This is a genomic window from Curtobacterium salicis, from assembly GCF_011759505.1.
Classification (GTDB): domain Bacteria; phylum Actinomycetota; class Actinomycetes; order Actinomycetales; family Microbacteriaceae; genus Curtobacterium; species Curtobacterium salicis.
In genome coordinates this window covers 684986-913904 of record NZ_JAAOYO010000001.1, presented here as the reverse complement: position 1 = coordinate 913904, position 228919 = coordinate 684986, and the positions used below count along the sequence as shown (strand labels likewise).

The 228919-nt window shown below is 71.2% G+C and carries 203 protein-coding genes, 3 tRNA genes, 3 pseudogenes and 1 riboswitch (2 of these 210 cut by a window edge); of the genes and pseudogenes, 139 read left to right on the top strand and 70 right to left on the bottom strand.

Annotated elements, in window-relative coordinates:
- The 4 genes from E9228_RS04305 to E9228_RS04290 all read right to left on the bottom strand — a co-directional run.
- Positions 1–448: the 5' portion of a response regulator gene (locus E9228_RS04305; RefSeq protein WP_166779303.1), read on the bottom strand. 179 nt of this gene lie to the left of the window's left edge; only the first 448 of its 627 coding nucleotides appear in the window; it begins with the start codon at positions 446–448; its stop codon lies off the left edge, out of view.
- Positions 445–1695 (bottom strand): histidine kinase, encoded by a 1251-nt coding sequence (locus E9228_RS16930; RefSeq protein ID WP_166779302.1) that lies wholly within the window; start codon positions 1693–1695, stop codon positions 445–447. The genes E9228_RS04305 and E9228_RS16930 overlap by 4 nt, the downstream gene beginning before the upstream one ends.
- Before the next feature lie 74 nt (positions 1696–1769).
- Entirely contained in the window at positions 1770–2609 is an 840-nt protein-coding gene (locus E9228_RS04295) for an ABC transporter permease (protein WP_166779301.1), read from the bottom strand.
- Positions 2606–3448 carry an ABC transporter ATP-binding protein gene (locus E9228_RS04290; RefSeq protein ID WP_166779300.1) on the bottom strand — a complete coding sequence of 281 codons (843 nt, stop codon included), beginning with the start codon at positions 3446–3448 and terminating at the stop codon, positions 2606–2608. The genes E9228_RS04295 and E9228_RS04290 overlap by 4 nt, the downstream gene beginning before the upstream one ends.
- Positions 3449–3626: 178 nt before the next feature.
- On the opposite strand from E9228_RS04290, the gene E9228_RS04285 reads away from it, so the two are divergent.
- The 4 genes from E9228_RS04285 to E9228_RS04270 are packed head-to-tail and all read left to right on the top strand — an operon-like array spanning position 3627 to position 7921.
- Entirely contained in the window at positions 3627–3995 is a 369-nt protein-coding gene (locus E9228_RS04285; protein ID WP_166779299.1) for a lactococcin 972 family bacteriocin, read from the top strand.
- Entirely contained in the window at positions 3992–5911 is a 1920-nt protein-coding gene (locus E9228_RS04280; protein ID WP_166779298.1) for a hypothetical protein, read from the top strand. Before E9228_RS04285 ends, E9228_RS04280 begins: the two co-directional genes overlap by 4 nt.
- Positions 5908–6579 (top strand): ABC transporter ATP-binding protein, encoded by a 672-nt coding sequence (locus E9228_RS04275; RefSeq protein WP_166779297.1) that lies wholly within the window; start codon positions 5908–5910, stop codon positions 6577–6579. The genes E9228_RS04280 and E9228_RS04275 overlap by 4 nt, the downstream gene beginning before the upstream one ends.
- Before the next feature lie 52 nt (positions 6580–6631).
- Complete coding sequence (locus E9228_RS04270; RefSeq protein WP_166779296.1) at positions 6632–7921, top strand: exonuclease domain-containing protein; 1290 nt, start codon at positions 6632–6634, stop codon at positions 7919–7921.
- A gap of 11 nt (positions 7922–7932) precedes the next feature.
- Here the strand turns inward: E9228_RS04270 and E9228_RS16925 are convergent, their stop codons facing one another.
- Together E9228_RS16925 and E9228_RS04260 are read right to left on the bottom strand one after the other, a co-directional pair.
- The gene (locus E9228_RS16925) at positions 7933–10557 is read right to left on the bottom strand and encodes an SNF2-related protein (protein ID WP_166779295.1); all 2625 of its coding nucleotides are present in this window, start codon (positions 10555–10557) and stop codon (positions 7933–7935) included.
- Between the two features lie 116 nt (positions 10558–10673).
- Positions 10674–12818, bottom strand: a complete 2145-nt coding sequence (locus E9228_RS04260) for a nuclease-related domain-containing DEAD/DEAH box helicase (protein WP_166779294.1) — start codon at positions 12816–12818, stop codon at positions 10674–10676.
- Between the two features lie 310 nt (positions 12819–13128).
- On the opposite strand from E9228_RS04260, the gene E9228_RS04255 reads away from it, so the two are divergent.
- The 3 genes and pseudogenes from E9228_RS04255 to E9228_RS04245 all read left to right on the top strand — a co-directional run bounded on the left by E9228_RS04255 (position 13129) and on the right by E9228_RS04245 (position 16097).
- Complete coding sequence (locus tag E9228_RS04255; RefSeq protein ID WP_166779293.1) at positions 13129–13947, top strand: hypothetical protein; 819 nt, start codon at positions 13129–13131, stop codon at positions 13945–13947.
- Positions 13948–14068: 121 nt separating this feature from the next.
- Positions 14069–14386, top strand: a pseudogene (locus tag E9228_RS04250) (nucleotide pyrophosphohydrolase); the annotation flags it as partial.
- Positions 14376–16097: a DUF2075 domain-containing protein gene (locus E9228_RS04245; RefSeq protein ID WP_166779291.1), complete on the top strand. Its 1722-nt coding sequence runs from the start codon at positions 14376–14378 to the stop codon at positions 16095–16097. The pseudogene E9228_RS04250 and the gene E9228_RS04245, both read left to right, overlap by 11 nt.
- A 170-nt stretch (positions 16098–16267) precedes the next feature.
- Here the strand turns inward: E9228_RS04245 and E9228_RS04240 are convergent, their stop codons facing one another.
- Positions 16268–16828 (bottom strand): NUDIX hydrolase, encoded by a 561-nt coding sequence (locus E9228_RS04240; protein ID WP_252727546.1) that lies wholly within the window; start codon positions 16826–16828, stop codon positions 16268–16270.
- Positions 16829–17005: 177 nt separating this feature from the next.
- Here E9228_RS04240 and E9228_RS04235 point away from each other — a divergent pair, with 177 nt between their 5' ends.
- Entirely contained in the window at positions 17006–17953 is a 948-nt protein-coding gene (locus E9228_RS04235) for an ADP-ribosylglycohydrolase family protein (RefSeq protein ID WP_166779289.1), read from the top strand.
- 64 nt (positions 17954–18017) lie between these two features.
- Here the strand turns inward: E9228_RS04235 and E9228_RS04230 are convergent, their stop codons facing one another.
- Both E9228_RS04230 and E9228_RS04225 read right to left on the bottom strand, forming a co-directional pair.
- On the bottom strand, positions 18018–18497 hold the full coding sequence (locus tag E9228_RS04230; protein WP_166779288.1) for a DUF4395 domain-containing protein: 480 nt from the start codon (positions 18495–18497) through the stop codon (positions 18018–18020).
- Positions 18494–18958: a thioredoxin family protein gene (locus tag E9228_RS04225; protein WP_166779287.1), complete on the bottom strand. Its 465-nt coding sequence runs from the start codon at positions 18956–18958 to the stop codon at positions 18494–18496. The genes E9228_RS04230 and E9228_RS04225 overlap by 4 nt, the downstream gene beginning before the upstream one ends.
- A gap of 504 nt (positions 18959–19462) precedes the next feature.
- Here E9228_RS04225 and E9228_RS04220 point away from each other — a divergent pair.
- The 3 genes from E9228_RS04220 to E9228_RS04210 all read left to right on the top strand — a co-directional run bounded on the left by E9228_RS04220 (position 19463) and on the right by E9228_RS04210 (position 21638).
- Positions 19463–19942: a hypothetical protein gene (locus tag E9228_RS04220; RefSeq protein ID WP_166779286.1), complete on the top strand. Its 480-nt coding sequence runs from the start codon at positions 19463–19465 to the stop codon at positions 19940–19942.
- A 322-nt stretch (positions 19943–20264) separates the two neighbouring features.
- The gene (locus tag E9228_RS04215; RefSeq protein WP_166779285.1) at positions 20265–21326 is read left to right on the top strand and encodes a hypothetical protein; all 1062 of its coding nucleotides are present in this window, start codon (positions 20265–20267) and stop codon (positions 21324–21326) included.
- A gap of 93 nt (positions 21327–21419) precedes the next feature.
- On the top strand, positions 21420–21638 hold the full coding sequence (locus E9228_RS04210) for a DUF1653 domain-containing protein (RefSeq protein ID WP_166779284.1): 219 nt from the start codon (positions 21420–21422) through the stop codon (positions 21636–21638).
- A gap of 20 nt (positions 21639–21658) precedes the next feature.
- Here E9228_RS04210 and E9228_RS04205 read toward each other — a convergent pair whose 3' ends face one another.
- The 4 genes from E9228_RS04205 to E9228_RS04190 are packed head-to-tail and all read right to left on the bottom strand — an operon-like array spanning position 21659 to position 24682.
- Positions 21659–22027 carry a hypothetical protein gene (locus tag E9228_RS04205; RefSeq protein ID WP_166779283.1) on the bottom strand — a complete coding sequence of 123 codons (369 nt, stop codon included), beginning with the start codon at positions 22025–22027 and terminating at the stop codon, positions 21659–21661.
- A gap of 38 nt (positions 22028–22065) precedes the next feature.
- Positions 22066–22623, bottom strand: coding sequence for a hypothetical protein (locus E9228_RS04200; protein ID WP_166779282.1), 558 nt, complete (start codon positions 22621–22623; stop codon positions 22066–22068).
- A gap of 23 nt (positions 22624–22646) precedes the next feature.
- Positions 22647–23939, bottom strand: coding sequence for a DUF7224 domain-containing protein (locus tag E9228_RS04195; RefSeq protein WP_166779281.1), 1293 nt, complete (start codon positions 23937–23939; stop codon positions 22647–22649).
- On the bottom strand, positions 23939–24682 hold the full coding sequence (locus tag E9228_RS04190) for an ATP-binding cassette domain-containing protein (RefSeq protein ID WP_166779280.1): 744 nt from the start codon (positions 24680–24682) through the stop codon (positions 23939–23941). The genes E9228_RS04195 and E9228_RS04190 overlap by 1 nt, the downstream gene beginning before the upstream one ends.
- Before the next feature lie 163 nt (positions 24683–24845).
- Here E9228_RS04190 and E9228_RS04185 point away from each other — a divergent pair, with 163 nt between their 5' ends.
- Positions 24846–28325, top strand: coding sequence for a TM0106 family RecB-like putative nuclease (locus tag E9228_RS04185; protein ID WP_341849762.1), 3480 nt, complete (start codon positions 24846–24848; stop codon positions 28323–28325).
- Between the two features lie 13 nt (positions 28326–28338).
- Here the strand turns inward: E9228_RS04185 and E9228_RS04180 are convergent, their stop codons facing one another.
- From E9228_RS04180 to E9228_RS04160, 5 genes are all read right to left on the bottom strand, one after another.
- Entirely contained in the window at positions 28339–28992 is a 654-nt protein-coding gene (locus E9228_RS04180) for a GPP34 family phosphoprotein (protein ID WP_166779279.1), read from the bottom strand.
- A 2-nt stretch (positions 28993–28994) separates the two neighbouring features.
- On the bottom strand, positions 28995–29423 hold the full coding sequence (locus tag E9228_RS04175) for an SseB family protein (RefSeq protein ID WP_166779278.1): 429 nt from the start codon (positions 29421–29423) through the stop codon (positions 28995–28997).
- Between the two features lie 87 nt (positions 29424–29510).
- Positions 29511–30293, bottom strand: coding sequence for a GOLPH3/VPS74 family protein (locus E9228_RS04170; protein ID WP_166779277.1), 783 nt, complete (start codon positions 30291–30293; stop codon positions 29511–29513).
- Positions 30294–30411: 118 nt separating this feature from the next.
- A complete protein-coding gene (locus tag E9228_RS04165; RefSeq protein WP_166779276.1) occupies positions 30412–31227 on the bottom strand; it encodes an SDR family oxidoreductase in 816 nt (271 codons plus the stop codon).
- A 162-nt stretch (positions 31228–31389) separates the two neighbouring features.
- Complete coding sequence (locus E9228_RS04160) at positions 31390–32151, bottom strand: HNH endonuclease family protein (RefSeq protein ID WP_166779275.1); 762 nt, start codon at positions 32149–32151, stop codon at positions 31390–31392.
- A gap of 102 nt (positions 32152–32253) precedes the next feature.
- On the opposite strand from E9228_RS04160, the gene E9228_RS04155 reads away from it, so the two are divergent.
- On the top strand, positions 32254–33033 hold the full coding sequence (locus tag E9228_RS04155) for an aldo/keto reductase (protein ID WP_208385463.1): 780 nt from the start codon (positions 32254–32256) through the stop codon (positions 33031–33033).
- Positions 33034–33059: 26 nt separating this feature from the next.
- Here the strand turns inward: E9228_RS04155 and E9228_RS04150 are convergent, their stop codons facing one another.
- Positions 33060–36368: an SNF2-related protein gene (locus E9228_RS04150; RefSeq protein WP_166779274.1), complete on the bottom strand. Its 3309-nt coding sequence runs from the start codon at positions 36366–36368 to the stop codon at positions 33060–33062.
- 161 nt (positions 36369–36529) lie between these two features.
- Here E9228_RS04150 and E9228_RS04145 point away from each other — a divergent pair, with 161 nt between their 5' ends.
- On the top strand, positions 36530–36973 hold the full coding sequence (locus tag E9228_RS04145) for a BLUF domain-containing protein (RefSeq protein ID WP_252727544.1): 444 nt from the start codon (positions 36530–36532) through the stop codon (positions 36971–36973).
- Positions 36974–37112: 139 nt separating this feature from the next.
- On the opposite strand, the gene E9228_RS04140 is transcribed toward E9228_RS04145, so the two are convergent.
- The 3 genes from E9228_RS04140 to E9228_RS04130 all read right to left on the bottom strand — a co-directional run bounded on the left by E9228_RS04140 (position 37113) and on the right by E9228_RS04130 (position 39764).
- Positions 37113–37766: a hypothetical protein gene (locus E9228_RS04140; protein ID WP_166779273.1), complete on the bottom strand. Its 654-nt coding sequence runs from the start codon at positions 37764–37766 to the stop codon at positions 37113–37115.
- 146 nt (positions 37767–37912) lie between these two features.
- Entirely contained in the window at positions 37913–39319 is a 1407-nt protein-coding gene (locus E9228_RS04135; protein ID WP_166779272.1) for an amino acid permease, read from the bottom strand.
- A gap of 109 nt (positions 39320–39428) precedes the next feature.
- Positions 39429–39764 (bottom strand): hypothetical protein, encoded by a 336-nt coding sequence (locus tag E9228_RS04130; RefSeq protein ID WP_166779271.1) that lies wholly within the window; start codon positions 39762–39764, stop codon positions 39429–39431.
- A 98-nt stretch (positions 39765–39862) separates the two neighbouring features.
- Here E9228_RS04130 and E9228_RS04125 point away from each other — a divergent pair, with 98 nt between their 5' ends.
- Together E9228_RS04125 and E9228_RS04120 are read left to right on the top strand one after the other, a co-directional pair.
- Positions 39863–40279: a DUF6264 family protein gene (locus tag E9228_RS04125; RefSeq protein ID WP_166779270.1), complete on the top strand. Its 417-nt coding sequence runs from the start codon at positions 39863–39865 to the stop codon at positions 40277–40279.
- A 92-nt stretch (positions 40280–40371) separates the two neighbouring features.
- Positions 40372–40812: a hypothetical protein gene (locus E9228_RS04120; RefSeq protein WP_166779269.1), complete on the top strand. Its 441-nt coding sequence runs from the start codon at positions 40372–40374 to the stop codon at positions 40810–40812.
- Between the two features lie 48 nt (positions 40813–40860).
- Here the strand turns inward: E9228_RS04120 and E9228_RS04115 are convergent, their stop codons facing one another.
- The gene (locus E9228_RS04115; RefSeq protein WP_166779268.1) at positions 40861–41481 is read right to left on the bottom strand and encodes a hypothetical protein; all 621 of its coding nucleotides are present in this window, start codon (positions 41479–41481) and stop codon (positions 40861–40863) included.
- A gap of 159 nt (positions 41482–41640) precedes the next feature.
- Here E9228_RS04115 and E9228_RS04110 point away from each other — a divergent pair, with 159 nt between their 5' ends.
- A complete protein-coding gene (locus E9228_RS04110; RefSeq protein WP_166779267.1) occupies positions 41641–42609 on the top strand; it encodes an ADP-ribosylglycohydrolase family protein in 969 nt (322 codons plus the stop codon).
- Between the two features lie 49 nt (positions 42610–42658).
- Here E9228_RS04110 and E9228_RS04105 read toward each other — a convergent pair whose 3' ends face one another.
- Entirely contained in the window at positions 42659–44113 is a 1455-nt protein-coding gene (locus E9228_RS04105) for an APC family permease (protein WP_166779266.1), read from the bottom strand.
- Positions 44114–44209: 96 nt separating this feature from the next.
- On the opposite strand from E9228_RS04105, the gene E9228_RS04100 reads away from it, so the two are divergent.
- Entirely contained in the window at positions 44210–44644 is a 435-nt protein-coding gene (locus E9228_RS04100) for a DUF6892 domain-containing protein (protein ID WP_166779265.1), read from the top strand.
- A gap of 75 nt (positions 44645–44719) precedes the next feature.
- On the opposite strand, the gene E9228_RS04095 is transcribed toward E9228_RS04100, so the two are convergent.
- From E9228_RS04095 to E9228_RS04085, 3 genes are read right to left on the bottom strand one after another with little or no spacing between them, the layout of a single operon-like run.
- A complete protein-coding gene (locus tag E9228_RS04095; RefSeq protein WP_166779264.1) occupies positions 44720–45343 on the bottom strand; it encodes a uracil-DNA glycosylase family protein in 624 nt (207 codons plus the stop codon).
- An 11-nt stretch (positions 45344–45354) separates the two neighbouring features.
- On the bottom strand, positions 45355–46554 hold the full coding sequence (locus E9228_RS04090) for a glycosyltransferase (protein ID WP_166779263.1): 1200 nt from the start codon (positions 46552–46554) through the stop codon (positions 45355–45357).
- Positions 46555–46563: 9 nt separating this feature from the next.
- Positions 46564–47397 (bottom strand): DUF429 domain-containing protein, encoded by an 834-nt coding sequence (locus E9228_RS04085; protein ID WP_166779262.1) that lies wholly within the window; start codon positions 47395–47397, stop codon positions 46564–46566.
- Between the two features lie 77 nt (positions 47398–47474).
- On the opposite strand from E9228_RS04085, the gene ligD reads away from it, so the two are divergent.
- Positions 47475–48494 (top strand): non-homologous end-joining DNA ligase, encoded by a 1020-nt coding sequence (ligD, locus tag E9228_RS04080; RefSeq protein ID WP_208385462.1) that lies wholly within the window; start codon positions 47475–47477, stop codon positions 48492–48494.
- Between the two features lie 5 nt (positions 48495–48499).
- On the opposite strand, the gene E9228_RS04075 is transcribed toward ligD, so the two are convergent.
- From E9228_RS04075 to E9228_RS04065, 3 genes are all read right to left on the bottom strand, one after another.
- A complete protein-coding gene (locus E9228_RS04075) occupies positions 48500–48649 on the bottom strand; it encodes a hypothetical protein (RefSeq protein ID WP_166779261.1) in 150 nt (49 codons plus the stop codon).
- Positions 48646–48807, bottom strand: coding sequence for a hypothetical protein (locus E9228_RS04070; protein ID WP_166779260.1), 162 nt, complete (start codon positions 48805–48807; stop codon positions 48646–48648). Before E9228_RS04070 ends, E9228_RS04075 begins: the two co-directional genes overlap by 4 nt.
- Positions 48808–48949: 142 nt before the next feature.
- Positions 48950–49996 carry an ATP-dependent DNA ligase gene (locus E9228_RS04065; protein WP_166779259.1) on the bottom strand — a complete coding sequence of 349 codons (1047 nt, stop codon included), beginning with the start codon at positions 49994–49996 and terminating at the stop codon, positions 48950–48952.
- An 84-nt stretch (positions 49997–50080) separates the two neighbouring features.
- Between E9228_RS04065 and E9228_RS04060 the strand changes: the two genes are divergently transcribed.
- A complete protein-coding gene (locus E9228_RS04060) occupies positions 50081–51100 on the top strand; it encodes an MBL fold metallo-hydrolase (protein ID WP_166779258.1) in 1020 nt (339 codons plus the stop codon).
- A 92-nt stretch (positions 51101–51192) separates the two neighbouring features.
- Here E9228_RS04060 and E9228_RS04055 read toward each other — a convergent pair whose 3' ends face one another.
- From E9228_RS04055 to E9228_RS04045, 3 genes are all read right to left on the bottom strand, one after another.
- Positions 51193–51837, bottom strand: a complete 645-nt coding sequence (locus tag E9228_RS04055) for an FMN-dependent NADH-azoreductase (RefSeq protein ID WP_166779257.1) — start codon at positions 51835–51837, stop codon at positions 51193–51195.
- A 123-nt stretch (positions 51838–51960) separates the two neighbouring features.
- A complete protein-coding gene (locus E9228_RS04050; RefSeq protein WP_166779256.1) occupies positions 51961–53763 on the bottom strand; it encodes a putative Ig domain-containing protein in 1803 nt (600 codons plus the stop codon).
- Positions 53764–53938: 175 nt separating this feature from the next.
- Entirely contained in the window at positions 53939–54838 is a 900-nt protein-coding gene (locus E9228_RS04045) for a LysR family transcriptional regulator (protein ID WP_166779255.1), read from the bottom strand.
- Positions 54839–54920: 82 nt separating this feature from the next.
- Between E9228_RS04045 and E9228_RS04040 the strand changes: the two genes are divergently transcribed.
- Positions 54921–58430: a proline dehydrogenase family protein gene (locus E9228_RS04040; RefSeq protein WP_166779254.1), complete on the top strand. Its 3510-nt coding sequence runs from the start codon at positions 54921–54923 to the stop codon at positions 58428–58430.
- A gap of 108 nt (positions 58431–58538) precedes the next feature.
- A complete protein-coding gene (locus E9228_RS04035) occupies positions 58539–58979 on the top strand; it encodes a VOC family protein (RefSeq protein WP_166779253.1) in 441 nt (146 codons plus the stop codon).
- A 9-nt stretch (positions 58980–58988) separates the two neighbouring features.
- On the opposite strand, the gene E9228_RS04030 is transcribed toward E9228_RS04035, so the two are convergent.
- Entirely contained in the window at positions 58989–59615 is a 627-nt protein-coding gene (locus tag E9228_RS04030) for a QsdR family transcriptional regulator (protein WP_166779252.1), read from the bottom strand.
- 63 nt (positions 59616–59678) lie between these two features.
- Between E9228_RS04030 and E9228_RS04025 the strand changes: the two genes are divergently transcribed.
- Positions 59679–60872, top strand: a complete 1194-nt coding sequence (locus E9228_RS04025; RefSeq protein ID WP_208385460.1) for an acyl-CoA dehydrogenase family protein — start codon at positions 59679–59681, stop codon at positions 60870–60872.
- 76 nt (positions 60873–60948) lie between these two features.
- Here E9228_RS04025 and E9228_RS04020 read toward each other — a convergent pair whose 3' ends face one another.
- Positions 60949–61827, bottom strand: coding sequence for a patatin-like phospholipase family protein (locus E9228_RS04020; protein ID WP_166779251.1), 879 nt, complete (start codon positions 61825–61827; stop codon positions 60949–60951).
- 137 nt (positions 61828–61964) lie between these two features.
- Between E9228_RS04020 and E9228_RS04015 the strand changes: the two genes are divergently transcribed.
- Positions 61965–62897: a GAF domain-containing protein gene (locus tag E9228_RS04015; RefSeq protein WP_166779250.1), complete on the top strand. Its 933-nt coding sequence runs from the start codon at positions 61965–61967 to the stop codon at positions 62895–62897.
- Positions 62894–63079 (top strand): hypothetical protein, encoded by a 186-nt coding sequence (locus E9228_RS04010; RefSeq protein WP_166779249.1) that lies wholly within the window; start codon positions 62894–62896, stop codon positions 63077–63079. The genes E9228_RS04015 and E9228_RS04010 overlap by 4 nt, the downstream gene beginning before the upstream one ends.
- Positions 63080–63183: 104 nt before the next feature.
- On the opposite strand, the gene E9228_RS04005 is transcribed toward E9228_RS04010, so the two are convergent.
- Both E9228_RS04005 and E9228_RS04000 read right to left on the bottom strand, forming a co-directional pair.
- Positions 63184–64212, bottom strand: a complete 1029-nt coding sequence (locus E9228_RS04005; RefSeq protein WP_166779248.1) for an NADPH:quinone reductase — start codon at positions 64210–64212, stop codon at positions 63184–63186.
- Between the two features lie 49 nt (positions 64213–64261).
- A complete protein-coding gene (locus E9228_RS04000) occupies positions 64262–64627 on the bottom strand; it encodes a winged helix-turn-helix transcriptional regulator (RefSeq protein WP_166779247.1) in 366 nt (121 codons plus the stop codon).
- Positions 64628–64772: 145 nt separating this feature from the next.
- Between E9228_RS04000 and E9228_RS03995 the strand changes: the two genes are divergently transcribed.
- On the top strand, positions 64773–65420 hold the full coding sequence (locus E9228_RS03995) for an NAD(P)-dependent oxidoreductase (RefSeq protein WP_166779246.1): 648 nt from the start codon (positions 64773–64775) through the stop codon (positions 65418–65420).
- 324 nt (positions 65421–65744) lie between these two features.
- Here the strand turns inward: E9228_RS03995 and E9228_RS03990 are convergent, their stop codons facing one another.
- On the bottom strand, positions 65745–67070 hold the full coding sequence (locus E9228_RS03990) for an MFS transporter (protein ID WP_341849761.1): 1326 nt from the start codon (positions 67068–67070) through the stop codon (positions 65745–65747).
- A gap of 123 nt (positions 67071–67193) precedes the next feature.
- Between E9228_RS03990 and E9228_RS03985 the strand changes: the two genes are divergently transcribed.
- Entirely contained in the window at positions 67194–68051 is an 858-nt protein-coding gene (locus E9228_RS03985; protein ID WP_166779245.1) for a LysR substrate-binding domain-containing protein, read from the top strand.
- 13 nt (positions 68052–68064) lie between these two features.
- On the opposite strand, the gene E9228_RS03980 is transcribed toward E9228_RS03985, so the two are convergent.
- The gene (locus E9228_RS03980) at positions 68065–69648 is read right to left on the bottom strand and encodes a hypothetical protein (protein ID WP_166779244.1); all 1584 of its coding nucleotides are present in this window, start codon (positions 69646–69648) and stop codon (positions 68065–68067) included.
- Between the two features lie 281 nt (positions 69649–69929).
- On the bottom strand, positions 69930–70700 hold the full coding sequence (locus E9228_RS03975) for an NADPH-dependent F420 reductase (protein WP_341849759.1): 771 nt from the start codon (positions 70698–70700) through the stop codon (positions 69930–69932).
- Here E9228_RS03975 and E9228_RS03970 point away from each other — a divergent pair.
- From E9228_RS03970 to E9228_RS03955, 4 genes are all read left to right on the top strand, one after another.
- Complete coding sequence (locus tag E9228_RS03970; protein WP_110903063.1) at positions 70694–70990, top strand: GNAT family N-acetyltransferase; 297 nt, start codon at positions 70694–70696, stop codon at positions 70988–70990. The genes E9228_RS03975 and E9228_RS03970 overlap by 7 nt on opposite strands.
- A 19-nt stretch (positions 70991–71009) precedes the next feature.
- Entirely contained in the window at positions 71010–71471 is a 462-nt protein-coding gene (locus E9228_RS03965) for a VOC family protein (protein WP_166779242.1), read from the top strand.
- Positions 71472–71714: 243 nt separating this feature from the next.
- A complete protein-coding gene (locus E9228_RS03960) occupies positions 71715–72191 on the top strand; it encodes a MarR family winged helix-turn-helix transcriptional regulator (protein ID WP_166779241.1) in 477 nt (158 codons plus the stop codon).
- A 10-nt stretch (positions 72192–72201) separates the two neighbouring features.
- Positions 72202–72741, top strand: a complete 540-nt coding sequence (locus E9228_RS03955; protein ID WP_166779240.1) for a YfcE family phosphodiesterase — start codon at positions 72202–72204, stop codon at positions 72739–72741.
- Positions 72742–72802: 61 nt separating this feature from the next.
- On the opposite strand, the gene E9228_RS03950 is transcribed toward E9228_RS03955, so the two are convergent.
- The 3 genes from E9228_RS03950 to thiM all read right to left on the bottom strand — a co-directional run bounded on the left by E9228_RS03950 (position 72803) and on the right by thiM (position 75860).
- The gene (locus E9228_RS03950) at positions 72803–74341 is read right to left on the bottom strand and encodes a bifunctional hydroxymethylpyrimidine kinase/phosphomethylpyrimidine kinase (RefSeq protein WP_341849758.1); all 1539 of its coding nucleotides are present in this window, start codon (positions 74339–74341) and stop codon (positions 72803–72805) included.
- The gene (thiE, locus tag E9228_RS03945; RefSeq protein ID WP_166779239.1) at positions 74338–75003 is read right to left on the bottom strand and encodes a thiamine phosphate synthase; all 666 of its coding nucleotides are present in this window, start codon (positions 75001–75003) and stop codon (positions 74338–74340) included. The genes E9228_RS03950 and thiE overlap by 4 nt, the downstream gene beginning before the upstream one ends.
- Positions 75003–75860: a hydroxyethylthiazole kinase gene (gene thiM, locus E9228_RS03940; protein WP_166779238.1), complete on the bottom strand. Its 858-nt coding sequence runs from the start codon at positions 75858–75860 to the stop codon at positions 75003–75005. The genes thiE and thiM overlap by 1 nt, the downstream gene beginning before the upstream one ends.
- A riboswitch (TPP riboswitch) is annotated at positions 75849–75945 on the bottom strand. It overlaps the preceding gene by 12 nt.
- 67 nt (positions 75946–76012) lie before the next feature.
- Here thiM and E9228_RS03935 point away from each other — a divergent pair.
- From E9228_RS03935 to E9228_RS03925, 3 genes are all read left to right on the top strand, one after another.
- Entirely contained in the window at positions 76013–76960 is a 948-nt protein-coding gene (locus E9228_RS03935; protein WP_341849757.1) for an NUDIX domain-containing protein, read from the top strand.
- Between the two features lie 137 nt (positions 76961–77097).
- The gene (locus tag E9228_RS03930; RefSeq protein WP_166779237.1) at positions 77098–77844 is read left to right on the top strand and encodes a phosphotransferase enzyme family protein; all 747 of its coding nucleotides are present in this window, start codon (positions 77098–77100) and stop codon (positions 77842–77844) included.
- A 104-nt stretch (positions 77845–77948) separates the two neighbouring features.
- Positions 77949–78896 carry a DnaJ domain-containing protein gene (locus E9228_RS03925; RefSeq protein WP_166779236.1) on the top strand — a complete coding sequence of 316 codons (948 nt, stop codon included), beginning with the start codon at positions 77949–77951 and terminating at the stop codon, positions 78894–78896.
- A gap of 27 nt (positions 78897–78923) precedes the next feature.
- Here the strand turns inward: E9228_RS03925 and E9228_RS03920 are convergent, their stop codons facing one another.
- Positions 78924–79286, bottom strand: coding sequence for an RNA-binding S4 domain-containing protein (locus E9228_RS03920; protein ID WP_166779235.1), 363 nt, complete (start codon positions 79284–79286; stop codon positions 78924–78926).
- Positions 79287–79339: 53 nt separating this feature from the next.
- Between E9228_RS03920 and E9228_RS16920 the strand changes: the two genes are divergently transcribed.
- The gene (locus E9228_RS16920) at positions 79340–79639 is read left to right on the top strand and encodes a 2-hydroxymuconic semialdehyde dehydrogenase (RefSeq protein ID WP_252727542.1); all 300 of its coding nucleotides are present in this window, start codon (positions 79340–79342) and stop codon (positions 79637–79639) included.
- A gap of 60 nt (positions 79640–79699) precedes the next feature.
- Positions 79700–80869 (top strand): hypothetical protein, encoded by a 1170-nt coding sequence (locus tag E9228_RS03910; RefSeq protein ID WP_166779234.1) that lies wholly within the window; start codon positions 79700–79702, stop codon positions 80867–80869.
- A gap of 122 nt (positions 80870–80991) precedes the next feature.
- Here the strand turns inward: E9228_RS03910 and E9228_RS03905 are convergent, their stop codons facing one another.
- Positions 80992–82497 (bottom strand): S1C family serine protease, encoded by a 1506-nt coding sequence (locus E9228_RS03905; protein ID WP_166779233.1) that lies wholly within the window; start codon positions 82495–82497, stop codon positions 80992–80994.
- 187 nt (positions 82498–82684) lie between these two features.
- On the opposite strand from E9228_RS03905, the gene E9228_RS03900 reads away from it, so the two are divergent.
- The 7 genes from E9228_RS03900 (at position 82685) to E9228_RS03870 (ending at position 91114) form a co-directional block, all read left to right on the top strand.
- Positions 82685–83719 (top strand): FecCD family ABC transporter permease, encoded by a 1035-nt coding sequence (locus tag E9228_RS03900; protein WP_166779232.1) that lies wholly within the window; start codon positions 82685–82687, stop codon positions 83717–83719.
- The gene (locus tag E9228_RS03895; RefSeq protein WP_166779231.1) at positions 83716–84741 is read left to right on the top strand and encodes an iron chelate uptake ABC transporter family permease subunit; all 1026 of its coding nucleotides are present in this window, start codon (positions 83716–83718) and stop codon (positions 84739–84741) included. Before E9228_RS03900 ends, E9228_RS03895 begins: the two co-directional genes overlap by 4 nt.
- A 274-nt stretch (positions 84742–85015) precedes the next feature.
- A complete protein-coding gene (locus E9228_RS03890; protein ID WP_166779230.1) occupies positions 85016–87436 on the top strand; it encodes a glycosyltransferase family 2 protein in 2421 nt (806 codons plus the stop codon).
- A 2-nt stretch (positions 87437–87438) separates the two neighbouring features.
- Positions 87439–89022, top strand: coding sequence for a chitinase (locus E9228_RS03885; protein ID WP_208385458.1), 1584 nt, complete (start codon positions 87439–87441; stop codon positions 89020–89022).
- 172 nt (positions 89023–89194) lie between these two features.
- Entirely contained in the window at positions 89195–89665 is a 471-nt protein-coding gene (locus E9228_RS03880) for an FHA domain-containing protein (RefSeq protein ID WP_166779229.1), read from the top strand.
- Entirely contained in the window at positions 89665–90369 is a 705-nt protein-coding gene (ftsR, locus tag E9228_RS03875) for a transcriptional regulator FtsR (protein ID WP_341849756.1), read from the top strand. Before E9228_RS03880 ends, ftsR begins: the two co-directional genes overlap by 1 nt.
- Before the next feature lie 184 nt (positions 90370–90553).
- Positions 90554–91114, top strand: coding sequence for a MerR family transcriptional regulator (locus E9228_RS03870; RefSeq protein WP_110825505.1), 561 nt, complete (start codon positions 90554–90556; stop codon positions 91112–91114).
- A 299-nt stretch (positions 91115–91413) separates the two neighbouring features.
- Here the strand turns inward: E9228_RS03870 and E9228_RS03865 are convergent, their stop codons facing one another.
- Complete coding sequence (locus E9228_RS03865) at positions 91414–92232, bottom strand: ParA family protein (RefSeq protein WP_111080436.1); 819 nt, start codon at positions 92230–92232, stop codon at positions 91414–91416.
- Positions 92233–92292: 60 nt separating this feature from the next.
- Here E9228_RS03865 and E9228_RS03860 point away from each other — a divergent pair, with 60 nt between their 5' ends.
- From E9228_RS03860 to E9228_RS17290, 4 genes are all read left to right on the top strand, one after another.
- Entirely contained in the window at positions 92293–95703 is a 3411-nt protein-coding gene (locus E9228_RS03860) for a pyruvate carboxylase (RefSeq protein WP_166779228.1), read from the top strand.
- 1 nt (position 95704) lies between these two features.
- Complete coding sequence (gene def, locus E9228_RS03855; protein ID WP_166779227.1) at positions 95705–96199, top strand: peptide deformylase; 495 nt, start codon at positions 95705–95707, stop codon at positions 96197–96199.
- A gap of 172 nt (positions 96200–96371) precedes the next feature.
- Positions 96372–97865: a hypothetical protein gene (locus tag E9228_RS03850; RefSeq protein WP_166779226.1), complete on the top strand. Its 1494-nt coding sequence runs from the start codon at positions 96372–96374 to the stop codon at positions 97863–97865.
- Between the two features lie 133 nt (positions 97866–97998).
- Positions 97999–98130: a hypothetical protein gene (locus E9228_RS17290; protein ID WP_289845914.1), complete on the top strand. Its 132-nt coding sequence runs from the start codon at positions 97999–98001 to the stop codon at positions 98128–98130.
- 126 nt (positions 98131–98256) lie between these two features.
- On the opposite strand, the gene E9228_RS03845 is transcribed toward E9228_RS17290, so the two are convergent.
- Positions 98257–100038 (bottom strand): AMP-dependent synthetase/ligase, encoded by a 1782-nt coding sequence (locus tag E9228_RS03845; protein ID WP_166779400.1) that lies wholly within the window; start codon positions 100036–100038, stop codon positions 98257–98259.
- Positions 100039–100370: 332 nt separating this feature from the next.
- Between E9228_RS03845 and E9228_RS03840 the strand changes: the two genes are divergently transcribed.
- The 3 genes from E9228_RS03840 (at position 100371) to E9228_RS03830 (ending at position 103576) form a co-directional block, all read left to right on the top strand.
- Positions 100371–101324 (top strand): ROK family glucokinase, encoded by a 954-nt coding sequence (locus tag E9228_RS03840; RefSeq protein WP_111075108.1) that lies wholly within the window; start codon positions 100371–100373, stop codon positions 101322–101324.
- 58 nt (positions 101325–101382) lie between these two features.
- Entirely contained in the window at positions 101383–102108 is a 726-nt protein-coding gene (locus E9228_RS03835) for a lysophospholipid acyltransferase family protein (RefSeq protein WP_166779225.1), read from the top strand.
- Between the two features lie 121 nt (positions 102109–102229).
- A complete protein-coding gene (locus tag E9228_RS03830) occupies positions 102230–103576 on the top strand; it encodes a class II 3-deoxy-7-phosphoheptulonate synthase (RefSeq protein WP_166779399.1) in 1347 nt (448 codons plus the stop codon).
- A gap of 78 nt (positions 103577–103654) precedes the next feature.
- On the opposite strand, the gene pknB is transcribed toward E9228_RS03830, so the two are convergent.
- On the bottom strand, positions 103655–105697 hold the full coding sequence (gene pknB, locus E9228_RS03825; RefSeq protein ID WP_208385456.1) for a Stk1 family PASTA domain-containing Ser/Thr kinase: 2043 nt from the start codon (positions 105695–105697) through the stop codon (positions 103655–103657).
- A gap of 122 nt (positions 105698–105819) precedes the next feature.
- A complete protein-coding gene (locus tag E9228_RS03820) occupies positions 105820–107085 on the bottom strand; it encodes a LysM peptidoglycan-binding domain-containing protein (RefSeq protein ID WP_482156222.1) in 1266 nt (421 codons plus the stop codon).
- A gap of 228 nt (positions 107086–107313) precedes the next feature.
- Between E9228_RS03820 and E9228_RS03815 the strand changes: the two genes are divergently transcribed.
- The gene (locus E9228_RS03815; RefSeq protein WP_425248364.1) at positions 107314–107670 is read left to right on the top strand and encodes an Rv2175c family DNA-binding protein; all 357 of its coding nucleotides are present in this window, start codon (positions 107314–107316) and stop codon (positions 107668–107670) included.
- A 130-nt stretch (positions 107671–107800) separates the two neighbouring features.
- On the opposite strand, the gene E9228_RS03810 is transcribed toward E9228_RS03815, so the two are convergent.
- Entirely contained in the window at positions 107801–108919 is a 1119-nt protein-coding gene (locus E9228_RS03810) for a polyprenyl synthetase family protein (RefSeq protein ID WP_166779223.1), read from the bottom strand.
- An 85-nt stretch (positions 108920–109004) separates the two neighbouring features.
- Between E9228_RS03810 and E9228_RS03805 the strand changes: the two genes are divergently transcribed.
- The 24 genes from E9228_RS03805 to E9228_RS03690 all read left to right on the top strand — a co-directional run bounded on the left by E9228_RS03805 (position 109005) and on the right by E9228_RS03690 (position 136805).
- Positions 109005–109403 carry a DUF3040 domain-containing protein gene (locus tag E9228_RS03805; RefSeq protein WP_166779222.1) on the top strand — a complete coding sequence of 133 codons (399 nt, stop codon included), beginning with the start codon at positions 109005–109007 and terminating at the stop codon, positions 109401–109403.
- Between the two features lie 344 nt (positions 109404–109747).
- A complete protein-coding gene (gene mraZ / locus E9228_RS03800; RefSeq protein WP_111075069.1) occupies positions 109748–110179 on the top strand; it encodes a division/cell wall cluster transcriptional repressor MraZ in 432 nt (143 codons plus the stop codon).
- Positions 110180–110283: 104 nt separating this feature from the next.
- Positions 110284–111237, top strand: coding sequence for a 16S rRNA (cytosine(1402)-N(4))-methyltransferase RsmH (rsmH, locus tag E9228_RS03795; RefSeq protein WP_166779221.1), 954 nt, complete (start codon positions 110284–110286; stop codon positions 111235–111237).
- Position 111238: 1 nt separating this feature from the next.
- Positions 111239–111964, top strand: coding sequence for a cell division protein FtsL (gene ftsL / locus E9228_RS03790; protein WP_166779220.1), 726 nt, complete (start codon positions 111239–111241; stop codon positions 111962–111964).
- A 34-nt stretch (positions 111965–111998) separates the two neighbouring features.
- Positions 111999–113768 carry a penicillin-binding transpeptidase domain-containing protein gene (locus tag E9228_RS03785; protein WP_166779219.1) on the top strand — a complete coding sequence of 590 codons (1770 nt, stop codon included), beginning with the start codon at positions 111999–112001 and terminating at the stop codon, positions 113766–113768.
- Between the two features lie 35 nt (positions 113769–113803).
- Entirely contained in the window at positions 113804–115426 is a 1623-nt protein-coding gene (locus E9228_RS03780; RefSeq protein WP_166779218.1) for a Mur ligase family protein, read from the top strand.
- Positions 115423–116889: a UDP-N-acetylmuramoyl-tripeptide--D-alanyl-D-alanine ligase gene (locus E9228_RS03775; RefSeq protein ID WP_166779217.1), complete on the top strand. Its 1467-nt coding sequence runs from the start codon at positions 115423–115425 to the stop codon at positions 116887–116889. Before E9228_RS03780 ends, E9228_RS03775 begins: the two co-directional genes overlap by 4 nt.
- The gene (gene mraY / locus E9228_RS03770; protein ID WP_166779216.1) at positions 116886–117989 is read left to right on the top strand and encodes a phospho-N-acetylmuramoyl-pentapeptide-transferase; all 1104 of its coding nucleotides are present in this window, start codon (positions 116886–116888) and stop codon (positions 117987–117989) included. The genes E9228_RS03775 and mraY overlap by 4 nt, the downstream gene beginning before the upstream one ends.
- Positions 117986–119515 (top strand): UDP-N-acetylmuramoyl-L-alanine--D-glutamate ligase, encoded by a 1530-nt coding sequence (gene murD, locus E9228_RS03765; protein WP_166779215.1) that lies wholly within the window; start codon positions 117986–117988, stop codon positions 119513–119515. The genes mraY and murD overlap by 4 nt, the downstream gene beginning before the upstream one ends.
- Positions 119478–120803: a putative lipid II flippase FtsW gene (ftsW, locus tag E9228_RS03760; RefSeq protein ID WP_166779214.1), complete on the top strand. Its 1326-nt coding sequence runs from the start codon at positions 119478–119480 to the stop codon at positions 120801–120803. The genes murD and ftsW overlap by 38 nt, the downstream gene beginning before the upstream one ends.
- Entirely contained in the window at positions 120800–121951 is a 1152-nt protein-coding gene (gene murG / locus E9228_RS03755) for an undecaprenyldiphospho-muramoylpentapeptide beta-N-acetylglucosaminyltransferase (RefSeq protein WP_166779213.1), read from the top strand. Before ftsW ends, murG begins: the two co-directional genes overlap by 4 nt.
- Positions 121948–123402: a UDP-N-acetylmuramate--L-alanine ligase gene (gene murC / locus E9228_RS03750; protein WP_166779212.1), complete on the top strand. Its 1455-nt coding sequence runs from the start codon at positions 121948–121950 to the stop codon at positions 123400–123402. The genes murG and murC overlap by 4 nt, the downstream gene beginning before the upstream one ends.
- Positions 123399–124661: a cell division protein FtsQ/DivIB gene (locus tag E9228_RS17495; protein ID WP_166779211.1), complete on the top strand. Its 1263-nt coding sequence runs from the start codon at positions 123399–123401 to the stop codon at positions 124659–124661. Before murC ends, E9228_RS17495 begins: the two co-directional genes overlap by 4 nt.
- Positions 124662–124817: 156 nt before the next feature.
- Positions 124818–125984 carry a cell division protein FtsZ gene (ftsZ, locus tag E9228_RS03740; RefSeq protein WP_111053061.1) on the top strand — a complete coding sequence of 389 codons (1167 nt, stop codon included), beginning with the start codon at positions 124818–124820 and terminating at the stop codon, positions 125982–125984.
- Between the two features lie 6 nt (positions 125985–125990).
- Entirely contained in the window at positions 125991–126689 is a 699-nt protein-coding gene (locus E9228_RS03735) for a YggS family pyridoxal phosphate-dependent enzyme (RefSeq protein ID WP_166779210.1), read from the top strand.
- Between the two features lie 42 nt (positions 126690–126731).
- Positions 126732–127310 carry a cell division protein SepF gene (locus E9228_RS03730; RefSeq protein WP_166779209.1) on the top strand — a complete coding sequence of 193 codons (579 nt, stop codon included), beginning with the start codon at positions 126732–126734 and terminating at the stop codon, positions 127308–127310.
- 118 nt (positions 127311–127428) lie between these two features.
- Positions 127429–127725, top strand: coding sequence for a YggT family protein (locus E9228_RS03725; RefSeq protein ID WP_341849753.1), 297 nt, complete (start codon positions 127429–127431; stop codon positions 127723–127725).
- A 216-nt stretch (positions 127726–127941) separates the two neighbouring features.
- Entirely contained in the window at positions 127942–128622 is a 681-nt protein-coding gene (locus E9228_RS03720; RefSeq protein WP_166779208.1) for a DivIVA domain-containing protein, read from the top strand.
- A 2-nt stretch (positions 128623–128624) separates the two neighbouring features.
- Positions 128625–129329 carry a signal peptidase II gene (lspA, locus tag E9228_RS03715; RefSeq protein WP_252727539.1) on the top strand — a complete coding sequence of 235 codons (705 nt, stop codon included), beginning with the start codon at positions 128625–128627 and terminating at the stop codon, positions 129327–129329.
- On the top strand, positions 129326–130249 hold the full coding sequence (locus tag E9228_RS03710) for an RluA family pseudouridine synthase (RefSeq protein WP_166779207.1): 924 nt from the start codon (positions 129326–129328) through the stop codon (positions 130247–130249). The genes lspA and E9228_RS03710 overlap by 4 nt, the downstream gene beginning before the upstream one ends.
- A 153-nt stretch (positions 130250–130402) precedes the next feature.
- Complete coding sequence (dnaE, locus tag E9228_RS03705; RefSeq protein ID WP_208385579.1) at positions 130403–133885, top strand: DNA polymerase III subunit alpha; 3483 nt, start codon at positions 130403–130405, stop codon at positions 133883–133885.
- Between the two features lie 44 nt (positions 133886–133929).
- On the top strand, positions 133930–135237 hold the full coding sequence (hisD, locus tag E9228_RS03700; RefSeq protein WP_166779205.1) for a histidinol dehydrogenase: 1308 nt from the start codon (positions 133930–133932) through the stop codon (positions 135235–135237).
- 12 nt (positions 135238–135249) lie between these two features.
- Positions 135250–135741, top strand: a complete 492-nt coding sequence (gene nrdR / locus E9228_RS03695) for a transcriptional regulator NrdR (protein ID WP_166779204.1) — start codon at positions 135250–135252, stop codon at positions 135739–135741.
- Positions 135738–136805 (top strand): quinone-dependent dihydroorotate dehydrogenase, encoded by a 1068-nt coding sequence (locus E9228_RS03690; RefSeq protein WP_166779203.1) that lies wholly within the window; start codon positions 135738–135740, stop codon positions 136803–136805. Before nrdR ends, E9228_RS03690 begins: the two co-directional genes overlap by 4 nt.
- Positions 136806–136914: 109 nt before the next feature.
- Here the strand turns inward: E9228_RS03690 and E9228_RS03685 are convergent, their stop codons facing one another.
- Positions 136915–137490, bottom strand: coding sequence for a DUF3043 domain-containing protein (locus E9228_RS03685; RefSeq protein WP_341849752.1), 576 nt, complete (start codon positions 137488–137490; stop codon positions 136915–136917).
- Between the two features lie 51 nt (positions 137491–137541).
- Between E9228_RS03685 and E9228_RS03680 the strand changes: the two genes are divergently transcribed.
- From E9228_RS03680 to E9228_RS03655, 6 genes are all read left to right on the top strand, one after another.
- Positions 137542–139140 carry a dipeptidase gene (locus tag E9228_RS03680; RefSeq protein WP_166779202.1) on the top strand — a complete coding sequence of 533 codons (1599 nt, stop codon included), beginning with the start codon at positions 137542–137544 and terminating at the stop codon, positions 139138–139140.
- Positions 139137–139505: a HesB/IscA family protein gene (locus tag E9228_RS03675; protein WP_166779201.1), complete on the top strand. Its 369-nt coding sequence runs from the start codon at positions 139137–139139 to the stop codon at positions 139503–139505. Before E9228_RS03680 ends, E9228_RS03675 begins: the two co-directional genes overlap by 4 nt.
- 358 nt (positions 139506–139863) lie before the next feature.
- Complete coding sequence (gene ctaC / locus E9228_RS03670; protein ID WP_166779200.1) at positions 139864–140766, top strand: aa3-type cytochrome oxidase subunit II; 903 nt, start codon at positions 139864–139866, stop codon at positions 140764–140766.
- A 12-nt stretch (positions 140767–140778) separates the two neighbouring features.
- Positions 140779–142518, top strand: a complete 1740-nt coding sequence (ctaD, locus tag E9228_RS03665) for an aa3-type cytochrome oxidase subunit I (protein ID WP_181432887.1) — start codon at positions 140779–140781, stop codon at positions 142516–142518.
- Positions 142519–142523: 5 nt separating this feature from the next.
- Entirely contained in the window at positions 142524–142940 is a 417-nt protein-coding gene (locus E9228_RS03660) for a cytochrome c oxidase subunit 4 (RefSeq protein ID WP_166779199.1), read from the top strand.
- A 210-nt stretch (positions 142941–143150) separates the two neighbouring features.
- Entirely contained in the window at positions 143151–144524 is a 1374-nt protein-coding gene (locus E9228_RS03655; protein ID WP_166779198.1) for a glucose-6-phosphate dehydrogenase, read from the top strand.
- 94 nt (positions 144525–144618) lie between these two features.
- On the opposite strand, the gene E9228_RS03650 is transcribed toward E9228_RS03655, so the two are convergent.
- A complete protein-coding gene (locus E9228_RS03650) occupies positions 144619–146544 on the bottom strand; it encodes a glycoside hydrolase family 15 protein (RefSeq protein ID WP_289845939.1) in 1926 nt (641 codons plus the stop codon).
- A 35-nt stretch (positions 146545–146579) separates the two neighbouring features.
- Positions 146580–147620, bottom strand: a complete 1041-nt coding sequence (locus E9228_RS03645) for an App1 family protein (RefSeq protein WP_341849768.1) — start codon at positions 147618–147620, stop codon at positions 146580–146582.
- Positions 147621–147897: 277 nt separating this feature from the next.
- Between E9228_RS03645 and E9228_RS17285 the strand changes: the two genes are divergently transcribed.
- From E9228_RS17285 to holA, 13 genes and pseudogenes are all read left to right on the top strand, one after another.
- Positions 147898–148545 carry a TetR family transcriptional regulator gene (locus E9228_RS17285; protein ID WP_166779195.1) on the top strand — a complete coding sequence of 216 codons (648 nt, stop codon included), beginning with the start codon at positions 147898–147900 and terminating at the stop codon, positions 148543–148545.
- A gap of 203 nt (positions 148546–148748) precedes the next feature.
- Complete coding sequence (locus tag E9228_RS03635; RefSeq protein ID WP_166779194.1) at positions 148749–149654, top strand: ABC transporter ATP-binding protein; 906 nt, start codon at positions 148749–148751, stop codon at positions 149652–149654.
- Entirely contained in the window at positions 149651–150367 is a 717-nt protein-coding gene (locus E9228_RS03630; RefSeq protein WP_166779193.1) for an ABC transporter permease subunit, read from the top strand. The genes E9228_RS03635 and E9228_RS03630 overlap by 4 nt, the downstream gene beginning before the upstream one ends.
- The gene (locus tag E9228_RS03625) at positions 150364–151092 is read left to right on the top strand and encodes an ABC transporter permease (protein ID WP_166779192.1); all 729 of its coding nucleotides are present in this window, start codon (positions 150364–150366) and stop codon (positions 151090–151092) included. The genes E9228_RS03630 and E9228_RS03625 overlap by 4 nt, the downstream gene beginning before the upstream one ends.
- Positions 151089–152012, top strand: coding sequence for a glycine betaine ABC transporter substrate-binding protein (locus E9228_RS03620; protein ID WP_166779191.1), 924 nt, complete (start codon positions 151089–151091; stop codon positions 152010–152012). Before E9228_RS03625 ends, E9228_RS03620 begins: the two co-directional genes overlap by 4 nt.
- 208 nt (positions 152013–152220) lie before the next feature.
- Positions 152221–153633 carry a cytochrome ubiquinol oxidase subunit I gene (locus tag E9228_RS03615; protein WP_166779190.1) on the top strand — a complete coding sequence of 471 codons (1413 nt, stop codon included), beginning with the start codon at positions 152221–152223 and terminating at the stop codon, positions 153631–153633.
- An 18-nt stretch (positions 153634–153651) separates the two neighbouring features.
- Complete coding sequence (gene cydB, locus E9228_RS03610; RefSeq protein WP_166779189.1) at positions 153652–154656, top strand: cytochrome d ubiquinol oxidase subunit II; 1005 nt, start codon at positions 153652–153654, stop codon at positions 154654–154656.
- 13 nt (positions 154657–154669) lie between these two features.
- Complete coding sequence (cydD, locus tag E9228_RS03605) at positions 154670–156370, top strand: thiol reductant ABC exporter subunit CydD (RefSeq protein ID WP_166779188.1); 1701 nt, start codon at positions 154670–154672, stop codon at positions 156368–156370.
- Positions 156367–158067: a thiol reductant ABC exporter subunit CydC gene (gene cydC, locus E9228_RS03600; protein WP_166779187.1), complete on the top strand. Its 1701-nt coding sequence runs from the start codon at positions 156367–156369 to the stop codon at positions 158065–158067. The genes cydD and cydC overlap by 4 nt, the downstream gene beginning before the upstream one ends.
- A 50-nt stretch (positions 158068–158117) precedes the next feature.
- Positions 158118–160679 (top strand): leucine--tRNA ligase, encoded by a 2562-nt coding sequence (leuS, locus tag E9228_RS03595; protein ID WP_166779186.1) that lies wholly within the window; start codon positions 158118–158120, stop codon positions 160677–160679.
- 175 nt (positions 160680–160854) lie between these two features.
- Positions 160855–161568: a ComEA family DNA-binding protein gene (locus E9228_RS03590; protein ID WP_166779185.1), complete on the top strand. Its 714-nt coding sequence runs from the start codon at positions 160855–160857 to the stop codon at positions 161566–161568.
- A 317-nt stretch (positions 161569–161885) separates the two neighbouring features.
- Positions 161886–163364 (top strand): annotated as a pseudogene (locus E9228_RS17685) (ComEC/Rec2 family competence protein); the annotation flags it as partial.
- Between the two features lie 794 nt (positions 163365–164158).
- A complete protein-coding gene (gene holA, locus E9228_RS03575; protein WP_166779184.1) occupies positions 164159–165178 on the top strand; it encodes a DNA polymerase III subunit delta in 1020 nt (339 codons plus the stop codon).
- Between the two features lie 170 nt (positions 165179–165348).
- On the opposite strand, the gene rpsT is transcribed toward holA, so the two are convergent.
- Entirely contained in the window at positions 165349–165609 is a 261-nt protein-coding gene (rpsT, locus tag E9228_RS03570; protein ID WP_110903137.1) for a 30S ribosomal protein S20, read from the bottom strand.
- A 203-nt stretch (positions 165610–165812) separates the two neighbouring features.
- On the opposite strand from rpsT, the gene E9228_RS03565 reads away from it, so the two are divergent.
- From E9228_RS03565 to E9228_RS03555, 3 genes are all read left to right on the top strand, one after another.
- Complete coding sequence (locus E9228_RS03565; protein ID WP_166779183.1) at positions 165813–166979, top strand: pyridoxal phosphate-dependent aminotransferase; 1167 nt, start codon at positions 165813–165815, stop codon at positions 166977–166979.
- A 123-nt stretch (positions 166980–167102) separates the two neighbouring features.
- A complete protein-coding gene (gene lepA / locus E9228_RS03560) occupies positions 167103–168950 on the top strand; it encodes a translation elongation factor 4 (RefSeq protein ID WP_166779182.1) in 1848 nt (615 codons plus the stop codon).
- The gene (locus tag E9228_RS03555; protein ID WP_341849751.1) at positions 168947–169594 is read left to right on the top strand and encodes a DUF1990 family protein; all 648 of its coding nucleotides are present in this window, start codon (positions 168947–168949) and stop codon (positions 169592–169594) included. The genes lepA and E9228_RS03555 overlap by 4 nt, the downstream gene beginning before the upstream one ends.
- 136 nt (positions 169595–169730) lie before the next feature.
- Here the strand turns inward: E9228_RS03555 and E9228_RS03550 are convergent, their stop codons facing one another.
- On the bottom strand, positions 169731–170423 hold the full coding sequence (locus E9228_RS03550; RefSeq protein WP_166779181.1) for an HAD family hydrolase: 693 nt from the start codon (positions 170421–170423) through the stop codon (positions 169731–169733).
- 29 nt (positions 170424–170452) lie between these two features.
- Between E9228_RS03550 and hemW the strand changes: the two genes are divergently transcribed.
- Positions 170453–171670 carry a radical SAM family heme chaperone HemW gene (gene hemW / locus E9228_RS03545; RefSeq protein WP_166779180.1) on the top strand — a complete coding sequence of 406 codons (1218 nt, stop codon included), beginning with the start codon at positions 170453–170455 and terminating at the stop codon, positions 171668–171670.
- Positions 171671–171679: 9 nt separating this feature from the next.
- Here hemW and E9228_RS16905 read toward each other — a convergent pair whose 3' ends face one another.
- Complete coding sequence (locus E9228_RS16905) at positions 171680–172195, bottom strand: DUF4870 domain-containing protein (RefSeq protein ID WP_252727528.1); 516 nt, start codon at positions 172193–172195, stop codon at positions 171680–171682.
- 119 nt (positions 172196–172314) lie between these two features.
- Here E9228_RS16905 and hrcA point away from each other — a divergent pair, with 119 nt between their 5' ends.
- From hrcA to E9228_RS03465, 15 genes and pseudogenes are all read left to right on the top strand, one after another.
- On the top strand, positions 172315–173337 hold the full coding sequence (gene hrcA, locus E9228_RS03535) for a heat-inducible transcriptional repressor HrcA (protein ID WP_166779179.1): 1023 nt from the start codon (positions 172315–172317) through the stop codon (positions 173335–173337).
- 51 nt (positions 173338–173388) lie between these two features.
- Positions 173389–174501, top strand: coding sequence for a molecular chaperone DnaJ (gene dnaJ, locus E9228_RS03530; protein WP_111077593.1), 1113 nt, complete (start codon positions 173389–173391; stop codon positions 174499–174501).
- Positions 174501–175265 (top strand): 16S rRNA (uracil(1498)-N(3))-methyltransferase, encoded by a 765-nt coding sequence (locus E9228_RS03525; RefSeq protein WP_166779178.1) that lies wholly within the window; start codon positions 174501–174503, stop codon positions 175263–175265. Before dnaJ ends, E9228_RS03525 begins: the two co-directional genes overlap by 1 nt.
- A gap of 77 nt (positions 175266–175342) precedes the next feature.
- The gene (locus E9228_RS03520) at positions 175343–175696 is read left to right on the top strand and encodes a histidine triad nucleotide-binding protein (RefSeq protein ID WP_166779177.1); all 354 of its coding nucleotides are present in this window, start codon (positions 175343–175345) and stop codon (positions 175694–175696) included.
- Positions 175697–175772: 76 nt separating this feature from the next.
- Positions 175773–176741, top strand: coding sequence for a PhoH family protein (locus E9228_RS03515; protein WP_252727747.1), 969 nt, complete (start codon positions 175773–175775; stop codon positions 176739–176741).
- The gene (gene ybeY / locus E9228_RS03510) at positions 176738–177199 is read left to right on the top strand and encodes an rRNA maturation RNase YbeY (RefSeq protein WP_166779175.1); all 462 of its coding nucleotides are present in this window, start codon (positions 176738–176740) and stop codon (positions 177197–177199) included. Before E9228_RS03515 ends, ybeY begins: the two co-directional genes overlap by 4 nt.
- Before the next feature lie 5 nt (positions 177200–177204).
- Positions 177205–178527, top strand: coding sequence for a hemolysin family protein (locus E9228_RS03505; RefSeq protein ID WP_166779391.1), 1323 nt, complete (start codon positions 177205–177207; stop codon positions 178525–178527).
- The gene (gene era, locus E9228_RS03500; RefSeq protein ID WP_111076096.1) at positions 178524–179462 is read left to right on the top strand and encodes a GTPase Era; all 939 of its coding nucleotides are present in this window, start codon (positions 178524–178526) and stop codon (positions 179460–179462) included. Before E9228_RS03505 ends, era begins: the two co-directional genes overlap by 4 nt.
- A 55-nt stretch (positions 179463–179517) precedes the next feature.
- Positions 179518–180732: a histidine kinase gene (locus tag E9228_RS03495; protein WP_166779174.1), complete on the top strand. Its 1215-nt coding sequence runs from the start codon at positions 179518–179520 to the stop codon at positions 180730–180732.
- Positions 180733–180742: 10 nt separating this feature from the next.
- A complete protein-coding gene (locus E9228_RS03490) occupies positions 180743–181441 on the top strand; it encodes a response regulator (protein WP_166779173.1) in 699 nt (232 codons plus the stop codon).
- Between the two features lie 107 nt (positions 181442–181548).
- Positions 181549–182298, top strand: coding sequence for an ABC transporter ATP-binding protein (locus tag E9228_RS03485; RefSeq protein WP_166779172.1), 750 nt, complete (start codon positions 181549–181551; stop codon positions 182296–182298).
- On the top strand, positions 182295–183701 hold the full coding sequence (locus E9228_RS17490) for an FtsX-like permease family protein (RefSeq protein ID WP_166779171.1): 1407 nt from the start codon (positions 182295–182297) through the stop codon (positions 183699–183701). Before E9228_RS03485 ends, E9228_RS17490 begins: the two co-directional genes overlap by 4 nt.
- Before the next feature lie 228 nt (positions 183702–183929).
- Positions 183930–185699, top strand: a complete 1770-nt coding sequence (leuA, locus tag E9228_RS03475; protein WP_166779170.1) for a 2-isopropylmalate synthase — start codon at positions 183930–183932, stop codon at positions 185697–185699.
- 216 nt (positions 185700–185915) lie between these two features.
- A pseudogene (gene recO / locus E9228_RS03470) lies at positions 185916–186638 on the top strand (DNA repair protein RecO); the annotation flags it as partial.
- Positions 186639–186787: 149 nt separating this feature from the next.
- Positions 186788–187588: an isoprenyl transferase gene (locus tag E9228_RS03465; protein WP_166779169.1), complete on the top strand. Its 801-nt coding sequence runs from the start codon at positions 186788–186790 to the stop codon at positions 187586–187588.
- 161 nt (positions 187589–187749) lie between these two features.
- Here E9228_RS03465 and E9228_RS03460 read toward each other — a convergent pair whose 3' ends face one another.
- A complete protein-coding gene (locus tag E9228_RS03460; protein WP_166779168.1) occupies positions 187750–188682 on the bottom strand; it encodes a LysR family transcriptional regulator in 933 nt (310 codons plus the stop codon).
- 71 nt (positions 188683–188753) lie between these two features.
- On the opposite strand from E9228_RS03460, the gene E9228_RS03455 reads away from it, so the two are divergent.
- The 4 genes from E9228_RS03455 (at position 188754) to E9228_RS03440 (ending at position 192353) form a co-directional block, all read left to right on the top strand.
- Positions 188754–189833 (top strand): aminotransferase class V-fold PLP-dependent enzyme, encoded by a 1080-nt coding sequence (locus tag E9228_RS03455; RefSeq protein WP_166779167.1) that lies wholly within the window; start codon positions 188754–188756, stop codon positions 189831–189833.
- A 98-nt stretch (positions 189834–189931) separates the two neighbouring features.
- Positions 189932–191317 carry a glycine--tRNA ligase gene (locus E9228_RS03450; RefSeq protein WP_166779166.1) on the top strand — a complete coding sequence of 462 codons (1386 nt, stop codon included), beginning with the start codon at positions 189932–189934 and terminating at the stop codon, positions 191315–191317.
- Positions 191318–191469: 152 nt separating this feature from the next.
- Positions 191470–192189: a DsbA family oxidoreductase gene (locus E9228_RS03445; RefSeq protein ID WP_166779165.1), complete on the top strand. Its 720-nt coding sequence runs from the start codon at positions 191470–191472 to the stop codon at positions 192187–192189.
- Positions 192186–192353, top strand: a complete 168-nt coding sequence (locus E9228_RS03440; protein ID WP_166779164.1) for a hypothetical protein — start codon at positions 192186–192188, stop codon at positions 192351–192353. Before E9228_RS03445 ends, E9228_RS03440 begins: the two co-directional genes overlap by 4 nt.
- Before the next feature lie 6 nt (positions 192354–192359).
- Here the strand turns inward: E9228_RS03440 and E9228_RS03435 are convergent, their stop codons facing one another.
- Positions 192360–192848, bottom strand: coding sequence for an aminoacyl-tRNA deacylase (locus E9228_RS03435; protein WP_166779163.1), 489 nt, complete (start codon positions 192846–192848; stop codon positions 192360–192362).
- Positions 192849–192895: 47 nt separating this feature from the next.
- Between E9228_RS03435 and dusB the strand changes: the two genes are divergently transcribed.
- The 11 genes from dusB (at position 192896) to E9228_RS03380 (ending at position 206117) form a co-directional block, all read left to right on the top strand.
- Positions 192896–194050, top strand: coding sequence for a tRNA dihydrouridine synthase DusB (dusB, locus tag E9228_RS03430; RefSeq protein WP_166779162.1), 1155 nt, complete (start codon positions 192896–192898; stop codon positions 194048–194050).
- The gene (locus tag E9228_RS03425) at positions 194047–195327 is read left to right on the top strand and encodes a deoxyguanosinetriphosphate triphosphohydrolase (protein ID WP_166779161.1); all 1281 of its coding nucleotides are present in this window, start codon (positions 194047–194049) and stop codon (positions 195325–195327) included. Before dusB ends, E9228_RS03425 begins: the two co-directional genes overlap by 4 nt.
- 67 nt (positions 195328–195394) lie before the next feature.
- Entirely contained in the window at positions 195395–197389 is a 1995-nt protein-coding gene (gene dnaG, locus E9228_RS03420) for a DNA primase (protein WP_166779160.1), read from the top strand.
- Positions 197390–197703: 314 nt separating this feature from the next.
- Positions 197704–199323, top strand: coding sequence for an ABC transporter substrate-binding protein (locus E9228_RS03415; RefSeq protein WP_166779159.1), 1620 nt, complete (start codon positions 197704–197706; stop codon positions 199321–199323).
- A 71-nt stretch (positions 199324–199394) separates the two neighbouring features.
- A complete protein-coding gene (locus tag E9228_RS03410; protein ID WP_341849749.1) occupies positions 199395–200492 on the top strand; it encodes an ABC transporter permease in 1098 nt (365 codons plus the stop codon).
- Between the two features lie 2 nt (positions 200493–200494).
- Entirely contained in the window at positions 200495–201493 is a 999-nt protein-coding gene (locus E9228_RS03405; protein ID WP_166779158.1) for an ABC transporter permease, read from the top strand.
- Positions 201490–203196, top strand: coding sequence for an ABC transporter ATP-binding protein (locus E9228_RS03400; RefSeq protein WP_166779157.1), 1707 nt, complete (start codon positions 201490–201492; stop codon positions 203194–203196). Before E9228_RS03405 ends, E9228_RS03400 begins: the two co-directional genes overlap by 4 nt.
- 145 nt (positions 203197–203341) lie before the next feature.
- The gene (locus E9228_RS03395) at positions 203342–204217 is read left to right on the top strand and encodes an ATP-binding cassette domain-containing protein (protein WP_166779156.1); all 876 of its coding nucleotides are present in this window, start codon (positions 203342–203344) and stop codon (positions 204215–204217) included.
- Positions 204214–205239: a D-isomer specific 2-hydroxyacid dehydrogenase family protein gene (locus E9228_RS03390; RefSeq protein ID WP_252727524.1), complete on the top strand. Its 1026-nt coding sequence runs from the start codon at positions 204214–204216 to the stop codon at positions 205237–205239. The genes E9228_RS03395 and E9228_RS03390 overlap by 4 nt, the downstream gene beginning before the upstream one ends.
- A gap of 138 nt (positions 205240–205377) precedes the next feature.
- Positions 205378–205450 (top strand) — tRNA-Asn (locus tag E9228_RS03385).
- Positions 205451–205586: 136 nt separating this feature from the next.
- Complete coding sequence (locus E9228_RS03380; RefSeq protein ID WP_166779155.1) at positions 205587–206117, top strand: hypothetical protein; 531 nt, start codon at positions 205587–205589, stop codon at positions 206115–206117.
- A 30-nt stretch (positions 206118–206147) separates the two neighbouring features.
- On the opposite strand, the gene def (E9228_RS03375) is transcribed toward E9228_RS03380, so the two are convergent.
- Entirely contained in the window at positions 206148–206723 is a 576-nt protein-coding gene (gene def, locus E9228_RS03375; protein WP_166779154.1) for a peptide deformylase, read from the bottom strand.
- A 39-nt stretch (positions 206724–206762) separates the two neighbouring features.
- Between def (E9228_RS03375) and E9228_RS03370 the strand changes: the two genes are divergently transcribed.
- The 5 genes from E9228_RS03370 to E9228_RS03350 all read left to right on the top strand — a co-directional run bounded on the left by E9228_RS03370 (position 206763) and on the right by E9228_RS03350 (position 211002).
- Positions 206763–207677 carry a DMT family transporter gene (locus E9228_RS03370; protein ID WP_341849748.1) on the top strand — a complete coding sequence of 305 codons (915 nt, stop codon included), beginning with the start codon at positions 206763–206765 and terminating at the stop codon, positions 207675–207677.
- A 194-nt stretch (positions 207678–207871) separates the two neighbouring features.
- Positions 207872–209104 (top strand): glycosyltransferase, encoded by a 1233-nt coding sequence (locus E9228_RS03365; RefSeq protein WP_166779153.1) that lies wholly within the window; start codon positions 207872–207874, stop codon positions 209102–209104.
- Positions 209095–209169, top strand: a tRNA-Ile gene (locus E9228_RS03360). Before E9228_RS03365 ends, E9228_RS03360 begins: the two co-directional genes overlap by 10 nt.
- A 1-nt stretch (position 209170) precedes the next feature.
- The gene (locus E9228_RS03355) at positions 209171–210304 is read left to right on the top strand and encodes an AI-2E family transporter (RefSeq protein WP_341849747.1); all 1134 of its coding nucleotides are present in this window, start codon (positions 209171–209173) and stop codon (positions 210302–210304) included.
- Positions 210305–210468: 164 nt separating this feature from the next.
- On the top strand, positions 210469–211002 hold the full coding sequence (locus tag E9228_RS03350; protein ID WP_166779152.1) for a DUF3145 domain-containing protein: 534 nt from the start codon (positions 210469–210471) through the stop codon (positions 211000–211002).
- A 171-nt stretch (positions 211003–211173) separates the two neighbouring features.
- Here the strand turns inward: E9228_RS03350 and E9228_RS03345 are convergent, their stop codons facing one another.
- From E9228_RS03345 to aceE, 6 genes are all read right to left on the bottom strand, one after another.
- Positions 211174–212418, bottom strand: a complete 1245-nt coding sequence (locus E9228_RS03345; RefSeq protein WP_166779151.1) for a beta-ketoacyl-[acyl-carrier-protein] synthase family protein — start codon at positions 212416–212418, stop codon at positions 211174–211176.
- 88 nt (positions 212419–212506) lie between these two features.
- Positions 212507–212755: an acyl carrier protein gene (locus E9228_RS03340; protein ID WP_058741348.1), complete on the bottom strand. Its 249-nt coding sequence runs from the start codon at positions 212753–212755 to the stop codon at positions 212507–212509.
- 83 nt (positions 212756–212838) lie between these two features.
- Positions 212839–213903 carry a beta-ketoacyl-ACP synthase III gene (locus E9228_RS03335; protein ID WP_166779150.1) on the bottom strand — a complete coding sequence of 355 codons (1065 nt, stop codon included), beginning with the start codon at positions 213901–213903 and terminating at the stop codon, positions 212839–212841.
- Complete coding sequence (locus tag E9228_RS03330; protein WP_166779149.1) at positions 213900–214844, bottom strand: acyltransferase domain-containing protein; 945 nt, start codon at positions 214842–214844, stop codon at positions 213900–213902. Before E9228_RS03330 ends, E9228_RS03335 begins: the two co-directional genes overlap by 4 nt.
- Positions 214845–215066: 222 nt before the next feature.
- On the bottom strand, positions 215067–216290 hold the full coding sequence (locus E9228_RS03325) for a PucR family transcriptional regulator (RefSeq protein ID WP_166779148.1): 1224 nt from the start codon (positions 216288–216290) through the stop codon (positions 215067–215069).
- A 10-nt stretch (positions 216291–216300) separates the two neighbouring features.
- Positions 216301–219045: a pyruvate dehydrogenase (acetyl-transferring), homodimeric type gene (aceE, locus tag E9228_RS03320; RefSeq protein ID WP_166779147.1), complete on the bottom strand. Its 2745-nt coding sequence runs from the start codon at positions 219043–219045 to the stop codon at positions 216301–216303.
- Between the two features lie 243 nt (positions 219046–219288).
- On the opposite strand from aceE, the gene E9228_RS03315 reads away from it, so the two are divergent.
- Both E9228_RS03315 and E9228_RS03310 read left to right on the top strand, forming a co-directional pair.
- Entirely contained in the window at positions 219289–219777 is a 489-nt protein-coding gene (locus E9228_RS03315) for a peroxiredoxin (protein WP_166779146.1), read from the top strand.
- Positions 219778–219850: 73 nt separating this feature from the next.
- A complete protein-coding gene (locus E9228_RS03310; protein ID WP_166779145.1) occupies positions 219851–220780 on the top strand; it encodes an alpha/beta fold hydrolase in 930 nt (309 codons plus the stop codon).
- Here the strand turns inward: E9228_RS03310 and E9228_RS03305 are convergent.
- Positions 220773–221720, bottom strand: a complete 948-nt coding sequence (locus E9228_RS03305; RefSeq protein WP_166779144.1) for a L,D-transpeptidase — start codon at positions 221718–221720, stop codon at positions 220773–220775. The two genes, E9228_RS03310 and E9228_RS03305, sit on opposite strands and share 8 nt — an antisense overlap.
- Before the next feature lie 161 nt (positions 221721–221881).
- Here E9228_RS03305 and E9228_RS03300 point away from each other — a divergent pair, with 161 nt between their 5' ends.
- Both E9228_RS03300 and E9228_RS03295 read left to right on the top strand, forming a co-directional pair.
- On the top strand, positions 221882–222934 hold the full coding sequence (locus tag E9228_RS03300) for a nitroreductase family protein (RefSeq protein ID WP_166779143.1): 1053 nt from the start codon (positions 221882–221884) through the stop codon (positions 222932–222934).
- Between the two features lie 11 nt (positions 222935–222945).
- Positions 222946–224505, top strand: coding sequence for a phenylacetate--CoA ligase family protein (locus tag E9228_RS03295; protein WP_341849746.1), 1560 nt, complete (start codon positions 222946–222948; stop codon positions 224503–224505).
- 45 nt (positions 224506–224550) lie between these two features.
- Here the strand turns inward: E9228_RS03295 and E9228_RS03290 are convergent, their stop codons facing one another.
- Positions 224551–225105 carry a hypothetical protein gene (locus E9228_RS03290; protein ID WP_166779142.1) on the bottom strand — a complete coding sequence of 185 codons (555 nt, stop codon included), beginning with the start codon at positions 225103–225105 and terminating at the stop codon, positions 224551–224553.
- A gap of 78 nt (positions 225106–225183) precedes the next feature.
- Between E9228_RS03290 and E9228_RS03285 the strand changes: the two genes are divergently transcribed.
- A tRNA-Val gene (locus E9228_RS03285) sits at positions 225184–225259 on the top strand.
- Positions 225260–225343: 84 nt separating this feature from the next.
- Here the strand turns inward: E9228_RS03285 and E9228_RS03280 are convergent.
- Genes E9228_RS03280 through E9228_RS03270 form a run of 3 tightly spaced genes read right to left on the bottom strand, consistent with a single transcriptional unit; the run spans position 225344 to position 228131 of the window.
- A complete protein-coding gene (locus E9228_RS03280; protein WP_341849745.1) occupies positions 225344–226474 on the bottom strand; it encodes a zinc-dependent alcohol dehydrogenase in 1131 nt (376 codons plus the stop codon).
- Between the two features lie 35 nt (positions 226475–226509).
- Positions 226510–226977, bottom strand: a complete 468-nt coding sequence (locus E9228_RS03275; RefSeq protein ID WP_166779140.1) for a hypothetical protein — start codon at positions 226975–226977, stop codon at positions 226510–226512.
- Between the two features lie 2 nt (positions 226978–226979).
- The gene (locus E9228_RS03270) at positions 226980–228131 is read right to left on the bottom strand and encodes a glutathione-independent formaldehyde dehydrogenase (protein ID WP_166779139.1); all 1152 of its coding nucleotides are present in this window, start codon (positions 228129–228131) and stop codon (positions 226980–226982) included.
- Positions 228132–228360: 229 nt separating this feature from the next.
- Between E9228_RS03270 and E9228_RS03265 the strand changes: the two genes are divergently transcribed.
- Positions 228361–228919 carry the 5' portion of a LuxR C-terminal-related transcriptional regulator gene (locus tag E9228_RS03265; protein ID WP_166779138.1) on the top strand. Its footprint extends 452 nt past the window's final position, so only the first 559 of its 1011 coding nucleotides appear in the window; it begins with the start codon at positions 228361–228363; its stop codon lies beyond the right edge, outside the window.

The following is a 228919-nucleotide window of genomic DNA, read 5'->3' as shown; positions in this document are numbered from 1 at the left end:
GCGGGGTCAGGGACGGCCCGGTCGGTGTCGTCCCCACCGCTCGTCGGACCAGCGCCGCAGCCGCTGAGGGAGCCAAGGCCGTCTCACCCCGAGCGGTCGCCCGGACCCCGGCGAGGATCTCGGACTCCGGCGCCGCCTTGAGCAGGTAGCCGGTGGCGCCGGCCTCGATGGCGGCGAGGATCTGGTCGTCGGACTCGTACGTCGTGAGGATCAGTACCCGGATCTCGGGCGCATCCTCGAGGATCTGAGCGGTCGCCGCGTCACCGTCGAGCACCGGCATCCGCAGGTCCATCAGCACGACGTCGGGCCGCTCCGCGAGCACGATCGACACCGCTGCGGCGCCGTCGGCGGCCTGCCCGATGACCTGGATGTCGTCCGCCGCCTGGAGCAGGGCGACGATGCCAGAGCGGACGATCGGGTGGTCGTCGGCGACCACGACGCGGATCACCGGGACACCACCGGGGCGGTTGCGGTTGCGGCTGCCTGCGGTCGGGCCGGGAGGCTCGGTGCGGCTCCGGCAGGCATCGGTGCGGCGGTCGGCAGGGTCGCCGTCACGGTCGTCCCGCTGCCGGGCGTGCTGGCGATGACGCAGGTCCCACCCGCGAGGGCGAGCCGCTCACGGAGTCCGCGCAGCCCGTGGCCGGCGGTCGGCACCGCCGGGTCGAAGCCGACACCGTCGTCGGTGAGCTGCAGCACCGCCTGGTCCGGCTCGTGCAGCAGCGTGATCGTCACCCCCGTCGAGTCGGCGTGCGCGCGGACGTTCGACAGTGCCTCTTGTGCGACCCGGAGCAGGACCACCTGCGCATCGCGGTCGAGGACCCCGTCGGCAGCGGTGACCGTCACCGGGGTCCCGGTCTCGCGGGTGTGGCGCTCGCCGAGACGGTGGAGTGCCCCGGCCAGGCTGTCGCGCGTGGTGCCGGCCGACCCCGCGGCGACGAGCACGCGGGACTCCTCGAGTGCGGCGCGGGCGGACTCCTCGAGCACGGTCAACCGCTCGTCGAGGGCATCGGGACGATCGTCGGCCAGGTCGTTGCGCGCACGTTCGGTGAGCATCACGATGCCGGCGAGGTTCTGCGCCACGGTGTCGTGGATCTCACGCGCCAGGCGCTCCCGTTCGCTGGCGATGCCCGCGGCACGGTTCGCGTCAGCGAGGGACTGCTGTGCGGCACGGAGGTCCTGCACCAGTTGCCGTCGTTCTTCCGACAGCGCGGCGACGCTCGAGATCCAACCGCCCAAGGCGCAGGACCCGATGATGCTGGTGCCCTCGACCAGGATCGTCGACACCAGGGCGTCCGGGCCACCCGACACCATCAGACCCACCGCGGAGAGCACGCCGACAGCGACCGTCAGCAGGACAGCCGACCGGGTGCGTTCGGTCTGGCACCACACCAGCGGGAACAGGATGCACTGCACGATCGCGGTGCTCGGGGCGACCGACGGCAGGACGACCGCGGCGACGAGCACGAGCGGCAGGAACCACGCCGCGGCCCGCGGGTCGTCGTACCCACGACGTCCGTACGCCACGTACGCGACGACCAGGACCGCGATCGTGACGTACGCCAGCCATCGGCTCGACCACGGCGACCACCCCAATGCAGCGATCGCGAGTGTCAGCGCCATCGTGGCAGCGAAGAACACGTGCAACCACCGGTTGCGCACCCACGTGGGTGTGGTCGTGACGTCTGCTCCTGGCATACCGACAGCCTCCCACCTCATCCCGTCGATCCGGGAGTTCTCCACAGGCCGTACCCCACGAGGCGACATCGGCGTCAGCCGTCCTCGCGGTTCCAGCGGAACGTGAGGCGGCAGGCCACCAGACCGAGGACCAGCCACCCTGCCAGGACGAGCGCTCCGAGACCGAGGTGCCACGAGCCTCCCGGCTCGCCCGCCTCGAACGCACCGGGCAGGAAGACGGAGCGCATGCCGGACGCCATCCACCGCAGCGGGAAGACGGACGCGACGTCCTGCAACCACGTCGGCAGCTGCATGAAGGGCAGGTAGACGCCGGAGATGAACTGCAGGACCAGCACGATCGGGACGATCGTCGCGGTGGCACGGCGCCCCTCGCGGGGCAGGGCCGAGATCGCGATGCCGAGCACGCTGCTCGTCGCGATGCCCAGGAGGAACACGCCGGTGAACGTGCCCCAGCGGCTCGGGTCCGTCGGGAGTGTCACCCCGAACAGGAGGCTCGCCACCGCCAGCAGGATCGCCGTCTGCACCAGCGTGGTCACCAGGACCATGCCGATCTTGCCGACGAAGTACGACATCACGGGGAGCGGCGTGCCGCCGAGACGCTTCAGCGTGCCGTCGCTGCGCTCACCGGCGATGTCGACGCCGAGCGCCTGCGTGCCGGAGAGCAGGATGCCCGTCGCGACGAGCCCGGGCAGGTAGTAGGTGGCGTAGTCGACGCTCGCCGGGCCCGCCTGGATGGCGTCGGCGCTCGCGAAGGCCACCGAGAACAGCGCCAGCATGACGACGGGGAACAGGAACGTGAAGAAGACGGCGTCGGGGGCGCGGAAGTACGAACGGACCTCGTACCGGATGCGGGCAGTGGCGATGCGGGCCGTGCCGATGGATGCAGTGCTCGTGCGTGCGGTGCTGGTGCTCATGCGTCGGCCCCCACCATCTCGAGGTAGACGTCCTCGAGGGACGGGCGGATGACCTCCAGGTCGTGCATCGGCGTGGCCGTGCTCCGGACCAGGCCGTGCGGGTCGGTCGTGCGTTCCTCGTGCCGGAGCCCGTCGTCGTCCCGCCACCGGACCCGGGGTGTCCGGGCCTCCCTGCCGCCGAGCTCGTCGATCGGGGCGAGCGCGCGGAGCTCACCGTTCGCGATCACCGCCGCCCGGTCGGCCAGGTGCGCCGCCTCGTCCAGGTAGTGGGTCGTCAGCAGGATCGTCGTGCCCTCGCGCTTGATGCCGTTGACCAGGTCCCAGAACTGGCGTCGGGCCTCCGGGTCGAAGCCCGTCGTCGGCTCGTCGAGGAACAGCACCTCTGGGTACCCGATCACACCGAGGGCCACGTCGACGCGACGCCGCTGCCCACCGGACAGACGGCTGATGCGGGTGTTGCGCTGCGCCTCCAGGCCGGTGGCGGCGAGGAGCTCCTCGGTGCCGCGGGAGCGGGGGTAGAAGGTGCCGAAGTGGTTGAGCTGCTCGGCGACCGTGACGTTCGGCGCCTCGGCGCTGGTCTGCAGGACGATGCCGACCCGGGCCTTGTGCGCCCGGGGGGCGCGTGCCGGGTCGGTTCCGAGGACGCGGACGTCGCCGGAGGTGCGGGAGCGGAAGCCCTCGAGGACCTCCACCGTCGTCGACTTGCCGGCGCCGTTCGGCCCGAGCAGGGCGACCGTCTCGCCGCGGGCGATGGTGAGGGAGAGGTCGGACACAGCGGTGTGGCCGCTGGCGTAGCGCTTGGTGAGGTGCTGGACCTCGATGGCGGGGGTGTCGGGCATGCCTCCAGCCTGACGGGCGGTCGACGCCAGGGGATCGGGGGAGCGGGTGGAGACGGGGTCCTCCGATCGGAGGATGTGGTTGTTGGATCCGGAATATGCAGAACTTCCGATACTGCGTTCCGGTCGGTACCGTTCCCGCGTGGCCGGGGGCCGGTCACGGACAGAGAGGGACACCACCATGCAGAGGAACGTCATCGCCACCATCGCCGCAGCTGCGCTGCTCACCGTCGGGTGGAGCGCCAGCTCAGCGGCGGCATCCGAACCGAGCGACGCGGTCGGAGTGGTGCGCGAGGGTGGGGCGTCAGCGGACCGGAGCCCCGCGACGCGGAACGGCTCGGCTGTGGTCGGCGGTGGGTCGTGGTCGTACGGCGTCTGGAGCGGCGAAGTGCACTCCGTGTACGTGCACGATCGGTCGACGCATCGTGCGTCGGTGCGGTCGTCCGGCATCACGACCCGCTCCGACTGGGTGCCGCCGACGAAGGTCGCCTACGCGCACCGGAAGAAGGCGGTGTCGGGGAACCAGTCCTTCTGGGCCACACGCGGATGAGGAACTTCGCGGCCGCCACCGTGCTCGCGGTGGCGGCCGCGGTCCTCGCCGCCGGGATGTTCGTGGTCGGTGTGGTCGGCGACGTCGAAGCGCTCGGACTCCTCAGCGCAGGGACCACCATCGAGCTCACCGACATGCCGGCCACGCGAACGGGCGCGACGCAGACAGCGACGCTTCGGCGCTTGGCCCAGGAGCGTGGAGTGGCGCTGGCAGTGCTCGTTCCGGATCGCGGAGGACGCGCTGACACCTGGAACGCCTACACCTTCACCGGGACGCCGACTACTCCGGTGTTCCGCGGGAGCATGTCCACCGCACCGATCGGTGACGGCGGCGAACTCCGTCTGATCGCGATGTACTCGGTCGGCGGTCCTGCGCCTGCCGTCACGGACTTCCTCGATGGGCTCGATCGAGCCGGGTACCGGTACGAGGACGTGACGCCCCACGCCCTCGAGGCGCTCGCCGCGTCGCTCGAGCAACCGGAGTGGTCCGCCGCGATGCTCGCTGTCGCACTCGGGGTCCTCGTCGCGCTCGTCGCGGAGTCTCGCCGCCGTGCGGCGCGGCAGCGGTTGCGAGTGACCTCGGGATGGTCGCGCCGAGCCGTGGCAGCACGGGAGGCCCAGGAGGTCGCGGGGCTCGTCGGCGTGTTCGCGGCCCTCGTCGTCGGATGCATCTTCGCGGTCCTGGCCGGACACGGTGCGACCTGGCCGCTCCTGCGGTTCACGACGGTCGAGGTCATCGCCGTGGTGGCTCCCACATGCGTCTTGCTCGTGGGGGTCCACGCCACACTCGCGTTCCTGACGTGTCGAAAGCTCCGCTCCGGCAGCGTCGTCCGATGGCCGATGGTCCTTGTGGCAGCAGCCGGCATCGCCCTGGTCGTCCTCGGCACGGTCGATCTGGACAGGGCCTCACAGCGGCGGACGATGTCCGAGTCGCTGGAACGAACGCTCGTCCGGGAGGCAGCACACGGCGACGACGTCGTCCTCGGGACGAGCTCCACCGAGTACGACCAGGACGTCGCGTTCGGCCGGATCGCGCTCGGCCCGCTGCTGGACGGAACGGCGAGCATGGCGCGAGTGTCGTTCGTCGACCACTTCACCCTGGCCGGTGATGCGGCGTCCGCGCTCGATCGGTACACGGACCAGATCGCCGAAGGGCACGGCGCATCGGTGCTGCTCGTCCCGAGCGCACTCGGCACGAGTCGGGACGCGCTCCGGGCAGCAACCGAAGCAGACCTCGCGGAGAGCTGGAACGTGCAGGGCGCGGAACCTCCGCGTGAACCGAGCATCCGCGCGGTCGTGGTGCCGTCGACTGCGTCGATCGCCCGCTCCGTCCTCGACTGGACGTCCGCGGTGGAGCCCGACCTGCCGACGTGGCCCGAAGTACCGGTGCTGGTGGTTCCCGATCCGACGGACATCGCGACGAACCGTCTCGGAACAGCGGTCGCGAACGGCGAAGTCCGCTTCAGCGACCGGGCAGCGCTCGAACGTGCCGTGCACCGCGCCGGCCTCGACGACGTCGTCCTGCAGTACCGACGCGTGGGAGCGACGGTGGAAGGCCGACTCGCAGCCCTCCGGGGCGAGCGAGTGATCGCGGAGGCCGCGTTGATGCTCACCGGGATCGCCGTCGTCTTCGCGGGACTCACGCTCACCGCCGATCACCGTGTCCGGACGCGACGAGCGGCCAGGTTGCGATTCCTGACCGGCCGACATTGGTTCGTGCACCATTGGCGGTTCGTCGTCGCCGCTGCCGTGAGCGCCGGCGGCGCCACAGCGGCGACGCAGGTGCTGCTCCACCCCAGGGACGGGCACGTGCTCTCGGGCGCCACCGTCACGCCGATCGCGGTGGCGCTGGCCACCGCGGCGTTGCTCACGGTGTTGCTCGCCGTCACTGCACACCGAGGAGAGGACCAGCGATGAAGGAAGAAGCCGTGCTCCTTGCTGACGGGCTCGGGCACGACATCAGCTCGCGGACGTTGTGGAACGAACTCACCATCACTGCCGAACCCTCCGCCGCGATCGCCGTTCGCGGCGTCTCCGGGCAGGGCAAGACGACCCTGCTGCGGTGCCTCGGTGGGCTGGAACGCCCGACCCGGGGGAGTGTGCACGTCCTCGGGACCGACGTCCATGCAACCGGAAAGCATCATCAGCGCCGTCTGCGCCGTGACGTCATCGGGTTCGTCACGCAGGACCACGCGGTGGTTCCCGAATGGTCGGTCCAGCAGAACCTCCGTGTCGTCCACCCTCGCGGGATCACCCGCCAGGAACTCGATCTGCGGATCGCTGCTGCGCTCGAGGTCATCGGGCTCGGCGGCCAGCAACGGACGCGCGCGGGACTGCTCAGCGGCGGCGAGCAGCAACGCGTCGCGGTCGCCCGGGTCCTGGTCCAACAGCCGCGGGTGGTGCTGGCAGACGAGCCGACAGCGTCGCTCGACGAGGTCAGCGCCGACCGGGTGCGAGACGGTCTGGATCTCATCCGGCACTGCGGTGGCGCGGTCGTCGTGGCGACGCACGATCCGGAACTGCTCGCCTGGTGCGAGACGGAGGTCGACCTGTCGGGCACGCGCCCCTCGAACAGGTGCTCGTAGCCTGACCCGATCACGATGAGGATGGTGGAGCGCCGGCGCAGAGTCCGTCGGGGTGCGGAGGGAACTCGGGATGCACAACGGGTACGCGGTGATCGACCTCGAGACGACGGGCCTCGCCCCCTCGTACGGACACCGGATCATCGAGATCGGCATCGTCCACGTCACGCCCGACGGCGACGTCGAGCGGACCTTCGAGACCGTCGTCAACCCCCAGCGCGACCTGGGCCCCGTCCACATCCACCGCCTGCGCGGCGCCGACATGACCGGCGCCCCGACCTTCGCGGACATCGCCGGCGACCTGGTCGACAAGCTGCGCGGCCGGGTCGTCGTCGCCCACAACGCCTCGTTCGAAGCACGGTTCCTGCACGCCGAGTTCGAGCGCCTGGGGCACCGGTCGCCGTTCAAGCAGGCGAGCACCGCACTCTGCACGATGCGGCTGGCGCAGGAGTTCCTGCCCGGTTCCGGTCGGAAGCTCGCCGACTGCTGCAGCGCGTACGACATCGAACTCGTCGACGCGCACGAGGCCCTCGCGGACGCCCGAGCCACCGCGAGCCTGCTCGGCGCGTACATCGGGTCCTCCCGGCAGGATCCCCGCTGGACCACCTGGGGGACGCGAGCCACGGAATTGCGGTGGCCGGGCCTCCCGTCCGGAACCGCCCCGTGGACCGCACGCCGCCGCTCGGCCGGCACCGTGGACCGCACCCGCGTGGACGTCGCGACGGACCGTCTGCCCGCCGTCGACGGCGGTGCCGAGGCGACGCTCTACGCGGCCGTCCTCGACCGCGCACTGTCGGACGACCTGCTCACCGCGAGCGACGCCGACCAGCTCGCGTCGTTCGGGCGCGAGTTCGGACTGCGCGAGCCGGTGCGGGCCGACCTGCACCGGCGCTACTTCGCCGACCTGGTCGAAGCCGTCTGGGCCGGCGGCGTCCTCACGATCCAGGACCACATCCAGCTCGAACGCGTCGCACGGCTGCTCGGCGTCACGGACGACGAGCTAGAACACGCGGTCCACAGCCGCCAGCCCGCGCGGATGGGCGCGCGGTCGTTCTCCGCAGCGACGCAGGCTGCGCCTGCACCCGTCGCGGAGGAGCCCGCGATCGACCTGGGCGAGGGCAGCATCGTCACGCTGACCGGGGAGATGCGACGGAGCCGGACCGAGATCGAGGCGGAACTGGCCCGGCTCGGCATCCGGTCCGCGCCGAATGTCACGAAGAAGACGGCCGTCCTCATCGCGGCCGACGTCGACAGCCTGTCCGGCAAGGCGCGGAAGGCCCGTCAGTACGGCATCCCGATCATCGAGGAGGACGTCCTGGAGGCAGCGCTCGCCGCAGCCAGGTAGGGCTCAGCCCGTCAGACGGCCGGTTCCGGCGTCACGGCTCCGGCGGCTCGCTCGTCCGCCAGCCGCGCTCGCTCGTCGGCGAGCACCTGCGCGATGAGCTGCGACTCGGAGATGTCGACCGCCTGCACCGATGCCTTCGCCGTGTCGCTGACGGCCGCGAAGTCCGCGAACAAGCGGGTCTTCCGCGCGAGCATCCGGACGAGGGCTGCGTCCACGCCGTCTTCGGACAACAGCCGGTGTACCTGCACGACGTCGAGCTGCCCCATCCGTCGGGCGCGAGCGATCGCCTGCCACTCCGTCGTCGGCTTGAGCTGCGGCTCGCAGATCACCACGACCGACGCGGCCTGGATGTTCAGGCCGACGCCCCCGGCGATGATCTGCGCGACCAACACCGCTCCCGGGGCCGCGGCGGAGAACTCGTCGATCATGTCCTGCCGCCCGGAGGGCGACGTGGAACCGCTCAACGGACCGAAGACGGTGCCGTCGACGGAGGCGAGCACCGCCTCCAGGACGGCGCGGTAGTGGGAGAAGACGATGGTCTTGCGGCCGGTGGAGCGTGCCTCGGCGATGACGTCGCGGAGCGCGGCGATCTTGCTCGAGGCGGGGCCGTCGAGCATCGCGAGCTGCCGCATCGTGTGGAAGCTCTCGGTGTCGACCGCGGTGGCGTAGCGCTCCGCCTCGGCGGGGGTGAGGTCGGTCCACTCCTCGACCTCCACGAGTTCGGGGAGCTCGGTGAGGACGTCCTCCTGGCTGCGGCGGAGGTACACCGGTGCGATCTGCTTACGGAACGCCAGCGGGTCGTCGTCCTGGTCGACCATCAGGTCCGGGCGGATGTGGTCGATGAGGACCCGGAACTCCTCGACCTTGTTCTCGAGCGGGGTGCCGGACATGAGCAGGGCCCGGTCCGAGCGTTCCAGGATCGCGCGGGTGTGCTTCGTACGCTTCGCGTCGGGGTTCTTGACGTAGTGCGCCTCGTCGACGATGACCGCGGCGAACCGCTGCTCCTCGGGCACGTGCGCACGGAACCACTCGAGCGTATCGAACGTCGTCACGGCGACCCCGCCGTCACGCAGCCAGCCGCTGATCCCACGTAGCCGCTCGGTGCCGTGGATGCGGAACGCCGGCACCGACGTGTGCTTCTCGGCCTCGCGCAGCCAGTTCGCCACCACCGCGGCCGGGCACACGACCACGAAGCGGGGCATCCCCTCGGTCGCGGTGGCGGCCACGTGCGCGATCGCCGCGAGTGCCTCCACCGTCTTGCCGAGACCCATCTCGTCGCCGATCACGACCCGCTCCTGCACGAGCGCGAACGCCGCACCGAAGCGCTGGTACCCGCGGAGCGACGCGGACAGGAGGGACGTGTCCAGGTGGAACTGCTCGATCTGCTCGATCAGGCCCTCGGGCAGCGACCCGCGGCCGGCCGTCGTCGAGTCGGTGAGCCCGACCTCGTCGAGGAGGGCGAAGTAGCTGGCCGGACGGTCGAGGAAGTCGCTCCAGTCGTCCGTCGTCGCGATCCGGTCGCGGTCGCCCGCTGCGCGGACCGCACGCTGGCGGGCGTCGTCGACGTCCGCCTCGATCCGCTCGACCGCACCCTCGGCCGGGTTGAACGACCCGGAGGCGCGCGCGCCTGGCTGGTGCACGATGCCCAGGATCGCCCGCTGCGCGACCGCGTCCGCCAGGGGAGCGAGTTCGTCGACGAGGACGGCGGCACGGGGGCCGCCGCCGTTCTTCGCGGCCTCCCACTGTCGGAGCGCTGACACCAGCGCCACGCTCGCGGTGTCCTGCCGGCGAGCGTCGATCTGGATGGCGGCGTCCTCGCGGGCAGCGTCCTGCATCGACCGGGCAGCGGCGTTGATGCGCGCAGCCGTCGTCTCGCCGATGCCGGGCAGGTGACCGGCGACGATCGGAGCCCGCAGGAGCTCGCCGACGGTCTGGATGCCGGCGTCCCGGACCGCGCCGAGGCGGAGCTGGTCGCGGGTGACCTCGCGGAGCCGGTCGATGTCCATCGTGTTCAACTCGCGCCGGGCCGCGACGTCCCGAACACGGTGGCCGACGTCGAGGACGCGCGCACGGGCCTCCTGTTCGGTCTCGACCACCGAACGGAGCGTGGCGATCGTCGTCGGGAGGTGCGCCATCGGGGCGAGGTCGATCAGTGCGACCGGGCCGAGGTGTGCGGTCGCGGTGAGGAGCGGGCCCTCGGTGTCGAGGAGTGCGTCGAGCGTGGCGTCGGGGCGGGGGAAGTGGCGGGTGTCGATCGCCTTCAGCGCGGTGAGGGCGCCGTTGTCGAGCCACGCGAGGGTGTTCGTCAGGTACTGCTCGGCGCGGGCTGCTGCCTCGCGACGCTCGCGGCCGGCGAAGATGCCGGCGATGCCTGACGCGGAGTCCTCGTCGGCGAGGGCTGCGGGGACGTCCTTCGTCAGGACGGTGAGGACGTCCTCGGCGGCGCGGTCTGCGTGGGGGAGTGCGGCGGCGTGCTGCATCGCGGCCGCGAGGGTCGTGTCGGTGGGGCGAAGAGGGAGGACGGAGCAGGAGAGAGCCGGGCCGGTGATGGTCAGGCGGCGGGTGAGGAGGTCGTCCTTCGCTGATGCGGCTGCGTCCTGGATGGAGGCGCGGTGATGGCGGACCTCGGTGGCCACGTCCGACAGTGTCTGTAGGCGGTCACGGAGTGCTCGGTCGACCATTGGTGCCCCTTTGGGTCGTTGATTCATCGTGGCATGGCGGAGATCTGCGTCAGACGTTCACGACACGACATTCAGCCGGCGGCGGAGCCGACCTTGCCCAGAGCGCCCACCCACAGCCCGTCGCGCGCCCGGGTCATGCCGACGTAGAGCTCGCGCCGGTCGAGCTCCCGACGCTCACGATCGGCGACGGACTCGGTCTGCGGAGCGTCGGCGAGGAGCTTCGCCGGCACGTGCGGCAGGAGCACCTGCTTGAACTCGAGGCCCTTCGCCCGCTTGATGGTGCCGACACGGATCTGGTCGGAGCTCTTGCCCGCATAGTTCTTGAGCGACACCGACGCCACACCGGCGGTGTCGAGGAGCGCCCGGACCTTGTCCGCCTGCGGGTTCGTCGCGGTGAGGATCCCGACATCGCCGCGACCGGTCCCCACGAGTCGGAGGACCTGTTCGACGCGTGCGAGCAGCGCCGCGTCGTGATCATCTCGATTCGTGAAGTGGTGCAGGTCGGGTTCCTCGCCCGATCGGGTGATGTCGGAGACCGCGTCACCGACGCCATCGACGCCCTCGATGTCGACGAACTGGTCGTCGGCCACCATCTGCTTGGCGAAGTCGAGGATCTCGGCGGTGTTCCGGTGGTTGACATCGAGCACGACGCCGCGCCCGGCGAGGCTGATGCCGACCTCGCCAAGGGTGTAGCCGCCGGGGTAGATCGTCTGCTGGCCGTCGCCGATCAGGGTGAGCCCGTCGGGCCGATCGCCGACGAGCGCATGCAGCAGCGACACCATGGCGCAGGACAGGTCCTGGGCCTCGTCGACGATCACCGCGTCGTAACGGTCGAGTGGGATCTCGCGCACGGCATCGCGAGCGAGCAGCACCGTGTCCTCGAAGTCGCACACGCCACGTTGCCGCAGGTTGGCCGTGTATCCCTCGTAGAGGTCCCAGACCGCGTGGCGCACGTCGACGGGCAGCGCGTGCTTCCGGCCGACGCGAGCCAGGTCGGCGTACTCGTCGAAGTGCGTCAGTCCCCGGCCCTTGACCACGTACGCGATCTCGTCTTCCCAGTAGCGGCGCGTGAAGCGCGGCGCCTTCAGCGGACTGGAGGCGCTGATCACGTTCCACGCGTCGGAGAAGGCGCGCTGTGCTTCTAGGGTGTCGACGCGGAAGGTGACTCCGCGTTCCTTGAGGAGGCGGCTCGCGAAGGCGTGGACGTTGACGAAGTCGACGCGGCCGACCATGTCGGGCGCGAGCCGCTCGAGCAGTGACTTGAGCACCGCGGGGAGGGTTCGGATGTAGGTGGTGAACAGGACGCGGCCGCCGGTGGCGCGCGCGAGGTAAACGGCGCGGTGCAGGCCGACCACGGTCTTGCCGGTACCAGCGGCGCCGCGGATGCGAGCTGGTCCGTTGAAGTTGCGCCGGACGAGCCTCGCCTGAGCGGGGTCGAGGAAGGCCATCCAGTCCTCAATCGGCGCTTCGAGGACGCCGTCGAGGAGGTGGTCGACGATCTCGTCGTCGAGAGTGTCGACGTGCAGGTCAGGATCCGGGTGCATCTCGGGGTGATCGGAGAGCCCCAGTCCCGTCGATCTCGGGAGCACTGTTTGGGAGACCACGATCTGCGGAGGTCGGAGCGTGTCACTCGTGATCACCGGGAAGTGCTCGAGGACTGAACGAAGTACTGCGTCGACACTGGTGGCGGAGAGCCGAGCCTTGGGCCTGGTGATGTGAGCGATCAGGTCCCGGGTTCCGACGATGTCGACCGATGCGACGTTGGCCTGCACGTACCGCTGACCCGCGAGGGCAACGACTGCGTGGACCTCGCCAGGAGCGAGCCCGATTTCAGCGAGTGCCTTCTCCGTGTTCCAGGCCAAATCGGCGAGGTTGGCGACGCCGTCGGTCACGTCCTCCTGCCCGCGTGTGATCCGACCGTCGTGCACGGCGACCTCCCGCCAGGCCTTCGTGTCGACGATGAAGACGCCGCTCGGACCGACGACGACCATGTCGACCTGCGCCGTCGGGCTGCCCGGCCACCGACGATCGGCGATGAGGTGGTAGCCGATGGCCGCGAGCGGGGCCAGTAGAGCCGCCGTCTCGCTCTCGGTGCGGTGGGCTACCTCGAATCTGCCGGCTCGGGCCTCCGCTTCGTCGGCCTGGCGCCGGAGCTCGCGCGCGTGCCCGCGCTGGCGCTGTGCCTCAACTGCTGCTGAGTCGCCGGCGATCGTCATCGTGTTGCCCCCTGGGTGACGGTTCGCGTGCCGGTCCCGAGACACGCGTGTTGAACCATCCTCGGGGTTCCGGGAACAGCTTTCGATCACCCGTTGTGGGGGTCGTGCTGCAGCGGGTGCCCACGCGGTCAGCAGCTAGCATCTCGATCGTTTGGCTAACAGGTGTGAGGGGAATGTCGTGCGAGTCTTCTGGGTGAACCAAGGGCAGACGTTCGATCAGGAACGCCGAGCACGCGTTCTGTGGGCTCCGAAACGCTCCCGGCCGAGCGAAGACGGACGGCCCGGACGTCCCCAGTCGCACTGGGAACGAATGCTCGAAGCACAGCCAGGCGATATCGTCCTGCACTACTCCGGGGGCGAGGTCCGCGCGTGGAGCAGCGTGCTCGAATCTGCCTATGACGGCGCCCCGTCGTTCGAGGATCCAACGACGCGGTGGTCCTCTGACGGTCGGGTTCTGCGCGTCGACATCGAGGTTCTCGATGTTCCGATCGCCCGCGACGAGATCCCGTTCGACCTCCGCGTGTCCGAGGACTCGACACGATGGCCGTTCCGGACGGACGGTGCGCTGAAACAGTCCTACCTGCACGAAGTAGACGGCGCACTCGCGGAATGGCTTCTCGACCGGACGGGTCTCAGCAACGACGTAGCGCAGAACCGCTCCTGGCCACGTGACCGCGACACCCGACCTGAGCTGCCCTACTCGGGTGACCGCCCGGTGGTGTCGTACCAACGCGGCGAACAGTCGAGTTTGCGTCGGGCGCTGTTCGGCCACCGCCTCGTCGACGTTTGCGCGTTGTGCGGCCGGGAGCTCCCCGTCGCGATGCTGATCGCCGCGCACATCAAGCGCCGGGCGGACACCTCGAACGCCGAGCGACGTCGGACCGACAACGTGATGCCGGCATGCGTGCTGGGCTGTGACGACCTGTTCGAACTCGGGTACGTGACCGTCTCGAAGACCGGCATCATCGAAGCCGGCCCCCGCCGACATCCGATGACGTCTGCGCTGGAGCGTGTGGTCGACGGGCTACTCGGCAGGACCTGCTCCTTTTGGGACGAGTCGCGGGAACGGTACTTCGCTCATCACCGTAGGTTCCAACGCGGAGAGGTCGATCGGTACGAGCTGTCCTGACCCGGGGTCACGAGTCGGACCGGCGACACATCGGTAACGACCGAGGGCGAGCGTGACTGCCAGGTAGGTCGACAGCGGACGGAGAGTCGGACCGCGAACGTCGCAGTGCTAGCGTTCCGACATGGGGTTCGAGGAACTGCAGGACGAGCTTCGGGCTTACGTCGCCGAACGCGAATGGGCCCAATTCCATACGAGGGAGAACCTCGCGAAGAGCATCTCGATCGAAGCTGCGGAACTCCTCGAGTGCTTCCAGTGGCGGGCCGACGGAGATGATGCACGAGTCCGCGGTGAGCTGGCGGACGTGCTGACGTACTGCTTCCTCTTGGCCGACCGGATCGGCTCGTCACCAATAGAGCTCATCCGGGAAAAGCTGACCGTGACGAAGGACAAGTATCCGATCGAGCGAGCGCGTGGCCGGAGCACGAAGTATGACCAGCTTTTACATCGAGAAGCTCCCATTCACTTCGCAGCACCTGCGAAATTGGCGCGAGGACGATCGGCGCTTCATCAACTGGCCGGTCGTCTACGTCCTCGATGACGGCAGGCGTGTCTACGTCGGCGAGACGCTGAACATTGCCGCGCGGATGCGGCAGCACCTCGAGTCGCCGGAACGCCGCACGCTCAAGGTGGTTCGACTCGTCCTCGACGACACCTTCAACAAATCGGTGTGCCTGGATCTCGAATCGAAGCTAATCGCACTGCTGGCCGCCGACGGCAAGTACACGGTACTGAACAGCAACAAGGGCATAGTCGACGCTGACTACTACGACCGGCCGAGGTACCGCGAGAACTTCAAGGAGATCTTCGACGCCCTCCGCGAGCAACAGGTCTTCACCCGCAGCCTGCCCGAGATCGAGAATCGCGAGCTCTTCAAGCTGTCCCCGTTCAAGGCTCTGAACCGCGACCAGGCGATCGCGATGGAGGACATCCTCGAAGGCCTGTTCGACGACTGGGAAGACGAGGCCGCGGCCCCGATCGTCGTCCAAGGAGATCCCGGAACGGGCAAGACCATCGTGGCGGTCTACTTGCTCAAGATGCTCCGGGATATCGCCGAGGGCAACGGGCTCGACGACCCGGAGGGCGATGCGCTCTTCTCAGACTTCTTCACTGAGGACAACCACCGCCGGCTGCGTGCCGCGCGAGTCGGTCTCGTTGTCCCGCAGCAAGCGTTACGGGCGTCGCTCAAGCGCGTGTTCGCCAAGACGCCCGGGCTCGATCGGACGATGGTGCTCACGCCGTTCGAGGTCGGGAAGAGCAACGAGCCGTGGGATCTGCTCGTCATCGATGAATCGCACCGTCTCAACCATCGAGCCAACCAGGCCTCCGGCATGCAGAACAAGAGCTTCGGCGAGATCAATGAGAAGTTGTTCGGCGCTGACGCGGACCACCTCACGCAGGCCGATTGGATTCGGAAGCAGAGCCGGCACCAGATATTCTTGATCGACTCGGACCAGAGTGTGCGTCCGGCTGATTTGCCCCAGCAGACACAGGGGGAGCTCATCGCCGAGGCCGGTCGCTCGCACCGCCACTACCGTCTCTTCACGCAGATGCGGGTGCAGGGGGGAAAGGATTACGTGGCCTTCGTCCGAGCGCTTGTGGGCGGGGTGTTTCGCGAGCGTGAGAACTTCGGTGACTACGATCTCAGACTTTTCGACGACCTCGGCGAGATGCACGAAGCGATTCGGGCGAAGGACGCAGAAGTCGGACTCTCCCGTCTGGTGGCGGGGTACGCATGGAAGTGGAAGAGCAAGGACGACCCGGAGACGCACGACATCGAGATTGACGGGCAGCGCTTGCAGTGGAACCGGACGCAGACCGACTGGATCACCTCGACGGGAGCTCTCGAGCAAGTCGGGTCCATACACACTGTGCAGGGGTATGACCTCAACTTCGCAGGGGTGATCATCGGGCCCGACCTGCGGTTTGACGAAGCGACGCAGCGGATCGTCTTCGACCGCTCGAACTACTTCGACAAGAAGGGCATGGAGAACAATCCTCGGCTCGGGATCGCGTACTCCGATGACGACGTCCTCCGGTTCGTCACGAACGTGTACTCGGTGCTGCTCACGCGAGGCGTACTCGGAACATATGTGTACGTGGTCGACCGAGCACTGCGAGAGCGCTTGCGAAGGGCGATTCACCCACGCTGACCTCGCCTGCAGGAACGGGGCGGGACGAAGTCGGTGCAGCCGCTTCCTCGGGCCCGAACCACTCGCCATCATTCGGCTATCAGCACCCGGGCATGCACGTCTACCGCTACGCGGGACGTCACGAACGCAAAGGCAGGGGCGCGACGACGAGCGCCGCGTCACTGCCGCACTCAACCCCGCCGATACAACCCCGCCGGCTTCCCCGGCCCCTCCGCTCGCTTCCCCTCGGCTACGACGAGTCGCCCCACCATCGCCCTCCGGAACGTGTCCGGCTGCAACTCCACACCGAGCACCACTTCGTGCAACCGCCGCAGCTCCGTCATCGTGAACGGCTCCGCGAGCAGCCCGTGCGGGTCCGGCCGCTCCCGATGGTCTTCCCGCAACTGTGCCACCGCGTACTCGAGGATGTCGTCGTGCGCGTGCACCATCGCCCCCGCTGCCGCGACGGGCGCCAGGTGCGCCCGCCCGGAGTCGATCGACAGGGAGGCCGCGGGCACGACGTCGAGGTGCGCCACCGACAGCACCCAACCCCGCGAGTCCCGCGCCGGATCATCGAAGACGTGCAGCTGCCGCGGCGCGAGCCCCTCGACGCCGGCCTTCTCGCGCAGGGACCGCAGAACCGAGTCTGCGAGGCGTTCCCCCTCGTGCACGAACGTCCCTGGCAGTCGCCAGTCACCATCGACGGCATCGCGGACCTGCAGCACCGAAAGCTCGCCGTCGACGACGGTCATGACCGCGGTGTCGACCGCCACGGAGGGGTGCGGGTAATCCGCCAGGCGCTTGCCGCTCGGGTCGCGGTACTCGGTGTCAGCCACGAGCAGGAGTTTACGCGCACTTGCGTTAATCACCTGGCCGGTGCAAGATCGGGTTAGCGCGGAACTGCGCTAACTCGATCCGGAGGTCTCGCCATGACCGAGCACACCTCGATCCTCGACCGCGCCGTCGGCGCCGTCGTCGGCTCCGCTGCCGGCGACGCCCTCGGCGCCGGCTACGAGTTCGGCCCGCCCGTCCCGGAACCGACGCCGATCCTGATGCAGGGTGGCGGCTCGTTCGGGTGGCGACCAGGGGAGTGGACGGACGACACGAGCATGGCCGTGCCGATCCTCCAGGCCGTCGCTCGAGGTGGCGACCCGGCTGCGGAAGCCACCCTCGACGGCTTGGTCGCCGCCTGGGCGAAGTGGGCGCTGGACGCACCCGACGTCGGCATCCAGACCCGACGCGTCCTGTCCGGACTGGAGGCGCGGACCGCCGCCGCCAGCCGGCTCGCTGCCCGGCGGGTGCACGAGTCGACCGGCCGGTCGGCCGGCAACGGGTCGCTGATGCGGACGGTGCCGTTGGTCCTCGCGTACCTGCGTGGGGACGACGGTGAGGAGGAGCGGCTCGCCTCGGCGGCCCGCGCCGTCAGCGACCTGACCCACCACGAAGCGGACGCGGGGGACGCGTGCGTGCTGTGGTGCGTCGCGATCCGGCACGCGGTGCTGCACGGCGAACTCGACGTCCTGCGGGGGCTGGACTTGCTCGCACCGGCGGCTCGACGGACGTGGACGGAGCGACTCGTCGCAGCGGAACACGCGGAACCGGTGGCCTTCACCGCGACGAACGGGTGGGTCGTGTCGGCGCTGCAGGCGGCCTACGCGGCGGTGCGCTCGTCGACCTCGCTCGAGGACGCCCTCGTCCGCGCGGTCCGGTCGGGCAACGACACCGACACGGTCGCGGCGATCGCTGGCGGCCTCGCCGGAGCGCTGTACGGGGCGGCGGCGCTGCCGGAGGAATGGCGAGCCGTGCTGCATGGGTGGCCGGAGCTGCGAGCGGACGACCTCGTGGCGATGTCGGAGCAGGCGGTCGGCGGGCGCTGACCTGTGGCACCGGGGTCGGCGTCGGAAGCTGCCGTGGGGGGAGTTTCCGACGCCGGACCCGGTGCTACGCGACGCTGCTGCGACCGCGGAAGACGCCGACGCGCACGAGCCAGACGTACATCAGGCACCCGATGCAGACGTCGAACGCCGCGTTGAGGAACGCGGCGACCAGGGCGACGGCGGCGCCGACCGGGGCGGCGTAGGGGACGCCGATCAGCGCCAGGACGAGTGCGACACCGGTCACGACGAGACCGACGCGCTGGGCGAAGGTCGGGGGTTCGGGCGCCTCCAGTTCGGCGGGCGGGCCGATCCGGGGGCGCACCAGGCGGCGGAACACGGCGCCGTACGGGTGGCGGGCGATGCCGGCCAGGCCGCCCCAGGCGAAGAGCGCGGCGATGACGGCGAGCAGGACGATGCCGATCGTCCGCGTGCCGTCGTTCAAAGTGAGAACGATGTCGAGCGCGAGCAGGACCGTCGTGATCGCGGCGCCGAAGCGGGGCGAACGCGGGTCGAGACCTCGGGAGGGCGCGGGGCTGGTGGTCATGGGTGCTCCTCAGTGAGGACGGCGTCGAGCGCGGCGATGAGTTCGGGCTGGCGGGGCGGTCCACCGAAGCGGGCACGGACGGTCTGCGCTCCGTCCACGAGGAGCACGGTCGGGGTCTGCATCACGTCGAAGCGACGGGCGAGCTCCGGGCGTTCGGCGAGGTCGATCTCGAGCCGGCGGACACGGACCGGACCTTCGGCCGTCGTCGACTTCGACGCGGCGACCGCGTCGAGTTGCCGCGCCGTGGCGGGGCAGCGTGCGCACGTGGGCGTCGAGAACTGGAGGAGCGTGGCGGCGGTGCCGAACGCCTCCCGGTCGGCGAGGTCGCCAACTGTCGTCGCACCGCTGACGCCGGAGGCGACCACTCGTGCTCGGCCGGTGCGGCTGCGGAGCAGCAGGCCGAGGACCGTCGCGACGGCGAGGACGCCGACGACGATCGCGAGTGAGAGGGCGACGGTCATGGTCTGGACACTACGTCGCCCGGCCCGCCGAACCCAAGGGTGTTGAGTCCCGTGACGAAGGCAGTGTCGACAGACGCGGTAGCCCTCGAAGGTGTCATGAACTGTTCGAAATCACCTCGTAACGTGATGTTGATACATCAAATGGTAGGTGCGGCCAGGTTGGAGGCATGAACAACAACGCGATGAAGCACAGTCTCCGGTTCCGACTCGCCCTGACCCTCGCCGTTGGGTTGGTGGCTGCCGGAGTCCCATGGGTCGAGCCGGCAGGTCAGGCTCAAGCGACTCCGGCGCCGGTCCATCCAGCGGCAAGCGACCAGATCACGATCGACCGGTGGTCCTACGTCTGGCAACGCTGGGACGGGACCAACTACTCATCGCAAGCCACGTGCCTCGCCCGCGGACGTACCGTCATGAAGCACTACCGTGACGTCAAGGCGATCTCCTGCCGGAAGCCTTGCGGACGTTGGTGGCTCTACACGTACCGAGAGCAGTGGGTGTGATGACGTGGCGCTGATGCGTGCGGACGTGTTCCTCGTGCGCCGAGCCGGCATCGTCGTGGCTGAGCCCACGGGTGGGGCCGACCGATACCTCCTGTCTCCGGATCCGCAGCGTTGGTGGGCTGACGTCGATCCTCAAGTGACCGCTGTGGCTGCAGACGATCGCCATACGGTCGAGGTCGAGGTGGTCGAGGCGTTCCCAGAACACGGGAGGATCGGGCGAGTCGTCCGGAGCCTCGGCCGAGCAGCGCCTCCTGCCGCCTCCGAACGCATCCGTTCGTTCGACATCGACGAGGTGTTCGACTGCCTCGATCGAGTCCCGGACGCCTGGCTGCCCTACGAAGTACGCGTCGCTGAAGTGCCGGGGGCAGGGCTGGATGCCTTCGTGGGCACGCTGCTCCCGGTATCGACGCACGAGATCCGCGAGGTGCTGGGGACGAGGTGGCGTGACGTGGTCCGGGTGGAGCCGTGGCTCATGCCGAGCTGAGCAGCAGGAGCAGGTGCAGGCCGCGCTCCCTGCGGCTCCGCACTCCGCCGACTGCTCGGAGTGGTTCAGATCACGGCGACGCTGGTGACGCAGGCTGGGTCGGACGTCTGTAGCTCACCGACGACAGTGGTGCGGCTCCTTGGCGGATCAAGCAGGCAAGGCGACGATGCCGACGCCGAGGAGCAACGCGGACACTGTGCACCCAGATCGGCGACGTGCTGGACGACAGGATCGCGGCGAAGAAGCCGACCTCAAGGGATCCGACTACGACGCACAGGATCAGGGTCGAGATGGACCATGACCGGCTCAGTACCAGCTGCGGGTGTCGGTGGCCATCACGACGATCGTTCCCATGTCTCCTTCGGCGCTGAGTCCGGCTGTTGCATTCTTCGATAGCCCCTCCAACGCGGTCAACATCTTGATGGTCCCGCTTTCGCTGTGGGCGCTGACCATCTACTTCGTGGTCATGCTCACATTCGCCGGATCGTCTGGTCGCGCACTCGGCTGGCTTGAACGTCGTTACCTTGCGGAGACACCTCCATCCGCTGCAGTGAGCTCAAGACCTTGGCCGAGATTTGTTGTGCGCAACCTGGCTCTCGCCCGAGCAAGTGCCTCACTCCAACGACGACTTCTCACAGCGGTCTGGTCCTCCGCGGTGCTCGCGACCCTTGGCGACCTCTACTTCACCGGGTACCTGTTCTCGATCCTGCGGGATGTCGACGCCGTGCCGTTCGCGGCGGTCTCACTTCTCCTCGTGTCGTGCTCACCTCTGCTCGCCACGTTGCGATTCTCTCGGTGGATATGGCGAAGCCGGGCGAGCACTGAGTGGCAGGTTGCGCTGGCCGGGTCCCGGTTGGAGCGAGACGTTCAGCGCTCCAACAATCAGGACATCGCAGCGCGACGGAGTGCAGCGGTCGAGGCGGTGCTGGTCGCGCGATTCCGTGCCGATAGATTCTCTCGTCGGCCGGTAGCAGAGCAGCAGCTCTGGCTCTCCCGCCTGCAACCTGCCGTTCGTGACCGCGCTGCGATGGCGACTCAGGACCACGGAGCCGACAGCGACTGGCGAGCCTGGTCGACGCGTTGGCTTGACCTGGTGGCCGTGGCGTTCAACCCGACGACGGTAAGTCGTCCGGTACCTGAGTTGCAGGCGATGGTGATTCCGGACCACCGGACGACTGAGCAAATCGCTCTTCGGGTCGCCCACTGGTCGACACTTGCTCTGGGTGCCCTCGGAATCGTGCTCCTCCTTTTGGCGGATCACCCAGTCGACCTCGATGGTCTCTGGTCGAGTTGGGACACTGCGACAGGCAGAGTTTCCGCTCTCATCACTCTTCTCGGTGGCGCGGTGACCCTCATCAGCGTTGGTCGGTCGGGTTCACGCTGACGCCGCCAGGTTGTCGGCCACCGCTACCCGCTCTCATCTGCGAGGTGAGGAGCTGCGTGACGCCGGGGCCTCCGCGTCAATAGCATCGGGAGGATGAGCGACGACGTGACCCCAGGGCGGTACCGGCACTTCAAGGGCGGTGAGTACCAGGTGGTGCTCATGGCGAAGGACGTCGAGACCGAGGAGCCGGTTGTCGTCTACCAAGCGCTGTACGGCGAACACGGGCACTGGGTGCGAACGCTCGCGGACTTCACCGCGCACGTCTCGCGTGACGGGTACGACGGATCGAGGTTCGTCCGCCTGGAGTCGTGAGGCGGCGCGGCAGACTCAGCTCAGAGCGCGGTGCGAGCTTCTTCGATCGCCGCGATGAGCCCCGGGACGCCCCACACCGCGAAGCGCCCGTACACACCGCTCCGCAGTTCGACCCGGAGCTGGCGTGACAGCCCCCGTGAGACATCACTGAGCGAAGTGATCTCGCCGAGGGGGAAGCCGAACTGCGGGCGGACGCGGTTCACCGCGTGCGCCTCGAAGAAGAGCGCGGTCGGGGTGAGGACGAGCTTGCCGCCGATGCCCTCTGTGCCCTTCCGCCCCGGCACGAGCAGGCCCAGCTCGGCGGCCACGGACTGGTCCTTCGCGCCGTGGTCGACGAGCAGGTTCGCGTTCTTCCGCAGCAGTTCCGTGTCGGTGCCCCCGGGTCCCATGCGGCCACGGTACGGCAAGGGAGGGATCGTGCACGTCGTCACCGGTCGCCGAGGAGCCGACGCCCGGTGAGGACCGCAGCTGCGGTGACCGCGACCAGTGTCGGCAGCCAGTACGCAGGGTCGGTGTCCGTGGTGACGACACCGGCCCAGAGCGCCGGGTGCCCCGGTGTTCCTCGACCGAACAACGCTGCGACGAACAGGTAGACGACGCCCGGCACTGCCTGGTGTCGCTCGCCCGAGCACGCTCGCGCGAGGAGTGTCAGGCCGACGAACAGGCCGGTGTTCCTGACCGTCGCCAAGGCGACGGAAGGGTCGGCGCCGGCCACGATCAGGATCATCGAGACCACTCCGACCAGCAGGACGACGAGGGCGATGCAGCCGACCTGCAGGAGGTCGGTACGACGGACCGCGGCGGGCGAGGGGGCCCGTTCGAGACAGGTGCTCGTCACGATCGTGAGCAGCAGGGGCAGGACCGCGGCAACGGGGATCGAGGCGAATGGTGTGGTGCCCCCGAACGACGGGAACAGCAGGGAGAACGATCCCGAGGCGGTCGACAGGAGCGTGAGCACGATCGCCGACGTCAGGACGAACGGCACTCGGTGGACCCGGATCCACCACCTCATGCGGACGGCACCGCGACCCGGGAAGCGGCACAGTCCGGCAGCCGGTCGAGGGTCGCGGTGACCCATCGCAGCTGTGCCGAGTCCGTCGCGCTCCGGAGCCGACGAATCGCACCCGGCGTCGTGAGCTCCACCGCCGGGTCCACGTCCCGCGCCTCGACGATCCCCGAGGATGCGACACCGATCAGCCACGCATCCACGAGCGCGGCGTCTTCGAGTCGCTCGTCGTAGTCCTGCTCCGACCCGCAGTAGGGCGCGATGTCCCCGGGGAGCAGAGCCGTCGTCAGGCTGTGGACGATGTCGGCGTTCGACATCTCGACCTGGATGACGACGTGCAACGTCGAGCGCGTGGACGGTGCGTTGCTCGTCCGGATCGTCGCGGGGAGCCCGATCCCGGCAGCCTCGAGGTTGTCCACCGCCCGGCGGAGGACGGGTTCCGGGTCAGAGCGCTGGATCTGTTCCGGGAACAAGCAGATCGTCGGGCGGCTACCGGAACACGACGCCTGAGAGGCAGGGCGCTCGAGGACCGGACTCGCACCGAGGCCTGATCCCGCCAGAAGGGACACGGTCGTCGTGACGGCGAGGAGCGTGACCCCGGACGCGACCCCGTGCCGCCTCAGCCGCGAACCGGCGGCGCGATCGGCCACCGCCACCAGGAGCAGTGCCGCCCCGCCGACCGCACTGAAGCCGAGGGCGATGGCCGGAGCGCGGTCGTCCAGCACGGTCTCGACCGAGCAGCAGTCGGAGATCGTCAACCCGGCGAGGTAGCGGAGTGGGAAGTAGTCCACTGCCCACGTGAAGCCCAGCCACGAGTACGAGACGAGCAGCGCGACCGGCAGTCCGGCGACCGGCGGCAGCCAGCGGCCGGAGACGAAGCCGACGGCTGCGTGGAAGAAGACGATCGCGACGTACGCCGAGAGCACGAAGGGGGCCGGGCCTCCCGGCGAGCCCCACGACCGCGCGCCGGAGATCGCGACCCCGACGAGTTGCAGGACGACACCAGCCGCGAGCGGGGGCCAGAGGAGCTGCACGAGGACCTCGGTTGCCGGTCGGCCGCTGGTCCGCACCGCCAGGTGGAGGGCGCGGTGTCGCCTGCCCTCCCATGCTCCGGCCACCGCGGCGGCGGCGCAGGAGAAGATGAGGAAGATCGCTGCGGCCGCGCCCGCGGCGGGCCAGTACCCGACGACCGTCGTCTCGGATCCGAACTGCACGCTGTACCCGACGATCCCTGCCAGCCCGGGCAGGAGCGACCAGATCGCTGCGCGGCTCCGCCAGGGGATGAGCGGGCGCATCAGTCGTCCTCGCCGACGAGGTGCGTGTACGCGGCGGCGACGGCGGAAGCCGGTCCGAGGTCGTCGAAGGGGCGGGTGAAGTCGCCGACCGTGCCTGCGAACGGCACGCGGCCGTCGACCAGGACCGTCACATGGTCGACGGTGGTGGCCACGTCCTCGGTCTGGTGCGTCGAGACGAGGACGGAGACGTCGTCCGGGAGGCTCTGGAGCAGTTGGGTGAACCGGTTGCGTTGCGCGGGATCCAGCCCGGCAGTCGGCTCGTCGAGCAGGATCCAGGACGCTCCGGAGACCAGCGCGCTGGCGACGCCGAGGCGTCGCATCTGCCCACCCGAGAGCGTCGAGGCTCGCTGATCGGCTCGTGTCAGCAAGTCGACGGAGGTGAGGGCTCCGACTGCTCGGGACCAGGCGTCGGAGCGGTTGAGTCCCTTGAGCCAGCCGAAGTAGGCGACGTGCTCGCGCACCGTGAGACCCGGTACGGCGACGCTCTGCTGGGGGAGCCAACTGACGGCTTGGCGGTAGCGGCGGCGATTGCCCCGTGCGGTGGGCGAGCCGACCGGATCGACGCTGATCCGCCCGCTCGAGGGACGCAGCGCATCGGCGACGAGCGCCAGGAGTGTGGACTTCCCGGCGCCGTTCGGCCCGAGGAGGACTGACCTGCCCGGAGGGATCTCGAGTGCGAGCCCGGTGAAGAGCGGTGGTCTCCGCGGATGGGCGAAGCAGAGGTCGCGCACGGTGATGGTCATGATCCCCCGATCTGTTGCATTGAAATGTCAGCGAACACTAGCATCGCCGAACCGGCTCGCTACGGGGCCCGGGTCCATCGGGGCGCGGCGACCGGGCTGTGGCGGCGTCGGCGGCCGGCCCTAGAGTTCGGGGGCACCAACGACACCGACAGCAGGGAGCGCAGTGCAGATCACCGAGGACGGCCGAGCCCTGCTCAGCCCGAGCGACCTCACCACGTGGGCGACCTGCGAGTGGGCGTTCCTCCGCCGCCTCGACGCCAAGCTCGGCCGCGGCGAACCCCTGCCCGACGAGCACGACGACATGCTCGATCGGACGGCCCGCCTGGGGGACCAGCACGAGCTGGACTACCTCGAGATCCTCAAGCAGTCCCACGACGTGGTGGAGTTCGACCGTCCGGCCCCTCCGCAGTACCGGGAAGCCGCAGCGGCAGCGCTCCAGGCCATGCGCGACGGCGCCGACGTCCTGTACCAACCGACGTTCCACAGCGACGACTTCATCGGCTTCGCGGACTTCATCATCCGCAACGACCGCGGCGAGTACGAGGTCTACGACACCAAGCTCGCTCGGCACGCCAAGATCAGCGCCCTGCTGCAGCTCGCCGCCTACGCCGAGCAGATGCGCGCGCACGGCATCCCGACCGGGCAGCAGGTGCACCTGGTCCTCGGCGACCGCACCACGACCACGCACGACCTGGCCGACATCGTGCCGGTGTACCGCACGCAGCGGGCCGAGCTGATCCGGGTGATCGCCGAGCGCATGGCCGCGGACGAGCCGATGCAGTGGGGCGACCCCCGGTACTCCAGCTGCGGCCGGTGCGCCGCTTGCCAGCAGGAGGTGCAGCGACACCGCGACCTGGTCCTCGTCGCCGGCATGCGCCTGGACCAGCTGACGAAGCTGATCCGGCAGGGAGTGCGCTCGATCGACGACCTGGCGGTCAGGACCGCACCGGTGGCAACCATGTCGAAGACGACGCTGGACCGTCTGGTGCGGCAGGCGAGCCTCCAGATCGAGACGGAGCGCGCAGCCAACCGCAGCGACGTTGCCAGCCCGAACCGCGGGCCGGCCTTCGATGTCCTGGACGCACGGGCCCTCGACGCCATCCCCGCAGCCGATCCCGGCGACGTCTTCTTCGACTTCGAGGGCGACCCCCTGCACACTGAGGACGGCGTGCACTGGGGCCTCGACTACCTGTTCGGCCTCGTCGACGACCAGGCCGACTTCCGGGCGTTCTGGGCACACACGATCCGCGACGAGCGACAGGCGCTGTTGGACTTCCTCGCGTTCATCGCAGACCGCCGTCAGCAGTACCCGGACTTGCACATCTACCACTACGCCGCGTACGAGCGGACGCACCTGCTGTCCCTCGCGGCCCGGCACGGGGTGGGGGAGGACGCGGTCGACGACCTGCTGCGCGCCGGCGTCCTCGTCGACCTGTACCCGATCGTGCGGAAGGCCCTGGTCGTCGGCAGCCGCAGCTACTCGATCAAGAAGCTCGAGCCGCTGTACATGGGCGACGACCTGCGCCTGAGCGACGTGACGAACGCCGCCGACAGCATCACCGCCTACGTCGACGCCATCACCGAACTCCGCACCGGCGACGCCGTCGCGGGGCAGCGGCAGCTCGACCAGGTCGCCGACTACAACGCCTACGACTGCCGGTCGACGCTGCGCCTGCGGGATTGGTTGCTGGGCCTCCGCGCCGAGCACGCGCCCGACGCGACGACGACGGTCGAGCTGGAGGGTCTGCCGCCCCTCCCGGTCGAGCGTGAGCCGAACCCGGTGTACGTCGCGCTCGCCGCCGAGACGGCGGACGTTGACGCCCTCGACCGCACACCCGACCAGACCGCGCTGGCGCTCGCCGCAGCCGCCATCGACTACCACCGCCGCGAGGCGAAGACCTTCTGGCAGGACCACTTCGACCGGCTCCGCAATCCCGTCGACGAGTGGGCCGACACCCGGGACGTCCTGGTCGTGGAGCGCGCGTCCGTTGAGCGTGACTGGGCGACGCTGCCGCGCGCCCGCGCGCTGTCCCGGGAGATCCGGATGTCGGGGACGCTCGCGCCCGGCTCGCGGCTCCGGCCAGGAGGCTCGCCCCACCTCGTCTACGACGACCCACTCCCGGCGTCGATCACCGCCCCCGGACCCGGCTCGAAGGGCGCCACCGACCGCGCCACGATCCTGGAGGTGTGGGACAACGGCGACGCCACCGAGGTACTCCTCCTCGAACGCATGCCGGTCGGCGGGGGAGAGCCCCACGCGGACTTCCCGGTCGCGCTCGCGCCCTCGTCGCCGCCCAGGGCGAAGCCGCAGCCCGAGGCGATCGCGGAGTGGGGCGCCGAGGTGCTCGACGCCCTGCCCGAGATGCTGCCCGACCCGGCACTCGACCTCCTCCGACGGGTGCCGCCGCGCGGGACCCTCGCGCCGGTCGTGGGGGACGACACGGTGGGCGCGGTGGTGGCGACCCTGCTGGGGCTGGACCGGTCGTACCTGGCGATCCAAGGGCCTCCCGGCACCGGCAAGACGTACGTCGGGTCGAACGTCGTCGCGAAGCTCGTGCGTGAGCACGGGTGGCGGGTCGGCGTCGTCGGGCAGTCGCACGCGACGAGCGAGAACTTCCTCGACGCGGTCATCGCCGCCGGCGTGCCGGCCGACCGGGTGGTGAAGCAGCCGAAGAGCGGCGCCGACCCCGAGGATGTCGAGGCCGCCGAGTGGACGCCCGTGAAGAACGGTGCGGCGATCGCGGCGTTCCTGCAGTCCTGGTCGGACAGCGGCACCGGGGGAGTCGTCGGCGGGACGGCGTGGACCTTCGCGAACGAGTCGACCATTGGCCGGCACTCCCTGGACCTGCTCGTCGTCGACGAGGCGGGCCAGTTCTCCCTCGCGCCGACGATCGCCTCCGCCATCGCCGCCACACGCCTGCTGCTCCTCGGCGACCCGCAGCAGCTGCCGCAGGTGTCGCAGGGCTCGCACCCGGAGCCGGTCGACGAGTCCGCGCTCGGCTGGCTGGCGGACGGGGAGCACATGCTGCCGCCGGAGTTCGGCTACTTCCTCGCCCGGACCCGGCGGATGGAGCCGGCCCTGACCGCGGCGGTGTCGGGGTTGTCCTACGACGGGCAGCTCGCGTCGATGGTGTCCGGGCGGCACCTCGACGGGATCGAGCCCGGCGTCCACCCGGTGCCGGTCGTGCACGCGGGGAACACGACCTCGTCGCCGGAGGAAGCGGCGCAGGTCGTCGCCCTCGTCGCCGACGTCGTCGGCCGCACCTGGACCGACGATCGCGGCACGCGTCAGTTGACCGACGAGGACGTCATCGTCGTCGCGCCCTACAACGCGCAGGGTGCGGTCATCCGGGATGCTCTCGACCGAGCGGGGTTCCGCGGGACGCAGGTCGGGACCGTGGACCTGTTCCAGGGCCGGGAGGCGGTGGTCTCGATCACCTCGCTGGCCGCGTCCTCCGCGGCGGACATCCCACGCGGACTCGACTTCCTGCTCATGCCGAACCGGCTGAACGTGGCGCTGTCGCGGGCGAAGTGGGCTGCGTACCTCGTGCACTCGCCGGCGTTGACCACCGCGCTGCCACCGTCGATCCCGGGGCTGGCGTTGTTGTCGCGGTTCATCGAGCTGGTCGCGCCGCGGGGCTGACGCGTTCGCGGCCTCAGCTCGAGCTGGCCGCCGCCCCCGCGGCACCGGCGGCAGCCGTCGCTGCAGCCTGCCGGCTCTGCACGACCGTCTTGACCGCGCCGGCCACCCAGTCGCCGTCGGTCAGTGCCTTGACGCGCTGCCGGTCGACCTTGCCGAACTGCGCACGCAGCGTGTTCGTGGCGTTGAGCAGCCCGACGAGTGCCACCGCGAACGGCGAGGGCGCGACGCCGAAGTGCAGGACGTCGCCGATCTCGCCACGCAGGAGCTTCGCGTGCCCGCCGTCCCGCTCGGGCCAGCGTGTGGACGGGAAGATCCCGAGGACCCGGTGCTCCTGCCGGGTGACGAGCCCGCTGTCGACGAGCCCGGCGAGCACGGCCTCCCGCAGCGCACCGTTCGCGTTCCGGGACACCCAGGACGACGGCCGTCGGGGCGAGGGCGCGAGGTCGATCTGTTCCTTCATCCCGTCGATCACCGGCTCGCCGACGGGGGCGGACTTCGCCGCGATCACCTTGCGGCCGTCGAACTGCAGCAGCCCGCGGAGGGCCAGGTCGCCGAGGACGGCGCCGGCAGCACCGGGGTCGAAGGTCTGCGTCGAGGTGGCGAGCTTGCCGTCCGGACGCAGGAGCAGCAGCGCGTACGCCTGCGGCAGGGTGAGGTCGCCGGACACGGTCAGTCCTCGTCAGCCTCGGGCGGCACGCCGCCGATGCCGGCACGCAGTCCGGCGACGACGTCGGCCTGCAGGAAGTTCGCCGCTTCGGCGCTGGTCGGGTCGACGACGATCCCGAAGTCCTCGGGCAGTGCGGTGACGAGTTCGGCCATCGGCATGGCGCGTGCCTCCAACCCCGGGAGGCTCGTCGCCAGTTCGGCAGGATCGGTGAAGACCGGCACGAACTGACGGTCGCGGATGACGACGTGGGCGACGCTGCCGTCCTCGGGCTCACCGCTCGTACCGGCGGCCTTCCACGGCACCCAGGCAGCGCTGCCGAGGAAGCCCTCCGCCGATTCGCCCATCCGTCGGCGGAGCGCACCGGCGTTGTCGGGTCCGGTGTTCTCGGCTCCGGGACCGAAGCCGGACCCTGTCGTTCCGTTGGCGCTCATCGCGTTCCCCTCCACGGTCGTGTCACCGGCCATGCTGCCACGCAACCGGATCCGCACGGGCGGGGCGCGCCTCCCGTTCGGAAGCGGTCAGTCCCCACCGCCACCACCGCCGTCGCCCCCGCCGTCGCCACCGCTGTCCCCGCCGCCACCGTCGCCGCCGTGGTGACCGCCGCCGTCGGAACCGCCGAACGACGAGTCTCCGCCGTCGGAGCCGCTGGCGATGAACCCACCGCCGGCGAACCCGTCGCCCCTCGACTGCGTCTGCTTGACGACGATCCGCACTGCTGCTGCGACCCAGTCGTCGCCGGTGATCGAGCGCACTCGCGCCCGGTCGTGCGTCCCGAACTGCCGACGGAGGGTACGGGTGGACCGGAGCAGTCCGATCAGCGCGGTGGTGAACGGTGTCGGGGGAGCCTGTCCTCGGAGGACGGCATCGACCTCGGCACGCAGCGCCCGTGTGGGTCGGGGGTCGCGCTCGGGCCACAGGACCGAGGGGAAGAACGCGAGCGCTCGGCCCGGCTCGCGCCCGAGGACGCCTCGGGTGACGAGGCCGCCGAGCACGGAGTCCCGGAGTGCCCGGTCGGCCAGCCGCGAGACCCACGTGGCGGGCTGTCGCGGCGAGGGCGCTGCCTCGAGGAACGTCGTGAACCCGTCGAGCGTCGGTTCGCCGATCGGCGGGGCCTTCGCGACGGCGACACGGCCATGATCGAGGGTGACGTGCCCTCGGAGGGCCAGGTCGCCGAGTGCGGCTCCGGCCAGGCCGAGGTCGAACACCGTGCCGGTGGTCGTGATCCGACCCTCGGGCGAGATGAGGAGGAGCGCCAGCGCCTCCGGCAACGTGAGCTGGCCGACCTCTGTTCCACGGTCCATCTGCATCGCGTTCCCCCCACGCTCGTGACAGCGGCCATGCTGCCACGGAGGCGGGGCGGAACGGGCGGGGCGCGCCTCCCGTCAGGAAGGCGCGCCCCGGGGGCACGGACCGCGAGGGTCAGTACTTGGCGGACTGCCCGCCGTCGATCGGGACGACCGCTGCGTTGATGTAGGACGCGTCGTCGGACAGCAGGAAGGCGACGACCGCGGCGATCTCGGGTGCCTCGCCGTAGCGCTTGGTCGGGTTGATCTGGATGAACTCCTCGGCGGCCTTCCGCGGGTTCACCGGGTCGATCTGCTTCATCGAGTTCTCGACCATCGGCGTCCAGATGGCGCCCGGTGCGATCGCGTTGATGCGGATGCCGAACTCGCCGTACTCGACGGCGGAGTTGCGGGTCAGGCCGACGACGCCGTGCTTGGCGGCCGCGTAGCCGGACTGGTTGCCGACGCCACGGATGCCGCCGACGCTCGCGGTGTTGACGACCATGCCGGAGCCCTGCTCGCGCATCACGGCGAGGACCTTCTCGAGGCCCAGGAACACGCCGCGGAGGTTGATCGAGACGACCTTGTCGAACTCGGCGGCGGTGAACGACTCGGTGAGGTTCTGCTTGCCCTCGATGCCGGCGTTGTTGAAGAAGCCGTCGATGCGGCCGAAGCGCTCGACCGTGGCGGCGACGTACTCCTCGACCTGGGCCTCGTCGGACACGTCGGCGATCGTGGTGAGGACCTCGGCGGTGGGCGCGACCTCGAGGACGGCGGCCTTCGTCGCGTCGAGGCCCTGCTCGGAGACGTCGACGAGGGCGAGCTTCGCGCCCTCGGTGGCCAGGCGGACGGCGGTCGCGCGGCCGAGGCCGGAGCCGCCGCCGGTGATGAGGACGACGCGGTCGGCGAAGCGGGTGCTGGTGCTGGTGCTGGTGGAGCTGGTGTCGGTCATGTGGTGGAGGCCTCCTGCGGTCTTCGACGATGAAGGGCTCGGGGTCCGGGGAGCGTGCGTGTCACGGCGCGGCGCTGAGCGGCGAGTCCGGTCCGACGGGCGTCCGCCGGACAGGACTTACGCTACAGGTGTTGCCTGACTGTGAGCGGTGCGCTCGGCTCGTCAGCAGGCGCTCAGGACCCGCACCATCGCGTCCCGCTCGGCCGGCACGACGCACAGCCGGTACTTCGCCTTCACCGTGACCTGGTGTTCGACGTACTCGCATCGGAAGCCCTTGGCGGCGGGCAGCCAGGTCGCGGCGTCGCCCGAGCGCTTCTGGGAGTTCGAGTGTCCGTCGACCGCGAACAGGTTCTCCGGGTCGTTCGCGAGTGCCTGACGCTCGGCCTGGGTGAGTTGCTGCGCTCCGGTGCGCCACGCGTTCTCGAGGGCGACGACGTGGTCGATCTGTACGAGGGTGGACGTCGTGTTCCCACGGACGAACGCGATCGCTCCGCCGGTGTACGGCGAGACGAGGTCGCCGGAAACCACCTTGCACGGGCCCTGCCGGACGATGTCGGTCAGGTCGCGGGCCAGGACGTCGTTGCGGGTGTCGCAGCCGTTGTGGTCGACGTCGAGCCAGGCGGTGCCGAAGTCTGCCTCTCGGTCGTACCCGGTCGCGGGTGCCTTGCCCTTCACCGGCAGGGCGGCGAGCGTCGCGCGGGCAGCGGCGGCCGCCCGACTGGAGGCACGGGTCGGCCCCGGCGTGGCGGTCGACGTGGTCGCGCTGGTGCTGGTGCTGGTGGCGCTGGTGCTGCTGCTGGCGCTCGCGTCCGCTCCGGAGGAGAGCGCGCCGGACGAGTACAGCGCCCACACCCCCACCGCGATGACGAGCGTGACGATCGAGGACTGGACGGTGGCGCGGGTACGGCGTCGGCGGTGCGTCATGTTCGGTGGTGCTCCTGGTGGTGCTCGGTGGGACCCGTCGATCCTGCCGGAGGCCGCCGACACCCTGGGACGCACGCGCCGCGGTCCGCGTAGGCAGGAGCGATGACCGACTACGCACAACCGTCCGTGCCCGTCACCGGAGGCTCGATGCCGCTCCTCGGCTTCGGCACCTGGCAGATCGAGGAGCCCGACGCTCCCGCCGCGGTCGCCGCCGCCCTCGAGGCCGGCTACCGCCACATCGACACCGCGACCGGCTACCGCAACCAGCGCGGTGTCGGCAAGGCCATCGCCGACTCCGGCCTGGCACGCGAGGACCTCTTCATCACGACGAAGCTGCCGCCGGACAACGCCGACCGCGTCCGCGAGACGATCGAGGAGAGCCTCGACCAGCTGGGTATCGACCACCTGGACCTGTGGCTCATCCACTGGCCGCCGAGTGGTGGGGCCAGCCCGGACGTGTGGCAGCAGCTCGTCGAGGCGCAGCAGGCCGGCCTGACGAGGGCGATCGGGGTCAGCAACTACTCGCTCGACCAGATCGACGAGCTCATCCAGGCGACGGGTGCGACCCCGGCCGTGAACCAGATCCGCTGGAGCCCCGTCGAGTTCGACCGCACGGTGGCCGACGGACTGCGCGACCGTGGTGTGGTCCTCGAGGGCTACAGCCCGTTCAAGGCGAGCAACCTGCAGGACCCGACGCTCGTGGAGATCGCCGAGGCTCACGAAGCAGATGCCGCGCAGGTCATCGTCGCCTGGCACGTCGCTCACCAGTTCGTCGTCATCCCGAAGTCGTCGAACCCGGACCGCATCCGGTCGAACGCTGCCGGCGCCACCCTCGAGCTGAGCGCCGACGAGATCGCCCGGATCGACGGCCTGGCTGCCTGACCCGCCCAGCGCGGCTCGCCACAGGGTCAGGCCAGCAGCGACCGGATGTCCTCGGCGCTCAACCCCTCGGCGAACAGCGCGTCGTCGTCGATCATCGTGGCGAACAGCTGGGCCTTCCGCTGCGCCAGCGCGAGCACCTTCTCCTCGATGGTGTCCTCGGCGATGAGCCGCTCGACCGTGACGGACCGGGTCTGCCCGATGCGGTGCGTCCGGTCGACGGCCTGGTTCTCGGCGGCGGGGTTCCACCACGGGTCGAGGACGAACACCGTGTCCGCCTCGGTCAGGGTGAGCCCGAACCCACCGGCCTTCAGCGAGATGAGGAACGCCGGCGCAGTGCCGTTCCGGAAGCGGTCGATGACGACTCCGCGTCGCCGGGTGGAGCCGTCGAGGTACTCGTAGGCGACACCGCGATCATCGAGCGCGGTGGAGACCATCTTGAGGAACGAGGTGAACTGGCTGAACACCAGCGCCCGTCGTCCCTCGGCCGCCAGGGTCTCGAGTTCGTCGAGGAGCAGGTCGAGCTTGGCGCTGGGGACGTCCCCGTGGTCGTCGGACACGAGCGCGGGGGAGAGCGCGAGCATCCGGAGCAGGGTCAGCGAGCGGAAGACGATCATCCGGTTGCGGTCCAGGTCGTCGACGAGGTCCAGGACCTTCAGCCGCTCCCGGTTCAGGGTCTTCTCGTACAGGTCGCGGTGCGCCGGGTCGAGCGTGACCCGGACGACCTGTTCGACCTTCTCGGGCAGGTCAGCGGCGACGCTCTCCTTCGTCCGTCGGAGCATGAGCGGCCGGATGCGTCGCCGGAGTCGGTCCGTTAGTTCCTTGCGTGCGGCTCCGCGGAGCTCGGGAGAGGCCAGCGGCTTGACGTAGTCGTCACCGAACCGTGTCCACGACGACAGCAGCCCGGGGGCGACGACCGCGAACAGCGCCCAGAGGTCGGCGAGCCCGTTCTCGAGCGGTGTCCCGGTGATGGCGATCTTGACGGGGGCACGGAGTTCGGCGGCGACGCGGTGGGTCTGCGACCGCGGGTTCTTGACGAATTGCGCCTCGTCGAGCAGCAGTGCCGACCAGCTCAGGTCGAGGTACGCGGGCGCATCGAGCCGGAGCAGGGCGTACGAGGTGACGACGACGTCCGAGGCGGCTGCGGTCCGCGCGACCCGCGCCGGGTCCTTCAGCGAGGTGCCGGCGATCGTGGTGACCCGCAGCGTCGGCACGAACTTCGCCGCCTCGTCCGCCCAGTTGCCGACGACTGAGGTCGGTGCGACGACGAGGAAGGGTGGCGCCTCCGGATCGGCGGCCCGTCGGTCGGCGATCATCGCGAGTGCCTGCAGGGTCTTGCCGAGCCCCATGTCGTCGGCCAGCACTCCGCCGACGCCGTGCTCGACCAGGAACGTCAGCCACGCGTAGCCGTCGCGCTGGTACGGGCGGAGGTCGGCGTGCACGGTCTCGGGCACGACGGCGTCGGCTGGTGCGGTGGCGTCGAGCAGACGGGAGGCGATCTCCTTCCACCGCTCGTCGTGCTCGGTCTCGTCGGCGAGCTGGTCGAACTCCGACCAGAGCGCGGCGCGGTACGGCGTCACGGTGAGCGGCTGCTCGGGCTCCCACTCGTCGAGTTCACGGGCTTCCTCGATGACCTCTTTCAAGCGGTCGAACGCGGGGTCGGCGAGCGACAGGTAGGAGTTGTCGACGAGCTTCATCCGTCGGTCGCGCTTGGCGAGGGCCCGGAGCAGCGGCGTGAACGGGACCTCCTTGCCGTTCACGCTGACGAAGATCCCGAGGTCGAACCAGTCGTGCTTGTCCGACGGCATCGTCGTGACACGGATGTGCGGCCGTCCGGTCAGGCGCTCGTAGTCGACCCGCTCGCCCTGCACGACCACGCGGACACCGAGTGCAGGGAGTGCCGGCAGCAACTCGTTCGCCAGTACGGCGACGTCGGCTCCGTCGATGGTCCCGTCCTGGAACCACTCGAGTCCGCCACCCGGGCCGGGAGGCTCGGACGCCTCCGTCTCGTCGTCCGCCGCGAGCACGCTGCCGAGCTCCGGCAGCGGGCCGTGCAGCGAGACGGGGTCCTTCCGCCCGTCGACGCTCCAGCGCCACTGCAGGTGCGCCCGGTCGTCGGTCCGCGGCGCGCGTGCCGGTTCGAACGTGACGGTGAGCACGAGTTCCGGGGGTGTGCGTTCCGGCAGCTCGAGCGAGCCGTCGGAACTGACGAGCCCGAGTGAACCCCGGAGCTTCGGGGACCAGTCGGCCAGGAACTCGTCGACCTCGTCCGCGGGGACCGTGATCCGCGCGGCCTCGACGAGCATCCGCCGCTGGTCCTCGGGCACGGGTGCGGGCGTCGGGGCGAGCGTGACGTCGAATTCCGGCGACTCGCGGAACGCGTACACGCCGTGGTCCCCGACGACCCGTGCGGTGCCCTCGGCGAGCGGTCGCCCGTCGATCACCGCGCTCGCGCCGATCAGCAGCCCGTCGGCGGTCCGGACCGCGTCGAGCAGGACCCGTGCATCGACGCCGAGGTCGACCCCGCCCTCCCGTTTGCCCGTGACGAACGCGATGCCGAGCGGCTCCGCCTGTCGCAGCAGCGGCCAGAGCAGCGGGCTGCGGAAGTCGTCGAGGTGGATCCAGTCGCTCTCGCCGGGCAACCCCGCGAGCACACCGGCGCGGTGCAGCGCCGCGAACTGCATGAACCACGCGTGCTGGTCCGGCTCGAGTCCGAGCCGGTTCATGGAGTAGGGGAGGGCACCCCAGGTCAACTGCCCGCGGACCCAGTTGCCGGCCGCGCTGCGACTGACCGGGCGGACCCCGAGCCGAACGGCCCGGCTGGCGACCGGCATGGTCCGTCCCGCGGCACGGGCACGCCCGGCGAGTCGGGCCGGAACCGCATCGCGGAGTTCGAACTGGAGGCCCATCCCACCGGTCGCGGGCGCGGTACCGGAGCGGGTGGTCTCGTCGTCGTCACCGGCGAGACGGGCGAGGTCGCGCCTCCAGTCCGGGGTCGGCGGGGTCGGTTCCTGGGTGCGGGGGCCAGCCTGCGCGGCGAGGGCACGCGCGTTGATGGTGAGGAGCGCTGCGGCGACGTGCTTGCACTCGCCGCCGAGCGGACAGGTGCAGCGGCTGCGGACCGGGCGCACGAACTCGCCACGGGCGATGGTCGTCTCGACCTGGACGTCGTACGGGTCGTCGGCGCTGCCGCTGACCGTCGCGGCGATCGTGCCGTCCTCGTGCCAGGTGGCGTTCTCGACCAGGCCGGCGCGGACGACGTCACGGGCGCGCCCGAAGGTCTGCGGCCCGACGAAGCGGATGACGTCGACGGCGTCGATCATCGGGGCTGCTGGCACAGGGCCATGGTGCCAGTCCCCGCCGACGCTTGCCGTCCGGACCCGTCGTGCACGCCGGCTAGCAGTTCGCCGATGACCTGTCCGGCGCTTCGTCCGGATCGGGTCAGGCCCGTTCGGGGGCTGGCCGGAAGGCGCGTTGGTGAGACATCATCGTCACCATCATGCTGCAGTCACTCGTCTACATGAGCTCGGCGACCCAGCCGTTCGACGACGCCGCCCTCGATGAGGTCCTCGCCTACTCGCGCGAGCGGAACACCGCCGACGGCCTCACCGGGATGCTCGTGCACCGCTCCGGTCGGTTCATGCAACTCCTGGAGGGTCCGCACGACGCTGTCATCAGCACCTACGGCCGGATCGTGGCAGACCCGCGGCACGACGAGGTCCGACTGCTGGTCGAGGAGTCGATCCACACGCGGCGGTTCCCGGAGTGGACGATGGCGTTCGACCGCGACGAGCAGGTCGAGCCGCCCGAGGGGTTCAACGAGTTCCTGACCTCCGGCGACGTCAGCGCCGACGCGAGCCGTGCGCGCGAACTGCTGCGCTGGTTCCGCAACCACCCGATGGCGGCCCCGACGGCGTCGCTCGGCAAGCACCGGCGCGACTGAGACCAGGGCCTTCCGTGGCCCCGCACGACGAAGCCCGCCGGACCTGGTCCGGCGGGCTTCGTCGTCGTCGCTGTGGATCCGGCGACCCGGTGGCGCGACTCGCTCCTGGTCCGGCGGCTGCGCCGGACCAGGACGGACGTCACTTGATGGACCAGGCTCCGTCGGCGTCGACCTCGATCACCGACGGCCCGCGCAGGAACGCCGCCGTGCCGGAGAACGGCCCGAACTCGTTGATGATGCCCTCGGGGTAGCGGTAGTCCTGGTCCAACTGCGTCTGGTCGATGGCGAAGTAGTCGTCCGATCGGGTCGTGACCCGCAGGGTCTTGGCCTTCCCGCCGTACAGGAACACGTGGTCCCCGCGCCCCGTCTTCGTGAGGAACGGCGCGCGCGACACCTGCTTGATCGTGATGGTCCAGCGCGCCGAGGCCGACACCCGGATCGCGCGGGTCGGCGTGTCCGTCGTCGACAGCCCGTAGGCGGTGGTCCCCGCGTAGGAGCCAGACTCGTACACATCACCGTCGAAGTTCCGGTGGTTGCCCTTGTCGAGGGTCTCGATCGAGAACTCGGAGTACTCGGAACCGGAGGACTTCGCGATCAAGATCCCCGTCGTCGCGGCGGCCGGCAGCGGGAACACCCGAGGACCGGAACCGGATCGGGTGAAGCTCGTGAAGGTCGGGTACGCCTTCTTGTAGGGAGTGGTGTCGCCGGTGCGTGCCTGTGCCGGCCCGGCGCCGATGGTGGACATGGTGACGGCGGCGATGACGATGCCGGTGATGACTGCGATGCGGCGCAACGGATTCCCCTTTGATGGATGCTCACCTGATTGTGGTGGGCGACCTGGGTCTCCGGGAGGCCCCGTCCGAGGGGTCCCAGCCACCCGAGGGGTGCCAGCCACCTGAGCGGCGGTCCCCGGTGCAGTCGCCGTCCGTCTGCCGCAGGTCAGCGGGCCAGCTTGCTGTGCTTCCGGGAGTACCCGAAGTACACACCGAGGCCGATCGCGAACCAGACCGCGAAGCGCACCCACGTCTCCCACTGCAGGAACGACACGAGCCAGAGGGACGCGAGCACGCCGATGGCCGGCACGATCGGCATGAACGGCAGCCGGAACTGCCGGTCGAGATCGGGCTGCCGGTAGCGGAGCACGATGACCGCGGTGCAGACGACGACGAACGCCAGCAGGATGCCGATGTTGGTGAGTTCGGCGACGACCCCGATCGGCAGCAGCCCGGCCAGGACGGCCGATGCGATGCCGAGGATCCATGTCACCCGGGTCGGCACGTGGCGCTTCGGGTCGGTCTTCGCGAACCACTTCGGCATGAGGCCGTCGCGGCTCATCGAGAACCAGACGCGCGAGGCGCCGAGCATGAAGGTCACCAACACCGTGATGATGCCGATGATGGCCCCGATCGCGATGACGTTCGCGACACCGCCGAGGCCGACGGAGGCGAACGCGGACGAGAACCCGGAGGCGGGGTCGATGTCCTTGTAGTCCTGCATACCGGTGAGGACGAGGGTCGCCAGCACGTACAGGACCATCGAGATGCCGAGGGACAGCAGGATCGCCTTCGGCATGTGCTTGCGGGCGTCGGTGGACTCCTCGGCGGCCGTCGACATCGCGTCGTAGCCGAACACGGCGAAGAAGACGGTGGCGGCACCGGTCATCACGCCGCCGAACCCGAACGGGAAGTACGGCGAGTAGTTCGCGCTGTTGATGTGGAACACGCCGAGCACGACGATCAGGACGACGAGCGCGACCTTGATGCCGACCGCGACGAACTCGAAGCGGGCGGCGCTCCGGATGCCGCGGGTCAGGACGAACGCGGTGAGCAGGCAGAGCGCGATCGCGAAGACGTCGACCACGTGCCCGTCGCCGGTGCCCGGAGCGCCGAGCATCCAGGCGGGCAGGTCGATGCCGAACTGGCCGACCAGGAAGCCCACGTACCCGGAGATGCCGATCGCGACCACCGCCACGATCGCCGTGTACTCGAGCAGCAGGTCCCAGCCGATGAACCAGCCGACGATCTCGCCGAGCACCGCGTAGCCGTAGGTGTACGCGCTGCCGGCCTTGGGGATGAGTCCGGCGAACTCGGCGTACGACAGGGCGGCCGCGGCGCTGGCGACACCGGCGACGAGGAACGAGATGAGGACCGCGGGCCCGGCGACGCCGTTCGCCACCGTGCCGGCGAGAGTGAAGATGCCGGCGCCGATGATGCCGCCGATGCCGATCGCGGTGAGCTGCCAGAGGCCGAGGTGGCGCTTGAGGCCGCCCTCGCCCTCAGGATCGTCGTCGATCGTGTCGATCGGCTTCCGTCGGAACAGGGTCGAGGGGTTCGGCGTCGTTGCCATGCGGCCATCCTGCACCCGATCCGACGGAACGGTACCGGTCGTTCCGGGTGCATCGAGTCGGACCTGTGGCGTGCCTCCCGGCAGACTCAGCCGGCCGGGCGACAGACCGTCAGCGACGCGCGTACGGCCACCAGAACGGCGGCGGCAACGCCCCGCCGGTGAGGATGACGAGCCCCTGGTAGGCGAGCATGCCGACCCCGAGCAGGCCGAGCACGGCGGCGGACCACGCCCAGCGGCGGGCGGCCCGGTGACGGCGGTTGCGACCGATCGTGATCGCCCGCCACGAGGACAGCAGTCCGAGACCGCCGAAGAGGAAGCCGATCGCCAGGTGTCGGCCGACGGCCTCGGCCGGCAGGATCAGGCCCTGCAGGAAGGCGAAACCGCCGAGCAGCAGGGCTGCCGTGGCGGGGGCGGCCGGGGGTTCGTGGTCGCGTGCGCGGGCCATGTCCCGACCGTACCGGGAACGCGCGCGTACGGGAGGAGGCACGATGGGCACATGCGTTCCGACCTCTCCGTCCTGGCCCACACGGCGCGAGGTCGCTGGTGACACGCGCGGACGGCGACGGACCGGTCGGTCCGGCAACGGCGGTCGGCCGGGAGGCACGGGCCGGCCTGCGCGGCGGTCGCCGCGTCGCCGACGTGGTCGCGTCCGTCGCCCTGCTGCTGATCGGAGCGGTCACGACCGTCGTCGCGGGGCGGGGGATCCAGTTCATGGCCCTGTCGTTCGGGTCGTGCGACGCGCCCGGCAACCGGTGCGACGAGGGGCTCGGCGGCACGGTCGTGACGCTCGGTCCGGTCCTCGTGGCGGTGGTGTTCCTCGTCACCCTCGTGCTGTGCGTGCTCCGACTGGTGCGGCGACGCCTGACCTGGCCGGTGGCGCTCCTCGGGCTCGGGGTCGTCGTGGCGGTCTTCGTCGTGGCGCGGCTGCTCGCCGGCGGGGCGGTCTCGATCGGGATCTGAACGCTCCTGCACAGGGCGGGCCGCGGGCGTCGTCGTCCACAGAGCCGCGCTCCGGGGCACTGGGGAGCGGGGCCGGCGGCGACGCTGGAGGCATGCCAGACACCGACGTGCTCGAGCGACTCGAGCGAACCGCAGTCCGTACCGACGACGACGTGGTGGACCTCGTCGTCGCCCTCCTCGAGAAGCCCGTCCGACGGCAGTGCTGGGTGCTGTTCCTCAGCGAGCGCGGCATCCCGGTGCAACTCGTGCTGCCCGTCGCCGACCTGCCCTACCAACCCGACGACCAGGTCGACGACTTCGGCGCCCTGGTCGAGGACGTCGTGCGACAGGTCGCCGCAGCCGAGGTCGTGCTCGCCTGGGAACGCCCGGGCGCCACCGGGCTGTTCCCCGTCGACTGGGAGTGGGTGGACGCGATGGCCTGCACCCTCGACGAGCACGGCGTCCGGCTGCGCGGCCAGGTCGTGGTGCACGACGACGGTGCGTCGATGGTGGAGCTCGACGACGACGAGCCGGTCACCGCGGCGGCGGCGTGACGTCCGCGACAGCGGTGGGCCGGTCAGCGCTGGTCAGCGCAGCCCTGGTCAGCCTTGGGGCGCGGTGTCGGGGACGGTCTCGCCGGTCAGTCCCTCGACGACACGCTTGGCCGTCGGCCAGTACTTGGCGTAGTGGTCGGGGTCCGCGTTCACCTGGACCGCGTGTGCCATCTGCGTCGGGGTCATCGTCTTCCAGCCGGGGACCTTGACGAGCTTGGCGTAGAACATCGACGCCGCCGTGTACGGGTCCATCCGTTGCTCGTAGGTGCCCCAGGCGCCGTTGTCCCGCTGCTGGAAGATGCCGCGGCTGTCCGGGCCGACCGCGTCACCACGGTCCAGGTTCACCAGACCGGACTCGCCGATCGCGGTCATCACGCCGACCGCCTGGGTGTGCGGCCCGATGCCGAGTTCGCGGGCGGCACGGATGACCTGTGCGGCGTTCACCAGGCGGTCCTGGCAGAAGCCGCCGATCGGCCCCGCCGGCACCACGATGCCGTCGACGGTCTGCGACGCAGCCGCCGGGCAGGTCAGCGCTCGGGGGGTGGCGGCGGACGAAGCCAGCCCGCTCAGCGAGTTGACCGCGACGACGATCAGGACGATCACACCGATGACCGCTGCGACCACACCGACGCCGAACACCGACGCGAGTGCGATGCCGGCACGGCGCATGGTGCGGTCCTTCGTCGGGTCGGTGGCGGTGGGGGGACCGGCGGAGCCGGAAGTCGTCCGGAGCGTGTCCGGTACGACGAGGCTAAGCGGTCCGGCTGGACGACACACGTGCCGACATGCCCCCGGTTCACGGCACTAGCGTGGAGCGCGGAGGGAACGATGGACACAGCGATGCAGGACCGGGCGCTCGGCGCCGTGCTGGCGAGTGCGTGCGGGGACGCACTGGGGGCGCCCTACGAGTTCGGCCCCGCACTGGCCTCCGACCAGCCCGTGGAGATGCGCGGCGGGGGACCGTTCGGGTGGGAGCCGGGGGAGTGGACCGACGACACGAGCATGGCGATCCCGGTGCTCGAAGCGGTCGCGAACGGTGCCCGCTGGAACGAAGCACGGACGCACGGACGTCTGCTGGCGGCCTGGTCCGACTGGGCGCAGGACGCCCCGGACGTCGGCGCACAGACCCGTTCGGTGCTCGGCCGGATGTCCGCCAACACCGAGGACGCCGCCAAGTCCGCCGCCCGTGCGGTCCACGAGCAGAACGGGCAGTCGGCGGGCAACGGGTCGCTGATGCGGACGACGCCGCTCGTGCTCGGGTTCCTCGGCGACGGCGGGAAGAAGCCCCTGGCGACCGCCGCCCGACGCGTCAGCGACCTCACGCACCACGAGGACGACGCCGGTGACGCCTGCGTCCTCTGGACCGTGGCGATCCGGCACGCGATCCGTCGTGGCCGGCTCGACGTCCGCCGCGGTGTGCCGATGCTGCCGCGGGAGCGCCGGTCCCTGTGGCTCGACCGGATCACCGAAGCCGAGTCCTCCGCACCCGAGGACCACACCGCCCGCAACGGGTGGGTCGTCGCGTCGCTGCAGGCCGCGGTCGCCGCGATCACCCTCGGCGACGGCGTGGTCGACACCCTCGAACGCGCGGTCCGAGGCGGCGGGGACACCGACACCGTCGCAGCGATCACCGGTGGTCTGGCCGGGGCGCTCGCCGGGGCATCGGCCCTGCCCGAGCAGTGGACCGTCCTGGTGCACGGGTGGCCCGGCAAACGACTCGACTGGGTGCGGGCGCTCGCCGTCCGTGCACTGGAGCGGACGCCGGGACCCCTCGGGATGCCAGCCCGCCGGAGCTGACACCCCGCCGGAGCTGACACCCCGCTGCCCCGTCTCCGGCGGTGCGGGGTCAGTTGTCGTGGTCCTCCCGGTCCCGCTGCACGGCCGTCGGCTCGGTCACGACACCGGTCGGCGCCTTCTCGGTCGCCTTCCGGCCGTGGGTGAACCACGTCACCACCCAGAGCACGATGCCGAGCGCCAGCAGCGCGCCGGCGATCTGGTACTGCTCCCACGCGCGGCCGGACGAGAACGGCAGCACCAGCCACAGACAGGCGACGACACCGATGACCGGGATCACGACGCCGGCCGTGAAGTGCCGGTGGCCGACCCGGTCGCGGCGCAGCACCAGCACCGAGGTGTTCACCACGGCGAACACCGCGAGCAGCAGCAGTGACGTGGTTCCGCCCAGGATCACCACGATCGGCGACTCCGGGTCGAGCGACACCCAGCCGATCAGCGCGAGCGAGATCAGGGTCGTGAAGACGATGGCGTTCGACGGGGTGCGGCGGGTGGGGGAGACGCGGCCGAGGAAGCCCGGCAGCACGCCCTGCTTGCTCATGCCGTACAGCAGCCGCGACGCCATCATCATGTTGATCAGCGCGGTGTTGGCGACGGCGAACATCGAGATGAACGGCAGGACGGCACCGATCGGGAAGTCCGGCGCAGCGGTCTGCACGACGGTCACCAGCGGCGTCTCGTTGCCGGCGAGCTCACCGATCGGCACGACGGCCACGGCGCAGATCGACACCAGCACGTAGATCACGGCGGTGATGCCCAGGCCGGTGAGCATCACGCGGGGGAAGATCCGCGAGGGGTCCTTCGTCTCCTCGGCCATGTTCACCGAGTCCTCGAACCCGACCATGGCGAAGAACGCCAGGGACGTCGCCGTCGAGATGCTCAGCAGCAGGCTCTTGTCCTCGGGTGTGTCGAACATCACCACCCGCGAGAAGTCCGCGTTGCCACCGGCGATCGCCGTGAAGCCGACCAGGATCACGAGCACCAGACCGGACAGCTCGACGAGGGTGAGCACCACGTTGGTCTTCACGCTCTCGCTGACACCACGGAAGTTCACGGCCATCACCGCCAGCATGAAGCCCATCGCGATGAGCATCACGACCGTGTTCGGCAGCTCGAGTCCGAAGCCGACGCCGAGGTTCGCGGCGAACGCGCGGGACGCCGTCGACGCCGAGGTGATGCCGGAGCACATCACGATGAACGTCACGATGAAGGTGACGAAGTGGACGCCGAACGCCTTGTGCACGTAGAGCGCCGCACCCGCCGTCTGCGGGTACTTCGTCACGAGCTCCAGGTACGAGAACGCCGTGAGCAGCGCCACCGAGAAGGCGATGAGGAACGGCAGCCACGCGGCACCGCCGACCTCGGCCGCCACCTGCCCGGTGAGGGCGTAGACGCCGGTGCCGAGGATGTCCCCGACGATGAACAACAGCAGGAGTTTCGGACCGATCACACGGCGGAGTTCCGTCTGCTGTCCCGGTTCGCGCTCGGTCTTCGTCGTGGTCGCCATGCATCACCCTGTTCCTGCCGGACCGTTCCTGTCCAGTCCCACAGCAAATTCGTTCGACTCGGGCAGGCCCAGCGGGGGGTCGATACGCTGCCCTGCATGGACGAGGAGTCGACGACCACCGAAGAACCGATCGAGTTCGCGGACTTCAACGCGAAGCTGCTCGTCCTCGACGTGCTCTGCTACGACCTGGACGTCATCGAGCCCTACGACGGCGACGATGACGACGAGGACGCGGTGGTCGACGACGAGGACGTGGACGGCCAGGACGACCGGGCGCGTGAGTACTACGACGACCTCGACCTGCTGCCGTCGCAGCTCGACCTGGTCACCGAACTGACCGTCGACACGGACCTCGAGATCCTGCAGGACCTGCACCCCGGGTGGGACGGCTCCGACGACCGCTACGACCCGCAGAACTGGGACGACCTCGTCGACCTGCCGTCCCTGCGGGTCGTCTACGCCGCGGCCCCGCTGCCGGCGCACGTGTCGGACGCGCTCGCCGCGAAGGGCGTCGAGGTCCGGTCGGCCTGACCGTCGCTGTCGCTGTCGCTGTCGCTGTCGCTGTCGCTGTCGCTGGCGCCGCGGACATCCCGCGGTCGGGCGAGGTCAGCGCAGGGCGGCGAGCTGCTGGGTGAACTGCGTCGCCCCGCCCTGTGCCGGGTGTCGCACCGCGATCGCGTCGATCCCCGCACTCGCGAGCGCACCCTGCGCCTTCCGGCCGACGGCGACGAAGCGGCGAGCACCGACCGCCTCGGCCAGCGCGAGCGCGACCGGAGCACCGTCGCGCACCTCGGCAGGACGCGGTGTCCGGTTCGTCAGCCGGTCCGGCGCGACGAACGGGTGGTGCGGGAACACGGCCCACAGCACCGGCAGCGGACCGTGCCAGCCGCCGAGCGCCGCATGCACGACGCGGGACGACGCCTCCCACGGAGCCGTCGGGTCGGGCGGCCGCGCGAAGGGCACGTCGGCGAACAACCCGTCGGGGGCCTGCAGCTCGCGCATGCTCGTGAACGGGACGCCGGTGTTCGTCATGCCGCGCCAGCCCGGGGCCTCCGCGACGAGGATCGTGTCCGCCTCCGGCCCGAACCGCTGCAGGTAGCGGTCGAGGTTCGCCCGCCGCAGTGCGCCCCCGTCGTCCCTGCCGTCGAACAGCGCCTCCGCGTCTGCCGCCGCCGGGACGGCGTCGAGCGCGTCCCAGAAGGCACCGAGGTCGAGCGGCGGCTGCGACACGAGCGGCTCCGTCAGCGTCCGAGGACCCGCAGGTAGACCTGCTCGAGTCCGGCCGCCGACCGCTCCCAGCTGAGCCGCTCGGCGTGCTCACGCCCGGCGGACGCCAGGGCGGCGGCGTACTCCGGCTCGGTCAGGATGCGTTGGATCTCGGACGCCCAGACCGCCGGGTCGCGGGACTCGAGGACGACCCCGGTCTCCCCGTCGACCACGGCTTCGCGGAGGCCCCCGGCAGCGGCGGCCACGACGGGCACCCCGGACGCGGAGCCCTCGAGCGCCACCAGGCCGTACGTCTCGGAGTGCGACGGCACCAGCACCGCCGCCGCCCGGCGGAACAGGAACGCCAGGTCGGCGCGCGACTGCGGCCCGATGAAGGTGACCCGGTCGGCGATGCCCCGCGACTCGGCGAGCCGACGCAGCTCGGTCACGTGGTCGCCCGCTTCGCTCGAGGCGTCACCGGCGATGACGAGGGTGGGCCGGGCCTCCTGGTCGATGCCGGCGATGGCCTCGATCGCCAGGTCGAGCCCCTTCAGGGGCTGCACGCGTGCCGCCGCGACGACGTACGGCGCCACGGCGCGGCGCGCGCCGGCGCTGGCCGGGCGGAACACCGAACCGTCGACGCCCGGCGGCACGATCCAGACACGCGCGGGGTCGCCGCCGAGCCGGGCACGGACGGTCTCGGCCTCGGACTCGCTGACCACGACGACGGCGTCCGACCGGCGGGCGAGGCGTTCTTCACCGGCCATGCGTCCGGCGGACTCGGGCCGTTCGCCCTCGGACAGGGGCGTGGCGCTGTCGGCGGCGATCGAGTGGAACGACTGGACGTGCGGGATGCCACGGTCGCGGGCGACGGGCAGTGCGGCGGCACCGGAGAACCAGTGGTGCGAGTGCAGGACGTCGAACGGCCCGAGCCCGGCCAGCCCGCGGCGGAACGGTTCGATGAAGGCGTCGTGTTCGCCCTTCGGGACCGGCTCGGCAGGACCGGCCGACAGGAAGCGCAGGCACACACCGGGCACGAGGGCGACGGAGTCCGGCTGCGTCGGCGCCGAGCGGCGGGTGATGATGTCGACCTGGTGGCCGCGGTCGGCCAGCGCCTCGGCCTGGTGGCGGACGACGACGTTCATGCCGCCGACCTCGCCGGATCCGGGCTCGTCGCCGGGGGAGGTGTGCAACGAGACCAGCCCGATGCGCAACGGTTCGGTCGTGGTGCTCACCGGCCCAGCCTAGCGAGCGGGACGCTGCGACCGGCGCGCGGGGGCGACGAGCGCCGGCAGCCTGCCGTCTGCATCGCGGGGGTCGGACGGGAGGCCCGGGTCGCCACCCAGCACCTGCACCCGCTCGTCGCCGTGCCGCTCCCAGAACGCCGCCGTCCACGCGCAGAGGACGCCGTCGAGCAGGTCCTCGCGGTGCTTGTGGGTCGGCCCGTGCAGCACCGACGGGTCGCGGAGGGCCCGGGTGAGCGGATGCGCGTCCAGGTCGAGGGGCGGGTCGAACGCCGTGGTGCGCACACGGCGGACGAGCTCGTCGAACGCCTCCGCTCGTCGCTGCCGTGCCACCGGCGGGGGTACGGACGTGTCGAGTCGCTTGTAGCGGGGACGTTCGACGTCGTAGCCGAACTCCGCCACCCCGACCAACGTCGTGTACGGGTAGCACTCGAACACCGCTGGCCCGGTCCGCTCCCGCATCGCTGCCGTGTCGCTGACGTAGTCCACGCCGAGGGCTGTCAACCGGTCGAGCAGTCGGGCGCCGGCGCTCGCGGCCGAGGCCAGGTTCGTCGGGTTCGCGGCGACCTTCCACCGGCCGTAGCGCTGCCCGACCTGCCGTTCGGACTCCCGGATGCCGGTCGGGTTCGTGACCACGAGGGAGGCGTCCACCGCGATGAGGGTGCGGGGGCCCAGGCGGTCGGCGATCCAGGCGGTGACGTCGTCCACTCCGCGAGCCCAGCCGGCGTCGGTCACCCGCCCGGCGTCGTCGAGGGCGGCCAGCCCGGTCTCGTTGGGGGCCCGTCGATCGGTGCCGAGCCCCCAGGCCAGGTCCACCCCGAGGTACGCGGTCACCGCTCCATCCTGCCGGGCCCGCCTCCGGTCGGTCGCACTGCGCGCCGGGCTCCGGCCGTCGGAGTAGGTTCCGCTGCATGGCGACACCGGCGACGACGCTCACCGTGCCCGGACCCGACGGCGAGCGGGAGGTGCGGATCTCCAGTCCGTCCCGCGTGCTGTGGCCGGACCTCGGCATCACCAAGCTCGACCTGGCGCGGTACCTCGTCGCCGTGGGGGACGCCTTCGTGCGCGCGAACGGCGACCGGCCGATCTCGCTCCAGCGGTTCCCGGACGGGGTCGACGGCGAGCAGTTCTTCTCGAAGAACCCGCCCAAGGGTGCCCCGGAGTACGTCCGCGCGGTGACGGTCACCTACCCGAGCGCCCGGAGCCACCCGCAGCTGGTGATCGACGAACCGGCCGTCGCGGTCTGGGCCGCGCAGATGAACACCGTCGTGTTCCACCCGTGGGCATCCCGGGCGGAGGACAGCGACCACCCGGACCAGCTCCGCATCGACCTGGACCCGCAGCCCGGCACCGACTTCCACGACGCCGTCCCCGCCGCGCACGAACTGCGCAAGGTCCTGGCCGAGGTCGGACTCGAGGCATGGGTGAAGACGAGCGGGAACCGCGGCCTGCACGTCTTCGCCCCGATCGAGCCCGCGTACGAGTTCCTCGACGTCCGGCACGCGGTGATCGCCGCGGCCCGGGAACTCGAACGCCGGATGCCGGAGCAGGTGACCACGGCCTGGTGGAAGGAGGAGCGCGGATCGCGCGTCTTCGTCGACTTCAACCAGGCGAACCGCGACCGCACGATGGCAGGTGCCTACAGTCCGCGTGCGCTGCCGAACGCCGCGGTCTCGACGCCGTTGCTGTGGGACGAGCTCGACGGCGCTGACCCGACGGCGTTCACCGTCCTCACCGTGCCGCCGCGGCTCGCCGAGACGGGGGACCCGTGGGAGACCATGGCGGCTGCTCCGGGGAGCATCGACCCGCTGCTCGGATTGTGGCGACGGGACCTGGAGAACGGCCTCGGCGAACTGCCGTTCCCGCCGGACTTCCCGAAGATGCCCGGGGAGCCGCCGCGCGTGCAGCCGTCCCGGGCGAAGAAGGCCTGAGGGACTCAGACCAGCGAGGAGGAGTCCTCGCGACGCAGGTCGTCGTCCTCGACGCGTGAGGTCTGCAGCGGCAGGCCGACCGTCGCGGTGTGCAGACGGGTGAGGCGGGACCAGGTCCGGCGGTTGCCCTGCGTGATGCCGTCGAGGACGATCATGCGCCCAAGCCGATCGTGACGAAGGCGAGCGCGGCGGCGGTGACGCCGGCGATCCCGCTGATGATCGCGCTGGTCTGCAGGGCACGCTGGTGGCGTGCTTCGCGGACCTCGCTGAGAGGGTTGCGCTGTGCTCGGCGAACGAGGATCTCGTTGCTCATGTCCACTCCGATCCGTGATCTCGAGGGGGTGGAGAACCACCGTTTCCCTGATGCCTCGAATGTTTCCACACAATCACTAGTTCGGCTAACTACTGATGGCACTCGAGCGCCAAATGGACAAGTCGACCCCCGTCCGGGGGAGTCAGCTGAGGACGTCGCTGAGGTCGTACGCCGCGGGCACCTCGAGCTGGTCGAAGCCGCACGACCGGGCCTCACGGTCCGGCCGCCAACGGGCGAACTGCACCGTGTGCCGGAAGCGGTCGCCCTCCATCTGGTCGTACCGCACCTCGAGCACCCGCTCCGGCGCCAGCCGGACGAACGACGTGTCGCGACCCGACGAGAACCGCGACCGTTCGCCGTCACCCGTCACGGCCCTCCCGTCCGCGTCCCGCTCCACCAGCGGCTCCAGCTCGTCGACGAGTTCGCGCCGCCGCTTGTCCGAGAACGCGGAGACACCGCCGACCATCCGCAACTCACCGTCGGCGTCGTAGAGCCCGAGCAGCAGCGAGCCGACACCCGTCCCGCTCTTGTGCACCCGGTAGCCGACGGCGACGACGTCGGCCTCCCGGTGGTGCTTGATCTTGAGCATCGTGCGCTTGTTCGGCTCGTACGGACGCTGCCGCGGTTTCGCGACGACGCCGTCCAGGCCGGCACCCTCGAACGTCGTGAGCCACCGGCGGGCGATCTCGACGTCGAGTGTCGTCCGGGTCACGAAGAGCGGTGCGGTCAGCTCGGCGCCCAGGGTCTCGAGTGCGGCGCGACGGTCGTCGAACGGTCGGGACGTCAGGTCCTCGCCGTCCAGGTGCAGCAGGTCGAACGCCACGAACTGCGCCGGCGTCTCGACCGAGAGCTTCGTGATGCGTGAGGCAGCCGGGTGGATCCGTTGCGACAGGGCCTCCCAGCCGAGCGCCTCGTGCCCCGGCTCGCCGGAACGCACGACCACCTCGCCGTCCAGGACGACCGGGCCGGAGCGGCCGCCGAACTGCGCGCGGAACGCCTCGACCAGTTCCGGGAAGTAGCGGGTCAGCGGCTTCGCCCCGCGGCTGCCGATCTCGACGTCGTTCCCGTCGATCGTCACGATGCCGCGGAAGCCGTCCCACTTCGGCTCGTACCGCAGGCCACCGGCGACGCTGTCGGGTTCCGGGACGGCGGCGACGGCCTTGGCGAGCATGGGCGCGATGGTCTCCATGCCGCCTGTCTACGCGCTGGCGGCGGCGACGGCCTGGAGGCACGGCACACGCCCGTCCCGCGCCGCGCTCACTACGCTGGTCGCGTGTCGAACCCGTCGCCCGTCAGCCCCGTGCAGGCCGCGGCACTCGCCGCCGGTGCGCTGCCGCCCGTCGAGGAGGTCCGGCCGGGCATCTGGACGCTCGCCGTCCCGTTCCGCGGTGGCGTCCCCGACGCGACCCTGGTCTACGTCGTCGCCGGGGACGACGGCTCGCTCACGGTGATCGACCCCGGCTGGAGTGACGGCGGGGAACTGGACGTCCTGGCCGCTGGCCTGCGGACGATCGGCCGTGCGGTCGAGGACGTCACGCTCATCGCGGTGACGCACCTGCACGCCGACCACCTCGGTGCCGCCGCGGCCCTCCGTCGCCGCTCGGGAGCGCGGGTCGCGATGCACCCGGCCGAGGTCCACGCCCTCGAGCACGCGCGTGCCGACGCGGAGCAGAACGAGCGGGACGCCCGGACCTGGGGTGTCCCCGCCGACCGACTCGACGGGGTCCTGGCGGTGTGGGGCTCCGGCCGGCAACTCGGGCAGGGGACGCTCGAGCGGCCGTTCGCGGACCTGCTGCTCGAGGACGGTGACCGGTTGCCGATCCCGGGCCGGGACGTCCGGGTGCTCTGGACCCCGGGCCACACCGCCGGACACGTCTGTCTCGTCGACGAACCCGACGGGCTGCTCTTCACCGGCGACCACGTGCTGCCACGGATCAACTCCGGCGTCGGACTGGGCGGGCGGACCGGCACCAACCCGCTGCGGGACTCACTCGCGTCGCTGGCGGCGCTCGAGCCGTTCGCGGGACTCGAGGTGTGCCCGGGGCACGAGTACCGGTTCGTCGACGTCGTCACCCGCGCCCGGACCCTGACCGCGCACCGCGACGAACGCACCCGGCACGTCGCCGCCGCACTCGACGCGCTGGACCGCCCGACGGTGTTCGAGGTGGCGTCGCGCGTGCCGTTCAGCGGCGGGATCGAGTCCATGTCGGGGTACCTGCTCGCGAGCGCCCTGAGCCAGACGGTGTTCCACGCGGACCTGCTCGGACGCGCCGGGGAACTCCGCCCGGCCTGACGGTCGGGCCCGACCGACCGCCCGGCCCGACGGTCGGACGCGACCGCTCGGCCTGATCGCGGGGTACGACCGCCGAGCCGCCGCGTGCGGGTTCAGCCGAGCGTCGACGCGAGGCGTTCCACGGTCACCCGGGCGTCGGCGAACTCGGCGGCGGCGTGGTCGGCCAGCGGTGCGAGTCCGGGCAGCCGGTCGGCGAGGGTCGCACTGACCACGACCGGGTGCACCTTCATGCCGAGTGCGGTGCCGAGGATGATGTCGAGCACCGGCGACGCGTGGTCCCAGTGCTCCGTCGGGGTCCCCGCGTCGTAGGTGCCACCGCGGCTGACGACGGTGACGACCGGCCGACCGGCGAGGGGCTGGGGCGTGCCGTCGGGCCCGGGGACCAGGACCCCGGGGATGTGCACGCGGTCGAGCCAGGCCTTGAGGCTCGACGGCACCGTGTAGTTGTACAGCGGCGACCCGATCACGACCACGTCGGCGGCGAGCAGCTCGTCGATGACGTCCTGGCGCAACTGCTCGGCCGCGGCCGGCACCGACTCTCCGGCGGTCCGGTCCGCTGCGGCCCAGTGCAGCGCCGAGGTCTCGAGGTGCGGCAGCGGGTCCACGTGCAGGTCGCGCCGGACGACCGTGTACTCGGCGCCGCGGGCGCGCCAGGCGTCGGCGAACGCGGCGGTCAACGCGCGGGATCGGGAGTGGGCGAGGTCGGCGGACGAATCGATGTGCAACAGGCTCGGCATGGCCACAACGCTAGCCGCGCGTCCCACGCCGGGACGGCAGCGCGTCGGACCTGTGGACGACGGAACGGCCCCGTCGATCCGTGGAGGGATCGACGGGGCCGCGGGAGGGGCCTCCCGTCCGGGTCAGCGCTGTGCGCGCCGACGGACGATGCGCAGGCCCACCAGGGCGGCGCCGGCGGCGAGCATGCCGAGCGCCCAGGGGAGGGAGTCGGTCGCGTCCGAGCCGGTGTAGGCGAGACGGCCGTGCGCGGCCGTGCGGACCGGGACCGTGCCGATCGGGGCGGCGGCCACCGGCGGGGTGACCACCGGGGGAGCCGAGACCGGCGGGGTGGTGCCGGGGGTGGTCGCGGTCGGGGTGACCACGACCGGGAACGACGTCGAGAAGGCGTCGCCCGTGGCGGTGAGGGTGTGCGTCGACGCCTCCGTGAAGGTCACGTCGGTGAAGTTGCCGTAGTCCCCGAAGAGCGGGTCGGCGGTGATGACGTCCGAGGCGGTGTCGGAGCGGAGCGACACCGGCAGCGGCATCTCGTCAGCGTCGGTCACGTCGTTGCCGAACCGGTCGACGAGGCCGCCGTTGGTGATGAGCGTGCCGCCCTGCGGGACCGTGGGCGTTCCGCCGTTGCGGTACTCCTCGGTCAGTTCGGAGCCGTCGTCGTCCGAGTGGTACGTGGTGTCGATCGTGGTGATCGCACCCTTGCCGTCGATGATCCAGCTCCGGATCGAGCCGTCGTGGGTCGAGTCGTCGGAGTCGGCCTTCGACGCTGCGGACCAGCCGTACTCGGCGTCCGAGCCGAATCCGATGCCGAAGCCGGTGTCGGAGTCGAGGAAGTCGGTGAACTGCTTCCGGTCCGCGGCGAAGACCTCGACGCCCGCGGGTGCACCGGCGGCGACCGACAGCTCGAGGTACTCGGTGACGCTCCCGGCGTCGTTCGTCGCGGTGATGGCGAAGTCGTAGTACGGGAACGCCTCGTCGGCGGTGCCGGAGAGGACACCGGTGGCGGGGTCGAACGTGATGCCGTCCGGCAGCTGCGACTCGGGCGTGTACTCCGGGTCGTCCACGTCGCCCTGGTCATCGCCGTAGTACCAGTCGAGCGACAGCGCCGGCGTCGGCGTGCCGACGGTGTGGAAGGTGTACGAGAACGGCTCGCCGGCAGTCGCCTCGAGGGGCAGGGAGTCCTCGTCCGCAACGGTCCCGCCGACGACGGGCTTGCCGTCGGCGTCGACGAACGCCGGGTCCTGCGTCACGGCGGCGGTCTCAGCGGAGGCCGTCTCATCCGTGTGGCCGGTGAGCGTGTTCGTGACGGTCACGGACACGACCGCGCCGGCGTCCGCGGCGACGACGTCGTACGTCGGGCCCTGGTCGCCGGTCGGGACGCCGGCGACGGACCAGCGGTAGGACAGCGCGGACGGGTCGGTGAAGCCCTTGGGCTTCGCACGGAGCGTCTGGCCGACCTTCGCGCTGCCGGAGATCGTCACGGTCGCGGTCGCCGCTGCGGCCGGTGCCGGAGCGGTCGGGGCGGCCTCGGCCGGGCTGGTCGCGCTCGGCTTCGACGTGGTCGGTCGGGTCGGAGCGGGGCTCGCGGTGCCGGTCGTCGGAGTGGTCGGCGTGGTGGCGCCGGTCCCGGCGGCGTCACCACCGGTGGTCGTCCCGGGGGCGCTGGTCGCGCCGTCGGACGGGAGGCTCGGCGCGGCCGGGGTGGTCACGTCGCCACTCGGCGTGGTCGCGTCGGACCCCGGCGTCGTCGTGCCGGTCGGCGCTGCGTCCGCGCCGGCCACCGGGGCGGAGGTCGACGAGGTGCCCGTCGGGGCGTCGTCCGCGTAGGCGGTGGTCGCGGTCATGACGCCGAAGCCGGTCGTCAGGCCGATCAGAGCGGTGGCGGTGCCGACGGCGCAGGCGCGTCGGACGAAGGAGGTGCTTCGGTGCACGGGACTTCCCCCAGTTCGAGTCCGGTCGGGTGCCGGACATAAGAGTTCGCCGAGAATCCCCGGCTGATCGGAGGGTATTGGTCGAGTGTGGCGTAATGGGGTGCGGCACGGGACAAGTACCCCGGGTTGGGGGTACTGACGGCCCGATCGTGCGGTTTGCCGCAACGGTCGAATATCAGGAGTACACGGAGGCCGCTCGCTCGAGTGCGGTCCGGACGGTGAGGACCGCGGGCGACTCGGAACTCGCGGTGCGTTGCGCGGTGAAGACGGTGCGCCGAGGCGCATCGGGCAGCTCGACCAGACGGCACGTGGTCTCCCGCCCGGTCCAGACGAGGTCCGGCATGAGGGCGACGGCGTTGCCGGCCTCGATCAGCCGGATCTGCGACTGCAGGTCGGCGGTCTCGTACCGGACGTCCGGCTCGAAGCCCGCCCGTCGGCACACCTGCTCGGCGAAGTGTCGGGAGGCCGCCCCACGCGGCTCCATCACCCAGGGGAGACCTGCGGCACTCGCCAGGTCGGTGACGTGGACCAGCGCGGTGTCCCACGGCGGCAGGGCCAGGCGGACGGCATCGGTCGTCAGGTCGTGCCGTTCCAACCCGGGGAACCGCGGCGCTGCGTGTGCCGGGTACTGCTCGGCGATGACCATGTCGAAGTCGCGGGCCCAGGTCTCGTGCAGCGCCGTCTCCGGTTCCCGCTGGACCATCTCGACGCGCACGTCCGGGTGCTCGATCGCCATGGTCCGCAATGCCGTGGGCATCAGGGCCAGCGCCGCGGACTGGAACACCGCGACCCGGACCCGGCCCTGGACCGTGGTCAGGGTCGACTCGAGTGTGGACTGGGCACGCTCCAGGGTGTCGAGCACCTCGCTCGCAGCGGCCACCAGGACATCGGCCTGCGGCGTGAGCTGGAGCCGCCGCCCCGACTTGCGGAGCAGTGGCACGCCGGCTTCGCGTTCCAGGGTGGCGAGCTGCTGGGACACGGCGGACGGGGTGAAGTTGAGCGCCTCCGCGACCGCCGCCACGGTGCCCCGGATCGACAGCTCACGGAGGAGTACCAGGCGACGGACGTCGAGCATGCCGAAAGCGTAGCTGAGCTGAACGGAATGCATCAGGAAGAGTTGCTTCCGCTACCGGAAGACCGACCGGCACACTGACCCCATGACCGACGTCCAGCCCCGCCCCGACGCTGAAGCCGACGCCACCGCAGCCGCTGCGGCCCCGGCCGTCCACGACGACCTCGCCGACGCGTCCGTCGCGCTCGTGCGGCAGTGGCTCGCCGAAGCGGAGACGTACCCCGTCGACGGCTCGGCGAAGCAACTCGCGGGCGTGCTCGCCGACCCGAAGGGCCTCGCGTTCGCGGTCGGCTTCGTCGACGGCGTCGTCCGGCCAGAGGACCTCGGCGTCGCGGCCCGCAAGCTGCGCGCGATCGCACCGGACGCCCCCGGGTTCCTGCCCGCCGCGCTGCGCGGCCTGGTGCGCCTCGGTGGCGGACTGGCACCGAGCCTCCCGACCGTCGTCGTCCCGATCGCCCGACGGGTGCTGCGGAACATGGTCGGCCACCTCATCGTGGACGCCACCGACGCCAAGCTCGGACCCGCGATCGCGAAGATCAAGCAGGACGGCGTCCGACTGAACGTCAACCTGCTCGGGGAAGCCGTCCTGGGGGAGCGCGAAGCCGCCCGACGCCTCGACGGGACACACGCGCTCCTCAGCCGTGACGACGTCGACTACGTGTCGATCAAGGTCTCCTCGACCGTGCACCCGCACTCGCCGTGGGCCTTCGACCACGCGGTGGACGACATCGTCGAGCAGCTCCGTCCCCTGTTCGAGCGAGCCGCAGCAGCGTCGCCGCGCAAGTTCATCAACCTCGACATGGAGGAGTACAAGGACCTCGACCTCACCATCGCGGTCTTCACGAAGCTCCTCGACGAGGCGCGGTTCACCGACCTCGAAGCGGGCATCGTCCTGCAGGCGTACCTGCCCGACGCGCTCGCCGCGATGGAGCACCTGCAGGAGTGGTCCGCAGCCCGACGGGCCCGCGGCGGTGCCGACATCAAGGTCCGGCTGGTGAAGGGCGCGAACCTGCCGATGGAGCAGGTCGAGGCGTCCGTGCACGGGTGGCCGCTCGCCACCTGGCACACCAAGCAGGACTCCGACACGAACTACAAGCGCGTGCTCGACTGGGCGCTGACTCCCGAGCGGATCGCGAACGTGCGCGTCGGTGTCGCCGGGCACAACCTGTTCGACGTCGCCCACGCCTGGCTGCTGGCCGGCCAGCGCGGGGTCCGCGACGGCATCGAGTTCGAGATGCTCCTCGGCATGGCCCAGGGGCAGGCGGCCGCGGTCAGGAAGACCGTCGGCTCGCTGCTGCTCTACACGCCGGTCGTGCACCCGGGAGAGTTCGACGTCGCGATCGCCTACCTGATCCGCCGGCTCGAAGAAGGCGCGTCGCAGGACAACTTCATGTCCGCGGTGTTCTCGCTGGCATCGTCCCCGACGCTCTTCGCCCGCGAAGAAGCCCGCTTCCGCGACTCGCTGGCGCCGCTCGCGCTGCCGGGCGGCCTCGACGCGCCGGCCGCGCACCGCGTCGCCGACCGGTACGCGGCGGTCGACCGCCCGGCGCCCGGACACTTCGAGAACACCCCGGACAGCGACCCGTCCGTCGGCTCGGTCCGTGCGTGGGGTGCGGGCATCACCGCGCGCGTCGCCACGTCGACGCTCGGGGTCTCCGCGGTCCAGCAGGCGCGCATCACCTCCGCGACGACCCTCGAGTCCGCGCTGCAGCGTGTCCGCGCCGCCGGCACCACGTGGGGGTCCTGGTCGGGTGCGGCCCGCGGTGCCGTCCTGCACGCCGTCGGTGACGCGCTCGAAGCCAACCGTGCCGCCCTCATCGAGGTGATGGCGTCGGAGACCGGCAAGACCATCGACCAGGCCGACCCGGAGGTGTCCGAGGCGATCGACTTCGCGCACTTCTACGGTGAACTCGCCGCCTCGCTCGACACCGTCGACGGCGCCGCCTTCACCCCGGCAGCACTGACGCTCGTCACCCCGCCGTGGAACTTCCCCGTGGCGATCCCGGCCGGTTCGACCCTGGCCGCGCTCGCCGCCGGGTCCGCGGTCGTCCTCAAGCCCGCGCCGCCGGCCGCCCGCAGTGGCGCCGTCCTGGCGTCGGTGATCGAGACCGCTCTCGACGCGCACGGCGCCCCCGCCGACGTCCTGGCGTTCCTCGACGTCGAGGAGTCCTCCCTCGGCAAGGCCCTCATCGCCTCGCCGCTCGTCGACCGGGTGATCCTGACCGGTGCGTACGAGACCGCCGAGCTGTTCCGGTCCTTCCGGCAGGAACTGCCGCTGCTCGCCGAGACCTCGGGCAAGAACGCCGTCATCGTGACCCCGTCCGCCGACCTCGACCTCGCCGTCAAGGACGTCGTCGCCTCGGCCTTCGGGCACGCCGGCCAGAAGTGCTCGGCCGCGTCGCTCGTCGTCATGGTCGGTTCGGTCGCGAAGTCCAAGCGCTTCCGCAACCAGCTCCTCGACGCCGTGTCCTCGCTGACCGTCGGGTACCCGAGCGACCCCACGACGCAGATGGGCCCGATCATCGAGCCGGCGTCCGGCAAGCTGCTCGACGGCCTCACGACGCTCGGCGCGGGGGAGTCGTGGGCGGTCGAGCCGAAGCAGCTCGACGACTCCGGACAGCTCTGGAGCCCGGGCGTCCGCCAGGGCGTCCGTCGTGGCTCGGACTACCACCGCACCGAGTACTTCGGACCGATCCTCGGCGTCATGACCGCGGAGACCCTCGATGAAGCGATCGACATCGTCAACGAGGTCGACTACGGCCTGACCTCGGGTCTGCACTCCCTCGACCCGGGCGAGATCGGCACGTGGCTCGGGCGGATCGAGGCGGGCAACCTCTACGTCAACCGCAGCATCACGGGCGCCATCGTCCGCCGCCAGCCGTTCGGCGGGTGGAAGAAGTCCGCCGTCGGCGCAGGCACCAAGGCCGGCGGGGTGAACTACCTGGTCGGACTCGGCTCCTGGGCACCGGCAGTCGCGACCGCCGGGTCCACGCCGTCGTCGTCCGTGTCGGCGTTCGTCCGCGCGACCGGTGTCGACTCGGAGTCCCTCGGCCGTGCGGTCGCCTCGGACGAACTCGCCTGGAGCTCGGAGTTCGGGGTCGCCGCGGACGTCTCGGCGCTCACTGCCGAGCGGAACGTCTTCCGGTACCTGCCGTACCCGGGGGTGCAGGTCCGCCTCGCTCCGGCTGCCGAGGACCCCGACACCGAGCCCGATGTCGCGGGTCTCGTGCGGGTCGTCGCCGCGGCACTGCGGGCCGGTACCGCGGTCGACGTCTCCGTCGCCGCTGACCTGCCCGCGACGGTGACCACCGCGCTCCGTGGCCTGTCGGTCGTCGGCACGCTCCGACAGGGGGAGTCCGACGACGCCTTCGCCGCGCGGATCGCCGCTGGTCTCTCCACCCGGGTGCGACTCGTCGGTGGGGACGCTGCGGCCCTGGCCGTCGGGACGAACGGGCGCCCGGACATCGCGGTGTACGCCGAGCCCGTCACCGAGGCCGGTCGGATCGAGATGCTGCCGTTCCTCCGCGAGCAGGCGGTCTCGATCACGGCGCACCGCTTCGGGACGCCGAACCACCTGTCCGACGACCTGATCTGACGACCGGCAGCTGTCCGGTCGCCGCATGCCCCGAGCCTGCCGTCAGGTGTCGGGCGTTGCCTCGGGTCGGCCACCACGACGGTGGCGAATCACAGCGAGGAGCACCACATGACCGACCCGATCGCCCGTCCCACCGCCCTGGCACACGTCCGCGTGACCGTGACCGACATCACCCGCAGCAAGGCGTTCTACCAGCAGCTGCTCGGCGTCGATCCGGTCATCGACTTCAGCGACCAGGTCGACGAGCCCGGCGTCACCGAGGACCGCGAGCGCTTCTACGGCGGCTGCGTGTTCCCGCTGGGCGACCAGGTCTTCGGGCTGCGTCCGGTCGCTCCGGCCGGGCAGACGTTCGACCCGGACACGGTGGGCCTCGACCACGTCAGCTTCACCGTCGGCTCGGTCGACGAACTGCACCAGGCAGCGGCACGGCTCGACGCCGCGGGCATCGAGCACGGTGCGGTCACCGACCTCGGGGACGCCGGCATGACGATCCTGTCGGTCCAGGACCCGGACGACATCAACCTGGAACTGGCCGCCCGGAACGGCTGACGCACTCGGTCACCGGGTGGGACGCAGGATGTACTCGTACGTCGTGCGGGCCCGCTCGGGGTCCGGCGTCTCGCCGGAGATCAGGTCCGCGTAGGTGAACGACTCGGACACCCGCACCAGCAGCCGTCCGAGTTCCTCGGGGGCGAGCGGTGCCGGGTCGAACGTCCCGGTCTCCTGCTCGGTGGTGATCAGCGTGGCCACGACGGCCACGAAGCGTCGCTGGACGTCGCTGTCGGTCGTCGTCAGCAGGCGCAGGGCGCGGGCGGGTTCGCGGGTCAGGAACGCGCGGAAGTACGGCGCCCGGATCAGGTCCGCGGTGAACCGGTCGAGGACGTCGACGATGCGCGCTGCCCCCGAGGGTGCCGCGGCTCGACCGGCGGCGTCGAGCGTCGGGACCGCGAGCGACCAGAGGATCTCGGACAGCAGCTGGTCGCGGTTGCCCACCCAGCGGAACAGCGAGGTGCGGTCGACACCGAGCGACGACGCGAGTGCGCCCATGTCGATGCGGGCGCCGTCGATGAAGCTGTGACGCGCGGCACGGAAGGCGCGCTGGGCGTCCGGATGGGCCTCCAGTCGGGCGGCGAGAGCGCTCGGGACGAGGGCCGAGCCGAGTGCGCCGAGTGCCTGCCTGCTCACGGTTCCCCCAGAGTCGTCGTGCCGGTCTTGCAACGTTTCCGAGAATGATGCATCGTTGGGGTCATGTCAATGACGGCTGCGCAGACGCCCCTGCTGGAATCCGACTTCTACCGGTTCCAGGAGCAGCTGACCGACCAGGAACGCGCCTCGCTCGGGAAGCTCCGCGAGTACCTCGAGCGCGACGTCGCACCGATCGCCGACGAGTACTGGGCCCGCGCCGAGTTCCCGAAGCAGGTCATCGCACCGCTCGCCGAACTCGGCATGTACGGCCCCGGGGTCCCACTGGTCCGCCAGTTCGAGAACTCCGCCGTGTACCGCGGGTGGGCTGCCCTCGAACTCGGGCGCATCGACGCCGGCGTCGCGACCTTCATCGGGGTGCAGTCCGGCCTCGCCATGAACTCCATCGCCGTCGCCGGCAGCGACGAGCAGCAGCGCGAGTGGCTGCCCCGGATGGCCTCCGGCGAGATCGTCGGCGCCTTCGGCCTGACCGAGCCGCTCTCCGGCAGCGACTCCGCCCGCGGCCTCCGCACGACCGCGCGTCGGGACGGCGACACGTGGGTGCTCAACGGGTCGAAGCGGTGGATCGGCAACGCCACGTTCGCCGACGTCGTCGTGATCTGGGCGAAGGACGTCGCGGACGGCCAGGTGAAGGGCTTCCTCGTGACGTCGGACACCGCGGGCTTCACCGCGACGAAGATCGAGGACAAGATCGCGCTCCGTTCGGTGCAGAACGCCGACATCACGCTCGAGGACGTCCGCGTGCCCGAGTCGCGCCGGCTGCAGCACGCGGACTCGTTCCGCTCGACCGCAACCGTCCTGCGGCTGACCCGGACGGAGGTCGCCTGGCAGGCCGTCGGCATCTCCGTCGGCGCGTACGAGGCAGCGCTCCGCTACGCCCGCGAGCGCGTGCAGTTCGGCAAGCCGATCGCGTCCCACCAGCTCATCCAGGACCTGCTCGTGAAGTCCCTGGCGAACATCACGGCGTCGATCGCCCTCTGCACCCAGGCCTCTGCCCTGCAGGACCAGGGGCTCGGCGGGGACGAGCACTCGGCGATGGCGAAGGCCTTCGCGACCGCCCGGATGCGCGAGACCGTCGGCTGGTGCCGCGAGGTCCAGGGCGGCAACGGCATCGTGCTCGAGAAGGGCGTCGCCCGGTTCTTCGCGGACGCCGAGGCGATCTACTCGTACGAGGGCACGCGTGAGGTCAACACGCTGATCGTCGGGCGTGCCGTGACGGGTCAGGCCGCGTTCGTCTGACCCACGGGCCTCGCCGCCCGGCGCAGCGTGCCCGGCGCCCGGTGCCGAGTGCCCAGCGCCGGGCGCCGCCCGGGTCTCATGCCCAGAACGTGGCGACCCGCTCCGCGACCTGCTCAGCCTGCGCCCGTCCGGCCTCCGCCGACGGCTGCTGCGTCGACAGTGCTAACGAGTTGGTGCCGAAGGCCTGGATCGACGCCTCGTCGGCGACCAGGACCTCCACCTGCGACCCGGCGTCGCGGAGGGCTGCGACGGACCGGTCGAGCCACGGTCCGAGCGGCGACGGCCCCTCCGGGCTGCACGCGATCACCAGGACCCGCTCGTACCCGGCGGCCACGTCGGCGTTGGTGGCCGACCGCACACCGCCGTCCACGTACGGGTGCCCGTCGATGCGCACCGGTGACCACACGATCGGCACCGAGCAGCTCGCGGCCACCGCACGCTCCAGCGGGACGCCGTCCTCGGCGCGGAACACCCGGAAGGACCCGTCCACCGCGTCGACCGTGGTCACCGCGTACGGACGCTCCGGCCACTCCGTGCTCGGCAGCGTCTGCCGGAAGGTCGCGACACGCTCGTCGTCGCTCTGCCCGGAGGTGACCTCCTGCGCGGCAGCACCGACCCGAGCCCGGGCGTCCTGCTCGGACGCCGCGCCCTGCATCGCGGCGGCGAAGCGCTGCTCGACCTCGGAGACGTCGACAGCGGCCGGCTCCTCGTACGTCGTCGGCACCGGGCTCGCCTGCTGCTCGTAGGCCGAGCGCACCGCACCGGCGCGCAGGAACGTCCCCACCACGCTCCCGGCGCTCGTCCCGACCACCAGGTCCGCTGCCCCGAGGTCGACTCCGGCGTCCTCGAGCGCCGACAGGACGCCGAGTTCCCAGGCGATGCCCGCGACCCCACCGCCTCCGAGGACGATCGCGCGGGTTCCGGGCGTGGGCGTGGGCTGTGCGACATCGGTCATGACTCCTGCATACCAACTCCGCCGATGAACGCGCCCCGCGTCGGCCGTGCCGGACCCGGCCCGCGTCGGACGGGAGGCGCGCACCACCGCCGCCCCGCGCCTCCCGTCCGTCGGTGGTCGGCCCTACCGTGCTTCGTGTGGGACAGGGGAACGGACGACGCGGGCGCGCCGGCGACGTGGTGCTGCCGATCGTGGCGGCCGCGCTGCCGACGGCGGTGTTCCAGGTGCCGAACCTCGTCGGCGTCCCCGTGGGACGCGCGTGGCTCGTCGTGTCGGCGCTGGCGGTGTTCGTCGCCGTCGTGGTCTGGCAGGTGCTCCGCGCGCGTCGTGGTGCCCGGGCCCGGGCCTCGGCGGAGGACACCGGTGCTGCGGCGCTCGCGGCGTACGAGGTCGCGGTGCAGTACGGGTTCGGGCAGATCGCGACCCGGCTGACGCGGTTCGCCACGCACGACCCGGTGACCCGGCGCATCGAACTGGGCGGGTTCGCCGACCGGGCCGCGGCGGCGCTGGCGTTCTACCTGTTGCCACACGTTCCCGACGTCCGCGCGAACGTCTACCTGCTGTCGCCGACGCTCGACGCCCTCGAGCCGATCGGTCACGGCGGAGCGGGGGACACGGCGGGGACCTTCCGCGCCGGCACCCCGTACGGTGACCGGAACCTCGAGTGGGTGCTGCAGGGCGGACCACCGCGCGTGGTCCCCGACCGGGAGTCCGACGTCGACGCCGAGGACGACGACCCCGAGTTCACGCCGCGCTGGCGGTCCTACGTGGCGGTCGTCGTCCGGTCCGAGGACTACTCCTTCGGCATGCTCACCGTGGACAGCCCGGCGCCCGGCGCGTTCACGGAACTCGACGTGCGGAACGTCGCCGTCATCGCGGAGTACGTGGCGACGGCCTGCGTGCTGGCGTTCCGGCCGGTGCCCGACACCGTGTCCGATCCAGGCCCGGGGCCGGTCGCGGGCGCGGACCCGGTCGCAGGCGCGGACCCGGTCGCAGGCGCGGGCCCGGAGTCGGTCGCGGACCCGGCGCCCGGTCCGCTGTCGGGCCCTCGTCGTAGCCTGACGCCATGACGACGTTCAGTCCGTCCGGCGCGGCCGGGTTCGGCCGTGCCCGGGTGACGCCCCCGCGGTCGATCGGCAGCGACGACCGTGACTACGACGACCCTCGGGTGGTCGCAGCGAACCTGCAGCGGGCGATGTCCGCCGCTCGAGCGCGGCTGGTGCGGGCGACCGGCGGGCGGCGGCGGGCCTGAACTCGGGTACCACCGGCGGGCAGTTCCGGGCCTGACCCGGCCGGGCGCCACCGGCGGGCCGCGGCGGGGCTGACCCGGCCGGGCACCACCGGTCGCCCGACCGACTACTCCGCGGTGACGTCGATGAGCACCTTGCCGACGGCGTCGCCCTGCACTGCGTCGTGTGCGGCCGCGGTCTCCTCGAGGGGGAAGCGCAGCAGCGGCAGGCCGGCGTCCTCGCCGACCGGCAGGACACCGTCGCGGAGCGCTGCCGTGACGTCCTCGGCGGCCGCGGCGAGGGCGGCGTCGCCGATCGTGTAGAGCAGCAGGAACTGGTAGCGCGCGTTGATGCCCATGTTCGGCCGGACCGGGATCGACGCTGCGTCGCCACCGTTGTCGGCGTACATCGAGACGACGCCGTGGTTCGCCAGGACGGCGGCGTCGAGGTCGGCGTTCGCGGGGATCGACACCTCGACGACGATGTGCACGCCGTCGGGGGCGATCGCGCGGATCTGGTCGGCGGCGTCGTCCTCGCGGTAGTTCACGGTGTGGTGGGCACCGGCCGCGGTCGCGAGCGCGGCCTTGTCGTCGGAGCTGACCGTCGCGATGACGGTCGCGCCGGCCCACCGTGCCAACTGGATGGCGGCGTGCCCGACGGCACCCGCGCCTCCCGCGACCAGGACGATGCGACCGGTCAGGGCGCCGGGGGAGAGGCGGGTGGGACCGTCCTCGTGCACGGTGAGGGCGCGGTGCGCGGTCATCGCGGGCACACCGAGGGAGGCGCCGACGTCGAACGAGACGCCCTCGGGCAGCGGTGCGACGCGGGTGGCGGGGACGACGGTGTACTCCTGCGCGGTGCCGGTCGGGCGGGAGGCCGCAGCCATGAACAGCCAGACGTGGTCGCCGACCGACAGCCCCTCGACACCGGGGCCGACCGCGTCGACGATGCCGGCGCCGTCCTGGTTCGGGGTGATCTCCGGGAACGGCAGGCCGTCGCCGTAAGTGCCGCCCTGCCGGGCCTTCCAGTCGGTGGGGTTCACGCCGGAGACGACCACGCGGACGCGGACCTCACCGTCGCCGGGCTCGGGGACCGGACGGTCGGCGAGGGAGAGGACGGAGGACGTGCCGGGCTGGGAGTAGACGATCGATCGCATGTCTCCACGCAACCACCGGCGGGCGGGGGTGATTCCAGGAGGGACGGGTTCAGCCGCGACCGTCGTACCCCGAGCGGGCCTCGGTGACGCCGTCCATGTGGTCGATCGCCCACTGTTCGAGCGGCACGAGGACGGTGCGGAGGGACCGACCGGTGTCGGTGAGTTCGTACTCGACGTGCGGCGGGATCTCGGGGAAGACCGTCCGCGTGACCAGGCCGTCCCGCTCGAGGGCGCGGAGGGTCTGGGTGAGCATCTTCTGCGACACGCCCTGCACCCGGGCGGCGATCGCCGAGTAGCGGCGGGGGCCGTCGGCCAGGGCGCCGATCGTCAGGACGCTCCACCTGTCCCCGATCCGGTCGAGGAGCTGCCGGGAGGGGCAGTCCGCCGCGTAGGGGCTGTACTCGAGCGCGCTCATGGTGACCTTCCGTGGGGCACGGTCCGCGACGCGCCCGGGAAGGGCACGCACCGCGAGGTGCCTACTTACTGAAAGAGAGTAACACCCGTAGAGTGAGTGGCACGGCGCGTGACCGCGTCGGCACCACCACCACGAAGGAGCTCGAATGTCCACGATCGTCGTCTTCGGAGGCACCGGCTACGCCGGCTCCGCCATCGTCCGTGAAGCCCTCTCCCGCGGCCACGAGGTCGTCGCCGTCGCGCGCGACACCTCGAAGCTCGACGCTGCCGAGCACCTCACGCTCGCCCAGGGCGACGCGTTCGACGCCGGCTTCGTGGCCGACGTGACGAAGGGCGCGGACGTCGTCATCGTCTCCCTGCACGCGGTCCAGTCGGATGGCAGCGAGCTCAAGGACGAGTTCCAGCACTTCGTCGACGCCGCAGCGGCCGCCGGCGCACGTCTCGGCATCGTCGGCGGTGCCGGCTCGATGCTCGTCGCCGAGGGCGGCCCGGCCCTGTACGACACCCCGGACTTCCCGGAGGCGTTCAAGGGCGAGGCGAAGAGCCACGGCCAGATCCTCGAGGCCCTGCGCGCCGGCGACACCGCGGTCGACTGGTTCTACGTCAGCCCCGCCGCGGCCTTCGGCGGCTACAACCCGGGCGAGCGTCGCGGCACCTACCGCTCGTCGGACGACGTCCTGCTCACCGACGCCGAGGGCAACTCGGACATCTCGGGCGCCGACTACGCGATCGCCGTCGTCGACGAGATCGAGCAGCCGAAGCACCACCAGGCGCGTTTCGGCGTCGCCTACTGAGCCGACCCGCTCTGCGGGCCCTGCGGGCCACGCGGGCTCTGCGGGCCCTACGGGCTCTGCGGGCCTTGCAGAACACCGGTGTTCGTCGGTCGCGCCGCGCGAAAGCGCGATGCGACACACGAACACCGGTGTTTCCCCGTCCGTGACGCGCACCGCGACGGCCGGGAGGTGCGTGGCGGCCGGGCACCGCGCCTCCCGTCCGGCCGTTGCCGGCCCTGCGAGGAACACCGGTGTTCGTCGGTCACGCCGCGCCAAAGCGCGATGCGACGGACGAACACCGGTGTTTCCGCGGCCGCGTCGCGCACCCGACGGACGGGAGGCGCGTCAGCGGTTGCCGACGATGGCCGGCAGCGGCAGGTGGTGGCGCATGCGCACCTCGAGGTGCAGCCCGCCCCGCCGGGCGAGGACGAGCGCGATCACGGCCGCGGCCGCGGCCGGGACGCCGCCGGCGACCATCATCCCGACGTGGGCGCCGAAGTGGTCGACGACCTGGCCCATCAGCGGCCCGCCGATCGCCTGCCCGCCCAGGAGCACGAGCACGTAGAGCGACATCACCCGGCCGCGGATCGCGACGTTCGAGGACAGCTGCACGAGCGAGTTCGACGCCGTCTGGAAGAGCAGCTGCGACAACCCGACGACGACCAGCAGGACCGTGAACGGCGCGATCGTGGGGGTCGAGCCGGCGATGACGAGCAGGACGCCGGTCCAGAACACCCCGCCGACGATCGTGCGCAGCCGGACCACCGCCCGCCGCGTCGACAGGACCGCACCGGTCAGCGCCCCGACGGCGACGGCGGAGTTGAACAGGCCGTACCCGCCCGCGCCGACGCCGTAGACCTTCGACGCGAAGGCGGAGAGCAACACCGGCATCGTCAGCGCGAACACCGAGAAGAACGCGACCAGGATCACCGGCACGATGATCGTCGGCTTCGCGGCGGCGTACCGGAGGCCCTCCACGAGCTGCCCCTTCGTCCGCGGTGCCGGCGGGGTGCGGTGCAGTTCGGACACGCGGAGGAACCCGAGCGTCACGACGACCGCGACACAGGCCACCGCGTTGATGCCGAACGACCACCCGGCACCGACGGCGACGAGCAGGATGCCGGACAGCGCCGGGCCGATCATGCCGCCGAGCTGGAACACGGACGAGTTCACGCTGATCGCGTTCCGCAGGTGCTGGTGTCCGACGATCTCGGTGACGAACACCTGGCGTGCCGGGTTGTCGATGACGGTGACCATGCCGACCAGGAACGCGATCACCCAGATGTGCCAGGCCTGCACCACCCCGGCCAGGGTCAGCACGGCGAGCAGCAGCGAGAGGACCGCGAAGGCGCCCTGCGTGATCATCATCAGCGCACGCTTCGAGTAGCGGTCCACGAACACCCCGCCGAGGAGCCCGAACAGCAGCATCGGCGCGAACTGGCACGCGACGGTGATGCCCACCTGCGCGACCGATCCGGTGAGCTGCAGCACCAGCCAGTCCTGGGCGATGCGCTGCATCCACCCGGCCGTCATGGCGACGAGGTTGGTGGCGGTGAACAGCCGGAAGTTCGGCACGGACAGCGCGATGAAGGAACGGCGCCACGGCGGACGGACGGTGCTGATCGGGAGTGGCTCGGTGGGCGGGTGGATGGTCGTCGGTGACGATCGCACGGTGCGGGGGACTCCGGCTGTCGAGGGTGGGAACTGTACCCATCCGAAACTAATCGCTCGGCGGCCATTCGATCCTCCTATGATCGGCATCACTCCATTGCGATGTCGAATGAGGAGCCCGCCGTGCTCGACCCCGTCCTGCTCCAGACCTTCCTGGCCGTCGCCGAGACCGGCAGCTTCACGCAGGCCGGCGTGCAGCTCGGCGTCAGCCAGCCGACCGTGTCCCAGCACGTCCGCCGACTCGAGTCGACGGTGTCCCGGACGCTCGTGGCGCGGGACACCCGTGGGGTCCGCCTGACCGACAACGGGGACGCGATGGCCGGGTTCGCGCGGACGATCCTCGCCGCCCACGCCACGGCCGACGCCTACTTCTCCGGCGTCGCCGCCCGTGGCCGACTCCGGTTCGGTGCGGCCGACGACCTGGCGATCACGCAGCTGCCGCGCATCCTCCGCGACTTCCGGAAGCTGCACCCCCAGGTGGACCTCGAGCTGACGGTGAACCAGTCCGCACCGCTCCTCCGCCGGGTGCACGCCGGGCAGCTCGACCTCGTGTTCATCAAGCGCACCGCGGGGGAGTCCGCCGAGGGCACCCGGGTCGCCTCGGACCAGATGGTGTGGATGGCGCAGGACGGCATCGCACTGGAGGCCGACGACCCCGTCCCGCTCATCGCCTACCAGGCGCCGAGCATCAGCCGGCAGATGGCGATCGACGCGCTCGAGGCCGCGGGACGCACCTGGCGGATCACCTGCAACACGCGTGACGTGAACGGTGTCCTGGCGGCGGTCCGCGCTGGCATCGGGGTCGCGGTGTTCCCGCACTCGCTCATCCCGGCCGACCTGGTGAAGGTGTCGCAGCGGTTGTCGCTGCCGGACCTGCCGGCGGTGGACTACGTGCTCATCGCCAACCCGACCGTGCAGCGTGAGCCGATCGAGGCGCTGACGAACGCGATCCTGTCGCGCGGGGTCGTCCGCGCGGTCTGACCGTCTGCCCGGGTCAGGGGGCGATCGTCGGGACGGTACCGGTCCCGGTGAGGTCCGGCAGCGGCGCGCCGAGTGCCGAGGCGACCGCCCACAGCAGCACGACCATGCCGACCGTGCCGAGCACCGCGCCCAGCAGGGCGACCGGACGCTGCCAGGTGGTCAGCGGGTTCCGCATCGTCACGACGGACACCAGGACCGCGAGCAGTCCGAGGACCACACCGACGGCGTGCACGGTGGTGGGAGCGGTGAACCACCAGGCGGCGAGTCCGATCGTCCCGAGGCCGGCGACGGCACCGAGGACGGCGCCCGGGGTCGGCCCGAGCTGACGCCCGGCACTGGTCGCGGAGGCGGCGGGTCCGGCCGGGAGGCTCGCCCCACCATCCGTCGCGGCGGTCACGACGGTCGCGGCTCCCGCTCCGACACCGGCGGCTGCGGGGAGCGGGACCGCCGTCGAGCGGCGCTTGCGTGGTTCGGCCGCGGGACGGCGGGAGCGGACGGGGCGACGTCCGGGGGTGCCGCGACCGCGGGCGTTCCGGTGCGCACGGGCGGAGGTCGGGGCGGCGGGCAGGACCTCGTCGCCGACGACGGCGGGGCCCGTTGCGGTCGTGTCCGCTGCGGTGGCGGTGGCGGTGGCGGTCTCGGCGCTCGCGTTCGTCGGGTCGCTCGGCGCGGGGGTGACCGGAGGCAGGACCGGGGCGACCGGAGGCAGGACCGGGGCGAGCGGCGGCGCGGCGGCGACCGCGGTCGGGGCGGCGAGCAGTGCGTCGAACGTCGGGGGCGCGGCGACCGCCGCCGGCACGACCCGGGCCTGCTGTCGGGCGAAGCGCGCGGGGGTGCGGTACCCGATCGGTCCGACGGGCTCGGGTTCGCCGCCCTCGACGACGACGTGCTCGAGGCCGGGGACCGAGAACCGCGGCTGGCCGGCTGCCGGCACGACCGGGAACGCGGGCGCGGGCGGGGTGGCCGGTGCCGGTGCGGACCAGACCGGTGCGGACTGGACCGGCGCGGACTGTCCCGGCGCGGCCCGGAGCCCTGCGGATCGGTCCGTTGCCGGACCGCCCGGCGCTGTCCAGCCCGGGGTGACCGCGGCGCTGCCGTCAGCACCGTCGGCGAGTGCCCCCGGGGTGACCGCGCCGGCGTCCGTGGCCGGGGTGCCGATCGTGGGCAGCCAGGACCCGGCAGCGGGAGCCGCGGACGGCACCGGCGCCTCCGGTGCGAGGGGCGTCCCGGGCTGCGGGGTGTACCAGTTCGCGGTGGCGTCGCCGCCGTCCGCGGCGGGGCCACCGGGGACGGGAGCGGCCGGCATCGCCATCGCCGCGGGTGCGGTGGCACCGTGGCGGCCTGCTGCCGAGCGGCCCGCTGCACGGACCGAGACCGACGCTGCTCCGCTTCCCTCGGTCGCGCCGGCGTGGGCGGCGGGTCGGGCGGGGACGAGCGGTGCGAAGGGGACCGTGTCGACGTTCGGGGACGTCGGAGCCGGCGGCAGGAGCTCCTGCGCCGGCGGGTAGTCGGGGGCGACCGCGTGCGGGTCGAGGGCCGGTGGAGCGGGGGCGAGGTGCGACTCCAGGCCGACGGCGACCACAGGCCGGACGTCCACGGGTCGCGCGTCCAGCGTGCGCGCGTCCAGCGTGCGCGCGTCCACAGCGCGCACGTCCACGACGCGAACGTCCGCAGCGCGCACGTCCACGGTGCGCACGTCCTCCGGCGGAGCGGTGACCCATGCGGGTACCGCCCGGCGGGGTCGCTCGGACTCGGGCATGCGATGAGACGCCACGGCCGCTGTTCCTCTCCCTGGATTGATCCATCGTCATTTGTACCGGGGAGGAACAGCGGCCGAGAGCCCCAGTCAGAGGGGGTCGAGCGCGGAGTGCGCCGTCCTCACATGTCGCGGTAGCGCTTCGCGCTGGCCAGGGCCTCGCGGAGCTGGTCGGCGGTCAGGCGCGGGCCGTAGCCGGGCGTGTCACGCTGGATGCGCCATCCCTCGGCGAGGGGACCGGCGTCGACGGTGTCGAAACCGAACTCGTCGATCAGGTCGGCGACGGTCTGCTTCGCGGTGTCGTCGTCGCCGGCGATGACGAGGGCGCGGCGGTCCGGGGTGCCGGCCGGGGTGGCGTGCTCGGTCAGGTGGTCCGCGCCGATGTGGTTGAAGGCCTTGACGACGTGGGCGCCGACCAGGTGGTCCTGCAGCATCTCGGCCGTGGTGGTGGTCTCGTCGTCGAGGGCCGCGATCTGGCCGTCACGCTGCGGGTAGTAGTTGTCCGTGTCGATGACGACCTTGCCGACGAGCGGCTCGACCGGGATCGTGTCGATCGCGCCGAGCGGCACGGTGACGACGACGATCTCGCCCTGCGTCGCGGCGTCCTCGCGGGTGCCGGCGGTGGCGTGCTCGCCGAGCTCGGTGACGAGGTCCGTGAGGGTCTCCGGCCCGCGCGAGTTCGCGATCACGACCTGGTGGCCGTGCTGCACCGCGAGGCGTGCGAGCTGGGATCCGATGTTGCCTGCTCCGATGATTCCGATGGTGGTCATGCACGGTGCAACACCGGGGCGCCGAGGCCATTCCGGCCGTGCGGGCCGCTGCGCGTGTCTGGCGTTCCCCGGAGGGCGACGACACCGGAGGCGGAGCAGCGGTGCAGGATGGCCGCATGACACACGAGTTCCGGAACGAGGCCGACCGCGACCGGTACGCCATGTACGTCGACGGGACCCTCGTGAGCGTGCTCGACTACCGCGTCAACGGTGACGCGATCGCCTTCCCGCACACGTACACGGTGCCAGCGCACCGCGGCCACGGGTACGCGGGGGAGCTCGTGGAGCATGCTGTGTCCGACGTCGAGACGACGTCGACGAAGCGCATCGTCCCGATGTGCTGGTTCGTCAGCCAGTGGTTCGACGAGCACCCCGACAAGAACGACCTCCTCAGCCGCGGCGTCGCGGACTGACCCCACCGAGAGACCCGCCATGCCCCGCATCGTCCCCTTCCTCTGGTTCGACGACCAGGCCCAGCACGCCACCGAGTACTACACGGAGCTGTTCCCCGATTCACGCATCGACGGGGTCGGGCGTGCTCCCGACGGGTCGGTGCTCGTGGTCGAGTTCATCCTGATGGGGCAGCCGTACCGGGCGATGAACGGCGGGCCCGGTCACCCCTTCACCGACGCGCTCTCGCTGCAGGTCGACGTGGACACGCAAGAGGAGCTCGACCGGATCTGGGACGCCCTGATCGCCGAGGGTGGGCACCCGGTGGCGTGCGGCTGGCTGGTCGACCGCTGGGGCCTGTCGTGGCAGGTGACGCCGTCGATGATGGGTGAACTGATGGCCGCCGGTGGCGACCACGCAGCAGCCACCCGGGTGTACGAGGCGATGCGCGACATGGTCAAGCTCGACATCGCCGCGTTGCGGGCCGCGGGCGCTCCGGCCTGAACCCTGACCGCGGGCACCCGACCGCGGCGCCCGACCGCCGTTGACCGAACGTCGTCGACCGACCGCCGGTGACCCGGGCGATGTCGGTTCCGGGGTCCCCTCTTCGGCGGACCCCGGTTATCGTGGGTCGACACCGTCGGCGGAGGGGCCCCGCGTCAGCGATGCGGGGACCGCCACGCAGCACCACGCCCGCACCACGGGCGACCGACCTCCGGCCGACGCCGGACGACAGACGGGAACACCATGGCCGACCCGAGGGGCCCGGGGATCCGCGAGGCGGACATCGGACGGGCGTACACCGAGCTCTCCCGCATCACCCGCCGTGCGAGCGTCCGCGCGCGCGGCACCGAGGACGTCCTGAGCATCGTGGACCAGTCGCTCGTCGACTTCGTGGTGCAGCACCCCGGGTGCATGGCGATCGACATCGCCCGCTACCTGCGGTTGAACCGGTCGACGATCTCCCGCCAGCTGTCCGGTCTGCTCGCCGCTGGTCTCGTCCGGACGGTCGACGGCGGCTCCGGCAACGCGAAACCGCTCGAGGCGACGGACGCCGGACGCCTCGCACTCGCCCGTTCGGTCCAGCTCCACCGGGACGCCCTGGTGGAACGGCTGGCGGAGTGGTCCGACGACGACGTGGCACTGCTCGCCGGCATGCTCGAACGGCTCGGCGCCGCCGACGAGGTCGACCTGCCGATGCCGAGCCGCGCACCGGCCGAGTGACGACGGTCCCGTGAGCACCGCGCTCGTCCTGCTGTCGGACACGCACCTGCCGAAGCGGGCGAAGGACCTGCCGCCGGAGCTGTGGGCGGACATCGACGCCGCCGACCTCGTCGTGCACGCCGGCGACTGGGTCGACCTGGCGACGGTCGACCTGCTCGAGGCCCGCTCACGCGACCTGCTCGCCGTCCGGGGCAACAACGACCTGGGCTTCGAGGAACGTCTGCCCCTCGTCGCCACCCGCCGCATCGAGTCGCTGCGGTTCGCCGTCGTGCACGAGACCGGGGCGTCGACCGGGCGGGAGCGTCGGGCCGAGGCGGACCACCCGGACGTCGACGTCCTGGTCTTCGGGCACTCGCACATCCCGTGGGACTCCACCGCCCCGAACGGCATGCGGCTGCTCAACCCCGGCTCACCGACGGACCGCCGCCGACAGCCGGACCACACGTGGATGCGGTGCGAGGTCGACGGGTCGGACCTGTCGGTCACGCTGGTGCGCCGAGCACCCGGCGCGGACGGCATCCGTCTGGTCGCCTCCCCGGAAGCGTCCTGACGACCACCCGTCGGGTCGCCCGGCCGCTCCACCACCGACCGGGAGGCCCGCCCCACCTCCGTCAGACCGTCTCGCCCAGCTGTTCCGGCATCCGGAAGAACGCGAGCTCCTGCGCCACCGACTGCCGGAACGCGCGGGCCATCCGTCCCCGCAGCTCGGGGTCGGCCCGCCGCGCGAGCTCCTCGACGAGCTCCGTGGCCCGCGCGCTCGAGGCCGCGAACCCCGGGTCCCGGTACGCCGTGATCCAGTCGGCGAACGGGTGCCCGACCGGTGCCGTGCCGAGCCGTTCCCCGACCCAGGCGTAGACCCGGAAGCAGGGCAGCACCGCCGCCGCCAGGAGCGAGACGTCCCCGGTGGCAGCGACGTCCCCGGTGGCAGCGACGTCCCTGGCGTCGGCGCTCTGCCGTGCCGCCTCGGCCAGGTGTGCGAGGTACCCGGCGCACACCGGGTGCACCGGGTCGTCCGCGTGCGAGCCGGCGAGCCGACGCTGGTGCAGGTCACGGGCCTCGGCGGCGCAGCCCGCGCTGGCGGTCGTCCAGAACACGGCGGCGTCCCCGGCCGACCCCGCGGCGATGGTCGCGAGGTGCTGCTCGTACGCCCGGAGGTAGTGCACGTCCTGCGCCAGGTACCCCGCGAACACCTCGGGGTCGAGAGTGCCGTCGGCGAGACCCTGGAGGAACCGACAGTCCAGCGTCTCGTCGAGCACCTCGGCGGCGTCGACCCACCACGCATCGGTCAGCCGCGGTGTCGGCAGGGCGGCGCGGACGAGTGCGCTGTGGTCGATCGGGCCGTGCCCGTGCCCCACCTGCAGGGCGTCGGCGCCTCGGAGTGCGGCGGTCAACCAGGTCTTCGCCGCCCCCACCGCCAGCTCCCAGTCGCCGTGTCGGGCGACGAGCATCGCGATCGCACTCGACAGCGAGCACCCGGTGCCGTGCGTGTTCGTGGTGACGACCCGCGGCCCGGTGAAGACCCGGACGGATCCGTCGGGGGAGACGAGCACGTCGTCGGCGGTCGGGCCGTCGTCGTGGCCGCCCTTCGCGAGCACCCGGACGTCCCACCGTCGTGCCACCGCCCGGGCGGCCGCGATGCCGTCGGTCGTCCCGGCCCCGGCGAGCTCGGCGAGCACCCGCAGTTCGTCGCGGTTCGGCGTGACCAGGTCGGCGACGGCGAACAGCTCGGTCATCGCCGACTCGGCGTCCGCGTCGAGCAGCCGGTCACCGCTCGTCGCGACCATCACCGGGTCGACGACCACCCAGGCCGGCCGGTGCGCGCGGAGCCAGTCGACGACGACGCGCACGACCTCGGCGGTCCCGAGCATCCCCGTCTTGACCGCGTCGACCGTGACGTCGTCCGACACCGCGTCGAGCTGCTGCCGGAGGAACACCGCGTCGGGGACGTGCACCGACCGGACGCCGAGCGTGTTCTGCGCGACCAGGGCCGTGACGACCGCCATGCCGTACCCGTCGTGCGCGGCGATCGACTTGAGGTCCGCCTGCACCCCGGCGCCACCGGTCGGGTCGGTGCCGGCGATGCTCAGCACCCGCGGCAGCGACGCCCCGGCCCCGGTCCCGGTCCCGGTCCCGGGCACGCTCCCGCTCACCGTGCCGCTCCGTCCCACGCGGCGACGAAGGCCGCAGCGGCAGCACCCGGGTCCGGTGCCGCGCAGATCCCGGACACGACGGCCACCCCCGCCGCTCCGGCCCGCCGCAGCGGCCCGACGTCGTCGAGCGTCACCCCGCCGATGCCGACGCACGGCACCGTCGTGGTCGCCGCGAGCCGTCCGAACCCGGCGACGCCGAGCGCCGGCGGGTGGTCCGGCTTCGTGCTCGTCGGATGGACCACCCCGACCCCGAGCAGGTCCACCGACCCCGTCGGCGACATCGCGACCTCCACCAGGTGCCGGGTCGTGTTCGCGGTCACCCCGACGTGGGCGTCCGGACCGAGCAGTGCACGGGCGGCGCTCGCCGGGACGTCCGACTGGCCGAGGTGCACGCCGGCGACCCGGTGCCCGGCGTGCCGAGCGGCGAGGGCGACGTCGAGCCGGTCGTCCACGACCACCAGGGCCCGGTCGCCCACGGCATCCGCCACGGCGGCCGTCAGCGCCAGGAGGTCCCGCGCCGATGCGGTCTTGTCGCGCACCTGCACGATGCGGACCCCGGCACCGACCGCTGCCTGCACCACGCCGAGCACCCCGTGCCCGTGTCGTTCCGCCAGCGCGGTGTCGGTCACCAGGTAGACCCCGAAGTCGTCCGTGCCGGGCATCAGGCGAGACCCCCGACGGCCGCAGCCGACGTGTCGGCGGTGATCCGTGCCTCCCGGACGACGTCCTCCGGCGTCAGCGACGCGAGCCGGTCCAGGAACAGCGGCTGGAAGGTGCCGGGGCCGCCGGCGTCCCGCGCCGCCAGCTCGGCCGCGATCGTGTGCACCGCGGTCGCCGCGACCGCGGCGTCGAGGGGCCGGCCGGGGGCGACCGCGGTGAACGCCGCCACGACCGCACCGAGCGCGCACCCGCCGCCGGTGATCCGGGTGAGGAGCTCGGTCCCGTTCGCGACCCGCACCAGCCCGGACGGGGCGACGAGCAGGTCGATCGGACCGGAGACGGCGACGGCTCCAGCTGACCCGTCCAGGACGGCTGCGACGGCGGCGTCACGGGCGTCCTCCGTCCCGACCGTGCTGTCGACCCCGCGACCACCGGCGGAGGCACCGAGCACCGCGAGGACCTCGGAGGCGTTCCCGCGGAGGACCGTCGGCCGGAGCGCGAGCAGGTCCCGCGCCAGGGCGGTGCGGACCGGCAACGACCCGACCGCGACCGGGTCGAGGACCCAGGGCGTACCCGCGACCACCGCGGCGGCGGCGGCTTCGAGTGACGCCTCCCGTGGCTCGGCGTGCGGTGTGCCGGTGTTGACCAGCAGCGCGTCGGCGACGCCGGCGAAGGGCCCCGCCTCCGTCGGCACGTCGACCATCGCGGCCGACGCCCCCAGCGCGAGCAGCACGTTCGCGGTGACGTTCTGCACCACCGTGTTCGTGATGCACTGCACCAGTGGCGCCCGGGTACGGACGGCCTCCAGCAGGTCGGCGGTGCGGTGGGCCCAGTCGGTCGTGGGCGCAGCGTTCTCCATGGACGATCCCTTCGCGAGTACGAGCTCGAGCAGGTTCGACGGGTGTGATCTCAGCCGCTCGGATGCGGCACCCCGTGTCTCGGACGACACCGTACACGCATCGCCGCCGACGTCCGGGGCCCCTTGACGGACGTTTGTGGAAGGGTGGGGACGTGGACGACGAACGACGGACCGCGACCCCGGCCGGACCGCCGCCCGGACCTCCCTCCGGACCCCGAGACCCCGGCGACGCCTGGGCCTACGGCGACGACGGCACGAAGGCCTGGGGCCGCTTCGGCGCCGCCGGCCTGCTCGTCGACGACGGCGACGGCCGCGTCCTGCTGCAGCACCGGGTCGAGTGGAGTCACCACGGCGGCACCTGGGGCATCCCCGGCGGGGCCCGGCACCAGCACGAGGACCCCGTCACCGCCGCCCTCCGCGAGTCCGCCGAAGAGGCCGGTGTCCCCGAGGACGGTGTCGACCTCCGCCACACCGCGGTCCTCGACCTGGGGTTCTGGAGCTACACGACCGTCGTGGGTCGCGCCTCCCGGCCCTTCGAACCCGTGATGGCGGACCGCGAGAGCCTTGCCCTGTCCTGGGTGCCCACAGCCGACGTCGAGTCCCTCGACCTGCACCCCGGGTTCGGCCGCTCCTGGGCCGCCCTCCGCGCCACCCTCGACCGCACCCCGCACGTCGTCGTGGACGCCGCCAACGTCGTCGGCAGCGTGCCGGACGGCTGGTGGAAGGACCGCGCCGGCGCCGCCGCCCGACTCGTGGACCAGGTCCGCGCGCTCGCCGCGGCCGGCGTCCCGGCGACCGCGCTCGACCTGCCGTCGACGGCCTGGTGGCCCCGGTGGACGGTCGTGCTCGAGGGGGAGGCCCGCGGCGCCGCGACGGATCCGGCACCGTCCGCCCCGCGGCCGGGTCTGCCCTCGGTCACGATCGAGCGGGCAGCAGCCTCGGGTGACGACGCGGTCGTCACCGCGGTCGAGCTCGCCGTCGCCGCCGGGGACGCACCGGTCGTGGTGGTGACCGCGGACCGCGGCCTCCGGGACCGGGTGCAGGCGCTCGGCGCCGACGTGCGGGGCCCGGGCTGGCTGCGGGAACTGCTCCCGGACTGAGCCCGATCCGTCCGGAGGACGCCGCCGACGTCGCGCAGGGCGCGCCGATCGGATGGTCGCCCGGCGACCCGCCCGAGGGTCTGCTCCTGCCACTACAGTGGCGTGCACGTCGACGACGACGCTCAGGAGGTTCCCCCATGGAACGGATCACCAAGGCCGACGACCGGGTGCACCGGCCTGCCGGGCCGTGGACCCCCACGGTGCACCGCTTGCTGACGCACCTGCACGAGCGGGGTTTCGTCGCGGCTCCCGCCCCGATCGCCCTCGGCGAGCAACTCGAGACCGTCACGTTCGTGCCGGGCGAGGCCGGCGAGTACCCCTGGACCGCCGACGTCGCGAGCGAGGCCGCCCTCGTCACCACCGCGCGGCTCCTCCGGCAGTTCCACGACGCGGCCGCCTCGTTCCCGCGCGACGACGCGACCGACGTGTGGTCGCAGGCCGAACGTCTGCCGGTCGAGACGATCGTGCACGGTGACTTCGCCCCCTACAACGTCGTGTACGACGGCATCGCCGCCGTCGGCGTGATCGACTTCGACACGGCACACCCCGGCCCGCGGGTCTGGGACGTCGCGAGTGCCGTGTACCGGTTCGCGCCCTTCACGAGCAGTGCCGACGAGGGCGCTCCCGTGCCGGAGTTCGCCGACCGGGTGACCCGCGCCGCCGAGTTCTGCCGTGCCTACGGTCTGGACGCCCGCTCCCGGAGCGTGCTCGTCGAGACGATGACGGCGAGCCTGGTGTCGCTCGTCACGACGCTCGAGACCGAGGCGGCCGCGGGCAACCCGAAGTTCGTCAGCGACCTGGCACACGGGCACGCCGAGCTCTACCGGGCGGACGTCGCCTGGCTCGAGGAGCACGGGGACGCGATCACCGCAGCCCTGGTCTGAGTCGCCCCGGCCCGAGTCGCCCCGGCCTGCCCGCCCGCTGCTCAGGACCCGCCCAGCCCGCTCGCGGCGGACACCGACCCCGCGTCGGGTAGCGTTCCAGGGCCATGACCGACAGCCCGGCCGACGCCACCCCGTACGAAGTCCTCGGCGTCCCCGCGACCGCCGACGACGAGACCCTCCGCCGCGCGTACCGTCGAGCAGCGCGCGAGAGCCACCCCGACCTCGGCGGTGACGCGCAGCGCTTCCGCCGGGTGCAGATCGCCTGGGAGCGGATCGGCACCCCGGCCGCACGCCGCGCCTACGACACCGGGGCGTTCCGTCCCGGCTCCTCGTCGACGTCGGCACCCTCCGGCTCGGCCGCCTGGCGGAGCGGTTCCGGTCGGGACGACTACGCACCGCCGACGGCCCGTCGTGATTCCCGCCCCCGGGCACGATCGCACGGGCACCCGGGCGGCCGGTCGCGCGAGGTCTTCCTGGCCGCCGAGCGCGAGTGGGTCGGACTCGGCGACCCGATCGAGGACCCGTACGACCCCACCCTCGTCCGCTCGGCACCGCGGTCCGTCCGTCGGCTGCTCGGTGAGGCGCTGGCCGAGGAGGCCACGGCCGCGATCATCGCCGACATGGGCATCGGCGTCTCGGTCTGGCACGACCTGGACGCCGGTGCCGAGGGCAAGCTCGACCATGCCGTGCTCACGCCGACCGGGCTGTGGGCCGTCGAGTCGATCGACTGGGGTGGCCCGGTCGCGATCGAGCACGGCGAGGTCGTCGGCGAGACGCTCGAACCGGGGGAGCGCCCGGTCAAGGAGCTCGTCCGCGCCGCCCGTGCCGTACAGAAGCAGACCCGGGTGCGCTTCACCGGGCGGCTGCTCGTCGTCCCGGACTCCGCGGTCGACGAGGACGTCGAACTCATCGGCACGCCCCGGAAGCCGACCGCGCTCATCGTGCGACGGAGTGCGCTGGTGCAGGTGCTCGCCGGCAACTGGTCCCCGGAGGGCTCGGTCGACGTCTTCGCGATCCGCGACCGCATGCAGCAGACCGTCCGCTTCGTCTGACGGGTCGGTGGTCCGCCGGAAGGCCGGTCAGTACCCGCGGAGCTCCTCGAGGTCGCGGCGTTCCCGCTTGCTCGGCCGCCCGGCACCGCGCTCACGGATCGGCACGAAGCCGGCTTCCTCAGGGGGGAGGCGGGGCGGGGTGTTGTCCTCGAGGTGCTTCGCCGCCTCGGCCGCGCTCACCCGCTTGAGGATGATGCTCTTCACCACCACGATCCGGTCGAACCCGGCCTGACGGACACGGACCTCGTCCCCGGGGCCCACCGGCTGCGCCGGCTTCGCCCGTTCGCCGTTGACCTTCACGTGACCGGCCTTGCACGCCGTCGTCGCCGCGGACCGGGTCTTGGTGATCCGGACCGCCCAGATCCAGCTGTCCACCCGGGCCTTGTCCATCCCGCCACCCTAGCCGCGGCGGTCGGGTGGACCCCGGGCCGTACCCTCGAGGCATGTCCGACGCCGACCTCGACCGCTCCGGCGGACCGGCCGCTGCTCCGTCGCAGGCCGAGATCGCCCGGGCCCGGGCCCTCGCCGCGGTGGACGCCGCGACCCTGGGGGACCGACTGGTCGTGCGCGCGCACGACGGGGACGGCGCCCGGGACGCCCTGGGCGAGCTGACGGAGCGCACGCCGGACACCCTGACCGTCGCCACCCGTCGTGGTCCGGTCACGGTCCGCCGCGCCGACGTCGTCGCCGCGAAGCCCGTCCCGCCGCCCCCGCCGCCGCGTCCCCGGCGGACGGCCTGGTGATCCACCCCGTCCCGGCGAGCCGCTGACCCGAGGCCGCCGGCGCGCACGTAGCCTCGCACCATGCTCGTCCCCGACCCACCCGCCGCCGCCGGGCAGACCGAGGACCGCACCGCCCGCGTCCGCTTCGTCCGGCCGACCGGCTGGCGCACCGAGGAGTCCTCCGGCGCCGACCTCCGGGTCCGCGGCGACGACGTCGTCCTCACCGTCCGCTCCCGGCCGAGCGACCGTGCCATCGGGGACGAGAACGCCTCGCTGCTCGAGCGGCTGCCGGGCTCGGTCGACGGGCTGCTCCTGGTGGGCTGCGACGTCTGGACGACCGCCGGTGCCCCGGCCCGACTGGTCGAGTACGTCCGTCCCGACGAGGAGGGTGACGTCGCCGGCGCACACCTGCTCCTCGTCACGGGCCGCCACCGCGTCGACCTGACGATCGAGCGGCCCCTCGCCCGGATGACCGCGACGGACGACGCCGTGTTCACCGTCCTCGACTCGGTCCGGGTCCTCGACCGGGTCACCGCCGTCGAGTCACGCAACCTCGAGGCCCTGCCCGTGCTGCTCAGCGGCTCGACCCTCACCGGCCCGTCGCTCGGCGCCGAGGCCGTCTCGACCCTGCAGGACCTCGCCGGCCGACGATGGAACCCCGCGCTGCTCCGCACCGACGGCGGCCGCGAGCTCGTCGCCGCCGACCTGGTCGGACGCTTCGGCACGGTCCCGCCCGACACCGCCGCCGTGCTCGCCCCCTGGGCTGCGGGGGTGCAGCCGATGACGCTCGACCAGCACGACGACGACGGGCGGGTGACGCGCCTCCAGGCCTGGTCCGGCACCGTCGTCGACACCGGTGCCGACGGCCGGTCCGTGGTCGCGTCCGTCCCGCCGGAACGGGTGGTCGGACTGCTGGCCGGGAGGCTCGGCATCCGCCCGACGTGGACCTGGCCGTTCCGCACGCCGGCCCTGCCCGGCGATCTGCTCGACCGACGACTGGCCGGTGGTGAGTCGACGCCCGACCTCCCGGACGCCGTCGCCTCGGCCGACTCGACGCTGGCGGCGTTCTGGGCGGCCCCGTGGACGGTGTCGGCGCTGGTGCGCCCCGGTCGGACCCGGCCGCTCGTCGTGGTCTCCGCCCAGGGGATCGGCTTCGCCCGGGTGGGGCGGAGCGAGGGCGACACGACGGCGTTCACGGCCGAGGCCTCGGCGAACGTCTACCGGACGCTCGTCCGCGCGCTGCTCGGCTGAGCTGCTCGCTCGCGCACAGGCCCGAACCCCAGCGAACTCCCCGGACAGCACGACGCCCGCGCGGGGAGGCGCGGGCGTCGTGCTGAGCGGAGCGTGTCGTCTCGTGTCGTGGGGCCGTCCGGTCAGGCTGCGGGACCGGCGGTCAGGGTGACGGTGGCGGTCGTCGCGGTGCCGTCGCTCGTCGTGTAGCCGACCGAGACCCGGTCGCCGACGTCGTGCCCGCTGATGATCTCCGTCAGCTGGTCCGAGCTCGTGACCGCGGTGCCGTCCACGCTCGTGATCGTGTCGCCCGCAGCCAGTCCGGCGCTCGCGGCTCCGGAGCCCTCGACGGTGCCGGCGATCGGCACCCCGCCGGTCGTCCCGGTCGCGGTGCTGCTGATCTGCACACCGAGGAACGCCGGCAGGCCGATCGTGATCGTGCTCGACGACTCGCCCGCCAGGATCTCGTCCGCGATCGACTTCGCCGTGCTGATCGGGATCGCGAAGCCGGTGACGTCGGCGGTCCCCGAGGACGCGGCGGTCGCCATGCCGACGACCTCGCCCTCGCTGTCCAGGACCGGGCCGCCGGAGTCACCCGAGACGACCTGCGCCGCGAGCTGCAGCAGCCCGGTCAGGGACTCGGTGCCGGTGCCGGACTCGCTCTGCACCTGGATGTCCTGGTCGGTGGCCGTCACGGTGCCCGTGGCGGCGACCAGGTCGCCGGTGCCCTCGGCGTTGCCGACGTCGGTGATCGCGTCACCGGTCGATGCCCCGCCGTCGTCGTCGAGCGTCACGGTCGACAGCCCGGAGGCGTCCCGCAGCTTGAGGACCGCGACGTCGTTCGTCGCGTCGGCGCCCACGACGTCGGCGGTGTACTGCTTGCCCGTCGTCTCGTCGGTGACCGCGATCGAGGTGGCGCCCTGGATGACGTGGTTGTTCGTCAGGACGGTGCCGTCGGAGGTCAGGACCATGCCGGTGCCGGCCGCCTGCTGCGACTGGTCGTAGCCGATCACGGTGTCGATCGTGACGACGCCCTTCTCCTGGGCGGCGGTCGCCGGGGTGGCGGCGGACTCGGACGTGGTCCCGGTGCCGTCGGTCCCGGTGCCCGAGCCGTCCGTGCCCGACCCGTCGGTGCCCTGGCCCGGGACGGTGAACCCGTTCGTCCCGCTGCCGGTGTCGGGCGTCGTGGTCGTCCCCTGCGAGGAGCTGCCCTGCGACTGGCTGGAGGTCGTCGTGGTGTGCACCGACGAGAGCCCGAGCGCCGTGCCGCCGGCGGCACCGACGATCGCGAGCGCCGCGACGCCGGACCCGATGGCCAGCGCCAGTCTGCGGGAGCGCCGGTTCGTGCCGGGCGCCGTGCCGAACGCCCCGGTCCAGCCCTGCGGCGCCGCCGGGTGCGCCGCGCCGTACTGCTGCGTGCCGCCGAGTGCCGGGCTGCCGACGCGGTAGGGGCCGCGCCCGTCGGGGGAGTACGCGTACGGCCCGGAGCCGTCGGCTCCGTAGAGGTACGGACCGGAACCGTCGAAGGCGTAGGCGGGGCGCAGGGTCGACCGGTCCGCGTGCGGCGGCTCCCAGCTCGGCTGCTGCTGCTGGGTGTGCTCCGGCTCGCGACGCTCGTCGTCCGGGGTGGGGTTCGGGGTCTCGTTCATCGGTGCTCTCCGGTCGTTCCTCGCGGCCCGGTCGGCCGTCGATGGATGTCAGTACAGGCCCCGTTCCCATGACGACCCTATGAACGCACCATGGTGGTGCCGAGCAGCTGCTCGACGGTTCCCGACAGTGGTCCGGCGCCGCTCTCGAACCGCGGCGGGGCCATCCATTAGGCTCGCCTCACTTCCCATGCGATCCCGATCCGTCGCGCCTCCCGCGCCCGCTCCCGTGTCCCGGCTGGTGCTCGCCACCGTCCTCGCGGTCGTCATGCTCGCCGTCGCCTGTGCACTGAGCGTCGCCGTCGGGTCGCGGTCGATCCCGCTCGGGGTGGTCGTCGACACGCTGCTGCACCCGGGCCGCGACGACGAGATCGGGCTCATCGTGCTCGGCAACCGCGTGCCCCGGACCGTCGTCGGGCTGCTCGCCGGTGCGGCCCTCGGCGTCGCCGGAGCCGTGATGCAGGGGATCACGCGCAACCCGCTCGCCGATCCGAGCATCCTCGGCGTGAACGCGGGCGCCGCGCTCGCCGTCGTCGTCGGCATCGCGGTCTTCGGCATCAGCGGCACCGCGACCTACCTGCCGTTCGCGTTCGCCGGCGCCGCCCTCGCCGCACTCCTCGTGTACGGCATCGCCGCCGTCGCCCGCGGCGGGCTCACACCGGTCGGGCTCGCGCTGTCCGGAGCCGTCACCGCCGCCGCACTGTCGTCGGTGACGACCGCGGTGCTCGTCACGAACGCCAGCCTGCTCGACCAGCTCCGCTTCTGGCAGGTCGGCGCGCTCGCCGGCAAGGACCTCGGCACCGCGGGCGTCGTGGTGGCCCCGGTCGTCGTCGGGCTCGTCATCGCCGTCGGACTCGGACGCTCGCTCAACACGCTGGCGCTCGGCGACGAACTGGCGGCCTCGCTCGGGCAGCGCGTGGTGCTCGTCCGTGCGGTCGGCGCCGTCGTGACCGTGCTGCTCGCTGGCTCCGCGGTCGCCGCCGCCGGTCCCATCGCCTTCGTCGGACTCGCCGTGCCGCACGCCGTCCGTCGACTGTCCGGACCCGACCACCGCTGGACGATCCTCCTGTCCGCCGTCGTCGCGCCCGCGCTCCTGCTCGTCGCGGACGTCATCGGGCGGGTCGTCGCGTACCCGGGGGAGCTGCAGGTCGGCATCGTCACCGCACTCATCGGCGCGCCGGTCTTCATCGCCCTCGTGCGGTCCCGGGTGGTGCGCGGACTGTGACGGAGACGAGCGCCCGGACGGGCACGACGGCACCACGGCGACGAGGGACCCGGCGCCGCGAGGTCCTGGTCCTCGTCGCCACCCTCGCGGCCCTGTTCGTCCTCGTCCTGGTCGGCCTGGGCGTCGGTGACATCCCGCTCTCGCCCCTGCAGGTCCTCGGCGCGCTCGTCGGGCACGGGGACACGATCTCGGACTTCGTGCTCGGGCAGCTCCGCGGGCCGCGGGTCCTGGCCGCCGTCCTCGTCGGTGCCAGCCTCGGGGTGGCGGGGGCGATCGTGCAGAGCGTCGTCCGCAACCCGATCGCCAGCCCGGACATCATCGGCATCACCGCCGGGGCCAGTGCCTCGGGCCTCGTCGCCATCGTCCTGTTCGGGGCCTCCGGGGTGCTGCTCTTCGGCGTGGTGCTCGTCGGGGCGGTCGCCGTCGCGGTGCTCATCGCCGTCCTGGCCTGGCGGCGGGGGATCACCGGCAACCGGGTCGTCCTCGTCGGCGTCGGTGTCGGCGCGATGGCCCTCAGCGTCACCGGCTGGTTGCTCACCAGCGGCAGCCTGCAGCAGGCCGGCACCGCACTGCTCTGGCTCTCCGGCAGCCTCAACGCCGTCGACCGCACCGTCGTCGGCGCACTCCTCGTCGGCTTCCTCGTGCTCATGGCGCTCGCCCTCGTGCAGTCCCCGCGGCTCGCCGTGCTGACGCTCGGCGACGACGTCGCGGCCTCGCTCGGACTCCGGCCCGACCGGGCGAAGGTGCTCCTCCTGCTCACCGCGGTGCTCCTCACCGCCGGGGCCGTGGCCACCGCCGGACCCGTCTCGTTCGTCGCGCTGATGGCCGCACCGATCGCCCGGCGGCTCGTCGGCGGCGGCCGCATCGCCCTCGGTCCCGCTGCGGCCGTGGGCGCCGTCGTCACCCTCGGGTCCGACCTGGTGGCGCAGTTCGCGTTGCCGGGCGTCACCCTCCCGGTCGGAGTGGTCACCGGACTCGTCGGAGCGCCCTACCTGCTCTGGCTCCTCGCCCGGGGGCGCTGAGCAACGCCTCCCGCCGGGCCGGAACCGGTCCGAGGACGTGCACCGCGCCTCCAGGCCGTGCCCAGGCGGCGGTCGGACTCGCCGCACCGACCCCCGGACGCGGGTCGGTGCGGGTCTGCGCGCACGCTTGCGGGAACCCGCAGGAGGTGCCCCGAACCCCCCGTCCGAGGGTCCGCACGACGACAGCCGTCGCCGTACCGTCGTCGACGACCACCGGACTCCCCGACAGCGCCCACACCCGACGGCTGCTGGTCCGGTACGAACGAAGGACAGCATGCCCGAACACCTCGACGGCGCCCCGACGCGCCGCCGCCAGTGGGGTGCCGAGCGACGGACCCAGCCGCTCGACACGATCCACGCCCGCCCCTCCGACCGGAAGCTCGTCTCCGGACGCGTCGCCATCATCCTGACGATCGCGTTCTGGCTGGCCTACGTCGTCTACACCGTGATCCGCCAGTTCCTGGACTCCGGCACCGAGAGCTTCCGGTTCACCACCGAAGCGATCTCGTACACGGTCGTCGTCACGTTCCTGACCTTCTCGGCCCTGATGCACCTGGTCGCCCGCCAGGGTGCACTCGAGCGCTTCGCGACCCACGTCCGCGTTCCCCGTGCCGAGCTCGACCGCCACTTCGCCGAGGGCCACGAGACCCCGCTCACCGTCCTCGTGCCGAGCTACGCCGAGGAGCCCGAGGTCGTCGCCACCACGCTGTGGTCCGCCGCCCTGCAGGAGTACCCCGACCTCCGCATCGTGCTGCTCGTCGACGACTCGCCGTTCCCGACCGACCGCGAGACCGCCGCCAAGCTCGAGCGCACCCGCGCCGTCGCCGACACGATCCAGTCGCAGCTGGCGGCGCCGTCCCGCCGGTTCCAGGAGGCCCTGTTCTCCGCCGAGGTCGAGGCCACCAACGCCCCGCAGGCCTCCGTGGAGGCCGTGCGCACCCTGGTCGCGCACCACCGCTGGGCGGATGCCTGGCTCCGACGCCACGCCCGCGAGCACGGTGTCGCCGACCACGTCGACCAGTTCTTCACCGACCAGGTCCTCGTCGGCCTGGCGGACGAGTTCCGCCTGACGGCCGAGGCGCTCGACGCGGCGATCGACGACGCCGGCACCGCCGAGTTCACCGACGTCACGTCGGCCCGCGCGGTCGAGCTGCAGCGTCGCCTGGCGTGGACCTTCACCGCCGAGATCACCACCTTCGAGCGGAAGCGCTACGCCAATCTCTCGCACGAGGCGAACAAGGCGATGAACCTCAACTCCTACATCGGCCTGCTCGGCGGCGCCTACCGCCACGAGGAGACCGCGTCCGGCACCGTCCTGCGCACCGTCTCGGACCCGGCCGACGCCGACCTGGTCGTCCCCGCGTCCGACTACGTCCTGACGCTCGACGCCGACTCGGTGCTGCTGCGCGACTACTGCCTGCGCCTGGTCTACTTCCTCGAGCAGCCCGAGAACGAGCGCGTCGCCGTCACCCAGACGCCGTACTCGTCGTTCCGTGGAGCCGCCACCCGCATCGAGCGTCTCGCCGGTGCGACGACCGACATCCAGCACATCCTGCACCAGGGCATGTCGAAGTACGGCGCCACCTTCTGGGTCGGCGCGAACGCGGTCATCCGCACCCGGGCCCTCCGCGACATCGAGGAGACCGAGACCGTCGGCGGCTTCGAGGTCAAGCGCTACGTGCAGGACCGCACGGTCATCGAGGACACCGAGTCGAGCGTCGACCTCGGCATGCACGGCTGGACCCTCGTCAACTACCCGGAGCGCCTGTCCTACAGCGCGACCCCGCCGGACTTCGGCTCCCTGATCGTGCAGCGGCGACGCTGGGCGAACGGCGGTCTGCTCATCCTGCCGAAGTACATCCGCCAGGTCCGCGAGCGCCGGGCCCGCGGTGAGCGCGTCAGCGTCGTCGAGATGGCGCTCCGCGTGAACTACATGGCGTCGATCGCCTGGGGTTCGCTCGGCCTGATCTTCCTGCTGGCGTACCCGTACGACTCGCGCCTGCTCAGCCCGATGGTGCTGCTCGCCGCCCTGCCGTACTTCTGGCTCTTCGCGAGCGACCTGCGGTACTGCGGCTACAAGCGCACCGACATCCTGCGCATCTACGGCTTCAACCTCGTCCTCATGCCGGTGAACGTCGCCGGTGTGCTGAAGAGCGTGCAGCAGGCCCTCACCGCGAAGAAGATCCCGTTCGCCCGCACGCCGAAGGTCCGCGACCGGACGGCATCGCCCGCGCTCTACGTCCTCGCCCCGTACGCCATGGTCGCCTTCTCTGTGTTCACCTTCGTCCGTGACTTCGGTGCGCAGAACTGGGGCAACGCGGTGTTCGCCGCCTTCAACGCCCTGCTCGCGATGTACGCGATCACCGCGTACATCGGGCTCTGGAACTCGGTCGTCGACGTCTTCATCTGGGCGACGAAATGGATGTTCTACGACCCGTCGGCCCGTGCCGCACGACGCGCCGCCCGCAAGGACGAGCGCGCCACCGCGAAGGCGGTCCGTCGCGGACTCGTCCCGGAGGCGGCACCGGCCACCGAGGACTGGCGCTCCGTGCTCTACTTCGGCCAGCGCGGTGCCACCATCCCCGAACACCTCGGGAGCGCCGACCGCGTCGGGAGCACCCACCACATCGGGACCGGCACCGCCGGCGCCCAGCGCGGCACCGCCGTGCAGCACGACGAGAAGACGGCGGCCTGAACATGAGCAGCACACGACGACTCTCCCCGGTCCGGGTCACCCTGGCCGCCGTGGTCGCCCTCGCGGTCGTCGCCGGCGGGTACGTCGGCGTCGACCGCTGGCAGAGCGCCCAGGCGTCCGAGACGGTCACGCCCTGGTTCGCCGCGTACACCGACGTCACCGTCACCCCGACGTTCCCGTTCGAGGACGTCAAGTCCCCGAAGGGCCGCGACGTCATGCTGTCCTTCGTGGTCGCCGACCACGACCAGGCCTGCACCCCGACGTGGGGCGCGGCCTACGGGCTGCAGGAAGCGGGCGACCAGCTCGACCTCGACCGCCGCATCGCCCGACTCGAGCAGCAGAAGGGTGCCGTCGGGGTGTCCTTCGGTGGCCTGGCCAACGACGAGCTCGCCTCGACGTGCACCGACCAGGGCAAGCTCGTGTCGGCGTACCAGAGGGTGGTGGAGCGCTACGACGCCTCCACGGTGGACTTCGACATCGAGAGCGACGACCTGACCAAGACCGATGCCGGCAAGCGCCGCGCCGAGGCCGTCGCCGCCCTGCAGGAGCAGCGCCGCGGTGCCGGACACCCGCTCGCCGTGTGGCTCACGCTGCCCGCGGCGCCCGGTGGCCTGACCGCCGACGGCACGAAGGCCGTGTCGCAGTTCCTCGACGCCGGGGTGGACCTGGCCGGCGTGAACGCCATGACGATGGACTACGGCAACAGCAAGGGTTCCAGCCAGAGCATGTACTCGGCGTCGGTGGAGACCCTGCAGCAGGTGCACCGTCAGCTCGGCATCCTCTACACCCGTGCCGGCACCCCGCTCGGCGACCGCACGCTCTGGCACAAGGTCGGGGCGACGCCGATGATCGGTCAGAACGACGTGCAGGACGAGGTCTTCACGATGTCGGACGCCGTGAAGCTCAACGCCTGGGCGCGCCAGACCGGTCTCGGCCGGATGTCGATGTGGTCGCTCAACCGTGACACCACGTGCGGCTCGAACTACGTGAACCTGTCGACCGTGTCGAACTCGTGCTCCGGCGTCGACCAGGACGGCAAGCTGTTCGCCGACGTCCTCGGCAAGGGCTTCGGCGGCGGCATCCTCGCCGCGTCCGGCGACGTCACGAAGGCCGAACCGTCCTCGACCACGCAGCCGTCGGACGACCCGTCGACGAGCCCGTACCCGGTCTGGGACCAGGACTCGGCCTACCTCGAGGGCACGAAGACCGTCTGGCACCGCAACGTCTACGAGGCCAAGTGGTGGACCTCGGGTGACCTGCCCGACGACGCGGTGCTCAGCTCGTACGAGACGCCGTGGCAGCTCGTCGGCCCGGTGCTGCCGGGGGAGAAGCCGGTCGCGCCCGTCAGCCTGCCGACCGGGACGTACCCGGCCTGGTCCGGCACCACGACCTACGACACCGGTGACCGCGTCCTGTTCGACGGCACGCCGTACCAGGCGAAGTGGTGGAACACGGGCGACAGCCCGGAGGCCTCCACCAGCGACCCCGACGGCTCGCCCTGGACACGTCTCAAGGACTCCGAGGTCCGGGAGGTCCTGCACGACGTGCAGTCCGGCGAGGCCGCGCCGTCCGGCTCCGGTCACTGACCGCGGACACGCTGCGGACCGACCCGGAGGACGGGTGCCGGGAGGCTCCCCACCAGCTGGTGGGGAGCCTCCCGTCCCGTCTGCGGGGGTCCTCACCTGTCCCCTGTGCACGGGGCTCTCGCCGACCCGCTCGTTTCCGATACGCTGGGCGACCAAGAGGAGGAGGTCCACGATGCCAGATCCAGTGGTCCCGCAGCCGGGACACCCGGAGCAGCGGCTGGTCGACACCACGCTGACCTTCAGCATGGAGAACGCCGCGGCGCTCACGGCCGAAGCCGGAGTCACAGCGGAAGAACGCGACGCCATCTCGGCGCTGCCGTCGGGCTCGGCGTTGCTCGTCGTCCGGCGCGGCCCCAACGTCGGTGCGCGGTTCCTCCTCGACTCCGACGTCACCACGGCCGGACGACACCCCGATGCCAGCATCTTCCTCGACGACGTCACGGTGTCGCGCAAGCACGCCGACTTCGTCCGACGGGGGACCTCGTTCAGCGTCAAGGACCTCGGTTCGCTGAACGGCACGTACTTCGACGGCGTCCGCATCGACGAAGCACTGCTCGTCGACGGTTCCGAAGTCCAGGTCGGCAAGTTCCGCCTGACGTTCTACGCCTCCCGGGTCGACCTGGCGCGCCTGGCGAACGCGTAGTGGCACCCCGCTCCGCTGCGGCGCGGGCGGTGTCCCCGGCGCCGGACCTGCTCACGATCGGGCAGGTCCTCGCGCGTCTGAAGCCCGAGTTCCCCGACCTGTCGAGCTCCAAGCTGCGCTTCCTCGAGGAGCGCGAACTCGTGACCCCGGTGCGCACCCAGAGCGGCTACCGGAAGTTCTCCTCCGCCGACGTCGACCGGCTGCGCATCGTGCTCGGGCTCCAGCGCGACCACTACCTGCCGCTCAAGGTCATCAAGGACTACCTCGCCGACCTCGACGCCGGACGCGAACCGACGCTGCCCGGTGGCGGCGACGTCCCCCGACCGTCGATGCTCGGCCGGGAACGCCGGTACTCCCGCGACGAACTGCAGCGTGCCGCGGGTGCGTCCCCGATGCTCGTCGGCGACGCGGTGTCCGCCTCCCTCATCCCGGCGTCCGACTCCTACGGCGAGGACTCGGTCGGGGTGCTCAAGGCCCTCGTCGAGCTCCAGCGCTCCGGCATCGAGCCCCGGCACCTCCGGACCTTCCGCAGCACCGCCGAGCGAGAGGTCGGGCTCATCGAGTCCGCACTCATGCCGGTGTCCCGCCGCGGTGACGCCACGTCCCGCGCGAAGGCCCTCGAACTCGCCCGAGAGATCGCCGGACACCTCGAGGTCATCCGTTCGTCACTCATCCGCGCGGCCATCGGTCGGCTCGACTCGTGAGCGGCCCGGGCGGGTCGGACCCTCGACGGCTGGCGGTCGCGGGGCATATCCTCGACACGCCGGACTCGCCGGAGCGGATGTCCCGCCTCCACGGCGCCCGACTCGCTACCGTGGACCTCGGAACAACTCTCAACCCGCTGTTGAAGCTTCGGGTGGGAGCTCGATCGTCGTGGAAGGCAAGCTGATGAGTGGGAACGATGTCCCCGGTACCCCGTCTGACATGACGCGGTACGACCTCGGGCTGCTCTTCACCGACGGTCTGCCCGAGCACGACGAACAGAACGGCTACCGCGGCACCGTCGCCGCCAAGGCCGCCGGCATCAGCTACCGCCAGCTCGACTACTGGGCCCGGACCGAACTCGTCCAGCCCACCATCCGCGGCGCTGCCGGCTCCGGGTCGCAGCGGCTCTACGGCTTCCGGGACATCCTGGTCCTCAAGCTCGTCAAGCGTCTGCTCGACACCGGCATCTCGCTGCAGCAGATCCGCACGGCCGTGAACCAGCTCCGCGAAGCCGGTGTGAGCGACCTGGCACAGACCACCCTGATGTCCGACGGCGCCTCGGTGTACCTGTGCACCTCGGACGACGAGGTCATCGACCTGGTCTCCCGCGGTCAGGGCGTCTTCGGCATCGCCGTGGGCAAGGTCCTGCGTGAGGTCGAGTCCTCCCTGGTGGAGCTCGACGCCACCCCGGCGGAGGACCCGAGCGACGAGCTCGCGGCGCGACGCGCGACCCGCGCTTCCTGACCGTCCCGGTTCCGTCGGCCGCCTGACGGCCGCGCTCCGCGCCTCCCGGCCGCGGCCCGTGCCTCGCGTCGCGCGCGCACCCGCCCGAGATGCCGCGATCGCGGCACCTCGCCGCCCCAGATGCCCGGATTCCGGCATCGCGGCGTCCGGCCGGCGGTGCGTCGTGCTCTCTCGGGAGGCGCGGCAGGCCCGGGTACGCCGGCTCGGCTCCGCACGGGGCGGCCCTGAGGGCGAGGCACGGTCCCCGGTAACGACGAAGGGTCGCCCGCAGGCGACCCCTCGTGCGTGACGGACGAGCGTCAGGCGATGGCGCCCGCACCGTCCGCGTACGGCCCGATCTTGCCCGTTCGCATGATGCGCTCGAGCAGCTGGTCGAAGTTCCGCGCCATCTCCTGCGCGGACTCGCCGGGCCACACGTGCAGGGGCTTCGCAGCACCCTGCGCCTGCTGGAGCGAGGTGCGCTCGGGCAGCTGCGGGGACAGGACGAGCGGCCCGAACATGTCGCGGAGCTCCTTGATGCGGAACTGGTGCTCCAGCGACTGGACCCGCGCACGGTTCACGATGATGCCGAGCGGCTGGAGGCGCGGCGACAGACCACGACGGATCTCCTCGATCGCACGGAGCGCCCGGTCCGCCGCGGCGACCGAGAACAGGCCGGGCTCGGTGACGACGGAGACCCGGTCGGACGCTGCCCACGCGGTGCGGGTCAGGGCGTTCAACGACGGCGCGCAGTCGATGAGGACCAGGTCGTAGTCGGCCTCGACGTTCGCCAGGGCCTCTTCGAGCTTCCAGATGTCGCGGATCGACGGGTGCGGCCCGTCGAAGTTGATGGCGGACGGCGACCCGACCATGACGTCGATCTTGCCCTGGGAGCCCTTCGTCCAGCCGGACGGCGCGATGGCCTGGCGGACGATCTTCTCCTTCGGGTTCTCGAGGACGTCGGCCACGTTGAGGTGGCCGGTCAGGTCGATGTCGAGGCCCGTGGAGACGTCCGACTGGGGGTCGAGGTCCACCACGAGGGTGCGCAGACCCTTGGCGAACGCTGCCGACGTCAGGCCGAGCGTCACCGTCGTCTTGCCGACACCGCCCTTGAGCGAGCTCACGCTGAGTACATGCACGATGAGCAACGTTACCGCCAGTAAGGTTGTGAGACCTCAACCCGGGCTGAAAGGGACCTCGTGTTCACCAAGATCCTGGTCGCGAACCGTGGCGAGATCGCCATCCGAGCCTTCCGCGCAGCGTACGAGCTCGGTGCCCGGACCGTGGCGGTCTACCCGTACGAAGACCGCAACTCCCTGCACCGGTTGAAGGCCGACGAGGCCTACCTGATCGGCGAGCGTGGCCATCCGGTCCGCGCCTACCTGGACGTCTCCGAGATCATCCGGGTCGCCCGCGAGTCGGGGGCGGACGCGATCTACCCGGGCTACGGGTTCCTGTCCGAGAACCCCGAGCTGGCTGCCGCTGCCGCTGCCGCCGGCATCACCTTCATCGGCCCGGGCGAGCACGTGCTCGAGATGGCCGGCAACAAGGTGACGGCGAAGGAGCACGCGATCGCGGCGGGCGTCCCGGTGCTCGCGAGCACCCCGGCCAGTCGTGACGTCGACGAACTCGTCGCCGGCGCCGAAGCGATCGGCTTCCCGGTGTTCGCGAAGGCCGTCGCCGGTGGCGGCGGTCGTGGCATGCGTCGGGTCGAGACCCCCGCCGAGCTCCGTCCGGCCCTCGAAGAGGCGATGCGCGAAGCCGACAGTGCGTTCGGCGACCCGACGATGTTCCTCGAGATGGCGGTGCTCCGGCCGCGGCACATCGAAGTGCAGATCCTCGCCGACGCCACCGGCACGGACGCCGGCACGATCCACCTGTTCGAGCGGGACTGCTCGGTGCAGCGGCGCAACCAGAAGGTCGTCGAGATCGCTCCGGCACCGAACCTCGACCCGGCCGTCGCCGCAGCACTGCACCGCGACGCCGTCGCCTTCGCCCGGTCGATCGGGTACGTCAACGCCGGCACGGTCGAGTTCCTGCTCGACACCGTTGGCGAGCGCGCCGGGCAGCACGTCTTCATCGAGATGAACCCGCGCATCCAGGTCGAGCACACGGTCACCGAAGAGGTCACCGACGTCGACCTGGTGCAGTCGCAGATGCGCATCGCGGCGGGGGAGACCCTCGCCGACCTCGGCCTGTCGCAGGACACCGTCTCGGTGCACGGTGCCGCGCTGCAGACCCGCATCACGACCGAGGACCCGACCCAGGGCTTCCGACCGGACACCGGTCGCATCACGACGTACCGCAGCCCGGGTGGCGCCGGCGTCCGCCTGGACGGCGGCACGGTGGCGACCGGAGCGCAGATCAGCCCGCACTTCGACTCGATGCTCGCGAAGATGACGTGCCGCGGCCGTGACTTCCCGGCGGCGGTCGCCCGGGCGCGCCGTGCCCTGGCCGAGTTCCGGATCCGCGGCGTGAGCACGAACATCCCGTTCCTGCAGGCAGTCCTCGAGGACCCGGACTTCGCCCGCGGGGACGTCTCCACGGCGTTCATCGGCGAGCGTCCGCAGCTGTTCGCCGGCCACGTGTCGAAGGACCGCGGCACGAAGGTCCTCAACTGGCTGGCCGACGTCACGGTGAACAAGCCGAACGGCTCGCCCGCCGCGCACGTCGTCGACCCGGCGCTCAAGCTGCCGGCCGCCGACCTCACCGCCCCGGTGCCCGAGGGACAGCGCGACCTGCTGCTCCGCGTCGGCCCGGCCGAGTGGGCGCGGTCGCTCCGTGCACAGACCGCCCTCGCCGTCACCGAGACCACGATGCGGGACGCGCACCAGTCGCTCCTCGCCACCCGGGTGCGCACGAAGGACCTCGTCGCGGTCGCCCCGTACGTCGCCCGGCTCACCCCGCAGCTGCTCAGCGTCGAGGCCTGGGGCGGCGCGACGTACGACGTCGCCCTCCGGTTCCTCGGCGAGGACCCCTGGGAGCGCCTGACGTCGCTGCGCCAGGCGATGCCGAACATCCCGATCCAGATGCTGCTGCGTGGCCGCAACACGGTCGGCTACACGCCGTACCCGACCGAGGTGACCGACGCGTTCGTGGCCGAGGCGGCCGCGACCGGCGTCGACGTGTTCCGGGTCTTCGACGCGCTGAACGACGTCAGCCAGTTGCGTCCCGCCCTGGAGGCCGTACTCGCGACCGGCACGGCCGTCGCGGAAGCGGCGCTCTGCTACACCGGCGACCTCCTCGACCCGGCCGAGGACCTGTACACGCTCGACTACTACCTGCGGCTCGCCGAGCAGATGGTCGACGCCGGTGCGCACGTCATCGGCATCAAGGACATGGCGGGCCTCCTCCGCGCGGGGGCGGCCGAGAAGCTGGTCGCCGCGCTGCGGGAGCGCTTCGACCAGCCGGTGCACGTGCACACGCACGACACCGCCGGTGGGCAGCTCGCGACGCTGCTGGCGGCCTCCCGCGCCGGTGCGGACGCGGTCGACGTGGCCGCGGCGCCGATGGCGGGGACGACCAGCCAGCCGAGCATGTCGGCCCTGGTGGCGGCGCTGGCGCACACCGAGCGGGACACCGGCATCGACCTGGGCGCCGTCGGCGACCTCGAGCCGTACTGGGAGGCGGTCCGCCGCGTGTACGCGCCGTTCGAGTCCGGGCTCGCCGGGCCGACCGGGCGCGTCTACAAGCACGAGATCCCCGGTGGACAGCTGTCGAACCTCCGCCAGCAGGCGATGGCCCTCGGGCTCGGCGACCGGTTCGAGCAGGTCGAGGACTGGTACGCCGAGGCGAACCGGATCCTCGGACGCCCGCCGAAGGTCACGCCGTCGTCGAAGGTCGTCGGCGACCTCGCCCTGCAGCTCGCAGCGGTCGACGCCGACCCGGCGGACTTCGAGCAGCACCCGGAGAAGTACGACGTGCCGGACTCGGTGATCGGCTTCATGGCGGGCGAACTCGGCGACCTGCCGGGCGGCTGGCCCGAACCGTTCCGCTCGAAGGTCCTCGCCGGTCGTGACGTCCGGATCGCGGTCACGCCGGTGCCGGAGCACGAGCGTGCGGCGCTCGACACCCCCGGCACGGCGCGACAGCAGGCCCTCAACCGGCTGTTGTTCGACCAGCCGACCCGGCAGTTCCAGCAGATCCGCGACGAGTACGGCGACCTCTCCGTGGTGCCGACGGTCGACTACCTCTACGGGCTGCGCGCCGGCGAGGAGCACGTCGTGCCGCTCGGCAAGGGCGTGAACCTGCTCGTCGGGCTCGAGGCGATCGGCGAGGTCGACGCCCGGGGGATCCGGACCGTGATGGCGACGATGAACGGCCAGCTGCGGCCGGTGGCCGTGCGTGACCGGTCGGTCGTCGTGGAGACCAAGGCCGCCGAGAAGGCGGACCGGTCCGACCCGAAGCACGTCGCTGCCCCGTTCTCCGGGGTCGTGACGCTCAAGGTCGCCGTCGGTGACGTCGTCGAGGCCGGTCAGGCCGTGGCGAGCATCGAGGCGATGAAGATGGAAGCGGCCATCACGGCACCCGTCGCGGGGACCGTCGGCCGTCTCGCGATCCCGGTGACCCAGCAGGTGGACGCCGGCGACCTCCTGGTGGTGCTGCAGTAACGTGACCGTCCGTCCCATCCGCCTCTTCGGCGACCCCGTCCTCCGTTCGCCCGCCGACCCGGTCCGCATCGGGTCTGACGGGGTCCGCGAACTCGTGCAGGACCTCATCGACACCGTCCAGGAGCCCGGCCGTGCCGGTGTCGCCGCGCCGCAGATCGGCGTCGGGCTCCGCGCCTTCTCGTACAACGTCGACGGCGAGGTCGGGTACGTCCTGAACCCGGAGGTCGTCGAGACGTCCGGCGAGCCCGAGCTCATGGACGAGGGCTGCCTGTCCGTGCCCGGTCTGGCGTACCCGACGAAGCGCTTCCCGTACGCGAAGGTCCGGGGCGTCGACGTCGACGGCGAACCGGTCGAGCTCGAGGGCACCGGGCTGATGGCCGAGGCCCTGCAACACGAGTGCGACCACCTCGACGGCACCGTCTACGTGATGACGCTCGACCCGGACACCCGGCGACAGGCGCTGCGCGACATCCGGGCGCAGGACTGGTTCCACTGAGCGGCGGCCGCTCCGCGCCACCCGCCGGAGCGCGAGCGCACCCCCTGAAGACGGGTGCGCTTGTCCCCACGAATGCGGACTGACTCCGGTCGCTCCGCTGGGTACGGTCACCTCGTACCGTCGCCGTGACGGTGCAGGTCAGGGGATCAGCAGCATGCAGCAGCGTCACCGCGTGGCACGTCGTCGTACCGCGCTCATCGTCGTCACGACCGCCTTCGCGGCACTGGTCGGGACGACCGTCACCATCGTCCCGACGGCCGCGCCGGCCCAGGCCGCCACCCGGGAGGTCGAGTCGCCGGACTTCGCCTCCGAGGTCTACGGCGACCCGTGGGACTACTCGAACACCGCCGACCAGAACACCGACGCGGTGGGCACCTCGGCGGCGGTCAGCAACGGGAATCTCCGCGTCGCGCTGCGGTCCGGGGACTCGGTGTCCCTCGTCGACACGGTCAGCGGCAGCCTGCCGTACGGACGCGACGGTGCGGCGATGCCCATCGACGCGTCGCGGTACAAGCGCCTGTCCTTCAAGATGAGCCAGCCCTTCGACCGGCAGATCGGCGCCGTGTGGTGGTGGACCTGCCGCGAGAAGACCTCGGAGTGCGGCGGCGGCATCACGTTCCCGGTCACGCCGGGCAACAAGGTCTACGACCTCTCGCTGTCGTCCGCGTCGACGCTGCAGTCCGGGCGTCCCTGGTCGGGCAAGATCGTCGCGCTCCGGCTCGACCCCGTGGTGCTGCCGGCCGGCAAGTCCGGGACGGCGCTCATCGACTGGACGCGGCTGCGCGGCGCCGGTGGTGCGCACGCCGCCTACCCGCCGGGGACCTACGGCGACGCCGTCGTGGCACGTCGCCCCCGCCCGGTCGTCGACTCGCCCAACGTCCGACAGGGTGTCGACCTCGCGACCCGGCAGCGGGGGAAGCCGTGGGTGTTCACGAACGCGGGCAACGCCAGCGGTGTCGGCGTGAAGTACGCGACGGTCCTCGGCTACGGCGCCGACGGCATGACGGCCCGGAACTCGGGGCAGTACCCCGGTGACTCGCAGCTGTCCCTCCCGGTGTCGCGCTTCCTGGCGAACTCGTACCACCACCTGTCGGTCGAGTACACCTACGACGGCGGCTTCTCGCTCGCCGGCACCCCCGGCGGCGGCAAGATGGCGCGGCTCATCTGGTGGGACCCCTCGTCGACGGTCCCGCAGATCGGCAACGACATGCTCACCTGGTCCGGCGGGAACGCCCGGCGTATCGACATCGACCTGTCGGCGCAGAACGACCTCGACGAGGACGCGCTGTCGCCGAAGCTCGGCTGGGCCGGTCGGACGATCAGCCAGCTGCGGTTCGACCCGAACGAGGACCCGGGCTCGCTGACCTGGCACCTCAAGGCGATCCACCTCCGGACCGACCCGAGCGCCACGGGTGCCACGACCGTCAAGTTCCACGACGCCGCCTGGGTGTCCGGGACGACGGCGACCGTGTCGGTCGCGCGGAGCGGTTCCGGCTCGTGGCACACCGTCGCGAAGAACGTCAAGGTCGTGAAAGGCACGAACTCGGTGCGGTTCGCTCTCGGCAGCCTGCCGGAGGCGAAGTACCGGGTGCGCGTCTCGATGACGCACCCGGGCGTCGCGACCGCCAGCGCGAAGTCCTCGGCGGTCATCGCGATGCGTCGCTGACGAGGGCACCGGGTCGTTCGCCGAGGGCGTCCGTGACACCCGGACGTGGGATTGTCAGGACAGCCGGATCACGCGGTACCGTATCCGGGTCGGTCTCCCGCCGACGGACATCCCACGCACGAGGACGAGCACGATGGCACCTCAGAATGACGAGCTCAGCTCGCACCGCACCCGCACGAACCGCCGGCCCGAGCCGGTCTCGGTGAGTACCGCTTCGACCGCGGTGCTCGACCCGATCGACTCCCCGGAGGTCCCGCAGGCCTGATCGTCGCGGGCCGTACCCGCAGGCGACCGACCGGAGGCCCGCCACCCGTCCGATGGACGGGTGGCGGGCCTCCGGTACGTCACGGCCCGACCGCTCGGCGGTCAGCGCGGCCGGCCCGCTCGGCGGTCAGTGCCGGCGACGCGACTGCACCACCGGCGTCGCCGTGGTCTGCACCGCGGAGCCGGAGTAGATGTACTCGATGTCGGCGGCGAAGTCCCGCAGGACGACCGAACGCTTGATCGTGAGCTTCGGGGTGAGGTGTCCGGACGCTTCGGTGAGGTCCGCGTCGACGACCGAGAACGACCGCACCGACTCGGCGCGTGACACCCGCGCGTTCGCCGTGTCCACGGCCTCCTGGACGGCCTGCTGCACCCGCTCGTCGTGGGCCGCCTGCTGCGGGCTGAGTGCCGGGGCGATGCCGCGTGCCTCGCACCAACCGGGCAGCATCTCGCGGTCGAGGGTGACGATGGCGGCGACGAACGGCTTGCCCTCCCCGACGACGACCACCTGCCCGACGAGCGGGTGCTCACGGATCGCGTCCTCGAGCGGGGCCGGGGCCACGTTCTTGCCGCTCGCGGTGACGATGAGCTCCTTGGCCCGGCCGGTGACCGACAGGATGCCGTCGTCGTCCAGTCGGCCGAGGTCGCCGGTGCGGAACCAGCCGTCGCGGAAGGCAGCCGCCGTGGCCTCGGGGTTCTGCCAGTAGCGGTCGAAGACGTCGACGCCGCGGATGAGGATCTCCTGGTCGTCGGCGATCCGCACCTCGACACCCGGGAGTGCCCGGCCGACCGTCCCGATCCGGAGCTCGGTCGCACGGTTCACCGTCGCCGGGGCCGTCGTCTCGGTGAGCCCGTAGCCCTCGAGGATGTCGACGCCGATGGAGCGGAAGAAGTGCGACAGCCGCGGAGAGAGCGGTGCCGAGCCGCTGATCGCGTAGCGGACCCGACCCCCGATCGCGTCGCGGAGCCGGCGGTACACGAGCCGGTCGAAGAGCCGGAAGCGCAGGGCGAGGGGGAACGGCACCCGTCCGGCGGCGACGGCCTCGGAGTGCGCGACGGCGGTGGCGGCCGCAGCGCGGAACACCCGCCCCTTGCCGCCGAGGTCGGCCTTCTGTTCGGCCGAGTTGTAGATCTTCTCGAACACCCGGGGGACAGCGAGCAGGAAGGTCGGCCGGAAGGTCGAGACCGCCCGCATCAGGTCCTTCGTGTCCGGCTCGTGCCCGACCAGGACGCCCGCCGAGACGGACATCGCGGCGATGAACCGTGCGAAGACGTGGGCCATCGGGATGAACAGCAGCGTGGAGGCGTCGCCGGAGACGATCTCGGACATCGCCTCGGTGGACCCCTCGACCGTGGCGGTGAAGTTGTCGTGGCGGAGCACGCACCCCTTCGGCCGGCCGGTGGTGCCGGAGGTGTAGATGATCGTGGCGTCGTCGCGCCCGGAGACGGCGGCCGTCCGGGCGTCGAGCTCCTCGTCCGCGATCTCCTCGCCCAGGCGGCCCAGGTCGTCGAGGCCCCCGCCGTCGATCGTCCAGTGCTGGGCGAGGTGGGGCAGGTCCGGAGCGATGGCGGCGACACGGCGCGCGTGCTCCTCCTTCTCCACGACGATCGCCACGGATTCCGAGTCCGACAGGATGTGCCGGATCTGGTCGGGGGAGCTCGTCTCGTAGACCGGCACGGACACCAGGCCGGCGGTCCACACGGCGAAGTCCACGAGCGTCCACTCCATGCGGGTGCGCGAGAGGATCGCGACGTGCGCCCCGGGCCGCAGGCCGGCGGCGACGAAGCCCTTCGCGATCGCGCGGACGCGTGCGAGGACGTCGGCGGCGCTGATGCCGGTCCAGGTGTCGCCGGTGCGTTCGGCCAGGATCGCCCGTGTGGGGGTGAGCCGCGCCCGGTCGGACAGCAGCCGGGCGGCGGATCCGTGGTCGGGCGCGACCGGGCCGGTGTCGGGCGTGGCTGTGTCGGGTGTGGCTGTGTCGGGTGTGGCTGAGGTCCTGACCTGGTCGGGTCCGGGCCCGGCATGACGCCCGGGTGCGGTCGCCGGCGCGGTGTCGTGCGCGGTGGGCGACCCGCCCGTGCTGGTGGACGTGGTGCGGTCGGCACGCTGATCGGTCACGGCAACTCCCTCGTTGTCCCGTTCGATGTGAGTCCGCTCATCTTCGAGACGGCTCCCGTTCAGCATAGGACGCCTCCCGGCACGTTCGGTGAGTCGTCGCCGAACCGGTAGGCTCCGTGTTCGTGCATGCCATCGGAATCGACATCGGGGGCACCAAGATCGCGGGAGCGGTCGTCACGGAACTGGGCGAGATCCTCGCCGAGGACCGGGTCGCCACGAACGCTGCGGACCCGATCGCCATGCTCGACGACGTCGTGTCGATGGTCGAGCGCCTCAGACTCCAGCACCAGGTCGGTGCGGTGGGGGTCGCTGCGCCGGGCTTCATCGACGCCTCGCAGTCGATCGTCTACTACACGCCGAACATCCGCTGGCGCAACGAACCCCTCCGCCAGAAGCTCCAGGAGCGCCTCGGCGACCTGCACATCACCGTCGACAACGACGCGAACGCCGCGGGGTGGGCCGAGTTCCGCTTCGGTGCCGGTCGGCTCGTCTCCGACATGACCATGCTGACCATCGGCACGGGCGTCGGCGGCGCCATCGTGACCGAGGACCGGCTCTTCCGCGGCGGCTTCGGCACCGGTGGCGAGATCGGCCACCTCCGGATCGTCCCGAACGGCCTGCCCTGCGGCTGCGGCGCCCGCGGCTGCATCGAGCAGTACGGCTCCGGTCGCGCCCTGCAGCGGATGGCGAACGACGTCGCGGACGCCGGCGGCATCGGGGTCGCCCTGGCCGAGGCGCGCGACGCGAACGGCGGGCAGCTCGACGGCGCCGTCGTGGGCGAACTCATCCTGGCCGACGACCCGGGCGCCCTCGCGGCCCTCCGTCGTCTCGGCCGCCACCTCGGCGAGGCTTGCGCGTCCCTGTCGGCCGTGCTCGACCCGCAGCTCTTCGTCTTCGGCGGTGGGGTCGCCAGCGCGGGGGACCGGCTGCTCGAACCGATCAAGCAGGCGTACCTCAACAACCTGCCGGCCCGTGGCTACCACCCGGAGCCGGACTTCGTGATCGCCGAGCTCGTCAACGACGCCGGCGTCGTCGGTGCCGCCGACCTCGCCCGCATCCACGCCCGGACCGCCTGAACACCGACGGCCCGAACCCCGCACGGTCCGCAACACCTCCCACCCGACGGAGTCGACGATGCTCTACTGGCTGCTGAAGAACTTCGTGCTCGGCCCGCTCATCCTGACCCTGTTCCGGCCGTGGGTGATCGGGCGCGAGAACGTGCCGGCGTCCGGTCCGGTGATCTTCGCGTCGAACCACGTGTCGTTCATCGACTCTGTGGTCCTGCCGGCCGTCCTCGACCGCCGGATGTCGTTCCTGGCGAAGAGCGACTACTTCACCGGGCGCGGCCTCAAGGGCTGGGCGACCAAGACGTTCTTCAACGCGATCGGCCAGCTGCCGATCGACCGTTCCGGCGGCAAGGCGTCCGAGGCGTCCCTCCGCACCGGGCTGCAGGTCCTGGCCCGGGGCGAGCAGCTCGGCATCTACCCCGAGGGCACGCGCAGCCCGGACGGCAAGCTCTACCGCGGCCGTACCGGCATCGCCCGGATGGTCCTGGAGGGCCGGGTCGTCGTGGTCCCCGTAGCCATGGTCGGCACGCGTGAGGTCCAGCAGATCGGCCAGAAGTTCCCGAAGGCCAAGCGCGTCGGCGTCGTGTTCGGCAAGCCGCTCGACTTCTCGCGATTCGAGGGCCTGGAGACCGACCGGTTCATCCTCCGGAGCGTCACGGACGAGATCATGCACGAGCTCCGCGGGCTGAGCCGCCAGGAGTACGAGGACGTCTACGCGACGAGCGTCAAGGAGCGGGCCAGCACCGCCCGCGAGAGCGTCATGCGCGAGCGTCGGACCGCGGGCGGACGGTAGGCTCGGACGGTCCCGCATCCGCCGGGACGCCGCCGGGCCACCGGCGGCCGTGCGTGAACCAGAACACCGAGGTGCAGCCTTGTCCGAGTCGATCGACTCCCTCACCCTGCAGGATCCGGACCTGATCGCGGGCCTCGACCACTGGCGCACGCTCCCGATCAAGCAGCAGCCCACGTGGCCGGACCCGGCGGCTGCCGAAGCCGCCTCGGCCGAGATCGCGACCCTCCCGCCGCTCGTCTTCGCAGGAGAGGTCGACCAGCTCCGCGACCGCCTGGCCGCCGCAGCCTCGGGCCGCGCGTTCCTGCTGCAGGGCGGGGACTGCGCCGAGACCTTCGCCGGTGCCACCGCCGACTCGATCCGCGACCGCGTCAAGACGATCCTGCAGATGGCCGTCGTCCTCACCTACGGTGCGTCGACCCCGGTCATCAAGATGGGGCGGATGGCGGGCCAGTTCGCCAAGCCCCGCTCCAGTGACTGGGAGACCCGCGGCGACGTCACCCTGCCGGCGTACCGCGGGGACATCGTCAACGGCTACGACTTCACCCCGGAGTCGCGTCAGGCCGACCCGCGTCGCCTGGTGCAGGGTTACCACACGGCCGCTTCGACCCTGAACCTGGTCCGTGCGTTCACGCAGGGCGGCTTCGCGGACCTCCGGCAGGTGCACTCGTGGAACAAGGGCTTCGCCGCCAACCCCGCGAACGCCCGGTACGAGAACCTCGCCGCCGAGATCGACCGTGCGATCCAGTTCATGGCCGCCTGCGGTGCCGACTTCGAGGAGCTGAAGCACGTCGAGTTCTACGCCTCGCACGAGGGCCTGCTCATGGACTACGAGCGCCCGATGACCCGGATCGACTCCCGCTCCGGCCAGGCGTACGACACGTCCGGACACTTCATCTGGATCGGGGAGCGCACGCGTGACCTCGACGGTGCCCACGTCGACTTCCTGTCCCGCGTGCGGAACCCGATCGGCGTGAAGCTCGGTCCGAGCACCTCGGTCGCCGACATGGAAGCCCTGATCGAGAAGCTCGACCCCGAGCGCGAGCCCGGTCGTCTGACGTTCATCACCCGCATGGGCGCCGGCCGGATCCGCGACGAGCTGCCCAAGCTGCTCGAGGCGGTCAAGGGCATGGACGCCACCCCGCTGTGGGTCACCGACCCGATGCACGGCAACGGCCTGACGACCCCGAACGGCTACAAGACCCGCCGCTTCGACGACGTCGTGGACGAGGTCCTCGGCTTCTTCGAGGTCCACCGCGCCGTCGGCACCTACCCCGGCGGCATGCACGTCGAACTCACGGGCGACGACGTCACCGAGTGCCTCGGCGGCTCGGAGCACATCGACGAGGCCACCCTGGCGACCCGCTACGAGTCGCTCTGCGACCCGCGGCTGAACCACATGCAGTCCCTCGAGCTCGCCTTCCTGGTGGCCGAGGAACTCCGGGCGCACCCGTCGGTGATCCGCGGCTAGCGCGGACCACCCGCTGCATGACGGGAGGCCCGACACCGGACCGGTGTCGGGCCTCCCGTCATGCAGCGGGCCGGCCTGCTACTGGTCGTAAGCCAGGGTGACCGTGTCGCCCTTGTGGACCGTGGTGCCGGCGGCCGGGTCCGTGGACCGGACCGGCAGCTTGCTCTTCCAGTCGTAGAAGCCGCAGAGGATGTTCGTGCAGTCCGGGTAGCTGACCCGCAACCCGAGCGCCTGCAGGGTGGACGCGGCCTCGTCGATGGTCTTGCCCTTGACGGACGGCAGCGTGATCGGCACCGGCCCCTTCGAGACGACGACGTCGACGGCGGTGCCCTTCACGGCGGGGTCGTCCGTGACCGTCGACGAGATGACCTGGCCGTCCGGCACCGAGTCGCTGAACTGCTGCGTCTGGCTGCCGAGCTCCAGACCGACGGCCTGCAGGGTGGTGGTGGCGTCGGCGACCGACTTGCCGGAGACGTCCGGCACGGCGCCGAGCGAGACGGTGAGTGTGACCGGGCCACGCTCCGGGTACTGCTCGACCGTGGTGAGGTCGACCGAGCCCGAGCTGTCGCGTCCGGTCGCGGCGATCACCGTGTCGGCGGGGACGTCGGCGGAGAACTGGTACCGCGGGTCCTGCAGGTCGAAGTCGTCGTCGAGGGCGGCCTGTGCGGTGGACGCGGACTGTCCGACGATCGCGGGCAGGCTGATCATCCGGGGGCCGCTCGAGACGACGATCCGGATGGCGGTGCCCTTCTGGACCTCGCGGTCGGCGGGCGGCTGCGTCGCGGTGACCAGGCCGGCCGCCACCTCGAGGTCGGGTCGGCTCACCGTGGCCTGGGCGGCGTGCAGCCCGTTCGAGGCGAGTGCCTGCCGGACCTGGGACACCGTCTTGCCCGCGACGGCCGGGATCCGGACGTTGCCGCCGGGTCCGGGACCGTACCAGGCGGCGATTCCGGCACCGACGAGAGCCAGGACGACCACGACGACCAGGGCGATCCAGCCGCGCTTCCGTCGCTTGGCGGACTTGTCGGCCAGACGCTGTCCGGCCGGCGACAGGCTCGCCGTCACCGCGCCGGTCCGTCGTGGCCCGGGGGCGTTCCGGCCGCCGGTCCGGGGCCGCGGCGGGGTCTCCTGCGTGCCCCGGCGGTCCAGGACGGTGGTGTCGTGTTCGCTGGCGTCCGCGTCGTCGTCGCCGAAGGCCGCGGCGCCGGCGCTGCCGCCGGACGGGAGGATCGCGGTCGCGTTCTCGGGACGGAGCACCGCGGTGCGGTACTGGCCGGTGGCGCGCTGCTGGACGCCCGCCATGTGGTCGAGCATCTCGCGGGCGTCGCGGGGCCGGTCGCGCGGGTCGCGGGCGGTGGCCCAGGCGACCAGGTCGTCGAGTTCGGCGGGGACGCCGGGCAGCGCCGCGCTCGGTGCGGGGACGGTGTCGTTGGCGTGCTGGTAGGCGATCTGCATCGGCTGCTCGCCCTTGTAGGGCTGCTCGCCGGTGAGCATCTCGTAGAGCATGATGCCGAGCGCGTAGATGTCGCTGCGCGAGTCCGCGGCGCCGCGGGTGACGAGTTCGGGGGAGAGGTACGCGATCGTGCCGAGCAGTGCGGCGCCGGTGGCGGTGTTCGCGGTGGTGGCGCGGGCGAGCCCGAAGTCGCCGAGCTTGATCCGGCCGTCGTCGGCGAGCAGGACGTTCTCGGGCTTGAGGTCGCGGTGCACGATGCCGGCGCGGTGGGCGGACGCCAGCCCGGCGAGCACGGCACGGAGGATGTCCGTCGCCTGCTCGGGCGTCAGCGCGCGGTGTTCGTGCAGCAGGTCCCGGAGCGTGATGCCCGGGATGTACTCCATGACGATGTAGACGCAGTCGTCCTCGGCGCCCTGGTCGTAGACGCCCACCAGGTTCGGGTGGGAGAGCCGGGCTGCCGAGCGGGCCTCCTGGATGAAGCGCTCACGGAACGCCTGGTCGTCCGCCAGGTGCCCGTGCATGATCTTGACCGCGACGCGGCGCTCGAGGCGCACGTCCGTGGCCAGGTACACGGTCGCCATGCCGCCGCGCGCGATGCGGGAGCGGACGCGGTACCGCTGATCGATCATGCGACCGATCATCGGGTCCGTGGCGGCGTTCGTGGTCATCTGCGGCATTCTACGAATCCGGACGGGGAGGACCGGCACCGGCGCACCGGTCGTTACACGATCTCGACCGGAGGGATGAGCCGGTGGTGCCGGTCAGCGCCGCCGGGGAGGACCGCCGGGGATCAGAGCGAGCGGAGCCAGGCGTGGGCGGACTGCTCCCACTGCGCGTACGCCTTCGGGTAGGCGGACCGCTGGACGGCCTGTGCGGCCTCGGTCACGCTCATCGAGGACCAGCCCGGGATGTCGAGCAGACCGGCGGTGACACCGGGGTTCGGGTTGCGCGAGCCGCCGAAGAAGAGCTCGGAGGCGTACACGGTGTCCTGCAGCTGGCCGGGTGTGCCCCAACCCTGGCTCGGGCGCTGCTGGAACAGGCCGACGGAGTCACGGTCGCCGTGCGCGAGGTTCCGGAGGTTCGACTCCTGCATCGCCGTCGCCAGCGCGATGACGAGGCCGCGGTCCGGCACCCCGAGCGACCGACCGACGCGGACGATGGTCGCGGCGTTGGTGCGCTGCTCGCCCGAGAGCGACGGGCCGCTCGTGGGCAGCACGAGCGTTCCGCCGGCGTAGATCGTGCTCGTGTAGGTCAGGCCGTTCGCCGCGAGGAGCGACGAGACCGAGACGCCGTGGGTGGTGGCGACGGACAGGACGGTGTCGCCGTTGCCGATGGTGACCGTCCCGCCGCGGACGACGGCGGCGCTCGTGGTCGGGGCGGCGCTCGCGACGGCCGGGCCGGCGGTGGTGGCCGTCTTCGTGGCGCCGGCCTGTCCGGCGGGGACGCGGAGCGACTGCCCCGGGTAGATGACGCTGCGCTGGGAGAGCTCGTTGGCGGTGAGCAGCGCGGCGGTCGACACGCCGACCTTGGCCGCGATGCCGGAGACGGTGTCGCCCTGCTTGACGTGGTAGCTGGCGGTCGTGGTGCTCGTCGTGACCGCGCCGCCGACCGGGGTCGACGCGAGGCGCAGGGTCTGCCCGGGGTGGATGATCGTGTTCCAGCCGAGGCCGTTGCGGACGAGGATCTCCTGCGCGGACAGGCCGTAGCGGGCCGCGATGCCGGAGACGGTGTCGCCCTGCTGCACGGTGTACGAGGTGGGTGCTGCCGAACGGGTGGCGGCGACGGTGGTCACGACCGGCTGCTGCGCTCGGGCGACGGCGGTGCCGAACACCGGGCGGGAGCCGAGGTTCCGGTCCTCGTCGACGTGCCGACGACCGGACTCGTCGTCGTGGCGTTGCTCGACGTGGGCGATCGGCCCGGTCAGACCGGCCGTCACCGCGATCGTGCCGGCGAGGACGATCGGCATCGTCGCGAAGCGCGACGAGCGGAGGCGTCGGGCTGCCTCGTCGGGGGTCGTGTCCCTGTCCACGGTCGTTCTCCTGTCTCCGTACGGCATCGGCACGGGGTGGGTCTGTCGGCCGTGTGTGCACGTTCACGGCACACACAGGTGACCACACGCTGACACGCCGTGATTCCCAAGTCAACCAGAGCGCAGGAAGTTGTGCTCGTGACTGGTGTGACGCGTGTGACTGGAGTGACGCCCGCCGGTCGGATCGGTCGGGTTCCGGGGGCACGGCAGGGCAGGTGCTGCACAGGCACGCCTCGCTCTGGCACCATGGGTGTCGTGAGTGCTGCCCTTCCCGGAGACGACGCCCTGTCCGAACGCTGGTTGACCGTGCCCGACCTGGTCGACCTGTTGGGGGTGAGCCCCGGCCGCGTCCACCGCCTGTTCGAGGAGCGCACCCTGTTGCCCGCCCGCGTCGACGGTGTGCTCCGCGTCCCGAGCGAGTTCCTCGACGACACCGAACCGCTGCCCTCGCTGCGCGGCACCCTCATCGTCCTCGGGGACAACGGGCTGACCGACGACGAGGCCGTCCGGTGGATGCTCACCGAGGACGAGGCGATGGGGACGACGCCGATCGCCGCACTCCGCGCGAACCGCAAGGCCGAGGTCCGGCGCGCGGCACAGTCGCTGCTCTAGCGTCGCGCTGGTCGCGCTGGTCGCGCTGGTCGCGCTGGTCGCGCTGGTCGCGCTGGTCGCGACCATCTGACGGACGGGAGGCCCGGTACCAGCTGGTACCGGGCCTCCCGTCCGTCGGGTGGTGCATGGGTCAGGCGGAGCGGCGGCTGACCGTGTCGGCCAGTGACGCGAGCTGCTCGCGCGCCGACGGCGTCAGCGGTGCCGCGTCGAGTGCGGCCTTCGCCCGCTGGACGTGCCGCTCGATGGAGCGTTCGACCGCGCTGACCGCACCGGAGTCGGTGAGGGTCGCGCGGAGCATCTGCACCTGGTCGTCGTCGAGGTCCGGGTCGCCGAGCAGTTCGTCGAGCAGCTGGCGCGCACCGACCGGCAGGGACTTCCGGGCGGTGGCGACGAGGACGGTCCGCTTGCCCTCACGCAGGTCGTCGCCGGCGGGCTTGCCGGTCACCTCGGGGTCGCCGAAGACGCCGAGCATGTCGTCGCGGAGCTGGTACGCCACGCCGAGGGGGAGTCCGAAGGACCGGAGGCCGTCGAGCTGACTCGTGCTGGCACCCGCGATGAGCGCCCCGATGAGCAGCGGCGCCTCGACCGAGTACTTCGCGGACTTGAAGACGATGACGCGCTGTGCACGGACGAGCTGTTCGGCGTCGTCGACGGTCGGCCAGGCGGTCTCCTCGTGGATGTCGAGGTACTGACCCGCGGTGACCTCGAGCCGCATCGTGTGGAACTCCTGCCGGACGATGCGCGCGCGGACCGGGTCGAGCAGTGCGAGGGCCTCGTCGAAGACGGAGTCGCTGAGCGACAGGAGCATGTCGCCGAGGAGCAGGGCGGCGTTCGTGCCGTAGAGCGCCCGGTCGCCGACCCACCCGGAGTCGGCGTGCTGGGACTCGAAGCGACGGTGGGCTGCCGGACGGCCGCGACGGGTGTCCGAGCGGTCCATGATGTCGTCGTGCACGAGGGCCGCGGCGTGGAAGACCTCGAGCGCGGCGGCGGCGGTGACGATCGCCTCGGCCGTGGTCTGCCGGGCGCCTTCCGACAGCGGGTCGAACGACCCGGACCGGCCCGCGACGGACTGCCATCCCCAGTAGCAGAACAGCGCCCGGAAGCGCTTCCCCCCGGACAGCAGGTCCCGTGCGTACGTGTCGAAGGACACCAGGTCGGGACTGATCGCCGCGAGGCGGTCGCGCTGCTCGTCGAGAGCCCGATCGATCCGCGCCGAGACGAGGTCCACTAATCGCGTACTCTCAGCCACGGTCCTTACCTTAGTGGGTGGCCCGGTCGTAAGATCGATCCACCCCTTACCACCGCGTCGATCCCAGGAACAAGAGGGAACCAAGATGCCACTCTCGGAGCAAGAGCAGCGCCTCCTCGAAGAGATGGAGCGGAGCCTCTACCAGAACGACTCCGACTTCGTGGCGCGCGTCACTCGCCGCCAGGGTCGTCCGACGTACACCGCGATCACCATCGGTGTCCTGATCGGTCTCGTCGGCGTCGGGGTGATCGTCCTCGGGCTCGTCATCAAGCAGCCGCTCATCGGCGTCCTCGGCTTCGTCGTCATGTTGGCCGGAGTGCTGTTCGCGCTCCGCCCCGGCGGTCGGACCCCGACAGCTCGTCCGGGTCGCCCCGCGTCCGCTCGCCCGGCCCGCGGCGCCGCACGCCCGGCTCGTGGTTCCTCCGGCGGTTCGTTCATCGACCGGATGAACGAGCGCTGGGACAAGCGCAACCAGCAGGACTAGCTCCTCCACATCCCTCCACGGGGTCGGCCTTCCCAGGCCGGCCCCGTTTTTCGTGTGCCCGGCGGGGCGCCGGGGAGGGCAAAACACCGGTGTTCGTCGTTCGCGCCGCCGCATGACGCGGCGCGACGGACGAACACCGGTGTTCTGCGCGCCCGGATCCCTCCACTGCGCTCCACCCGGACGGGAGGCCCGTGGTTCCGCGGATCGAGCGGCATCCGTCGGCCCGTTGGTGCCCCCAGAAGGGGTGCCGAAGGCTGAGAGTGGTGCGCTGGAGCAGCGAAGTGGAGGGAAGTGGAGTAGCGTGGGGCGTGACGAAGACCGGTGGAGCTGAGGGGAGGCCCCGAGTGCTGCTCGGTACCCATGCCCCCAAGCTCGACGAGAAGGGTCGCGTGATCCTCCCCGCCAAGTTCCGGGACGAACTCTCCGGCGGTCTCGTCATGACCCGTGGCCAGGAGCGGTGCGTGGTCGTCTTCAGCGCCAGGACCTTCGAGGAACTCCACGAGCGGATCCGCCAGGCACCGATGACGTCGAAGCGCACCCGTGACTACATGCGCCTGTTCCTCTCCGGAGCGAGCGCGGAACAACCCGACAAGCAGAACCGCGTCACGATCCCGCAGAACCTCCGCGAGTACGCGGGCCTCGAGCGGGACCTGACGGTCATCGGCAGCGGTGACCGCGCCGAGATCTGGTCGACCAGTGCATGGGAGACCTACTACGCGGAGACCGAAGAGGCCTTCGCCGAGAACGACGAGGAGGTGATCCCGGGGATCTTCTGATCCGTGGATCGAGACTCCCAGCCGTCCGCCCTGACACACCTTCCCCGGTGTCAGGTCGCATGGATGGGGATCCGGACCCGCGGCCCAGGAGTCCAGGGGCGCACATGGCAGCACCGGAGAAGTTCCCGCACACCCCCGTGATGCTCGAGCGGATCGTCGACCTCTTCACGCCGACGCTCGACGGACCGGGCAAAGTCGTCGTCGACGCCACGCTCGGCATGGGCGGCCACTCCGCCGGCCTGCTCGAGCGGTTCCCCGAGCTCACGCTCGTCGGTCTCGACCGCGACACCGATGCACTCGGCATCGCGGGAGAGCGGCTCGCCCGCTTCGGTGACCGCGTGCACCTCGTGCACACCGTCTACGACGAACTGCCGGAGGCGCTCGACGGCCTGGGCATCGACCTGGTCGACGGTGTCCTCTTCGACCTCGGCGTCTCCTCGCTGCAGCTCGACCGGGCCGAGCGCGGTTTCGCGTACAGCCAGGACGCCCCGCTCGACATGCGGATGGACCGGACGCAGGGCATCACCGCAGCCGAGGTCCTCGCCGAGTACGACGAGCGTGAACTGCGCCGGATCTTCCAGCGCTACGGCGAGGAGAAGCTCGCCGGCCGCTACGCCAAGGCCATCGTCGAGCGTCGGGCCGAGCGTCCGTTCACGATGTCCGGCGACCTGGTCCAGGTGCTCCACGACGCCACCCCGGTCGCGATCCAGCGGCAGGGGCACCCGGCCAAGCGCGTGTTCCAGGCGCTCCGCATCGAGGTCAACACCGAACTCAGCGTCCTCGAGCGCGCGATCCCCGCGGCGCTCGACCGCATCCGGGTCGGTGGCCGCCTGGTCGTCGAGTCGTACCAGTCCCTCGAGGACCGCATCGTGAAGCGGGCACTCGTCGAACGGACCACGTCGAGCGCCCCGGCCGACCTGCCGGTGGAACTGCCCGAACACGCGCCGACCTTCGCCCTCGTCGTCAAGGGCGCCGAGCAGGCCGACGAGGCCGAGCGCGCCGCCAACCCCCGAGCTACCCCCGTGCGCCTGCGCGCGGCCGAGCGGATCCGGAAGTGACATGAGCACGAACCTCGCACTCGTCGACCCTGTCGTCGCCCCGTCGCGTCCGGACCACGCCCGTCCCGAGCGGAAGCGCCCGGAGCTCGTCGAGGTCACCCCGACCAAGGCCCAGCGCCGAGCCCGACCCCGGGTGGCGTACGCCATCGTCGCGATCGCCGCGCTCGGCCTCCTGCTGCTCGCCCAGCTCGGCATCAGCATGGGGCTCAGCCAGGGTGCCTACACGCTCAGCTCGCTGAAGTCCGAGCAGACCGGACTCACCCGCACCCAGGCGTCCCTGTCCGAGGGGCTCAAGGTGCTCGAGTCGCCGCAGAACCTGGCGCGGAACGCCCAGGCTCTCGGCATGATCGCGAACTCGACGCCGGTCTACCTCGACCCGAAGACCGGGACCGTGTACGGCACGCCGACGCCGGCGACGCCCGAGGAAGCCACCGGCAACACCGCCAACCAGGTGCCGAACTCCCTGCTCGGAGACGTCCCGCTCGCCGCGCAGCACGGTGACACCGCGACGAGCAAGGAGAACACCGCGCCGGCTCCCGCTGCCGCCGCGCCGGCCGCTGCTGCTCCCGCCGCCGCCGCCGACTCCGCTCCCGCCGCCACCGACGGGGCCGACACGGCTCCTGCCGACGCTGGGAAGGCCGGCGCGTCCAGCGCGTCGGACCAGGCTCCGGCGAAGTCCTCCGTAGAGTCCGACGCGAACCAGCTCCAGGCACCCACGACCCGGTGACCGCGGGCTCAGCACCACCTCCGGAAGGCCGCTCGTGACCAAGACGCTCCGCAACCGACGACTGCGCTACAGCGTCGTGATGATCGCCGTGATCGCGCTCGTCGCGGTGTTCGTGGTCCGCCTGGTCGACATCCAGGTGGTGCAGGCCGACGAGCTGTCGAAGGCCGCCGAGTCGAAGCGCAGCATCCCGGTGACGCTCTACGGCACCCGCGGCACGATCGTGGACCGCGACGGCACCGCGTTGGCGGAGAGCGTGGTCCGGTACAACATCACGACCTCCCCCCGGTTGGTCAAGTCGTTCGACGGCAAGCTCGGCGGGACCCGCGTCAAGGAGATCTCGGTCGACCAGGCGCTCAGCGCGATCGCGACGGCCTCCGGCGGCGACGTCGGCACCATGCGCAAGAACATCGCGGCCGACCCGAAGTCCGACTTCGCCTACCTGGTGAAGGGCATCGACGTCGCCCACTACGAGGCCGTCCGTGCCCTGCAGGTCCCGTGGCTCTACCCGGAACAGCAGGCCGCACGCTCGTACCCGACCGGCGCCGCCACCGGCAACGTCACCGGCTTCATGGGGACCGACGGCGCCCAGGCCGGCCTCGAACTGGCGTACCAGAAGTGCCTCGCCGGGACGAACGGCTCCGAGACGTACGAGCGCGGTGAGGACGGTGTCCAGCTGCCCGGCAGCACCGTGACGCAGAAGCGCGCGAAGGACGGCGGCACCCTCGTCACCACGATCGACAGCGACCTGCAGTACATGGCGTCGCAGGACATCGCCGACGCCGCGCAGCAGCTCAAGGCCGAGTCCGCCACCGCCACCGTCGTGAACGCGAAGACCGGCGAGGTCCTGGCCGTCGCGGACTACCCGACGGTCGACCCGAACGACGTCGACGCGACCACCGACCCGGGCGCCTACGGCTCCCGCGCGCTCACGGCCGCCTACGAGCCCGGCTCGACGATCAAGGCCGCCATCGCCGCCGCGCTCATCGATAAGGGTCTGGCGAGCCCGACCACGCAGGCGGTCGTGCCGTACTCGCGGACGTTCCCCTGGGGCGGGACCATCCACGACTCCGAGTTCCACCCGACCGAGAACCTGACGCTGACGGGGATCCTCCGTGACTCGTCGAACGTCGGCATCACCGAGCTCGGGTCGAAGCTGACGACCCAGCAGCGCTACGACGTGATGCGGGAGTTCGGGCTGTTCGAACCCGAGCCGGCGATCGACTACCCCGGTCAGCCGACCATGAACTACGGCGCGAGCCCGGAGTGGGACAAGCAGACCGACATCAACTCGATGTTCGGCCAGGGCATCCTGACCACCGCGATGCAGGTCTCGAGCGTCTACCAGACCCTCGCGAACCAGGGCGTGCGGATCCCGCTGCACATGGTGAAGGGCTGCCAGACCGAGGACGGCACGACCATCGACGCGCCCGACGTGCAGAGCAAGCGCGTCGTGTCGGCAGCCGCAGCGACCCAGACGGTCGACATGCTGCAGAGCGTGGTGACCGGTGGCACCCTGGTCGGCATGAAGCCGATCTCGGGCTACAACATCGCCGCGAAGACCGGAACGGCCGAGGTCGCGGACGGCGCCAAGGGCTACGGCGCGGACCGTATCATCTCGGTGGCCGGAATGGCACCCGCCGAAGACCCCCAGTATGTTGTCACGGTGACGTTCACGAAGCCGCAGACCACCAAGTGGTCGAGCGGAGCGGCTCCGGCGTTCCGCACACTCATGTCCCAGGTGCTCGAGAAGTACCGAGTCGCCCCCTCCACGACACAGGCCCGGACCTACCCGTCCACCTGGTAGGCCGACCCGTCCACGTGGAGAGGAAGAAGGAGCACTTGTCAGCACGGATCCCCCCGGTCCTCCGGCCCGAACACCCGACCCCGCGGCCGGTCGCCGAACTCGCGAACGCCTTCGGGCTGCGGGTCGTCGGCTCGCTCGACGGCGTCGAGACGACCGGCGTCACCCTGAGCGCCGCCGAGGTGCAGCCCGGTGACCTGTTCGTCGGCGTCCACGGTGCGAACCGCCACGGTGCCGAGTTCGCCGCCGACGCCGCCGAGCGCGGTGCCGTCGCGGTCCTGACCGACGCCGACGGTGTCGCGATCGCCGAACCCTCCGGCCTGCCCGTGCTCGTCGTCGACGACCCCCGGGCAGCGCTCGGGGACGTCTCGGCCTGGGTGTACCGCACGAACCCGGACGAGGCCGAGCTCCCGCAGCTCTTCGCCGTCACCGGGACGAACGGCAAGACCAGCACCTCGTACATCCTCGAGGGGATCCTCAAGCAGCTCGGCCTGGTCACCGGCCTGAGCTCGACCGCCGAGCGCCACATCGGCTCGCTCAGCGTCACCAGCCGACTCACCACGCCCGAAGCCAGCGAGATGCACGCGCTCCTCGCCCGGATGCGCGAGAGCGAGGTCCGCGCCGTCGCCGTCGAGGTCAGCGCCCAGGCCCTCAGCCGGCACCGCGTCGACGGCATCGTCTTCGACGTGGTCGCGTTCACGAACCTCAGCCACGACCACCTCGACGACTACGCCGACATGGAGGAGTACTTCCAGGCGAAGCTGCCCCTGTTCCAGCCGGAGCACGGCCGTCGTGGCGTCGTGTCGCTCGACACCGACTGGGGCCACCGCGTCGTCCAGGACTCGCGGATCCCGGTCACCACGATCACCGTGCACCCCGAGGTCGAGGCCGAGTGGCACGTCGAGATCGTCGAGGCGCACGCCGCCTACACCGAGTTCCGGCTCACCGGACCGGAGGGCCGCGAACTCACCACCCGCGTCCCGCTGATCGGCTGGCACATGGCCGCCAACGCCGCCCTGGCCATCGTCATGCTCGTCGAGGGCGGCTTCGAGCTCGGGGCCATCGCGCACGCGCTCGAGACGAACCACCGCACCTACGCCGACGAGCGGGACGGCACCGTCGTCAGTGCCATCGAGTGCTACCTGCCCGGCCGCACGGAGCGGGTCTCCGGCAACTCCGGGCCGAGCGTCTACGTCGACTTCGGCCACAGCCCGGACGCCTTCCTCAACACCCTCGCCGCCGTGCGCCAGTTCACGCCGGGCAAGGTCGTCATGCTCTTCGGCGCCGACGGTGACCGCGACACGACGAAGCGCGCGGACATGGCGCGGGTCGCGGCCGAGGGATCCGACATCCTCGTCGTCACCGACCACCACCCGCGCTTCGAGGACGCCGCGTCGATCCGGAAGACCCTGGTCGACGCCGCCCGCGCGGCCTTCCCCGAGCACGAGATCCACGAGGTGAGCCCGCCGGAGGCGGCCATCCGTGCGGCGGTCGGCCTGGTCGGCGAGGGCGACTCGATCCTCTGGGCAGGTCCCGGCCACCAGGACTACCGCGACATCCAGGGAGTCCGGACGCCCTACTCGGCCAGGGACGAAGCCCGGGCCGCGCTCCGCGAAGCCGGCTGGGAACCGAACTCCGGCCCGGCGGAGGACGCGCGATGATCGCGCTGACCCTCGCCGAGATCGCCAGCGCGATCGACGGCGAACTCGTCCGCGGTGCCGCTGACACGACCGTCGACGGCTCGGTGGAGACGGACTCACGGCTCGTCGGCAGCGGGAGCGTGTTCTTCGCACTGCTCGGCGAGGAGACCGACGGACACCGGTTCGTCCCGGCAGCAGCCTCCGCCGGCGCGGCCCTGGTCATCACCGAGCGTGCCGTGGACCTGCCCGAGGACACCGGCACCGCCCAGATCGTCGTCGCCGACGGGTACGCCGCACTGGCCGCCCTGGCGCACGAGGTCGTCGCGCGGGTCCGTGCCGCCGGCTCGCTCCGCGTGGTCGGGATCACCGGCTCGAACGGCAAGACGAGCACGAAGAACATGCTCCGCACGATCCTGTCCCGCGCCGGGGAGACCGTCGCGCCCGAGGGGTCGTTCAACAACCACGTCGGCGCACCGATCTCGATGCTCCGCATCACGGCCGACACCCGCTTCCTCGTCGTCGAGATGGGTGCGAGCGGCATCGGCCACATCGCGAAGCTCGTCCGCATCGCCGAACCCGACGTCGGCGTAGTCCTCAAGGTCGGGCTCGCCCACGCCGGTGAGTTCGGCGGGATCGAGGCCACCGAGCGCGCGAAGTCCGAGATGGTCACCGACCTCCCCGCGACCGCCACGGCGCTCCTCAACACCGACGACGACCGCGTCGCCCGGATGCGCGGACGCACCGACGCCCGCGTGGTCGGCTTCGGCACGTCCGCCGGGGCGGACTACCGCATCAGCGGCGTCACGACGGACCGCGAGGGCACCCGCTTCACGCTCACCGCGCCTCCCGTCGGCGACACCGCGCCGGTACCCGGCGACCTGACGGGAGGCCCGTCCGACGTCCTCGAGACCGTCGACGTCCGCCTCGCCATCCTCGGTGAGCACCACGCCATGAACGCGGCCGCCGCCCTGACGGTGGCGCACCTCTGGGGTGTCACGCTCGCCGACGGCGCCGAGGCGCTCGCGTCGATGACGCGCGCCGAGCGCTGGCGCATGGAGCTGCTGCAGGGTCCGGACGGCATCACCGTCATCAACGACGCGTACAACGCCTCGCCCGACTCGACCGCCGCCGCACTACGGACCCTCGCGCAGGTCGTCCGACCGGGGGAGCGCACCGTCGCCGTCCTCGGCGAGATGGCCGAACTCGGTGAGTTCTCGGTGGAGGAGCACGACACCATCGGACGACTCGTCGTCCGGCTCGGCATCGGACAGCTCGTGGTCGTCGGCCGCGGCGCGATGGCCATCCACCAGGCCGCCACCCTCGAGGGGTCGTGGGACGGTGAGTCCGTGTTCATCGAGGACGTCGACGACGCCGTCCGTGCCCTCCAGGAACTCGTGCGTCCGGGTGACGTCGTCCTGGTCAAGTCCTCGAAGTCGGCCGGGCTGCGGTTCCTCGGCGACCGCCTCGGAGGTGTCCCCGAATGATCGCGCTCCTCGTCGCCGGCGCTGTGTCGCTGGTGTTCACACTGCTGCTCACGCCGCTGTTCATCAAGCTGTTCCACCGCCTCGGGTGGGGGCAGTTCATCCGTGACGACGGCCCGCAGTCGCACCACACCAAGCGCGGGACCGCCACGATGGGCGGCATCGTCCTGATCCTCGGTGCGGTGATCGGCTACTTCGTCGGCCACCTGGTCGGTCGGGACCCCCTGACCCTCTCCGGGCTGCTCGTGCTGTTCCTCATGGTCGGACTCGGCGTGGTCGGCTTCGTCGACGACTTCCTCAAGGTCCGTCGGCAGCGGAGCCTCGGGCTCGGCGGCTGGGCGAAGGTCCTGGGTCAGGTCATCGTCGGCGTGGTGTTCGCCACGATCGCCCTGGTCGTCCCCGCGGGCAGCGGCAAGCCGCCGGCGTCGACGATGATCTCCGCGATCCGTGACGTGCCGTGGCTGGACTTCATGGCGCTCGGCACCGTCATCGGGACGATCCTGTTCCTGGCGTGGATCGTGCTGCTCACGGTGTCGACCTCGAACGGCGTCAACGTCGCCGACGGCCTCGACGGACTGGCCACGGGCTCGAGCATCCTGGCGATCGGGTCCTACGTCATCATCGGCTTCTGGCAGTCGAACCAGATCTGCGGCGGGGCCCGGATCGACGAGAGCACCCAGCACGCCTGCTACACCGTCACCGACCCGCTCGACCTGGCGGTCGTCGCGGCCGCGGTGTGCGGTGGCCTGATCGGGTTCCTCTGGTACAACACGTCCCCGGCGCAGATCTTCCTCGGTGACACCGGGTCCCTCGGGCTCGGCGGCGCGCTGGCGGGACTCGCGATCCTCAGCCGCACCGAGCTCCTGCTCATCCTCATCGGTGGCCTGTTCTTCATCGTCACCGGGTCGGTCATCCTGCAGCGGGCCTACTTCAAGATCACGCACGGCAAGCGCATCTTCCGGATGAGCCCCCTGCACCACCACTTCGAGCTCAAGGGCTGGGCCGAGGTGACCGTCGTCGTCCGGTTCTGGATCATCGCGGGGCTCTGCGTCGCGGCCGGGGTCGGACTGTTCTACCTGGAATGGATCGCACGAGTCCAATGAGCGAACGCCTGAACGGTCTCGACAGCTGGTACTCCGAGGGCTGGAAGGGGCTGCGGGTGGCCGTGCTCGGCCTCGGGGCCACCGGCTTCTCGGTGGCGGACACCCTCGCCGAGCTCGGCAGCGACGTCGTCGTCTACTCGACCGACGCCCCAGACGACAGCGTCGAACTCCTCGACGTCATCGGTGCCCGCTTCGTGCAGACGCCGCTCGACACGGTGCCCGCGGCCCTCGTCGAGCAGGCTCCCGACCTGGTCGTCGTCTCCCCGGGCCTCCCGCCGCACAACGCGACGGTCGTCTGGGCCCACGAGCACGGAGCGGTCTGGGGCGACATCGAACTCGCCTGGCGCGTCCGCGACAAGGTCGTGAAGGGTCCGGTCGCCGCTCCCTGGGTGACGATCACCGGGACGAACGGCAAGACCACCACGACCCAGCTGACCACCGCGATGTACGCCGCCACCGGCCTCCGTGCGGTCGCCTGCGGCAACATCGGCGTGCCCGTGCTCGACGTCGTCCGCGACCCGGAGGGCTACGACGTCCTGGTCGTCGAGCTGTCCAGCCACCAGCTGCACTCGATGGCGTCCGAGGGGCCCGGCGCCGTCGTGCCGCTCGCCTCGGCGTGCCTCAACATCGCCGACGACCACCTGGAGTGGCACGGGTCGGCCGAGGCGTACCGCCGGGCGAAGGCCAAGGTCTACGAGCGCACCGTGATGGCCTGCGTCTACAACACCGCCGACGACGTCACCCGCCGCATGGTGGAGGACGCCGACGTCGTCGAGGGCTGCCGAGCGGTCGGGTTCTCGCTCGGCGTCCCCGCACCGGGCGACGTCGGGGTCGTCGAGGACGTGCTCTGCGACCGCGCCTTCACCGAGGACCGCCGGAACAGTGCCCTCGAGCTCGCGACCGTCGCGGACCTCGAGACCGCCGGGCTCGACAGCCCGCACATGACGGCCAACGTCCTGGCCGCCGCAGCGCTCGCCCGTGCGGGGTCCGTCCCGCCGAGCGCGATCCGCTCGGCGGTGCAGGCCTTCCGCGCCGACCACCACCGCACCGAGTCGGTCGCCAGCGCGGACGGCATCGCCTGGGTCGACGACTCGAAGGCGACGAACCCGCACGCCGCCACGGCCTCGCTGTCGGCGTTCGACTCCGTGGTGTGGATCGTCGGCGGTCTCTTCAAGGGCGTCGACATCGACGGCCTGGTGGAGCGCTTCGGGCCCGAGGTCCGTGGCGTCGTCGTGATCGGCGTCGACCGGACCCCCGTCCTGGAGGCATTCGCACGACACGCGCCCGCGGTCCCGGTGCTGCAGGTGGAAGCGCTGGACACTGATCAGGTCATGCCCGAGGCGGTCCGGCATGCCGCATCGGTCGCGAGGCCGGGCGACACGGTCCTCCTCGCCCCGGCCGCCGCGTCCTTCGACCAGTTCGGTTCCTACGCCGACCGGGGCGAACGTTTCGCGGCAGCGGTCCACGAGCACCTGGGAGGCGACGCCGATGGCGACACCGACGGATCTGCCGGCGCACGGCCGTAGCGCCCGAGCCCGTGCCGGCGCAGCGGGAGCCGCTGCCGGTGCCCGAGTGAGCTCCGGCGTCGACGGTGCCCGCCGTCGGTCGAACGGCGCGGTCGTGGCCGTGAAGAACGTGTTCGTGGCCGAGTCCACGACGTTCTACACGATCCTCGGCGTCACGCTCTTCCTCGTCGTGTTCGGCGTGGTCATGGTGCTGTCCTCCTCGAGTGTCGAGGAGTACCGCTACAAGCACGGCTTCTTCGGCGCCTTCGCGAAGCAGGGGCTCTACGCGCTCATCGGCGTGCCGCTCATGCTCGTGGTCAGCCGGTTCTCCGCCGACTTCTGGCGCCGTTGGGCGATGCGGATCCTCGGCGCCGGGCTGGTCCTGCAGCTGCTGGTCTTCAGCCCGATCGGCATCTCGGTGCAGGGCAACCGGAACTGGATCGGCATCGGCGGGTTCACCGCGCAGCCGTCCGAGATCCTCAAGCTCGCCCTGGTGCTCGGCATCGGTGCGGTGCTCTTCCGCAAGCGGGAGAAGATGCACGACTGGCGCGAGGTCTTCATCCCCGTCGGCCTCGCGACCGCCGTCTCGATCGGGCTCGTCCTGGTCGGCGGCGACCAGGGCACCGCGATGATCATGATGATCCTGGTGTTCGGCAGCCTGTTCGTCGGCGGTGTCCGCCTGCGGCACCTGGCCGTCGGCATCGCGGCGATCGCGGTCATGCTGCCCGTCGTGACGATGGCCTCGAGCTCCCGCCAGTCCCGCATCAGCGCGTGGCTCTCCGGCTGCACCGACTCGAACCAGGCCCAGGACCTGTGCTGGCAGCCCGTGCACGGCATGTGGGCGCTGGCGTCCGGTGGCGTGTTCGGGGTCGGTCTCGGCAACTCGAAGCTCAAGTGGTCGTGGCTGCCCGAGGCGGACAACGACTACATCTTCGCCATCGTCGGTGAGGAACTCGGGCTGATCGGTGCGGTCGTGGTGCTCGCCCTGTTCGTCGTCCTGGCGATCGGCATGATCCGGGTCATCCGGCTCTCGCCGGACCCGTTCGTCCGCACGGTCACCGGTGGCGTCCTCGCCTGGGTGATCGGGCAGGCGCTCGTCAACATCGGGGTCGTCCTCGGGCTGCTCCCGGTGCTCGGCGTGCCGCTCCCACTCATCTCGGCCGGTGGTTCGGCGCTCATCATGACGCTCGTGGCCATCGGTGTCGTGCTGTCCTTCGCCCGTGACCTGCCCGGCCGCTCCGGATCCGGCAGCGGTCCCCGTGGCGCCAGCGTCCCGGAGCCCGGGACACGGAACGGAGCCCTGCGGTGAGCCGCTTCCTCTTCGCCGGCGGCGGGACCGCCGGCCACGTGAACCCCCTGCTCGCGGTCGCCGACCGGCTGACGCAGCGGTCCCCGGCCGACGAGGTCCTGGTGCTCGGGACCGCCGAGGGCCTGGAGTCCCGACTCGTCCCGATGCGCGGGTACGAGCTCGTGACCATCCCGCGGCTGCCCTTCCCCCGGAAGGTGAACGGCGCCGCGCTGCGGTTCCCCGGTGCCTTCTGGTCCGCGGTGCGTCGGACGGAACAGATCATCCGCGAACGCGAGATCGCCGTGGTCCTCGGCGTCGGCGGGTACGCAGCCGCCCCGGCCTACGTCGCTGCGAAGCGTACCGGGACGCCGATCGTCGTGCACGAGCAGAACGCGAAGCCCGGTCTGGCGAACCGGATGGCCGCCGTGCTGACCAGCCACGTGGGTGTGACGTTCTCGAACACCCGGCTGCCGCACTCCCGCGTGGTCGGGATGCCCCTCCGCCGCGAGATCGAACGTCTGGACCGCCGCGCCGAGCGTGCGGCGGGTTTCGCCGAGTTCGGACTCGACCCGGAGCGGCCGGTGCTGCTCGTGACCGGCGGTTCGTCGGGGGCGCGGAGCATCAACCGCACCGTCAACCAGGCCGCGGCGACGATCCTCGGCGCCGGCTGGCAGATCCTGCACGTCGTCGGTGCCGCGTCCGACATCGGACCGAGCGAGCTGGACGGCTACCACGTGCTGCCGTACTGCGACCGGATGGACCTGGCGTACGCGGCGGCCGACTTCGTCGTCTCACGGTCCGGGGCCGGCATGGTCTGCGAGCTCACCGCCGTCGGCCTGCCGAGCGTCCTGGTGCCCTACCCGGTCGGCAACGGCGAGCAGCGGCACAACGCCCGCGACGTCGTCGCCGCCGGCGGAGCGGTGCTCGTGGCCGACCAGGAATTCACGCCCGAGTGGATCACGTTGCAGCTCCTGACGATCCTGGAGGACCGAGCCGGCATCGCGGACATGGCCGTCCGGTCCGGCAGCGTCGGACACCGTGACGGCGCCGACCGGATGACGGAGCTCGTCCTCAGCGCGGCCCGCACGAGCAAGCGCCGCAGCAAGGCCAGCAGCACCAGCAGCGACACCAGCAGCACCCGCTCCACCAGCAGCACGGAGGAACCATGACCATCAAGCCGGACCTCACCCAGCCGATCCCGGACGACCTGGGCACGGTGCACTTCGTCGGCATCGGCGGGTCCGGCATGAGCGGCATCGCCCGGATGTTCCTGGCCGCCGGTCACCGGGTCACGGGCAGTGACTCGCGCGAGACGGCGACGACCGGACGGATGCGTGAGCTCGGCGCCGAAGTGCGGATCGGCCACGACGCCGCGAACGTCGGGGACGCGGACACGATCGTCGTCACGAGCGCGCTCTGGCCCGACAACCCCGAACTCCTCGAGGCGCAGCGTCGAGGCCTCCCGGTGCTGCACCGGTCGCAGGCCCTCGCCGCACTGATCTCGGAGCACCGTCTGGTGGCCGTCGCGGGTGCGCACGGCAAGACCACCTCGACGGGCATGATCGTCACCGCGCTGGTCGAGCTCGGCCTCGACCCGAGCTTCGTCAACGGCGGCGTCATCCAGTCGCTCGGCACGAGTTCGGCGCCGGGCAGCAGCGACCTGTTCGTCGTCGAGGCGGACGAGTCCGACGGCTCGTTCCTGCTCTACGACGTCGCGATCGCCCTGATCACGAACGTCGACCCGGACCACCTGGACCACTACGGCAGCGAGCAGGCCTTCATCGACGCGTTCGTCGAGTTCGCCGCGAAGGCCCGTGAACGGGTGGTCGTCTCGAGCGACGACGCCGGTGCGGTCCGCGTCACCGACGGACTCCGTGCCCGTCCGGACGCGCCGGAGGTCGTGACCTTCGGCGAGGCCGAGGGTGCCGACGTCCGCATCGAACGCGTCACCGAGGGCGCCGGCGTCACGGTCGACCTGCGGTGGGCCGGAGCCACGCACCACATCGCCCTCCGCGTGCCGGGCCGCCACAACGCCGTCAACGCCGTCGGTGCCTTCGCGGTGCTCGTCGGTCTGGGCGTCGACCCGGCGGACGCGGTCCGTGGCATCGAGGCGTTCGGCGGCACGGAGCGGCGCTTCGAGCTGCACGGTGTCGAGCGCGGGGTCTCCGTGTACGACGACTACGCGCACCACCCGACCGAGGTCGCCGCGGCCCTGCACGCCGCCCGCGACGTGGTCGGGGCGGGCCGGATCATCGCGATCCACCAGCCGCACCTGTACTCGCGCACGCGGCTGATGGCCGCCGACTTCGCGAAGGTCTACGAGGACCTCGCCGACCACACCGTCGTGCTCGACGTCTACGGCGCGCGTGAGGACCCGGAGCCCGGGGTCACCGGCGCCCTGGTGCAGGAGCGGTTCGCCGACCAGGCCCGCGTCGACTACCTGCCCGACTGGGCCGAGGCCTCGGCCCGAGCGGCCTCGGTCGCCCGGGACGGCGACATCATCATGACCCTGAGCTGCGGGGACGTGTACCGGATCATCCCGCAGGTCCTGACGGCGCTGCACGACGAGCCGGCCGCCGGCCTGCGGGCATCTGACGAAGCCGGAGCCGCAGGCCGGTGAAGCGCCCCGAGGGCTTCGACGACCGCGCCGGAGCCGACGAGCGCTCCAGTGGGACCGCGGCGACCGACCGGGGCGACCGGAGCAGCCGTCCGGCACGCACCGGCGGGCTCCGGTCCGCGCTGAGCGGCGTCCGGGAGGCTCGACGCGCCCCGCGGACGTCGGCTCCCCGAGACGACGTGGTGGCGTCCGGCTCCGGGTCCGCTGCGGACCGGCTCGACTCCCTCCTGCCCGAACTGCCGGAGGTCGACCTCACGGCGGACGAGCGCGCAGACGATGACCGCGCGCGGGACGCTCGCCCGGCGGACGAGCGTGCATCCGACGACCGCGTGTCCGGTGACCGCCCGGCCGACGACCACCCGGCGGACGACCGTCTGACCGCCCCGGTGCCGCGGGAACGAGACCGGACGGGGGAGGCCGACGCGCCGGTCTCGACCCACGTGCCGCGCGAGACCCCGATCGGCGCTCGCGTCCGCGCGGCCGAGACCGCCCGCGAAGCCCGCGTCGCCCGCAAGCGCCGCCGACTGCTCGAGCGTGCCGAGGTCCGTCGGTTCACCCGACGCTCCCGGCATCGTCGCGCCGCGTGGATCACGGCCGGTGGGGTCGTCGTCGTGCTCGCGGTGTCGATCCTCGTGGCGGTGTTCTCGCCGCTGATGGCCCTCCGGACGATCGAGGTGAAGGGCACCGACCGCGTCGACGCTGCGCAGGTGCGGGCCGCGCTGTCCGGGCAGCTCGGGACGCCGTTGGCGCGCATCGACCTCGGTCGGGTGAAGGAGCAGATCGCCGGGTTCCCGCTCATCGAGAGCTACGTCACGGAAGAGGAACCGCCGCACACCCTCGTCGTGACCGTCACCGAGCGGACGCCGGTCGTCGCGGTCGAGTCGGGGAAGACGTTCGACCTGGTCGACCCGGCCGGCATCGTCGTGCAGTCGACCACGAAGCGGCCGGACGGCATGCCGGTGGCGGACATCGGGCGGGCGAAGCTCGGCAGCACGGTGTTCCGGACCATGACCGAGGTCGTGCTGGCCATGCCCGCGAGCGTGCGCGACCAGGTGTCGGGCATCGCGGCGTCGACGTCGGACGACGTGACGCTGACCATGAGCGACGGGTCGAGCGTGGTGTGGGGGAGCCCGGACGAGTCCCCGGCGAAGGCGACCCTGCTCGCCGCCCTCGTCAAGGACCACGCGGCGCGCGACAAGGACTCGAAGGTCGAGTACGACGTGTCCGCGCCGGACAACGGCATCATCCGCCCGCAGGGGTGAGCACGACGTGATCTGCGCCGCGATCGGCGACACGCGGCGTGGCGGGTCGTCAGCAGCAGGACGGCACCCGTAGCGTCGGGGCCAGCACCATTCGTAGCAGCTAGAACTCTGAACTTCAAGCACAGGTTGAGGGTTTTGACCGGAGGCCGGACAGACGTGACCACGAACCACAACTACCTCGCCGTCATCAAGGTGGTCGGTGTCGGCGGCGGCGGTGTCAACGCCGTCAACCGCATGATCGAGCTCGGACTCCGCGGGGTCGAGTTCATCGCCATCAACACCGACGCGCAGGCGCTGCTCCTCAGCGACGCCGACGTCAAGCTCGACGTGGGTCGCGAGATCACCCGCGGTCTCGGAGCCGGCGCCGACCCCGAGGTGGGTCGTCGCGCCGCCGAGGACCACGCCGAGGAGATCGAGGAAGCCCTCGCCGGCGCCGACATGGTGTTCGTCACCGCCGGTGAAGGTGGTGGCACCGGGACGGGTGGCGCCCCGGTCGTCGCACGCATCGCGAAGTCCATCGGCGCCCTGACCATCGGTGTCGTCACGAAGCCCTTCGGGTTCGAGGGCAAGCGCCGGCAGTCGCAGGCCGAGAACGGTGTCGCGAGCCTCAAGGACGAGGTCGACACGCTCATCGTCGTGCCGAACGACCGCCTGCTCGAGATCTCCGACCGCGGCATCTCGATGGTCGAGGCGTTCGCCACGGCCGACCAGGTGCTCCTCGCCGGTGTCCAGGGCATCACGGACCTCATCACGACCCCGGGCCTGATCAACCTCGACTTCGCCGACGTGAAGAGCGTCATGCAGGGTGCCGGTTCGGCGCTCATGGGCATCGGCTCCTCGCGAGGCGCCGACCGTGCGATCAAGGCGGCCGAACTCGCCGTCGCGTCGCCGCTGCTCGAGGCATCGATCGACGGTGCGCACGGTGTCCTGCTGTCGATCCAGGGTGGCTCGAACCTCGGCATCTTCGAGATCAACGACGCGGCCCGCCTCGTGCAGGAGGCCGTGCACCCCGAAGCGAACATCATCTTCGGTGCGGTCATCGACGACACCCTCGGCGACGAGGTGCGCGTCACCGTCATCGCTGCCGGCTTCGACGGTGGCGAGCCGTCGCAGCAGCAGCACCAGGAGCGTCGCTCGAGCTACGTGGACCCGGACGCCGGCGCCACCGTGCCCGTCGCCACCGGTTCGTCCAACCGCATCGAGGACTCCGGCCACTCGACCCCGTCCTGGGCGTCGCAGGAGCACGAGCCGCCGGCGCAGCGCGCCGCCGACCCGGCCTTCGACGACGACGACGAGCTCGACGTCCCCGACTTCCTGAAGTAAGACGACATGACGGACGGCTCCACGAGCCTCCAGGACCGGCTGTCCTCGGTCCGCGACGGCATCGCCGACGCGGCCAGGGCGGCCGGTCGCTCGTCCGACGCCCTGACGCTCGTCGTCGTCACGAAGTACCACCCGGCCGCCCTGGTCCGACAGCTCGCCGCGCTCGGCGTCACCGACGTGGGGGAGAACCGCCACCAGGAGGCGCAGGCGAAGGCCGCGGAACTCGAGGACCTCGGCCTCACCTGGCACTTCGTCGGGCAGCTGCAGTCGAAGAAGGCCCGGCAGGCCCGCCGCTACGCCCACGTCGTGCAGTCCCTCGACCGGGCGAGCGTCGTCGACGCCTTCGCCCCGACCGAGGCCGAGCCGGACCCGCGTGTGCTCGACGGGTTCGTGCAGGTGAACCTGACCGACGACCCCGGCCGAGGCGGTGTCGCACCGTCCGACGTCGACGCCCTGGCCGAGCGGGTCCTCGCCACCGGGACCCTGCGCCTCCGGGGCGTGATGGCGGTCGCGCCGCTCGACGAGGACCCCCGCGCGGCCTTCGCCCGACTCCGTGGGATCTCCGAGCGGGTGCGCCTGCTCGACCCCGCCGCGACGGACATCTCGGCCGGCATGAGCGGCGACTACGCCGAGGCCGTCGCGGAGGGCGCGACACACCTGCGGATCGGGACCGCAATCACCGGGAATCGCCCCGCCGCACCATAGCCTCGTCGCAGGGCATCAACGAGCACGACTCCCGGAGGAACCATGGCCAACCCGCTGAAGAAGACGATGGTCTACCTCGGCCTCGCCGACGAGGAACTCGAGTACGAGGACGAGCAGCAGGCCGCGCCGACGCCGGCGCGCCAGCAGGCCCCGGCAGCGCAGCAGGAGGCCCCGGCCGCCGCGACGCCCGCTGCCGCTCCGGCCGCCGCCGCACCCGCAGCAGCCGCTCCGGCCGCCGCACCCGCGAAGCCCCAGCACACCTCCCAGCGCGGCGCGCAGGTCACCCCGCTCCGCCGCTCGCACACGACCGCACAGAAGGCGACCCCGGTCCAGGAAATGAACGAGATCCTCACCGTCCACCCGCGCGAGTACAAGGACGCCCAGTCCATCGCCGAGAGCTTCCGTGACGGCATCCCCGTCATCATCAACCTCTCGCAGATGACCGAGGGTGACGCCCGCCGGATGATCGACTTCGCCAGCGGCCTGTCGCTCGGGCTCTACGGCAAGATCGAGCGCGTCACGAACAAGGTCTTCCTGCTCTCGCCCGCGCACATCGCAGTGAGCGGTGAGCCTGCTGAGGTAGAGTCCGACATCGAGGCGAACTTCTTCGCCCAGTCCTGAGCCGCCCCCGCGGTACGGGTGCCCGACGGGCATCCGGACGACCGCTCGGCACCCAGGCCCACCCGCCCCGTGACCGGTGCCACCCGGCCCCGGTCACACGAGACGAGCGAGCCGAACCGTGTTCATCTTCACGATCCTCTCCTTACTCCTCACGCTCTACTTCTTCGTGATGTGGGGGCGTTTCATCCTCGACATGGTCCAGGCGTTCAACCGCTCCTGGCGCCCGCAGCGTGCGCTGCTCGTCGTGGCGGAGTTCGTCTACACGGTCACCGACCCGCCGATCAAGGCGGTGCGTCGCGTCCTCCCGCCGCTCCGGCTCGGACCCGTCGCGCTCGACTTCGGCTGGACGATCGTGATGCTCGTCGTGATCATCCTGCGGGTCGTCGTGCAGTCCCTGGCGCTCCGCTTCATCTGATCCCACCGCTGGCCGGGCACCCGGTCGGCACCGCCGCGACACGCGCCACGCGGGCCCCCGACGCGGTTCGGAGCCGCCCTCGGTGTACGGTGGTCGGGATCGATGTCCTGCCCCGGCGGGACATCCGCACCGGGACCCCGGCTGGTACCTTCAGCACGGACGGTCCAGCAGGGCCCCCGGTTCCACACGTTCAGCAGTTCTATTGAGGTGACGGCAATGGCTTTGACGCCGGAAGACGTAGTCAACAAGCGGTTCCAGCCGACCAAGTTCCGCGAGGGCTACGACCAGGACGAGGTCGACGACTTCCTCGACGAGATCGTGGCCGAGCTGCGTCGCCTGAACCAGGAGAACGAGGAGCTGCGTCAGCGCCTCCAGTCGGCCGACTCCGCGCCGTCGCTCGCCAAGGACGACGAGCCCGCGCCGGCCCCGACCCCCGAGCCGGCCCCGGTCGCCGCCGCTCCGGAGCCCGCGCCGGTCGCCGCTGCCGCGCCGGCCACCACGGTGAACCCGGACGAGGACACCGAGGGCACCACGAACCTCCTGACGCTCGCACGTCGTCTCCACGAGGAGCACGTCCGCGAAGGCGTCGAGAAGCGCGACGCGCTGATCGCCGAGGGCCAGGCCCAGGCCGCCCGTCTCGTCTCCGAGGCAGAGGCCAAGCAGCGCCAGGTCCTGGCGGACACCGAGAACCAGAACCGCCAGCGGGTCGCGGTGCTCGACCAGGAGCGCACGCAGCTCGAGGGCAAGATCGACGAGCTCCGCACGTTCGAGCGCGACTACCGTGCGCAGCTCAAGAGCTACATCCAGAGCCAGCTCTCCGAGCTCGACTCGTCTGCCAGCACCGAGCAGTCCGGCTTCGCGCCGGCCCCGGCCTCGGCGCAGGGCTTCGGCAACTGACGTTGGACCGACCCGTCCCACGAGCGAAGGTCAGTGCACGCGCGATCGCGGCACTGGCCTTCGCCGCTGTCGTGGTGGTGACGCTCGACCAGGTCACCAAGGCACTCGTCGTCGCGGAGCTGCCCGAGGGCGTCGTCGTGCCGGTGCTCGGCAACGCGCTGCAGTTCCTGTCGGTCCGGAACCCCGGCGCCGCGTTCTCCTTCGCGGTGAACATGACGTGGGTGTTCTCGCTGATCTCCGCCGCGGTCGTCGTCGTGATCGTCGTCTCCGCACGTCGCATCCGGTCGATGTGGTGGGCGATCGTGCTCGGAATGCTCCTCGGCGGAGCACTCGGCAACCTGTCCGACCGGCTGTTCCGTGAACCCGGCTTCGGGCGCGGACACGTCGTGGACTTCATCTCGACACCGTGGATGATGCCGGCGATCTACAACGTCGCCGACTCGTTCATCTGCGTGAGCATGGTGGTCTTCGTGCTGCTCGTGATCCTCGGGGTGAACCTCGACGGCACACGGGCGGTCTCCGAGAAGCGTCAGCGCGCGACGACCGACGCTGCGGGGTCCGATGCTGCGGTTCCCGCGTCGGGGACGACCAACGACCTGACGGCCACCGACCTGCCGGCCATCGACCTGCCGGCCACCGGTGGGACGGACGCGAGCCGCGCCTCCCGGCCTGCCGCTGACGGTCCGCTCGGCCACGACGCGACGTGAGCGAGCAGCGACAGCTGCCCGTCCCGGACGGGCTCGCCGGTGAGCGTGTCGACGCCGCCATCGCCAAGCTCCTCGGTTTCAGCCGGTCCTTCGCGGCCGACGTCGTCGCCGCCGGCGGGGTGCGCGTCGACGGCGTCGTCGCCGAGAAGTCCGACCGGTTGCACGCCGACGCCTGGCTCGAGGTCGAGTGGACGCCGAAGGAGCCGCCGCGCATCGTGCCGGTGGCGGTCCCCGGCATGACGGTCGTGCACGACGACGAGGACATCGTCGTCGTCGACAAGCCGGTCGGGGTCGCGGCGCACCCGTCGCCCGGCTGGGACGGCCCGACGGTCCCCGGTGGCCTGGCCGCCGCCGGCTTCACCATCGCGACGTCCGGTGCCGCCGAACGGGCCGGCATCGTGCACCGACTCGACGTCGGCACGTCCGGCCTGATGGTCGTCGCGAAGACCGAGCTGGCGTACACCCACCTCAAGCGGGCGTTCAAGGAGCGCACGGTCGAGAAGGTCTACCACGCGCTCGCCCAGGGACACCCGGATCCGACCTCCGGCACGATCGACGCGCCGATCGGACGGCATCCCTCGAACGACTGGAAGTTCGCGGTCACCGCCGACGGCAAGCCGAGTGTCACCCACTACGCGACCCTCGAGGCCTTCCGCTCCGCAACCCTGCTCGAGGTGCACCTGGAGACCGGCCGCACGCACCAGATCCGCGTGCACATGGCGGCCACCCGGCACCCGCTCGTCGGCGACACGACGTACGGGGCCGACCCGGTGCTGGCCGAGGAACTGGGGCTCACACGACAGTGGCTCGACGCGGTCCGGCTCGGCTTCGCGCACCCGCGCACGGGGGACTGGGTCGAGTTCCAGGCCGCGTACCCGGACGACCTGCAGCTGGCGCTCGACCGGATCCGCGCGGCCTGACCGGCGGTGGACGTGCGGTCCTCCGGCGACACGTTCGGGATCGTCGTCGGTCGCGGTTAGGCTGTCCACACCCCACCGCAGACCGTACGAACCGGAGGTTCCGTGTCGGATTCCGACTCCTTCGTCCACCTGCACGTGCACAGCGAGTACTCGATGCTCGACGGTGCCGCCAGGCTCTCCGACCTCGTGGCGGAGACCGCCGCGCAGGGCATGCCGGCCGTGGCGGTGACCGACCACGGCAACATGTTCGGGGCGTACGAGTTCTGGAAGACCGCGAAGGCCGGCGGGGTCAAGCCGATCATCGGGACCGAGGCGTACATCACGCCGCGCACCCACCGCACCGACAAGACCCGTGTGCGCTGGGGTGACGGTGGTGGCGACGACGTGTCCGGCTCCGGCGCGTACACGCACATGACGATGTTCGCCGAGAACACCACCGGCATGCACAACCTGTTCCGGTTGTCGTCGCGTGCGTCGATCGAGGGGTACTACTTCAAGCCCCGCATGGACATCGAGCTCCTGCAGGAGTACCACCAGGGCATCATCGCGACGACCGGCTGCCCCTCGGGGGAGATCCAGACGCGCCTGCGCCTCGGGCAGTACGACGAAGCCGTGCAGGCCGCCGCCGACTACCGGGACATCTTCGGCAAGGAGAACTACTTCGCCGAGGTGATGGACCACGGGCTCGAGATCGAGCGGCGCATCATGAGCGACCTGATCCGGCTCGCGAAGGACCTCGACATCCCGCTGGTCGGCACGAACGACCTGCACTACACGCACGCCCACGACGCCACCTCGCACGCCGCCCTGCTGTGCGTGCAGTCGGGTTCGACGCTGAACGACCCGAACCGCTTCAAGTTCGACGCCGACGAGTTCTACCTGAAGACCCCGGCGCAGATGCGGCACGTGTTCCGCGACAACCTCGACGCCTGCGACAACACGCTGCTCATCGCCGAACGGTGCGACGTCGAGTTCGACACGTCGGCCAACTACATGCCGAAGTTCCCGGTGCCGGAGGGCGAGACCGAGCACTCCTGGTTCGAGAAGGAAGTCGCGAAGGGGCTGGAGTACCGGTACCCGGGCGGCATCTCGAAGGAGGTCCAGGAGCGCGCCGACTACGAGGTCGGCATCATCAACCAGATGGGGTTCCCGGGCTACTTCCTGGTCGTCGCTGACTTCATCAACTGGTCGAAGAACAACGGCATCCGCGTCGGACCCGGCCGTGGCTCCGGTGCCGGCTCGATGGTCGCGTACGCCATGCGCATCACGGACCTCGACCCGATCCGGCACGGTCTGATCTTCGAGCGCTTCCTCAACCCGGACCGCGTCTCGATGCCCGACTTCGACGTCGACTTCGACGACCGGCGCCGCGGTGAGGCGATCAAGTACGTCACCGAGAAGTACGGGTCGGAGCGCGTCGCGCAGATCGTCACGTACGGCACGATCAAGGCCAAGCAGGCGCTGAAGGACTCCTCGCGCGTCCTCGGCTTCCCCTTCGGCATGGGCGAGAAGCTCACCAAGGCGATGCCGCCGCCCGTGATGGGCAAGGACATCCCGCTCACCGGGATCTTCGACAAGGACCACCCGCGGTACAAGGAAGCCGTCGACGTGCGCACCGTCGTCGAGACCGACCCGGAGGCCAAGACGGTCTTCGACACGGCGCTCGGCCTCGAAGGGCTGAAGCGTCAGTGGGGCGTCCACGCGGCCGGCGTCATCATGTCGAGCGACCCGCTGATCGACATCATCCCGATCATGAAGCGGGAGCAGGACGGCCAGATCGTCACGCAGTTCGACTACCCGGCAGCGGAGTCGCTCGGCCTGATCAAGATGGACTTCCTGGGGCTCCGCAACCTCACGATCATCAGTGACGCCCTCGACAACATCAAGACCAACCGCGGCATCGACCTGGACCTCGAGCACATGGGACTCGAGGACCCGGAGGCCTACGCGCTGCTGCAGCGCGGTGACACGCTCGGCGTGTTCCAGCTCGACGGTGGCCCGATGCGCGGGCTCCTGCGCCTGATGAAGCCGGACAACTTCGAGGACATCTCCGCACTCATCGCCCTGTACCGTCCGGGGCCCATGGGTGCGAACTCGCACACCAACTACGCGCTGCGCAAGAACGGCGAGCAGGCGATCACGCCGATCCACCCGCAGCTCGAAGAACCCCTGGCGGAGATCCTCGGCGGCACCTACGGCCTGATCATCTACCAGGAGCAGGTGATGGCGATCGCACAGAAGGTCGCCGGCTTCTCGCTCGGCCAGGCGGACATCCTCCGCCGTGCCATGGGCAAGAAGAAGAAGTCCGAGCTGGACAAGCAGTACGCGGGCTTCCACCAGGGCATGATCGACAACGGCTACGGCGAAGCGGCGATCAAGACGCTGTGGGACATCCTGCTGCCGTTCTCCGACTACGCCTTCAACAAGGCGCACTCCGCCGCGTACGGCGTGGTGTCGTTCTGGACCGCGTACCTCAAGGCGCACTACCCGGCCGAGTACATGGCCGCCCTGCTCACGAGCGTCGGCGATGCCCGCGACAAGCTCGCGCTGTACCTCAACGAGTGCCGTCGGATGGGCATCAAGGTCATGCCGCCGGACGTCAACGAGTCCATCGGCTTCTTCGCCGCCGTCGGCGACGACATCCGCTTCGGCATGGGTGCGATCCGGAACGTCGGCTTCAACGTCGTCGACGACATCGTCGCGGCCCGCAAGGAGAAGGGCGCGTTCGAGTCGTTCCACGACTTCCTGCGCAAGATCCCGATCTCGTCGGCGAACAAGCGCACCGTCGAGTCGCTCATCAAGGCCGGTGCCTTCGACGAGTTCGGCGACAGCCGGCGCGCACTCGTGGAGATCCACGAGGGCGCGGTCGAGGCCGCCGTGAAGGTCAAGCGCGACGAGGCCCACGGCAACGTCGGCTTTGACTTCGACTCGCTGTTCGCCGAGGTCGCCGAGGAACACCCCGCGTCCCTCACGGTGTCGCAGGTGCCGGAACGGCCGGAGTGGTCCAAGCGCGACAAGCTGGCCTTCGAGCGCGACATGCTCGGGCTCTACGTCTCCGACCACCCGCTCGCCGGGCTCGAGATCGAACTCGCCAAGCACCAGTCGATCACCATCGCGGACCTGCTCGTCGCGGACGACTCGATCGAGGGCGAGACCGTGACGGTCGCCGGCCTGCTGACGAGCGTGCAGCACCGCGTGGCGAAGACGAGCGGCAACCCGTACGGCATCGTCGACGTCGAGGACTTCGGCGGCCAGATCGGCGTGATGTTCCTGGGCAAGACCTACCAGGAGTTCGGCCCGTCACTGGTGCCGGACTCGATCGTCGTCCTGCGCGGTCGGGTCAACGTCCGCGACGACGGCAAGGCGCTGCACGCGGTGAGCATGTTCCAGCCGAACGTCGGCGACGCGATGGGGTCGGGGCCGCTCACGCTGTCCCTGCCCGAGCGGCAGGCGACGACGCAGACGGTGACGGAACTGGCGGCGGTGCTCGGGCGACACCAGGGCGACACCGAGGTCCGGTTGAAGCTCCTCAAGGACGACGTGGCCCGCACGTTCGAACTGCCGTTCCCGGTCAACCTGACCCCGGACCTGTTCGGTGAGCTGAAGAGCCTGCTCGGGCCGCGCTGCCTGGTGTAGCGGGGTCCGGTCCGGTCAGCGGTCGTCGCTACGCTGGAGGCCTCATGATGCAGCGAATCGACCTCCGTGGCGGGCTCCCGGGCCGTGCCGAACTCCTCCGACTGATGCCGCGTGCCGCGGGCGACGTCGGGCATGCGGTGGACGCCGCTCGCGTGCTCGTGGACGACGTCCGTGACCGCGGTGCCGCGGCGCTCCGCGAGCAGGCGGAACGGTTCGACGGGGGCGCGCCGGAGCACGTGCGGGTGCCCGCCGCCGAGATCGACGCAGCGGTCGCCGGACTCACGCCCGAGCTCCGTGCCGCCCTCGACGAGGCGATCCGTCGCGTCCGTGCCGCGAGCGCCGCGCAGGTGCCGTCGCCGTCGGTGACCACGCTCGCCGACGGCGCCGAGGTCCACCAGCGCTGGCAGCCGATGCGCCGCGTCGGGCTCTACGTGCCGGGCGGCAAGGCCGTCTACCCCTCCAGCGTCGTCATGAACGTCGTCCCCGCGCAGGTCGCGGGCGTCGGGTCGATCGCGCTCGTCTCCCCGCCGCAGCGCGACCACGGCGGTGCGGTGCACCCGACGATCCTCGCCGCGGCCGGACTCCTCGGCGTGCAGGAGGTCTACGCGATGGGCGGTGCCGGTGCGGTGGGGGCACTGGCCCACGGCGTGCCGGAGATCGGTCTCGAGCCCGTCGACCTGGTGACCGGTCCGGGCAACAACTACGTCGCCGCCGCCAAGCGCCTGGTCCGCGGCATCGTGGGCATCGACTCCGAGGCCGGCGCCTCCGAGATCCTCGTGATCGCGGACGACACTGCCGACGCGGGCAACGTCGCGGCGGACCTCATCAGCCAGGCCGAGCACGACGAGCAGGCCGGCAGCGTGCTCGTCACGACGTCGGCCGCGTTCGCCGACGCGGTGGAAGCCGCCATCCCGGAACGCACGGCGGTGCTCGGCACGGCTGCGCGCCTCCAGGCCGCCCTGGACGGACCGCAGTCGGCGATCGTCCTGGTGGACTCGCTGACCGACGCCGCGACGGTCAGCAACGCCTACGGGCCGGAGCACCTCGAGATCCAGACCGCCGACGACGACGCGGTGCTCGCCGACATCGACGCCGCCGGTGCGGTGTTCGTCGGACCGAGCACGCCGGTGAGCCTCGGCGACTACCTGGCAGGCTCGAACCACGTCCTGCCGACCGGTGGGCAGGCGCGCTTCGGGTCCGGCCTGTCCGCATCGACCTTCCTGCGTCCGCAGCAGGTGATCCGGTACACCGCGGCCGCCCTGGCCGCGGTCGCGCCGCACATCGTCGCGCTGTCGACCGAAGAGCAGCTGCCGGCGCACGGCGCGGCCGTGTCCGAGCGCACGAACCGCTAGCCTGAGGGCGCCATGTTCTGCCCCTTCTGCCGCCACCCGGACTCCCGTGTCGTCGACTCCCGGACGAGCGACGACGGAACCTCCATCCGCCGACGTCGTCAGTGCCCGAACTGCGGACGGCGGTTCTCGACCACCGAGACCGCCTCGCTCAACGTGGTGAAGCGCAACGGCGTCCTCGAACCCTTCAGTCGCGAGAAGATCATCTCCGGCGTGCGGAAGGCGTGCCAGGGCCGACCGGTCACGGACTCCGACCTCGCGGTGCTCGCGCAGCGGGTCGAGGAGATCGTCCGGTCGTCCGGCGCGAGCCAGATCGAGGCGAACGACATCGGGCTGGCGATCCTCAGCCCGCTCCGCGAGCTCGACGAGGTCGCCTACCTGCGGTACGCCAGCGTCTACCAGGCGTTCGACTCGCTCGAGGACTTCGAGGACGCGATCGGCCAGCTCCGCATCGACCACCACAGCGCGTCCGGTTCCGACCGGCCCGCGGACGGCGCCGGAGCGTGAGCGGCGTCGAGTCCCTGGTGCGCGCCGGGTACGGGGTCGTCTTCCGGAACGTCTTCGCGAAGATGGACCCGGAACGGGCCCACCACCTGGCCTTCAGCGTGATCCGGCTGCTGCCGCACGTGCCCTTCCTCGGTCGGGCCGTCGAGCGCTCCGCCCGGCCGTCGGCCGAGGACGGCATCACCACGATGGGGATCCACTTCCCGTCCCGGTTCGGCCTGGCTGCCGGGTTCGACAAGGACGCCCGCGCCATCGCCGGGCTCGGCGTCCTCGGCTTCGGCCACGTCGAGGTCGGCACCATCACGGCACGAGCACAGCCGGGCAACGAGCGACCCCGACTCTTCCGCCTCATCGCGGACCGTGCACTGATCAACCGGATGGGCTTCAACAACCACGGTGCCGTCAAGGCCGCCGGCCGCCTGGAGCGCGCGCGCCGCAACCCGGGGCGCCCGGTCATCGGCGTCAACATCGGCAAGAGCCGTGTCGTGTCCGTCGAGGACGCGGTGGAGGACTACCTCGAGTCCACGCGGCTGCTCGCGCCGTTCGCCGACTACCTGGCGGTCAACGTCAGCTCACCGAACACGCCCGGCCTGCGCGGCCTGCAGGAGCTCGACCAGCTCCGTCCGCTGCTCTCCGCGGTGCACGACGCCGCCGGCCGCACCCCGGTCCTGGTGAAGATCGCGCCGGACCTCACCGACGAGCAGATCGACGCCATCGCCGGTCTCGCGGTGGAGCTCGGCCTCTCCGGCGTCATCGCGACCAACACGACGATCGAGCGCACCGGGCTCACGACACCCGACGACGACGTCCGGGCCATGGGTGCCGGTGGACTCTCCGGTGCACCGCTCGGGGAGCGCTCGCTCGAGGTCCTGCGTCGGGTCCGCGCCGCGGTGCCGGCCGGGTTCTGCGTCATCGCGGTCGGTGGCGTCACGTCCGAGGCTGACGTCCAGGCCCGGATCGCCGCCGGTGCGACGCTCGTGCAGGGCTACACCGCGTTCCTCTACGAGGGGCCGACCTGGGCGATGCGCATCAACCGACTCCGCCGGAAGCGCCTGCGGCGACGCTGAGGCCGCGCCTGGCAAGTGGCCGCGTGGCGGCGCGTCGCGCTGGTCGCCCCACGACGAAGCGCCGCCGACCCGGAGGTCGACGGCGCTTCGGCTCCCGAGCGGAGCGAGGTCAGAGGGTCGGGTACTGCCCGCGCTTGACCTGCGGCTTCGGCAGGCGGAGGAAGCGCAGCTGCCACGCTCGCGTGAGGATGTAGAGGAAGTTCCCGCGCTGGAACTCCTGCCCGGCAGCGGTCAACTTCCGGCGCAGTGCGAACCAGAGGACGGCGCAGTCGAGGACGAACAACAGCACGAACGCCCAGACGAAGAGCAGCGAGTACGAGGCGGCGGCGGTCTTCGCGGCGAGGAAGCCGACGAGCAGGAACAGGATGAGCACCGGCATCATCACTTCGCCGACGTTCCAGCGGGCGTCGATGGTGTTGCGGATGAACCGACGCTGCTCGCCGCGGTCCTTCGCCGGCAGGTAGCGCTCTTCACCGTTCGCCATGCCGACACGTGCGCGCTCACGGTCACCGTTGAGACGGGTCCGCGCGGCCTTCTTGTCAGCCGGGGTGTTGCCGACGATCGGACGCTTGTTGGCGGCTTCGCGTTCGCGGCGGGACGGCGTGGGGCGACCCTTGCCGTGCGCGACGAGTTCGTCGTCGGCCGGGTTCACGGTCACGTTGGTCTTGGGGGTTGCCTTCGCCACGGTCGTTCCTAACGGCGCTCTGCGTGCTGGACGTCCTCTAGATTACCGGCCATGACCGACACCGAGAAGCACAGCTCCGCAGCGGGGCCCCAGGCGCCCGCGACCGACCCCGCCCTGCTGGAGGCGCTGCGTGAGCACGTGCACGGCGCGCTGCCCGCCACGATCGCCGACCTGTCCGCGCTCGTGCGCATCCCGTCGGTGTCCTGGTCGGCGTTCGACCCGGCGCACGTGCGGCGGAACGCGGAGGCCGTGGCCGAGCTGGTGCGCTCGACCGAGGTGTTCGACGAGGTCCGGATCCTGCGGTCCGCGGTGGCGGGTGACACGCCCGCCGACGCCGACACGGTCGCTCCAGGGGAGGAGACCGTCGAGCTCGGGCAGCCGGCGGTCCTGGCGGTGCGTCCGGCACGGAACGGGAAGCCGACCGTGATGCTCTACGCCCACCACGACGTGCAGCCCCAGGGCGACGACGCGCTGTGGGAGACCCCGCCGTTCGAGCCGACCCTCCGCGGTGACCGCCTCTACGGCCGCGGCGCCTCGGACGACAAGGCCGGCGTGATGACCCACGTCGCCGCGCTCCGGGCCGTGCACGACCGGTTCGGCGACGACCTGGACGTCGGGATCGTGCTGTTCATCGAGGGGGAGGAGGAGTTCGGCTCCCGCTCGTTCCGGACCTTCCTGCGCGAGCAGCGGGAGCACCTGGCGGCGGACGTCATCGTGGTCGCGGACAGCGACAACTGGTCCACCGAGGTCCCGGCCATCACCGTGTCGCTCCGTGGGAACACCACGTTCAAGCTCACCGTCACGACGCTCGAACACGCCAGCCACAGCGGCATGTACGGCGGCGCGGCGCCCGACGCGATGATGCCGATGGTGCGCCTGCTGGCCTCGCTGCACGACGACGACGGCGCGGTCGCCGTGTCCGGGCTGACGGCCCACGACGCCCCGGTGCCCGAGCGGTCCGAGGCGGACTTCGCCACCGAGGCCGCCCTGGTCGAGGGTGCCCGACCGGTCGGCAGTGGTCCGGTCCTGTCGCGGATGTGGTTCCAGCCGTCGATCACGGTGACCGGCCTCGACGTCCCGAGCGTCGCGAACGCCTCGAACACGCTGATCCCCACCGTCGCCGCCCGTGTGTCGGTCCGAGTGGCTCCGGGGCAGGCCGCGACGGAGGCCTTCGCCGCCGTGGAGGCCCACCTGCGCCAGCACGTCCCCTTCGGCGCCCGGATGGAGATCACCGAGGTCGACGCCGGCGACGGCTTCCTGGTCGACGCGACCGGGTGGGCCGTCCAGGAGGCGCGCACCGCGATGTCCGAGGGTTGGGGCGCCGACGCCGTGGAGCAGGGCATCGGTGGGTCGATCCCGTTCGTCTCCGACCTGGCCGCCGAGTTCCCGGAGGCCCAGATCCTGGTCACCGGTGTCGAGGACCCCGACACGCGGGCGCACAGCCCGAACGAGTCCCAGCACCTCGGCGTCCTGCACCGCGCGATCCTCTCGGAGGCGATCCTCCTGGCGCGTTTGCAGGGTCGGGCGTCCCTCGGTCGTCACGGTTCGTCCTCCACAGGTCCTGGACGGGGCCCCCGCTCGTCGGTGCACGTGCTTAGAATCGACGCGACGGCCGGTGAACGACACCGCCAGCAAGGGAGACGCCGATGAGCGACACCATCACGACCGAAGCAGCGACCGACGCCAAGTCGCACGGTGTGCTGCTGAGCGACGCGGCCTCGTCGAAGGTCGCCAGCCTGCTCGAGCAGGAAGGGCGCGACGACCTGCGTCTCCGCCTGGCCGTCCAGCCCGGCGGGTGCTCGGGTCTCATCTACCAGCTCTACTTCGACGAGCGACTCCTCGACGGTGACGCCACGGCCGAGTTCGACGGCGTCGAGGTGGTCGTCGACAAGATGAGCGTCCCGTACCTCGACGGCGCCACGATCGACTTCGAAGACACGATCCAGAAGCAGGGCTTCACGATCGACAACCCGAACGCGCAGGGCTCCTGCGCGTGTGGCGACAGCTTCCACTGATCGTCCGACGGACCGCCCGCCGGTCCTCCGCCTGCGCGGGGGAGCGGCGACACGCGAACGGGGAGTGACCGACATGGTCGCTCCCCGTTCGCGTTCCTGCATCTGCACCGTGACACAGGTTGTCGGCGGCGCAGATGACCAGGGGAAACCGCCGCTCGCAGTGCCGTTTCCGTCCACAACGCGTGTCGGTTGTGCGCTCGGTGTCGATGGCTGCGAGTAGGCTAGGAGTGTTCCAACCAAGCTGGGAGTCACCCACGCGTCAGCCCTGCGGCTGACCTCGGTGCTCGTCGACGGGGTCACCGTCGGCGCCGGTCGCACGACGACCGGTTCCCGGGCCACGTCTTTCCGAGAGGTAACAGTGCGTTCGAATCGCCGTATACGTTGGGCGGCCGTGCCGGTGGCCGTCGGTCTGGTCATCGCACTGGCTGGCTGCACGCAGCAGCAGATGAACGGATGGCTCCCGGGCACGGAGCAGACGAAGGACGTCACCAACCACACGAGCCGCATCGTCGGCCTGTGGACGACGAGCTGGATCGTGCTGCTCGCAGTCGGTCTCATCGTCTGGGGTCTGATCATCTGGGCCGCGATCGTCTACCGCCGCCGGAAGGGCCAGACCGGCCTGCCCGTGCAGATGCGGTACAACATGCCGCTCGAGATCTTCTACACGATCGTGCCGCTGATCCTCGTCCTCGGCTTCTTCGCTTTCACCGCGAAGGACCAGGAAGCGATCGAGAAGCCGTTCGCACAGCCCGATGCCACCGTGCACGTCTACGGCAAGCGCTGGGGCTGGGACTTCAACTACATCGACCAGAAGAACCCGAAGGAAAGCGTCTACTACCAGGGCATCCAGGCCCAGGAAGAAGAGAACGGTGGCGGCGCCATCGACGAGTCGCTCCTCCCGACGCTGTACCTGCCGGTCGGCAAGAAGGTCGAGATCGAGCTCAGCTCGCGCGACGTCAACCACTCCTTCTGGGTCATCGACTTCCTCTACAAGAAGGACATGCTCCCGGGGCGGACGAACTACGAGTACTTCATCCCGGAGAAGGTCGGCACGTACCAGGGCAAGTGCGCCGAGCTCTGCGGTGAGTACCACTCCCTCATGCTCTTCCAGGTGAAGGTCGTGTCGCAGGCGGACTACGACGACTACCTCGCGTCCCTCAAGGACCAGGGCAAGGTCGGTCTGCTCGGCAACGAGTACGACACCAACACGAACCAGCCGAACAACGAGGCGCCTGCCGAGGCGTCCAGCGAGAAGAAGTAAGGGCGCGTCTCAATGACAACGTCATTCGTCGGCCAGGCGACCACCAGGCCTTCGACGCCGGACTTCCAGGCGTCGAGGGTCGGTCGCAAGGGCAACATCATCGTTCGGTGGGCGACGTCCACCGACCACAAGACGATCGGGTACATGTACCTGATCACCTCGTTCCTCTACTTCCTGCTCGCCGGCATCATGGCGCTCGTCATCCGCGCGCAGCTGTTCGAGCCGGGCCTCCAGGTCGTCGCGACCAAGGAGCAGTACAACCAGCTCTTCACGATGCACGGCACGATCATGCTGCTGATGTTCGCGACGCCGCTCTTCTCGGGCTTCGCGAACGCGATCATGCCGCTCCAGATCGGTGCGCCGGACGTGGCGTTCCCGCGTCTCAACGGCCTGGCCTTCTGGATGTACTTCTTCGGCAGCGCGATCGCCGTCGGCGGCTTCCTCACCCCGCAGGGTGCGGCATCGTTCGGGTGGTTCGCCTACGCGCCACTGAGTGACACGACGTTCACACCAGGGCTCGGCGGCACGTTGTGGGTCTTCGGGCTCGGCATGACGGGCTTCTCGACGATCCTCGGTGCGGTCAACTTCATCACCACGATCATCACGATGCGTGCCCCGGGCATGACGATGTTCCGCATGTCGATCTTCACGTGGAACGTGCTCGTCACGAGCCTCCTCGTGCTGATGGCCTTCCCGGTCCTCGCCGCCGCACTGTTCGGCCTCGGTCTCGACCGGGTGTTCGACGCCCAGATCTTCAACCCGGCCAACGGCGGTGCCCTGCTCTGGCAGCACCTCTTCTGGTTCTTCGGGCACCCCGAGGTCTACATCATCGCGCTGCCGTTCTTCGGCATCGTGTCCGAGGTCTTCCCGGTGTTCAGCCGCAAGCCGATCTTCGGTTACAAGACCCTCGTCTACGCGACCATCACCATCGCGGCCCTCTCGGTCACGGTGTGGGCGCACCACATGTACGTCACCGGTGGCGTCCTCCTGCCCTGGTTCTCGCTGATGACGATGCTCATCGCGGTCCCGACCGGCGTGAAGATCTTCAACTGGGTCGGCACCATGTGGCGCGGTTCGGTCACCTTCGAGACCCCGATCCTCTGGGCCATCGGCTTCCTCGTGACCTTCACCTTCGGTGGTCTCACCGGCGTGATCCTGGCGTCGCCGCCGCTCGACTTCCACGTGTCGGACACGTACTTCGTCGTCGCGCACTTCCACTACGTGGTCTTCGGCACCGTCGTGTTCGCGATGTTCTCGGGCTTCTACTTCTGGTGGCCCAAGTTCACCGGCAAGATGCTCAACGAGCGTCTCGGTAAGATCCACTTCTGGCTGCTGTTCGTCGGGTTCCACACGACGTTCCTCATCCAGCACTGGCTCGGCGTCGTGGGCATGCCCCGCCGGTACGCGACCTACCTGCCGAACGACGGCTTCACCTGGATGAACCAGGTGTCGACGATCGGCTCGATGATCCTCGGCATCTCGTTCCTGCCGTTCATCTTCAACGTCTACGTCACGGCGCGGAACGCTCCGAAGGTGGCCGTCAACGACCCGTGGGGCTACGGCCGATCGCTCGAGTGGGCGACCTCCTGCCCGCCGCCGCGGCACAACTTCACCTCGATCCCGCGGATCCGTTCCGAGTCCCCGGCCTTCGACCTGAACCACCCCGAGGCCGGCGTGCCGGTCGGTGTGGGCCCGGCGAAGGACGCACCTGACGCTCCGACCTACGACGCCGCGAAGGGCGAGGTGAAGTAGCCGCCATGCGCGCCAACACCAACCTGTTCTGGATCCTGTTCGGCTTCTTCGTGCTCGCGGACGCCGCGTACACGATCTGGTCGATGATCTACTACGGCTCGGTCGAGTGGGTCGGTACCCTGTCGATCGGCCTGACCGGCATCATGTCCGCCTTCATCGCCTTCTACCTGGGCCGCGTCATGTCGGCACAGGGTGGGGTGCTGCCGGAGGACCGCCAGGACGCCAACATCGAGGACGGCGACGCCGAGCTCGGGCACTTCAGCCCGTGGTCCTGGTGGCCGCTGTTCCTCGCCGCGGCGATCGCGCTCGTGTTCCTCGGGGTCGCAGCTGGCCTCTGGATCGTGCCGATCGGCCTCGTGCTCGTCGCGATCACGCTCGTGGGCTGGGTCTACGAGTACTACCGCGGCAACTTCGGGCACTGACCCACGCCACACACGCTTCGGGCGGCACCATCTCGGTGCCGCCCGAACTGCGTCCGGGGCAGGCGAGACGCCGCCACCGGGCGCGTGCATCGAACAACATCTGGAACGGTCCGGGAATCTCCCGGGCACGATGGACCTTGGCTCCTGAGGACCGCATGACCGCGGCCGCAGGTCCTGCGGACCGTCCACAAGCGAAAGGAGTCACCTCCGGTGACTGACAAGCGCACGCTCATCATCTTCGGCGCGACCGGCGACCTCGCCTCCCGCCTCCTCCTGCCGGGCCTCGGTACCTTCCTGCAGAGCGGCCGCTCCGTCCCGGTCCAGCTCATCGGCACGGGCCGCAGCGCCCGCAGCGAGGACCAGTGGAAGGACGTCGTCACGAAGTCGTTCGCGTCGCAGGACGTGTCCGGCCCGGAGGTCGACGCGACCATCGAGTCGACGAAGTTCATCCAGGGCGACCCGACCGACCCGGAGCACCTCAAGGCCCTGCTCGACGCCGCCGAGGCCGAGCCGATCCTGTACTTCGCGCTGCCGCCGCAGATCGCGTCCGACATCTGCGAGGCCCTGCAGCACGTCGAGCTCCCCGAGGGCACGACCCTGGCGTTCGAGAAGCCCTTCGGCACCGACGTCGCGAGCGCCGAGGCGCTCAACAAGACCGTCCTCGAGCTCGTCCCCGAGGAGCGCGTGCACCGCACCGACCACTTCCTCGGTCGCACCACGGTCCTCAACATCATCGGTCTCCGCTTCGCGAACCGCCTGTTCGAGCCGATCTGGAACGCGGAGAACATCGAGAAGGTAGACGTCTTCTACGACGAGACCCTGGGCCTCGAGAACCGCGCCCAGTACTACGACGAGGCCGGCGCCCTGGTCGACATGATCCAGTCGCACCTGCTGCAGATCCTCGCCCTCGTCACGATGGACGCCCCGGCAGCCATCGACTCCGTCGAGTTCCGCTCCTCGCTCGCCCGCGTCCTGCGGTCCACGCGGCTCAAGGGCGACGACGCGACCATCGCCTCCCGCCGCGCGGTCTACACGGCCGGCACGATCGACGGCAAGGACCTGCCGTCGTACCAGCAGGAGGACGGGGTCGACCCGTCGCGCGAGACCGAGACCCTCGCCGAGATCGAGGTCGAGGTCGACACCGCCCGCTGGGCCGGCGTCCCCTTCACCCTCCGCTCCGGCAAGGCGCTCGGCGCCAGCCGCAAGGAGGTCCTCATCACCTTCAAGCCCGTGACGCGCCTGCCCTCCGGCCTGACCGGTCGTCCGAAGGCGGACACGCTGCGCATCGTCCTCAACCCGGACGAGATCGAGCTGTCGGTCTCGGCCAACGGCGGCGGCAACCCGTTCGAGATGGGCCAGGTCACCCTGTCGTCCACCTTCGACGACGGTGAGCTCACCCCGTACGGCGAGGTGCTCAACGGCATCTTCCACGACGACCCGCTGCTCTCCATCCGCGGCGACGTCGCGGAGCGCTGCTGGGAGATCGTCGAGCCGGTCGTGAACGCCTGGAAGTCCGGCGAGGTCCCGCTCGAGGAGTACCGCGCTGGTTCGCGCGGCCCGGCCGAGTGGGTCAGCTCGTCCTGACCGACGCGACCACCGCATGACGGGAGGCCCGGTACCAGCTGGTACCGGGCCTCCCGTCATGCTCCGGCGGCCCATCCGACGGGCCGCGGCCGCGTCAGGCCGGCCGTCCGGCCCGCTCGCCGGCACCGGTGACGCTCCACGTCCCCCCGCCGCGTTGCGCGGAGCGGGTCCGGTGCCCGGCGGCGGCGCCCTGTGCGCGGGCGATGGCGTCCGCCGCGGTGACGAGCGTCAGGTGTGAGAGCGCCTGCGGGGTGTTGCCGATGTGGTGCCCGGTCGCGACGTCGATCTCCTCCGACAGCATCCCGACGTCGTTCGCGAAGCCGACGAGCACGTCCATCAGCCGTTCCGCGTCCGCCACCCGCCCGGAGCCGGCGTACTGCTCGACGAGCCAGAACGAGCAGGCCAGGAACGGGTGTTCCGCGCCGCTGAGGCCGTCGAAGCCGGAGGAGGTCCGGTACCGGAGCAGCAGGCCGTCGTCGCCGACGCGCAGGTCCTGCTCGATGGCCGCGACGGTGCCGAGCATCCGCGGGTCGTCCGGCTTGCAGTAGCCGATCTGGGGGAGCACGAGCAGGCTCGCGTCGACCTCGTCGGTGTCGTAGTGCTGCCGGTACGCCCCGCGTTCCGCGTTCCAGCCGTGTTCCTCGATCTCGGCGCGCACCTGGTCGCGCAGGGTGCGCCACCGCTCGACGGGACCCTCGAGGCCGAACTCCTCGCACGCGGCGACCCCGCGGTCGAAGGCCGCCCAGATCATCGCGCGCGAGTGCGTGAAGTGCCGTCGTGGTCCGCGCATCTCCCAGATGCCGTTGTCGGGCTCCTGCCAGTGCGCCTCCACGTGGCTGAGGAGCGCGCGCTGTAGGGACCACGAGGCGCCGCTCTCCTCGACGCCGAGTTCGCGGGCGTCGTGCAGCGCGGCGAGCACCTCGCCGAACACGTCGCCCTGGTACTGCGTGTACGCGCCGTTCCCGACCCGGACGGGCTTCGAGTCGGCGTACCCGGCCAGGTGGTCCAGCGTGCGTTCCGGGAGCTCCCGCTCGCCCGCGATGCCGTACATGATCTGGACGTCGTCCGGGTCGCCGGCGATCGCGCGGAGCAGCCAGGCCCGCCAGTGCGACGCCTCGTCGCGGTACCCGTGGGCGATGAGGGAGGCGAGCGCCATCGAGGCGTCCCGCAGCCACACGAAGCGGTAGTCCCAGTTGCGTTCGCCGCCGGGGTCCTCCGGGAGGCTCGTGGTCGCGGCCGCCACGACGCCACCGGTCTCGGCGTGGGTCATCGCCCGCAGGTACATCAGCGAGCTGCGGACGGCGGGAGCGTACTTGCCCTCCGCGCGGGTGCGGGAGGTCCAGTCGTGCCACCAGTCGCGCGTGTGGTGCAGGGCGGCGTCGACGTCGAACGGCTCCGGGGGTTCGCGGTGCGACGGGTACCAGGTGAGGACCGTGTCGAGGACCTCCCCGTCGCTGATGATCGTGGTCGTGGTGTGGCGGTGGTCGTCGGCCCGGAAGCGCGGACCCCGGACCACGACGGCGTCCGGGCCGGCCGTCGCGACGAGGACCGGTTCGTCGTCGTCGCCGACCTGGCGGATCCAGGGGAGCACGTCCCCGTAGCCGAACCGGATGCGGAGGACCTGCCGCATCTCGACCGTGCCGGTGAGTCCGCGGACACGCCGGACGATGGTGGCGCGGTGCGCGTCGACGGGCATGAAGTCGGTGACCTCGACGACGCCGGTCGTGGTGGTCCACACGGTCGAGAGCACCAGGGAGTCCCCGTCGTGCCGTCGGACCGGGATGGCGTCGGGATCGGCGGGTCGGAGCGACCACTGCCCGTCGTGTTCGTCGCCGAGCAGTGCGGCGAAGGTCGACGCGCTGTCGAACCGGGGCAGGCACGCCCAGTCGACGTCACCGTCCCGGGTGACGAGTGCGGCGGTGTGACAGTCCCCGATGAGGGCGTGGTCCTCGATGCGCTGAGCCATGCCCCGATCGAACCACCCGCGCCCCGAGTCCGGCTGCGCTGAAGGTGCGTTCAGATGACACCCGGCATGACCTCGGCGGCGACGTCCGCTCAGTCGAGTTCTGCGATCCCGACGCGCCCGAGCTCGGTCCAGAGTCCGGCTCCGTCCGGGGCGTAGACCCACGGCACGGTGGAGTCCCGGGTGCGCTCCTGGGCGCGGGACCGACCACCGGCCAGCACCGCTTCACTGGTGGACAGCTGCCGGATCGCGACCGCGGCGACGTTCTCCGGGTGCTCGCGGGCGAACTCGCCGTAGAGGTGCTCGTCGTGCTGCCCGTCGTCGCCGACGAGCAGCCACTGGATGTCCGGGAAGTCCCGGGCGAGGCGCCGCAGGTTGTCCTGCTTGTGCTGCTGCCCGCTGCGGAAGAACCGGTCGTGGGTGGGACCCCAGTCGGTGAGCAGCAGGGTGCCCGACGGGTACATGTTCCGGGTCAGGAAGCGCTGCAGCGTCGGCGCCACGTTCCACGCACCCGTGGACAGGTAGACGGTCGGCGCGCCCGGATGCTGCGCGAGGACCCGCTCGTACAGGACCGACATGCCCGGCACCGGACGGCGGGCGTGCTCGGTGAGCACGAACGAGTTCCAGGCGGCGAGCATCGGACGGGGGAGGCTCGTGACCATCACCGTGTCGTCGATGTCCGACAGCAGGCCGAAGCGGGTGTCCGGGTGCACGACGAACACGTCGGCGTCCACGTCGCGCATGCCACCGGCGGACAGGCGGATCGTCTGCCAGCCCGGTTCGAGGTCGATCGGGACGATGGCGTCGACCACACCGCCGCGGTCGCTCTGGACGGTGTGGGTGCTGCCGCCGGCGGTGATGGTGACCTCGGCGTGGTCGACGGCCACGCTCGTGAAGCTGCGCCAGCCGCGGACTCCCGCGTAGGACACGTCCGACGCCAGGCCCCGGCGGGTGAGGAGGACCCGACAGAGGACCCGGACCCACCCCGGCGCGCCGTAGCCCGTGTAGGGGATGACGGTCGGGACCTGGCCGCGCTTCCGGGCGTGCTGCTCCCGGTACTCCTGCACGGCGTCCTCGACGCGGGCGGCCCGGTGCAGGATCGGCTCCGGGATCGCGGTCTCCCACTGCTGGATGCCCCAGGGGGACTGTTCGCGCCGATCGTGCTCGCGTTCCACGGACCGGGCGTCGCGCCCGGGAACTGCGCTGCCCTCGGGCGCCGGGGTGGTGTCCCGGGGCGCGGCAGGGTCCGGAGGCGTCGACTCGGGCATCGCACCATCATCCCATGCAGGGGGGTCGCGAGACGGGGTCGCGGACCCGACACCCCGGGAATCGCAGCCAAGACCAAGCCGGTGTCTGCGAGAGTTGCCGTCTCAGTCAGTCAGCCCGCGGTCACCGCGAGAAGGAGTTCACGTGCTCGTCACCGAGGTTTCGAACGCACTGCCGGGGGGATCATCACTGCTCAGGAACGAGCCGGTCCAGGCCCGCAGCTCGGCGCGCCTCGCAGGTCTGCTCGACGCCGCGGCCGCCGTCATCGACGAGATCGGCTTCGAGCGACTCACGACCGCCATGGTGGCCGAACGTGCCGGTGCCTCCATCGGCACGGTCTACCGGTACTTCCCGGACCGCATCGCCGTCGTCGAGGCCCTGGCGATCCGGTGCACCCAGCGTCTCGCCGCCCGCTTCGTGGAAACGCTCGACGCGTCCGGCGCCACGACCTGGCAGGAAGGCTGCGACGCCCTCATCGAGATGACCGCGGAGATGTACCGCACCGAGCCCGGCTTCCGGGCGATCCGGTTCGCCGACATCGACACGACGTCCGGTGACGAGGACGCCGACCGCCTCGCCGCGCTCGGCGGTGCCGTCGGCGCCGTGATGCGGGAGCGCTTCGACCTGCCGCAGTCCGACGCCATCAGCCGCGCCTGGGTCGTCCTGGCGGAGTCCGCACACGCGGTCCTCGCTCGCGCCCACGTGGACCGCGACCACCCCGACACCGAGCTGATCGCGGCGTACCGCGCGATGAGCCGGCCGTACCTGGAGTCGGTGATCGGGGCCTCCTGACCGATCACCGGCCGGCACGAGCCGGCCCGGACCCATCACGAACGCCCGTTCCTCCGAACAGGAGGCACGGGCGTTCGTGTCCGAAGGGCGCGGACACGACGTCGTTGTCCGCAAGGCGTCATGCACCGTCACGACGGAACCGCTACGGGCTCCGACCTGTACTGTCGTCCGGAGTCGGGCTACCTCCACCAAGAAGGGCACCCATGATCGAGTTCCGCTCGGTGCGCAAGACCTACCCGGACGGCACGAACGCCGTCGAGTCGTTCGACCTCGTGATCCCCTCGCGGACCACGACGGTGTTCGTCGGTTCGAGCGGTTGCGGCAAGACCACACTCCTCCGGATGATCAACAGGATGATCGACCCGACCTCGGGCTCCGTCCAGATCGACGGCGAGGACATCGCCGGTGTCGACCCGGTGCAGTTGCGCCGTCGGATCGGCTACGTGATGCAGAACGCCGGCCTGCTGCCGCACCGCAAGGTCGCGGACAACATCGCGACCGTGCCGCTGCTCACCGGGGTCTCGAAGGCAGACGCGCGGAAGCGAGCGCTCGAACTGATGGACACCGTCGGCCTCGACCGTTCGCTGGCCGACCGGTACCCGTCCCAGCTCTCCGGCGGACAGCAGCAGCGTGTCGGCGTCGCCCGCGGGCTCGCCGTCGACCCGAACGTGCTGCTCATGGACGAGCCCTTCGGTGCCGTCGACCCGCTCGTCCGCAACGACCTGCAGGACGAACTGATCCGTCTGCAGCGCGAGCTCGGCAAGACCGTCGTCTTCGTGACGCACGACATCGACGAGGCGTTCAAGCTCGGCGACCAGGTCGTCATCCTCAAGAAGGGCGGCGAGATCGCCCAGCAGGGGACCCCGGCGGAGATCCTGTCCGCTCCGGCGGACGACTTCGTCGCGAACTTCATCGGCGTCGGTCGGGGCCGTCGGTCCCTCCGGGTCGAGCAGACCCCGACCGGTCCGGTCGTCGTGGACGGGGACGGCCGTGCCGCCGGCGTCCTGACCGGTCCCGTGGGCGTCGTCGACGCCGCTGCCGCTGTCCGCTCCGAGGCCGGGACGCCCAGCGTCCCGGGTGCTGCGGCGCAGGGTGGGAGCACCCGGTGAAGTGGGTGCTGTCGAACCTCGACACGATCGGGGACGACACGGTCGCGCACCTGGCGATCGCCATCCCGCCGATCATCGTCGCGTTCCTGCTGTCGATCCCGATCGGGTGGCTCGTCGTCCGCCTCCGTCGACCCGGTGCCCGCCGGGTCAGCAGCGGAGTGGGTGGCGGCATCGTCACCGTCGCCGGGCTCCTCTACGCCGTCCCGTCGCTGCCGCTGTTCATCGCGCTGCCGGGTCTCCTCGGCACCGGGCTGCAGGACCCCGTCAACGTCGTCATCGGCCTGACGCTCTACGGCCTCGCACTCATGGTGCGGTCGACGGTGGACGGCCTCGGCTCGGTCGACGCGGCGACCACCTCGGCTGCGACCGCGATGGGGTACTCGGGAGCGCAGCGCTTCTTCCGCGTCGACCTGCCGCTCGCGGGCCCGGTGCTGCTCGCCGGCCTCCGCGTCGTCTCGGTGTCGACGATCTCGCTCACGACGGTCGGTGCGGTCCTCGGCATCCAGAGCCTCGGGTCGCTCTTCACGGACGGCATCGGCCGGAACATCCCCGAGGAGATCGTCGCCGGCGTCGTGATGGTCCTCGTCCTGGCGTTCGCGATCGACGGGCTGCTCGTGCTGCTCGGCCGCGTCGTGATGCCCTGGACGCGCCGTTCGGCTCCGTCGAAGCGTGCGGCCCGCCGCGTGCTCCAGTCCGCGGAGGTCACGTCATGATCATCGGCCAGGCCTTCGGCTGGGTGTTCGACCCCGCCAACTACGCCGGTCCCGACGCGGTCCCCGAGCGACTCTGGGAACACATCTGGATCTCGCTGCTCGCGGTCCTCATCGCGTCGGTGATCGCCATCCCGATCGGCTACGCCATCGGCCACACCGGAAAGGTCCGCGGCTTCGCGATCGCCCTCTCCGGCGGCATCCGTGCGCTGCCGACGCTCGGCGTGCTCACCCTGGTGGGCCTCCTGCTCGGCGCCAACCTGCAGGCGCCCCTGCTCGCGCTCGTCGTCCTGGCGATCCCGTCGGTCCTCGCCGGTGCGTACGCCGGGATCGAGTCCGTCGAACCGGTGACCGTCGACGCCGCCCGCGCGCAGGGCATGACCGGGTGGCAGATCCTGACCAGGGTCGAGATCCCGCTCGGCCTGCCGCTGCTCGTCGGTGGCGTCCGTGCCGCCGTGCTCCAGGTCGTCGCCACCGCCACCCTCGCCGCGTACGTCGGCTCGGGTGGACTCGGCGGCTACGTGTTCCTCGGGCTCAAGACCCAGGACTACGCCATGATGCTCGGCGCCTCCATCCTCGTGATCGCACTCGCGATCGCGTTCGAGATCGTCTTCTCCGTGCTCCAGCGGGCGGTGGTGCCCGCGGGCGTCGCCGAACGTCCGACACGGCGACGCTCGGGATCGCGTGAGCGGCCCCACACCCCCATCCCGGAAGGAACCCCCTCGTGATCACAGCACCCAAGCTCCGCGCCGGCATCGCCGCCGCGGTCGCCGTCGGCGTGGCCGCCGCCCTCGCCGGCTGCTCCTCCAGCAGCCCGCTCGACAGCGGCTCCAGCGCCTCCTCCGACTCGAAGACGATCGTCGTCGGGTCGCAGCAGTACTACTCGAACGAGATCATCGCCGAGCTCTACGCCCAGGTCCTCGAGAAGGACGGCTTCCAGGTGAAGCGCAACTTCAACATCGGTCAGCGCGAGGTCTACCTCCCGCAGCTCCAGAAGGGCGCGATCGACGTCATGCCGGAGTACGGCGGCAACCTGCTGCAGTACTACGACAAGAACTCCACCGCGAAGTCCGAGGCCGAGATCGCCGACGGTCTGAAGAGCTCGCTGCCGAAGGGCCTCCGCGCGCTGGACGCCGCCGACGCCACCGACCAGGACAGCTACACCGTCACGAAGAAGTTCTCCGAGGACAACGACGTGACGAGCCTCGCCGACCTGTCGAAGGTCAAGGGCACGCTGACGGTCGGTGCGAACTCCGAGAACCAGACCCGCCCGTACGGTCCGAAGGGCCTGAAGTCGGTCTACGGCGTGACGGTCCAGTCCAAGGCGATCGAGGACTCCGGCGGAGCCCTGACCGTCAAGGCGCTGAAGGACGGCACCGTGCAGCTCGCGGACATCTACACCGCCGACCCGAGCATCAAGGCGAACGACTTCGTGACCCTCAAGGACCCGAAGAACCTCATCGTGCCGCAGAACGTCACCCCGGTCGTCTCGAGCAAGGTCGACGACAAGGCCGCCGCGGACATCGACAAGGTGAGCAAGGTCCTGACGACCGACGCGCTCATCGAGCTCAACACGAAGAGCACCGTCGACAAGGAGAAGGCCTCGACCATCGCGAAGGACTTCCTGACCGACGAGGGCCTGCTCTAGGCAGCACCAACACCCCGGTTCCCGCGTCGTCTCGCGGGGTCCACGACGACAGGCGTCGGGCAACCAGCCCGGCGCCTGTCGTCGTTCCGGGTGCCGGTGTGCGTGACACTTGTTCCGCACGGTTGTGCCGTGCAGAGGCCGTGCACGTTCGTGCACGAGATGGCTCTACAACTTGTCGAACCGCGCTCCGGAACAGTACCGTCGAAGCATGAACGACCTCCTGGACCCGCTCCTGCTGTCGCGGTGGCAGTTCGGTCTGACGACGATCTACCACTTCCTCTTCGTCCCGCTGACGATCGGCATGGCCGTCGTCGTCGCGGTGTTCCAGACCGCCTGGGTCCGGACCGGGCGCGCGCACTACCTGCAGCTGACCCGCTTCTTCGGACGCATCTTCCTCATCAACTTCGCGATGGGGGTCGTCACCGGGATCGTGCAGGAGTTCCAGTTCGGCATGAACTGGTCGGACTACTCCCGCTTCGTCGGAGACGTCTTCGGCGCCCCGCTCGCGCTCGAGGGGATCCTGGCGTTCTTCTTCGAGGCAGCGTTCATCGGCGTCTGGATCTTCGGTTGGGACCGCCTGCCGAAGAAGCTGCACCTGGCGAGCATCTGGTGCGTCAGCGCGGGCACGATCATGTCGGCGTACTTCATCATCGCCGCCAACGCGTTCATGCAGCACCCGGTCGGCTACGCGATCAACGAGGCCAAGGGCCGCGCCGAACTCACCGACATCTGGGCCGTCCTCGGCAACAAGGTCGCCCTGGCCGCCTTCCCGCACACGGTCTTCGCGTGCTTCATGGTCGCCGCCGGCGTGATCATCTCGGTCGCCGCCTACCACCTGTCGCGCAACCAGAACCTCGAGACGATGATGCCGGCGCTGAAGTTCGGTCTCTGGACGATGGTCGCCGCCGGCGCGCTGACGGTCCTCACCGGCGACCAGCTCGGTCTCACCATGGTCGACACGCAGCCGATGAAGATGGCCGCGGCCGAGGCGCTGTACAACACCGCCACCGGCAAGGACGCCTCGTTCTCGATCTTCACCCTCGGCACGCCAGACGGCGTCCGGGAGCTCTTCTCGATCCGCGTGCCCTACCTGCTGTCGTTCCTGTCGACGCACACCTTCACCGGGACGGTCGAGGGCATCAACGACCTGCAGGCGCAGTACACGCAGGTGTACGGCCCCGGGAACTACAAGCCGGTCATCTGGGTGACCTACTGGTCCTTCCGCTGGATGATCGCCCTCGGGGTCGGTGCCGTGATGGTCTCGCTCGCCGGGCTCTGGCTGACGCGCGGTGGCCGCTTCCCCCGGCAGCGCTGGATCTGGCGGATCGCGATCTGGGCCGTGCCGCTGCCGATGGCCGCCATGATCGTCGGCTGGGTCTTCACCGAGATGGGTCGCCAGCCGTGGCTCGTGTTCGGCCTGCTGAAGACGGCCGACGGTGTCTCCCCGAACGTGACGGGTCTCGAGGTCCTCATCTCGCTCGTCGTGTTCACCCTCATCTACGGATCCCTCGCCGTCGTCGAGTTCCGGCTCATCAAGAAGGTCGCCCAGGAGGGCCCGGCCGCCCCGGCCGAGGTCGACGCGGAGACCGGCGAGGTCAAGCACGAAGTGACGGTCTACTAGAGATGGAAGCTGCCTGAGATGGACCTGCCCGTTCTGTGGTTCGCGATCGTCGGACTCTTCTTCGTCGGGTACTTCGTGCTCGACGGGTTCGACTTCGGTGTCGGCATGTCCCTGCCGTTCCTCGGCAAGGACGACACCGACCGCCGTGTGCTCATCAACACGATCGGCCCCGTGTGGGACCTCAACGAGACCTGGGTGATCGTCGCCGGAGCCTGCCTCTTCGCCGCCTTCCCCGAGTGGTACGCGACGATGTTCTCCGGCTTCTACCTGGCGCTGCTGCTCATCCTCGCCGCCCTGATCCTCCGCGGGGTGTCGTTCGAGTACCGGCACCAGAACAAGCACCTGGCGTGGAAGCGCCGGTTCGACCTGATGATCGTGGTCGGCAGCGCGGTGCCGTCGTTCCTCTGGGGCGTCGCGTTCGGCAACGTCGTCCGCGGGATCCCGATGGACTCCGGCCACAACTACACCGGCACGCTGTTCGACCTGCTGAACCCCTTCGCGCTGCTGGCCGGTGCCACGACACTGCTGGTCTTCTTCACCCACGGCGTCGTGTTCGTGGCGCTGAAGACCGAGGGGGAGATGCGCGAGCGGGCGATGCGTCTGGCGAAGCGGGCCGGCGTCGTCACGATCGTGGTCGCCGCCGTGTTCCTGGTGACGATGGCGCTGGTCCGGTCCACCCCGGCGTCGCTCGTGCTGTCGGCCGTCGGCGCCGTGGCCCTGGTCGTCGCGGTCCTCTGTGCCGCACGCGGCCGGGAGGGACGTGCCTTCACCCTGATGGCCGTCACCATCGCGGCGGTCGTCCTGGCGATGTTCACCGCGGTGTTCCCGGACGTCATGCCCGCCACGAACGACCCGGCGAACAGCCTGACCGTCGCCAACGCCTCGTCCGGCAGCTACACGCTGACGGTGATGAGCTGGGTCGCACTGGTCTGCATCCCGCTCGTGCTCGCCTACCAGGCGTGGACGTACTGGGTCTTCCGCAAGCGGGTCTCGCGCGCCACCGTCGCGCAGGCCGCGCACTGACCAGGAGGCACGTGTGAAGCCGCTCGATCCCCGCCTGCTCCGTCTGTCCCGGACGGCGCGCGGCTTCGTCGTGGCCGCCGCGGGCACCGGCGCCGTCCGGACGATCGCGAGCATCGCGATCGCGTGGGGGATCGCGGCCGCGGTGACCCAGGTCGTCGACGCCGTCCGTGCCGGCGTCGTCCCCACCACGTTCGCCGGCACGCTCGCCCTGCTCGGCGGGGCGTTCCTGCTCCGCGCGGTCGCGGCCTGGGCGACCGACGACCTCGCCGCCCGCGCGGGCGCTCGTGTGAAGAGCGAGCTCCGCGCCGCCGTGCTCCGGCGCGCGGCCGACCGGGGCCCCGGGTGGCTCTCCGGTCGGTCGAGCGCCGGTTTCGCCACCACGCTCGGACCCGGACTCGACGCCCTCGACGCCTACTTCGGCCGCTACCTGCCACAGCTCGCGCTCACCGCGGTCGCCACGCCGCTGCTGCTCGTCGCGATCGGCTTCGGCGACCTGACGAGCGCGGTCGTGATCGTGTGTGCGATGCCGGTCATCCCGGTCTTCATGGTGCTCATCGGGCTCGCCACACGATCGCTGCAGCAGCGGCAGGCCGACGCGCTCGCCCGTCTCGGCGGGGCCTTCACCGAGGCGGTCGAGGGACTCGCGACCCTCAAGGTGTTCGGTCGTGCCCGCCGCCAGGTCGGCCGGATCGGGCAGGTCACGGACGAGTACCGCCAGGGCACCATCGGCGTGCTGCGGCTGTCGTTCGTCAGCGGCTTCGCCCTCGAGCTCGCCGCGAGCCTGTCCGTCGCGCTCGTCGCGGTCTCGATCGGCATCCGCCTGGTCGACGGCTCGCTCGGGCTCGGTGCGGCGATGTTCGTGCTGGTCCTCGCCCCGGAGGCGTTCGCCCCGATCCGGCAGGTCGGCGCCGACTTCCACGCGGCACAGGACGGGGTGGCTGCGTCACAGGCGGTCCTCGACGTGCTCGACGAGTCGGACGAGTCGGACAGCGGTCCGTCGCGGACCGTCGATGCCGCGCCCGTCGATGCCGCGCCCGTCGCCGCGTCCGTCGACGCCGCAGCCCTCGTGCTCCTCGGGGTCACCGTGCACCGCCCCGACACGGTCATCGGCCCGGTCGACCTCACCGCGCCGGCCGGCACCGTCGTCGCACTCTCCGGCCCGAGCGGCTCCGGCAAGTCCAGCCTGATCGCCGCGATCCGCGGCGTCCTCCCTGCCGACGGCACGGTCACGGTGCCCGGCCGCGCCGACCTGCCGGCCCGCGACCGCACCACCTGGGTCGACCAGCGTCCGCGCCTGGTGCGCGGCACGGTCGCCGAGAACGTCGCCCTCACCGCCGATCCGGACACGGCGGACGTGCGGCGTGCCCTCGGAGCGGTGGGGCTGGGAGTCGACCCGGGCCTCCCGGTCGGCAGCGGCGGATCCGGACTGTCCGGCGGGCAGGCGCAGCGCGTCGCCGTCGCGCGCGGGCTGTACCGCGCGACCCGGCAGCACACCCCGCTGGTGCTCCTCGACGAGCCGACCTCCGCCCTCGACGCGGAGTCCGAGGCGCAGGTCGTCGCCGCCCTCCGCCGACTGGCGGACGCGGGGGCGGTCGTCGTCGTCGCGAGCCACCGACCCGCCGTCGTGGCCGCGGCCGACGTCGTCGTCGCGATCCGCGCCTCCGGATCCGTCACGGTCTCGTCCCACCGGTCGCCGCAGGAGGTGTCCGCATGAGCGGCGGCCCTGCCCGGGAGGCACGCACCCGTTCCGTCCTCCGGCTCGCCCTGCCCCGTGGGCGCGGCTGGGCGAAGGCGGTCGCCGCGGGCGTGCTCAGCGCGCTCTGCGGGGTCGCGTTGCTCGCCGCGAGCGGGTACCTCATCACCCGCGCCGCCGAGCACCCGCCGATCCTCTACCTGACCCTCGTCATGGTGGGCGTCCGGGCCTTCGCGCTCGGGCGTGCCGTGTTCCGCTACGTCGACCGGCTCGCCGGACACGACGCCTCGTTCCGGCAGCTCGCCGTGGTGCGCACCGAGATGTACCGGCGGCTCGCCTCGGTCGCGCCGGCCGGGCTCGGGTCGACCGGGCGCGGCGACCTGATGACGCGGCTCGTCACCGACACCGACCGGCTGCAGGACCTGCCGATCCGGGTCGTCGGACCGCTCGTCTCGGCGGGCGTCACCGCGCTGCTCTCCGTCGTCGCCGTCGCGGTCGTCTCCCTCCCGGCCGCCCTCGTGCTGCTGCTCGCCCTCGGTGTGGCCGCACTGGTCGGGACGCTCGTGACGGCCGCGGTCGCCCGTCGCTCCGACGTCGAGACCGCCGCCGACCGCGGGCACGTCGCGAACCTGGTGCTCGACACCGTCCGCACGCTCGACGTCTTCGTCGCCTACGGCTCGCTGGAGGAACGGCTCGCCCAGGTCGCGCGGCTCGACGACCGTGTCACCCGCGCCGTCCGCCGCCGCGGTGCGGTCGAGTCCCTCGTCGGCGCACTCGTCGGTCTGGTCGGCGGGGCCGCGGTCCTCGGCGTCCTGGCCGTCGGCGCCCCGGCCGTCGTCACCGGTGCCCTCGACGGTCCGCTCTGGGCACTGGCGGTGTTCGTCCCGCTCGCCCTGTTCGAGGTCGTCGGCGGGGTCCCGCTCGCCGTCCTCACCCTCCGACGCGTCCGGGCCGCCGCCGACCGCGTCGAGCAGGTGGTCCCCGCGGAGCTGCCGGTCGGCCTGGTGCCCGAGCCCGAGGACGCAGCCCGTGCCGCGGACCTCGTCGCACCGCCGACCGTCACGGTGCGGGTCCGTGACCTGGCGGTCCGCTGGCCGGGCGCACCGACGCCGGCGGTCGACGGGGTCTCGTTCGATTTGGAGCCCGGCGAGGTCGTCGTGCTCAGCGGTCCGAGCGGAGCCGGCAAGTCCACGCTGGTGGACGCCCTCGTCCGCTTCGTCGACCACACCGGCAGCTACACCCTCGACGGGACGGAGGCGCGGAGCATGCACCCCGACGCCGTCCGCGTCCGCGTCGGGCTGATCGAACAGGACCCGTTCGTCTTCGACCAGTCCGTCCGGCAGAACCTGCTCTTCGCGCGGGAGACCGCGACGGACGAGGACCTGCTCGCCGTGCTCGACCGGGTCGGGCTCGGCGACTGGGTCCGACGGCGCGGCGGACTCGACGCCGGGGTGGGGGAGCGCGGCTCGCTCGTGTCCGGCGGACAGGCACACCGACTGGCCTTGGCCCGGGCGCTCCTGCACGCGTTCCCGGTCCTGGTGCTCGACGAGCCGACCGCCGACATCGACCCCGACCTCGGCGACACCGTGCTCCGCGACCTCGTGACGACCGCCCGCGCTGCCGGACGCACCCTCCTCGTCGTGTCGCACGTGCCGGTGCCCGCGGACCTCGTCGACCGGACCCTGCGGATGCGGGACGGACGCCTGCTCGCGGCGTGAGCCGACGCACGGACGCGGGACGTGCCTCCCGGCTTGTATCGTTGACGACCGTGACCATCGAGCAGCACGTCGAGGACCCGCACACCTACGACTTCCGGCGCATCCAGCAGAAGTGGCAGGCGCGGTGGGAAGAGCTCGGCCTCTTCACCGCCGACCCCGACGACAAGCGCCCGCGCAAGTACATCCTCGAGATGTTCCCGTACCCGTCCGGCGACCTGCACATGGGGCACGCCGAGAACTGGGCACTCGGGGACTTCGTCGCGCGCTACTGGCGCCAGCAGGGCTTCAACGTGCTGCACCCGATCGGTTGGGACTCCTTCGGGCTGCCCGCCGAGAACGCGGCCATCAAGCGCGGTGTCGACCCGAAGGACTGGACCTACGCGAACATCGCGCAGCAGAAGGCGTCCTTCAAGCGCTACGCGCCGTCGTTCGACTGGTCGACGGAGATCCACACCTCGGACCCCGAGTACTACAAGTGGAACCAGTGGCTGTTCCTCAAGATGTACGAGAAGGGCCTGGCGTACCGGAAGGACAGCTGGGTCAACTGGGACCCGGTGGACCAGACCGTCCTGGCCAACGAGCAGGTCCTGCCCGACGGCACCTCGGACCGCTCCGGCGCCGTCGTCGTCAAGAAGAAGCTGACGCAGTGGTACTTCAAGATCACGGACTACGCGGACCGGCTGCTCGACGACCTGAACCAGCTCGAGGGCCGGTGGCCGTCGAAGGTCATCGCCATGCAGCGCAACTGGATCGGCCGCTCGGTCGGTGCCGACGTCGACTTCGTCATCGAGGGCCGTGACGAACCCGTCACCGTGTTCACCACCCGCCCGGACACCATCCACGGCGTGACCTTCCTGGTCATCGCCCCGGACTCCGACCTGGCCGCCGAACTCGTCGCGGACCCGTCCGTCGACGACGCCACCCGCGCCGCGTTCCAGGACTACCTGGTCGCCACCCAGAAGGCCTCGGACATCGACCGGCAGAACGCCGACCGTCCGAAGACCGGCGTGCCGCTCGGCCGCACGGCCATCCACCCGCTGACCGGGGAACACCTGCCGCTCTGGACCGCCGACTACGTCCTGGCCGACTACGGCCACGGTGCCGTGATGGCCGTCCCCGCGCACGACCAGCGCGACCTGGACTTCGCCCGCGCCTTCGACCTGCCCGTGACGGTCGTCGTCGACACGAACGCCGCCGTGACCGGCGCGATCCCCGTCATCCCGGAGGGGGCGACGCTCGACGACTTCGACGTCCCCACGCTCGACCCGCTCGCCACCGGCGAGGCCCTCACGGGCGCCGGTCGGATGATCAACTCCGGGCCGCTCGACGGCATGAGCAAGCAGCACGCGATCACCGCGGCGATCAGCCTGCTCGAGGAGCGTGGCACCGGTCGCGCCGCGAAGACCTACCGCCTGCGCGACTGGCTCATCTCGCGGCAGCGCTTCTGGGGCACCCCGATCCCGATCATCCACGGCGAGGACGGCACCCAGTACCCGGTGCCCGAGGACCAGCTCCCCGTGGTCCTGCCGGACACCGAGGGCCTCGACCTCAAGCCGAAGGGCACCTCGCCCCTCGGCGGTGCGACGGACTGGGTGAACGTCCCGAACCCGGCCGACGGCAGCCCGGCACGCCGCGACCCGGACACGATGGACACGTTCGTCGACTCGTCCTGGTACTTCCTGCGCTTCCTGTCCCCGCAGGACGACACGCAGGCGTTCGACCCGGCCCTCGTCAACAAGTGGGCCCCGGTCGACCAGTACATCGGTGGTGTCGAGCACGCGATCCTGCACCTGCTCTACGCACGCTTCGTGACGAAGGTGCTCTTCGACCTCGGCTACCTCGACTTCACCGAGCCGTTCTCGGCGCTGCTGAACCAGGGCATGGTGCTCTCCGGCGGCTCGAAGATGTCGAAGTCGAAGGGTGGCGTGTCGCTCGGTGACGAACTCGACGCGCACGGGGTCGACGCGATCCGTCTGGTGATGGGCTTCGCCGGACCGCCCGAGGACGACATCAACTGGGAGGACGTCTCGCCCGCGGCCTCCGCACGGTTCCTGGCGCGCGCCTACCGGATCGCCGTCGACGTCACCTCGACGCCGGACGCCGTCTGGTCCACCGGTGACCGCAGCGTCCGACAGGCGACCCACCGGTTCCTGGCCGACGCCCCCGGGCTGATGGAGTCCTTCAAGTTCAACGTCGTGATCGCACGGCTCATGGACCTGGTGAACGTCACCCGCAAGGCGATCGACAGCGGCCCCGGTGCCGCGGACCCCGCCGTCCGTGAGGCCGCCGAGACCATCGCCCTGGGCCTCAGCGTCTTCGCGCCGTACACCGGCGAGGAGATGTGGCAGACGCTCGGCTACGACTCCCCGGTGGCGACGTTCGGGTGGCGGAAGGCCGACCCGACGCTGCTCGTGCAGGAGACGCTGACGGCGGTCGTGCAGGTCAACGGCAAGGTGCGCGACTCGTTCGAGGTGTCGAAGTCGATCGAGGCCGACGAGCTCGAGCAGCTCGCCCGTTCGTCGCACGCGGTGCAGCGGTACATCGGGGACCGGGAGATCGTGAAGGTGATCGTCCGGGCGCCGAAGCTCGTCAACATCGCCATCAAGGGCTAGCCCCTCCCGGTCGTCCTGCGGAGCCGGTCCCTCGAGGCTGGTCCCTCCGGGCTGGTCCCTCCGGGATCGGTCCGTCGGCGCTGGTTCCTCCACAGGGCGCAGAGCGCGGGGCACGGTCCACAGGTGTCCTGTGCGGAGCCCGGTCGACCGGCCCGGCTCCGTAGCGTCTCCGGACATGTCCCGGTTCGTGCTGTCTCCCCGCGCCGCTCTCCTGCTGGTGGGCGTCGTGGCGGTGCTCGCACTCGCGGTCGTCCTCGCCGGGTGGCAGAGCGGTGGCGGCGGGGACGGGACGGCCGAGCCCGGGGTCGCGGTCGTGACCGGGGCGCCGGAGGCCGTGGCCGCGAGCCCGACGGCATCGGGGTCGGCGTCCCGGTCGCCCGCTGCTGCTCCTCCTCCGCCCACCCCCGCCGTGCTGTACGTCGTCGGCGCGGTCGAGCACGCCGGTGTCGTCACCGTCGCCGCCGATGCACGGGTGGCGGACGCGTTGGCCGCAGCCGGCGGAGCGACGGCCGACGCCGACCTGTCACGGGTGAACCTGGCGCGGCCGGTCGTCGACGGCGAGCGGCTGTACGTGCCCCGGGTCGGCGAGACGGACGTCCCGGCGGAACTGCCGGCGGGCGGTGGTGCGGGTACCGGCGGCTCGTCGTCCGGTTCCGCCGGGTCTCCGGGGTCGGGCGCGGGTGCGGTGCCGGTGCCGGAGGTCGTCGACCTCAACACCGCCGACGCCACCGCGCTCGAGTCCCTGCCCGGGATCGGCCCCGCCTTGGCGGAACGGATCCTCGCCTGGCGCGACGAGCACGGCGGCTTCCGCTCGGTCGAGGACCTGCTCGAGGTCAGCGGCATCGGCGAGGGCCGGTTCGCCGAACTGCAGGACCGGGTGCGCGTGTGAGCGCCGCGTCGGTGTCGGATCCCGCTCGGACCACGGCCGGAGCGGCACACGGCAGCGCACTGCGGGCGTCACTCGCCGACCTCCGGCTGGCGGGACCGGTCGCCGTGGTCTGGACCGTCGTCGCCGTGCTGGTCGGCACGCCGGACGCGGCGGCCACGGTCCTCGCCGTCGCGGTCGTCGCCGCCGGGGCCGTGCTCGTGGTCGTCCTCCGCGGCGGACGGTCCGACACGGTCCGGGCGGTCGCGGCGCTGGCCCTCACGACGAGCCTGCTGGTCGCCCTGACGGCCGTGGCCGTCGTCGCCGGGCAGGCGCACCGGATGCCGTCGATCGTGCGCGAGACGGCCGGACACAGCCTGGAGGCCCGTGTCCGGCTGGACCGCGACCTCGCGCCCGCCGACCGGTCCGTGGTCGGGACGCTCGAGGCGGTCGTGGTGCGTGCCTCCCGTCAGGACGCCCTGCGGGTACCGATCCGGGTCGTGCCGTCTCTCGACGAGCCGCGGCCGCGCGTGCTGGCGGCCGGGTCGGTCGTCACCGTCCGCGGGCAGCTGCAGCTCGACGACCCCGGCTCGCCGACCAGCGTCGTGCTGTTCGCCCGCGGGACCGTGCGGGTCGCGAGCAGCCCGACCGGACTGCTCGGCGTCAGCGCCCGCGCCCGCGCGGCGTTCGCCACCGTCACCGCCGACCTGCCGGAGCCGGGCGGGGCGCTCCTCCGCGGACTCGCGATCGGGGACCGGTCCGGGCTGGACGCCGAGACCGAGCAGGCGATGGAGACCTCGGCACTGACCCACCTGACCGCGGTGTCCGGGTCGAACTGCGCGGTCCTGGTCGGTCTCGTCGTGCTGCTCGGTCGCACGGTCGGTGCTCCGCGGGTGCTGCGCGCCGCCCTGGCGGTGGTCGTGCTGCTCGCGTTCGTGGTGCTCGTCCGTCCCGACCCCTCGATCACACGAGCGACCGTGATGGCGATCGTGGTCCTGCTCGTGCACCTGACCGGACGCCCGGTGCGCGGTGTCCCGCTGATCGCCCTCGCCGCCGTCGGCATGCTCGTCGTCGACCCCTGGGTGGCCCGCTCGTTCGCCTTCGCGCTCTCGGTCCTCGCGACCACCGGCATCGTGGTCCTCGCCGTACCCGTCACCGACCTGCTCCGACGACGGGTCTGGACGCCGGTCGCCGCCGCCGTCGCGGTGCCGGTCGCCGCGCAGGTCGCCTGCTGGCCGGTCACGATCCCGCTGTCCGCCGCCCTGCCGACGTACGCGGTACCGGCGAACCTGCTGGCGGAGGTCCTGGCCCCGGTGGCCACCGTCGTCGGACTGGCTGCGTGCCTCCTCGCCCCCGTGTGGCCGGCCGGTGCCGGGCTGCTCGCGACCGTGGGGTGGGTGCCGGCTGCCGGGATCGGGCTCATCGCGCACGGAGCCGCCGCGCTGCCGGGCGCATCGGCGCCGTGGCCGTCCGGAGCGGCCGGCGTCGTCACCGCCGGGGTGGTGAGCGCTGCCGTCGCGGTCGGGGTGCTCGTCCGGGCGAAGGTGCGGACGGCGCTCCTCGGCCTCGCCGCGCTCCTGGCCGTCGCGGGCGTGGGATCGGTCACGGTACCCGCGGTCCTCGTCCGTGGCACGGTCCCGACCGGTTGGACCGTCGCGATGTGCGACGTCGGGCAGGGGGACGCCACCCTGCTCCGGAGCGCTGGCAGGACGGCCCTCGTCGACACGGGCGACGATCCCGAGCGCCTGACGGCCTGCCTGACGCTCCTCGGGGTGGACCGGATCGACCTGCTCGTCCTGACGCACTTCGACCGCGACCACGTCGGTGCGGTGTCGGCGGTCGCGGGCCGTGCGGACACCGGCCTCGTCGGTCCGGTCGGGCGGCCCGCGGACGCCCGCGTGGTCGCCGACCTCCGGAGCGCGGGAGTCGACGTCCGTCGGGCATCGGACGGCACCGGCGGCCTGCTCGGGGACCTCCGGTGGCGGGTGCTCTGGCCGCCGGACGGTGACGATCGGGCCGGCAATGCGGCGAGCATCGTCCTCCGGGTCGATCCGGCACCGGGACGACCCTGCGCGGGCTGTGTCAGTGCGCTGCTCCTCGGCGACCTGGGGGAGGACGCGCAACGGCGGCTCCTGCGGGTCGCGCCGACGGCAGCCGGGTCGCCGGTGGACGTCGTGAAGGTCGCGCACCACGGGTCCGCCGACCAGGACCCCGAGCTGTACCGGGTGCTCGCGGCCCGGATCGGCCTGATCGGGGTCGGCGCGGACAACGACTACGGCCACCCGACGCCGAGCGCGCTGGAGATGCTCGCGGCCGCCGGCACGCTGCCGTACCGGACGGACCGGTCGGGGACGATCGTGGTCCGCGGTGGGAGCGACCACGGCGGTCCGGGTCCCGGAGCGGACGACGGTCCCGGAGCGGACGAGGGTCCCGGAGCGGACGCGGGCGGCGGAGCGGACGCGGGCGCCGGTCGGCCGCCGGTCGAGGTGTGGACCGAGCGCGACGCCGGGGCGTCGGCCGCCGCCCGTAGGATCGGTGCGACGCCGACCGGCACGGTGCCGCCGCTGCACCGGGACGGCCGTCGTCGTCGCCCAGCACCACCGGAAGGACCCGCATGCCCGCCAAGAAGCCCGCGCGCGCCGCAGCGAAGATCGACCAGATCCCGTGGTCGGCCATCCGTCCGGCCCCGGTCGTCCTGGTCACCGGTGCCGAGACGTTCCTGGCCGAGCGGTCCATCGGCATGCTCCGCGACCTGCTCGTCGGCGAGGACCCGGCGCTCGAGGTGCACGACCTCGAAGCAGACCAGTACGCACCCGGGCTGCTGTCGACGTTGGCGAGCCCGTCCCTCTTCGGTGAACCCCGACTGGTCCGCGTCACGAACGTCGAGAAGTGCACGGACGCGTTCATCACCGAGTCGATCTCGTACCTGCAGAACCCCGCCGACGACGTCACCCTCGTGCTCCGGCACGGCGGGGGAGTCCGTGGCAAGAAGCTCCTCGACACCATCCGCAGCGGGGTCGGCGGCGGCATCGAGGTGCAGTGCGACGAGATCAAGCGCGACACCGACCGGATCGACTTCGTCAACGCCGAGTTCCGCGCTGCCCGGCGGAAGATCGCCCCCTCCGCCGTCCGGACCCTCGTGGCGGCCTTCGCGGACGACCTCGCCGAACTCGCCGCCGCCTGCCGACAGCTCCTCGCCGACGAAGCAGCCGAGATCACCGACCGCACCGTCGACAAGTACTACGGCGGGCGGGTCGAGACGAACGCGTTCAAGGTGGCCGACATCGCCCTGGCCGGACGGTCGGCTCCGGCGATCGTCGAACTGCGGCATGCCCTCGCGACCGGCGAGGCGCCCGTGCCCATCGTCGCCGCGTTCGCGAGCAAGATCCGCACGATGGCGAAGGTCAGCTCCTTCCGGGGGTCGAGCGGCCAGGCAGCCTCAGCGCTCGGTCTGGCGCCGTGGCAGGTCCAGCGTGCGCAGCGCGACGTCGCCGGCTGGAGTGAAGCCGGCCTGGCCAACGCCATCACGAGCATCGCGGCCGCCGACGCCGCGGTGAAGGGCGGCTCCCGCGACGCCCACTTCGCGCTCGAGGTGATGGTCCGGACCATCGCCCGGCGCGGCGAGGAGCGCTGACCGGCAGCGAGCCTCCCGGGGGTCGCCGATTCCGCGGTCCTGCGCCCGTCGGCCGCCTTGTGCCCGTGCCGGTGCCCGGCACCACACCGCCCCCGGGAACGACGAAGACCCCGCACCAACGGTGCGGGGCCTTCGTCAGCGCCTCAGAGCTGAGGCAAGAGGTCGACGACTCAGAGAGCCGAGACCTTCTTCGCGATGGCCGACTTGCGGTTCGCGGCCTGGTTCTTGTGGATGACACCCTTGCTCACGGCCTTGTCGAGCTTCTTCGACGCGAGCGACAGGGCGGCAACGGCCTTGTCCTTGTCGCCCGTGGCGATCGCCTCGTTGGTGTGGCGGATGTAGGTCTTGAGCTCCGACTTGTACGCCTTGTTGCGGTCGGTGGCCTTCTGATTGGTCTTGATTCGCTTGAGCTGCGACTTGATGTTCGCCATGCGTGTTGCTCCTGGTTTCGTCTCGGACGGGTGGTTGCGATCCCGGGTAGAGGGGCCCTTCGTCGCATCGCGTTCCACCCGTGGGCGACGGAACGCGTAAGCCAGCGACAAACGTTACCAGGCCGACCCGTCCGGACCAAAGCCCGACACGGTCCGCGTGGCCGGGAGGCGGACGCGCGAACCCGAGCGGATACGGTGTCGGCATGCCGTCCCTCGCGCCCCGCATCGACACCGTCCCACCGTCGGGCATCCGCCGGGTGTTCGAGCAGGCGGCCCTCCTCGACGACGTGACGATGCTCGTGATCGGCGAACCGGACGTCCCCGTCGCGAAGCACATCGCCGATGCCGCACGTCGCGCCTGGGCCGAGGACCGCACGGATTACGGCCCGAACGGCGGCATCCCGCAGCTGCGGCAGGCGATCCAGGACAAGCTCCACCGTGAGAACCGGATGGACGTCGACCTCGAGCAGGTGTGGGTCACGGTCGGGGCCACGCAGGCCCTGTTCACGGCGATGACGCTCGTGCTCTCGCCGGGCGACGAGGTCCTGGTGCCGGACCCCGGGTACACGACCTTCACGATGAACGCGCACATCATCGGTGCCGACCCGGTGCCGTACCAGCTGTCGCCGGCGCACGGGTTCGAGCCCGACCTGGCCGCCCTGGAGGCGCGGATCACCGACCGCACGCGGGCCATCATCGTGAACTCGCCGTCCAACCCCCTCGGCACGGTCTTCGGCGAGCAGACGCTGCGGGACCTGTTGGCACTGGCGAAGCGTCACGACCTCTGGGTGATCAGCGACGAGGTCTACGAGTACTTCACCTACGGCACCCGCCACGTCAGCCTGGCGTCGCTCGACGACGACGACCGCGTCTTCTCGGCCTTCTCGTTGAGCAAGACGTACGCGATGACCGGTGTGCGGGTCGGCTACCTCGTGACGCCGAAGGGCCTCGGCCCGACGATGCGGACCGTGCAGGAGTCGATCATCAGCTGCGTGGCGGAGCCCGACCAGTGGGCGGCCCTCGCGGCGATCGTCGGCGACCACTCCCCGGTGCAGGACGCACGCGAGCACTACCGCGAGAACCTCGAGATCGCGACCGGGGTCCTGGACGCCGCCGGCATCCGGTACAACGACCCGCAGGGCGCCTTCTACCTGTGGATCGACGTCTCCCACGCCACGCAGGGCGACGTCGCCGAGTGGGCCCTGGCGTTCCTCCAGCGCGAGCGGGTGGCGGTCGCACCGGGCAGTGCGTTCGGCCGGACCGGCGAGGGCTGGATCCGGGTGTGCCTGGCGGCGTCCGCCGAGGACCTCCGACACGGCCTCGGCGCGCTGCCGGTCCCGACGGCGGGCATGCACGCGACCGACGCGTGACCCGTGCGTGACCGACGGGCGAGCGCAGCACGACCGGACCGCGCCGACCGCGGACCGGCTTGCGCGCCGCCGAGGCGTGAGCATGGGACAATCGACGGACCGTCCGACCCACCCCGAGGAACCGTGAGCCCACAAGCATCTGCGCCGCTCGAGCCCGCCTCGACGCCGGCCGCCGCGATCCGCAACTTCTGCATCATCGCGCACATCGACCACGGCAAGTCCACGCTGGCCGACCGCATGCTGTCGATCACCGGCATCGTCGAGGACCGGGCGATGCGCGCGCAGTACCTCGACCGGATGGACATCGAGCGCGAGCGCGGCATCACCATCAAGTCGCAGGCCGTCCGCATGCCGTGGGAGCTCGACGGCGAGACCTTCGCGCTGAACATGATCGACACCCCCGGGCACGTCGACTTCTCGTACGAGGTCTCCCGCTCCCTGGCCGCGTGCGAGGGCGCGATCCTGCTCGTCGACGCCGCGCAGGGCATCGAGGCGCAGACGCTCGCGAACCTGTACCTGGCGCTCGAGAACGACCTCGAGATCATCCCGGTCCTCAACAAGATCGACCTGCCGGCGGCGGAGCCCGAGAAGTACGCGGCCGAGCTCGCCCAGCTCATCGGTGGCAAGCCGGAGGACGTGCTCCGTGTCTCCGGCAAGACCGGTGAGGGCGTCGCCGAACTGCTCGACCGGGTCGTCCGCACGGTGCCGGCACCGGTCGGCACGGTCGACGCCGCACCCCGCGCGATGATCTTCGACTCCGTCTACGACAGCTACCGCGGCGTCGTGACCTACGTGCGCATGATCGACGGCTCGATCAAGCCGCGCGAGAAGGTCCAGATGATGTCGACCAAGTCGACGCACGAGATCCTCGAGATCGGGGTGTCGAGCCCGGAGCCGACCCCGACGAAGGGCCTCTCGGTCGGCGAGGTCGGGTACCTCATCACCGGTGTGAAGGACGTCCGTCAGTCCAAGGTCGGCGACACGGTGACGAGCGCCCTGCGTCCGGCCACCCAGGCGCTGCCGGGCTACACGGACCCGAAGCCGATGGTGTTCTCGGGTCTGTACCCGATCGACGGCAGCGACTACCCGGTGCTCCGCGAAGCGCTCGACAAGCTCAAGCTCTCCGATGCCGCGCTCGTGTACGAGCCCGAGACGAGCGTCGCGCTGGGCTTCGGCTTCCGCTGCGGCTTCCTCGGCCTGCTGCACCTCGAGATCATCACCGAACGGCTGTCCCGCGAGTTCGACCTCGACCTCATCACCACCGCCCCGAGCGTGGTCTACGCGGTCACGACCGAGGACAACGAGGTCACCGAGGTCACGAACCCGTCCGAGTTCCCGACCGGCCGCATCCTCGAGGTCCGCGAGCCGATGGTCCGCGCCGCGATCCTGGCGCCGAAGGACTACGTCGGCGCGATCATGGAGCTCTGCCAGCAGCGCCGCGGTTCCCTGCTCGGCATGGAGTACCTCGGCGAGGACCGGGTCGAGATCCGCTACGAGATGCCCCTCGGCGAGATCGTGTTCGACTTCTTCGACCAGCTGAAGAGCAAGACGCAGGGCTACGCCAGCCTCGACTACGAGCCCACCGGCGACCAGTCCGCCGACCTCGTCAAGGTCGACATCCTGCTGCAGGGCGACCAGGTCGACGCGTTCAGCGCCATCGTGCACCGCGAGAAGGCGTACGCCTACGGCACGCTGATGACCGAGCGCCTGCGCAAGCTCATCCCGCGCCAGCAGTTCGAGGTCCCTATCCAGGCGGCGATCGGCGCCCGCATCATCGCCCGTGAGAGCATCCGCGCGATGCGCAAGGACGTCCTGGCGAAGTGCTACGGCGGTGACATCACCCGCAAGCGCAAGCTCCTCGAGAAGCAGAAGGAGGGCAAGAAGCGCATGAAGACGATCGGCCGGGTCGAGGTCCCGCAGGAAGCCTTCATCGCCGCACTCTCCGGTGACGTGGAAGAGAAGAAGAAGTGAGTCGCGGCCACCAGCACCGCACGGCGCTGACGTACGGCGCAGTCGGTGCCACGCAGGCCTCGGACCTCATGACGTACCCGCCGGAGGGCTTCGTGCCGGCCGAGTCGCGCGCACGCATCGGGCATGGCGACCAGCGGTTCGAGACCGCCGTCATGCAGGCGCTCACCTGGCAGATCCAGGAGCGCAGCGGGATGGGCGTCCAGGTCGAGGACACGCCGGAGGACGACGAGGTCCGCTACAACCCGGTGACCTTCGACGAGCAGGGCGTCCCGATCGCCCCGGCCTCGATCGGCACCCCCCGGGTCGAGAAGACGACGCCCGACGGCACCCCGCTCATCACGGCGGGCACGACGGCGACACTGACGATGCACGCCTTCGGGCAGACCGTGCAGGCGCCGGTGCGGGTCGTCGCGATCATCGACGAGCGCGACCGCAAGGGCTTCGCCTACGGGACGCTCGACGGGCACCCGCTCTCGGGCGAGGAGTCCTTCGTCGTCGAGCGCACCCCGGACGGCTCGGTCTGGCTGCAGGTCCGCCAGTTCTCGCAGCCGGCCAGTCGCAAGTGGCGCTTCGTCGCGCCGCTGCTGCGCCGCCAGCAGCGCGTGATGGCGGAGAAGTACCTCGCAGCCCTGCGCGGCGACTGACCCGACAGTGTGACCGGTCCGGTCGACCGGTCACGTGCCTCCCGGCCGGGAGGCACGCCCCGTGCCCGTCGGTCAGCACCAGGGCCGCCCGGGCCGACAGGACCGACGGGGACCAGCAGGCAGATCGCCGGCTTGGTCAGGCGAGCGGCGCGAGCCCCGCGATCGCGTCCTCGATGAGTCCCGCGTCCTGCACGCAGTCCCGTGCCACGGCCACCGCGCTCGTTCCCCGGAGTGCCGCGACGTCGTACGCGCCGGTCGCCACCGCGATGAACGGGATCCCGACCGCGTCGGCCGCCTCACCGTCCCGCGGGGTGTCGCCGACGATGACCGCCCGGGTGCCGGAGAGCGCGGCCGCGGCGACGGCGGTGACGCCGGCCCGTTCGACCTCGGTGTCGCCGAAGTACGAGTGCTCCCAGTCGAATAGGTCGACGTCGAAGCCCGCGCCGAGCAGCTTGACGCGGGCGCGGTAGGCGGAGTTGCCGGTCAGCAGGCCGTTCCGCCAGCCGAGTCCGGCGAAGCGCCGGACCAGCGTGACCGCTCCCGGGGCAGGGGTGCGGCGGTCGCCCGAGCGGTGCCGCTCCTCGGACAGGTCCCGGAGGTGGCCGCTGACGGTCGGCACCAGGTCGTCGTCGAGCCGGTGGGCGCGGACGTGCTCGACGATGATGCCGGCGTCGGTCCGACCGTGCTGGTGGCCGACGAGCTGCGGGAGATCGCGGCCGAGCGCCCGTTCGAGCGCCAGGTGGTACAGGTTCCCCGGAGACACGGCGTTGCGCACGAGGGTGCCGTCGATGTCCCAGAGGACCGTGGTGGTGACCGGGTGGTGCTCCATGCCGTCCATGATGACGGACAATGGTCTCCATGCCGAGTGCTCTGCCGATCGCCGATCCCGCTCCCTCGGACGGACTGGTCGCACCGGCACCCGGAGCGGGCGACGTCCCGTTCGGCGTCTACGTCCACGTGCCCTTCTGCCGGGTGCGCTGCGGGTACTGCGACTTCAACACGTACACGGCGTCCGAGCTCCGCGGGGTGCGTCGTGACGACTACGCCGGCCACGCGCTGCGAGAGATCGCCTTCGCCGACCAGGTGCTCGAGCGCTCCGGTGTCCCGCGCCGCCCGGTCTCGACGGTGTTCTTCGGCGGTGGGACCCCGACGATGCTGCCGGCCTCCGACCTGGCCATGATCCTCCGGGCGATCGACGACACGTGGGGGATCCTGCCCGGGGCCGAGGTCACGACCGAGGCGAACCCGGACTCCGTCGACGCGGACTCGATCCGGACCCTGCAGCGCGCCGGTTTCACCCGGATGAGCTACGGCATGCAGTCGGCCGTGCCGCACGTGCTCGCGACCCTCGACCGCACGCACGACCCGGAGCGCGTGCCGGTCGTCGTGGACCTGGCGAAGCAGCAGGGCCTGGACGTCAGCCTCGACCTCATCTACTCGACGCCGGGGGAGTCGCTCGACGATTGGCGCACCTCGCTCGACGCGGCGATCGCCTGCGCCCCGGACCACGTGTCGGCGTACTCGCTCATCGTCGAGGACGGCACCGCGATGGGCCGTGCCGTGTCGCGCGGCGAGCTGCCCGCGCCCGACGACGACCTGGCTGCGGACATGTACGAGCTCGCCGACCAGGTGCTCCGCGACGCCGGGTACGACTGGTACGAGGTCTCGAACTGGGCCCGCGGCCCCGAGCACGCCAGTCGGCACAACCTGTCCTACTGGAAGGGCCACGACTGGTGGGGCGTCGGCCCGGGCGCCCACTCGGCCGTCGCCGGCACCCGGTGGTGGAACGTCAAGCACCCGGCCGCCTACGCGGGCAAGGTGCTGCAGGACGTGTCCCCGGCTGCGGGTCGCGAGACCCTCGACGACGAGACCCGCTACGTCGAGCGGGTCCTGCTGGCGGCGCGCGTCCGCGGTGAGCTGCGGATCGACGAGCTCCGCCAGGAGGCGCGTGGTCGCGTCGCCGGGCTGATCGCCCGCGGTCTCGTGGACGGGCGGGCAGCGCTGCGTGGGTCGCTCGAGCTGACGTTGCAGGGACGACTGCTCGCCGACGCCGTGGTCCGCGACCTCCTGGACTGAGTCGGGCCGCTACGCCTTCACGAACTCGATCGTGAGCGGGTACCGGTAGAACTGCCCCTGGTTCGCGGCGAGGGCGGCCATGATGCCGAAGACGATGGACACGATGCCAGCGGCCGTGATGACGAGGAACCCGATGCCGAGCACGGACGTCAGGATGCCGGCGAAGTAGGCGATGGCCATGGTGATGTGGAAGTTCAGCGCCACCCGGGTGTGCTCCCGGACGAACCGCCCGCGGTCCCGCAGGACGAAGTAGGCGATGATCGGCACCAGGACGTTGGAGAAGATCCCGCCGACGTGCGTCAGGGTCGCCCAGAGCCGCTGGTCCTCCGGGCTCATCGGCTGCGGGGGCTGGTAGCCGGCGGGGTACTGCTGCCCGGGCTGCTGGCCACCGCCGTACTGCCCGCCCGGGTACTGGCCGCCCTGGGGCTGCCCGCCCGGGTACGGCCCGCCCGGGTACTTCCCGCCGGGCTGCCCGCCGCCCGGGTACTGGTCGCCGGGGCCGCCGTGTCCCTGTCCGTCGCTCATGCCCGCAGCGTACCGAGACGCCCGTGGAGAAGTCCCGTCCGGTCGGCGGTCAGGCGTAGGATCAGCACTCGGCACCTGAGAGTGCCAGCCGGACTGATCGACACGAGCGGAGGGAACCGATGGTCAGCGAACGGAGCCTCGAGGTCCTCAAGGCCATCGTGCGTGACTACGTCGCCTCCCGTGAACCCGTCGGCTCGAAGACCATCGTGGAGCGCCACGCGTTCGGGGTCAGCGCGGCGACGATCCGCAACGACATGGCGCAGCTCGAGGACGAGCAGCTCATCATCGCCCCGCACACCTCGTCCGGCCGGGTCCCCACCGACAAGGGCTACCGGGTCTTCGTCGACCACCTGGCCGCTGCCCGACCGCTCTCCGGGGCGCAGCGTCAGGCGATCGAGACCTTCCTCGGGGCGTCGAACGACCTCGACGACGTCCTCACCCGCACCGTCCGGCTGCTCAGTCAGCTGACGAACCAGGTCGCTCTGGTGCAGTACCCGACGATGGGCCACGCGCGGGTCCAGCACGTCGAGCTCGTCCGGCTCGCGGACACCCGGCTGATGGTGGTCCTCATCACCGACACCGCCCGGGTCGAGCAGCGGGTGATCGAGACCGACGTCCCCTTCGACGAGTCCGCGCTCTCCGAACTCCGCACCCTCGTCAACGGCGCGACCGTCGGGTTGCTGCTGCAGGACGCCCCACGGGCCCTGCGCGAGATCCCGGTACAGCTCCGACCCGCGGTGCAGCCGCTCGCCGGTGTCGTGGTCGCGAGTCTGATCGAGCAGGTCGCCGCGAACCGGCAGGACCGCCTGCTCATGGCCGGCGCCGCGAACCTGGCCAAGAGCGAGCAGGACTTCTCCGGCGGCCTCTTCCCCGTGCTCGAAGCGATCGAGGAACAGGTCACCCTGCTCCGGTTGTTCGGCGAGATGCAGGTCGACGACATCGCCGTGGCGGCGAGCATCGGGCGCGAGAACGCCGAGTACGGTCTCGACGCCACGAGCATCGTCGCCGGCGGCTACCTGGCCGCCCGCGGTGAGATCGCCCGACTGGGCGTCCTCGGCCCGACCAGGATGGACTACGGCACGAACATGGCCGCGGTCCGTGCGGTCGCCCGCTACCTGTCCCGGCTGCTCGGCGAGAACTGACCGCCGGACACCCCTCCCACCCCGTCCACCCACGCACCCCCTGAGGAACACTTGGCAGACCACTACGACGTCCTCGGCGTCCCGCGCGACGCCTCCGACGCCGACATCAAGAAGGCGTACCGGCGGCTGGCCCGTGAACTGCACCCGGACGTGAACCCGAGCCCTGACGCCGCCGAGCGCTTCAAGGACGTCACGCACGCGTACGACGTCCTCAGCGACCCCGAGCAGCGCCGTCGCTTCGACGCCGGACCGCAGGACGGCGGCTTCGGAGCCGGAGCCGGCGGGTTCAGCGACATCTTCGACGCCTTCTTCGGCGGCGGTGGTGGTGGCGGTGGCCGGGGGACCGGGCCGCGCAGCCGTGCCGAGCGCGGTGGCGACGCCCTGCTCCGGCTCGAGGTCGACCTGGACGAGGTCGTCTTCGGCACGCACAAGGACCTCGAGGTCGACACCGCGGTGCTCTGCGACACGTGCGGCGGCTCCTGCTGCGCTCCCGGCACGAGCCCGCAGACGTGCGACATCTGCGGCGGCACCGGTCACATCCAGCGCCAGGTCCGCTCGCTCCTCGGCAACGTCGTGACGAGCGCCCCGTGCGGCACCTGCCGCGGCTACGGCACCGTCATCCCGAACCCCTGCCCGACCTGCCAGGGTCAGGGCCGTGTCCGCGCCCGTCGCACCGTACCGGTCGACGTGCCTGCCGGCGTCGACTCGGGCCTCCGCCTGCAGATGCCCGGCCAGGGCGAGGTCGGCCCGGCCGGTGGTCCCGCCGGCGACCTGTACCTCGAGGTCCGCGTCCGGCACCACGACGTCTTCAGCCGTGACGGCGACGACCTCCTGGCCACGCTCGAGGTCCCGATGACCGACGCGATCCTCGGTGCCACGACGACGATCGACGGCCTCGACGGACCGGTCGAGCTCGAACTCCGACCGGGAGTGCAGAGCGCCGACGTCCTCGTCATCAAGGACCGCGGTGTCACCAAGCTCCGCGGGTCCGGTCGCGGTGACCTGAAGGTCGGCATCCAGGTCGTCACCCCGAGCAAGCTCTCGCACAAGGAACGGCAGCTGGTCGAACAACTCGCGAAGTCCCACAAGGCCGGCGCCCCGCAGCTGTCCCGCTTCCAGCAGGGCATGTTCGGCAAGCTCCGCGACCGGTTCTTCAACTTCTGATGGCCTCGCTCTACCTCGTCGACACCCTCGACGACGTCACGGTGGGTGGCCAGGTGTCGCTCGACGGCGCCGAGGGTCGTCATGCGGTGACGGTGTCGCGGGTCCGCGTCGGCGAGCAGCTGCGGCTGTCGGACGGCCGCGGCACGGTCGTCGCCGGCACGGTCGCGTCGGTGGGCCGGGACTCGCTCCTGCTCACCGTCGCGACCGTCGGCGTCGAACCGGCCCCGCGCCCGTCACTGACGCTCGTGCAGGCACTGGCGAAGGGCGGCCGCGACGAGATGGCCGTGCAGGCCGCCACCGAGATCGGCGTCGACCGGGTCGTGCCGTGGTCCGTGGCGCGGAGCGTCTCGCGCTGGGACGGCCCGAAGGTCGAGAAGGGCCGTGCCCGGTGGGCGGCGATCGCGCAAGAGGCGTCGAAGCAGGCCGTGCGTGCGCGGGTCCCCGAGGTCGTCGCGCCGGTGACGACCGCGCAGCTCGCCGGCGGCGCGGGCGCAGCGGCGGCGGACGACGGCCAGGAGGCACGTCGGCAGCTGGTCCTGCTGGAACCGACCGCCTCGGTGCGACTCGCCACCTGGGAGCCACCGACCGACGTCGACGAGATCGCGCTGGTGGTCGGGCCCGAGGGCGGCATCGAGCCGTCCGAGCTCGAGCGGCTCGAGGCGTCCGGCGCGGTCCGGGTCCGACTCGGCGACACCGTGCTCCGGACCTCGACCGCAGGACCGGCGGCACTGGCCGTCCTGCAGGCCCGGCTCGGACGCTGGTGAGTGCGCTCGGCGTGCATCGGAGCATCGGGGGACACCGGGAAGGCGCGGCGTCGGTCGCGCGTTCTACGATGGTGCCCATGACCAGCACCGAGCCCAGTGTCTTCACGAAGATCGTCGCGCGTGAGATCCCGGCGACCATCGTCGCCGAGGACGACCGCGTCATCGCCTTCGAGGACATCGCGCCCAAGGCCCCCGTGCACGTGCTCGTCGTCCCGAAGACCCAGGCGTACGCGAACGTGGGCGAGCTCGCAGCCGCCGACCCCGACCTGCTCGCGCACGTCGTCCAGACCGCCCAGCGCATCGCCGACGAACGCGCCGGCGGACAGTTCCGACTCGTGTTCAACACCGGCGAAGCCGCCGGCCAGACCGTGTTCCACGTGCACGCGCACGTACTCGCAGGAGACCTGCAGGAAGGCACCCTTGCCCGCTGACGAACCAGCCACCACCGAGCCGCAGTCGGCCTCGGAACCCGTCTCGACCTCCGAACTCACCGTCGACGGCATCGCCATGGTGCAGTTGCTCGGCCCGCAGGACCGCCTGCTGAAGACGGTCGAACGGCAGTACCCGTCGGTCCGCGTCCTGGTGCGCGGCAACCAGGTCACCCTGTCCGGGCCGGAGCGCGACGTCGCGCGGGCCCGTTCCCTCGTCGACGAACTCGTCGGCATGGTCCGTCGCGGGCAGGACATCGGCCAGTCGGACATCCCGACCTCGGCGCGCATCATCGACGAAGAGCGCAGCCCGTCGAACGTGTTCGGCACCCCGATCGTGTCGAGCCGCGGCAAGTCCGTGCGCCCGAAGACGGACGGTCAGCGGGCCTACGTCGACGCCATCGACGAGAACACCATCACGTTCGGCATCGGTCCGGCCGGTACCGGCAAGACGTACCTGGCGATGGCGAAGGCGGTGCAGGCCCTGCAGCGGCGTGAGGTCTCGCGCATCATCCTCACCCGCCCCGCGGTGGAGGCCGGTGAGCGGCTCGGGTTCCTGCCCGGCACGCTGACCGACAAGATCGACCCGTACCTCCGCCCGCTGTACGACGCGCTCAACGAGATGATGGACCCCGAACTGGTCCCGAAGCTCCTGGCCGCCGGCACGGTCGAGGTCGCCCCGCTGGCGTACATGCGCGGCCGGACCCTCAACGACTCGTTCGTCGTGCTCGACGAGGCGCAGAACACCACGCCCGAGCAGATGAAGATGTTCCTGACGCGTCTGGGCTTCGGCTCGAAGATGGTCATCACGGGTGACATCACCCAGGTCGACCTGCCCGGCAACGTGTCGGGGCTGCGCCTGGTGACGCGGATCCTGCAGGACGTCGACGACATCCACTTCGCCCGCCTCGGCAGCGAGGACGTGGTCCGCCACACGCTGGTCGGTCGGATCGTCGACGCCTACACCGTCTACGACGAGGAACGACTCGTCGAACAGGCCGCCAAGCGCCCCCACCAGCAGGACGACCGCCGAGGAGGCACCCGGTGAGCATCGAGCTCAACAACGAGTCCGGCGTCGCGGTGGACGAGGACGTCGTGCAGCGGCTCGCTGCCTTCGCCCTCGACGCCATGCACGTGCACGCCGACGCCGAACTCGCCATCGTCTTCGTCGACGAGGGTGCGATGGAGCAGCTGCACGTCCGGTGGATGGACGAGCCGGGCCCCACGGACGTCCTGAGCTTCCCGATGGACGAACTCCGTCCGGGCACCGAGGACGAGCCGACGCCCGCCGGGCTCCTCGGTGACATCGTCGTCTGCCCCCAGGTCGCCGAGGAACAGGCGAAGACCGCCGGGCACTCGACGCTCGACGAGATCCTGCTGCTGACCTGCCACGGCATCCTGCACCTGCTCGGCTTCGACCACGCGGAGCCGGAGGAGAAGGCCGAGATGTTCGGTCTGCAGGGCGAGATCCTGACCGCCTTCGCCGCCGCGCGCCGGGGGCGGTGACCGCAGTGCTGCTCGTCGCCGGCCTGCTCGCGGTGGCGTTCCTGCTCGTGGTCCTCGGCGGACTGCTCGCGGCCGCCGACTCCGCGCTGTCCGTGCTGTCGCGCGCCGACCTCGACGAGATCGCCCGCGGCAGCAAACGCCGACGGGCGATCGAGGCCCTCGCGGACGACCCGGGCGCCCACGTCAACGCCCTGAACTTCTTCCGCGTCCTGGCCGAGACGGCCGCCGCGGTGCTCGTGACGATCGCCCTGGTGACGGTGTTCGACACGTGGTGGGTCGCCCTCATCGTGTCCGCGGCCGTGATGACCGCGGTGTCGTTCGTCCTCGTCGGGTCGAGCCCGCGCAGCGTCGGACGTGCCCACGCCGAGGGCATCATCGCGGCCACCGGGGGACTGGTCCGTGGCGTCCGCATCGTGCTCGGTCCGCTGGCCGGGCTGCTCGTCGCGATCGGTGACCGGGTGACGCCGGGCCGTGTCCGCAGTGCGTCGAGCGTGTCGAGCGAAGAGCAGCTGCTGTCGCTGGTCGACGAGGCCACCGAGAGCAACGTGCTCGAGGCCGACGACCGCGAGCTCATCCACTCCGTCTTCGCGTTCAGCGACACCCTCGTGCGCGAGGTCATGGTGCCCCGCACCGACATGGTCACCGCGGACGCCGGCGACACCATCGCCGCCGTGATGGAGCAGTTCCTGGCCACCGGGGTGTCCCGGATGCCGGTGATCGGCCGCGACAGCGACGACGTCCTCGGTGTCGCGTACCTCCGTGACCTGGCCCGGGGCCTCTACGAGCGTCCCGAGGTCGGTACCCGCCCGGTGCGCACGATGCTCCGGCCGGCCGAGTTCCTGCCGGAGTCCAAGCCCGCCGACGAGACCCTGCGCCACATGCAGCTGGCGAAGAACCACCTGGTGCTGGTGGTCGACGAGTACGGCGGCGTCGCGGGCCTCGTCACGATGGAGGACCTCATCGAGGAACTCGTCGGCGACATCTCGGACGAGTACGACCGCGCCGTCGTCGACCGGGCCGAGATCGAACCGGGGCGCTGGCGCATCTCGGCCCGACTGCCCATCGACGAGCTCGGCGACCTGTTCGGCATCGAACTCGACGACGACGACGTCGACACCGCCGGCGGCCTGCTCACCAAGGAACTCGGCCACCTGCCCTCCGCCGGGGACACCGTCACGGTCTCCGGGGTCCTGCTCATCGCGGACCGCGTCGAGGGCAAGCGCCGCCACCTCATCACCGTGGTCGCCGAGCGGACCGCCGACCTGGCGTCCGCCGAGCAGGCCTTCGGCGACTCCGACCACTCCACGACAGGGACACGAACTCCATGACCGACTCCGGACCCGACACCGCCCCCGAGGCGACGACCCCCTACCGCGCGGGGTTCGTCTCCTTCGTCGGTCGCCCGAACGTCGGCAAGTCGACGCTGACGAACGCCCTGGTCGGGCAGAAGGTCGCCATCACGTCGTCGAAGCCGCAGACCACCCGTCGGGCGATCCGCGGCATCGTGCACCGCCCGCACGGGCAGGTCATCGTCGTCGACACCCCCGGGGTGCACCGCCCGCGGACGCTCCTCGGCGAGCGACTCAACGACCTCGTGCAGTCCACGCTCGGTGACGTCGACGTGATCGGGTTCTGCGTGCCGGCGAACGAGCCGATCGGGCCGGGCGACCGGTTCATCAACGACACCCTCGACCAGTACCCGCGGGCGAAGAAGATCGCGATCGTCACGAAGATCGACCGCTCCGGCAAGGAGAAGATCGCCGAGCAGTTGCTCGCGGTCTCGCGCCTCCGCGAGTGGGACGCGATCATCCCGACCTCCGGCACCGAGGGCCTGCAGCTCGAGGACCTCATCGACGAGGTCGTGTCGTTGCTGCCGGAGTCCCCGCAGCTGTACGACGACCTCGCCGTCACCGAGGAGACCGACGAGGAGCGGATCGGCGAACTCATCCGCGAAGCCGCGCTCGAGGGCGTCCGCGACGAACTGCCGCACTCGCTCGCCGTCGTCATCGAGGACATGGTCGAACCGGATGCGGACGACGACCCGAACGGGCCGCTGCGCATCTTCGCGAACCTGTTCGTCGAGCGGGACAGCCAGAAGTCGATCGTCATCGGGCACAAGGGCGGCCGACTCAAGGACGTCGGTACCCGGGCCCGCGTCGAGATCGAGGGCCTGCTCGGTCGCCACGTCTACCTGAACATCCGCGTGAAGGTCGCCAAGGAGTGGCAGCGCGACCCGAAGCAGCTCGGCCGACTGGGCTTCTGACCGGGTCATCCCACGGTCGGACGCGCCCGCCACTCGCGCGCCGTACCGTGGGATCGTGTTCCGTCCCGTCCTCCGCACCCAGCTCGTCGTCGACATCGGCACGGCCCTGCTCCTCGGCGCGCTGGTGCTCATCATCTCGAGCCGCGGGATCGAGGGCGTCGGGGGCGTCGTCACCGTCGGGGTCCTGACGTTCGCGCTCGCGCTCCGTCGGGTCGCGCCGGGGCTCGCCCTCGCGGTCGCCTGGGTCGGTGCCGTCATCCAGATGGCGACCATGCAGGACGCGAACCTGGCGGACGCCTTCATCCCCGGTGTGCTCTACACCACGAGCGTCTACGGCACCCGTCGCATCCGGGTCGCGGGCCTGGTCTCCGCGGTCGTCGGCTCGGTCGTCGCGGGCGCGTACATGGGCCTCCGCATTTACGGCGTGCCGGGGATCGGCGGCCTGGAGACCCTGGACGGCGCCGTGCAGTACGGCGCGATGTGGTTCGTCGTCGTCCTCGCCGTCCTGCTGCTGCCGTGGCTGGCCGGCCTCGCCGTCCGGGCACGCCGAGCCGCCCGGATGAGCCGGGAGGCGCAGCTCCTGGCCGAACGCGACGCCGCGCGAGCAGACCGGAACGTCGCGATCGAGCAGGAGCGCGTCCGGATCGCCCGCGACATGCACGACATCGTGGCGCACTCGCTCGCGGTCGTGATCGCCCAGGCCGACGGTGCCCGGTACGCCCTCCGCGCCGACCCGGCGGTCGCCGACGAGGCCCTCGACACCATCGGCGCCACCGCCCGCCGTGCGCTCGGCGACGTCCGCGAGCTGCTCGGGGCCCTCCGGCACGAGCAGGGGACCGCCCCGACCCCGGACATCGACGACATCGAGCGGCTCGTCGGACAGATGCGGGAGGTCGGGCTCGAGGTGCAGGTGGAGCGCGAGGGCGACCCGTCCGCGCTGCCGACCACCACGCAGCTCGCCGTGTACCGGATCGTGCAGGAGAGCCTGACGAACGCGTACAAGCACGGGGCTCCGGGCAGCACCGTCCGCGCACGCCTGACCTACCGACCGGACACCGTCGAGATCGACGTCGTGAACCGCCGGTCCGACGACGACCGGCCCGGCCCCGGCACCGGTCACGGACTCGTCGGGATGCGCGAGCGTGCCACGATGTCCGGCGGGAGCATGACGGCCGGACCCCGCGGCGACGACTTCGCGGTGGCGGTCCGGATGCCGGCCCAGCCGTCGACCGGGCAGATGCCCCGGAACACGATCCCGACCAACCGATGACGAGCAGGCGATGACGAACACGAGCACGAGCACGAGCACCCCCGGACCAGCACGCATCCGGGTCGCCCTGGTCGACGACCAGGCACTGTTCCGCACCGGCATCCGGATGCTCATCGGCTCGCAGCCGGACCTGCAGTTCGTGGGGGAGGCCGGGGACGGCGCCGAGGGCATCGAACTCGTGCGCCGGAACCGTCCGGACGTCGTGCTGATGGACGTGCGGATGCCCGTCAAGGACGGCATCAGCGCCACCGCCGACATCGTCTCGAGCGGTTCCGACGCCAAGGTGCTCGTCCTCACCACGTTCGACTTCGACGAGGCCGCCGCGAAGGCAATCCGTGCGGGGGCGAGCGGCTTCGTGCTCAAGGACGCCGACCCGGAGTTCCTGCTCGCCGCGATCCGGACGGTGCACGCGGGCACGACGGTCTTCGCCGCCTCGGCGACCCGCGAACTCCTCCGCCGCTACGAGGACCCGGCCGACCTCCGTGCCACGGTCCCCGCGGCTTTCGGCGACCTGACCCCACGAGAGCGCGAGATCTTCGACCTGGCCGCCCGCGGGCTGAGCAACGCCGAGATCGCGTCGCACGAGTACGTCAGTGAAGCCACCGTGAAGACCCACATCTCGCGGGTCCTCACGAAGCTCGGGCTGCGCGACCGGGTGCGCCTCGTCGTGTTCGCGCATGAGCACGGCCTCGTCACCAAGGGCGAGTGAGCGTCATCCGCTCGGGGGACCCGCGGACCGGATGGCCGCCGTGGGGATGACGGACGAGAGCCCCGCGGCGGACGCGGGGCGGGCCTCCCGGACGCGATCGTGGACCCATGACCAGCCACGCTCCGATCATCCGTCTCGACCACGTCTCCAAGCGCTACGGGGACGCCGCACGCCGGGTGACGGCGCTCGACGACGTCAGCGTCGACATCGGGGCGGGTGAGTTCACCGCGGTGATGGGCCCCTCCGGCTCCGGCAAGTCGACCCTCATGCACGTCGCGGCGGGCCTCGACCAGGTGTCCGACGGTCGGATCACGATCGACGGGACGGACATCACCGGACTCGGTGACCGCGAGCTGACCGAGCTCCGCCGCCGACGGCTGGGCTTCGTGTTCCAGTCGTTCAACCTCGTCCCGACGCTCGACGTCAGCGAGAACATCCGGCTGCCGTTCCTGCTCGGCGGGCACCGGCCGGACCGCGACGAGACCGCGTGGATCGACCGGCTGGTCGAGATGCTCGGGCTCGGCAACCGCCTGGCCCACCGCCCCCACGAGCTCTCCGGCGGGCAGCAGCAGCGCGTCGCCATCGCACGGGCACTCGCCTCACGTCCGGCCGTCGTCGTCGCCGACGAGCCGACCGGTGCGCTGGACTCCCGGACCGGTCGCGACGTGCTGGCGATCCTGCGCGGAGCCGTCGACGAGTGGGGGCAGAGCGTCGTCATGGTGACGCACGACCCCGTCGCTGCCGCCAACGCAGACCGGATCCTGTTCCTGGCCGACGGCCGAGTCGTCGACGACCGGCCCCGCATGGGTGCCGCCGAGATCTCCGCCACGATGCTCGGCATGGAGGCGGCAGCGTGACCGGCAGCATGACCGGCGTCCGACAGTTCGCCCCGACGATCCTGGTCGCGGCGCTCGGCACGACCTTCGGTTCCGCGCTCGTCATCGCCCCCGGCATCGTCACCGAGGCGATGTCCGCCACCGGCCTCGACGACATCAGCTCGGTCAGGGCCGTCCTCTCGGTCATCGGGTGGCTGGCCCTCGGCATCGCGCTCTACGTCGGGGCGATCGTCACCGCCAACACCTGCGCGACCCTCATCGCCGGGCAGACCCGCGTGATCGCCCTGCAGCGGCTCGTCGGCGCGACCGGGGCCTCGCTCCGGGCCCGGATCACGCGCACCGGACTCGTCGTCGGGCTGCTCGGCGGGCTCGTCGGCGCCGTGGTCGGTACCGGACTCTCCGCCGTGTTCGTCGCCGTGCTCCGCGGCAACGGGTTCCTGCCGGACCGCTCGTACACCCTGCTGCCCTGGGAGCTCGTGCTGCCGGTGGTCGCCGTCGTCCTCGCCACCTGGGGTGCCTTCGCCGCCGGGTCCCGACGCGTCCTCACCGTCACGCCGCTGCAGGCCCTGTCCTCGAGCGTGGAGCCGAGCCACGAGGACGTCAGCACCGGCACCGCCCGCAAGGTCTGGGCGATCCTGCTCATGGCCGCGGGAGCGCTGCTCGCCCTGCTCGGTCTGGCCCTCAGTGCGGCGACACCCCTGGCGGTCCTGCCGGCCGCGCTCGGCGGGTTCGTGTCCTTCGCCGGGGTCGCCGTCGGCGCCACGATCGTGATGCCGCCCGTCCTGCAGTCGATCGGGCGCATCGGCTCGCACGACCCGGTCGTCCTGCTCGCCGGCCGCAACGCGATGCGCGCGCCCGCCCGCTCCGCCCGCGCGACCATCGGACTCGTGATCGGCGTCACCCTGCTCGTCACCTTCGCCGTGGCGCTCGGCATCATGCAGCACGTCACCGAGTCCGCCCTGGCCGGGCAGAGCGGCATCACGCCCGCGATGCTCGCCGAACAGCGCAGCTTCTTCGTGCAGCTCGACGCCGTGGTCAGCGTCGTCGTCGGCTTCTCCGCCGTGATCGCCGCCGTCGGGGTCGTCAACGCCCTCGCCCTCGGCGTGCTGCAGCGCCGCCGGGAGCTCGGACTGCTCCGCGTCCTCGGACTGACCGGCGCACAGGTCCGCCGGATGATCGTCACCGAGGCCGTCCAGATGGTCGTCGCGGCCGTCGTCACCGGACTCGTGCTCGGCACCGCCTACGGGTGGCTCGGCGGGCAGACGCTCCTCGGCACGCTCGGTGCGGTCACCACGCCGGTGTTGCCGCCGATGACGATCGCCGTCGTGGTGGTCGGGGCGCTCGTCCTGGCGGTCGTCGCCACCGTCGCGCCGGTGCGGCGCGCGATGCGCGTCCCGCCGACCGAGGCGCTGGCCGTCGACTGAGCGGTGACCGGTGACGGACGGGAGGGACGGTGCCAGCGGGTGCCGTGCCTCCCGTCCGTCACGTGGTCCGTCCGTCACACGGTGCGCCACCGACGGCCTCCGGTGCTAGCGTGAACCCGATGTACTCGGCACTCCTCCTTCGTCGCCGCGACGAGGCCTGACAACCGGCCCACCTCGTCGCGGAGTCCGTCGTGGCCGCACCGCAACCACACCGACGAAAGCGAACCGATGCAGAACGCGCAGCGCCCCTCCGGGATGCCGATCCACAAGTACGTCCCCTTCTCCGAGCAGATCACCGTCGACCTGCCCGACCGCACCTGGCCGACGAAGCAGATCGACCGTGCGCCTCGCTGGTGTGCCGTCGACCTGCGTGACGGCAACCAGGCACTCATCGACCCGATGGACGCCGAACGCAAGCGGGCGATGTTCGACCTGCTCGTCCGGATGGGCTACAAGGAGATCGAGGTCGGGTTCCCCAGCGCCTCGCAGACCGACTTCGACTTCGTCCGCAGCCTGATCGACGAGGGTGCGATCCCGGACGACGTCACGATCCAGGTCCTGACCCAGGCCCGCGAGCACCTCATCGACCGCACGTACGAGGCCATCGACGGTGCGAAGCAGGCCATCGTGCACCTCTACAACTCGACGAGCATCGTGCAGCGCGAGGTCGTGTTCCGCACGGACGTGCAGGGCGTCGTCGACATCGCCGTCGCCGGAGCGCACATGTGCAAGGCGGCCGAGGCCCGGCTGCAGCACGACACGACCGTCTACTACGAGTACTCGCCGGAGTCGTACACGGGCACCGAGCTCGACGTCGCGGTGCGGATCTGCAACGCGGTGCTGGAGGTCTTCGCGCCGACCCCCGAGGGCAAGGTCATCATCAACCTGCCGGCGACCGTCGAGATGGCGACACCGAACGTCTACGCCGACTCGATCGAGTGGATGTCGCGCAACCTCGCCCACCGCGAGGACGTCATCCTGTCGCTGCACCCCCACAACGACCGCGGCACCGCCGTCGCCGCCGCCGAGCTCGGCTACATGGCCGGCGCGGACCGCATCGAGGGCTGCCTGTTCGGCAACGGCGAGCGGACCGGCAACGTCGACCTCGTCGCCCTGGGCATGAACCTGTTCACGCAGGGCATCGACCCGGAGATCGACTTCTCGGACATCGACCAGGTCAAGCGCACGGTCGAGTACTGCAACCAGCTGCCGGTGCCCGAGCGGCAGCCGTGGGCCGGAGACCTGGTCTACACGGCCTTCAGCGGCTCGCACCAGGACGCCATCAAGAAGGGTCTCGAGGCCCTGGAGGCCCGCGCGGCCGCCGAGGGTGTCGGCGTCGACGACGTCGTCTGGGCGGTGCCGTACCTGCCGGTCGACCCGAAGGACATCGGGCGCTCGTACGAGGCCGTCATCCGGGTCAACTCGCAGTCCGGCAAGGGCGGCGTCGCGTACCTGCTGAAGACCGACCACGCGCTCGACCTGCCCCGCAAGCTGCAGATCGAGTTCAGCGGTGTCGTGCAGCAGCGCACCGACGCCGAGGGTGGCGAGTTCACCTCCGAGCGGATCTGGGACCTGTTCCACGACGAGTACCTGCCCGCCCACGTCGACGACGACAAGTGGGGCCGCTACGAGATCACGAAGACCGCCACCTCGAGCGACTTCGACGGCACGACCAAGCTGTCGGTCGCGATGCGCGTCGACGACGGCGCCGTCTCCGCCGAGGCCGTCGGCACGGGTCCGATCGACGCGTTCCTGACCGTGATGGCGGACCAGGGCGTCACCGTCACGCTGTACGACTACTCGGAGCACACGATGAGCGCCTCGGGTGACGCGCAGGCGGCGTCCTACGTCGAGCTCGACGTCGACGGCGTCCGGCTCTGGGGTGTCGGGATCGACGCCGACATCGCGACCGCGTCGCTCAAGGCGATCGTCTCCGCAGTGAACCGCGCGGTGCGTGCGGGTGCGGCCTCGGGCGCGCCGGAGCTCGTCTCCGCCTGAGCCGCCTGATCCGCTCGGTCCGTCCGGACGGGAGGCGAGGTGCGGGCCCGCACCGCGCCTCCGGTGGCGTCCCGTGGCGCGTCCCTGGCCCGCTGAACACCGGTGTTCGTCTGTCGAACACCGGTATGGCGCGGTGTTCCGGACGAACACCGGTGTCCCGCAGAGGGGCTGGCGCAGGAGGCCGGAGGTGTCGGCGGCGCGGGGGATACTGGTCGCATGCCGCTGTACCGGGACGAGTGCGTCGTGTTGCGCACCCACAAGCTCGGTGAGGCCGACCGCATCGTCACGATGCTCAGTCGCGAGCACGGCAAGATCCGTGCCGTGGCCAAGGGCGTCCGACGCACGGCGTCGAAGTTCGGGTCGCGACTCGAACCGTTCATGGTCGTCGACGCGCAGTTCTACGAGGGCCGGTCGCTCGACATCGTGACGCAGGCCGAGTCCCTCGGCGCGTACGGGGCACGCATCGTCGCCGACTACGGCGCGTACACGGCGGCCAGTGCGATGGTCGAGACCGCCGACCGACTGAGCGAGGCGGACGCCGGGCTGCAGCAGTACCTGCTGCTCGTCGGTGCCCTGCGGTCGCTGTCGCGCGGTGAGCACCAGCCGAGTGCGACCCTCGACTCGTACCTGCTCCGGGCGATGAGCATCGCCGGCTGGGCGCCCTCGTTCAGCGACTGCGCGGTGACCGGCGAGCCCGGGCCGCACTCGGCGTTCGTCGTGCAGCTCGGCGGGGTCGTGGCGGACGCGGCTGCGCCTCCCGGCACGCCGCGGTTGGACCCGGCGACGCTCGCCGTCCTCGGGCAGCTGCTGGCGGGGGACTGGGGCAGTGTCGACGTGACCGACGAGCGGACGAGATCGCGGGCCTCCGGCGTGGTCGCGGCGTACGCGCAGTGGCACCTGGAACGATCGCTCCGTTCGTTGCCGCACGTCGACCGCACCGAGCACCCCTCGCCCCTCGCTCCGCACCCTGGTGGTGTGCCGGCCGCGGTCGCAGCGGTGCCGGCGCCCGCCGTGCCGACGCCGGACGTCCAGGACCCGGACCCCGGGCCCGACACGGACCCCGTCACCGCTCCCGGAGGAACCCGCGCATGAGCCCTCGCCGCCCCACTGCCGAACCGGGCCCGTTCCTGCCCGTCGACTGGACCGGCGAACAGCCCCCGGCGATCCCGAAGCGGTTCGTGCCCGGACACGTGGCGATCGTGATGGACGGCAACGGCCGCTGGGCCAACCAGCGCGGCCTCACCCGGATCGAGGGGCACAAGGCGGGCGAGGCATCGCTGCTCGACGTCGTCGCCGGCGCGATCCAGATCGGCGTCACACACGTGTCCGCCTACGCCTTCTCGACCGAGAACTGGAAGCGCTCACCCGACGAGGTCCGGTTCCTCATGGGCTTCAACCGTGACGTCATCCGCCGCCGCCGCGACCAGCTGCACGAGTGGGGCGTCCGGGTCCGCTGGGCCGGGCGGACGCCGAAGCTCTGGCGCAGCGTCATCGACGAGCTGCAGACCGCCGAGGAGATGACGGCCGACAACGACGTCCTGACCCTGACCATGTGCGTCAACTACGGCGGTCGGAACGAGATCGCCGACGCGGTGCGGTCCATCGCGGACGACGTCGCCGCGGGGCGCCTGAAGCCGAGCCAGGTCTCGGAGAAGACCCTGGCGAAGCGGCTGTACGTGCCCGAGCTGCCGGACGTCGACCTGTTCGTCCGCAGTTCGGGCGAACAGCGGACGAGCAACTTCCTGCTCTGGCAGTCGGCCTACGCCGAGATGGTGTTCCTCGACCGGCTCTGGCCGGACTTCCGACGCACCGACCTGTGGGGCGCGATCGAGGAGTACGCCAGCCGCGACCGTCGCTACGGCGGCGCGATCGACACGCCCACGGCGTAGCCCGCCGCCGCGGCCGCCCCGCGGCGCGGCGCGCCGCGGCGGCCCGCCGCCGGCCGAGGCTCGGCCTGGCGGACATGCTGCGCCGTTGGGAGGCCGCAACGTGTCCGCCCAGCCGAGGCTCGGCGCGTGCCCGGCTGCCGGCGGGCCAGCCGGGCGCCGCGTCAGGCGAGCAGGTGGGCCGCCGAACGCACGGCGTCGAGCGCCGCGCGGACACTCGGCACGCGCTCGGCTCCGCGCGCGACGACGACCTCGACACGCCGGGCCAGGTCGTCGTCCACGGGGTCGATCGCGACCTCGGCGGGGATCACCGTCGTCGCGAGGGCCAGCCGGGGGAGCAGCGCCACACCGAGCCCCGCGGCGACGAGCCCCACGACCGCGGCCGCGTTGTCCGTCTCGAGGACGATGTCCGGCGTGAACCCCGCGCTCGCGCACGAGGCGAGCAGGTGGCCGCGGCAGCGTGGGCAGCCGCCGATCCAGCGGGCGTCGCGGTGGGACGCGAGGTCGACGACCGTGGAGCCGGCGGGGCGGAGGGGATCCGAGCCTCCCGGCCGGACCGGCGTCACCAGCGCGAGCGGGTCGCGACCGAGTGCCCGCGTGACGAGGGCGGCGTCCGGGACGGCACCGACCTCGTCCCCGACGTAGGTGAAGGTGAGGGCGACGTCGACTTCACCGCCGCGGAGCAGGTCGAGCGCTTCGGGGGGTTCCACCTCGACGTAGGAGGTCGTCACCCCGGGTGCCGTCGCCGCCAGCCGGGCGAGCACCGCCGGCACCAGGGCCGAGGAGGCGCTCGGGAACCCGGCGAGCCGCACCCGGCCCCGGGTGAGCCCGCCGACGGCGTCGAGGTCCTCGCGGGCTGCGGTCAGCGCGGCCTGCACGTGCAGGGCGTGGTCGGCGAGCACCTGGCCGGCGTGGGTGAGCGTCGCGCCGCGTCCACCGCGCAGGACGAGTGCGTGCCCGAGACGCTGCTCGGCCCGGGTCAGCAGCTGACTGACGGCCGGTTGGCTCGACCCGAGCACGACGGCCGCCCGGGTGATCGACCCGCTGTCGGCGACTGCGCGCAGGACCCGGAGCAGCTGCGGGTCGATGTCGTCCATCACACGATGTTACCGGTGGCACAACGGGGCTGCTCTGGCGTGATGGCTCGGGCGGGAGGACCCTGTCGGACATGGACTCGTTCCGCACGGACTCGTTCCCCGCCGGCCGCGGGTACCTCGCGGCGTGCACCGCCGGCCTCCCGTCGCACGACACGCTCGCCGCGCAGCGCGCCGACCTCGACGCGTGGTCGCGTGCCGAGACCTCACCGGCCCACTACGGCGCCCTGGTCGAGGAGGGACGCGCCCTCTTCGCGGACCTGGTCGGCGTGCCGGCAGCGCGGGTCGCGACCGGCTCCCAGACCTCGGTGATGGCCGCCGTCGTCGCGGACGCCCTGCCGGACGGGGCCGAGGTGGTCGTCCCAGACGGCGACTTCAGTTCCGTCGTGTTCCCCTTCCTGGCACAGGCGCACCGCGGTGTGCGGGTCCGGAGCGTCCCCCTCGACGAGCTCGCCGCGTCGATCGGCCCCGACACCGCGCTCGTCGCCTGGTCCGCCGTGCAGTCCGCGACGGGCACCGTCACCGACCCGGCACCCGTCGTCGCGGCGGCCGGACGGGTCGGCGCGCTCACCCTCTGCGACCTCACGCAGGCCGCCGGCGTCCTGCCCGTCTCCGCCGCTCCCTTCGACGTCACGATCACCCACGCCTACAAGTGGCTCTGCGCACCCCGCGGCGTGGCGTTCATGACGCTCTCCGACGTCGCGCTCGGTCGTCTCCGCCCCGTGCAGGCCGGGTGGTACGCGGGCGAGGACGTCTGGTCCTCCTGCTACGGCCCCGCCATGCACCTGGCCGACGACGCCCGACGCTTCGACGTCTCCCCGGCCTGGCAGGCCTGGCCCGGAGCCGTCGCAGCCCTCCGGCACGCCACCTCACTCGACGCACGCTCGACCTGGAGGCACGCCACCGGACTCGCAGACCGGCTCTGCGACGCGCTCGGATCACCGCGGCAGGGCCACGGATCGAGTGGCCAGGCGATCGTCACGTTCCCGGACGCCGACGGCACGCGGTTGCGAGCGCTCACCGCCGCGGGCATCACCGCCTCCGGGCGTGCGGGACGACTGCGGATCGCGTTCCACCTCTGGAACGACGAGGACGACGTGACCGACGTGGCGGCGGCGCTGGCGGGGGTGGAGCCGGGCGCGTCCGGGCGGTGAGGGACCAGGCGGGGGTGGGGCGGGCCTCCCGGGCCGCTAGCATTGCCGGGTCCGCCCGCACACCGGGCACCCAGCTCGGCGAACTCAGGAGCACCTCAGTGGCACAGCCCTCCCGTCTCGACAGCGTCATCGCCCTGGCCAAGCGCCGTGGGTTCGTCTTCCAGTCGGGGGAGATCTACGGCGGATCCCGCTCCGCATGGGACTACGGGCCCCTGGGTGTGGAGCTCAAGGAGAACATCAAGCGCCAGTGGTGGCAGCGGTTCGTCCGCGGCCGTGGCGACATGGTCGGCCTCGACTCCGCCGTCATCCTGCCCCGCAAGGTGTGGGAGGCCTCCGGGCACGTCGCGACCTTCACCGACCCGCTCGTCGAGTGCCTGCACTGCCACCACCGCTTCCGCGAGGACCACCTGCTCGAGGCGTTCCAGGCCAAGAAGGGCCGCGCTCCCGAGGGCGGCATGGCCGAGATCGCCTGCCCGAACTGCGGCACCCGCGGCGAGTGGACCGAGCCCCGCGAGTTCAGCGGCATGCTCAAGACCTACCTCGGCCCGGTCGAGTCGGAAGAGGGCCTGAACTTCCTGCGCCCCGAGACCGCCCAGGGCATCTTCGTCGACTTCGCGCAGGTCGTCACCACCAGCCGCATGAAGCCCCCGTTCGGCATCGGCCAGGTCGGCAAGGCCTTCCGCAACGAGATCACACCGGGCAACTTCATCTTCCGCACGCGCGAGTTCGAGCAGATGGAGATCGAGTACTTCGTGCCGCCGGCCTCGGCCCAGGAGCACTACGAGCAGTGGATCGCCGACGCCGTGGCGTTCTACACGGACCTCGGCATCGACCCCGAGAACCTCCGCCGCTTCGACGTGCCGGACGGGGAGCGCGCGCACTACTCCGACGCGACCGCCGACATCGAGTACCGCTTCGGGTTCGCCGGCACCGAGTGGGGCGAGCTCATGGGCGTCGCGAACCGCACCGACTTCGACCTGAAGAACCACATCGAGGCGTCGGGTCAGGACCTGCGGTACTTCGACCAGGCCGCGAACGAGAAGTACGTGCCGTACGTCATCGAGCCGTCGTTCGGTCTCACCCGTGCGCTGATGGCGTTCCTGCTCGACTCGTACCACGAGGACGAAGCCCCGAACGCGAAGGGCGGCGTCGACAAGCGCACCGTCCTGCGCCTCGACCCGCGCCTGGCGCCCGTGAAGGCCGCGGTGCTGCCGCTGTCCCGCAACGAGCAGCTCTCGCCGGTCGCCCGCGGCCTGGCCGACGACCTGCGCAAGACCTGGAACGTCGACTTCGACGACGCCGGTGCGATCGGCCGTCGCTACCGTCGCCACGACGAGATCGGCACGCCGTTCTGCATCACGGTCGACTTCGACACCCTCGAGGACAAGGCCGTCACCGTGCGCGAGCGCGACACCATGGGCCAGGAGCGCGTGTCGCTCGACCGCCTGCAGGGCTTCCTGGCCGAGCGGCTGCTCGGCGCGTAGGCCCGCTGGCCGCGCCCGGCGGCGCGTAGGCCCGCAAAACACCGGTGTTCGTCGAACGCGCCGCGACATTCCGCGATGCGACCGACGAACACCGGTGTTTCGCCGCCTGGCCAGCGCGGGAATGCCGCGACCGCGTCGACGTTGGGGTCAGCATGAACGACTCTGTGAAGGTCGATGTCTGGTCGGACATCGCCTGCCCCTGGTGCTACATCGGCAAGCGCAAGTTCGAGGCGGGCGTCTCCGCGTTCGGCGGCCCGGTCGAGGTCGAGTACCACTCCTTCGAACTGAGCCCGGACACCCCTGTCGACTTCGAGGGCTCCGAGGCCGAGTTCCTCTCGCAGCACAAGGGTCTCCCGGTCGAGCAGGCGCAGCAGATGATCGACCAGGTCGCCGGCATCGCCGCCCAGGTCGACCTGCACTACGACTACGACGCCCTCCGGCACACCAACACGGTCAAGGCACACCAGGTCATCCACCTCGCCAAGCAGCACGGCAAGCAGCTCGAGATGGTCGAGCGTCTCTTCGCCGCCTACTTCGAGCGCGGTGAGCACGTCGGGCAGGACGACTCGCTCGCCGACCTGGCCGCCGAGGTCGGGATCGACCGCGACGAGGTCCTCGCCACCCTCCGCGACGACAGCCAGCTCGCTGCGGTCCGTGCCGACCAGTCCCAGGCGCAGGCCTACGGGATCAACGGCGTGCCGTTCTTCGTCATCGACGGCAAGTACGGCGTCTCGGGCGCGCAGGACCCGGCCGCGTTCGAGCAGGTGCTCCGCCAGGTGGTCGCCCTCCGCGACTCGACTCCGCAGGAGGTCGCCGAGACGACCCAGCGCGCTGAGGACGACGCGGCAGCGGACGCCGGGGTGACCCGATGACGGGCGCGACGGCTCCCGTGGGTGGTGGGTCGGGCCTCCCGGCCGGTCTGGAGGCGCGACCCGCCCTCCTGACGCTCGTCACGCCCGGTGGCGCGCCGGTCTGCGAGGGTGACTCGTGCTTCGTGCCGGGCGCCGAGGGTGACTGGTCCGAGGTCCCCGACTGACCGCACTCAGGGGCGGGTCGGCTCCTCGTCGGTGATGTCGGCGACCGTCGCGTCGTAGGCGGCGACGAGCGCGTCGCCGTCGACGAAGGCGCTCGCACCGTGTCGACCGGCCCCGAGCGCGACCCGTCGCCCGAGCACCCGCTCGTCAGCGAACACCGGCAGGTCGCCCGTGGCACCGATCGGGGTGATGGTGCCGCGCTCGTAGCCGCTGGCCTCGAGCGCGGTGGCCGCGTCGGGCATCGACAGCTTGTTCACCCCGACGACCGTGCGGAGCTTCTTCCAGGCGATCCTCCGGCCGCCGGGGACGAGCGCCAGCAGGAACCCACCGTCGTGGCGCTTCACCACCAGGGTCTTCACGATGTCGCCCGGGTCGATGCCGAGCAGAGCCGCTGCGCCCTCGAGCGAGTCGGCGGCAGGACGCTCGACGACCTGCACGTCGAGGCCGCGGGCGGCGGCATCGGAGTCGAAGCGGGTGACGGCATCCGGAACGGTCATGTGGAGAACGCTACCGGCGGCCGACGACGTGGGAGAATGAGGACCGTATGACGATCACACAAGCTGCAGCAGCACCTCTGCGCATCGGCCCGATCCAGGTCGATGCGCCCGTCGTGCTCGCCCCGATGGCCGGCATCACGAACATGGCGTACCGCCGCCTCTGCCGTGAGTACGGCGCCGGGCTGTACGTGTGCGAGATGATCACCTCCCGTGCCCTGGTCGAGCGGACGCCCGAGTCGATGCGGCTCATCCGGCACCACGAGTCCGAGACCCCGCGCTCGATCCAGCTGTACGGCGTCGAGCCGAACACCGTCGCCGAAGCCGCCACGATCCTGGTCGGCGAAGACCGCGCGGACCACATCGACCTGAACTTCGGGTGCCCGGTGCCGAAGGTGACGCGGAAGGGCGGCGGAGCGGCACTGCCGTGGAAGCTCGACCTGTTCCGCGACCTCGTGACGAAGACCGTCCAGGCCGCGGGCGACGTCCCCGTCACCGTCAAGATGCGCAAGGGCATCGACGGCGACCACCTGACCTACCTCGACGCCGCCCGCATCGCGCGGGACGCCGGCGTCGCGAGCGTCGCCCTGCACGCCCGGACCGCCAACGAGCACTACTCGGGACAGGCGGACTGGTCGGCCATCGCCACCCTCAAGGAGACGATCACCGACATCCCGGTCCTCGGCAACGGGGACATCTGGTCCGCGGCCGACGCACTGCGGATGGTCGACGAGACCGGCTGCGACGGGGTCGTCGTCGGGCGCGGCTGCCTCGGCCGACCGTGGCTGTTCGGCGACCTGGCGGCGGCGTTCCGCGGCGAGGACCTCCGTGCGGCCCCGGGTCTCGGCGAGGTCGCGGTCGCGTTCCGTCGGCACGCCGAACTGCTCGTCGAGTTCTTCGAGTCCGAAGAGCACGGCTGCCGGGACATCCGGAAGCACGTGGCGTGGTACTTCAAGGGGTACCCGATCGGCGGCGAGGTCCGATCCGGTCTCGCGATGGCGTCGAGCCTGCAGGAGATCGACGACCTGCTCGGTCAACTCGACTGGACCGCGCCCTACCCGGGTGCCGACGTCGAGGGCCCGCGCGGTCGTGCCGGACACGCCAAGAAGACCGCGCTGCCGGACCGCTGGCTCGAGAGCCGCGACGTCGACTCCGAGTTCCGCAAGGTCCTGGCCGCCGCCGAGATGCACCACAGCGGCGGATGAGCGCCACCTCGTCGTACGGCCCGGCCGACGCCGACCGCTGGTTCCCGGAGGAGCACGGCAACCGGCGGAGCGACTTCGCCCGTGACCGCGCCCGCCTGCTGCACTCCAGTGCGCTCCGGCGCCTGGCCGCGAAGACGCAGGTGCTCAGCCCGACCACCGGGCTGGACTTCGCCAGGAACCGCCTGACGCACTCGCTCGAGGTCGCCCAGGTCGGGCGTGAACTCGCCGACAGCCTGGGGCTCGACCCTGACGTCGTCGACACCGCCTGCCTGGCGCACGACATCGGTCACCCGCCGTTCGGCCACAACGGCGAGACCGCGGTGAACGCCTGGGCGGCCGACATCGGCGGGTTCGAGGGCAACGCGCAGACCCTCCGGCTGCTCACCCGGCTCGAGCCCAAGGTCTACGGCGACGACGGCCGCGCGTACGGACTGAACCTGACCCGCGCCTCCCTCGACGCCAGCTGCAAGTACCCGTGGCCCGCGTCCCAGGGTGTCGGCGAGGCGTCGTCCGGCCGCACGAAGTTCGGCTTCTACGACGACGACCACGAGGCCTTCGCCTGGCTGCGCGCCGGCGCTCCCCGTCGGCAGCGCTGCATCGAGGCCCAGGTGATGGACCTGTCCGACGACATCGCGTACTCGGTGCACGACTTCGAGGACGCCGTCGTCGCCGGGTTCATCGACGTCGCCGCCCTCGGGGACCGCGTCGGCGAGAACGACATCGTCTCCGCGATGCACGCGTGGGTCGGTGACGACCTCAGCCGCGACGAACTGCTCGAGGCGTTCGACCGGTTGCGTGGGATGTCCCTCTGGATGACGGCGTACGACGGTTCCCGGCAGGACCAGGCCCGCCTGAAGAACCTGACCAGCCAGCTCATCGGTCGCTTCGCCCGGACCGCGACGACGGCCACCCGTGCTGCGTACGCCTCGGGGTCCCTCGTCCGGTTCGCCGCGAGCGTCGTCACCCCGCCGGAGATCATCGGCGAGATCGCGGTCCTCAAGGGCATCGTCGCGGCGTTCGTCATGACGCAGGGGGACCGGCAGCCGGTCTACGAGGACCAGCGCCGCATCCTCACCGAGTTGCTGGACGCCGTCGCCGAGCGTGAGGACTCGGCGCTCGAGCCCGGGTTCGCGGCCGACTGGCGCGCCGCCACCGACGACCACGGACGACTCCGGGCCGTCGTGGACCAAGTCGCGAGCCTCACCGACCAGGGTGCCCTGGCGTGGCACAAGCGCCTGGTCGTGGGGGAGCGCGAACCCGCCCACATCGCGGTCTGACCACGACCGACGTCGAGGCGTCCACAGGCGGTCGGCCGACGTCGGCCCGCCGAACTAGAATCGTCGGGTGGCAGGCCTGATCGCGCGGAACGACATCGACGAGGTCCGCGCGCGCGTGAACATCGCCGACGTGGTGGGCGACTACGTCACGCTGAAGTCCGCGGGCGTCGGCTCGCTCAAGGGTCTCTGCCCCTTCCACGACGAGCGCACGCCGTCGTTCCACGTCCGTCCCCAGGTCGGGCGGTACCACTGCTTCGGTTGCGGTGAGGACGGCGACGTCTTCAGCTTCCTCATGTCGCAGGACCACACGACGTTCCAGGAAGCCGTCGAGCGGATGGCCGCGAAGATCGGCTTCACGCTCCACTACGAAGAGGGCGACGGTCCCCGCACCGACTACAACGCCCGCGCCCGCCTGATCGCCGCGAACGAAGCCGCGCAGGCGTTCTTCACGGCGCAGCTGACGACCGCCGCGGCCGAACCGGCACGGCAGTTCCTCGGGGAGCGCGGCTTCGACCCGGCCGCCGCGCAGCACTTCGGTGTCGGGTTCGCTCCGAAGTCGTTCGACGCACTCAAGGACCACCTTCGCGGGTTGCGGTTCAGCATCGACGAGATCGCCGCCGCCGGTCTCGTCAGCCAGGGCGACCGCTCGCCGTACGACCGGTTCCGGGGACGTCTGATGTGGCCGATCCGCGACGTCACCGGCGCGACGATCGGCTTCGGCGCCCGTCGCCTGCTCGAGGACGACAAGGGCCCGAAGTACCTCAACACGCCGGAGACCCCGATCTACCACAAGAGCCAGGTGCTCTACGGGCTCGACCTGGCCCGCAAGGAGATCGCGAAGGGCAAGCAGGTCGTCATCGTCGAGGGCTACACCGACGTCATGGCGTGCCACCTCGCGGGGATCACCACGGCGGTGGCCACCTGCGGCACGTCGTTCGGCGTCGATCACATCAAGGTCCTCCGTCCGATGCTCGGCGACTCCGCCGCACAGCACGTCTCGCAGCTCGGCCAGATCGTCTTCACGTTCGACCCGGACGAGGCCGGGCAGCGCGCCGCGTCCCGCGCGTTCGCCGAGGAGCAGCGGTTCGCCTCGCAGACGTACGTCGCGGTCGCCCCGGGCGGGCTCGACCCGTGCGACCTCCGACTCGCTCGCGGTGACGACGCGATCCGCCGGCTGGTGGAGAACCGCCGACCGATGTTCGAGTTCATGATCCGTCGGCGTCTCGACGGCCACGACCTGGACACCGTCGAGGGTCGTGTCGGTGGGCTCCGTGAGAGCGCCCCGGTCATCGCGGACATCCGCGACCGCGCCCTCGCCGACGGCTACATCCGGAACACCGCCGGGTGGCTCGGCATGGACATCGAGGACGTCCGCCGTGCGGTCGCCGCGGCCCGTCGTCGCCCGTCCGACAGTGGCCAGGGCTCCCGGAACGGAGGCCCGTCCGGCGCCGGGCAGAACGGGTCCGGACACAACGGGTCCGGACACAACGGGTCCGGGCACAACGCATCCGGCAACGGCACCACCGGTTCCGGACCGAACGGTCCCGGGGACGGGTCGACCCGGGCCGAGGAACCGCAGGCCAGCATCCGTTCCCTGCCGGACGACCCGATCGCCCGGATGGAGCGCGACGCCGTGATGGCGATGGTGCAGCAGCCGCAGTCGGTCGGCGTGCCGTTGCTCGCGCTGGCGGCGTCGGCGACCTTCTCAGCGCGGATGCTGTCGGTCGTCCGCGACGCCGTGGTGGCGAACATCGACGCGGTGGGGGACCGGGCGTGGCTCGACAAGCTCCTGGCCGACGTGCCCGCGCCGTTCCGGTCGCTCGTGCAGGAGCTCGCGCTCGCACCGATCCCCGCACGGTCGGACGAGGACCTGGCGATCTACTGCCGCGGCATCGTCGTGGCCCTGGTGGAGCGCGACCTGCTCGCCCGGAAGGCCTCGCTGCTCGGACAACTGCAGCGCACCGATCCGACCGACCAGGAGCGTCGGGCGGATGTGCAGCGCCAACTGATGGACCTCGATGCGCAGCGGATGCGACTCCGCGCGGACACTCCCGGCGCCTGAGCCGCGCGCCGTTCCGTCGCCCAGGCGGCGGCCGTCGAGTGCACCCGCGACGGGGTGCGAGCCCCGTGGAACCGCGGAGTTGCCCGACGCAACAGTTGCCGTCCGGGCGCAAGGAACCTGCGCGCCGCGCCGGGCACACTGCCTCCGATCCTGCGCTCGTCGACGCGATCCTGCGTTACAGCGGTGTAAACAATCGGCTCCCAGCGCCTCCTGATGTCTGGCAGGGTGTGACCATTGAACGTCCCTGCGACCGGACACAGCCCGTTCCACTCGGTCCCAGGACTCCTGCAACCACATCAGAGAGGCAATCGGACATGGCATCCGTTTCCACATGGGGCAAGCGCACCCTCGCACTCGGCGCCGGCGCCGCAGCGACCGCGCTCGTGCTCACCGGCTGCGCAGGCGGCACCAGCGGCGGCTCCGGCGACCTCAACGGCCTGATCATCGGCACGACCGACAAGGTCACGTCGCTCGACCCCGCCGGCTCGTACGACAACGGCTCGTTCGCCGTGCAGAACCAGGTGTTCCCGTTCCTGCTGAACACCCCGACGGGCAGCCCGGACGTCGAGCCCGACATCGCCACGAAGGCGGAGTTCACGAGCCCGACGACGTACGAGGTGACCCTGAAGAAGGGTCTCGAGTTCGCGAACGGCAACAAGCTCACCTCGAGTGACGTCAAGTTCTCGTTCGAGCGCGACCTCAAGATCAAGAACGACAACGGCCCGTGGTCGCTGCTCGCGAACCTCAAGAGCATCGACACCCCGGACGCCACGACGGTCGTCTTCAACCTCGACCACGCCGACCAGACCTGGCCGCAGGTGCTCTCCAGCCCCGCCGGTCCGATCGTCGACGAGGACGTCTTCTCGGCGACGAAGCTCACCAGCGCCGACGACATCGTCAAGGGCAACGCCTTCGCCGGTCAGTACAAGATCACCTCCTACAAGGAGAACGACCTGATCGCGTACGAGGCGAACGACAAGTACGACGGTGTCCTCGACAAGGCGAAGACCAAGGACGTCACCGCCCAGTACTTCACCAAGGAGACCGACCTGAAGCTCGCGGTCCAGAAGGGCGACGTCGACGTGGCGTACCGCTCCCTTACCCCGACCGACATCTCGTCGCTCCGCAAGGACTCCAAGCTGCAGGTCATCGACGGCCCCGGCGGCGAGATCCGCTACGTGGTCTTCAACTTCAAGACGCAGCCCTTCGGCACCGGCCAGAGCGACGCCGACACCACGAAGGCCCTGGCCGTGCGCCAGGCCGTCGCGGACGTCGTCGACCGCGACGAGCTCGCCAAGGAGGTCTACAACGACACCTACACGCCGGTCTACTCGATGGTGCCGGACGGCCTGACCGGTGCCGCGACGCCCTTCAAGTCGCTCTACGGTGACGGCAACGGTGCGCCGGACGTCGACAAGGCCAAGAAGACCCTGAAGGACGCCGGTGTCTCGGGCAAGATCGAGCTCGACATCCAGTACTCGCCGGACCACTACGGCTCCGCCTCGGACGACGAGTACGCCACGCTGAAGACGCAGCTCGAGAACTCGGGCCTGTTCACCGTGAACATCCAGTCCACGGTCTACACGACCTACGCCGTCGAGCGCACGAAGGACGCCTACCCGCTGTACCAGCTCGGTTGGTTCCCGGACTTCTCGGACGCCGACAACTACCTCTCGCCGTTCTTCACGAAGGACAACTTCGTGCAGAACCACTACGACGACCCGACCATCCAGGGTCTGATCGCCGACGAGCAGGAGGAGTCGGACAGCGCGAAGCGTGCCGACATCATCGAGCAGGCCCAGCAGCGTGAGGCCGAGCAGATCTCGACCCTGCCGCTCCTGCAGGGCAAGTCGGTCGCCGTGGCCGGCAAGGGCGTCAAGGGTGTCACCCTCGATGCTTCCTTCAAGTTCCGCTACGGGACCATCACCAAGTAACCAGACGCACGGAAGGGGGCGCTCCCACGAGGAGCGCCCCCTCTCGGCGTCATGCGAAAGGCACACACCCCGTGACCCTCACGAACCCAGAGGCGATCGAGACCGAGCCCACGAAACCCCAGGCACAGCGACGTGCCAAGGGTCAGGGCGGCGGCATCGGTCGGTACATCCTCATCCGCTTCCTCCTGATCTTCCCGACCGTCTTCATCCTGGTGACGCTGGTCTTCTTCCTGATGCGCGTCGTCGGGAACCCGATCACCGCCTCGGTCGGTGGGCGGCTCACGCCCACGCAGCTGCAGGAACGGCTGCACGCCGCGGGCTACGACCGCCCGGTGATCGTCCAGTACATCGAGTACCTCGGGCAGATCGTCCGTGGTGACTTCGGCTCGTCGGTGACCGACAACCGTCCGGTGACCGAGATCATCCTGCAGTACGGCGGCGCGACGGCCGAGCTGGTGTTCTACGCCCTCATCGTCGCCCTCGTGCTCGGCATCCCGCTCGGCATGCTGGCCGCGTACCTGCGTGACAAGTGGCCCGACGTGCTGCTCCGCGCCCTCGCGATCCTGACCTACGCGACCCCGGTGTTCTTCGGTGGTCTGCTGCTCAAGCTCGTCTTCTCGGTCTGGCTCGGGTGGCTGCCGCTCGGCGACCGGGCGTCGACCCGTGTGCAGCTGATCCTGGACCGGATCGAGAACCCGACCGGCGTCTTCCTCCTCGACGCGATCCGGACCGGCAACGGCCAGATCATCAGCGACGTCCTGCAGCACGCGGTGCTGCCGGCCCTGACGCTGGGGCTGCTGACCGCGGGCATCTTCCTGCGGCTGGTGCGCGCGAACATGATCGGCTCGCTCGGTTCCGATTACGTCGACGCGGCCCGCTCGCGCGGTGTGCGCGAGTCGCGGCTCGTCCGGACGCACGCGTTCCGCCCGGCCCTCGTGCCGATCATCACCGTGATGGGCCTGCAGATCGCGATGCTGCTCGGCGGCTCGGTGCTCACCGAGACGACCTTCGGCTGGCGCGGGCTCGGCTTCGAGCTCAACCAGTACCTGTCCGCCCGTGACTTCGTCGCCGTGCAGGGCATCGTCGCGATGTTGGCGGTGATCGTCGCCGTCACGAACTTCGTCGTCGACGTCGTCGCGGCGCTCATCGACCCGAGAGTGAGGTTCTGACGATGTCCGACATCACCCTCGTCGACCGCCACGAGCCGCTGTGGAAGCGGCTCCCCGTCGTCGTCCAGCTCCGCCGGAGCACCGGATGGCAGCGCGCCATGCTCATCGTCGGTGTCGTCATCTGCGCCGTGTACCTGCTCGTCGCGCTGTTCGCCCCGCTCATCGCCCCGTACGGGTTCGGTGACCAGCAGGGTGCGGACGGGACGAACTTCCCCCGCACCGGCGCCCCGAGTGCCGAGCACATCTGGGGCACCACCGTCGGCGGTCTCGACGTCTTCAGCCGCGTCCTCTACGGCACCCGCACCGCGGTGCTCGTCGTCATCGTCGCCGTGGTCGTCTCCATCGTGATCGGCGTCCTGCTCGGCATGGTGTCCGGGTACATCGGCGGCTGGCTCGACCGCGTGCTCGTGGTCGTCGCCGACGCGATCTACGCGTTCCCGTCGCTGCTGCTCGCGATCGTCGTCTCGATCGTGGTCTCCGGCGGCCGGTCGACCTACTGGGGTGGCATCACGGCGGCGGCGATCTCGATCACCGTGGTCTACATCCCGCAGTACTTCCGGGTGGTCCGCGCCGAAGCCGTGCGCCTGAAGAACGACGCCTTCGTGGAGTCGGCACGCGTCATCGGCACGAACCCGTGGCGCATCATGACGCGGCACGTGCTCCGGAACTCGACCCGGTCGCTGCCGCTGATCCTCACCCTGAACGCGAGCGACGCGGTGCTGACCCTGGCGGGCCTCGGCTTCCTCGGGTTCGGCATCGGCCCGACGCAGGGTGCCGAGTGGGGCTACGACCTCAGCCGGGCACTGTCCGACGTCGCGAGCGGCGTCTGGTGGACCGGCGTGTACCCGGGCATCGCGATCGTGCTGCTCGTCCTCGGCGTGACGTTCATCGGCGAGAGCCTCAACGACATCTCCGACCCCCGCCTCCGTGCGCGACGACGGCTCGGGAAGCTGGTCTCCACGCGCGACAAGGCGACCAACGCGGAAGGGGCAGCAGCATGAGCAACGCACCCACGGGCCTCCCGTCCGACACGGGCCGCACCGCGGCCGACCCGGTCGTCGTCGTCGACGACCTCACCGTCACCTTCGCGACCGACGGCGGCGCCGTCGACGCGGTCAAGGGCGTCAGCCTCGACGTCCGCCCCGGCGAGGTGCTCGCCCTGGTCGGCGAGTCCGGCTCGGGCAAGTCCGTGACGGCGCGGAGCATGCTGCGGCTGATGCCGGAGACGGCGACGCTCGGCGGCGCGGTCCTGCTCGACGGCACCGACGTCGTCAAGGTGGGGTCGCAGAAGCTCCGCGAACTCCGGGGCACCGCCGGCGCGATGGTGTTCCAGGAGCCGTCCACCGCACTGAACCCGGTCTTCACGGTCGGGTGGCAGATCGCCGAGGGTCTGCGCGCCCACGGCGGCGTCTCGAAGAAGGAAGCGCGCGCCAAGGCGATCGACTACCTGCGCCGCGTCGGCATCCCCGACCCGGAGACGCGGGTCGACCACTACCCGCACCAGTTCTCCGGCGGCCAGAAGCAGCGCGTCGTCATCGCGAGTGCCCTGGCGCTCGAGCCGAGCGTCATCATCGCCGACGAGCCGACCACGGCCCTCGACGTGACGGTCCAGGCCGAGATCCTCGACCTGCTCCGCCGGTGCCGCGACGAGTTCGGCGCGGCGATCGTCATCATCACGCACAACATGGGCGTGGTCGCCGACCTGGCCGACCGGGTCGCTGTGATGTACCAGGGCGAGGTCGTCGAGGAAGCCCCCGTCGAGCAGCTCTTCGCAGCACCGCAGGCCGACTACACGAAGCGGCTGCTGGCTGCCGTGCCGCGGCTGGAGGCCTCGACCGGCGTCGCCCGCCGTGCCCTCATCACCGAGGACATCGAGCCTGTCGTGTCCGCGAAGGGCCTCGAGATCGAGTACCCGGGTCGCCTCGGCTCGCCGGCGTTCCGCGCGGTGAAGGGCGTGGACCTGGCGATCCGTCCGGGTGAGGTCCTCGGTCTGGTGGGGGAGTCCGGCTCCGGCAAGACCACCATCGGCCGCGCGATCGCCGGGCTGACGAAGATCACCGGTGGGTCGCTCAACGTCCTCGGCACCGAGATGCTCGGGTACAAGGAGCGCGACTTCAAGCGGCTGCGCAAGGACATCGGGTTCGTCTTCCAGGACCCGGCGACCTCGTTCAACCCGCTGCTGACGATCGCCGAGTGCGTCGCCGAACCGCTCGTCGTGCACGGGGTTGCCTCGTCGCCGCGGGCCGCGCGCAAGCAGGTGGACGAGCTCATGGAGGCCGTGCAGCTGCCCGCCGCCTACGGCGACCGGTACCCGCACGAGCTCTCCGGCGGCCAGCGGCAGCGCGCCTCGCTCGCGCGGTCACTGGCACTCCGTCCGAAGCTGCTCATCGCCGACGAGCCGACGAGTGCGCTCGACGTGTCGGTGCAGGCCCGCGTGCTGGAGCTCTTCCTCGAGCTGCAGCAGGACTTCGGGTTCGCGTCGCTGTTCATCAGCCACGACCTCGCCGTCGTCGGCGCCCTGTCCGACCGGATCGCCGTGCTCTACCGCGGTGACTTGGTCGAGACCGGCACCACGGCCGAGGTCCTCGGCGCCCCGCAGCACCCGTACACGCAGCGGCTGCTCGCGTCGCTGCCGGTCCCGGACCCGACGGAGCAGGCGGAGCGACGGCGTACGCTGGAGCGACTGGAGCAGGCCGGGGCCTGACCGGACGGTGACACGCCGTCGGGTGCATCCCGACCAGCCAGGAGGCCCGGCCCCGTCCGCGACGCACGTCGCGCGGACGAGGGGTCCGGGCCTCCCGTCCGGTGGTGGACCGCGGCAGGGCGCACGCGGCAGGAGAAGGGGTTCCATGACCGGGGAGAACGGTCCGGCCGTCGTCGCGGACGACGTCAGCATCGAGTACCGGGGCGGCGCGACGACCAGCCCGATCCGGGCGGTCGACGGGGTGAGCCTGACGCTCGGATGGGGCGAGATCCTCGCGGTGCTCGGCGAGTCCGGTTCCGGGAAGTCGACCTTCGCGGCCGCCGTCGCCGGCCAGCTCGGCACGCACGGTGAGGGCGAGGGCGCGCACCGCCGTCGCATCGTCGGCGGGGAGCTCAGCGTGCTCGGCCAGCCCACGCGACGACTCCGTCAGTCCTCCCGGCGCTACACCCGGCTGACCGGCCAGATCGGCTACCTGCCACAGGACGGCGCCGACCGGCTGCGTCCGGACCTGCTCGTCGGCGAGGCGATCGCCGAACCGATCTACGCCCGCGACCGCCGGTTCGACCGGCGCGAGGCCGGACTCATCGTCGCCCGCCTGGTCGACGCCGTGCACCTGCCCCTCGGCGTGCTCCGACTCAACACGTGGGAGCTGTCGAGCGGACAGCGGCAGCGCGTCGCCCTGGCCCGCGCTCTGGTCCTCGAGCCGCAGCTGCTCGTCGCCGACGAACCGGCACGCGGCGTCGACGTGCTCGTCCGGCAGTCCGTCCTGGAGGCGCTGTCCAGCCTGCAGCGACACCGCCAGTTCGCCGCGATCGTCGTCTCGAGCGACCTCCGCGAGGCCCGAGCCCTCGCCGACCGGGTCGCGATCATGAGCGAGGGACGGGTCGTCGGGCTCGGCCCGTTCGACGAGGTCCTCGACAACCCGCTCGACCCCTACGTCAGGACCCTCGCGGCGACCGCGTCGCGACCGGTGAAGCGGAAGCCGGCGACGGCCGGTCGCGGAGGAGTGCGCCAAGCATGAGTGGTGGGACAGGCATGAGCGAGCAGCAGCAGGCGCGGGGACACCGCGCCGTCGTGACCGATGCGGGGCGTCCCCTGCCCGTGGCGGCACCGACCCCGGGCGCGGTGACCATCCTGCCGACGCCCACCGCGCTGCACGAGGACGCAGTCCGCAGCGCCGGCGGCACGCTCGCCGACCTCGGCGAGGACACCCGCGGCATCGTCTGGCTCGACGCGAGCGACCCGGACGGACTGCAGGACGCGCTGACGACCGCTCCCGGCGTGACCTGGGTGCAGCTGCCGTTCGCGGGCGTGGACGCGTTCGCCCACCTCATCGCCGAGCACGGCGACCGCGTCCTGTTCACCTCGGCCAAGGGCGCCTACGCCGAGCCCGTCGCCGAGCACGCGCTCGCCCTCACCCTCGCGACGCTCCGTGTACTGCAGAAGCGCGCCCGGACCACGACGTGGTCGCGGGAGCCCGAGGGCATGTCGCTCTACGGCCGGCACGTCGTCCTCATCGGCGCCGGCGGCATCGCGCTGGAGTACCTGCGGCTCGTCGCGCCCTTCGACGTCCGCGTGACCGTGGTCCGCCGGTCGTCGGAGCCCGTGCCCGGAGCGGGACGCACGGTCACCACCGACCAGCTCGACGCGGTCCTGCCCGACGCGGACGTGGTCGTGGTGGCGGCGGCGATGACCGGGGAGACGTCCGGGCTCCTCGGTGCCCACCAGTTCGCGATCATGCCCGACCACGCCCGCCTGGTGAACATCGCCCGCGGCGGACTCGTGGACACCGACGCCCTCGTGGACGCCCTGCGCTCCGGGGCGATCACGGCCGCCGGACTCGACGTGACCGACCCGGAGCCGCTGCCGGACGGACACCCGCTCTGGAGCGAGCCGGGCGCGCTGATCACCCCGCACCAGGCCGACACCCCGGAGATGGTCGCACCGCTCCTGGCCGAGCGGGTCGGCACCAACGTGCGGGCGTTCCTCGGCGGTGACGGCACCGGGTTCGTGGGCGTCGTCGACCCGGCAGCCGGGTACTGACCACACCGTCCTGACCGGGGGTTCCTCGGTCCGGTCTCGGCGGCACGCCCGGGATGCGCGACCGATGCGCGGGACGCTGGACGTTTGCTGCTATGCTGTTACCCGCTGTTCAACCGCCTTCCAGCGGGACCGCAGTGATCCTCGATAGCTCAATTGGCAGAGCAGCCGGCTGTTAACCGGCAGGTTGTTGGTTCGAGTCCAACTCGGGGAGCGACAGGCCCTCACCCTCCGGGGTGGGGGCCTTCTCGTTTCCGCCGTGAGCCCCGGCCGGCACCGTCCCGCGGTTCCCGGGCGTCGTGGTGCGCTTCCACAGCCGGGATGCCGCCGGAAGCTGTTAACGTCCACAGGTGCCCCTCCGACCTCGACGCCCCGCGACGCTCGTCGCCGTGCTCGCGCTCGGGGTCGCCCTGACGGCGGTGACCGGGTGTTCGTCGACCGAGACCGGGCCGCGCGCCGAAGCCGCCGACCGGACCCCGACGGCGGCCACGGGTGCTCCATCGACCCCGTCGAACACGTCCGGTCCGACCGGCACCTCGCCCATCGTCTTCGCGTTCACCTGCACGGTCGGCGACGGTCCGTCGGTCGAGACGTACACGACGTCGTCCGCGGTGTGGGAGGACGGACGCACGTCCTGCACGGCCGCCCCGATCACCGGCACGGTCCCCTCGGCACAGCAGCAGTCCGCGCTCGACGCCGCCGCCGGGGACGCCACGCTCGAGCAGCTCGCTGCCGGCTGCGCGGTCAGCGGCACGGGGCCGTGGCGAGCGCCGATCGCGACCGTCGAACAGGAGCACGTGGCATCCGGACTCGAGCGCTACTGCCCGGGCCACCCGGACATCGACCGGCTGCGCGCGGCACTGGCGGCGCACCGGGGCTGAACCGCTCGCGCCGATGCGGTCCCCGCGAGGTCAGCCCTCGGGGTGGTCACGCCCCGGCAGCCAGGACTGCCCCGGGCCGCCCCAGCTCGCCTTGCGGATCGCCTTCTGCGCCTGCTTGGCGTACGGGTGGACCAGGCGGTCGGCGTACAACACGCCGTCCAGGTGGTCGTACTCGTGCTGGAACACCCGCGCGAGCCACCCGTGCGCCTCGATCTCGAACGGCTCGCCGTGCTCGTCGACGGCGCGGAGCAGCGCGCCCTCGGCACGACGGAGGGGGAAGCGTTCACCGGGGACCGACAGGCAGCCCTCGGACTCGTCGTCCTCGTCGAGTTCCTCGATCGACTCCGGCACCGGGGGAGTCGTCCACAGCACCGGGTTGATCGCGACACCGCGCCACAGCACGTCGTCGTCGTCGGTCCACGAGAAGACGAACAGCCGCTGGCCGACGCCGACCTGCGGACCGGCGAGCCCGACGCCGGGCGCCAGGTCCATCGTCTCGAACATGTCGGCGACGAGCGTGCGCAGGTCGTCGTCGAAGACGGTGACCTCGGTCGCGGGGGCGTGCAGGACGGGTTCACCGGTGATCCGGATCGGGAGGACGGCCATGCCACCAGGTTATCTGCGCGCGTCGGATAGCCTCGACCCGTGACACCGGACCTGCCGATCCCCGACGTGGTGCAGAACCTGACCCCGTTCCAGGCGCTCATGATCCCCGTCGCCCTGATCGGCGCCGTCTTCCTGTCGCTCGGCGCGCAGTTCCAGAGCCGAGGGGTGCAGCGGGTCGAAGCGCGGCTCGGGCAGCAGTCGAAGGGGCTGTCGGTCCGTCACGTCCTGGCGCTCCTCGGCAGCGGCAACTGGGTCCTCGGCACGGTGATGCTCGGTGCCGCGATCGTGCTCCAGCTCGTCAGCATCACCTACGCCCCGCTCATCGTCGTGCAGCCCCTCGGTGCCGTCGCGCTCGTCGTCACCACGTGGTTCTCGTCGCGGAGCAGCGGGGTCCCGCTCGGCACCCAGGCGCGTCGTGCCGTGTGGACGTGCATCGGAGGCGTCGCGTTGTTCGTGCTCATCGCCGCGCTGTACGGCCGCGAGAGCCCGATCGGCCGGGGCCAGCTCATCACGGTGCTCGTGGTCCTGGCGATCGTCCTGACGCTCGTCGTGGTCTCGTTCCGCCTGGTCGCCAAGCGGCGCAACGCGCTCTACTACATCATCGGCGCCGGCATCCTCTACGGCTTCGTCGCCACCCTGGCGAAGGTCACGCTGAACCGCATCGTCAACGGCACCTTCGACTGGGTCACCGCCTTCGCGATCGTCGGGGTCGTCGTCGCGTCGGCCGTCGGCGCCTACTTCGTCCAGAACGCCTACTCGAGCGGGTCCGCGGACCTCGTCATCGCCGGCCTGACCGTCGTCGACCCGATCGTCGCCGTCGGGATCGGCGTCATCGTCCTCGACGAGGCCGCCGGAGCACCCGTCGGCGCCGGCATCGGGTTCCTCGTCGCCGGAGCCATCGCGATCACCGGCGTGTTCCTGCTGGCCAAGCACCACCCGGACTCGCGCCGGTGACGCCGGACGGGAGGCGCGCCTCCCGTCCGCCGGTCGGCCCGCGCCCGACCCGTGGTGCCGTACCGCGGGATGACGGGGGTCCGCCGCGCGGCTGAGGCGGGCGGCCAGAGGGGTGCGGTAGCGTTCCGAACCGACCAGACCGGCGTGCGACGACCACGCGTGCCGGCGTTCGCGACGAGAGGACGACCCCCGCCGTGTCAGCAGACGCCACGACCGAGACGACCGACACCACGGCCGCCACCGGAGGGCGACGGCCGCTGCGGGTGCTCATCGCCGCCGACACCTTCGCGCCCGACGTGAACGGTGCCGCGACCTTCACCGAGGAGCTCGCCCTGGGCCTCGCCGCACGTGGGCACGAGGTGCACATCATCGCCCCGTCGTGGAACCGGTGGCACGCCGGGTCGTTCGACGAGGAGTACCGGGGCGTCACGCTCACGGTGCACCGCCTGGCCTCGTACCGGTGGCCCGCCCACGAGTGGTACCGCTTCGCCTGGCCCTGGACCGTCCGGAAGCACACCGCGCCGATCATCGCGGCGTTGCAGCCCGACGTCGTCCACATCCAGTCCCACATCGTGGTCGGACGCGGCGTCGCCCGTGAAGCGCACGACCGCGGCATCCGGCTCATCGGCACGAACCACTTCATGCCGGAGAACCTGCTCGAGTACACGCCGTTCGGCAAGCGCACGACCCCGCTCGCGCTGAAGATCGCCTGGGCGGACGCGGCCAAGACCTACCGTCTGGCCGAGGCGATCACCACGCCGACCGAGCTCGCGGCCGACTACCTGCGCGAGGCGATCGCCGGTCAGCCGGTCCTCGCGATCTCGTGCGGCGTCGACGCCACCCGCTACACCCCGGCGACGGGACGACCGGCGGGCAACGACATCGTCTTCGTCGGCCGCGTGGCGCCGGAGAAGAACCTCGACGTCATGATCCGGGCGCTCCCGCTGCTGCCCGCCTCGCTGGACGCCCGGTTCACCATCGTCGGCGACGGGGACATGATCCCGAAGCTGACCGCGCTCGCGACAGAGCTCGGCGTCGAGGACCGGGTCCGCTTCCTCGGGTTCGTGACCGACGAGGTCAAGCTGCGGACGCTGACCGAGGGCACCGTGTTCGTGATGCCGTCCACCGCGGAGCTGCAGAGCATCTCCTCGCTCGAGGCGATGGCCTCCGGGCTGCCCGTCGTCGCGGCGGACTCGATGGCGCTGCCCCACCTCATCGACGGCAACGGGTACCTGTTCACCCCGGGGGACGAGCACGACCTCGCGGCGAAGCTCACGTCGGTGCTCACCGCGCCGGACGACGAGTACGAGACGATGCGGCAGCGCAGCCTCACCATGATCGAGGCCCACGACATCAACCGCACGCTCTCGACGTTCGAGGCGCTGTATCGTGGGGAGCCGGTGGCCTCGGCCCCCGAGGGGCGGTAGCCAAGCTGGTCAAGGCAGTCGGCTCATAACCGAACGATTCGCGGGTTCAAGTCCCGCCCGCCCTACGTGCACCTGCCGTCCAAGAAGCGCCCGACCGAAGACACGAGCCACGCGCCGACCCCGAACGTGATGTTCGAGGTGAGCCGCGCGGGCACGGGTGTGCGCGTCAACGCCTTCCGCATCGGGTTCATGGGTGCCATCGGGGTGCTCGTCGCGCTGCTGGCCGGCGCGCTGGTCCACGAGCTGAGCACCGTGCTCGTCTACATCGGCGTCGCGCTGTTCATCGCGCTGGGCCTCGACCCGCTCGTCACCCTGCTCGAGCGGTACATCCCGCGGTGGGCCGCGATCCTCATCGTGGTCGTCGTCGTGCTCGGGGCGTTCATCGGCGTCGTGTTCGCGATCGTGCCGATCCTGGTCAACCAGGCGACGAACCTGGTGCAGAACTTCCCGGAGATCGTCGGTGACATCTCGAAGCAGGGGTGGGTGCAGGACCTGGCGCGGCAGTTCGAGGGGTCCTTCGACGTCGACCACGCGCTCGACTCCGCGCAGAAGTTCGTCGAGAACCCGGGCAACCTGCTCAGCCTCGGCGGCGGGATCCTGGCGGTGGGCAGCGGCATCCTCTCCGGGCTGACCGGCGCGCTCATCGTGATCATCCTGATGCTGTACTTCCTCGCCTCGATGCGTGGACTGAAGACGATGGTCTACCGCTTCGTCCCGGCCTCGCGCCGCGACAACTTCGTCGAGGTGAGCGAGCAGGTGACCTCCTCGGTCGGCCGCTACGTCGTCGGGCAGATCACCCAGGCCGGCATCAACGGTGTGCTCAGCATCATCTGGCTGCTCATCATCGGGGCGCCGCTGCCGGTGCTGCTGGCGTCCTTCGCGTTCCTCGGGTCGCTCATCCCGCTCGTCGGGACGCTCGGCGCGGCCGTCCTCATCTCGCTGCTCTGCCTGTTCGCGTCGCCCGCGACCGCGCTGGCGGCGGCGATCTACTACCTCGTGTACATGCAGGTCGAGGCGTACATCATCTCGCCGCGCATCATGTCCCGCGCCGTGCAGGTGCCCGGAGCGCTCGTGGTCATCGCGGCGATCGCCGGAGCGACCATCGGCGGCGTGCTCGGTGCGCTCGTGGCGGTGCCGGCCGCGGCGTCGGTGATCATCATCGTGCAGAAGGTCATCTACCCCCGCCAGGAGCTCTCCTAGCACCGTCCGCCGACCGGGTCGGGCCTGGCGTCCGGGATCCTTCTCCACCGACATGGCCCGGATGGTTGCCGTTCCCAGTTCGCACCTGGCATGATGAGCGTGTCCTCCGGGACGTCACAATCGCATACCGATGGTCCCGAACGGGTCCTCCGCTGTACAGGTCGATGGGGAAGTCGCACCTGACGATCGGAGGAATCGTGACTGGGTCAACGTCAGGAGTGCTCTACGTGCACTCCTCACCACGCGCGCTCTGCCCGCACGTCGAATGGGCGGCAGGTCGCGCGATGAACCGCGCCGTGAACTTCTCGTGGCTCGACCAGCCCGCACTCGACGGTTCACGCCGCACCGAGTTCACCTGGTCCGGACCAGTCGGGTCCGGCGCGGCGATCGCCTCTGCGCTCCGCGGGTGGGAGCACCTGCGCTTCGAGGTCACCGAGGACGCCACCACCGAATCGGACGGCGGGCGGTGGATGCACACGCCCGATCTCGGTGTGTTCTACGCGCAGACCGACGTCACCGGCAACATGGTCGTCCCCGAGGACCGGATCCGCTACGCGATGGAGGTCGCCGGCAGCAACGCCCTCGAACTGCACCGCGAGCTCCGGCTCGCCCTGGGGCAGGCGTGGGACGACGAACTCGAGCCGTTCCGGCACGCTGCCGAGGGCAACCCCGTCGTCTGGCTGCACCGCGTCGGCTGAGTCGCCACGATCCTCCCGTCACACCGAACGCCGTCCTGCGGGGCGGCGTTCGGCGTTCCGGGCGGCGGTACGGGCCTCGGCGTGTCGCCGAACCCGCGGGGCCCGGCCGACCCCGGACGGACGGGAGGCCCGCCCCGCGACGCGGGACGGGCCTCCTGGCCGGTGGGTGGATCAGACGGAACGGAACGCCACCACGGCGTTGTGACCACCGAAGCCGAACGAGTTGCTCACCGCGAGCAGGTCGCCCTGCGGCAGGTCACGCGGTGCGGTCGCGACGTCCATCACGATCTCCGGGTCCTGTTCGGTGAGGTTGATCGTCGGCGGTGCGACGCGGTTCTCGAGCGCCAGGACAGTGAAGACCGCCTCGATCGCACCGGCACCACCGAGCAGGTGCCCGGTGGATGCCTTCGTGGCGGACACGACGACGGAGTCGAGGTGGTCGCCGAAGACGCGACGCATGGCGTGGTACTCGGCGACGTCGCCGACCGGCGTGGAGGTGGCGTGCGCGTTGACGTGCGCGACGTCCTCGCGGCTGGCGTCGGCGTGCTCGAGCGCCATGATGACGGCACGGGCGGCCGCGGAGCCCTCGGGGTCCGGTGCGGTGATGTGGAACGCATCCGACGTGATGCCGGAGCCGGCGACCTCGGCGTAGATGTGGGCACCGCGGGCCTCGGCGTGCTCCTTGGTCTCGAGGATCAGCGCGGCGGCGCCGTCGGCGAGGACGAACCCGTCGCGGGTGACGTCGTACGGGCGTGACGCGGTCTCGGGGGAGTCGTTGCGGCGGGACAGCGCCTGCATCGCGGCGAAGGACGCGAGCGGCAGCGGGTGCAGCGCCGCCTCGGCTCCACCGGCGATGACGATGTCCGCGTCACCGAAGGCGACGTGGCGGTAGGCCTCGGCCAGGGACTCGGTCGAGGAGGCGCAGGCGGAGAGGTAGGTGCGGGCGCCACCACGGGCGCCGAACTCCATCTCGATGGCGGCGGCGGGGCCGTTGGCCATGAGCATCGGGACCGTCATCGGCATGACGCGCCGCGGGCCCTTCTCGCGGAGGGTGTCCCAGGCGTCGAGGAGCGTGTTGACGCCGCCGATGCCGGTCGCCCAGTCGACGATCAGGCGCTCGGGGACGACGGACTCGGCGTCGATGCCGGCGTCGGCCCAGGCTTCGCGCGCCGCGATGAGCGACAGCTGCGAGGACGGGTCGAGCCGCTTCGACTCGGGACGGGTGAGCTGGTCGGTGACGAAGCGACGTGCCTGGCCGGCGAACTCGACGGGGAGCTCCAGCTCGGCGTAGCGGGGGTCTTCGATGCGGCTGATGCCGGACTCACCGGCGAGCAGGGCCGCCCAGGATTCCTTGGCGGTCGCAGCGAGGGGACTGATCGCACCGATCCCGGTGACGACGACGGTTCTCTTGGTCATGAACGACGGTTCTTTCTGCGAGGGACAAGACGAGCGCCGCGGGCCATGACTCGAGGGTCAGCGGCCCGCGGCGCTCAGGAAGCTCGTTTCAGGCCTGGGCCTTGACGATGAAGTCGACGGCGTCGCCGACGGTCTTGAGGTTCTTGACCTCTTCGTCGGGGATCTTGACGTCGAACTTCTCTTCGGCGTTCACGACGATGGTCATCATCGAGATGGAGTCGATGTCGAGGTCGTCGGTGAACGACTTGTCTGCGGCGACGGTGTCGGTAGCGATACCGGTCTCGTCGTTGATCAGCTCGGCCAGGCCGGCGAGGACTTCTTCGTTGGACAGGGCCATGAGTGTTCTCCTTGAGGGGGGTGTCGTTTGACCGTGGGACAGCCTAGGGCACGGGCACTGCCCGCGCCCGGAGGCGCGAGGGGCTAGGGGAGGACGACCACCTGGGCGCCGAACACGAGTCCGGCACCGAACCCGATCTGCAGGGCGAGTCCGCCCGACAGTTCCGGGTGCTCGGCGAGCAGGCGGTGCGTGGCGAGCGGGATGCTCGCGGCCGAGGTGTTGCCGGTGGTGGTGATGTCGCGGGCGATGGCCACGGTGTCCGGGATGCCGAGCTGCTTGGCGAACTCGTCGATGATCCGGATGTTCGCCTGGTGCGGCACGAACGCCGCGAGCTGGTCGGCGCGGACGCCGGCCGCCTCGAGCGCCTGGCGGGCGACCTTCACCATCTCCCACACCGCCCAGCGGAAGACCGTCTGACCGGCCTGGCGCATTGTCGGACGGGGTGCGCCGGCCTCCCACTCGTTGTAGGTCGCGGTCATGCCGATCGCGTCCCACTTCGAGCCGTCGGAGCCCCAGATGCTCGGGCCGATGCCGGCGGTGTCGCTCGGGCCGACGACCGCTGCGCCGGCACCGTCGCCGAGGAGGAACGAGATCGACCGGTCGGTCGGGTCGACGACGTCGCTGAGCTTCTCGGCACCGATGACCAGCACGTGGTCGGCGATGCCGGACTTGATGAACGAGTCGGCCTGGGCGATGCCGTAGGCGTACCCCGCGCAGGCGGCGCTGATGTCGTACGCGGCGGCCGGTGCGGCGCCGATCCGCTCCGCGAGCAGCGATGCCAGCGACGGCGTGGCGACCGAGTGGGTCACGGTCGCGACGAGGACGACACCGATCTGGTCGGGCGTCAGGCCGGCCTTCGCGATCGCCTCGCGCGCGGCGGTCTCGGCGAGGTCCACCGCCTCGACGTCGCGTCCGGCACGCATGCGGGTCACGATGCCGGTGCGCTGGCGGATCCACTCGTCGGAGGAGTCGATCGGTCCGATCAGGTCCTCGTTCGGGACCACGTTCTCACCGCGGGCGGCGCCGAAGGCGAGGATTCGGGTGAACTCGTGGCCGCGTCGCTGGGACAGGACCGGCCGGTCACCGGACGGGAGGCTCGTGGGCACGTCCGTCCCGCTGGCGTCGGCGCTGCTGCTCGTGTCGGTCATCGGGTGCCCTCGGCGGTGTCGGCGGCGGCGCTCTGGAGCAGCTCGACCGCGGCGGGCAGGTCGTCCGGCGTCTTGATCGCGACGGTCGGGGTACCGCGGAGCCCCCGCTTCGCCAGGCCGACGAGCGCCCCGGCCGGAGCGAGCTCGATGATCCCGGTGACGCCGGCCTGCTGGAACGAGGCCATCACGGCGTCCCAGTGCACGGGGCTGGCGATCTGGCGGACCATGAGGTCGACGAAGCGGCGGCCGTCCTCGACCTGCGAGCCGTCGGCGTTGGTCCAGAGCGGCAGGGTCGGGTCCTGCACCGTCGCGGCCGCGGCGACAGGGGCGACCCGGTCGACGGCGGGGGCCATGAAGCGGGTGTGGAAGGCCCCGGCGACCGCGAGCGGGATGACGCGGGCCTTGGCGGGCGGCTGCTCGGCGAGACGCGCGATGGCGTCAGCGGGGCCGGCGACGACGGTCTGCCCGCCGCCGTTGTGGTTCGCCGCGGTGAGGCCGAGCGACTCGAGTGCGGTCACCAGCTCGTCGGCGTCGCCACCGAGGACCGCGGCCATCGAGGTCGGCTCGAGTGCAGCGGCGGCGGCCATGGCACGGCCGCGCTCGGCGACCAGCGACACGGCGTCGGTCGGCGTGAGGACCCCGGCGACGGCAGCGGCGGTGAACTCGCCCACCGAGTGGCCGGCGACCCCGCCGACGAGGGCACGACGGCCGTCGGCGAGCAGCGCGTCGGCGGTGACGAGACCGGCGGCCACGATGAGCGGCTGCGCCAGGGCGGTGTCCTTGATGGTGTCCGCGTCGGAGTTCGTGCCGTGCTCGGCCAGGTCGACACCGATGGCCTCGGACCACTGCCCGACTCGTTCACGGACGGCGGCGTGCTCGAGCCAGGGGGCGAGGAAGCCGGGGGTCTGGGAGCCCTGTCCGGGCGCGACGACGACGATCACCGGTCAATCCTGTCTGGCCGCGTCCACGGGACCCGTGTGGACTCCCCACACGGATTCCGTGGTTGCGTTGTAGGAACCCCTACCGGCGTGGCCGAGCCGGGAGTCCCTCCCGCCACGTCGCGTCGTGGCCGAGCCGGGAAACACCGGTGTTCGTCCGTCGCACCGCGGATCTGCGCGGTGTCTTCGACGAACACCGGTGTTTCGCGAGCAGAGCGACTGCACTCAGCGGCGGGGCGGTCGACGGCGCGTGGACGCCGATTCGGACATCGCGCCGAGGATGAGGGCCGACTGCACGATCAAGGCGTCCCGGGCGTGGGTGGCATCCCACCCGATGATGTCGGCCACGCGGCGCAGCCGGTAGCGCACGGTGTTCGGGTGCACGAACAGCTCGCGCGCGGTGGCCTCGAGCGAGCGTCCGGTGTCCAGGTAGCACCAGAGCGTCTGGAGCAGTTCGGTCGACTGGTCCTTCAGGGGGATGTAGATCCGTTGCACGAGCGCCGACCGGGCGAGCGGGTCGCCGGCCAGGGCACGCTCGGGGAGCAGGTCGTCGGCGAGGGCGGGACGGGGTGCCCCACGCCAGGCCCGGGCGACCGCGAAACCGGCGAGTGCGGCCTTGGCGCTGGTCGAGGCGTCGACCACGCCGGGGACCTCGTTGCCGAGCACCAGGTGTCCCTCGCCGAACAGCGGTTCCAGTTCCTGCGCGATCGACATGAACGACACCGGCTCTTCGCCCTCCGGCACGTCGTCCCGCGGGGTGGCGCGGCCGATCACGACGACGAGCCGGGAGCCCTGGACGCCGATGAGCACGTCCGCGTCCTGGTGTCGGGCCGTCCGGCGGACCTGGTCCACCTCGAGCTGCTTCGGCGCGGTGCCGACGAGCACCGCGACCTCGCCGTGTCCGTGCCACCCGAGCGCCGCGATCCGCGAGGGCAGCTCGTCGTCGTACTCCCCGGAGAGGATCGAGTCGACGACGAGTGCTTCGAGGCGCGCGTCCCAGAGCCCACGGGCCTCCGCCGCGCGGGCGTAGACGTCAGCTGCGGCGAAGGCGATGTCGCGCGAGTACTTGAGGATCGCCTCCTGGAGCATCTCGTCGTCGGCGGCACGTTCCTCGACGACGGTGACGACCACCCGGATCAGCTGCAGCGTCTGCTGCAGGCTCACCGAGCGCAGGAGCTCTCGTGGCGCCGACCCGAAGACGTCGGCCGCGGCGATCCACGGCGTCGATGCGCTGCCCTCGAGCCACGAGATGAACGACGTGATGCCGGCCTGCGCGACCATGCCCACGGCCGAACGTCGGCCCGGCGGCATCTCGCTGTACCAGGGGAGCGTGTCCTCGAGGCGCTTGATCGTCGCCGTCGAGAGCTCGCCCGACACCTGCCGGAGCCAGGAGAGCGCCCGTGTCCGGTCGTCCTCCCGCGCTCCGGCGGTGTCGGTGCGGGGTGCCATCACCAAGGGCTCAGCTCTCGCCGCCCGCGCTGCCGGTCGTGCCGGCGGTCACGTCGTGCAGACGGTACTTGTCGATCGCCTGCTGGACGACCGAGGCGTCGAGCTTGCCCTGACGGACCAGCTGCTGCAGCGTCCGCACGACGACCGAGGGGCCGTCGATGTGGAAGAAGCGGCGTGCTGCCGGACGGGTGTCCGAGAAGCCGAAGCCGTCGGCGCCGAGCGTCGCGTAGTCGGTCGGGACGAACGGGCGGATCTGCTCCTGCACGGCGTGCATGAAGTCGCTGACCGCCACGACGGGGCCCTCGGTGCCGAGCAGGCGCTCGGTGACGTACGGGGTCCGCGGCTGCTCGTTCGGGTTGAGGAACGCGTGCTGTTCGGCGTCCACACCGTCGCGGTAGAGCTCGCCCCAGCTGGTGACGCTCCAGACGTCGGCCGACACGCCCCAGTCCTCGGCGAGGAGCTGCTGTGCCTCGAGGATCCACGGCACGGCGACACCGGAGGCGAGCAGCTGGGCCTTCGGGCCGTCGTGCTCGCTGCGCTTGAGCAGGTACATGCCCTTGACGATCCCGTCGACGTCGACGCCCTCGGGCTCGGCCGGCTGCACGAGCGGCTCGTTGTAGACCGTCAGGTAGTACATGACGTTCGGGTCGTCGTGGGACGGCGTGCCGTCCTCGTTCGTGCCGTACATGCGCTCGAGTCCGGTCCGGACGATGTGTCCGATCTCGTACCCGTACGCGGGGTCGTACGACACGACGGCCGGGTTCGACGCGGCGAGGAGCGGCGAGTGGCCGTCGGCGTGCTGCAGGCCCTCACCCGTCAGGGTGGTGCGGCCGGCGGTGGCGCCGATCATGAACCCACGGGTCATCTGGTCACCAGCGGCCCAGATGGCGTCACCGGTGCGCTGGAAGCCGAACATCGAGTAGAAGACGTAGACCGGGATGAGCGGCTCGCCCTGCGTCGAGTACGACGTGCCGACGGCGGTGAAGGCCGCCATGGCACCGGCCTCGTTGATGCCGACGTGGATGATCTGACCCTGCGGGCTCTCCTTGTAGGCCAGGAGGAGTTCGCGGTCGACCGACGTGTAGTGCTGGCCGTTCGGGTTGTAGATCTTGGCGGTCGGGAAGTACGCGTCCATGCCGAACGTCCGTGCTTCGTCCGGGATGATCGGGACGACGCGGTTGCCGAAGTCGGGGGAGCGGAGCAGGTCCTTCAGCAGACGGGCGAACGCCATGGTCGTGGCGACCTCCTGCTTGCCGGAGCCCTTCTTCACGACCTGGTACTTCGACTCGTCCGGCAGGTTGACCTGCGTGTACTTCGTCCGACGCTCCGGCACGTAGCCGCCGAGTTCACGGCGACGCTCGTGCATGTACTGGATCGCCTCGTCGTCGTTGCCCGGGTGGTAGTACGGCGGCGTGTAGGGGTTCTCCTCGAGCTGCGCGTCCGTGATCGGGATGCGCATCTCGTCGCGGAACTGCTTGAGGTTGTCGAGCGTGAGCTTCTTCATCTGGTGGGTCGCGTTGCGGCCCTCGAAGCTCGGGCCGAGGCCGTAGCCCTTGACCGTCTTCGCGAGGATGACGGTCGGCTGGCCCTTGTGCTCGCTGGCGGCCTTGAACGCCGCGTAGACCTTGCGGTAGTCGTGGCCACCGCGCTTGAGGTTCCAGATCTGGTCGTCCGAGTAGCCCTCGACCAGCTCGAGCGCCTTCGGGTCGCGCCCGAAGAAGTTCTCGCGGACGTAGGCGCCGTTCTCGGCCTTGTACGTCTGGTAGTCGCCGTCCGGCGTCACGTTCATCAGGTTGAGGAGCGCACCGTCGGTGTCGCGGGCGAGCAGGTCGTCCCACTCGCGGCCCCACACGACCTTGATGACGTTCCAGCCCGCACCGCGGAAGAACGCCTCGAGCTCCTGGATGATCTTGCCGTTGCCACGCACCGGACCGTCGAGGCGCTGGAGGTTGCAGTTGATGACGAAGTTCAGGTTGTCGAGCCCGTCGTTCGCGGCGACCTGGAGCTGGCCGCGGGACTCGACCTCGTCCATCTCGCCGTCACCGAGGAACGCCCAGACCTGCTGGTCCATCGCGTCCTTGATGCCACGGTTGGACAGGTACTTGGCCTGCTGCGCCTGGTAGATCGCGTTGATCGGGCCGATGCCCATCGACACGGTCGGGAACTGCCAGAAGTGCGGCATGAGGCGCGGGTGCGGGTACGAGGACAGCCCGCCGCCGGCGTGGGACTTCTCCTGGCGGAAGCCGTCGAGCTGGTCCTCGCTGAGGCGGCCTTCCATGTAGGCGCGGGCGTACATGCCGGGGGAGGCGTGGCCCTGGAAGAAGACCTGGTCGCCGCCGGACGGGTGGTCCTGCGCGCGGAAGAAGTGGTTGTAGCCGACCTCGTACATGGCGGCGCTCGACGCGTAGGTCGAGATGTGGCCGCCGACGGAGATGCCGGGGCGCTGCGCACGGTGCACCGTGATGGCCGCGTTCCAGCGGATCCACCGACGGTAGCGACGCTCGAGTTCTTCGTCTCCGGGGAACTCGGGCTCGTCCTCCGGCGCGATCGTGTTGACGTAGTCGGTCGTCGGGACCATCGGCACACCGAGGTGCAGCTCGTTCGAGCGCTTCAGCAGGCTCTGCATGATCTCGCGAGCCCGCTGGTGCCCGTGGGTCTGGACGAGGCCGTCGAGGGACTCACGCCATTCGGCGGTCTCCTCCGGGTCCTGGTCCGTTCCTGCGGTGCTGCGCGGGTCCTGGTCGTTCACCGTCACCGTTGACCTCGTTCGTTCTCGTGGTGGTGGACATGTCGGGCCGTCGGTGGTCGGATCACGACCGGGGACGGGCCGCGTCCACTCTAGGCCCCTGTACCGACGCTCCCGCTGACGGCGACGCGCACCGGACGCCACTTGCGTTCGGACGGCGTCGGCGTAGCATGGCCGACCGTGCGTCCGCGACCGGTGGACGTGTGGAACCGTAGGGCACACCCAACGCCCTGGGAGAGAAGCACCCCAACGATGGCTCTGGAGATCGGCTCACTCGCGCCGGACTTCGAGCTCCCGAACCAGTTCGGTGAGCACGTCCGACTCAGCGACCACCGCGGACACCGCCCGGTCGCACTCGTCTTCTTCCCCCTCGCGTTCTCGTCCACCTGCACGGACGAGCTCTGCACCCTGCAGGACAACATCGCGATGTTCCAGGACCAGCGCATCGAGCTGATCGGCATCTCGGTCGACTCGAAGGCCACGCTGCGGTCGTTCGCGCAGGTCAACGGGTACGACTTCGAGCTGCTGGCGGACTTCTGGCCCCACGGTGCGGTGTCGAAGGAGTACGGCGTCTTCCTCGAGAAGAAGGGCTTCGCCACCCGCGCGACCTTCGTCATCGACGTCGACGGCCGCATCAAGGCGTCGATCATCACGGAGCCGGGCGTCGCCCGCGACGTCACGGAGTACCGGGCAGCGCTCGACCGGCTCGCGGCCTGCGCCGCGCCGGTCCCCGTCGGCTGAACCGTCGACCCCTCCGACGCGGAGTCGGTTCCGAACTCCGGGTGACGTCATCCGACGTCGGACTGGAGGCACGGTGAGCGTCACCGACACCGGCGCGGTCCCACAGGCGGGAGCCGCACGACCGGACTCGTACGCGCCGTACCCCGTCGTCGACGACCCCGCTCGGTGGGGCCTGACGACGACGACCGTCCGGACGACTGCCGGCCCGACGGTCGTGCAGCACCGCCCGGGCCCCCGGCCGCTGCTGTTCCTGCACGGTGTCGCCGGGTCGTGGACCACGTGGACGCCCCTGCTGTCCGCAGCGGACGGCATCGCCGGGCGTGGCCTGGTGCTCGTCGACCTGCCGGGGTGGGGCTCGTCGCCCGCACCGGCCGTCCCGCTCGACGTCGACGAGTCGTCGCAGGTGCTCGTCGACGTGCTCGACGCCCTCGGTCTCGACCGGGTCGACGTCGTCGGGCACTCCATGGGCGCCTTCGTCGGACTGCACCTGGCGGTGACCCGGCCGGAACGGGTGCGGTCGCTCGGTCTCGTCTCGGGCACCACCTCCGCCACCGTGGCGGCTGCACGCCACCCGGTCCGGGCACTGCGGACGCTGCCCGCCTTCACGCTGCTGCGTGCCGGGCTCGCCGTGACCCGGGGAGCCGCGCACGGTCTCCTGCGCGGACTCGCCCGGATCGGACTGCTGCCGCTGCTCGCCGGGCCGGTGTTCGCCGCCGTTCGACGGCTCGACCCGAGCGTCCTGCAGGCCTTCGTCGAGGAGTTCCGGCCGGCCGGCTTCCTCGAAGCGGCCCGCTCGGCCGCTGGCTACGACACCCGGCGGTGGGCGTCGGTGCGGTGCCCGGTCGTCGCGGTCGCGGGGCGGCAGGACGTGTTCGCCCGGGTGGACGACCTCGCGCGTCTCCGTGCGGTGCTGCCCGACGTCCGCACGGTCCTGCTGGAGGACTGCGGGCACTTCGCGCACGTCGAGCGACCCGACGCCGTGGTCCGGGAGCTGCTCAGCTGAACTCGATCGGCGTCCCGATCGGCAGTGTCGCGAGCGCGTCCGTCATCGCGGCCGTGATGCGGACGCAGCCGTGCGACGACCCGGTCGGGTCCGGGTAGAAGTGCAGCGCCGTGAGGGCCGCGTTGCCGCCGTAGCCCGACAGCTTCGACGAGTGCGCGCCGGTCAGCGAGATCGGGTGGCCCTGTGTGTACGGCACCTGCGGGTCGACGTAGTTCGCCTCCATGTACGTCTTCGTGTCCGCGGGCGTGGGGTCGTCCGGCGTGCCGAGGCGTGCGGTCTCGCTCGTCTCGGTCGTGCCGTCGCGGCGCACGATCGCGATCGTCGAGGCCTGGTTGTCGATGCGGACCACCCGGTCGACCGCGGCGAAGGAGAAGTCGGCGGCCCGCGCCCACGCGAACGTGGCACTCGGGGCCTCGGCGACCCCGCCGTCACCCGGGGTCCGGTTCCGGGACGGGGTCGAGACGAGGACCATGCCGCCGTCCCGCCCCGCGGATCGACCCCAGACAGCGGTCGCGGCCGGCGTGTCCAGCGTCGTCACCGACGACGACAGGGTCGCGATCGGCGCTGCGCCTGCATCGGGTGCGGCGTAGAGCGGAACGAGCGGCAGCGCGGGCGTCGCGGTGGTCCACCGGTTCCGGGCATCGACCTGCGACCCGTCGAGGAGCTGCCCGATCACCGCGTCGTGGAAGGCGAGGGGGAGTGCACCGAGCGCCTCGTCGGACGGACGCTCCGGAACGGCCGGCAGGGGCTTTCGCGTCGGAGCGGGGGTGCTGGTCGGCGTGGTGGTGACGGCCGCTGCGGGGGTGGGGCGGGCCTCCCGGTCGAAGTCGCTGAGCGACCACGCGACGGTGCCGGCGGCGACCACGACGGCGAGCGCCCCGGCGCCGACGATCCACCAGCGACGTGGGTTGCCCTGCGGCGGTCCTGACGGTTCCGTCATCGAAGTCCCCGTTCCCCGTTCCCCGCGAGCCCGGACTGATCCGCGGTCGTTCCTCCACAGCATCCCAGACGCGGCCCCGTCGTCCACAGGCATGCCAGCGCGGGCATGGGCGGGCCGGCGTGGTGCGTATGCTCGCGGCAACGACCACCGAGGGGGAACCGATGGCCACACCATGGACCGGCATCATCGACGATGCGCGCCACTACCCGTCACCGCACAACTCACAGCCGATCGTGGTGGGGGTGGAGGACGACCGCACCGCGACCGTGTTCTACGACCTGCGGCGGGGGCTGCCGGCCGAGTCCTTCGGCATCCCGTTCGGGCACGTCTGCGCGGGCGTGTTCCTCGCGGGGCTCGACCTGGTCGCGCGAGCACACGGCTTCGCCGTGACCGAGACGCTCGACCACGCCGAGATGGACTTCGGACGGGTGGAGCGTGACCCGGCGGACCACCTGCACCGGCTGGGCACCGTCACGCTCACGCCGCACAGGGCGACGGATGCCGACCGGGAGGCCCTGCACGGCTTCCTCGCTCGGCGCACCTCACGCAGGCCCTACGACGCGACCCTCGTGGACGACGACGCGATCCGTGCCTCCGAGGCCATCGCGGCGTCGGCGGGGCAGCGGTTCCGGACGACCGCGGACCGGGCGACCGTCGACGAGATCGTGCGGGTGAACCAGGCGACGCTGTTCGACGACCTGCGGAACGACGCGGTGCACGCCGAGATCCTGCACTGGCTGCGGTTCTCGAAGCGGCAGGCGGCGGACACCGGCGACGGACTGTCGGCCGAGACGATGCTCATGCCCGGGCCGGTGCTCAAGTTCGCGATGGAGCACCGCGGGCTGTGGGAAGCGCCCGGCATCGGTGCCGCCTTCAAGAAGGTCTACCTGTCGACGATGCGGGGCGTGCGGCAGCTCGGGTGGCTCGAAGGGCCGTTCGGGTCCCCGGCGGAGTACGTCGAGGCCGGTCGGACCTTCATGCGGATCTGGTTGGACCTCGATGCGCGGGGGATCGCGCTGCACCCGTTCGGGACGGTCATCACGAACCCGCGCTCGCACGCCGCGTTCGTCCAGCGTGCCGGGGTCGACGAGTCCGAGGGACGGATGGCGTGGATGCTGTTCCGGTTCGGCCGGAGCGCACCGCCACCCCTGGCGCACCGACGGCCGGCAGCGGCGATGACGCTCTCCGCTCCCGTCGACGGGGGCGTGTCGTGAAGCGGGCGGCGGTGTTCACGGTCGTCTGGTGTGTGGAAGCGGTCGTCGGGCTGTTCATGCCCCGTGTCGGGACGCACAAGTTCCTGCTCGCGCCGGGCATCGAGCCGCTCCGGTGGACCCTCGGGCGGTGGCGGGCGTGGCGCACGGCGGAGCTCGCGGCCAGGCGGGTGCCCGCGTACCGGGCGTTCCTGGCGGGCGCGGGGCGCGCCTCCCGTCTGGACACCCGCAGCGGGATCGCGACCGCGTTCTCGGGGCTGCCGGAGATGGACAAGGAGTCCTACGTCAAGCGGTGGAGCATCCCGGAGCGCTGTCTCGACGGTCGGCTGCCGCGGCGCGGCGTCGTCGTGGACGAGTCGTCCGGGTCCTCGGGTGTGCCGACGAGCTGGGTGCGGGGACCCGACGAGCGGCAGGCGACGCGGCAGCTCCTGCAGCTCGGGTTCGCCCGGACCTCGAAGGAACTGGCGAAGCAGCCGTTCGTGCTGAACGCGTTCTCGCTCGGTGCGTGGGCGACGGGCATGAACGTCACGGCATCGCTCACCGAGTCGACGATGATCAAGTCGATCGGGCCGGACCGCGACAAGATCGTCCAGACGATGCAGGAGTTCGGCACCGGCTTCACCTACGTGATCCTCAGCTACCCGCCGTTCCTCAAGGCGTTGTTCGAGGACGACCGGATCGACTGGCACGAGTACACGATCGTCGCAGCGTTCGGTGGCGAGGGGATCAGCGAGAACATGCGGGCCCACATCGAGCAGTACGCGCACACCGTCCTGGGGTCGTACGGGGCGAGCGACCTCGAGATCAACCTGGGCATCGAGACGGGCTTCTCGGTGGCGCTGCGGAAGGCGATCGCTGCCGACCCGGCGCTCTCGAGCGCCCTGACGAAGCAGTCCGAGTACGGCGTCCTGCCGATGGTGTTCCAGTTCAACCCGTTCGGGTACCTCATCGAGACGAACGACCGCGGTGAGCTCGTCGTCACGATCGCCCGCTCCGAGAACATCAGTCCCCGGATCCGGTACAACATCCACGACCGTGGGCACGTGGTGCGGATGCGGGACCTCAAGCCCGTGCTGCGGGCGACCGGACACGAGGACCTGCTCGCCGAGGCGGAACTCGACCTGCCGCTGCTGTTCCACTACGGCCGCTCGGACCTGTCGGTCGACTTCAACGGTGCCGTCGTCGCTCCGGATGCCGTCCGGGACGTCGTCTACGGCGACCCGGTCCTGCTCGAGGCCGTCGAGAACCACCGGCTGATCAGCTACGAGGACGACTTCGGCAACCGCCAGCTGCACATCGCCTTCCAGCTCGCCGCGTCCGCGGAGTCGTTCGACGGTGACCGCGCTCGGCCGGCGGTCGTCGCCGAACTGCGCCGGCTCAACCGCGACTTCTCGAACGCGATCCGCACCGCGCCACCCGGCACGCTGCCCACCGTGGCGTTCTACCCGTACCGCACCGGGCCGTTCCGAGAGGACGGGCGGAAGCTCAAGAACGAGTACGTCTGGCAGCTCGGGCCCGGCTCGGTGGACGAGTGGGATCTGGACCTCGGGTGGGTGGCGCCGAAGGAGGCCTGAGCCGAAGTGGCCGGGCGGCCCGGCGCACGGGCCTCGCTGCGCGGCTCAGCGGTACTGCGGCGGCCAGTCGAACGGCGTCGGACGGTGGGGGACCTCGCCGATCGTCGTCACGGCGAGCCCGATCTCGCGCCGGTTCGTCAACTCGATGGACCGCGGGTTGCCGAAGAACCGCTTGCCGTCCACCCACACCGTCAGTTCGCCGCGCAGCCCGCCGACGTGCGCCGGCCCGAGCGAGACACCCCACTCGTCGAAGAACTGCCCGAGTGTGAACGTGCGCCGGGTCGGGGACTCGACGTGCAGGATGCCCGACGTGTCGTGCGTGTGCAGCTGCGCGGCGAACCGCTGCGACTTCGCGTGCCCGATGTCACCCGGCACCACGACCGGGGTGTCACCGTCGGTGATGGTCAGGTGCGTGTGGACGTGCTCCGCCAGACGTTCGCCCCACACGTTCTCGAGCCCGGCTTCGTCGGCTCGGTGGGCCAGGTCGGTCGGCCGTGGCCACGGCGGCGCGACCGAGCTCGTGTCGGCACCGGGCGCCGAGCAGCCCGTCACCAGGGCGACGAGCACGGCGGCGACGACGACAGCGGGGGAGCGGCGCATGCGGCCGAGCGTAGTCACGGGCTCGGCGTCGCTCTCGGCGCACCCGTAGGATGTGGGGTGCACCCAGATCCGGTGCGAGGGCCTTTAGCTCAGCTGGTAGAGCGCCACGTTTACACCGTGGATGTCGTCGGTTCGATCCCGGCAGGGCCCACCACGAAGCGGCCAGATCCGACGACAGCGGGGCCCGAGGCGGCCCGCTCGGCTCGGAACACGGTGTTCCGCCGGACGTCGCGGCAGCTCAGGGTCGGAAGACTGCCCGAACACATCCGTCGGTCTTGTCCTTGAACATGGCGTACCCGTCGGGTCCGTCGTCGAGCGGCATCACGTGCGTCGCGAGGTGCTCGGTGACGAGCTCGTCGCGTGCCATCCGTTCGAGGAGCATCGGGATGTACCGCTGTCCGTGCTGCTGAGCGGATCGGATCGTCAGGCCTTTGTTCATCACTGCCCCGAGGGGGAACTTGTCGACGAAGCCGCCGAAGACGCCCAGCACGAAGAGGCTGCCGCCCTTCCGCGCAGCGAACACGGCCTCCCGGACGGCCGTGGGTCTGTCGGTCTGGAGCCGCAGCTGCTGCTTCAGCTGGTCGTAGGCGAAGTCAGGACCGTCGTGGTGTGCCTCCATCCCGACCGCCTCGATGCACACATCGGGGCCGCGTCCGCCCGTGAGTTCGCGGAGCTCCGCCGTCACCTCGCTGGTCTCGTAGTTCATCGTCTCTGCGCCGATGACCTGCTCGACCTGCGTCAGTCGCTCCTGGAAGCGGTCGATCACGACGACACGCTCGGCACCGAGCAGCAGTGAGGCGCGTGCCGCCATCTGCCCGACGCCGCCGGCACCCCAGATCGCTACGACGTCGCCCGGGCCGACGCCTCCGAGGTCCGCTCCCATCCACCCGGTCGGGGCGGCATCGGAAGCGAACAGCGCCCGCTCGTCAGTGACCCCGTCCGGGACGTGGAAGGCGCCCTGGTCGGCGTACGGCACACGGATGTACTCAGCGTGACTGCCGGCCCACCCGCCCAGCGCGTGCGAGTACCCGTAGCAGCCACCGGGCGCCTGACCCCAGAGCATCTCCGGGATCCCCGCGTTCGGGTTGCCGTTGTCGCAGAGTGAGTACAGCTCGTTCTTGCAGTACCAGCACTTCCCGCAGCTGATGAACGAGCAGACCACCACTCGGTCGCCGACCGCGTGCTCGGTCACTGCCGATCCGACCTCGACGACCTCGCCGATGAACTCGTGTCCGAGTACGTCGCCGGCACGCATGGTCGGGACGTACCCGCCGAGCAGATGGAGGTCCGACCCGCAGGTCGTGCTGAGCGTCACCTTGACGATGATGTCCTGGGCATTGAGGATCTCCGGGTCGTCCACCTTCTCCACCGTGAGTTCGTTCACTCCGGTCCAGCACAGCGCCTTCACAGCACACCCTCGCCCTTCGCATCGTCTTCTGCCTCGTCGACCACGCCACCCAGGAGGGTGTGCGGCCGCTTCCCGTGCGGCCTCGGAGTCGCGCGCAGGACCTCGCCGGTCTCGAAGACCTGCTTGGCATCGCGCAGCGCGGCACGCAACGCCGCGTTCGGGTCGCCCTCCCCGTCGACGTCGACCCCCTGACGGATCCGGGCGTGGACCTCGAAGCCCTCGTCCCCTGGAGCTGGGTCGATCCGGATCTCGAGCGAGCCCGCCAGACGCTGCAACGGTTCGGGGTACTCGCCGCCGCTCCGGAAGTCCTCCGCGTCACCGAGGACGGTGACGGCCTTCCACCCTTCCGGGTGCGCAGCGTCGCCGTCCGATCCGCGGTCTTTCTTCACGAGGGACCGCGCGACGAGTCCGGCTGCGACTCCTACCGCGCCGAGCCCGACCGCCACTGCCGCCTTGTCAGCCATGGTCAGGCAGCCTTCCCCGGCTTGAGGACGACCTTGGTCCACCCGTCGTCCCGGCTGTCGAAGTGTTCGTACGCGTCGGGAGCGTCGTCGAGCGGCAGTTCGTGACTGACGATGAAGGACGGCGTCGCCTTGCCCGCTGCGATCAGGTCGCGGAGCTGACGGTTGTACTTCTTGACAGGCGCCTGACCGGTGCCCATCGTCTGCCCCTTGAACCAGTGCAGTCCGATGTCGAACGCGATCTGTCCCTGCTTCGCCAGGTCGTCGGCGCCACCGGGGTCCTGCGGCACGAACACACCGACAGTCCCGATCTGTCCGGTGAACCGCACCGACTGGACCAGCCGGTTCAGCGTCAGGTTCGCCTGCTCGTCTCCGCTCGGTTCGTGCGCCTGGTAGCCGACGCACTCGCACCCGTTGTCAGCACCGAGTCCCATCGTCTGCTCGAGGACGGCCTCGACCGGATCGACCTTCGAGTCGTCGATGGCGATCGCGCCGATGGACTCCGCCAACCGGAGTCGGTCCGGGTGACGGTCGACGACCATGACCTTGCTCGCACCCTTGATGGTGGCCGACAGCGCGGCCATCAGTCCGACGGGGCCGGCGCCGTAGACGACGGTCTGGTCGCCCGGCTGCACTCCAGCCAGCTCGGTCGCGTGGTAGCCGGTCGGGAAGATGTCGGCGAGCATCACGTAGTCGGTGGACTTCTCCTCCGCGTCCTCGCCCAGACGGAGACAGTTGAAGTCGCCCCACGGGACCCGCAGCAGCTCAGCCTGTCCACCTGCCCACGGGCCCATGTCGGCGAACCCGTAGGCAGCGCCCGCCCACTCCGGAACCGGCTGCGCGGTGAGGCAGTAGTTGGTGAGCCCGCGCTCACAGTTCTTGCAGTGCCCACACGCGACGTTGAACGGCAGGACGACGTGGTCGCCCACCGCGATCTTGTCGACGCCGCTGCCGACCTCGATCACCTCGCCCATGTTCTCGTGCCCGAACCACCGCCCGGTCTCGAAGCTGGTGCGCCCCTCGTACATGTGGAGGTCGGACCCGCAGATGTTCGTCGTCGTGACACGCACCAGCACATCGGTCGGGCGCTCGATGCGCGCATCCGGGACGTCTCTGACCGTGACCTTGCGCGGCCCCTCGTACACGACTGCTCTCATGGTGGTCTCCTCCTGTGCATGACTCGTCTTCGAACGGGACGCGGGCCGGTCGGCCACGCGACACGTCCATGTCACGTCGCGCGACGAGGAGACGCCATCGGCAGACCTGCCGATGCGGATGCACGGCCAGCCGGGTCCCACGTCGACACCACCGTGGTAGGCCATGACGTACCGGATCCCGGACAGCGCATCCACACACGCTCCCGATCGTCGGAAGGTGGCGACCACCGTGACACGAACTGCCGTTCTCCAGCTCGCTGCGATCGCCGCGCACCCGGGCCCCGTCCACGAGCGGGCGCAGGCGCTGCTCGTCGAGCTCCACAACCACATCCCCTTCGACGGCGCATGGATGGCCCTGGCCGAACCGGGCGGGGCCGGGTACACGTCACTCGCGAGCACCGACCTCGAAGTGTCGAGCGTCCGCTACCTGAGCGGGCCGCAGATGGCGCGGGACATCGAGCTGACCGGTGCTGATCGCGCACGCCCACCCACCAGCCTGTCGGACATGCACTGGTCCTCGAGCGACCTGCAGACCTGGGCTGAGTGCCTGCTCCCTGCGGGGTTCCACGAGACACTGTCCGCCGCGCTGTTCGCGGACGGCGGGCGCCACGTGGGGTTCGTCACCGTGTTGTTCCAGAGCACCGAGCCGCCGTCGCAGACCGTCCGCCGGCAGCTCGCACGGGTCCTGCCGGGGCTCGCATCGGGTATCGACCCGGTGCGGGCGCTCGCGGCCGCAGCAGCGTTGATCAGCGGAGCCAGAGCCGGTGTGGTCCTGCTGCCCGAGCACG

What these genes read in the sequence shown, in the direction of transcription:
- E9228_RS16930 (WP_166779302.1), bottom strand. Translation starts at nt 1,695, where the DNA reads ATGCCAGGAGCAGACGTCACGACCACACCCACGTGGGTGCGCAACCGG.
- E9228_RS04295 (WP_166779301.1), bottom strand. Translation starts at nt 2,609, where the DNA reads ATGAGCACCAGCACCGCACGCACGAGCACTGCATCCATCGGCACGGCC.
- E9228_RS04290 (WP_166779300.1), bottom strand. Translation starts at nt 3,448, where the DNA reads ATGCCCGACACCCCCGCCATCGAGGTCCAGCACCTCACCAAGCGCTAC.
- E9228_RS04285 (WP_166779299.1), top strand. Translation starts at nt 3,627, where the DNA reads ATGCAGAGGAACGTCATCGCCACCATCGCCGCAGCTGCGCTGCTCACC.
- E9228_RS04280 (WP_166779298.1), top strand. Translation starts at nt 3,992, where the DNA reads ATGAGGAACTTCGCGGCCGCCACCGTGCTCGCGGTGGCGGCCGCGGTC.
- E9228_RS04275 (WP_166779297.1), top strand. Translation starts at nt 5,908, where the DNA reads ATGAAGGAAGAAGCCGTGCTCCTTGCTGACGGGCTCGGGCACGACATC.
- E9228_RS04260 (WP_166779294.1), bottom strand. Translation starts at nt 12,818, where the DNA reads ATGACGATCGCCGGCGACTCAGCAGCAGTTGAGGCACAGCGCCAGCGC.
- E9228_RS04255 (WP_166779293.1), top strand. Translation starts at nt 13,129, where the DNA reads ATGCTCGAAGCACAGCCAGGCGATATCGTCCTGCACTACTCCGGGGGC.
- E9228_RS04245 (WP_166779291.1), top strand. Translation starts at nt 14,376, where the DNA reads ATGACCAGCTTTTACATCGAGAAGCTCCCATTCACTTCGCAGCACCTG.
- E9228_RS04240 (WP_252727546.1), bottom strand. Translation starts at nt 16,828, where the DNA reads ATGACCGTCGTCGACGGCGAGCTTTCGGTGCTGCAGGTCCGCGATGCC.
- E9228_RS04235 (WP_166779289.1), top strand. Translation starts at nt 17,006, where the DNA reads ATGACCGAGCACACCTCGATCCTCGACCGCGCCGTCGGCGCCGTCGTC.
- E9228_RS04230 (WP_166779288.1), bottom strand. Translation starts at nt 18,497, where the DNA reads ATGACCACCAGCCCCGCGCCCTCCCGAGGTCTCGACCCGCGTTCGCCC.
- E9228_RS04225 (WP_166779287.1), bottom strand. Translation starts at nt 18,958, where the DNA reads ATGACCGTCGCCCTCTCACTCGCGATCGTCGTCGGCGTCCTCGCCGTC.
- E9228_RS04210 (WP_166779284.1), top strand. Translation starts at nt 21,420, where the DNA reads ATGAGCGACGACGTGACCCCAGGGCGGTACCGGCACTTCAAGGGCGGT.
- E9228_RS04205 (WP_166779283.1), bottom strand. Translation starts at nt 22,027, where the DNA reads ATGGGACCCGGGGGCACCGACACGGAACTGCTGCGGAAGAACGCGAAC.
- E9228_RS04195 (WP_166779281.1), bottom strand. Translation starts at nt 23,939, where the DNA reads ATGCGCCCGCTCATCCCCTGGCGGAGCCGCGCAGCGATCTGGTCGCTC.
- E9228_RS04190 (WP_166779280.1), bottom strand. Translation starts at nt 24,682, where the DNA reads ATGACCATCACCGTGCGCGACCTCTGCTTCGCCCATCCGCGGAGACCA.
- E9228_RS04175 (WP_166779278.1), bottom strand. Translation starts at nt 29,423, where the DNA reads ATGAGCGCCAACGGAACGACAGGGTCCGGCTTCGGTCCCGGAGCCGAG.
- E9228_RS04170 (WP_166779277.1), bottom strand. Translation starts at nt 30,293, where the DNA reads ATGGACCGTGGAACAGAGGTCGGCCAGCTCACGTTGCCGGAGGCGCTG.
- E9228_RS04165 (WP_166779276.1), bottom strand. Translation starts at nt 31,227, where the DNA reads ATGACCGACACCAGCTCCACCAGCACCAGCACCAGCACCCGCTTCGCC.
- E9228_RS04160 (WP_166779275.1), bottom strand. Translation starts at nt 32,151, where the DNA reads ATGACGCACCGCCGACGCCGTACCCGCGCCACCGTCCAGTCCTCGATC.
- E9228_RS04155 (WP_208385463.1), top strand. Translation starts at nt 32,254, where the DNA reads ATGACCGACTACGCACAACCGTCCGTGCCCGTCACCGGAGGCTCGATG.
- E9228_RS04145 (WP_252727544.1), top strand. Translation starts at nt 36,530, where the DNA reads ATGCTGCAGTCACTCGTCTACATGAGCTCGGCGACCCAGCCGTTCGAC.
- E9228_RS04135 (WP_166779272.1), bottom strand. Translation starts at nt 39,319, where the DNA reads ATGGCAACGACGCCGAACCCCTCGACCCTGTTCCGACGGAAGCCGATC.
- E9228_RS04130 (WP_166779271.1), bottom strand. Translation starts at nt 39,764, where the DNA reads ATGGCCCGCGCACGCGACCACGAACCCCCGGCCGCCCCCGCCACGGCA.
- E9228_RS04120 (WP_166779269.1), top strand. Translation starts at nt 40,372, where the DNA reads ATGCCAGACACCGACGTGCTCGAGCGACTCGAGCGAACCGCAGTCCGT.
- E9228_RS04115 (WP_166779268.1), bottom strand. Translation starts at nt 41,481, where the DNA reads ATGCGCCGTGCCGGCATCGCACTCGCGTCGGTGTTCGGCGTCGGTGTG.
- E9228_RS04110 (WP_166779267.1), top strand. Translation starts at nt 41,641, where the DNA reads ATGGACACAGCGATGCAGGACCGGGCGCTCGGCGCCGTGCTGGCGAGT.
- E9228_RS04105 (WP_166779266.1), bottom strand. Translation starts at nt 44,113, where the DNA reads ATGGCGACCACGACGAAGACCGAGCGCGAACCGGGACAGCAGACGGAA.
- E9228_RS04100 (WP_166779265.1), top strand. Translation starts at nt 44,210, where the DNA reads ATGGACGAGGAGTCGACGACCACCGAAGAACCGATCGAGTTCGCGGAC.
- ligD (WP_208385462.1), top strand. Translation starts at nt 47,475, where the DNA reads ATGGCGACACCGGCGACGACGCTCACCGTGCCCGGACCCGACGGCGAG.
- E9228_RS04075 (WP_166779261.1), bottom strand. Translation starts at nt 48,649, where the DNA reads ATGATCGTCCTCGACGGCATCACGCAGGGCAACCGCCGGACCTGGTCC.
- E9228_RS04070 (WP_166779260.1), bottom strand. Translation starts at nt 48,807, where the DNA reads ATGAGCAACGAGATCCTCGTTCGCCGAGCACAGCGCAACCCTCTCAGC.
- E9228_RS04065 (WP_166779259.1), bottom strand. Translation starts at nt 49,996, where the DNA reads ATGGAGACCATCGCGCCCATGCTCGCCAAGGCCGTCGCCGCCGTCCCG.
- E9228_RS04055 (WP_166779257.1), bottom strand. Translation starts at nt 51,837, where the DNA reads ATGCCGAGCCTGTTGCACATCGATTCGTCCGCCGACCTCGCCCACTCC.
- E9228_RS04045 (WP_166779255.1), bottom strand. Translation starts at nt 54,838, where the DNA reads ATGCTCGACGTCCGTCGCCTGGTACTCCTCCGTGAGCTGTCGATCCGG.
- E9228_RS04040 (WP_166779254.1), top strand. Translation starts at nt 54,921, where the DNA reads ATGACCGACGTCCAGCCCCGCCCCGACGCTGAAGCCGACGCCACCGCA.
- E9228_RS04035 (WP_166779253.1), top strand. Translation starts at nt 58,539, where the DNA reads ATGACCGACCCGATCGCCCGTCCCACCGCCCTGGCACACGTCCGCGTG.
- E9228_RS04025 (WP_208385460.1), top strand. Translation starts at nt 59,679, where the DNA reads ATGTCAATGACGGCTGCGCAGACGCCCCTGCTGGAATCCGACTTCTAC.
- E9228_RS04020 (WP_166779251.1), bottom strand. Translation starts at nt 61,827, where the DNA reads ATGACCGATGTCGCACAGCCCACGCCCACGCCCGGAACCCGCGCGATC.
- E9228_RS04010 (WP_166779249.1), top strand. Translation starts at nt 62,894, where the DNA reads ATGACGACGTTCAGTCCGTCCGGCGCGGCCGGGTTCGGCCGTGCCCGG.
- E9228_RS04005 (WP_166779248.1), bottom strand. Translation starts at nt 64,212, where the DNA reads ATGCGATCGATCGTCTACTCCCAGCCCGGCACGTCCTCCGTCCTCTCC.
- E9228_RS04000 (WP_166779247.1), bottom strand. Translation starts at nt 64,627, where the DNA reads ATGAGCGCGCTCGAGTACAGCCCCTACGCGGCGGACTGCCCCTCCCGG.
- E9228_RS03995 (WP_166779246.1), top strand. Translation starts at nt 64,773, where the DNA reads ATGTCCACGATCGTCGTCTTCGGAGGCACCGGCTACGCCGGCTCCGCC.
- E9228_RS03970 (WP_110903063.1), top strand. Translation starts at nt 70,694, where the DNA reads ATGACACACGAGTTCCGGAACGAGGCCGACCGCGACCGGTACGCCATG.
- E9228_RS03965 (WP_166779242.1), top strand. Translation starts at nt 71,010, where the DNA reads ATGCCCCGCATCGTCCCCTTCCTCTGGTTCGACGACCAGGCCCAGCAC.
- E9228_RS03960 (WP_166779241.1), top strand. Translation starts at nt 71,715, where the DNA reads ATGGCCGACCCGAGGGGCCCGGGGATCCGCGAGGCGGACATCGGACGG.
- thiE (WP_166779239.1), bottom strand. Translation starts at nt 75,003, where the DNA reads ATGCCCGGCACGGACGACTTCGGGGTCTACCTGGTGACCGACACCGCG.
- thiM (WP_166779238.1), bottom strand. Translation starts at nt 75,860, where the DNA reads ATGGAGAACGCTGCGCCCACGACCGACTGGGCCCACCGCACCGCCGAC.
- E9228_RS03930 (WP_166779237.1), top strand. Translation starts at nt 77,098, where the DNA reads ATGGAACGGATCACCAAGGCCGACGACCGGGTGCACCGGCCTGCCGGG.
- E9228_RS03925 (WP_166779236.1), top strand. Translation starts at nt 77,949, where the DNA reads ATGACCGACAGCCCGGCCGACGCCACCCCGTACGAAGTCCTCGGCGTC.
- E9228_RS03920 (WP_166779235.1), bottom strand. Translation starts at nt 79,286, where the DNA reads ATGGACAAGGCCCGGGTGGACAGCTGGATCTGGGCGGTCCGGATCACC.
- E9228_RS16920 (WP_252727542.1), top strand. Translation starts at nt 79,340, where the DNA reads ATGTCCGACGCCGACCTCGACCGCTCCGGCGGACCGGCCGCTGCTCCG.
- E9228_RS03910 (WP_166779234.1), top strand. Translation starts at nt 79,700, where the DNA reads ATGCTCGTCCCCGACCCACCCGCCGCCGCCGGGCAGACCGAGGACCGC.
- E9228_RS03905 (WP_166779233.1), bottom strand. Translation starts at nt 82,497, where the DNA reads ATGAACGAGACCCCGAACCCCACCCCGGACGACGAGCGTCGCGAGCCG.
- E9228_RS03900 (WP_166779232.1), top strand. Translation starts at nt 82,685, where the DNA reads ATGCGATCCCGATCCGTCGCGCCTCCCGCGCCCGCTCCCGTGTCCCGG.
- E9228_RS03890 (WP_166779230.1), top strand. Translation starts at nt 85,016, where the DNA reads ATGCCCGAACACCTCGACGGCGCCCCGACGCGCCGCCGCCAGTGGGGT.
- E9228_RS03885 (WP_208385458.1), top strand. Translation starts at nt 87,439, where the DNA reads ATGAGCAGCACACGACGACTCTCCCCGGTCCGGGTCACCCTGGCCGCC.
- E9228_RS03880 (WP_166779229.1), top strand. Translation starts at nt 89,195, where the DNA reads ATGCCAGATCCAGTGGTCCCGCAGCCGGGACACCCGGAGCAGCGGCTG.
- E9228_RS03870 (WP_110825505.1), top strand. Translation starts at nt 90,554, where the DNA reads ATGAGTGGGAACGATGTCCCCGGTACCCCGTCTGACATGACGCGGTAC.
- E9228_RS17290 (WP_289845914.1), top strand. Translation starts at nt 97,999, where the DNA reads ATGGCACCTCAGAATGACGAGCTCAGCTCGCACCGCACCCGCACGAAC.
- E9228_RS03835 (WP_166779225.1), top strand. Translation starts at nt 101,383, where the DNA reads ATGCTCTACTGGCTGCTGAAGAACTTCGTGCTCGGCCCGCTCATCCTG.
- pknB (WP_208385456.1), bottom strand. Translation starts at nt 105,697, where the DNA reads ATGACCACGAACGCCGCCACGGACCCGATGATCGGTCGCATGATCGAT.
- E9228_RS03820 (WP_482156222.1), bottom strand. Translation starts at nt 107,085, where the DNA reads ATGCCGTACGGAGACAGGAGAACGACCGTGGACAGGGACACGACCCCC.
- E9228_RS03805 (WP_166779222.1), top strand. Translation starts at nt 109,005, where the DNA reads ATGCCACTCTCGGAGCAAGAGCAGCGCCTCCTCGAAGAGATGGAGCGG.
- rsmH (WP_166779221.1), top strand. Translation starts at nt 110,284, where the DNA reads ATGGCAGCACCGGAGAAGTTCCCGCACACCCCCGTGATGCTCGAGCGG.
- ftsL (WP_166779220.1), top strand. Translation starts at nt 111,239, where the DNA reads ATGAGCACGAACCTCGCACTCGTCGACCCTGTCGTCGCCCCGTCGCGT.
- E9228_RS03775 (WP_166779217.1), top strand. Translation starts at nt 115,423, where the DNA reads ATGATCGCGCTGACCCTCGCCGAGATCGCCAGCGCGATCGACGGCGAA.
- mraY (WP_166779216.1), top strand. Translation starts at nt 116,886, where the DNA reads ATGATCGCGCTCCTCGTCGCCGGCGCTGTGTCGCTGGTGTTCACACTG.
- murD (WP_166779215.1), top strand. Translation starts at nt 117,986, where the DNA reads ATGAGCGAACGCCTGAACGGTCTCGACAGCTGGTACTCCGAGGGCTGG.
- ftsW (WP_166779214.1), top strand. Translation starts at nt 119,478, where the DNA reads ATGGCGACACCGACGGATCTGCCGGCGCACGGCCGTAGCGCCCGAGCC.
- murC (WP_166779212.1), top strand. Translation starts at nt 121,948, where the DNA reads ATGACCATCAAGCCGGACCTCACCCAGCCGATCCCGGACGACCTGGGC.
- E9228_RS03735 (WP_166779210.1), top strand. Translation starts at nt 125,991, where the DNA reads ATGACGGACGGCTCCACGAGCCTCCAGGACCGGCTGTCCTCGGTCCGC.
- E9228_RS03730 (WP_166779209.1), top strand. Translation starts at nt 126,732, where the DNA reads ATGGCCAACCCGCTGAAGAAGACGATGGTCTACCTCGGCCTCGCCGAC.
- E9228_RS03720 (WP_166779208.1), top strand. Translation starts at nt 127,942, where the DNA reads ATGGCTTTGACGCCGGAAGACGTAGTCAACAAGCGGTTCCAGCCGACC.
- dnaE (WP_208385579.1), top strand. Translation starts at nt 130,403, where the DNA reads ATGCTCGACGGTGCCGCCAGGCTCTCCGACCTCGTGGCGGAGACCGCC.
- hisD (WP_166779205.1), top strand. Translation starts at nt 133,930, where the DNA reads ATGATGCAGCGAATCGACCTCCGTGGCGGGCTCCCGGGCCGTGCCGAA.
- nrdR (WP_166779204.1), top strand. Translation starts at nt 135,250, where the DNA reads ATGTTCTGCCCCTTCTGCCGCCACCCGGACTCCCGTGTCGTCGACTCC.
- E9228_RS03680 (WP_166779202.1), top strand. Translation starts at nt 137,542, where the DNA reads ATGACCGACACCGAGAAGCACAGCTCCGCAGCGGGGCCCCAGGCGCCC.
- E9228_RS03675 (WP_166779201.1), top strand. Translation starts at nt 139,137, where the DNA reads ATGAGCGACACCATCACGACCGAAGCAGCGACCGACGCCAAGTCGCAC.
- ctaD (WP_181432887.1), top strand. Translation starts at nt 140,779, where the DNA reads ATGACAACGTCATTCGTCGGCCAGGCGACCACCAGGCCTTCGACGCCG.
- E9228_RS03660 (WP_166779199.1), top strand. Translation starts at nt 142,524, where the DNA reads ATGCGCGCCAACACCAACCTGTTCTGGATCCTGTTCGGCTTCTTCGTG.
- E9228_RS03635 (WP_166779194.1), top strand. Translation starts at nt 148,749, where the DNA reads ATGATCGAGTTCCGCTCGGTGCGCAAGACCTACCCGGACGGCACGAAC.
- E9228_RS03625 (WP_166779192.1), top strand. Translation starts at nt 150,364, where the DNA reads ATGATCATCGGCCAGGCCTTCGGCTGGGTGTTCGACCCCGCCAACTAC.
- E9228_RS03615 (WP_166779190.1), top strand. Translation starts at nt 152,221, where the DNA reads ATGAACGACCTCCTGGACCCGCTCCTGCTGTCGCGGTGGCAGTTCGGT.
- cydB (WP_166779189.1), top strand. Translation starts at nt 153,652, where the DNA reads ATGGACCTGCCCGTTCTGTGGTTCGCGATCGTCGGACTCTTCTTCGTC.
- cydC (WP_166779187.1), top strand. Translation starts at nt 156,367, where the DNA reads ATGAGCGGCGGCCCTGCCCGGGAGGCACGCACCCGTTCCGTCCTCCGG.
- E9228_RS03590 (WP_166779185.1), top strand. Translation starts at nt 160,855, where the DNA reads ATGTCCCGGTTCGTGCTGTCTCCCCGCGCCGCTCTCCTGCTGGTGGGC.
- holA (WP_166779184.1), top strand. Translation starts at nt 164,159, where the DNA reads ATGCCCGCCAAGAAGCCCGCGCGCGCCGCAGCGAAGATCGACCAGATC.
- rpsT (WP_110903137.1), bottom strand. Translation starts at nt 165,609, where the DNA reads ATGGCGAACATCAAGTCGCAGCTCAAGCGAATCAAGACCAATCAGAAG.
- E9228_RS03565 (WP_166779183.1), top strand. Translation starts at nt 165,813, where the DNA reads ATGCCGTCCCTCGCGCCCCGCATCGACACCGTCCCACCGTCGGGCATC.
- E9228_RS03550 (WP_166779181.1), bottom strand. Translation starts at nt 170,423, where the DNA reads ATGGAGCACCACCCGGTCACCACCACGGTCCTCTGGGACATCGACGGC.
- hemW (WP_166779180.1), top strand. Translation starts at nt 170,453, where the DNA reads ATGCCGAGTGCTCTGCCGATCGCCGATCCCGCTCCCTCGGACGGACTG.
- E9228_RS16905 (WP_252727528.1), bottom strand. Translation starts at nt 172,195, where the DNA reads ATGAGCGACGGACAGGGACACGGCGGCCCCGGCGACCAGTACCCGGGC.
- hrcA (WP_166779179.1), top strand. Translation starts at nt 172,315, where the DNA reads ATGGTCAGCGAACGGAGCCTCGAGGTCCTCAAGGCCATCGTGCGTGAC.
- E9228_RS03525 (WP_166779178.1), top strand. Translation starts at nt 174,501, where the DNA reads ATGGCCTCGCTCTACCTCGTCGACACCCTCGACGACGTCACGGTGGGT.
- E9228_RS03520 (WP_166779177.1), top strand. Translation starts at nt 175,343, where the DNA reads ATGACCAGCACCGAGCCCAGTGTCTTCACGAAGATCGTCGCGCGTGAG.
- E9228_RS03515 (WP_252727747.1), top strand. Translation starts at nt 175,773, where the DNA reads ATGGTGCAGTTGCTCGGCCCGCAGGACCGCCTGCTGAAGACGGTCGAA.
- era (WP_111076096.1), top strand. Translation starts at nt 178,524, where the DNA reads ATGACCGACTCCGGACCCGACACCGCCCCCGAGGCGACGACCCCCTAC.
- E9228_RS03490 (WP_166779173.1), top strand. Translation starts at nt 180,743, where the DNA reads ATGACGAACACGAGCACGAGCACGAGCACCCCCGGACCAGCACGCATC.
- E9228_RS03485 (WP_166779172.1), top strand. Translation starts at nt 181,549, where the DNA reads ATGACCAGCCACGCTCCGATCATCCGTCTCGACCACGTCTCCAAGCGC.
- leuA (WP_166779170.1), top strand. Translation starts at nt 183,930, where the DNA reads ATGCAGAACGCGCAGCGCCCCTCCGGGATGCCGATCCACAAGTACGTC.
- E9228_RS03465 (WP_166779169.1), top strand. Translation starts at nt 186,788, where the DNA reads ATGAGCCCTCGCCGCCCCACTGCCGAACCGGGCCCGTTCCTGCCCGTC.
- E9228_RS03460 (WP_166779168.1), bottom strand. Translation starts at nt 188,682, where the DNA reads ATGGACGACATCGACCCGCAGCTGCTCCGGGTCCTGCGCGCAGTCGCC.
- E9228_RS03455 (WP_166779167.1), top strand. Translation starts at nt 188,754, where the DNA reads ATGGACTCGTTCCGCACGGACTCGTTCCCCGCCGGCCGCGGGTACCTC.
- E9228_RS03445 (WP_166779165.1), top strand. Translation starts at nt 191,470, where the DNA reads ATGAACGACTCTGTGAAGGTCGATGTCTGGTCGGACATCGCCTGCCCC.
- E9228_RS03440 (WP_166779164.1), top strand. Translation starts at nt 192,186, where the DNA reads ATGACGGGCGCGACGGCTCCCGTGGGTGGTGGGTCGGGCCTCCCGGCC.
- E9228_RS03435 (WP_166779163.1), bottom strand. Translation starts at nt 192,848, where the DNA reads ATGACCGTTCCGGATGCCGTCACCCGCTTCGACTCCGATGCCGCCGCC.
- dusB (WP_166779162.1), top strand. Translation starts at nt 192,896, where the DNA reads ATGACGATCACACAAGCTGCAGCAGCACCTCTGCGCATCGGCCCGATC.
- E9228_RS03425 (WP_166779161.1), top strand. Translation starts at nt 194,047, where the DNA reads ATGAGCGCCACCTCGTCGTACGGCCCGGCCGACGCCGACCGCTGGTTC.
- E9228_RS03415 (WP_166779159.1), top strand. Translation starts at nt 197,704, where the DNA reads ATGGCATCCGTTTCCACATGGGGCAAGCGCACCCTCGCACTCGGCGCC.
- E9228_RS03405 (WP_166779158.1), top strand. Translation starts at nt 200,495, where the DNA reads ATGTCCGACATCACCCTCGTCGACCGCCACGAGCCGCTGTGGAAGCGG.
- E9228_RS03400 (WP_166779157.1), top strand. Translation starts at nt 201,490, where the DNA reads ATGAGCAACGCACCCACGGGCCTCCCGTCCGACACGGGCCGCACCGCG.
- E9228_RS03395 (WP_166779156.1), top strand. Translation starts at nt 203,342, where the DNA reads ATGACCGGGGAGAACGGTCCGGCCGTCGTCGCGGACGACGTCAGCATC.
- E9228_RS03390 (WP_252727524.1), top strand. Translation starts at nt 204,214, where the DNA reads ATGAGTGGTGGGACAGGCATGAGCGAGCAGCAGCAGGCGCGGGGACAC.
- def (WP_166779154.1), bottom strand. Translation starts at nt 206,723, where the DNA reads ATGGCCGTCCTCCCGATCCGGATCACCGGTGAACCCGTCCTGCACGCC.
- E9228_RS03350 (WP_166779152.1), top strand. Translation starts at nt 210,469, where the DNA reads ATGGGGAAGTCGCACCTGACGATCGGAGGAATCGTGACTGGGTCAACG.
- E9228_RS03345 (WP_166779151.1), bottom strand. Translation starts at nt 212,418, where the DNA reads ATGACCAAGAGAACCGTCGTCGTCACCGGGATCGGTGCGATCAGTCCC.
- E9228_RS03340 (WP_058741348.1), bottom strand. Translation starts at nt 212,755, where the DNA reads ATGGCCCTGTCCAACGAAGAAGTCCTCGCCGGCCTGGCCGAGCTGATC.
- E9228_RS03335 (WP_166779150.1), bottom strand. Translation starts at nt 213,903, where the DNA reads ATGACCGACACGAGCAGCAGCGCCGACGCCAGCGGGACGGACGTGCCC.
- E9228_RS03325 (WP_166779148.1), bottom strand. Translation starts at nt 216,290, where the DNA reads ATGGCACCCCGCACCGACACCGCCGGAGCGCGGGAGGACGACCGGACA.
- E9228_RS03315 (WP_166779146.1), top strand. Translation starts at nt 219,289, where the DNA reads ATGGCTCTGGAGATCGGCTCACTCGCGCCGGACTTCGAGCTCCCGAAC.
- E9228_RS03305 (WP_166779144.1), bottom strand. Translation starts at nt 221,720, where the DNA reads ATGACGGAACCGTCAGGACCGCCGCAGGGCAACCCACGTCGCTGGTGG.
- E9228_RS03300 (WP_166779143.1), top strand. Translation starts at nt 221,882, where the DNA reads ATGGCCACACCATGGACCGGCATCATCGACGATGCGCGCCACTACCCG.
- E9228_RS03290 (WP_166779142.1), bottom strand. Translation starts at nt 225,105, where the DNA reads ATGCGCCGCTCCCCCGCTGTCGTCGTCGCCGCCGTGCTCGTCGCCCTG.
- E9228_RS03275 (WP_166779140.1), bottom strand. Translation starts at nt 226,977, where the DNA reads ATGGCTGACAAGGCGGCAGTGGCGGTCGGGCTCGGCGCGGTAGGAGTC.
- E9228_RS03270 (WP_166779139.1), bottom strand. Translation starts at nt 228,131, where the DNA reads ATGAGAGCAGTCGTGTACGAGGGGCCGCGCAAGGTCACGGTCAGAGAC.